170 protein-coding genes, 4 pseudogenes and 1 riboswitch (1 of these 175 only partly in view) are annotated in these 230,686 nt (G+C 51.7%); of the genes and pseudogenes, 96 read left to right on the plus strand and 78 right to left on the minus strand.

The window, feature by feature from the left end; all coding sequences use genetic code 11:
* The 4 genes from BQ7483_RS18380 to BQ7483_RS11320 form a co-directional block, all read right to left on the minus strand.
* Window positions 1-454: KdsC family phosphatase (locus BQ7483_RS18380; RefSeq protein ID WP_072545963.1), on the minus strand; the 454-nt coding region annotated here is incomplete at its 3' end.
* A 117-nt stretch (window positions 455-571) separates the two neighbouring features.
* The gene (locus tag BQ7483_RS11310) at window positions 572-1,360 is read right to left on the minus strand and encodes a Rossmann-like and DUF2520 domain-containing protein (protein WP_072545964.1); all 789 of its coding nucleotides are present in this window, start codon (window positions 1,358-1,360) and stop codon (window positions 572-574) included.
* Between the two features lie 10 nt (window positions 1,361-1,370).
* Window positions 1,371-1,706, minus strand: coding sequence for a hypothetical protein (locus BQ7483_RS11315; protein WP_072545965.1), 336 nt, complete (start codon window positions 1,704-1,706; stop codon window positions 1,371-1,373).
* Window positions 1,684-2,244, minus strand: a complete 561-nt coding sequence (locus BQ7483_RS11320) for a nitroreductase family protein (RefSeq protein WP_072545966.1) — start codon at window positions 2,242-2,244, stop codon at window positions 1,684-1,686. Before BQ7483_RS11320 ends, BQ7483_RS11315 begins: the two co-directional genes overlap by 23 nt.
* 103 nt (window positions 2,245-2,347) lie before the next feature.
* Here BQ7483_RS11320 and BQ7483_RS11325 point away from each other — a divergent pair, with 103 nt between their 5' ends.
* Window positions 2,348-3,334: a GNAT family N-acetyltransferase gene (locus BQ7483_RS11325; protein WP_072546239.1), complete on the plus strand. Its 987-nt coding sequence runs from the start codon at window positions 2,348-2,350 to the stop codon at window positions 3,332-3,334.
* Between the two features lie 8 nt (window positions 3,335-3,342).
* Here BQ7483_RS11325 and BQ7483_RS11330 read toward each other — a convergent pair whose 3' ends face one another.
* The 7 genes from BQ7483_RS11330 to BQ7483_RS11360 all read right to left on the minus strand — a co-directional run bounded on the left by BQ7483_RS11330 (window position 3,343) and on the right by BQ7483_RS11360 (window position 16,724).
* A complete protein-coding gene (locus tag BQ7483_RS11330) occupies window positions 3,343-5,427 on the minus strand; it encodes an alpha-amylase family glycosyl hydrolase (protein ID WP_072545967.1) in 2,085 nt (694 codons plus the stop codon).
* Window positions 5,428-5,588: 161 nt separating this feature from the next.
* Window positions 5,589-6,617 carry an Outer membrane protein SusF domain-containing protein gene (locus tag BQ7483_RS11335; RefSeq protein WP_083535720.1) on the minus strand — a complete coding sequence of 343 codons (1,029 nt, stop codon included), beginning with the start codon at window positions 6,615-6,617 and terminating at the stop codon, window positions 5,589-5,591.
* Window positions 6,618-6,688: 71 nt separating this feature from the next.
* The gene (locus BQ7483_RS11340; protein ID WP_072545969.1) at window positions 6,689-7,885 is read right to left on the minus strand and encodes a SusE domain-containing protein; all 1,197 of its coding nucleotides are present in this window, start codon (window positions 7,883-7,885) and stop codon (window positions 6,689-6,691) included.
* A 20-nt stretch (window positions 7,886-7,905) separates the two neighbouring features.
* Complete coding sequence (locus BQ7483_RS11345) at window positions 7,906-9,525, minus strand: RagB/SusD family nutrient uptake outer membrane protein (protein WP_072545970.1); 1,620 nt, start codon at window positions 9,523-9,525, stop codon at window positions 7,906-7,908.
* A 20-nt stretch (window positions 9,526-9,545) separates the two neighbouring features.
* Entirely contained in the window at window positions 9,546-12,620 is a 3,075-nt protein-coding gene (locus tag BQ7483_RS11350) for a SusC/RagA family TonB-linked outer membrane protein (protein WP_072545971.1), read from the minus strand.
* Window positions 12,621-13,060: 440 nt separating this feature from the next.
* Window positions 13,061-15,526, minus strand: a complete 2,466-nt coding sequence (locus BQ7483_RS11355; RefSeq protein ID WP_235847366.1) for a glycoside hydrolase family 2 TIM barrel-domain containing protein — start codon at window positions 15,524-15,526, stop codon at window positions 13,061-13,063.
* 19 nt (window positions 15,527-15,545) lie between these two features.
* Window positions 15,546-16,724, minus strand: a complete 1,179-nt coding sequence (locus tag BQ7483_RS11360) for a glycoside hydrolase family 53 protein (RefSeq protein WP_139247638.1) — start codon at window positions 16,722-16,724, stop codon at window positions 15,546-15,548.
* A gap of 496 nt (window positions 16,725-17,220) precedes the next feature.
* On the opposite strand from BQ7483_RS11360, the gene BQ7483_RS11365 reads away from it, so the two are divergent.
* From BQ7483_RS11365 to BQ7483_RS11375, 3 genes are read left to right on the plus strand one after another with little or no spacing between them, the layout of a single operon-like run.
* Window positions 17,221-18,225: a LacI family DNA-binding transcriptional regulator gene (locus tag BQ7483_RS11365; protein WP_072545974.1), complete on the plus strand. Its 1,005-nt coding sequence runs from the start codon at window positions 17,221-17,223 to the stop codon at window positions 18,223-18,225.
* Window positions 18,226-18,260: 35 nt separating this feature from the next.
* Entirely contained in the window at window positions 18,261-19,625 is a 1,365-nt protein-coding gene (locus BQ7483_RS11370; RefSeq protein WP_072545975.1) for an SLC45 family MFS transporter, read from the plus strand.
* A 50-nt stretch (window positions 19,626-19,675) separates the two neighbouring features.
* A complete protein-coding gene (locus BQ7483_RS11375; RefSeq protein WP_072545976.1) occupies window positions 19,676-21,985 on the plus strand; it encodes a family 65 glycosyl hydrolase domain-containing protein in 2,310 nt (769 codons plus the stop codon).
* Window positions 21,986-22,081: 96 nt separating this feature from the next.
* Here BQ7483_RS11375 and BQ7483_RS11380 read toward each other — a convergent pair whose 3' ends face one another.
* From BQ7483_RS11380 to BQ7483_RS11465, 18 genes are all read right to left on the minus strand, one after another.
* Entirely contained in the window at window positions 22,082-23,317 is a 1,236-nt protein-coding gene (locus BQ7483_RS11380; RefSeq protein ID WP_072545977.1) for a sodium ion-translocating decarboxylase subunit beta, read from the minus strand.
* Window positions 23,317-25,146 carry a biotin/lipoyl-containing protein gene (locus tag BQ7483_RS11385; RefSeq protein ID WP_072545978.1) on the minus strand — a complete coding sequence of 610 codons (1,830 nt, stop codon included), beginning with the start codon at window positions 25,144-25,146 and terminating at the stop codon, window positions 23,317-23,319. Before BQ7483_RS11385 ends, BQ7483_RS11380 begins: the two co-directional genes overlap by 1 nt.
* 31 nt (window positions 25,147-25,177) lie before the next feature.
* Entirely contained in the window at window positions 25,178-25,432 is a 255-nt protein-coding gene (locus BQ7483_RS11390; protein ID WP_022021423.1) for an OadG family protein, read from the minus strand.
* Between the two features lie 211 nt (window positions 25,433-25,643).
* Window positions 25,644-27,185: a sulfatase family protein gene (locus tag BQ7483_RS11395; protein WP_072545979.1), complete on the minus strand. Its 1,542-nt coding sequence runs from the start codon at window positions 27,183-27,185 to the stop codon at window positions 25,644-25,646.
* A 97-nt stretch (window positions 27,186-27,282) separates the two neighbouring features.
* Window positions 27,283-28,923, minus strand: a complete 1,641-nt coding sequence (locus BQ7483_RS11400) for a RagB/SusD family nutrient uptake outer membrane protein (RefSeq protein ID WP_072545980.1) — start codon at window positions 28,921-28,923, stop codon at window positions 27,283-27,285.
* Window positions 28,924-28,929: 6 nt separating this feature from the next.
* Window positions 28,930-32,223 carry a TonB-dependent receptor gene (locus BQ7483_RS11405; RefSeq protein WP_083535721.1) on the minus strand — a complete coding sequence of 1,098 codons (3,294 nt, stop codon included), beginning with the start codon at window positions 32,221-32,223 and terminating at the stop codon, window positions 28,930-28,932.
* Between the two features lie 216 nt (window positions 32,224-32,439).
* Entirely contained in the window at window positions 32,440-33,471 is a 1,032-nt protein-coding gene (locus tag BQ7483_RS11410; protein ID WP_072545981.1) for a FecR family protein, read from the minus strand.
* A gap of 84 nt (window positions 33,472-33,555) precedes the next feature.
* A complete protein-coding gene (locus BQ7483_RS11415) occupies window positions 33,556-34,131 on the minus strand; it encodes an RNA polymerase sigma factor (RefSeq protein ID WP_072545982.1) in 576 nt (191 codons plus the stop codon).
* A gap of 307 nt (window positions 34,132-34,438) precedes the next feature.
* Complete coding sequence (locus tag BQ7483_RS11420; RefSeq protein ID WP_072545983.1) at window positions 34,439-34,912, minus strand: HU family DNA-binding protein; 474 nt, start codon at window positions 34,910-34,912, stop codon at window positions 34,439-34,441.
* Between the two features lie 419 nt (window positions 34,913-35,331).
* Window positions 35,332-35,712: a hypothetical protein gene (locus tag BQ7483_RS11425; RefSeq protein ID WP_162274254.1), complete on the minus strand. Its 381-nt coding sequence runs from the start codon at window positions 35,710-35,712 to the stop codon at window positions 35,332-35,334.
* Complete coding sequence (locus BQ7483_RS11430) at window positions 35,700-36,098, minus strand: hypothetical protein (protein ID WP_072545985.1); 399 nt, start codon at window positions 36,096-36,098, stop codon at window positions 35,700-35,702. The genes BQ7483_RS11425 and BQ7483_RS11430 overlap by 13 nt, the downstream gene beginning before the upstream one ends.
* Window positions 36,099-36,467, minus strand: coding sequence for a type I restriction enzyme subunit R domain-containing protein (locus BQ7483_RS11435; RefSeq protein ID WP_139247639.1), 369 nt, complete (start codon window positions 36,465-36,467; stop codon window positions 36,099-36,101).
* Window positions 36,433-37,317, minus strand: a complete 885-nt coding sequence (fic, locus tag BQ7483_RS11440) for a protein adenylyltransferase Fic (protein ID WP_072545987.1) — start codon at window positions 37,315-37,317, stop codon at window positions 36,433-36,435. The genes BQ7483_RS11435 and fic overlap by 35 nt, the downstream gene beginning before the upstream one ends.
* Window positions 37,318-37,319: 2 nt before the next feature.
* Complete coding sequence (locus tag BQ7483_RS11445) at window positions 37,320-38,111, minus strand: HsdM family class I SAM-dependent methyltransferase (RefSeq protein WP_072545988.1); 792 nt, start codon at window positions 38,109-38,111, stop codon at window positions 37,320-37,322.
* 393 nt (window positions 38,112-38,504) lie between these two features.
* Window positions 38,505-39,329 (minus strand): helix-turn-helix transcriptional regulator, encoded by an 825-nt coding sequence (locus tag BQ7483_RS11450; protein ID WP_139247640.1) that lies wholly within the window; start codon window positions 39,327-39,329, stop codon window positions 38,505-38,507.
* A 7-nt stretch (window positions 39,330-39,336) separates the two neighbouring features.
* The gene (locus BQ7483_RS11455) at window positions 39,337-40,911 is read right to left on the minus strand and encodes a peptide chain release factor 3 (protein WP_072545990.1); all 1,575 of its coding nucleotides are present in this window, start codon (window positions 40,909-40,911) and stop codon (window positions 39,337-39,339) included.
* 81 nt (window positions 40,912-40,992) lie between these two features.
* On the minus strand, window positions 40,993-41,535 hold the full coding sequence (locus BQ7483_RS11460) for a DUF4924 family protein (RefSeq protein ID WP_072545991.1): 543 nt from the start codon (window positions 41,533-41,535) through the stop codon (window positions 40,993-40,995).
* A gap of 17 nt (window positions 41,536-41,552) precedes the next feature.
* The gene (locus BQ7483_RS11465; RefSeq protein ID WP_022021506.1) at window positions 41,553-42,206 is read right to left on the minus strand and encodes a LysE family translocator; all 654 of its coding nucleotides are present in this window, start codon (window positions 42,204-42,206) and stop codon (window positions 41,553-41,555) included.
* A 480-nt stretch (window positions 42,207-42,686) separates the two neighbouring features.
* Between BQ7483_RS11465 and purL the strand changes: the two genes are divergently transcribed.
* From purL to BQ7483_RS11485, 4 genes are all read left to right on the plus strand, one after another.
* Window positions 42,687-46,391: a phosphoribosylformylglycinamidine synthase gene (gene purL / locus BQ7483_RS11470; RefSeq protein ID WP_072545992.1), complete on the plus strand. Its 3,705-nt coding sequence runs from the start codon at window positions 42,687-42,689 to the stop codon at window positions 46,389-46,391.
* A gap of 169 nt (window positions 46,392-46,560) precedes the next feature.
* Window positions 46,561-50,592, plus strand: coding sequence for a hybrid sensor histidine kinase/response regulator transcription factor (locus BQ7483_RS11475; RefSeq protein WP_072545993.1), 4,032 nt, complete (start codon window positions 46,561-46,563; stop codon window positions 50,590-50,592).
* 12 nt (window positions 50,593-50,604) lie between these two features.
* Window positions 50,605-51,174, plus strand: coding sequence for a chromate transporter (locus tag BQ7483_RS11480; protein WP_072545994.1), 570 nt, complete (start codon window positions 50,605-50,607; stop codon window positions 51,172-51,174).
* Window positions 51,175-51,201: 27 nt separating this feature from the next.
* Entirely contained in the window at window positions 51,202-51,750 is a 549-nt protein-coding gene (locus tag BQ7483_RS11485) for a chromate transporter (protein ID WP_072545995.1), read from the plus strand.
* Here BQ7483_RS11485 and BQ7483_RS11490 read toward each other — a convergent pair.
* On the minus strand, window positions 51,747-53,255 hold the full coding sequence (locus BQ7483_RS11490) for a glycoside hydrolase family 10-like protein (RefSeq protein WP_072545996.1): 1,509 nt from the start codon (window positions 53,253-53,255) through the stop codon (window positions 51,747-51,749). The genes BQ7483_RS11485 and BQ7483_RS11490 overlap by 4 nt on opposite strands.
* A 294-nt stretch (window positions 53,256-53,549) precedes the next feature.
* Here BQ7483_RS11490 and uvrA point away from each other — a divergent pair, with 294 nt between their 5' ends.
* The 3 genes from uvrA to BQ7483_RS11505 are packed head-to-tail and all read left to right on the plus strand — an operon-like array spanning window position 53,550 to window position 57,768.
* Entirely contained in the window at window positions 53,550-56,330 is a 2,781-nt protein-coding gene (uvrA, locus tag BQ7483_RS11495) for an excinuclease ABC subunit UvrA (protein WP_072545997.1), read from the plus strand.
* Between the two features lie 14 nt (window positions 56,331-56,344).
* Window positions 56,345-57,154: a bifunctional hydroxymethylpyrimidine kinase/phosphomethylpyrimidine kinase gene (gene thiD, locus BQ7483_RS11500; protein ID WP_072545998.1), complete on the plus strand. Its 810-nt coding sequence runs from the start codon at window positions 56,345-56,347 to the stop codon at window positions 57,152-57,154.
* Complete coding sequence (locus BQ7483_RS11505) at window positions 57,151-57,768, plus strand: thiamine phosphate synthase (protein WP_072545999.1); 618 nt, start codon at window positions 57,151-57,153, stop codon at window positions 57,766-57,768. Before thiD ends, BQ7483_RS11505 begins: the two co-directional genes overlap by 4 nt.
* A gap of 302 nt (window positions 57,769-58,070) precedes the next feature.
* Here BQ7483_RS11505 and BQ7483_RS11510 read toward each other — a convergent pair whose 3' ends face one another.
* The 6 genes from BQ7483_RS11510 to BQ7483_RS11535 form a co-directional block, all read right to left on the minus strand.
* On the minus strand, window positions 58,071-58,844 hold the full coding sequence (locus tag BQ7483_RS11510) for a sulfide-dependent adenosine diphosphate thiazole synthase (RefSeq protein ID WP_072546241.1): 774 nt from the start codon (window positions 58,842-58,844) through the stop codon (window positions 58,071-58,073).
* Window positions 58,845-58,883: 39 nt separating this feature from the next.
* The gene (gene thiC / locus BQ7483_RS11515) at window positions 58,884-60,611 is read right to left on the minus strand and encodes a phosphomethylpyrimidine synthase ThiC (RefSeq protein WP_072546000.1); all 1,728 of its coding nucleotides are present in this window, start codon (window positions 60,609-60,611) and stop codon (window positions 58,884-58,886) included.
* A gap of 12 nt (window positions 60,612-60,623) precedes the next feature.
* A complete protein-coding gene (locus BQ7483_RS11520; protein ID WP_072546001.1) occupies window positions 60,624-61,247 on the minus strand; it encodes a thiamine phosphate synthase in 624 nt (207 codons plus the stop codon).
* 87 nt (window positions 61,248-61,334) lie between these two features.
* A riboswitch (TPP riboswitch) is annotated at window positions 61,335-61,434 on the minus strand.
* A 315-nt stretch (window positions 61,435-61,749) separates the two neighbouring features.
* The gene (locus BQ7483_RS11525) at window positions 61,750-62,229 is read right to left on the minus strand and encodes a hypothetical protein (protein ID WP_072546002.1); all 480 of its coding nucleotides are present in this window, start codon (window positions 62,227-62,229) and stop codon (window positions 61,750-61,752) included.
* Between the two features lie 77 nt (window positions 62,230-62,306).
* The gene (locus BQ7483_RS11530; RefSeq protein ID WP_022021521.1) at window positions 62,307-62,507 is read right to left on the minus strand and encodes a hypothetical protein; all 201 of its coding nucleotides are present in this window, start codon (window positions 62,505-62,507) and stop codon (window positions 62,307-62,309) included.
* 14 nt (window positions 62,508-62,521) lie between these two features.
* Entirely contained in the window at window positions 62,522-63,964 is a 1,443-nt protein-coding gene (locus BQ7483_RS11535; protein ID WP_022021522.1) for a carbon starvation CstA family protein, read from the minus strand.
* 118 nt (window positions 63,965-64,082) lie between these two features.
* Here BQ7483_RS11535 and BQ7483_RS11540 point away from each other — a divergent pair, with 118 nt between their 5' ends.
* Window positions 64,083-65,564 carry a glycoside hydrolase family 10-like protein gene (locus tag BQ7483_RS11540; protein WP_072546003.1) on the plus strand — a complete coding sequence of 494 codons (1,482 nt, stop codon included), beginning with the start codon at window positions 64,083-64,085 and terminating at the stop codon, window positions 65,562-65,564.
* Here the strand turns inward: BQ7483_RS11540 and BQ7483_RS11545 are convergent.
* Window positions 65,513-66,736 carry a hypothetical protein gene (locus BQ7483_RS11545; protein ID WP_072546004.1) on the minus strand — a complete coding sequence of 408 codons (1,224 nt, stop codon included), beginning with the start codon at window positions 66,734-66,736 and terminating at the stop codon, window positions 65,513-65,515. The genes BQ7483_RS11540 and BQ7483_RS11545 overlap by 52 nt on opposite strands.
* Window positions 66,737-66,839: 103 nt before the next feature.
* On the opposite strand from BQ7483_RS11545, the gene BQ7483_RS11550 reads away from it, so the two are divergent.
* The 3 genes from BQ7483_RS11550 to BQ7483_RS11560 all read left to right on the plus strand — a co-directional run bounded on the left by BQ7483_RS11550 (window position 66,840) and on the right by BQ7483_RS11560 (window position 74,778).
* The gene (locus BQ7483_RS11550; protein ID WP_022021525.1) at window positions 66,840-68,018 is read left to right on the plus strand and encodes an ATP-binding protein; all 1,179 of its coding nucleotides are present in this window, start codon (window positions 66,840-66,842) and stop codon (window positions 68,016-68,018) included.
* A gap of 80 nt (window positions 68,019-68,098) precedes the next feature.
* The gene (gene nifJ, locus BQ7483_RS11555) at window positions 68,099-71,656 is read left to right on the plus strand and encodes a pyruvate:ferredoxin (flavodoxin) oxidoreductase (protein ID WP_072546005.1); all 3,558 of its coding nucleotides are present in this window, start codon (window positions 68,099-68,101) and stop codon (window positions 71,654-71,656) included.
* 152 nt (window positions 71,657-71,808) lie between these two features.
* Entirely contained in the window at window positions 71,809-74,778 is a 2,970-nt protein-coding gene (locus tag BQ7483_RS11560) for an AsmA family protein (protein ID WP_072546006.1), read from the plus strand.
* Between the two features lie 518 nt (window positions 74,779-75,296).
* Here the strand turns inward: BQ7483_RS11560 and BQ7483_RS11565 are convergent.
* A complete protein-coding gene (locus BQ7483_RS11565; protein ID WP_072546007.1) occupies window positions 75,297-76,145 on the minus strand; it encodes a patatin-like phospholipase family protein in 849 nt (282 codons plus the stop codon).
* A gap of 139 nt (window positions 76,146-76,284) precedes the next feature.
* Between BQ7483_RS11565 and BQ7483_RS11570 the strand changes: the two genes are divergently transcribed.
* The 12 genes and pseudogenes from BQ7483_RS11570 (at window position 76,285) to BQ7483_RS11625 (ending at window position 88,979) form a co-directional block, all read left to right on the plus strand.
* The gene (locus BQ7483_RS11570) at window positions 76,285-77,475 is read left to right on the plus strand and encodes a C1 family peptidase (RefSeq protein WP_022021529.1); all 1,191 of its coding nucleotides are present in this window, start codon (window positions 76,285-76,287) and stop codon (window positions 77,473-77,475) included.
* A gap of 216 nt (window positions 77,476-77,691) precedes the next feature.
* Entirely contained in the window at window positions 77,692-78,243 is a 552-nt protein-coding gene (locus tag BQ7483_RS11575; protein WP_072546008.1) for a DUF4251 domain-containing protein, read from the plus strand.
* 280 nt (window positions 78,244-78,523) lie between these two features.
* Window positions 78,524-79,411 carry an electron transfer flavoprotein subunit beta/FixA family protein gene (locus BQ7483_RS11580; RefSeq protein WP_072546009.1) on the plus strand — a complete coding sequence of 296 codons (888 nt, stop codon included), beginning with the start codon at window positions 78,524-78,526 and terminating at the stop codon, window positions 79,409-79,411.
* Between the two features lie 6 nt (window positions 79,412-79,417).
* A complete protein-coding gene (locus tag BQ7483_RS11585) occupies window positions 79,418-80,437 on the plus strand; it encodes an electron transfer flavoprotein subunit alpha/FixB family protein (protein WP_022021532.1) in 1,020 nt (339 codons plus the stop codon).
* A gap of 20 nt (window positions 80,438-80,457) precedes the next feature.
* Entirely contained in the window at window positions 80,458-81,330 is an 873-nt protein-coding gene (locus BQ7483_RS11590) for a toxin-antitoxin system YwqK family antitoxin (protein WP_072546010.1), read from the plus strand.
* Window positions 81,331-81,335: 5 nt separating this feature from the next.
* A complete protein-coding gene (locus BQ7483_RS11595) occupies window positions 81,336-83,042 on the plus strand; it encodes an acyl-CoA dehydrogenase family protein (protein WP_072546011.1) in 1,707 nt (568 codons plus the stop codon).
* Window positions 83,043-83,285: 243 nt separating this feature from the next.
* Complete coding sequence (locus BQ7483_RS11600; RefSeq protein ID WP_022019864.1) at window positions 83,286-83,870, plus strand: DUF6088 family protein; 585 nt, start codon at window positions 83,286-83,288, stop codon at window positions 83,868-83,870.
* Window positions 83,867-84,880 (plus strand): nucleotidyl transferase AbiEii/AbiGii toxin family protein, encoded by a 1,014-nt coding sequence (locus BQ7483_RS11605; protein ID WP_022019863.1) that lies wholly within the window; start codon window positions 83,867-83,869, stop codon window positions 84,878-84,880. The genes BQ7483_RS11600 and BQ7483_RS11605 overlap by 4 nt, the downstream gene beginning before the upstream one ends.
* A gap of 484 nt (window positions 84,881-85,364) precedes the next feature.
* Window positions 85,365-85,658 (plus strand): hypothetical protein, encoded by a 294-nt coding sequence (locus BQ7483_RS17560; protein WP_139247641.1) that lies wholly within the window; start codon window positions 85,365-85,367, stop codon window positions 85,656-85,658.
* A gap of 847 nt (window positions 85,659-86,505) precedes the next feature.
* Window positions 86,506-87,670, plus strand: a pseudogene (locus tag BQ7483_RS18265) (IS4 family transposase).
* Between the two features lie 234 nt (window positions 87,671-87,904).
* A complete protein-coding gene (locus BQ7483_RS11620) occupies window positions 87,905-88,201 on the plus strand; it encodes a DUF6804 family protein (RefSeq protein ID WP_022019861.1) in 297 nt (98 codons plus the stop codon).
* Between the two features lies 1 nt (window position 88,202).
* On the plus strand, window positions 88,203-88,979 hold the full coding sequence (locus tag BQ7483_RS11625; RefSeq protein WP_022019860.1) for a hypothetical protein: 777 nt from the start codon (window positions 88,203-88,205) through the stop codon (window positions 88,977-88,979).
* A 580-nt stretch (window positions 88,980-89,559) separates the two neighbouring features.
* Here the strand turns inward: BQ7483_RS11625 and BQ7483_RS11635 are convergent.
* Complete coding sequence (locus BQ7483_RS11635) at window positions 89,560-91,713, minus strand: amylo-alpha-1,6-glucosidase (protein WP_235847351.1); 2,154 nt, start codon at window positions 91,711-91,713, stop codon at window positions 89,560-89,562.
* A gap of 326 nt (window positions 91,714-92,039) precedes the next feature.
* Between BQ7483_RS11635 and BQ7483_RS11640 the strand changes: the two genes are divergently transcribed.
* Entirely contained in the window at window positions 92,040-92,342 is a 303-nt protein-coding gene (locus BQ7483_RS11640) for a GNAT family N-acetyltransferase (protein ID WP_072546013.1), read from the plus strand.
* 21 nt (window positions 92,343-92,363) lie between these two features.
* Here BQ7483_RS11640 and BQ7483_RS11645 read toward each other — a convergent pair whose 3' ends face one another.
* The 6 genes from BQ7483_RS11645 to hisS form a co-directional block, all read right to left on the minus strand.
* Window positions 92,364-92,651, minus strand: coding sequence for a chaperone modulator CbpM (locus tag BQ7483_RS11645; RefSeq protein ID WP_072546014.1), 288 nt, complete (start codon window positions 92,649-92,651; stop codon window positions 92,364-92,366).
* An 18-nt stretch (window positions 92,652-92,669) separates the two neighbouring features.
* Window positions 92,670-93,620, minus strand: a complete 951-nt coding sequence (locus BQ7483_RS11650) for a DnaJ C-terminal domain-containing protein (protein WP_072546015.1) — start codon at window positions 93,618-93,620, stop codon at window positions 92,670-92,672.
* A 152-nt stretch (window positions 93,621-93,772) separates the two neighbouring features.
* Window positions 93,773-95,407 carry a chaperonin GroEL gene (gene groL / locus BQ7483_RS11655; RefSeq protein ID WP_072546016.1) on the minus strand — a complete coding sequence of 545 codons (1,635 nt, stop codon included), beginning with the start codon at window positions 95,405-95,407 and terminating at the stop codon, window positions 93,773-93,775.
* Window positions 95,408-95,453: 46 nt separating this feature from the next.
* Window positions 95,454-95,726 carry a co-chaperone GroES gene (locus tag BQ7483_RS11660; protein WP_022019853.1) on the minus strand — a complete coding sequence of 91 codons (273 nt, stop codon included), beginning with the start codon at window positions 95,724-95,726 and terminating at the stop codon, window positions 95,454-95,456.
* A 166-nt stretch (window positions 95,727-95,892) separates the two neighbouring features.
* Complete coding sequence (locus BQ7483_RS17565; protein ID WP_022019852.1) at window positions 95,893-96,099, minus strand: hypothetical protein; 207 nt, start codon at window positions 96,097-96,099, stop codon at window positions 95,893-95,895.
* A 91-nt stretch (window positions 96,100-96,190) separates the two neighbouring features.
* A complete protein-coding gene (hisS, locus tag BQ7483_RS11665) occupies window positions 96,191-97,555 on the minus strand; it encodes a histidine--tRNA ligase (protein WP_072546017.1) in 1,365 nt (454 codons plus the stop codon).
* A gap of 644 nt (window positions 97,556-98,199) precedes the next feature.
* Here hisS and BQ7483_RS11670 point away from each other — a divergent pair.
* The 3 genes from BQ7483_RS11670 (at window position 98,200) to BQ7483_RS11680 (ending at window position 102,492) form a co-directional block, all read left to right on the plus strand.
* Window positions 98,200-100,419 carry a S9 family peptidase gene (locus tag BQ7483_RS11670; RefSeq protein WP_072546018.1) on the plus strand — a complete coding sequence of 740 codons (2,220 nt, stop codon included), beginning with the start codon at window positions 98,200-98,202 and terminating at the stop codon, window positions 100,417-100,419.
* Window positions 100,420-100,434: 15 nt separating this feature from the next.
* A complete protein-coding gene (gene lipA, locus BQ7483_RS11675) occupies window positions 100,435-101,292 on the plus strand; it encodes a lipoyl synthase (RefSeq protein WP_072546019.1) in 858 nt (285 codons plus the stop codon).
* A 75-nt stretch (window positions 101,293-101,367) separates the two neighbouring features.
* Complete coding sequence (locus tag BQ7483_RS11680; protein ID WP_072546020.1) at window positions 101,368-102,492, plus strand: hypothetical protein; 1,125 nt, start codon at window positions 101,368-101,370, stop codon at window positions 102,490-102,492.
* Here the strand turns inward: BQ7483_RS11680 and BQ7483_RS11685 are convergent.
* Together BQ7483_RS11685 and BQ7483_RS11690 are read right to left on the minus strand one after the other, a co-directional pair.
* Window positions 102,483-103,187, minus strand: a complete 705-nt coding sequence (locus BQ7483_RS11685; RefSeq protein WP_072546021.1) for an SAM-dependent methyltransferase — start codon at window positions 103,185-103,187, stop codon at window positions 102,483-102,485. The genes BQ7483_RS11680 and BQ7483_RS11685 overlap by 10 nt on opposite strands.
* A 97-nt stretch (window positions 103,188-103,284) precedes the next feature.
* Window positions 103,285-104,142, minus strand: coding sequence for an enoyl-ACP reductase FabI (locus tag BQ7483_RS11690; RefSeq protein WP_022020010.1), 858 nt, complete (start codon window positions 104,140-104,142; stop codon window positions 103,285-103,287).
* 176 nt (window positions 104,143-104,318) lie between these two features.
* Here BQ7483_RS11690 and BQ7483_RS11695 point away from each other — a divergent pair, with 176 nt between their 5' ends.
* Together BQ7483_RS11695 and BQ7483_RS11700 are read left to right on the plus strand one after the other, a co-directional pair.
* Window positions 104,319-105,890: a glycoside hydrolase family 28 protein gene (locus tag BQ7483_RS11695; protein WP_022020011.1), complete on the plus strand. Its 1,572-nt coding sequence runs from the start codon at window positions 104,319-104,321 to the stop codon at window positions 105,888-105,890.
* Window positions 105,891-105,906: 16 nt separating this feature from the next.
* Window positions 105,907-107,133 carry a DUF4861 domain-containing protein gene (locus tag BQ7483_RS11700; protein ID WP_072546243.1) on the plus strand — a complete coding sequence of 409 codons (1,227 nt, stop codon included), beginning with the start codon at window positions 105,907-105,909 and terminating at the stop codon, window positions 107,131-107,133.
* Between the two features lie 59 nt (window positions 107,134-107,192).
* Here the strand turns inward: BQ7483_RS11700 and BQ7483_RS11705 are convergent, their stop codons facing one another.
* A complete protein-coding gene (locus BQ7483_RS11705; RefSeq protein WP_072545385.1) occupies window positions 107,193-108,407 on the minus strand; it encodes a transposase in 1,215 nt (404 codons plus the stop codon).
* Between the two features lie 255 nt (window positions 108,408-108,662).
* On the opposite strand from BQ7483_RS11705, the gene BQ7483_RS11710 reads away from it, so the two are divergent.
* From BQ7483_RS11710 to BQ7483_RS11740, 7 genes are all read left to right on the plus strand, one after another.
* Window positions 108,663-110,339, plus strand: coding sequence for a glycoside hydrolase family 43 protein (locus BQ7483_RS11710; protein ID WP_072546022.1), 1,677 nt, complete (start codon window positions 108,663-108,665; stop codon window positions 110,337-110,339).
* A gap of 186 nt (window positions 110,340-110,525) precedes the next feature.
* Window positions 110,526-111,179 (plus strand): HAD family hydrolase, encoded by a 654-nt coding sequence (locus tag BQ7483_RS11715; protein ID WP_072546023.1) that lies wholly within the window; start codon window positions 110,526-110,528, stop codon window positions 111,177-111,179.
* Between the two features lie 304 nt (window positions 111,180-111,483).
* The gene (locus BQ7483_RS11720) at window positions 111,484-114,714 is read left to right on the plus strand and encodes a SusC/RagA family TonB-linked outer membrane protein (protein WP_072546024.1); all 3,231 of its coding nucleotides are present in this window, start codon (window positions 111,484-111,486) and stop codon (window positions 114,712-114,714) included.
* Between the two features lie 24 nt (window positions 114,715-114,738).
* Window positions 114,739-116,598 (plus strand): RagB/SusD family nutrient uptake outer membrane protein, encoded by a 1,860-nt coding sequence (locus tag BQ7483_RS11725; RefSeq protein WP_072546025.1) that lies wholly within the window; start codon window positions 114,739-114,741, stop codon window positions 116,596-116,598.
* 31 nt (window positions 116,599-116,629) lie between these two features.
* Entirely contained in the window at window positions 116,630-118,207 is a 1,578-nt protein-coding gene (locus BQ7483_RS11730) for a DUF4957 domain-containing protein (RefSeq protein ID WP_072546026.1), read from the plus strand.
* A gap of 594 nt (window positions 118,208-118,801) precedes the next feature.
* On the plus strand, window positions 118,802-120,073 hold the full coding sequence (locus tag BQ7483_RS11735) for a site-specific integrase (protein ID WP_072543940.1): 1,272 nt from the start codon (window positions 118,802-118,804) through the stop codon (window positions 120,071-120,073).
* A complete protein-coding gene (locus tag BQ7483_RS11740; protein WP_072542292.1) occupies window positions 120,070-120,465 on the plus strand; it encodes a virulence RhuM family protein in 396 nt (131 codons plus the stop codon). The genes BQ7483_RS11735 and BQ7483_RS11740 overlap by 4 nt, the downstream gene beginning before the upstream one ends.
* Window positions 120,466-120,568: 103 nt before the next feature.
* On the opposite strand, the gene BQ7483_RS11745 is transcribed toward BQ7483_RS11740, so the two are convergent.
* Together BQ7483_RS11745 and BQ7483_RS11750 are read right to left on the minus strand one after the other, a co-directional pair.
* On the minus strand, window positions 120,569-120,904 hold the full coding sequence (locus tag BQ7483_RS11745; RefSeq protein WP_072542293.1) for a helix-turn-helix domain-containing protein: 336 nt from the start codon (window positions 120,902-120,904) through the stop codon (window positions 120,569-120,571).
* Between the two features lie 93 nt (window positions 120,905-120,997).
* Window positions 120,998-121,285: a helix-turn-helix domain-containing protein gene (locus tag BQ7483_RS11750; protein ID WP_071122342.1), complete on the minus strand. Its 288-nt coding sequence runs from the start codon at window positions 121,283-121,285 to the stop codon at window positions 120,998-121,000.
* 241 nt (window positions 121,286-121,526) lie between these two features.
* Here BQ7483_RS11750 and BQ7483_RS11755 point away from each other — a divergent pair, with 241 nt between their 5' ends.
* From BQ7483_RS11755 to BQ7483_RS11815, 9 genes are all read left to right on the plus strand, one after another.
* Window positions 121,527-121,826, plus strand: coding sequence for a helix-turn-helix domain-containing protein (locus BQ7483_RS11755; RefSeq protein ID WP_072542294.1), 300 nt, complete (start codon window positions 121,527-121,529; stop codon window positions 121,824-121,826).
* Between the two features lie 77 nt (window positions 121,827-121,903).
* A complete protein-coding gene (locus BQ7483_RS11760) occupies window positions 121,904-122,182 on the plus strand; it encodes a helix-turn-helix domain-containing protein (RefSeq protein WP_139247659.1) in 279 nt (92 codons plus the stop codon).
* 31 nt (window positions 122,183-122,213) lie between these two features.
* Complete coding sequence (locus tag BQ7483_RS11765; RefSeq protein WP_072542296.1) at window positions 122,214-123,872, plus strand: DUF3945 domain-containing protein; 1,659 nt, start codon at window positions 122,214-122,216, stop codon at window positions 123,870-123,872.
* 98 nt (window positions 123,873-123,970) lie between these two features.
* On the plus strand, window positions 123,971-126,127 hold the full coding sequence (locus BQ7483_RS11770; RefSeq protein WP_072542297.1) for a type IA DNA topoisomerase: 2,157 nt from the start codon (window positions 123,971-123,973) through the stop codon (window positions 126,125-126,127).
* A gap of 179 nt (window positions 126,128-126,306) precedes the next feature.
* The gene (locus BQ7483_RS11775; RefSeq protein ID WP_072542298.1) at window positions 126,307-126,756 is read left to right on the plus strand and encodes a DUF1896 domain-containing protein; all 450 of its coding nucleotides are present in this window, start codon (window positions 126,307-126,309) and stop codon (window positions 126,754-126,756) included.
* Window positions 126,743-132,532: a helicase-related protein gene (locus BQ7483_RS11780; protein WP_072542299.1), complete on the plus strand. Its 5,790-nt coding sequence runs from the start codon at window positions 126,743-126,745 to the stop codon at window positions 132,530-132,532. Before BQ7483_RS11775 ends, BQ7483_RS11780 begins: the two co-directional genes overlap by 14 nt.
* A gap of 713 nt (window positions 132,533-133,245) precedes the next feature.
* Window positions 133,246-136,110 (plus strand): T9SS type A sorting domain-containing protein, encoded by a 2,865-nt coding sequence (locus BQ7483_RS11790; RefSeq protein ID WP_235847353.1) that lies wholly within the window; start codon window positions 133,246-133,248, stop codon window positions 136,108-136,110.
* A gap of 17 nt (window positions 136,111-136,127) precedes the next feature.
* Window positions 136,128-145,268 carry a SpvB/TcaC N-terminal domain-containing protein gene (locus tag BQ7483_RS17345; protein WP_083535723.1) on the plus strand — a complete coding sequence of 3,047 codons (9,141 nt, stop codon included), beginning with the start codon at window positions 136,128-136,130 and terminating at the stop codon, window positions 145,266-145,268.
* Window positions 145,269-145,326: 58 nt separating this feature from the next.
* Window positions 145,327-146,208, plus strand: coding sequence for a pentapeptide repeat-containing protein (locus BQ7483_RS11815; protein ID WP_072542301.1), 882 nt, complete (start codon window positions 145,327-145,329; stop codon window positions 146,206-146,208).
* A 181-nt stretch (window positions 146,209-146,389) separates the two neighbouring features.
* Here the strand turns inward: BQ7483_RS11815 and BQ7483_RS18290 are convergent, their stop codons facing one another.
* Complete coding sequence (locus BQ7483_RS18290; protein ID WP_327028250.1) at window positions 146,390-146,644, minus strand: copper resistance protein NlpE N-terminal domain-containing protein; 255 nt, start codon at window positions 146,642-146,644, stop codon at window positions 146,390-146,392.
* Window positions 146,645-146,784: 140 nt separating this feature from the next.
* Between BQ7483_RS18290 and BQ7483_RS11825 the strand changes: the two genes are divergently transcribed.
* The 8 genes from BQ7483_RS11825 to BQ7483_RS11860 all read left to right on the plus strand — a co-directional run bounded on the left by BQ7483_RS11825 (window position 146,785) and on the right by BQ7483_RS11860 (window position 157,358).
* Window positions 146,785-147,324, plus strand: coding sequence for an RHS repeat domain-containing protein (locus BQ7483_RS11825; RefSeq protein WP_234213561.1), 540 nt, complete (start codon window positions 146,785-146,787; stop codon window positions 147,322-147,324).
* Between the two features lie 282 nt (window positions 147,325-147,606).
* Entirely contained in the window at window positions 147,607-149,058 is a 1,452-nt protein-coding gene (locus BQ7483_RS11830) for a C10 family peptidase (protein WP_072542302.1), read from the plus strand.
* Window positions 149,059-149,122: 64 nt separating this feature from the next.
* A complete protein-coding gene (locus BQ7483_RS11835) occupies window positions 149,123-149,848 on the plus strand; it encodes a hypothetical protein (RefSeq protein WP_139247643.1) in 726 nt (241 codons plus the stop codon).
* Window positions 149,849-150,386: 538 nt separating this feature from the next.
* Complete coding sequence (gene istA, locus BQ7483_RS11840; RefSeq protein ID WP_235847272.1) at window positions 150,387-151,895, plus strand: IS21 family transposase; 1,509 nt, start codon at window positions 150,387-150,389, stop codon at window positions 151,893-151,895.
* 16 nt (window positions 151,896-151,911) lie between these two features.
* Entirely contained in the window at window positions 151,912-152,643 is a 732-nt protein-coding gene (istB, locus tag BQ7483_RS11845) for an IS21-like element helper ATPase IstB (RefSeq protein ID WP_072542304.1), read from the plus strand.
* 241 nt (window positions 152,644-152,884) lie between these two features.
* Window positions 152,885-155,185 carry a hybrid sensor histidine kinase/response regulator gene (locus tag BQ7483_RS11850; RefSeq protein ID WP_072546031.1) on the plus strand — a complete coding sequence of 767 codons (2,301 nt, stop codon included), beginning with the start codon at window positions 152,885-152,887 and terminating at the stop codon, window positions 155,183-155,185.
* On the plus strand, window positions 155,182-156,498 hold the full coding sequence (locus tag BQ7483_RS11855; protein ID WP_072542306.1) for a sigma-54-dependent transcriptional regulator: 1,317 nt from the start codon (window positions 155,182-155,184) through the stop codon (window positions 156,496-156,498). The genes BQ7483_RS11850 and BQ7483_RS11855 overlap by 4 nt, the downstream gene beginning before the upstream one ends.
* A 230-nt stretch (window positions 156,499-156,728) precedes the next feature.
* Window positions 156,729-157,358, plus strand: a complete 630-nt coding sequence (locus tag BQ7483_RS11860; RefSeq protein ID WP_072543941.1) for an RteC domain-containing protein — start codon at window positions 156,729-156,731, stop codon at window positions 157,356-157,358.
* Window positions 157,359-157,435: 77 nt separating this feature from the next.
* On the opposite strand, the gene mobC is transcribed toward BQ7483_RS11860, so the two are convergent.
* From mobC to mobA, 3 genes are all read right to left on the minus strand, one after another.
* A complete protein-coding gene (gene mobC / locus BQ7483_RS11865) occupies window positions 157,436-159,439 on the minus strand; it encodes a conjugal transfer protein MobC (protein ID WP_072542307.1) in 2,004 nt (667 codons plus the stop codon).
* A gap of 88 nt (window positions 159,440-159,527) precedes the next feature.
* A complete protein-coding gene (gene mobB / locus BQ7483_RS11870; protein ID WP_072542308.1) occupies window positions 159,528-160,781 on the minus strand; it encodes a conjugal transfer protein MobB in 1,254 nt (417 codons plus the stop codon).
* Window positions 160,766-161,185: a conjugal transfer protein MobA gene (gene mobA, locus BQ7483_RS11875; RefSeq protein WP_072542309.1), complete on the minus strand. Its 420-nt coding sequence runs from the start codon at window positions 161,183-161,185 to the stop codon at window positions 160,766-160,768. The genes mobB and mobA overlap by 16 nt, the downstream gene beginning before the upstream one ends.
* An 849-nt stretch (window positions 161,186-162,034) precedes the next feature.
* Here mobA and BQ7483_RS11880 point away from each other — a divergent pair.
* The 17 genes and pseudogenes from BQ7483_RS11880 (at window position 162,035) to BQ7483_RS11960 (ending at window position 175,066) form a co-directional block, all read left to right on the plus strand.
* Window positions 162,035-162,796 (plus strand): ParA family protein, encoded by a 762-nt coding sequence (locus BQ7483_RS11880; protein WP_072542311.1) that lies wholly within the window; start codon window positions 162,035-162,037, stop codon window positions 162,794-162,796.
* 5 nt (window positions 162,797-162,801) lie between these two features.
* The gene (locus BQ7483_RS11885) at window positions 162,802-163,212 is read left to right on the plus strand and encodes a DUF3408 domain-containing protein (RefSeq protein ID WP_072543942.1); all 411 of its coding nucleotides are present in this window, start codon (window positions 162,802-162,804) and stop codon (window positions 163,210-163,212) included.
* A gap of 1 nt (window position 163,213) precedes the next feature.
* Window positions 163,214-163,915 carry a hypothetical protein gene (locus tag BQ7483_RS11890; protein WP_072542312.1) on the plus strand — a complete coding sequence of 234 codons (702 nt, stop codon included), beginning with the start codon at window positions 163,214-163,216 and terminating at the stop codon, window positions 163,913-163,915.
* A 17-nt stretch (window positions 163,916-163,932) separates the two neighbouring features.
* A complete protein-coding gene (locus tag BQ7483_RS11895; protein WP_228115390.1) occupies window positions 163,933-164,259 on the plus strand; it encodes a DUF3408 domain-containing protein in 327 nt (108 codons plus the stop codon).
* Between the two features lie 154 nt (window positions 164,260-164,413).
* Window positions 164,414-164,719 (plus strand): DUF4134 domain-containing protein, encoded by a 306-nt coding sequence (locus tag BQ7483_RS11900; RefSeq protein WP_072542313.1) that lies wholly within the window; start codon window positions 164,414-164,416, stop codon window positions 164,717-164,719.
* Window positions 164,720-164,739: 20 nt separating this feature from the next.
* Entirely contained in the window at window positions 164,740-165,066 is a 327-nt protein-coding gene (locus BQ7483_RS11905) for a DUF4133 domain-containing protein (protein ID WP_072542314.1), read from the plus strand.
* A pseudogene (locus BQ7483_RS11910) lies at window positions 165,063-167,563 on the plus strand (TraG family conjugative transposon ATPase). Before BQ7483_RS11905 ends, BQ7483_RS11910 begins: the two are co-directional and overlap by 4 nt.
* A gap of 31 nt (window positions 167,564-167,594) precedes the next feature.
* Window positions 167,595-168,224, plus strand: coding sequence for a DUF4141 domain-containing protein (locus tag BQ7483_RS11915; RefSeq protein ID WP_072546032.1), 630 nt, complete (start codon window positions 167,595-167,597; stop codon window positions 168,222-168,224).
* 3 nt (window positions 168,225-168,227) lie between these two features.
* Window positions 168,228-169,241, plus strand: a complete 1,014-nt coding sequence (gene traJ / locus BQ7483_RS11920) for a conjugative transposon protein TraJ (protein WP_068856391.1) — start codon at window positions 168,228-168,230, stop codon at window positions 169,239-169,241.
* A gap of 30 nt (window positions 169,242-169,271) precedes the next feature.
* Complete coding sequence (gene traK / locus BQ7483_RS11925) at window positions 169,272-169,895, plus strand: conjugative transposon protein TraK (RefSeq protein WP_068856390.1); 624 nt, start codon at window positions 169,272-169,274, stop codon at window positions 169,893-169,895.
* Window positions 169,896-169,906: 11 nt separating this feature from the next.
* A complete protein-coding gene (locus BQ7483_RS11930) occupies window positions 169,907-170,197 on the plus strand; it encodes a TraL conjugative transposon family protein (RefSeq protein WP_072542317.1) in 291 nt (96 codons plus the stop codon).
* On the plus strand, window positions 170,178-171,521 hold the full coding sequence (traM, locus tag BQ7483_RS11935) for a conjugative transposon protein TraM (protein WP_072542318.1): 1,344 nt from the start codon (window positions 170,178-170,180) through the stop codon (window positions 171,519-171,521). Before BQ7483_RS11930 ends, traM begins: the two co-directional genes overlap by 20 nt.
* Before the next feature lie 59 nt (window positions 171,522-171,580).
* Window positions 171,581-172,609, plus strand: coding sequence for a conjugative transposon protein TraN (gene traN / locus BQ7483_RS11940; protein WP_072542319.1), 1,029 nt, complete (start codon window positions 171,581-171,583; stop codon window positions 172,607-172,609).
* Between the two features lie 3 nt (window positions 172,610-172,612).
* Entirely contained in the window at window positions 172,613-173,194 is a 582-nt protein-coding gene (locus tag BQ7483_RS11945) for a conjugal transfer protein TraO (protein WP_072542320.1), read from the plus strand.
* 12 nt (window positions 173,195-173,206) lie between these two features.
* The gene (locus BQ7483_RS11950; protein ID WP_072542321.1) at window positions 173,207-174,076 is read left to right on the plus strand and encodes a toprim domain-containing protein; all 870 of its coding nucleotides are present in this window, start codon (window positions 173,207-173,209) and stop codon (window positions 174,074-174,076) included.
* Between the two features lie 25 nt (window positions 174,077-174,101).
* Window positions 174,102-174,584: a DUF3872 domain-containing protein gene (locus tag BQ7483_RS11955; protein ID WP_072542322.1), complete on the plus strand. Its 483-nt coding sequence runs from the start codon at window positions 174,102-174,104 to the stop codon at window positions 174,582-174,584.
* Entirely contained in the window at window positions 174,581-175,066 is a 486-nt protein-coding gene (locus tag BQ7483_RS11960; protein ID WP_072542323.1) for a lysozyme, read from the plus strand. Before BQ7483_RS11955 ends, BQ7483_RS11960 begins: the two co-directional genes overlap by 4 nt.
* Window positions 175,067-175,234: 168 nt before the next feature.
* On the opposite strand, the gene BQ7483_RS11965 is transcribed toward BQ7483_RS11960, so the two are convergent.
* The 4 genes from BQ7483_RS11965 to BQ7483_RS11980 form a co-directional block, all read right to left on the minus strand.
* Entirely contained in the window at window positions 175,235-176,437 is a 1,203-nt protein-coding gene (locus BQ7483_RS11965; protein WP_235847355.1) for a PcfJ domain-containing protein, read from the minus strand.
* A gap of 71 nt (window positions 176,438-176,508) precedes the next feature.
* Entirely contained in the window at window positions 176,509-176,934 is a 426-nt protein-coding gene (locus BQ7483_RS11970) for a PcfK-like family protein (RefSeq protein WP_072542325.1), read from the minus strand.
* 23 nt (window positions 176,935-176,957) lie between these two features.
* A complete protein-coding gene (locus tag BQ7483_RS11975) occupies window positions 176,958-177,197 on the minus strand; it encodes a DUF6926 domain-containing protein (RefSeq protein WP_072542326.1) in 240 nt (79 codons plus the stop codon).
* A gap of 12 nt (window positions 177,198-177,209) precedes the next feature.
* Window positions 177,210-177,512 (minus strand): hypothetical protein, encoded by a 303-nt coding sequence (locus BQ7483_RS11980; RefSeq protein ID WP_228115391.1) that lies wholly within the window; start codon window positions 177,510-177,512, stop codon window positions 177,210-177,212.
* Window positions 177,513-178,688: 1,176 nt separating this feature from the next.
* On the opposite strand from BQ7483_RS11980, the gene BQ7483_RS17570 reads away from it, so the two are divergent.
* From BQ7483_RS17570 to BQ7483_RS11990, 3 genes and pseudogenes are all read left to right on the plus strand, one after another.
* Window positions 178,689-179,300: a hypothetical protein gene (locus BQ7483_RS17570; protein ID WP_139247644.1), complete on the plus strand. Its 612-nt coding sequence runs from the start codon at window positions 178,689-178,691 to the stop codon at window positions 179,298-179,300.
* 12 nt (window positions 179,301-179,312) lie between these two features.
* Complete coding sequence (locus tag BQ7483_RS11985) at window positions 179,313-179,783, plus strand: hypothetical protein (protein WP_072546033.1); 471 nt, start codon at window positions 179,313-179,315, stop codon at window positions 179,781-179,783.
* A 207-nt stretch (window positions 179,784-179,990) separates the two neighbouring features.
* Window positions 179,991-180,389 (plus strand): annotated as a pseudogene (locus BQ7483_RS11990) (chorismate-binding protein); the annotation flags it as partial.
* A gap of 517 nt (window positions 180,390-180,906) precedes the next feature.
* On the opposite strand, the gene BQ7483_RS11995 reads toward BQ7483_RS11990, so the two are convergent.
* Window positions 180,907-185,358 carry a hybrid sensor histidine kinase/response regulator transcription factor gene (locus tag BQ7483_RS11995; RefSeq protein WP_072546034.1) on the minus strand — a complete coding sequence of 1,484 codons (4,452 nt, stop codon included), beginning with the start codon at window positions 185,356-185,358 and terminating at the stop codon, window positions 180,907-180,909.
* Window positions 185,359-185,452: 94 nt separating this feature from the next.
* Between BQ7483_RS11995 and BQ7483_RS12000 the strand changes: the two genes are divergently transcribed.
* A complete protein-coding gene (locus BQ7483_RS12000; RefSeq protein ID WP_072546035.1) occupies window positions 185,453-186,607 on the plus strand; it encodes a dienelactone hydrolase family protein in 1,155 nt (384 codons plus the stop codon).
* A gap of 1 nt (window position 186,608) precedes the next feature.
* On the opposite strand, the gene BQ7483_RS12005 is transcribed toward BQ7483_RS12000, so the two are convergent.
* The 3 genes from BQ7483_RS12005 to BQ7483_RS12020 form a co-directional block, all read right to left on the minus strand.
* Window positions 186,609-187,919, minus strand: coding sequence for an acetylxylan esterase (locus tag BQ7483_RS12005; protein WP_072546036.1), 1,311 nt, complete (start codon window positions 187,917-187,919; stop codon window positions 186,609-186,611).
* Between the two features lie 532 nt (window positions 187,920-188,451).
* Window positions 188,452-190,203, minus strand: coding sequence for a pectinesterase family protein (locus BQ7483_RS12015; RefSeq protein ID WP_072546038.1), 1,752 nt, complete (start codon window positions 190,201-190,203; stop codon window positions 188,452-188,454).
* 76 nt (window positions 190,204-190,279) lie between these two features.
* Window positions 190,280-191,242: a pectinesterase family protein gene (locus tag BQ7483_RS12020; RefSeq protein ID WP_072546039.1), complete on the minus strand. Its 963-nt coding sequence runs from the start codon at window positions 191,240-191,242 to the stop codon at window positions 190,280-190,282.
* A 352-nt stretch (window positions 191,243-191,594) separates the two neighbouring features.
* On the opposite strand from BQ7483_RS12020, the gene BQ7483_RS12025 reads away from it, so the two are divergent.
* The 3 genes from BQ7483_RS12025 to BQ7483_RS12035 all read left to right on the plus strand — a co-directional run bounded on the left by BQ7483_RS12025 (window position 191,595) and on the right by BQ7483_RS12035 (window position 195,617).
* Window positions 191,595-192,965 carry a PTS galactitol transporter subunit IIC gene (locus BQ7483_RS12025; RefSeq protein WP_072546040.1) on the plus strand — a complete coding sequence of 457 codons (1,371 nt, stop codon included), beginning with the start codon at window positions 191,595-191,597 and terminating at the stop codon, window positions 192,963-192,965.
* 47 nt (window positions 192,966-193,012) lie between these two features.
* Window positions 193,013-193,933, plus strand: a complete 921-nt coding sequence (gene kduI, locus BQ7483_RS12030) for a 5-dehydro-4-deoxy-D-glucuronate isomerase (protein WP_072546041.1) — start codon at window positions 193,013-193,015, stop codon at window positions 193,931-193,933.
* Between the two features lie 145 nt (window positions 193,934-194,078).
* Window positions 194,079-195,617: an MFS transporter gene (locus BQ7483_RS12035; RefSeq protein ID WP_072546042.1), complete on the plus strand. Its 1,539-nt coding sequence runs from the start codon at window positions 194,079-194,081 to the stop codon at window positions 195,615-195,617.
* Window positions 195,618-195,861: 244 nt separating this feature from the next.
* Here BQ7483_RS12035 and BQ7483_RS12040 read toward each other — a convergent pair whose 3' ends face one another.
* From BQ7483_RS12040 to BQ7483_RS12120, 16 genes and pseudogenes are all read right to left on the minus strand, one after another.
* Window positions 195,862-199,257 carry a DEAD/DEAH box helicase gene (locus BQ7483_RS12040; protein ID WP_072546043.1) on the minus strand — a complete coding sequence of 1,132 codons (3,396 nt, stop codon included), beginning with the start codon at window positions 199,255-199,257 and terminating at the stop codon, window positions 195,862-195,864.
* A gap of 327 nt (window positions 199,258-199,584) precedes the next feature.
* On the minus strand, window positions 199,585-200,400 hold the full coding sequence (gene tatC / locus BQ7483_RS12050) for a twin-arginine translocase subunit TatC (protein ID WP_072546044.1): 816 nt from the start codon (window positions 200,398-200,400) through the stop codon (window positions 199,585-199,587).
* Between the two features lie 8 nt (window positions 200,401-200,408).
* On the minus strand, window positions 200,409-200,630 hold the full coding sequence (gene tatA / locus BQ7483_RS12055) for a twin-arginine translocase TatA/TatE family subunit (protein WP_072546045.1): 222 nt from the start codon (window positions 200,628-200,630) through the stop codon (window positions 200,409-200,411).
* A 95-nt stretch (window positions 200,631-200,725) separates the two neighbouring features.
* The gene (locus BQ7483_RS12060) at window positions 200,726-203,293 is read right to left on the minus strand and encodes a bifunctional UDP-N-acetylmuramoyl-tripeptide:D-alanyl-D-alanine ligase/alanine racemase (protein WP_072546046.1); all 2,568 of its coding nucleotides are present in this window, start codon (window positions 203,291-203,293) and stop codon (window positions 200,726-200,728) included.
* Window positions 203,269-204,261: a GSCFA domain-containing protein gene (locus BQ7483_RS12065; RefSeq protein WP_072546047.1), complete on the minus strand. Its 993-nt coding sequence runs from the start codon at window positions 204,259-204,261 to the stop codon at window positions 203,269-203,271. Before BQ7483_RS12065 ends, BQ7483_RS12060 begins: the two co-directional genes overlap by 25 nt.
* Before the next feature lie 305 nt (window positions 204,262-204,566).
* Window positions 204,567-204,974 carry a DUF5675 family protein gene (locus BQ7483_RS12070; RefSeq protein WP_072546048.1) on the minus strand — a complete coding sequence of 136 codons (408 nt, stop codon included), beginning with the start codon at window positions 204,972-204,974 and terminating at the stop codon, window positions 204,567-204,569.
* Window positions 204,940-207,267 (minus strand): VirE protein, encoded by a 2,328-nt coding sequence (locus BQ7483_RS12075; RefSeq protein WP_072546049.1) that lies wholly within the window; start codon window positions 207,265-207,267, stop codon window positions 204,940-204,942. Before BQ7483_RS12075 ends, BQ7483_RS12070 begins: the two co-directional genes overlap by 35 nt.
* Before the next feature lie 82 nt (window positions 207,268-207,349).
* The gene (locus tag BQ7483_RS12080; protein WP_139247645.1) at window positions 207,350-207,739 is read right to left on the minus strand and encodes a hypothetical protein; all 390 of its coding nucleotides are present in this window, start codon (window positions 207,737-207,739) and stop codon (window positions 207,350-207,352) included.
* A 144-nt stretch (window positions 207,740-207,883) separates the two neighbouring features.
* Window positions 207,884-208,162 (minus strand): hypothetical protein, encoded by a 279-nt coding sequence (locus tag BQ7483_RS12085; protein WP_072546051.1) that lies wholly within the window; start codon window positions 208,160-208,162, stop codon window positions 207,884-207,886.
* Window positions 208,163-208,323: 161 nt separating this feature from the next.
* Window positions 208,324-208,809 carry a hypothetical protein gene (locus BQ7483_RS12090; protein WP_072546052.1) on the minus strand — a complete coding sequence of 162 codons (486 nt, stop codon included), beginning with the start codon at window positions 208,807-208,809 and terminating at the stop codon, window positions 208,324-208,326.
* Between the two features lie 19 nt (window positions 208,810-208,828).
* A complete protein-coding gene (locus BQ7483_RS12095) occupies window positions 208,829-209,479 on the minus strand; it encodes an immunoglobulin domain-containing protein (protein ID WP_139247646.1) in 651 nt (216 codons plus the stop codon).
* A complete protein-coding gene (locus tag BQ7483_RS12100; RefSeq protein ID WP_072546054.1) occupies window positions 209,427-210,407 on the minus strand; it encodes a hypothetical protein in 981 nt (326 codons plus the stop codon). Before BQ7483_RS12100 ends, BQ7483_RS12095 begins: the two co-directional genes overlap by 53 nt.
* A 161-nt stretch (window positions 210,408-210,568) precedes the next feature.
* Window positions 210,569-211,441 carry a DNA-methyltransferase gene (locus BQ7483_RS12105; protein WP_083535726.1) on the minus strand — a complete coding sequence of 291 codons (873 nt, stop codon included), beginning with the start codon at window positions 211,439-211,441 and terminating at the stop codon, window positions 210,569-210,571.
* Window positions 211,438-211,965: a hypothetical protein gene (locus BQ7483_RS12110; protein ID WP_072546055.1), complete on the minus strand. Its 528-nt coding sequence runs from the start codon at window positions 211,963-211,965 to the stop codon at window positions 211,438-211,440. Before BQ7483_RS12110 ends, BQ7483_RS12105 begins: the two co-directional genes overlap by 4 nt.
* A pseudogene (locus BQ7483_RS12115) lies at window positions 211,962-212,800 on the minus strand (type II restriction endonuclease). Before BQ7483_RS12115 ends, BQ7483_RS12110 begins: the two are co-directional and overlap by 4 nt.
* Entirely contained in the window at window positions 212,763-213,773 is a 1,011-nt protein-coding gene (locus tag BQ7483_RS12120) for a DNA adenine methylase (protein WP_072546056.1), read from the minus strand. The pseudogene BQ7483_RS12115 and the gene BQ7483_RS12120 overlap by 38 nt, the downstream one beginning before the upstream one ends.
* A gap of 805 nt (window positions 213,774-214,578) precedes the next feature.
* On the opposite strand from BQ7483_RS12120, the gene BQ7483_RS12125 reads away from it, so the two are divergent.
* The 15 genes from BQ7483_RS12125 to BQ7483_RS12190 all read left to right on the plus strand — a co-directional run.
* Window positions 214,579-215,079, plus strand: a complete 501-nt coding sequence (locus BQ7483_RS12125) for an HU family DNA-binding protein (protein WP_072546057.1) — start codon at window positions 214,579-214,581, stop codon at window positions 215,077-215,079.
* Window positions 215,080-215,234: 155 nt separating this feature from the next.
* Window positions 215,235-215,330: a smalltalk protein gene (locus tag BQ7483_RS17745; RefSeq protein WP_022021503.1), complete on the plus strand. Its 96-nt coding sequence runs from the start codon at window positions 215,235-215,237 to the stop codon at window positions 215,328-215,330.
* A 124-nt stretch (window positions 215,331-215,454) separates the two neighbouring features.
* Window positions 215,455-217,374 (plus strand): 1-deoxy-D-xylulose-5-phosphate synthase, encoded by a 1,920-nt coding sequence (gene dxs, locus BQ7483_RS12130; RefSeq protein ID WP_072546058.1) that lies wholly within the window; start codon window positions 215,455-215,457, stop codon window positions 217,372-217,374.
* Complete coding sequence (trkA, locus tag BQ7483_RS12135) at window positions 217,371-218,711, plus strand: Trk system potassium transporter TrkA (protein WP_072546059.1); 1,341 nt, start codon at window positions 217,371-217,373, stop codon at window positions 218,709-218,711. Before dxs ends, trkA begins: the two co-directional genes overlap by 4 nt.
* A gap of 192 nt (window positions 218,712-218,903) precedes the next feature.
* Window positions 218,904-219,254: an NADH-quinone oxidoreductase subunit A gene (locus BQ7483_RS12140; protein WP_022020034.1), complete on the plus strand. Its 351-nt coding sequence runs from the start codon at window positions 218,904-218,906 to the stop codon at window positions 219,252-219,254.
* Window positions 219,245-219,844, plus strand: a complete 600-nt coding sequence (locus BQ7483_RS12145) for an NADH-quinone oxidoreductase subunit B (RefSeq protein ID WP_072546060.1) — start codon at window positions 219,245-219,247, stop codon at window positions 219,842-219,844. The genes BQ7483_RS12140 and BQ7483_RS12145 overlap by 10 nt, the downstream gene beginning before the upstream one ends.
* A 1-nt stretch (window position 219,845) precedes the next feature.
* A complete protein-coding gene (locus tag BQ7483_RS12150; RefSeq protein ID WP_072546061.1) occupies window positions 219,846-221,441 on the plus strand; it encodes an NADH-quinone oxidoreductase subunit D in 1,596 nt (531 codons plus the stop codon).
* An 86-nt stretch (window positions 221,442-221,527) separates the two neighbouring features.
* Window positions 221,528-222,604 carry an NADH-quinone oxidoreductase subunit NuoH gene (gene nuoH, locus BQ7483_RS12155; protein WP_072546062.1) on the plus strand — a complete coding sequence of 359 codons (1,077 nt, stop codon included), beginning with the start codon at window positions 221,528-221,530 and terminating at the stop codon, window positions 222,602-222,604.
* A gap of 43 nt (window positions 222,605-222,647) precedes the next feature.
* Window positions 222,648-223,121, plus strand: coding sequence for a 4Fe-4S binding protein (locus BQ7483_RS12160; RefSeq protein ID WP_022020038.1), 474 nt, complete (start codon window positions 222,648-222,650; stop codon window positions 223,119-223,121).
* A gap of 22 nt (window positions 223,122-223,143) precedes the next feature.
* Window positions 223,144-223,656, plus strand: coding sequence for an NADH-quinone oxidoreductase subunit J family protein (locus BQ7483_RS12165; RefSeq protein WP_022020039.1), 513 nt, complete (start codon window positions 223,144-223,146; stop codon window positions 223,654-223,656).
* A gap of 24 nt (window positions 223,657-223,680) precedes the next feature.
* On the plus strand, window positions 223,681-223,989 hold the full coding sequence (nuoK, locus tag BQ7483_RS12170) for an NADH-quinone oxidoreductase subunit NuoK (RefSeq protein WP_022020040.1): 309 nt from the start codon (window positions 223,681-223,683) through the stop codon (window positions 223,987-223,989).
* Window positions 223,990-224,050: 61 nt separating this feature from the next.
* Window positions 224,051-225,937, plus strand: a complete 1,887-nt coding sequence (gene nuoL / locus BQ7483_RS12175) for an NADH-quinone oxidoreductase subunit L (protein ID WP_022020041.1) — start codon at window positions 224,051-224,053, stop codon at window positions 225,935-225,937.
* Between the two features lie 80 nt (window positions 225,938-226,017).
* The gene (locus BQ7483_RS12180) at window positions 226,018-227,502 is read left to right on the plus strand and encodes a complex I subunit 4 family protein (protein WP_072546063.1); all 1,485 of its coding nucleotides are present in this window, start codon (window positions 226,018-226,020) and stop codon (window positions 227,500-227,502) included.
* 90 nt (window positions 227,503-227,592) lie between these two features.
* Entirely contained in the window at window positions 227,593-229,032 is a 1,440-nt protein-coding gene (locus BQ7483_RS12185; RefSeq protein WP_072546064.1) for an NADH-quinone oxidoreductase subunit N, read from the plus strand.
* Between the two features lie 204 nt (window positions 229,033-229,236).
* On the plus strand, window positions 229,237-230,686 hold the 5' portion of the coding sequence (locus BQ7483_RS12190) for a TonB-dependent receptor (RefSeq protein ID WP_204246014.1). The gene runs 1,250 nt beyond the window's last position; 1,450 of the gene's 2,700 nt are visible here — the first part of the coding sequence; it begins with the start codon at window positions 229,237-229,239; its stop codon lies beyond the right edge, outside the window.

A 230,686-nucleotide genomic window follows, 5' to 3' on the forward strand; every position in this document is an offset into this window, starting at 1 on the left:
TTTTCAAGCAGAAGACGGCATACGAGATGTAGCGGGCCACGGCCTTCACCTCAGGCACGGCGTCATGTGGACAGCAGGGCAGGCCGCAGGTGCGCATCACCTCGAGGTCGGGGATGTCGTCGCCCACGTAAAGGATTTCCTCGTCGCACAGGCCGTAGCGGTCGCGGAAGTCGCAGTAATCGTGTATCTTGACGGAAGAACCCAGGTAGATGTTCTCCTCCTTCAGCCCCAGCGACAGGAAACGGCGGCGCACCGCCTCGGTCCGTCCGCCGGTAATGATGCCGAGCAGCACGCCCATCTTGGCTGCCAGATGGAGCGAATAGCCGTCCTTGATGTTGACGGTACGCATGGGCTCGCCTTCAGGGCTCATGGGAATGACGTTTGCACTGAGCACGCCGTCCACATCGAACAGCAAAGCCCGTATCTTCTTTAAATCATAATTGATGGTACTCACGATGGTTTGATTCGTTTAATAGGGTTTCACAAAAAGTTTCATCGGTTGAAACCATTGGTTTCATTGCTTGAAACCGATAGTTTCATTGAATGAAACCAATGGTTTCTTTAAATGAAACTATGCCAACCGATGGATATCGTCACTGAGCAGGCGGTAGAGCTGCTGCATTTCGGGCTCGTCGGCCAGAATGTCGAGGTGCTTGTCCATGACGCCCATGTCGTAGCGGACGGCCGGACCCGTCTGTGCCAAGCGAGGCGACAGTTCGTGTACCTTGCGCGCCGTCTCGTCGATAAGGGGCAGCAGGACGTCGAAGGGCAGGTCGTGCTTCTGCAACAGCCGTTCGGCCAGAGCATACATGTGGTTGGTGAAATTGCAGGTAAAGACAGCCGCCAGATGCAGGTTGCGCCGTTGTTCGGAAGTAGCTTCCAACACCTTGTGCGACAACGCCGAGGCTATCTGCTTGAGGAAACGCACGTCTTCCTCCGTACGGCCTTCCACGAAAATGGGTATCTCGCGGAAATCCACCAGCCGCCGCTTGCTGAAGGTCTGCAAGGGATAGAACACGCCGTAGCGCTCTGCATGCCCCTGCCAGATGTCCATCGGGATGCTTCCGGCCGTATGCACCCAAAGGGCCTTCTCCCTGCCTGCCGTCAGCTGAGGCAAAAGCTCCGTCAGTGCATCGTCCTTGACCGACACCACGTAGAGTTGTGCATCGGTCGACACGCCTGACAGACTGGTCGTGTAGTCGGCCTCCACGGCCTGGGCCAGCGTACGGGCCGACTCCTCCGTGCGGCTGTATATCTGTACCACCCTAAATCCCTTCCGATAGAGCGCAACAGCCAGGTTGGTGGCCAGGTTACCCGCTCCGATGAAAACGACGGGTGTATCTTCTATGCTTCTTTTCATTGTCTTTGTGTTATCGGGTTGCAATAAAATAGAGAATGATGCCTATGACCAGCAAGGCCAGCGGCAACAGATAGGCCGACATGGTACCCAGCAGAGCCGTGATCAAGCCAAAATTCAGTACCAGCCAGAGACCGGCCAGCACCAGCCCTACCGACTTGTCGTGCTTTACGAACAGGAAGATGACGGCCGTATAAAGCAGGAAGTTGTCCTTCTGCATGACCCACGGCAGCCCCAGCGCCGCAAAGTGTACCAGCTTGTCCAGCAGGTAAAGTATGCCGAAGACCATCAGCGTGATACCGGTGGCCTTGTACGTATCCTTGTTGTTATTCGCCTTCGCCGCACTCACCGCCGTTTCCTCCGTATCTGTTCAGATGAATTTTCTCCCATTGCAGGTGCTCTTCGTTGAAAGGCTTGCGCTCCATGCCCTTATGGCCGATGGCAATGATGCTGAGCACCTGAAGCTGCAGGGGGATGTCCAGCACCTCGTGCACATATTCGTCCGACGAAACGCCGGGCGAGGCAAACCGCTCGCGCACCTGCACCCAGCAACTTCCCAGCCCCAGGTCTTCGGCCTGCAACTGAAGGTAGATGGAAGCGATGGAGGCATCCTCAATCCATACATCGCTCGCCATGGGATCGGCCATGACCACCACTGCTAGCGCCGCATCGGCAATGAACTGCGAAGCCTGCTCCTTGCAGCAAGACAACTTCCGAAGCACCTCCTTGTCGTCTACCACCACGAACTGCCAGGAGTTGCTACGCTTCGACGTAGGTGCCATCAGGGCCGCCTTCATCAGCGCCACCACTTCTTCCTGCGTCAGTTCCTCGTCCGTAAACTTGCGCATGCTGCGGCGGTTCTTTATCAAATCACTGAAACTTTCCATGTCTGATTCTTATTGTTAGATGAGAAGAAGATAGGACCTTCTCCCCCGATTAAACTTGATAAACGTTGCAAAGATACGAGAATATTTTCTAAATTTGCCGATGATGCCTTTGAAACTGACGACATATCATGCGGGAAGTGACATCCCTCCCCTGCCGGGAAACGACACCTTCCACTCGACGACCCTGTTCCGCATCTACGAAGCGACGCCGGGATACAGGCCTCTGCTCATCGTGGCCAGTCTCGACGGACAGCCTGTAGCCCGCCTCTTGGCCGTCGTCAGGCGCAGTGTCCGCCTGTTTCCTCCCAGCATCATCCACCGATGTGAAATCTTCGGAAACGGAGAATACCTGACGGACGGCATCGACCCCGAAGCCGTCTTCAGTGACATGCTCCAGCGGCTCACGGAAGAGGCACTCCGCGACTGTTTCCTCATCGAGTTCCGCAATCTGCCCGACGCCCGCTTCGGTTACCGTTCGTTCCGCTCTTGCGGATACTTTCCCATCAACTGGCTCCGCGTCCGCAACTCCTTGCACGACACTGACCGCACCGAGGCACGCTTCAGCCCCTCACGCATCCGGCAAGTCAGGAAAGGACTGAAAAACGGTGCCGAAGTGCGGGAAGCCCAAACCGGCGACGAGGTCAAGGCATTTGCCCACATGCTCCACCACATCTATTCCTGGAAGATACGCCGCCACTTCCCCAGCCGGGAGTTCTTCGAACAGCTGGCCCTGCAGGCCACAGCTCCACAACGGCAAAGCCGCATCTTCATCGTCACCTACAAAGGCAGAATCATCGGCGGCAGCGCCTGTATCTACTCGGGCAACAATGCCTATCTATGGTTCTCGGGCGGCATGCGCAAGACCTATGCTCTGCAATACCCGGGCATACTGGCCGTATGGAAAGCCCTGGACGACGCCCGCCGCAGGGGCTACCGCCACTTGGAGTTTCTGGACGTGGGACTTCCGTTCCGCCCCCATAGCTACCGCGAATTTGTACTCCGCTTCGGCGGAAAACAAATCAGCACCCGGCGTTGGTTCCGCTTCCGCTGGAAGTGGCTCAACCGGGTGCTGACCTGGATTTACGAATAACCGTCAATCTACTTCACTTTGAATACCACCGAAGAATAGGCGCCCAACTTCACCAGCGTCTTCCCCTCTTCGACAGCCTGCTCCGCATGGCCCGACACGGCCACGGCTTTTTCCACTTCGTCGGTCAGCGGAAACTCCACTTCCACTCCTCCAAAGTTATGGAATACAAGCATCTTTTCTTCGCCCTTCGTCATGTACCACGCTGCCAACGACTGGTAGGACTTGTTCGTTTCATTGTAGACAGCATGTCGGCTCATGATTCCTTCGGCCAAAGCCGGATAGGTGTTGCGCAGGCGTGTAAAGGTGAGGTAGGTGTTCAGCAACGAGCTTTCGTCCTCCTGCTGCTCGGCTACGGACTTCACCGACGAAGCCACGCCAGCATCCACCTTGCCGGTATAGGCAGTGGTATAGCTGTCGCCCCACAACATCGGGCCGCGCACATATTCGTCGCCCTTTTCCTTGGTGCCATACAACCCCAACTCTTCACCATAATATATATAAGGCGAACCGGCCGCCGTCAGCAATACCGCAGCCGCCAGCCTGCACTTGTCGGCCGACTTGCCCAACTTGGACGCCGTACGGTCTTCATCGTGGTTGGACAGCTTCGTCGCTTCGATATAGTCACTGCGATAGGATGCATATTCCTGCTGGTAGCCCATAATATCCTTGGCGAAGTAGCAGCCGGTAGCATTGTTGATGGCCCACTCCAGCCGGTACCAGAACGAGAAATCGAACAAGGCAGGAAGACCGGCATAATAAGGCGCTACCTCGTTGTGTTCCGAAAGCACCTCACCCACCATATAGAAATTATCCGTCTTTCCCGTTAGCTTGTAATACGCATTCATATCGTTATAGAACGTATTCAGGAAACGGGGATTTTCATCGGACGTAGCATTGTGGTAGATGTGTTTCACGGCATCCAGACGCAATCCGTCCACGCCTTTGTCCACCCAACCTTTGGCAGCATCGGTCATGGCAAGATACGTCGGATTGGCAGACACGGCATCCACCTTACCATAATTCAAATCAGCAAACCAATCTGTACAGAAGTGCGAATGATAGTACCAAAGGTTCATTGATTCAAACAGGATATCGGCAGCTGTCTTGTTGTCCAACGCAAACGGTTCGCCCAGCTTCACTTTGGCAGACTTGGACGACGCACCGTATTTCGTACCGCCGTCCCAAGTCGTATTGCTGGTACGTATCAGGAACCCCCAGGACGAAGCAAAGTCTACCGTCAGGTCGTAGATTCCGTTTCCACGGTCATAGAATTTCTTGCAGACCTCATTACCATAATACAGATACTTGGCACCGGCGGTACTTGTATCGGGATTATCGTCATCCGGCGTCTCTGCCTGGGTTACCGTCACCGTGGGACGAGCCGCATCCGACCAGTCGAGCACAAACTTGTAACACCCCGTCATTTCGTCATCAGCCGAAGTCGTTGAAAACCATTCGCCCGCATTGTATCCGCCTGCCCCTTCCGTAGCAATCATGGGAATCCTACCAGCCGCAATATCAGCTGCCGGATCCTGTGAGAAGACATAATAGTCCCGATATTCACTCTCGGGCGATGCCTTGGCACTGACAAACCACGGATGGTCCTTACCGGTATGGTTCATCACATAGTCCAGATAGACCTTGATGTTCCGCTGATGCGCTTCCGCCACCAGGCGTTCAAAGTCGGCCATCGTTCCATATTGAGGATTGACCGCTGTATAGTCCGTCACGTCATATCCATGATACGACATGGCCGGGTGAATGGGCGAAAGCCAAATAGCCCCTACTCCCATCTGCTGCAGATAGTCCAGCTTGGCAGTGACCCCATTGAAGTCGCCAAATCCGTCTCCGTCACTATCCGCAAAAGAATATACCAAGAGCTGATATGAGATATCAGCCCGCTTCTGGTTGTCCCAGGTGTCGGGAGTTGCGATGACAGAAGACCATTCGGTCGGTGTCGGTTCAGGGTCGGGTTCGGGAGTTGGTTCAGGAATGGGATTATTGCTGTCCGAACAAGATACAAATCCTAATACCAGTAAACTTATTAAAGAGAGAATAAAAAATCTATCGCTAAATCTCAACAAATAATGCATGACAATCTACTCCATTGGGTTATTAGGTAAATAAAAAAATCCAAAGTAAAACAGAAAATCCACTGGACAAAGACATATCCTCAAGAAAGACAAAGATTCTTGCAGAATATCCTTTCCCCAGTGGATTCTACCAAATTACATCAAAATCCAGACATAATTTGTCAATTCTTGGTCAGAGTACAATAAATATTATCAGAAGCACTTCGAGTCATATATACAGTAATCGTGTAGTTTCCTGCTTCTTCTACTGCAATATCAGATCCATCTTGAGCCAGATTGCTGACATCACCACCTAAATTGATATTCCAATCACCGTTAGCTCGGAATTTAAACTTTCCAGCACCCAAGTTGGTAGTCACACTCCAAGTAGCATCTGTTGCATTATACACCAATGGTGTATCAGTATTCCATCCACCAACAGTTGCATCACCAATGATTCCCCAAGTGGTAGCAGTTACCTTAAGTGCTCCCGTTGCTACATCGGCAACAATATAATAAAATGCAGGAGTAGCTACATTAAAGTTGGTTCCTTCGCCAAGAGTTATTTCGGGACTATAAGTAGAGAAATCATTATAGTTATATTCACCATCTGCCCAACTTGCATCGCGGCTCTTATTGAACTTAAAGTCACCATCCAGATAACTAAAGCCCGTATACAATCCATCGAAATTGAGAGAACGCAATGCCGGAGCATTAGAAGTATTCCATCCTTGATGATTACCAGGCAAATAAATGAATTCTGTGAAATCAACGGATAATGTCACCTTTAACTCTATAGACGTTGTAGCTTTCATAACAGATTCTCCCGCAGAAATAAAGGCACTCAACGAACTCGAGATGGTACGTTCGACAGGAGCCTGACCAAACAATGAAACCACCGCATCCGTCAATTCTGAAACGTTTGCCTTACCTTCCAAACTTACAGGCAAATTATAAGTCCCCTCCAACAGTAATTCATAGGAAGAAACCACATCAGATTCTCCCATGGTTACAGACGGTGTAAACAATACAATAGAATCAGCAGTGACATCCGCCATATTTATAGGATCAACAGCCACGGCAGACAAAGAAACGTTTCTGCCTTCTTCCTGTTCAAAACCTTGTGGCGCAGCCCAATCTGTATAATCACCCTTACATCCCACAAAAGTAAGGACCAAGAGGAACAAACAATATAAAGCTTTCTTTTTCATAATACTAAAAAAATTATATTTTCCGAGTGGAGGGATGTGCCATCAACTTCGGCACATCCCACCATCTCACATCAATCTAAGGAATAAAAGTAATAGAAGCCATTAATATCATTGAAAATAACATTATACCGGCCGGCTGGAATGGAGATATTGGCACCACCATTGGATCCGATACCATACGGGAAACTTGTTCCTCCCCAGTTAACACCCCAACCGTCAGCACTACCACCTTCGCCAGGACCTACTTTGAATTTAGCGGTTGTATCTCCAGAAGTTGCATCCAATTCATACTTCCAAACATGATTGTTCATGCCTTCCACGGTATTTACCGGAGACATTGCAACATCAGTCCATCCGTTAAAATCACCTTGCATCATGATATGATAAACGTCTGGAGCCTCCACCGCCTCAATTGTCAATACATCTGTAGCTGTATTCAACTTGATTGAATAATAGCCACTTGTTGCCACCTGCAAGTTCGAAGAACCACCATCATTCTTCACAGGACTGTCAATACCTGCAGCAGAAGAATTACCCCATTGATTATCCCAGCTGCCCGGGGTCTTGATCAATTTAAAGCCTTTGCCTGCCAGGAAGTAACCGGTAAAGATAATTTCTCCCTGACCGGTAGTTGCATTATATTCATATCCGTCCACGATAGACATCGGTATCAATGATACGCCAATATTTCCGGGACCATCATTTCCCCACGTACCGTCACCGATGCAATCGCCAACCAGATACCAAATCTCTGGCTCAGCATTCACAACAGGCATATAATAGGGGAACACAGACAACGCAATGGAGTTCGAATAACACTGGTAACCAGAAGTCAATGTGGCTCTTAAACGAATGTAAATCTTCACTGCTTCTTTGGGGACAGTTTCTTCATCATATCCACCCAGCTGCATAATCGCCCGATCAATCTGCGAAGTTTCCACACCAAATTCACAAGTAGACGAATTACCATTCAGCTCTACATAAGTAGCCTCCGACTCTTCCGTCGCGTCATTCCATTTATCGGTCATTGATACCTGTGCATAATAAGTGACAGCTGCAGTATAACCATAATCAGGTTGTTTATAAGTCAATTGTATATACGAGGATTTCTCCAGATCATATACATTACCACTCAATGCAGGTGTATTCAATTCAAATGTATCAGGCTGCTGGACAATGGGATTGGAATCATTATCGTCTTCACAGGCTGTGAACAGACTCAAGCCTATCCCCAGAAACAATCCAGCCAATATATTAAACTTTTTCATACTTTATTCATTTTAATAAATTAATAACCAGGATTTTGGGTCAGGTTGCTATTATTGGTCAAATCATTTTCAGGAATAGCAAAAATATTCATATAGCTGCCAAACTGGGCACCATCATAAGTACCACCCATCCATTCCCATTTATAGGAAGCCTGTCCACCGAAACGGCCGAAACGAATAAGATCCATACGACGACGTCCCTCAAACCAGAATTCTTTTGACCATTCGTCCAAAATATTGTCCAATGTATAAACATTCTGAGTAGCCGCATTTGCACGTCTGCGCAAATCATTAATCTTTTCTGAAGCATCTGTATTGGCACCGTTCAAGCGAGTAGAGGCCTCGGCATAAGTAAGATAGGCTTCTGCAATACGGAACAATGGCAAATCGGTATTCACATAATCAATGACTTGATTGGGCTGACCATCCGAACGTACATTTCTAAACTTAACACAACCATAACCGGCAGCCTGTTCGCTTTCGTCATCAATAGACGGGGTAAATCCTTCACCGTAGAACAAAGCACGGTCATCGTTAGCAGCAGCAGTCATTGCAGCTACAGAGTTGGCAGCCGGTGCTGCACTGGTTGGGAAGAACTTATCCAGCAACTGCTGACGTACTCTTGTACACCGGTTCCAACTGTTATTCGTTCCGGAAGGAACATTGACACTCATGTCCGAACTATAGGCAGCAAGTATCAGGAAGTTCATTCCACCATAGCTTTTAGTGGTTACACCATCAAACAAAACTGGGAAAATCATCTCATAACGAGCTTCTGTCTCATTATTATCGGCAAGGAACAACATCTGATATGGAGAGTAAACTTCACCTGTCGAAGGATTGGTTGCCCCCACTGTACACAGATGATAATAACCATTATTGATTACCTTGTCTGCATAATTCATGGCATCCTCCCAGCGGGCGGTACCTGTGTATACTTCCGCATTCAAATAAAGTCTGGACAACAGATTCCATACTGCAACTTTATCTACCCGACCATAAGTGTTCTGCCCGGCATCAGCCATAGCATTTACACAATCCAATAATTCAGATTCAACGAACTCAAAAAACTGCGAACGGGTATAGCGTTCAGCCAAATCCGAAGTGACAGTTGTCACAAATGCAGCATTGGCATACATATCCATCACATAATAATATTGTAAGGCACGGATAAATCGCACTTCAGCCCGCCTCATGGCTGTCTCAGGAGTACCATCTTCTGGAACTTGCTCCAAATAAAAGTTACATAATGTAATCGTAAAATATAAACGATAGTAAAAGCCTACTGAAAATACGTTACTAGCACCATAAGAATTATGAAGCAAATCGGGTACACCGGCATCTGTTGCCCAAACCCAATGAGCTTCGTCCGTTGTAAATTCATTCAGATACCAAGACATACGATAGAAATCGGACTGACCTTCATCAATGTCTGTCACGTCACCGCTACCGGCAGGACCTGTCTGACCTGTCAAAGCAAAACTGGCATATACTTTATTGAATAAAGCATCATTGTCTGCCTCCATTGTTTGTTGCGGATTGATTGGAGTGACATCCAAATCACCGACACAAGATGTATTCCCCATCAACAGTGCCAGGCTTGCCGCAAAAATAAATGCTTTTATTTTATTAAATTTCATATTCCACAAATTTTAAATGATTAGAAATTAAGACTAACTCCCAAAATACCCATAAAAGGACGGGGATAAATGTTGCTGTCATATCCACCGTTGACTTCGGGATCCAATCCTTTATACTTCGTAACAGTAAATACATTCTGAGCTGTAAAATAGATTCGTCCACCTAAAGCAAGCTTTCCTATCTTGTCAAAAGAATAACCCAAAGTAATGTTGTCACACTTCAAATACGAAGCATTTTGAATAAAGTAGTCAGACAGGGCATCAGTTGAAGAAACTTGTTGCCAATTCTTAGGCCTTGTCATATCCAATACATTATGCCACGTAGACCCAGAATAAGTACTGGAAGAAGAAAGATTAGAATTGCTGCACTCAACCGCATTGTAATTGTAGTTGCCCAAACTTGCGCGCAAAGAAAAACTTAAATCCCAATTCTTATAAATCAACTTAGATGTGAGTCCCATTAGTACATCGGGATCTGCTTTCTTATAGAAATAACGGTCGTCACCGTTGATTACACCATTACCGTCGCGGTCTACAAATTCGCCTTCAATGGGCTGGCCATTCTCATCGTAAACCTGCTGATAAGTGTAATAAGCAGTAGACGGCTGGCCTACTGTCCAACCCTTAATACCATCCGAGCTTCCTGCACCTACGGCACTGCCACCGTATTGTACAACATAGTCATCGCCCTGACTGGCTACCAGTTCATCGATTTCATTGGAGTTCCAGGTTACATTATACCCAAGTTCCCAACTCCAGTCCTTCATCTGGATTGCACGCCATGTCAATGCCAGTTCCACACCTTGATTATGCAAGGAACCGATGTTGCTTGTCAGCTTATTGGAGAAATTTGAACCTGCGGCAATAAACACGGTATTGATCAAGTCCGTTGTTTTACGATAATAATAATCGATATTGGCCGTCAAACGGTTATTCCAGAAGCCCAAGTCAATACCGGCATTATAGGTTGTTGTTTTTTCCCAGGTCAGATCCGAATTATATGCATCGGGACGATAGGTTATTCCATTGCCGACAATCGGATAATAGGCGCCTTGAGAGTTAGGAGTATAAGATGCGAAATATGTATAATCGCCAATACCTTCCTGCTGTCCGGTAATACCATAGCCCAAACGAAGTTTCATGTCAGACAGTACATCCACATCTTTCAAGAATGCTTCTTCCTTCAAACGCCAGGCCAAAGCAACTGACGGGAATATACCCCAACGATTATCCGGGGAGAAACGTGAAGAACCGTCACCACGCAAAGTTGCCGTCAACAGATACTTGTCTTTATAAGAATAGTTCAAACGTCCAAAGAAAGAAACCAGATAGTTTTCAGTCTTATACAATGTATTCTCCGATGGATTATACTGTTGACCCGGGAATTCTTCGTGAGAGTCTTGATAGTATCCACAATAGAAATAATCAGTTTCTTTATGGAAGTGCTGCCATTCGTAACCAGCCATGATATCGAAATGGTGGTCTTCCGTAAAATCTTTCGTATATTGCGCATAGGCGTTCAATGAAAGATTATAAGTATCCATCGTATTCCAACCATAGTTGCCATAATAATAGTTGCCCGTATTATAGAAATAGGGAGAATAGCTTTGATTGGTTTCTCCCGAAGACAGGTTCATACCACCATTGACATGCAGACGCAAATCTTCCAATCCATGTACCTTGTAGTCCAACTCCGCATTACCCATCAATACCTTGGACTTACCCGTATTGGTATGCAGATTCAAGATGGCCACAGGATTACCGACCGCCAGGTTGTTCACGCCATATTGCCAGACAGGATCATAATCTGAAGCATACGGCCACTGCCAGTATCCTCCATAATTCTTCTGACCGACTTCCGTATTGTCATACACGGGCTTTGTCGGGTCCATCGAAGCGGCAGCACCGATAGCGCCTTCATCTGCATAATCGGTATTCGAATACATTCCCTTGGCATTCAGGTTGACATTCAAGTGATTGTCAAAGAATGAGGGAGCGATGTTAAAGCTTGCCGTATAACGCTCAAAATTGGAGGTTTTCAAGATACCGTTCTGATTGGTATAGCCGAAAGACACGCGGTAGGGCATGTTTTTCAAGCCTCCAGAGACCGTGATGTTATGGTCCGTGCTGATAGCCGTACGATAGATTTCGTCCTGCCAATCGGTATTGGCGAACAAGTGGTTGCCGTTTGCATCATAATATCCCAAAGACTGATATTCGGCACTGTTCAAGAAGTCTTCGTCCGAATAGCCGAACAAGTTCTGGACATAGTCCATATAAGCAGGTCCGTCCAGAACATCTACCGTATTCTTTACTTTACTAAACGATACATTTCCATTGTAGGCAACTTTGGGTTTTGAACCTTTGGAGCCCTTCTTTGTCGTAATCAGAATAACACCGTTTGATGCTCGAGAACCATAAATAGCGGTTGCCGAAGCATCCTTCAGGACGGTAAAGCTTTCGATATCATTCGGATTTACCATAGAAAGCGGATTGGACAAACCCTGAACACCATAACTGTCCATAGCCAAACCATCGATTACAATCAACGGATCGTTCGAGGCGTTCAAGGAGGAACCACCACGAATGCGGATGGTAGCTCCACCACCCGGCTGACCACCATTGGTCTGTACATTTACACCGGCAATCTTACCCTGCATCATGTCCTGAGCATTAGTTACCAAACCTCTGTTCATTTCATCGGGTTTGATAGCTGTTACAGAACCGGTCAAGTCGTTCTTTTTTACAGAACCGTAACCGATGACCACTACTTCACTCAGAAGTTCGGCATCATCCTCTAACGTAACGACTACCGAAGCTGCAGCAGCCACCTCGGCCGTCTTGTAACCTATGAAGGAGACTTGCAAAGTGGCTCCCTGAGGAACCGTCAGTGTAAAGTTACCGTTCAGGTCGGTAATCGTACCGTTCGACGTATTACCTTTTTCCACTACATTCGCGCCTATCACTTCAAGCCCCGTGGCGTCCTTCACAAAACCTTTCACGGTGACCGTCTGTGCATAAGCGCCTACACACAAGAACATCCCTAAAAAAAGGGTAAGAATCATTTGGTAGATTCTAAGATTAACTTGCTTCATGCACTTAAAAATTAAAGTTAACAATAAAATTATCTCTTCTAAATCATTGGACGTCGTCAGACGCCGACATACTCAGTGCGCATGGCGCACCGCAACAAAAGTATAAGTTTAGCGTTTATCTTGGTTCAACGAAAGAAGAAAAGATGTCGATGAAACCATGCAAACGATTGCATCATGATGTGCATAGCCGACATACCATGAAAAAAAAATCGGGTATCCCTACACAACGTAGGCATACCCGACTTAACTTCAAAATCCTATAAAAATCCGGAAAACCGATCTGACTGAGGGCTTCTCCGCCGGGGCTTTCCGACGAAGCACTGCATGGCACTCTGACGAAGTGCTTTCTGAAGGTGTGACGAAGTGCTTTGTCAGGGTGTCATGCAGTGCTTCGTCAGGAGGTAAGGAAGTGCTTCGTCAGAGGGTCAGAAAGCACTTCGTCAGCGCGTCACGTTCAACGTGAGCTTGGCAGACTTCAAACCTTTGGCCTTTGCCTCAAACACCAGCTGGCCGGATTCGGTACCCGTCTGCACGATGGCCGTCAGCTGGCCACTGAAGGCGTGCATGCGCGGCAGGTGGAAAAGGTCCAGGCAGGTGGCATCACCATTGGCGGCCGCACGATAGGTACCCGCTCCCTTGACGGAGAAAGTTACCAGACGGTTGTCGGCCGGGCAGAGGTTACCCTCCTTGTCCACCACGCGAACAGTGATGTAAGCCAGGTCCTTGCCGTCGGCCGTGAGCTGCATGCGGTCGGCCACCACTTCCAGGTGATGGGACTTGCCGGCCGTGCGCACAATCTTCTCTTCGGCGGGGCGGCCGTCCTTGTCGTAAGCCACAACTTTCAGTTCACCGGCTTCGTAGGGCACATCCATCCACATCAGGCGGTAGCGGCGTTGCAACCACAAAGCATCCTTTTCCTTCAACGAAAGCGCTGTTTTCGCATCCAGTTTACGCTGCTTTCCGTAGCTCTTCCCGTTGACGAAGAGTTCAGCTTCGGGGTAGCTGGTGTAGACAAAGACGGGCGTGTTCTCCCCTTCCCTGCCGGGCCAGGTCCAGTGGGGCAATACATGAAGGGTGTTATCGCGCTTGTTCCAAAGGCTGCGATAAAGATAGTAACGGTCTTTGGGCAGACTGGCCAGGTCGATGATGCCGAACACGGAGCTATGGCTGGGCCATGCGTCGGTGTCGTAGGGCGAGGGTTCGCCCAGGTAGTCGAAGCCTGTCCACACGAACTGGCCGAGCGTCCAGTCGTAGTCATCGGCCAAAGCAAAGTCCTCATCGGGCACATTCGACCACGAGCAGGCCTCCAGGTCGTAGCCGGAGCACTGATGGTCGTCGTACATGGCCTGCTTCTTCAGCTCGGCGGGAAACTTATAGACGCCACGCGAGCTGACGGTAGAAGCCGTCTCGGAACCCAGTACCAGGTTCTGGGGCAACTGGCCGTAAGCCTCCACATAGCGATGCGTGCGGTAGTTGAAGCCAGGCACATCGAGCATGGCGGCAAAGCCATTGCCCAAGACGCAGGATACCTGATCCATGCCGCAGGTGACGGGGCGTGTGGGGTCTTCGCGATGGCAGATGTCCTGCAGGAACGAGGCCACCTTGTAGCCTTCGGGGCTGCACTGGGTAGGCACTTCGTTGCCAATGCTCCACATCACCACGCTGGGGTTGTTGCGATACTGGCGGAGCATGTTCACCATGTCCTTCTCTGCCCACTCGTTGAAGAAGCGGTGGTAACCGTTCTCACACTTGGCGATATCCCATTCGTCGAAAGGCTCGAGCATCATCATGAAGCCCATCTCATCGCAGAGCTGTACCAGCTCAGGCGCAGGCATGTTGTGGGCGGTGCGGATAGCGTCGCAGCCCATATCCTTGAGCAACGTCAGCTGGCGGCGAAGGGCGGCCACATTGATGGCGGCACCCAGCGGGCCGAGGTCGTGATGATTACATACTCCCTGAAACTTGCGATGCTTGCCGTTGAGGAAGAAGCCCTTGTCGGCCACAAGTTCGATGCTTCGGATACCGAAGCGGGTGACGTATTCGTCCACCTGACGTCCGTCCACGTATATCTTCGAAGAAGCCTTATATAAATAAGGTGTCTCGGGGCTCCACAACTGAGGCTTGTCCACGAGGAAGTTCTGCTCGAAGGGCTTGCCGTGGTTGATTTTCATTGTATTGTCCTTCACGGCCACCACCTGTCCCTCGGGCGAAAGGATTTCGGTAACGATGCGCACATCCTGCCGGCCGGCACCCTCGACGGTGGTCTTCAGGCAGACGGAGGCATAGTCGGCGGCTACGTGAGGCGTGGTGAGCTGGGTACCCCATACGGGCACATGCACCGCCTCCGTGGCCACGACACGCACGTTTCTGTACAAGCCCGCACCCGGATACCAGCGGGAAGACTGGGGGCGGTTCTCCAACCGTACGGCCAATACGTTCGGCTGACCATCTTTATATATATAAGGTGTAACGTCGCAATGGAAGGAATTGTAGCCGCAAGGCCAGAAGCAGGCTTCCTGCCCGTTGACGTAAACACGGGCCTCGCTCATGGCGCCGTCGAAGACGAGCGACACCTGCTTGCCCGCAGGAGTGTCGAACGTGGTGCGATACCACCCCACTCCCACATAAGGTAAGCCGCCCGTGCGGCCTGTTTTCACCGAAGCAGCCGTCTCGAGGTTCTGCGTCACGGCCACATTCTGCAAGTCGTTGCTACGGTCGAAGGGACCGTAGATGGCCCAGTCGTGGGGTACGGTGACCGTCTCCCACTTCGTGTCGTCAAACTCCGGCTTCATGGCTTCGGCCACGTCACCCTTCGTAAATCTCCAGTTCTTCTCCAACAACGTCTCCGTGCGTTGCTGGGCGGCCACCATCCAGGCCAACAACAGGCAACACAAGGTTGCCAACATTCTTCGGTTCATAGGCTTGTCAGTCTTTAAAGGCGTTCATAATTACGGTAGGTTTTCCGTCTGCGGTGAAGGCTCCCAGGCGGTATTGGCCTGGCTTGCACTCGGGCTCCCAGTAGAACACGCCCTTGCACTTGCCACCGGTATTCTCGCGGCATTCCTTGATGATGCGCGCCAGCTGCTCCCTGCCCTGCTGGAGGACGGCGTCGCTGGCCAGATTGCCCTTGTCGTCGGCACACTCCATGCCCGTCTCCACCACCATCACGTCGCAACCGTAGCGGGCACTGACGGCCTTGATGTTGGCGATGCAGTCGGTAATCACCTTATTGGGGTCGGTATATTGATTGCCGTCGGCATCCTTGTTGTCCCAGTTGATGCACCAGTAGGGATAGAGCGACATGCCGATCATGTCCCACTTGCCGCCGTTCTTCTTCAGCTCGTCGAAGAACCAGGTGTAGAGGCTCTTGTCGAAGCCGTTGTCCAGATGGACGATGGCGACAGCCTGAGGGAAGACGCTCTTCACGGCATCATAGCCCGCATTGATGAAGGCGGCCAGATTGGCCCAGTTTTCCTTGAAGCTCACCTTGCGGTTACCGTCATAGTCGATGGTGCTTTCGCCGCTCCACGAGGCACCGCTGAGCGAGGCGTCTTCGTCCCACAACATGCCCGGGCGTATCTCGTTGCCCACCTGCACCCACTTGGGTGTCACGCCTTTGGCCTTCAGGGCCTGCAAGGCTTCGATGGTATGGTTCCTGATGGCTTCCTTCAGCTGGCCGAGGTCCATGTCCTTCCAGGCCGCGGGCTTCACCTGCTTGCTGGGGTCGGCCCAAAAGTCGCTATAGTGGAAGTCCACCATCACGTCCATGCCCAAGTCCTTGGCCCGCACGGCCTTCACTACCATATCTTCCACGTCGCACCATCCGCCGTACTTCGAAGGATCGACCCACACGCGCAGGCGGATGGCATTGAGGCCGCATTCCTTCATCAGGGCGGTGCACTCGCGCTCCTGCCCGGCCGCATTGTAGAACTTATGTCCCTGGCTCTCCATCTGGGTCACCCAGCTGATGTCGGCCCCGAGGGCGAAGTCTGTCGTGCCCGAGGGCGTTTCGCCTCCCTCCTCGCCTTCCTTGGCAGAAGAGCTGCAGGCCCCGAAGAAGAGGACGAGGGCCAGCAAGAGGCTGGAAAAAGTAAAATGTCTCATAATCACATGTACTGAATAAAACATAAAAGGATAATTTTACTCAAAGATAAACAATATATCCTGATGATGAAAACATAGCCCCTATTTTATGAAAAAAAACTCCTGGTACCCCCTATAAACCATGCTGATTATCAGCACATAGACTTTCTACCCCTTTCTCAAAACCGGGGAAAAGCTTTCCCTCACCGGGGGAAAGGTCTTCCCTTTAAAAGGGAAAGGCTTTCTCCTTTAAAGAGAAAGGTTTTCCCACGGCGTGAGATGCAGGGGGAAAAAGCCGGACTTCCTGTACTTCCGCCTCCTCCGCCCTGCCGAAGGAACGCAACAGAAGCCCCTATATGCAATCGTTTGCAAAAGCAGATAACCCGATAATTTTCAAGACAGAACGCCAATCCGCCCAAATCGCCTATTTTTGCAACAAAAAAGCAACGGCAAGCAGCTCCGACCCTTGGGCGGATGGCAAATATTGCCTACCTTTGGCTGGAAAAAACCGATACGTATGAACAAACCTCAAATCACCATCAAAGACATCGCACGTGCACTGAACGTATCTCCCTCGACCGTGTCGCGGGCACTGAAGGACAACCCGGACATCAGCCAGGAAACACGCGACCTGATACACGCCTATGCCCGCGAGCACAACTACAAGCCCAACGTACAGGCAGTGAACCTGCGGGCCGGACGAACCAATACCATCGGCGTCATCGTCCCCCAGATGGTGCACCACTTCTTCTCGTGCGTACTGAGCGGCATCGAGCAGGCAGCCTCCGAAGCCGGCTACAACATCCTCGTGGCCCAAAGCAACGAGTCCTACGAACAAGAGGTGAAGATTGTCCATTCGTTTCTGGCCGCACGCGTGTGCGGCGTCATCGCTTCGCTGGCCAAAGGGACATCACACTACGAACACTACCAGGAATTGCTGGACAACAACATACCCATCGTCTTCTACGACCGCATCTGCACCGGCATCAAGACCGAGCGGGTGGTGGTGGACGACTATGCCGGCTCGTTTGCCGCGGTGGAATACATGATACAGACGGGGTGCAAGCGCATCTGCTTCTACGGCTCGTCGCCCCACCTCGAAATCACCAAGAACCGCCGCAACGGCTATCTGGACGCCATGAAGAAGTACCACATGCCCGTAGACAAGGGCATGATGCTCCTTTGTGACACGCGCGAACAAGCCATCGCCCTCACGCCCGACCTGCTGGAGAGCGCCAACCGCCCCGACGGCTTCTTCGCCATCAACGACGAGACGGCGGCCGGCATCCTCTATGCGTGCAAGCTGGTGGGCGTCAAGGTACCCGACGAGGTTTCCATCTGCGGATTCACCAACGGCGTCATCGCCCAGAACACCGACCCCAAGCTGACCACCGTCGAGCAGCATGGCGAGGAGGTGGGAAAGAGCGCCTTCAACATCCTCTGCGAGAAGCTGGAGGGCGAGGAGAAAAGCCCGAACAAAATCGTGCGTACCAACCTGGTGGTGCGGGGCACAACCAAATGAGAAACGTAAGAAATGAAATAACATAAAGAACGACCATGAAAGTAAAACCTGACTTGAGTTTCTGGAAGCTGTGGAACATCAGCTTCGGCTTTTTCGGCGTACAGATAGCCTACGCCCTTCAGAGCGCCAACATCAGCCGCATCTTTGCCACGCTGGGCGCCGACCCGCATACCCTGAGCTACTTCTGGATTCTGCCTCCGCTGGCGGGCATCATCGTCCAACCCATTGTGGGGGCGGCCAGCGACCGCACCTGGACACGCTTCGGACGCCGCATCCCCTACCTGTTCATCGGCTCGCTCATCGCCGTGCTGGTTATGTGCCTCCTGCCCAACGCGGGCAGCTTCGGCATGAGTGTGGGCACCGCCATGATATTCGGCCTCTTCGCCCTGATGTTCCTCGACACGTCCATCAACATGGCCATGCAGCCGTTCAAGATGATGGTGGGCGACATGGTGAACGAGAAACAGAAAGGCCTGGCCTACTCCATCCAGAGCTTCCTGTGCAATGCCGGAAGTCTCATGGGTTATCTGTTCCCCTTCTTCTTCGCCTGGATAGGCATCAAGAACACCGCTCCGCAGGGCGTCATCCCCGACTCCGTCATCTACTCCTTCTACATCGGTGCGGCCATCCTCATCGCGTGCGTCATCTACACCAGCGTCAAGGTCAAGGAGATGCCTCCCAAGGAGTATGCCGAATATCACGGCATCAGCGAGGAGCAGGAGAAGGAGAAGACCAACATGCTGAAGCTGCTCGTCAAGGCGCCCAAGACCTTCTGGACGGTGGGACTGGTACAGTTCTTCTGCTGGTTTGCCTTCATGTTCATGTGGACCTACACCAACGGCAGCATCGCCGCCAACGTGTTCGGCGCGCCTACGGTAGAGACGGTAGTCAACGGGGTTACGAAAGTGGTGCTCGACACCACCAGCCAGCCCTATCAGGAGGCGGCCAACTGGGTGGGCGTTCTCTTTGCCGTGCAGGCCATCGGTTCCGTCCTCTGGGCCATCTGCATCCCCCTGTTCAAGAACCGCCGGCTGGTCTATTCGCTCAGCCTCGTGCTGGGCGGCATCGGGTTCATCTCCACCTACTTCATCCACGACCCCTACACCCTGTTCTTCTCGTTCGTGCTCATCGGTTGCGCCTGGGCAGCCATGCTGGCCCTGCCGTTCACCATCCTCACCAACTCGCTGAGCGGTAGCCACATGGGTACCTACCTGGGCCTGTTCAACGGCACCATCTGCATCCCGCAGATTGTAGCGGCCGCCCTGGGCGGAAGCATCCTCGCCCTGTTCACCCCCGAAGGCTGCCTGCCGCCCGAAATCAACATGCTTGTCACCGCCGGCGTCATGCTGCTGATAGGAGCCGTCTGCGTGTATATTATCAAGGAAGGACGATCGGAATAAGAAAAAAATGTCTATCTTTACGGCGTAACCCTTATACAAAGACTATCGCCATGAGAAGATATCTGAAGACCGACGAGTGGAATATCATTGAAGACGAGTTTCATGCCGACGACCTCCGCATGTCCGAAAGCATATTCAGCCTGGGCAACGGACGTTTCGGCCAGCGGGGCAACTTCGAGGAGCCCTATAGCAGCGACAGCTACCCGGGTTCGTTCGTAGCAGGCATCCCCTTCCTCGACAAGACCCGTGTAGCGTGGTGGAAGAACGGCTTCCCCCGCTTCTACACCCGCATCCCCAATGCCGCCAACTGGAGCAGCATCCACCTGCGTCTCATCGACGAGGAGCTGGATCTGGCGCTATGGGACGTGAACAGCTTCAACCGCCGGCTCGACATGTACGACGGCATCTCCTACCGCGATGTCAAGGCCACTTCTCCGCGCGGCAACAGCCTGCAGGTGCATGTCGAGCATCTGGTCAACATGGCCCACCCCGACCTCTGCCTCATCCGCTATAGCGTCACCTCGCTCAACTATACCGGCCGCCTGTCGCTGCTCCCCCTGCTCGAGGCCAACCTGAACGACCACGCCGAGTATACGGAAGAAAAGATATGGAATGTACTCGATTCGGGCATTAACCTGGATTGCGCCTACCTGTGGACACAGACCCGACGGGAAGACGCACAGGTGTGCTATACCCTGTCCTACCACTTCTATAAAAACAATAAGGAAGCCGCTCACAACCCCATCCGCATCGAGAAGGGCAAGGTGACCGGCTTCAGCTTGGGGGCCGACGTCAAGCCGGGCGACACGGTGACGCTGGTGAAGTATGTCGTCGTGGCCTCTTCCCTCTACTACGAGAGGCCCCACCTGATAGAGACCTCCATCCGCCTGGCCCGACAGGCCAAAGCCGACGGCTGGGAAGCCCTGACGGAAGACCACCGGCAGGCCTGGCACGCCATCTGGGAAGAAGCCGACGTCACCATCGAGGGCGACCCCGAAGCCCAGCAGGGCATCCGCTACAACATTTTCCAGCTCTACCAGACGTATCGTGGCGACGACCCCCGCCTGAACATCGCGCCCAAAGGCTTCACGGGCGAGAAGTATGGCGGCAACACCTATTGGAATACCGAGCTGTGCTGTGTGCCCTTCTTCCTGTTTTCCACCCCGCGAAGCATTGCGAAGAACCTGCTGATGTACCGCTACAACCAGCTGCCCAAGGCCATCGAAAATGCCGAAAAGCTGGGATTCAAGAACGGGGCGGCCCTCTTTCCGCAGGTGACCAACAACGGCGAAGAATGCCATAGCGAATGGGAAATCACCTTCGAAGAGATACACCGCAACAACATCATCATCTATGCCATCCTGCAATATGCCACCGTCACCGGCTCCGACGACTACATCCTGAAGTACGGGCTGGAGGTGATGATAGCCGTCTGCCGCTTCTGGAGCCAGCGGGTCACTTTCTCACGCCCCAAACAGCAATACGTCATTCTGGGCGTCACCGGCCCCGACGAATATCAGAGCAACGTGGACAACAACTGGTACACCAACCTCTCCTGCACCAGCTGCCTCAAAATCACCCTATATTACCTCGACCTGGCCGCCGAGAAGCATCCCGACGACTACGCCCGCATCTGCCGCCTCACCGGCCTAGACTACGAAGGCGAAACGCCCCTCTGGCGCGACATTGCCCGCCGGATGTACCTGCCCGAAGACAAGGAGCAGGGCATCTTCGTGCAGAACGACGGCTTCATGGACAAGACCCTGCAAACCACCGACGCCATCCCCGCCGACGAACGCCCCATCAACCAGCACTGGTCGTGGGACCGCATCCTGCGCTCCTGCTACATCAAGCAGAGCGATGTCCTGCTGGGCCTCTACCTGTATTACTACAAGTTCGACACGGAGACCATCCGCCGCAACTTCCACTTCTACGAACCCATGACCGTACACGAGTCGTCGCTCTCGCCCCACGTACACGCTATCCTGGCCGCACGCATCGGCGAGACGGAGAAGGCCTACCGCCTCTTCCTGCACGCCACCCGCCTCGACCTGGACGACTACAACAACGAGACCGACCAGGGCCTGCACATCACCAGCATGCCGGGTTCGTGGCTGGCCCTCGTCCGCGGATTCGCCAACCTGCAGGTGTACCACAAGATACTGAACTTCTCGCCCGTGCGGTCTTCGCATTGGACGAAATATGCCTTCAAGGTAAACTTTCAGGGAAGGAAGCTGGGCGTAGAAGTGACCGGCGAGGTGCGGATTACCCTCCTTGCGGGCGAACCGCTGGCCATTCAGGTGTACGACACTCCGTATACCCTCACCCCCAGTCAGCCCCTCTGCGTGCCCTGCAAGTAAGCGGGCTCTGCTACAAGACAGCACAAAAAAGGGTGTATCAATAATGAGAGTTCGCTCTCTTCATTGATACACCCTTCTTTATCGGATGTCTTTATCTTATCCCAGGAACGAGATGAGCACACCGGCAGCCACGGCCGAACCGATGACACCCGAGATGTTGCTGGACATACAGTAGTTCAGCACGTGGTTCTTCGGGTCGTACTTCGTGGCAATCTCGTTGCACACGCGGCTTGCCATAGGCACGGCGCTCAAGCCCGTCGCACCGATCAGCGGATTGATCTTCTTCTTCGAGAACAGATTGACAACCTTCACGAAGAGGATACCGCCCGAGATGGACAGGGCAAAGGCCAGGAAACCTCCGGCTACGATGCCGATGGTCGTCCAGTTCAGGAAAGCCTCGCTCGTCATCGTGGCGCCCACACTGAGGCCCAGGAAGATGGTGGCGGCGTTCATGATGCTGTTGGCGGCGGCGTCGAACAAGCGGCTCGTGTCCGAACCGATTTCCTTGATGAGGTTACCGAACATCAGCATACCGATCAGAGGCACGGCCGTAGGCACAAACAGAGCCACGATGGTCGTCACGGCAATCGGGAAGATAATCTTCAGCACGCGCAGGTTCTTGATTTCAGTCTTCGACGGGTAGAGCTTCTCCTGCTCCTTCATGTTGATCATCAGCTCCTTCTTGGTGCAGAGCAGCTTCACCACGAGCGGAATGATGACCGGCACCAGGGCCATGTACGAATAGGCCGCGATGGCGATGGGGCCCAGCAGGTGGGGAGCCAGCTTGATGGTGGTGAATATGGCCGTCGGGCCGTCGGCACCGCCGATGATACCCAAGGCGGCGGCTTCCTTAGGTGTGAAGCCCATCAGCACGGCGCAGAGCAGCACCATAAAGATACCCAGCTGGGCGGCCGCGCCGAAGATGGACAGGCGCAGGTTGCGGAGCATGGGGCCGAAGTCGGTCAGCGCACCCACACCCATGAAGATGACGGGCGGCAGGAAACCGGTCTTGATCAGCATGTAGTAGATGAAGTTCATCAGTCCCAGCTCGTGGGCAATCTCGTGGAGAGGCATCTCCCAGATGTTCTTCATCACCCCGTTCACCATCACCATACCGTTCTCGTCGGCCTGGATGACACCCATCTCGCCGCCGGGGAAGTTGGCGATGAGCACACCGAAGGCGATGGGCACCAGCAGCAACGGTTCGTAGTGCTTCTTGATGCCCAGGTAGAGCAGGATGAAGGCAATGGCATACATCACGAGGAACGACGGGTCGGCAATGATGTTGCTGAACGCCGTCATGTCATAGAGTTTTCCAAATATATCTTCCATTATCCTATCTTCATTAATACGTCGTCTTCTGATACTGAGTCACCCGGATTCTGGCAGATGGCGGTCACGGTGCCCTCCACGTCGCTACGGATGGCGTTGTAGGTCTTCATGGCCTCGATGTAGCACAGCAGGTCACCCTTCTTCACGCGGTCGCCCACCTTGAGCGGTGTCTCCTGCGTGTTCTTGGTCAGGAAGAACTTGCCTTCCAGCGGAGCCACCACCGGCTCGCCTTCGCCCGAGGGAGCCACCTTCTCGGTAGCCGATGCGGGCAGGTCGATGTCGCCGTAGGCCACCGTCACGCGATAGGACTGCCCGTCCACCTGTACGGTCAGGGTCTTGGGTTTGGCGTCGTCGGCCGGAGCGTTGTTCTGCTCGGCGCGGCGCTTCTCCACATCGGCCAGGAAGTCTTCCTTGGCCTTACCGCTCTTGTAGGCCTCGTACTGGGCGGGGTGCATGGCATATTCGAAGAGTTCTTCGTCGTCCTCGCCCGTATCCCATTTCTTCTCCTTCATCATCTTGCGGTACTTGTCCAGGCAGTCGGGATAGTTGTCCTGCGGGTTGCCGGTGAAGAACTTGCGTCCCTCGCGTTCGGCCTTCTCCACGATTTCGGGAGCCAGCTCGCCCGGCAGCTTTCCGGCCTTGCCCAGAATCATGTCCCAGATGTCGTCGGCAATCATGCCCCAGCGCTCCTTGCCCTTCTCCATGGCGATGACGTTCATCATGGCCAGGTTCTTGACGTACTGGCTGAAGGGGGTTACCAGTGGAGGATAACCCACGCGCGGCCACACGTAGGCCACTTCGTTGAAGAGCTTGATGAGCAGCTCGTCCTGCTTCATGAAGGGCAGGTTGCGTTTGGCCTTGTATTTGTTGATGCTTTCGAGGTTCGTCTCCAGGTCGGCCATCAGCGAGCCCATCATGCCGCCCGGCAGGCCCGGACCGATGAGCAGGGAGTTCATCAGACGGTTGCGCGGCGAGATGTACAGGCCCAGGAAGTCGTCCATGAACTCCTGGATAAGGGCGCGCACCTTCATGTAGGCCTCCATGTTGATTTCGGGCACCTGATAGCCGGCGTCCTTCAGCATGGCCTGCACGCTGAGCAGGTCGGCGTGACCCGTACCCCACGACAACGGCTCCATGCCCACGTCGATGTAGTCGCATCCGGCTTCGCAGACGGCCAGGATGCTGGCCATGTTGAAGCCGGGGCCCGCATGGCTGTGGTACTGGATGGGGATGTCCTTGATCTGCTTGATGCCGGCCACAATCTTGCCCAGCGTCACGGGGCGTCCGATGCCCGCCATGTCCTTGATGCAGATTTCGTCGGCACCGGCCTCGATGAGCTGCTTGGCCATGTTGACGTAGTATTCCACCGTGTGTATGGGCGAGTGGGTGATGCAGAGCGAGCATTGCGAAATCATGCCGGCCTCGTGGGCGTAGCCGATAGAGGGGATGATGTTGCGCACGTCGTTCAGGCCGCAGAAGGTACGGGTGATGTCCGTCCCCTGCGCCTTCTTCACCTTATAGAAGAGCTTGCGCACGTCGGCAGGCACGGGGCTCATGCGGAGGCCGTTCAGCGCACGGTCCAGCATGTGTGTCTGTATGCCGGCTTCATGGAAAGGTTTCGTCCAGGCACGCACGGCCTTATTGGGGTTTTCGCCAAACAGCAGGTTCACTTGTTCGAAGCCTCCGCCATTGGTCTCCACGCGGGCAAAACAGCCCATCTCTACAATGGCGGGAGCCACTTTCACCAGCTGGTCCACACGGGGAACATACTTTCCGGCACTCTGCCACATGTCCCTGAAGACCAAGCTGAATTTAATTTCTCTTTTCATCGTTGTTGTATTCTGTTATAATATAATGTTTTTATCTCATTTTTTCCACTTTCGTCACTCTTCCCTTGTCATGGGTTACCACCGCCACCGCGGCGTTGATGGCCGCCAGGATGTTGGCCGGTATCGCGGCCGGACCCTCTTTCTTGGCCGCCGGAGTCTCCTCGGGAGCGTATTTGTTGACAAGCGCAATCATCGCCTTGCCTAAGTAGATGACAATCAGCAGGATAGCAAAAACCGTCGCCATGCCCACCACCATCAGCAGAAGTGCAATATTCAAGTTTTCCATATTGATAATTTATTAGTGTTTTCAAAGAATCGGTAAAAAATCGCCCGAAATTACTGCTTTTTGCTTAGAAAATAGCGGACGAATGTGATAAAAGATGCTAAATAATAAGAAAAGGGTGAACAAAACCGGTATCGCAAACGGCTTTGTCCATCCCCTCTTCTCCGGAATGCTTTTTCCCGCGGGGCAGGCAGGCATCTTTCTTCAAATTCTCTTACTTTCCGCTCCGCACGCGGCGCAAAATATTTTGCATCTCGAACACGATATCGGGGTGCTGAAGGGCCACGTTTTCCGATTCATACGCCCGCTCCATGTCGTACAGCTGGGGCGTCGGACAGTTGCCCGTCTCGATTTTCGGCCCCCAGGTGATCATCTTCGGGCCGTCGTTGGGCTCGATGTACTTCCACTGGCGGGTGCGTACCGAGAGCACATGGTTGGACGCCTGCTCGATGACCCACGGGCGGTCCACCTCCGTCGTGCCGAGCAGGTTGCCCAGGCATTCGCGGCTGTCGGGCGCGCTCCCCTGGGGCAGGCGCACCTGGACGAGGGCCGCCAGCGAGGCCATCCAGTCTACCTGCGACATCAGCACGTCGGACACGCCGGACGCCTTGACCCGCCCCGGCCAGCAGACGATGGCCGGTACCGCCGTGCCTCCCTCGAAGGCGCTGTACTTGTTCCCCCTCCAGGGGCCTGCGGGCTTGTGTCCGCCCAGCAGTTCCTCCGCCCGGTCGTCGTACCCGTCGTCCACCACAGGGCCGTTGTCGCTCGACAGGACTATCAGCGTGTTCTCCATGATTCCCAGTTCGCGGAGCGTCTCCACAATGCGCCCCACGCTCCAGTCGAACTGCACGATGGCGTCCCCGCGCAGGCCCATCGTGCTCTGCCCCCTGAAGCGCGGATGGGGGAAGCGGGGCACATGGACGTCGTTGGTGGCAAAGTACAGGAAGAACGGCCCGTCCCGATGCTCCCTGATGAAGTCCACCGCGTGGGTCGTGATGGAGTCAGCGATGTTCTCGTCCTTCCACAGAGCCTTTCCGCCGCCCTTCATGTAGCCGATGCGGCTGATGCCGTTGACGATGGACATGTCGTGTCCGTGGCTCGGCTTCAGGTTGTACAGCAGTTCGGGGTTGTCCCTGCCGGTGGGTTCGCCGGGGAAGTTCTGCCGGTAGCTCACCTCGATGGGCGCCTCGGGGTCATAGTTGGCCACCTGCCCGTTCTCGATGAACACGCAGGGGACCCTGTCGGCCGTGGCCGCCATGATATAATGATAATCGAAACCCAGGTCGCCGAGCGCCGCCGGCAGGGGAGCGTTCCAGTCCTGCCCGCCCGTCTTGTCGCCCAGGCCCAGGTGCCACTTGCCGACGGCCGCCGTGGCATATCCGGCCGCCTGGAACACGTCGGCCAGGGTGAACTGCTCGGGGCGGACAATCATCCCCGCATTGCCCGCCGCCACGTCCGTGTCGGGCCGTCGCCAGGCATATTCGCCCGTCAGCAACGAATACCTCGAGGGAGTGCTGGTGGCCGCCGTGGCGTGGACGTTCGTGAAGCGGATGCCCTGCTCCGCCAGGGCGTCCACATGGGGTGTCCGCACATTTTTGGCTCCATAACATTGCAAGTCGCCGTACCCCAGGTCGTCGGCATAGATGATGATGACGTTGGGCCTTTCCCGGCCGCCGGCCTCTTCGGCAAGCCCCTGCCCCCAGGCCGCAGGAACCACAACGGCGGGCAGACAGGCGGTAATCAAAACTTTTCTCATATATATAAATTTTTAATATCAACATAAAACAAGAATGTTTGAGGAGCATTCTCTATTTTTTCAAATTGCTCCACAAACATTCATGCAACTTTAGAATTTATTCACGCAAATTTGGATTAATATTTTGTTCAGACAATGGTATAGGCCATGTATAATCTTGTGGATTTCTAAAATCACGACGCCCTACATACCAGCGACAATTTCCCGTCGGATCAATATGTTTGGTAGAAGTTGAATATAATGAAGAATTTGGATAAGGAGCTCCCCATATCTCACCTGTCAAAACCTCATGTGCAATTCCCCATCTTAATAAATCCCAATAACGAATACCTTCATACGCAAGCTCTATACGTCGCTCATTTCGTACTTTATTTAATAACAAAGTCGGATCGGTCTCCGTAATGGGAGGCATATTCACATCAGCACGTCTTCGAACTTGATTGATAGTAGCATCCAATATATTTTGATCTATTGCTTGCCCATCTTCTATCAAACATTCCAAATAACTTAACAGCACCTCTGCATATCGAATAATAGGAGTCACTGCACTATAACTCGTTAAATCAGAAATAGGATTCTCATCATAATATTTCCTCCACATAAAACCTGTTTTGGACGCTTCCGAGGAGTAATCCACACGCTCCTTCACAGAAGCATCATAATCCGGACTCATACGATACTCCGTTCCCATGAAAATACTCCCGTTATAATACAACGTATAATCCAAGCGAGGATCCCTGTTTTCTCCAAGATTGTTGGGATTATAACGCGGGTCATCATAACTAAAAGGAGTTCCATCTGTAAACTCATAAGCCTCAAACAAGCCGGAAGTGGGATTAGACAAGCTCCATCCTCCATCTTTCGCCGACAACCCTTGTTGGGGCATTCCACATCCAAAATAATTTTCCAAATACGAGATGTAAAATATATTTTCCTTATTGCCTACACCGGTTCCAGGCCAGAATAATTCTGAATAAGACGAATGAATGCTATTATCTCCATATTCAATAATTTCACGGTAAACATCCGCGGCATTCTTCCAGTCCTTCTGCAACATATATGTTCTACCTAAAAAAGCCAAAGCAGCTTGTTTACAAACTCGTCCAGTTTCAGCCGATGATATATCCTTAAAACGAGGTAAATCATCAGCGGCCTCCCGAAATTCCTTCGTACACCATGTCAAGATATCCGCTTGGCTTGTCTTTGTTACCGAATTAGCCTCTTCACCACTTAAAGAATTCACTACTAAGGGAACATCTTTAAAATAACTTGCCAGATAATGATATTGTGTAGCTCTCAAAAAGCGAGCTTCAGCAATCATTCGATCTTTTGTTTCAGAATCCGAAGCTGATTGTATTCCCTCGATAAAGCGATTGCATTTCCCAATCCGAGAGTATGCTGACTTCCAATAATTAGAAATAAAACTATTGGTATTGACTAGTTTACCACTGGATATTTGGAAAAATGGATTATTTTCTCCTCTACGGTCAAAAGCATTATCAGTCAGATGTTCCATAAACAACAATCCGTGATATGACCAAAAATCAGAAACACTATATTCCAACCCATTGGTAATACCTCCTCTATACAATGACGTCAATGCCAATTCTGCATTGCTTTCATCATTCCAAAAGTTTTCCTCAGATAAATCCGTCAGAGGAAAACGTTCCAAATCACATGAAGAAAAAGACAAATTGATTGCCAAAATCGCACATGCAAATAATGTATATTTTTTCATCTGTAATCAAAATTTCAACGTTAAACCAAATGTATAAGTAGACATTACAGGATAGTATTGTCCATTGTTACTTGTATTTTCAGGATCCCATCCTTGACGATATTTCTTTATGGTAAACGGATTGTCCATAGACACATAGAAACGCAATCCGTCAGAACCAATCTTTCTGGTAATTTTTGAAGGAAGGGTATAACCTAATTGAATGTTTCTTACTTTCAAATAAGACGCATTGATCACCCAAAAATCAGAAGTTAACGTATTGTTACTTCCTGCATTAGACATAACTTCCAAACGTGGATATTCAGGATAGCGATTATCGGGTTGTACATTCCAACAATTCTCCATCTGCCAGCGTTGGATATTACCCTCTTGATAAAAAGCATGTCCTGCATAAACAGACAACGTTCCATAAACATCCGCTACGCCTTGAATGAGCATACTAAAGTCGACTCCCTTATATTCTGCGCCCAAATTCAGGCCGAAAGTATATTTAGGAATGCGAGATCCCAAGAATGTACGGTCTGCAGAAGTCACCTTACCATCTCCTGTTAAATCCACATACCGAATATCTCCCGCTTGCCCACCAGGTGCTATTTCACTTTGGTCATACCAGTCGGCTACTTCTTCATCTGTAAGGAACACGCCGTCTGTCTTATATCCATAGAACATCTGCATAGGATAACCTATAAACAAGTTACTGCCATTACCTACCATCCCATTTTCTTGGGTAACATTTCCCATACCTAAGGTAAGTATCTTATTTTTAATGATCGAGAAATTACCGTTGATGTGATATTTAAAGTCTCTGACCTGTCCATTATATCCCAATTCAAATTCCCATCCTTTGTTTTCTACAGCACCCGTATTAACTTGAGATACACTCAATCCAAAAATAGAAGAATAACTGGCGGAAGGTGTGTATAAGACATCTGTTGTCTTTCTATAAAAATAGGAAGCATTGAACGTCAATCTATTATCAAAGAATCCGGTTTCAATACCAACATCTGTAGTGCGAGTACGTTCCCATTTCAGATTAGGATCTACATACGTGGTAATTGCGGCACCTTGTGTATAAACTCCTCCAAACACATAGTTCTGTGCCTGCCCTAAAGTATATACAGACTGATACGGATAATTACCAATGTTATTATTACCCAATACACCTAAAGACGCCTTCACTTTCAAATTATTAAACCAAGAAGACAAATTTTCTTTTTCTTTCCAGAATTTTTCTTCAGAAACACGCCAACCAACTGCAACAGACGGGAAGAATCCGAACTTAGAATCTGTCGGGAAACGAGAGGAACCATCATATCTCATTGTCGTTTCAAATAGATAGCGTTCATCATAGTTATATGTCAATCTTCCGAAAACGGATTTAATGGCCCAATCATAACCGCCACCACTATTGGTTTGTCCATCTGCGCCACCTGCTGTCAGATAAGGTACATCGTCTGAAGGGAAATTGTTACGACTGCCGGACAAAGTCCTTTGAGATTCATCCTCCCATGTATATCCTACCAATGCCGAAAGTTGATGTTTATCAGCAATTGTCGTTGAATAATCGGCCACAGCTTGAAAAGTTTTATAGACCGTACGCAACATTTGTTCTGTCAAGCTGGAAGGTCCACTGGTTCCTCCATTAGCTATCGGCATATCCGCCCGATAGTTACGGATGTGGTTCAATGAATAATTATAACCGCCTATCGCTTTCAGATTCAGACCCTTAACAGGATTCCATACCAATTCTGCATTTCCTTTGAATTTATCATAATCTTCTCTATAGAATGATGCGCAATTCATCCAGGCAACAGGTGTTCCATTCAACTTAGGTCCCGGACCCGCTTCTCCATTTTGCAAATAACTGGGAGTCAATCCCGGAAAACGTACTGCAGCTGAAATCAGAGCCTTATATCCCCCGCTGTCTACAGCTCCGGGAGAAGAAGGCTCATGACGATCCGATGTCATACCACTAACCCGTACATTAAGTGACAGTTTTTTAGACAATTGCGCATTTAAATTAAGACGTCCACTATAGCGATTATAATAATTATTGTCCATCAAGCCATTCTGTCTCAAGTACCCCATCGAAGCCATATATTGCAAACGATTGTTACCACCGCTTACATTCAACTCATGTTTGGTTTGAAAAGCATGACCTCCTAAAAGTTCCTCTAAATACATTTCATCAGCATAGTTGTCAGGATCAGAACCATCTCGATATTTTTGTATCATCTCGGGAGTATATGTTTCTGTTCCCATAGCCATATTATAATATTCGGCATATTCATAGGAGTGTGCAAAATCCGGCAATTCGGTAGCTTGACTGATGCCGACAGAACCATTATAAATTACATTGGTCTTTCCCTCACGTCCTTTTTTTGTTGTAACCAAAATAACACCATTAGCAGCACGCGAGCCATAAATTGCAGCAGAGGAAGCATCTTTCAATACCGATATATTATCAATGTCGGCAGGAGTCAAATCACTAAGTGAACCCGGCATTCCATCAACCAATACCAAAGGATCGGGAGTAGCGCCAAACGAACCTACACCTCGAATGCGAATGGTACCTGCATCTTGACCAGGATTTCCACTGGATTGTGTAATGGTTACGCCAGACATTTGTCCTGTCAGCAGATTGGAGACATCGGGTACGGAACGCGATTCCAAAGATTTACTGTCAATCGTCGATATAGACCCAATTACGTTCACCTTCTTTTGCGAACCATAGCCAACGACGACAACTTCATCCAACATTTCCGTATCCTCTTTTAAAGTGAGATTCAGCGGTACGCCTGCAACAGCCTGACATTGTTGTGATTCATAGCCGATGTACGAAACCTCCAAAGTAGCATTTTCTGCAACATTCAACGTAAAATTACCGTTAAAATCTGTCACTGTACCGTTTGACGTCCCTTTTTCTATAATCGTTGCTCCAATAATAGGCTCCCCATTCGCATCTAAAACTCGTCCAGACACTGTTCCCGATTCAGCTTTTCGCTGGCGCAATGGAGTAACGACAATTTTATTCCCCGATACCGTATAAGCTAATTCATTTTTAGTAAGTTCGCGGGTAAGAAGAGTTTTCAACTCTTCATTCTTTACATTAACAGAAACATTATTCTTACCCTGCACTTCTACATCACGATAGGAGAACCGATAAGTTGTCTGTTTTTCAATGACATCAAAAAGATCTTTAACAGTGGCGTTTTTCAGATTGACAGTAACTGTTCCCGTCTGTGCATATACGCAAAAAAATGCAAACAAACACAAAGATAACATTATCGTACGGAACATTCCATTGTTTTCATTACCTTTGCATGCAATTAAATGAATGTGTCTTTTTATTCTCATAATAGAATTAAGTTAGGTTGTTAGCTCAATTATCTTAACTATGCCATAACATAGTTTACGATGGGACTAGCCCTTTCCTCCTCCGGATAATCTGCCAATTATCCGGAGTTTTCATACAAATCATGTTTTCATAAATACTTAATTTAAATTATACAAAAATTATTTTTTATCAAAATATACATACACTGTATCATCTTCAAATTCATATCGGAACTTATAATGCATTTGCAGCACTTTCATAATGCCTCCCAACCTTTCATCGTCAAAAGTTCCGGTATAAACATCACTCAACATTGCATTATCATCCACCTTTATCATAATTCCAAACCGACGTTCCAATTTGGAGAAAACGGTCCCCAACTTTTCTTCCCTAAAAACTAAATAATCTTTCATCCATGCCGTTTCCAACACATTATCCGTCGGTTCCAAAAATGCCTCACCCGTAGCCTTATTGTAAGTAACCTTTTCATTCGGTTGCACATTAAAACACTGTGAAGAAGCTCCCTTCGTCTCAACCCTTACATTACCATCCAACAAGGACATTTCCACAATTCCATTGTCTTCATATGCATAAACATTAAATACCGTACCATAAACGGTTATATCCATAAATTTCGTTTCAACGACAAATTTATTGTCATCATGATGTAAGACTTCGAAAAAACCTTGCCCGTCCAACAAGACCCGACGACCATTCTTTCCAAAATCAGTACCATAGGACAAGCGAGATTTGGCATTCAACGTCACTTTAGATCCGTCTGGCAACAAGACCGAAGAATTTCCTATAGTCCCCGATTGAACAACAACATTCTGTCCGTCCCAATCACTTGCCCTAACATTATCCATATAGTTACTGACGAACCATGATCCGATTGCCAACAGAACAAACGAAGCCGCTATCCAAAACCATTTCCGAATTACAAATGTCTCCACAGCAGCTTTGTTCTCAGGACTTTTATGACGGCGTATTTTGCGACTCAACGACTCATACAATTGGACTCTCTTTTCATGATAGAAATCCTTGTTTTCGCCACAAGAAAAAGAATCCCAATGCATACCCAACACATTGAACACATCCTCATCGGAAGAATGATTCAAAACATCAAGCAAATGTTCGTAATCATCCGATGACATGGTTCCTTCACTGTATTTAATCAGCAAATCATTCAGATTGTCTGTTTGATTTTCCATACAAATTCTAACGGTTTATTATAATATCTGCAAACACAAGAAATATAACATGTCATTCCTTATGTTTAAAAACATAAAAAAGGATCAAAGACTAAGAAAGAGTAACAGCAGAAAAGGATATGGCTGCAACTCCTTACGCAAGATTTTCAAGGCAGCAGAGAGTTGGTTACGTACGACCTGTTCAGTGATTGATAAACGAGAAGCTATTTCAGACACGGACATATTTTCTTCCTTGTTCAACTCAAATATTTTACGCTGCCTGGGAGACAGCTTAATTTTAGCTCTATTAAGACTATCCTGAAACTGCTCTAAGTTCAGATTATCAATCAGTTCATTACCAGAGGTAGACAATTCACTACAAAAAGCCACATACTCCTCCATTAATGGGGTATTCAACTGCCTCCGCAATTCCTTTATCAGAAAATGATAAGCAATGGTAAACAAATAAGATTTAAATGACATGCCATCATCGATGCTTTCCCGATGAACCCATATTTTAAGAAACGTATCTTGCACTATATCATCGGTAACCGACTCAGACTTCACATAACGCAACACAAATTGGTAAAGACGAGAAAACCATAGATCGTAGAGAGCCTTATAACACTCTTCCGACCCAAATCTCAGTCCAATTATCAGTGTACGTTCGTCTTTCAACATAAACAATGCTATCTTAAAAAAACATTAGCCCCCCTGAATCATAGGGGTTTAGTGGCAACGACACCATATCCATAACTTCAGATTCTCACCATCAACCGTTACCTTTAAAATTTCAGAGCCTAAAGATACGGATATTCGGCGTACCTCGGATGTTTTTTAGCGGAAATCTGCGGGCGAAGCCCAAAAAGAAAATTGCCCGCCACCGATGCAACGGACACCGGTGACAGGCAAACAGATACTACTTTAACGCGACAACAAGTAAAATCAATTTATTGGGATTCGCAAATCCATGTATTGTCTACACTCATCACAACAACGGACTTTCTTCCTGATTTTCACCATCCGAACCAGTCTGACTGCCCGATCCTGTGGAAGTGGAAGTACCACCCCATTCTTCCCAAAAAATCTTGGTGTTCACCATCGACCGGGTCATAATCTGGCCGCTGCTATTACGTCCGACTTCCGGGAGGAAACGTACCCGGACACCGGTAATCTGCGAGGCACTAACCTCCTGTGACGTTTCCACTCCCTGCTTGTTGGTTGCAGCCGTATAATAGAAAGTGCCTACTCCCTCAATCTTTACACTACGGCCCTGTGCCATATAGTTGCCCAACACAGCTCCCAAATTCTTCATGACCGCATACGTATCGCCACGCGTCACGGTGGAACGGATGGCCAATTCATCCGCTATTTCGTCTGTTGTTACCGGTTTTCCCACTGTTACGGACTGAGGATACCACAATGCGTTTACCTTCTTCTGTACTCTTTTAAAAAATGCCATAATACTCAATGTTTTAAGATTAATAAAATAAGGTTGTTGTCTCATACGGACTCTTTGAGATATCAGAATAGTACCCGCGAGGCCTCAACGGACATTCCTTTGTCTCTCCAAATCCGATGTTGCAAAGTTAGCACATCAACCGCCCCAAGACAAGGAATTGGCCTCTACAACAGACTTCTCACAACAAACTGATTATTAAATTATTACGAGCACACACGTCTCTACAAATGCCCAAAAGAGGAATCATCCACTCCACTACAAATGTTTTCACATCTCTACCAAAGCGACTTGTACTTCCCTGATTTTATGTGAATTACAGTTTCACACCATCGACAAAGGCAGCTATAAAGCATCATCTTCCGACGCACGTGCAAATACGAGGTGCATGCGCGATAAAAGGCTGAATGATATACAAACCATTATTTACCTGTCACAAGACTCAGGCTCTTCATATTCTGTGAAACGACCCAAAGATACATTGTAGAAACGATGTGGATTGCCGAATCAAGTTCTTTCATCGAAACATCGGGAGCGTTGTGCGACTCGCTGTTTCTCCACTGCTTCACCATTTCAAGATAATTGTAAAACTTATGATATCTTTCGTCCGGATTATTTTTCAGCCCCCTCAAGCAGCTGAATGACCATATGCAATTGATAAATGTAGGCATACTGTTCTCATCCTTGTCATTGACCATTTCTTTTCCGTTCTGCAGGTAATATACTTTTTTCAGGAACACTTCATATTTTGTCACAATGGTATTGAAATGCCTTCTTTTGTCAACCAGTTTCATTCCTTCCAAACAGTAAAGCCTGTTAAACCCAAACGGATGGAAACAGTTTCCCCTTCCGATATTTTGGAGTTTACCAGCATAATCTGTTTGTTCAGATCGATTCTTTCCTTAGCGTTCTTAGGCAACAGCCTGTACAGATAGTCGGCATAGACATAGGCCTTGTACAGTTCCTTGTCGTATGTTCTTGCTATCTGTGCCATGTAAGAGTAGAAACGGACAAAGTTCTTGATTTTCGACCTTACCTCAAACTGTTTCTCTTCGTCCAATGGTCCATATCTGTCAATCGTATGCTTGAACACATTCGACAAAGCTCCCAGGCGGTCTTTCTGTTTGCTGATATTTTTCAACAAATCATAGAAATTCTGTTCGTCGCCCTCTGTCCAAAGCTGGAACATCTATATATCCTTTCTGAATGTATATACATAGTTCACATCAACAGGCTTTATCAGCTCTGTTCCTTTATAGAGAGGTTCGAACGATTTCTTGATATCCTCCGGCTTGTTGCAGAAGTCAAGCACATATGTATCTTTCTTGTCCTTCTGCCACCTGTTCAGGCGCGAAAGCGTCTGAACAGCCTTTACGTTCTTCAGTTTCTTGTCAACAAACAGGATATGCAGCAGGAGCTCGTCGAACCCGATCTGATACTTGTCCGCAACAACCAGCATGTTATACAAGTCCGAAGCAAAATACAACGGAAATTTGGCTTCCGAGATGTTTCTTCCATACCCGTCAATCTTCCTGTTCGTAATAATATGAGTAATCAATACCTTTCATAAAGGTTTCCCGGTCGTTAATCTTGTCGGTAAGTGCAGGGCGCAGAAGCGCTTTCAGTTCATCGGCATTTGCCACACTGTGCGTCATGGCATCCAGATAAGATTTCTTGTTTACATTGCTCCAGTCCACACAAACTTTAAGGTTTTTCTTCAGCATCAGGTCAAGCCAGATACGGGTGGCACGCCCGTTGCCTTCACGGAACGGATGGGCTATGTTCATCTCCACATACTTGTCTATTATCTCGTCGAAACGGGTTTCGGGCATACGTTCTATCTGTTCCAATGTAGCCTGAAGATATGGAACCATGGCAAACTGAAAGCCGCCTTTGGCAATATTCACCGTGCGTATCTGCCCTGCAAAGTCGTATAGTCCGCCAAACAGATAGGCATGAATCTGCTGCAAACCTTTTATAGTTCCTACCTCAATGCTGTCAATCAGACTGCTTTCAAACAAAGCGTAAGCCTTCGACTTGCTTCGTCCGTCTATCGTCTCATCGCTGTTGGTAAACCATTCCACAAACCGCGCAGCTTTGGTATTAGGGAAACATGCCGCAAGAGAAAGAACTCCTGTGTTATCAAGGACATCTGTAAGTCTTTTCTTGCCGTCAGGCGCAGTTAGTTTCAACTGGTTAGTGACACTAACCACTTCATTGTTTTCGTTCTTCAGTTTGTTTTTCAGATACTTCCAGTAGTTCCGGTTCTTGGCATAATCATCCTGCGCATTGAGCACACCTACAATATCGAGTACAGAAAACCACCATTTGGAATTCCCGTCATCCCAAATGGCACGCACTTCTCTGTCGTCAAAGAAACGGATGGATATTTTGTTTATCTTGGTCATAATTACCCTAATATCTTGGACATCAGTTCCGATTCTCTTTCTTCCAGCTTTTTCAGTCCATCAAATATTACAGAACTCGGTGTGAGCGGAGTGTATTTGTAGAACTCGCGGGTGAAAGGTATTTCATAACCGATTTTGCTTTCTGCCTCGTTGTACCAGAAGTCGGGAGCATACGGGCGTACGTTCTTGTCGAGGTACTCGGCTATATCCTCTTTCCAGGGGATAATCTCACTGTCCTTCAGTTCCGCCACGCCGTTGAGCATAAACAGCATCTGTCCGTCGCCCTTAGCCGGCAGCCCCGGAGCAAAGCACCCGGCTTCACCCATCTTGTGTTCGGCTTTCACACGCATTTCGGATGCTTCCCTGTCGATACCGAAAGGTGGGTTTGATATGATGTAGTCGAATTGATAATCCTTGAACTGGTCATCGCCCAGCGTATCGCCCAAACGCATATTGTCGGCATTCCCGCCCTTGATAAGCATATCGGCTTTGGCAATGCCATACGTCTGTGGATTGAGTTCCTGACCATAGCAAGTGATTTCGGCCTCGGGGTCCATCTTGCGGAATCGTTCGTCAAGACAGGCCAGCATCTGGCAGGTTCCCATGGCCATATCGTAGATGGATGCCACGATGCCTTCATCCTCCATTTCCTGTTCATGGTCGCCCACAAAGATTACTTTCCCGTATACATGCGGTTTGTACAACCCTACCAGCTTATCGGCAATAACCCAAATGAGGTTTGCCTTTTCCTGTATATTTATAGAGGTCTGTCTTTGCAAGTCTTCTCCACTCATAATGTCTGTTATTTTAATATTTGTCAAAGATACAAATTTATTGTACAGCAAAGCTGCACTCTTCTTATAAAAATTCTCAAGTTCCGGTTTCACCGCAACTTACAAAAGTTAGAGGGAGTTATCAAGGGGGCAAAATGGGAAAGTGTAATAAAAACTGTTTTATTTTAAACAATGCAACGGCGAGCAATCAGAATGTAAAATAAAAAGAACTACAAAGAAATGAAATGAACATCGGCCATAAACACATCCACCATGAGTATACGACTGATGTACCATGAGTATACGACTCATCCTACATCAGTCGTATACTCATGGTACCAGGCTCCAGAAGGCATTGTAGCAGGCCTCTGGAAACAAAAAAGGAAGTCAAGAAACAAGAAAAAAGGCCTTTGCTTATCCGCCGAACTCCCAAATCCAGGTTTCCAGTGTCTCACCATTCTTGAAGAGGGTGTCGTCGGCCTGCATCAGCTTGCTTTTCAAACGGAATTTCTGCTGGGAAACGGAGGAGGGAGAGATGCCGAGAAGCAGGGCCAGCTGGGCATTGCCGAAACGGAGCTGGAGCAACAGGCAGAGGCAGACATCGGTGGGAGTAAGTTTCGGGAAACGGGCGGACAGGCGGGAGGTGAAACCGGCATAGACCTGGTTGACCAGCGTTTCCAGATACTGCCAGTCGGCCTCGGACAGGTATTTGGGTTGGGTGCGCAGGCGCGATATGCGCTCGTCACGGTCTATCTGCACCGTCACCAGCTGATGCACCCGGTCTTCCAGCTGACGGTTGCGGTCGGTCAGCTCCTTCACCAGTTCCAGTTCGCGGGGCATGGGACGGCTCTCATACTCCCCGACCCGACGGCTCAGTTCGGCATTTTCCTGACGCAACTGTTCGCTGCGCTCCTCGAGCATAGACACCGCCCGCTCCATGTCTTCACGCGCCTCGTCGTCGACCGGAAGGTCCTTGAGCAACCCCTTCAAGCCGGACAGGCCGCGCTCGCTGCTGTAGAGTTCGCGTTCGTTTTCACTCCATGCGACGGCCACACGCGAACGCCGGCGATTCTGCCACGCCTTCAGAAGCAGGTTCTCCAAGGTCCACATGGCAGCAAAAAGGGTAATGGACAAAATGCCCACCAGAAAATCCTGCCACTGATCTCTGGTGAGCAACGTAAAGGGGAAATGGTCATTCCATTCTATCGCCCAAAGGAAACAGACGTACATCAACATCATCCCGGCGTCAGAACTCGCTCGTAAAGTGGAACTTGATGTGCTTGAAGTCCATCTGCGCCATCTGGAGCACGTAGCCCGAATCGGCCAGGAAGACATCGCGCCCCTCGCGGTCCTTGGCCATATACTGGTACTTGCGCTTCTTGAAGGCTTCGAGCTCGGCAGGGTCGTCGCTCTCGATCCAGCAGGCCTTGTAGAGGCTCACGGGCTCCCAGCGGCACTTGGCGTTGTACTCGTTCTCCAGGCGGTACTGGATGACTTCGAACTGGAGCTGGCCCACGGTGCCGATAATCTTGCGCCCGTTGAACTGGTTGACGAAGAGCTGGGCCACACCTTCGTCCATCAGCTGGTCAATACCCTTGGCCAGCTGTTTCTGCTTCATGGGGTCGGCGTTCTCGATGTACTTGAACATCTCCGGCGAGAAGCTGGGCAGACCGCGGAAGTGGAGTTTCTCGCCCTCGGTCAGCGTGTCGCCTATCTTGAAGGTGCCGTTGTCCGGCAGGCCGATGATGTCGCCCGCCCAGGCCTCGTCGACGGTGGTCTTGCGCTGGGCCATGAACTGGGTGGGGCTGGAGAAGCGCATCATCTTGTCGTGGCGCACGTGGTAGTAGGGCGTGTTGCGCGAGAACTTGCCCGAGCACACCTTGCAGAAGGCGATGCACGAGCGGTGGTTGGGGTCGATGTTGGCCGTGATCTTGAAGACGAAGCCGGTGAACTTGGGCTCGTCGGGCTGCACGACGCGCTCCTCGGCCTTGACGGGACGGGGGCTGGGGGCTATCTCGACGAAGCAGTTGAGCAGCTCCTCGACGCCGAAGTTGTTCAGGGCCGAACCGAAGAAGACAGGGGCCACCTCGCCCTTCAGATAGTCGTCAACATTGAACTCGGGATAGACGCCCTCGATGAGCTCCAGCTCGCCGCGCAGGCGGTCGGCCAGGTCGGCACCGATGCGCTGGTCCAGCTCCTCGGTATGGATGTCCACGGCCACCTTCTCCGTCACTACCTGTTTGGAGGGCTGGAAGAGGTTGAGGTTCTGCTCGTAGATGTTATAGACACCCTTGAAGCGGATGCCGCTCTCGATGGGCCACGTCAGGGGACGCACGTGGATGTGGAGCTCTTCTTCGAGCTCGTCCAGCAGGTCGAAGGGGTCCTTGGCCTCGCGGTCCATCTTGTTGACGAAGATGATGACGGGGGTGTTGCGCATGCGGCACACTTCCATGAGCTTGCGCGTCTGCGTCTCCACACCCTTGGCACCGTCCACCACGATGATAACGCTATCGACGGCGGTCAGCGTGCGGTAGGTGTCTTCGGCGAAGTCCTGGTGACCGGGAGTGTCAAGGATGTTGACCTTGTAGTCGCGGTAGTCGAACTCCATGACGGAGGTGGTGACGGAGATGCCGCGCTGCTTCTCGATGTCCATCCAGTCGGACGTGGCGGTCTTCTTGATTTTGTTGCTCTTCACGGCGCCGGCCACCTGTATCTGTCCGCCGAAGAGCAGGAGCTTCTCGGTGAGCGAGGTCTTACCGGCATCGGGGTGCGCGATGATTGCAAACGTTCGTCTTCTTTCTATTTCCTGATTTGTTGCCATATATTTTCTTTTATAAAATTCTCCTCCATTGACAAGCCCATGGGATGGCATGCCATCCACAAACCTGCCAACTGAAAAAACTCAAGAACCGAAATCCAGTTCTCCCTTCCTGTCCTTGTCGTAATAGTTGGCCAGCATCGAGATGAAGGCGCTCACGGCCTCCATCGCCTTGGCGGTGCCGGGGGTGATTTCCTTCTTCTGAAGCCTCAGCAACAACACGCCGTAGAGGGCCTCGAAGCAGGTTTCCAGCTCGGGTTCCTCCTTGTGGCCGTTCTTCTGGCGCAGCTCCACGATGAAGGGCAGAGCCTTGAAGTAGGCCGCGTTGTAGAAGGGATATTTCGTGGAGGCCAGCAGGGCGCCGTGCAGCTCCGTGAGGTTCTGGATGACGTTGCGGTTGATCTGCAGGTGTCCCTTCTCGACCACCCCCTCGGCGCGCATCATGTCGCACAGGTTGCCGTACCACTCCTCGAGCGCCGGCCGCTGGTCTTCGGGATAGCGGTCGATGACCTGCGTGCGCAGGCGGTCGATGTCGCACCCGTTGGCGCGTATCAGGTCCTCCACCTGCCACATGTACAGCAGATATTCGGCAATGTTCTTCTCTTTCAGTTGTTTGGAAATATACATGTTGTCAGACAGTTACACTAATAGAGCGATTCGCCCATCAGCGTGAACACCAGCCCCAGGACGGCCACGACGGCCACGATGGTGCCGATGACACGGTTCAATATCCAGATGCCGCGCAGATTGAAGCGCGTGCGCACTTTGTTGACAAAATAGGTGATGCCAAACCACCACGACAAGGCTCCCAGGGCAATGGCCAGATAGCCCGTGACGGCCTCGAAGAGCAGCACGCCCGGGCTGATGAACGCGAACCGCGCGAAGAGGCCCACGAACAGGAGGATGATGAGCGGATTGGACAAGGTGACGAAGAACGCCGTGATGAAGTTGTGGAAATACGTGCCCTTGCTGGTGGAAACCGGCCGCAACGACTGGACGGGGTTGCTACGGAAGGTATAGATGCCGAAGGCCAGCAGCAGGATGCTACCGAAAAGCTGGAGGTAGAAGATATTCTTGTTGACATAGTCGAACACGAAGCTCATGCCGTAGCCCGTGATCAGGGCATAGCAGATGTCGCTCAGCGAGGCGCCTACGCCCGTGACAAACCCATACCAACGGCCTTTGTTCAGGGTGCGCTGGATGCAAAGCACCCCCACAGGGCCCAGCGGCGCCGACACGATGACGCCGATAATGAAGCCCTTCCACAATATATTGAATATGGTCTCCAACTGAATCATGCCGCAAAGATAGTGCAAACCGAGGGAAGTACAAAGCAAAAGCCATGATTTTGCTTTTACGCCCGAGGTGCAGCCTGTCTTATCAAAAATAGAGTGCAGGTTATATCAAAAATAGAGATATCGGAAGGAGGGCGTGTCAAAAAAAGGAGTCTCTGAAACTCTCCTCCTTCTGGAAGGAGGAGTACCCGATAGGGGGAGGTGGTAGGTGAATACATAACGCGTTGACCGACATACTTCCGCGAAAACCTACCACCCCGCCCTTTGGGCACCCCTCCTTCTGGAAGGAGGGGAGTTAAATAACCTCATCTCATTTTGACACATCCCCGCCGCCCCTGATGTATAAAATCAAAAACTTCGTTTTCATTTTGTACTTCCCCCCGATTATACTATCTTTGCAATACGAAAGGCCGGAGGAAACGCATTCACCTCCAGGCCTGCGACGACAACGATTATTATCATCATTTATAGCGCTATAAAAATATGATTTCTTTCTACAGAACTCCTCAGAAAAGCGTGATTGCCGTAGAATGCGAACACGCCCTCTCGCAGGCAGACAGCGACAAGCTCTGCTGGCTTTTTGGAGAAGCCACCCCTGAAAGTGAAGAAAACCTGAAAGGCTGTTTCGTGGGCCCCCGCCGCGAAATGATTACTCCCTGGAGTACGAACGCCGTAGAAATCACCCAGAACATGGGCCTGACGGGCATCACGCGCATCGAGGAATACTTCCCCGTGGCCGACGAGAACGCCGAGCACGACCCCATGCTCCAACGCATGTACAAGGGCCTCGACCAGCAGGTGTTCACCACCAACCGCAAGCCCGAACCCATCATCCACATCGAAGACCTCGAAGCCTACAACGAACAGGAAGGCCTGGCCCTCTCCAAGGAGGAAATGGACTACCTGAAGAAGGTGGAGAAAGACCTCGGCCGCCCGCTGACCGACTCCGAAGTGTTCGGCTTTGCCCAGATCAACTCCGAACACTGCCGCCACAAGATCTTCGGCGGTACGTTCATCATCGATGGCGTGGAGCAGGAATCCTCGCTCTTCCAGATGATCAAGAAGACCACACAGGAAAACCCCAACAAAATCATATCGGCCTACAAGGACAACGTGGCCTTTGCCGAAGGTCCCGTCATCGAGCAGTTCGCTCCCGCCGACCACTCCAAGCCCGACTACTTCGAGGTGAAGGACATCAAGAGCGTCATCTCCCTGAAGGCCGAGACGCACAACTTCCCCACCACCGTGGAACCCTTCAACGGCGCATCGACGGGTACGGGCGGTGAAATCCGCGACCGTATGGGCGGTGGAAAGGGTTCCTGGCCCATCGCAGGTACGGCCGTCTACATGACCTCCTACCCCCGCACGGAGGAAGGACGCGAGTGGGAAGAAATCCTGCCCGTGCGCAAATGGCTGTACCAGACGCCCGAGCAAATCCTCATCAAGGCGTCGAACGGCGCCAGCGACTTCGGCAACAAGTTCGGCCAGCCGCTCATCTGCGGTTCGGTGCTGACCTTCGAGCATAAAGAAAAAGAAGAAGTTTACGGCTACGACAAGGTCATCATGCTGGCCGGAGGTGTAGGTTACGGTACCCAGCGCGATTGCCTCAAGGGCAAACCCGAAGCAGGCAACAAGGTCGTCGTAATGGGTGGCGACAACTATCGCATCGGTTTGGGCGGCGGATCTGTATCTTCTGTCGATACGGGAAGATACAGTAGCGGCATCGAGCTGAACGCCGTCCAGCGTGCCAACGCCGAGATGCAGAAGCGTGCCTACAACGTGGTGCGCGCCCTTTGCGAGGAAGAGGTGAACCCCGTAGTTTCCATCCACGACCACGGCTCGGCCGGACACGTGAACTGCCTCAGCGAGCTGGTGGAAGAGTGTGGCGGACACATCGACATGAGCAAGCTGCCCATCGGCGACAAGACCCTCTCGGCCAAGGAAATCATTGCCAACGAGAGCCAGGAGCGCATGGGATTGCTCATCAAGGAGGAAGCCATCGAACACGTGCGCAAGATTGCCGAACGCGAACGCGCCCCGATGTACGTTGTGGGTGAAACGACCGGCGACCACCGCTTCTGCTTCGAGCAGGCCGACGGCGTACGTCCCTTCGACCTGGCCGTTGACCAGATGTTCGGCTCCTCACCCAAGACATACATGGTGGACAAGACCGTGGAGCGTCACTACGACATGCCGACCTACGAGCTGTCCAAGCTCCATGAATACCTGGCCAACGTGCTCCAGCTGGAAGCCGTGGCCTGCAAGGACTGGCTGACCAACAAAGTGGACCGCTCCGTGACGGGCAAGATTGCCCGCCAGCAATGCGTGGGCGAGCTCCAGTTGCCGTTGAGCGATTGCGGCGTCGTGGCCCTCGACTACCGCGGCAAGGCAGGTATCGCCACTTCACTGGGTCATGCTCCGCAAGCCGCACTGGCCAATCCGGCCGCAGGCTCCGTGCTCTCCGTGAGCGAGGCGCTGACCAACCTCGTATGGGCACCGCTGGCCGAAGGGCTCGACAGTGTATCGCTCTCGGCCAACTGGATGTGGCCCTGCCGCTCGCAGGAGGGTGAGGACGCACGCCTCTACACGGCCGTCAAGGCATTGAGCGACTTCTGTTGTGCCCTGCAAATCAACGTGCCTACGGGCAAGGACTCCCTCTCCATGACGCAGAAATACCCCGACGGTAGCAAGGTCATCGCTCCGGGTACGGTCATCGTATCGGCCGGCGGCGAGGTGAGCGACGTGAAGAAAGTGGTTTCGCCCGTGCTGGTGAACGATCACAAGACGACGCTCTACCACATCGACTTCAGCTTCGACAAGTTGCGCTTGGGCGGTTCAGCCTTCGCCCAGTCGCTGGGCAAGGTGGGCGACGACGTGCCTACCGTGCAGAACCCCGAATACTTCCGCGACGCCTTCCTGGCCGTTCAGGAGCTGGTGAACAAGGGCCTCATCCTGGCCGGACACGACATCTCGGCCGGCGGTCTCATCACCACCCTGCTCGAGATGTGCTTCTCGAACGTGGAGGGCGGTATGGAAATCAGCCTCGACAAGATCAAGGAAGACGACCTCATCAAGATACTCTTTGCCGAAAACCCGGGTATCGTCATCCAGGTGGCCGACAAGCACAAGGACGAGGTGAAGAAGATACTCGAAGACGCCGGCGTGGGCTTCGTGAAGATTGGCAAGCCGACCGACGAACGCCACATCCTCGTGGAGAAGGACGGTGCCACCTACCAGTTCGGCATCGACTACATGCGCGACGTGTGGTACTCCACTTCCTACCTGCTCGACCGTCGCCAGTCGATGAACGGTTGCGCCAAGAAACGCTTCGAGAACTACAAGATGCAACCCATGGACCTGGCCTTCATGCCGGGCTTCACAGGTAAGCTCTCGCAATACGGCATCAGCCCCGACCGCCGTACGCCGAGCGGCATCCGCGCCGCCATCATCCGCGAGAAGGGTACGAACGGCGAACGCGAAATGGCCTACTCGCTCTACCTGGCCGGCTTCGACGTGAAGGACGTCACGATGACCGACCTCGTGAGCGGACGCGAAACGCTGGAAGACGTCAACATGATTGTCTTCTGCGGTGGTTTCTCCAACTCCGACGTACTCGGCTCGGCCAAGGGCTGGGCAGGCGCCTTCCTCTTCAACCCCAAGGCGAAAGAAGCGCTCGACAAGTTCTATGCCCGTGAAGATACTCTTTCATTGGGCGTGTGCAACGGTTGCCAGCTGATGATGGAGCTCAACCTCATCAACCCCACCGACGAGAAGCGCGGACGCATGCTCCACAACGACTCTCACAAGTTCGAGAGCCGCTTCCTGGGTCTGACTATCCCGACCAACCGTAGCGTGATGTTCGGTTCGTTGAGCGGTAGCAAGCTGGGCATCTGGGTGGCCCACGGCGAAGGCAAGTTCTCCCTGCCCTACGACGAAGACCATTACAACATCGTGGCTAAATATACGTATGACGAGTATCCCGGCAACCCCAACGGTTCCGACTACTCCGTGGCAGGTATCGCCAGCCCCGACGGACGCCACCTGGCCATCATGCCCCACCTGGAGCGTGCCATCTTCCCGTGGCAGAACGCCTACTATCCCGCCGACCGCCTGCATCACGACGAGGTGACGCCGTGGATAGAAGCCTTCGTCAACGCCCGCAAGTGGGTGGAAGAGAAGACCCGATAACTGAGAATAATCAGGAAAGAGGGTGTATCAAAATGAAAAAGTTCATCAGCATGCAATGACAAGACATGGATACTTTCTCATTTTTTTGATACATCCTCTTTACCTCTGTTTTTCCCTGCAAGGGACACTTGTCCCATTTAGAAACCATTCCGTTCGCCGCCTGTCCATCATGAAGAAGTATATCCTGCTGATTGTTGTCCTGTATCTGCTGCCCGCCGTCGTCCGCGCACAGACCTATAAATATATAGGTGTGGAAGACGGATTGAGCAACCGGCAGGTGTATGCCATCGAGAAGGACCGGAAAGGCTACATGTGGTTCCTGACGCCCGAAGGCCTCGACCGCTACAACGGAAAAGACTTCAAGCACTACAAGCTGATGGACGGAGAGGAAGAACTCAACTCGGCCATCAACCTGAACTGGCTCTACCTGGACTCGGAAGGAGTGTTGTGGGAAATCGGCAAGAAGGGACGCGTCTTCCGCTACGACGCCCGGCACGACCGCTTCCGCCTGGCCTACAAGCTTCCCCAGCAGGCCGACAAGGAGCACAATACCCCCGTCAGCTACGGCTATGTGGACAACCGGGGGCAGATATGGCTCTGCACCCGCCACCTGATATACCTCTACAACAGTCGCAACGGCCAGGTGACGTACATCCGCAACCGGGTGGACGAGAACATCACCAGCATCCTGCAGACCGACGACACCCACTACTTCATCGGCACCGACCACGGAGTGCATTACGCCACGCTGAAGGACGGCATCCTGCAACTGGAGCCTTGCGACAAGCTCGACGCACTGAACCTCCAGGTCAACGAGCTCTACCTGGACAAGGCCACGCGGAAAGTGTTCATCGGCACGTTCCTGAAAGGCATCTTCGTGTACGACCTGAACCGGCACCGCCTCGACCAGCTACAGACGGAGCTGACCGACATCACCATCAACTGCATCCGCGACTTCGGCCTGAACACCCTCCTCATCGCCACCGACGGCGCTGGCGTCTACCGCCTGAACACCGACACCTACGAATGCGAACCCTACATCACCGCCGACTACAACCGCTACAACGCCATGAACGGCAATAGCATCACCGACCTCTACATCGACGACGAACGGCGCATCTGGATGGCCAACTTCCCCATCGGCATCACCGTGCGCGACAACCGCTATGCCGACTTCCAATGGATCAAGCACTCCATCGGCAACCGCCAGTCGCTCGTCAACAACCGCGTGAACGCCATCATCGAGGACCGCGACGGCGACCTGTGGTTTGCCACCGACAACGGCATCAGCCTCTACAACGACCGGCAGGAGCAATGGACCTCCTTCCTGAGCATGTTCGACCCCGCCAACCCCAACAAAAGCCACTCCTACATTTCGCTCTGCGAGGTGGAGCCGGGCATCATCTGGGCGGGCGGATACTCCTCGGGCATCTACCAGATAGACAAACGTAGCCGCACGGTGCAGTTCTTCACCCCCGGCTCGATGGGCAATGCCAGCATCCGCGCCGACAAGTACATCCGTGCCATCCTGAAGACCGGCGACGGAAAGATATGGGCAGGCGGCTACTACAACCTCAAGGAGATAGACTACCGGCAACGGCAGGTGCGCCTCGTCGAAGGCCTCTCGGACATCACCGCCCTGGCCGAAAACGACTCCGCCCACCTGTGGGTGGGCACCGTCAACGGCCTCTACCGCCTCGAAAAGAAAAGCGGGAAGGCCGAATACATCGAGCTTCCCGTGGAGTCGCACTACGTCTACGCCCTCTACCAGTCGGCCGACCGCCGGCTCTACATCGGAACCAACAACACGGGCCTCCTGGTCTACGACCTCGACGAGAAGCAGTTCTTCCACTTCAACAAGGACAACAGCTCGCTCCTCTCCAACAACGTCTACTGCATCCTGCCCGACGGCGAGGGAGGCATCTTCCTGAGCACCGAGAACGCACTGACCACCTTCGCCCCCCATAGCAAGACCTTCCACAACTGGACGAAGGAACAGGGCCTCAAGGCCGAGCACTTCAACCCCTCGGCAGGCACCCTGCGGCGCAACGGCCAGCTCATCTTCGGCAGTACCGACGGAGCCATCGAGTTCGACAAGAACATGGTCTTGCCCGACCACTACACCACCAAGATGGTGTTCAGCGACTTCAAGGTGCTCTACGAGACCGTCTATCCCGGCGACAAGCACTCCCCGCTGACTACCGACATCGACGACACCCACCTGCTCCGCCTGAAGTACAACCAGAACATCTTCTCCCTGCAGGTGTCGTCCATCAACTACGACTATCCCTCGCTGGTGCTCTACTCCTGGAAGCTGGAAGGCTTCTACGACAAGTGGAGCCAGCCGGGCCGCAACAACATCATCAGCTTCACCAACCTGAGCCCCGGCGAATATGTCCTGCGGGTAAGGGCCATCTCCAACGAGAACCACGATACGGTGCTCGAAGAGCGGAGCCTCCCCATCGTCATCGCCCAGCCCGTATGGTTCAGCTGGTGGGCGTGGCTTGTCTACGTTCTCTTCACGCTGGGTGCCCTGACCACGGCCCTGCGCATCTACCTCCTGCGCAAGCAGAAGCGCGAGTCGAACGAGAAGATACGCTTCTTCATCAACACCGCCCACGACATCCGCACCCCGCTGACCCTCATCAAGGCGCCGCTCGAGGACCTGGCCAACCATGAACACCTGAGCGAAAGCGGACGAAACAACATCAACACCGCCCTGCGCAACGTCCACGTGCTCCTGCGCCTCACCACCAACCTCATCAACTTCGAACGTGCGGACACGTACGGAGGCAAGCTCCGCGTGGCCGAATACGAACTGGGTGCCTACCTGGAAGAAACCGTCAACATCTTCCGCGAATACGCCAAGGTGAGACGCATCAGCCTGACCTACGAGAAGAACTTCGAGTACCTCAACGTGTGGATGGACAAGGACAAGATGGACTCCATCCTGAAGAACATCCTCTCCAACGCGCTGAAGTATACGCCCGACGGCGGACGTGTGACCGTTGTAGCGACGGAGACGGCCGAACAATGGAGCGTGGAAGTGAGGGATACGGGCATCGGCGTGCCGGCCGACGAGCAGAAGAAGCTCTTCAAGATGCACTTCCGGGGCAGCAACGCCGTCAATTCCAAGATTGCGGGAAGCGGCATCGGCCTGCTGCTCGTGCGCAAGCTCGTGCGTCTGCACAAGGGACGCCTCAACTTCAGCAGCACCGAGGGCAAGGGCTCTGTCGTGAAGATAGCCTTCCCCAGGAACAAGAAGCACTACCAGAAAGCCTTTGCGGCCATCACGGGAGGCATGCCGGCCGACTCCACGCCCGACACCGCCCTGCGGCAACAACCGGCCGATGGAGCTCAAGCGCCCCATCGGGCCGCCCCTGCCGTCACCCCGACGTCCCTGCCGAAGATACTGGTCGTGGAAGACAACGACGAGCTGAGGAACTACCTGAAGAATACCCTCGCGGCCGAATACACCATACAGGCCTACAACAACGGCAAGCAGGCGCTCGAAGTGGTGAGGGACTATGCGCCCGACCTTATCATCTCGGACATCATGATGCCTGAGATGCGGGGCGACGAGCTCTGCCGCATCCTGAAGCAGGACATCAATACCTCGCACATCCCCATCGTGCTGCTCACCGCGCTCAACAACGAGCAAAGCATCATCGAAGGCCTGCAGACGGGTGCCGACGAATACATCGTGAAGCCCTTCAACGTGGGCATCCTGCGGGCCACCATCGCCAACCTCCTGCAAAACCGCCGCCTGCTGCTCAACAAATACACCAAGCTGGCCCTGAACGACGAGAAACCCGAGACGGAATCGGGATGCAACAATTGCACGGACAACCTCGACTGGAAGTTCATCGCCTCCGTGACGCGCTATGTGGAAGAAAACCTCGAGAAGAGCGACTTCAACGTCGACTCCCTCTGTGCCCTGATGAACATGAGCCGCACCAGCTTCTACAACAAGCTGAAGGCCCTGACCGACCAGGCACCCGCCGACTACATCCGCATCATCCGCCTGAAGCGGGCCGCCAAGCTGCTCCGTGAGAAGCAGCACAACATCACCGAGATAGCGGAACTGACCGGCTTCAACGACGTGAAGTATTTCCGCGAAGTATTCAAGAAGTATTACAAGGTGAGCCCCAGCCAATATGCGAAGGGAGAGGGCGAACCGGCTGACCAAGCAAAAAAATAGAGACAAACAGACATGAACATTTATCTGGAAGCATTCTCCATCTTCTTCAAGATAGGAGCCTTTACCATCGGGGGAGGCTATGCCATGGTGCCCCTCATCGAGAACGAAATAGTAACGAAACGCAACTGGATTGCCAAGGACGACTTCATCGACCTGCTGGCCATCGCCCAGTCGTCGCCCGGCATCCTGGCCGTCAACATCTCCATCTTCATCGGCTACCGCCTGCGGGGCATCCGCGGAAGCCTTGTCACGGCGCTGGGCACCATCCTGCCTTCGTTTCTCATCATCCTGGCCATCGCCCTCTTCTTCCACAACTTCAAGGAGAACACCGTGGTGGAGCGCATCTTCAAGGGCATCCGTCCGGCCGTGGTGGCCCTCATCGCCGCGCCCACGTTCAGCATGGGCAAGTCGGCCCGCATCAACCGCTACAACCTGTGGATACCCGTCGTGTCGGCCTTGCTCATCTGGCTCCTGGGCTTCTCGCCCATCTGGATTATCATCGCCGCGGGCGTAGGCGGATTCTTCTACGGAAAGTGGAAATCAAGACACGCGGAGAAAGCGGAGAAAGAAGAAAATGTATAACCATAACCCCCTGAAATTTCAAGAAATATGATATACCTGCAATTATTTTACACGTTCTTCAAGATAGGATTGTTCGGCTTCGGAGGCGGCTATGCCATGCTCTCCATGATACAGGGCGAGGTCGTGACGCGCTACGACTGGCTGACGCCGCAGGAGTTTACGGACATCGTGGCCATCAGCCAGATGACGCCCGGCCCCATCGGCATCAACTCGGCCACCTACGTGGGCTTCACAGCCACGGGCAGCGTGTGGGGCTCGGTCGTAGCCACCCTTGCGGTCGTGCTCCCCTCGTTCATCCTGATGCTCACCATCAGCAAGTTCTTCCTCAAATATCAGAAGCATCCGGCCGTAGAGGCCGTCTTTGCCGGCCTGCGTCCTGCGGTGGTGGGCTTGCTCGCCTCGGCCGCCCTGGTGCTGATGAATGCCGAAAACTTCGGCTCGCCCACCGAGGACACCCGCTCGTTCGTCATCAGCTGCATCATCTTCCTCGTGGCCTTCGTGGGTACCAAGAAGTACAAGCTGAACCCCATCGGCATGATTGTGGCCTGCGGGGTGGCGGGACTGATACTTTATTAAAGCTTGATTTTCTTCTTCACCGACTTCGACTCGTTGTGCAGACGGTCGAGGGCGGTCACCACGTAGCGGTACTTCGTCTTGCCGTCTTCGTAGGGCAACTTGTACCACGGCTGGTTGGTGATGGCCACAATGTGCGACGGGTCGTCGATGTTCACCTTCTCCTTGTCGGCAAAGCGGTAGACCACGTAACGCACGGCACGGTCCATCTCGTCCTTATACTTCGGAGCCGTCCAGAAGAGGATGTAGCCGTCGGCCGTCCACACGGGCTTCAGCTTGCGCACCTTGCCGGGCGCCTTGTCGTCCATGAAGTCGAACACAGGCGGCAGGGCGGGATACTTGTGATACTCGGCCACCAGCGCGTCGCGGTACTTGCCCGCATTCTCCACCACCGCACCGGCATACCACTGGCAACTTCCGCCAATCGTCTGGTAGGCACGTTGCAGGGCCATCTTGGCGGGCAGCTGGTTGATGTTGGGGTTCTTGGGGTCGGCATGCTGGACGGTGTTCATCACCGACTGGCCGATGAAGAGCGGACGCCCGCCGCTATGCTTGGCCCACCAGTCGACCAGCACGGCATAGTCGGCCACCGGATGGCCTATCTGCCAATACAGCTGGGGAATGTTGTAGTCTATCCACCCCTCGCGCGCCCAAAGCAACACGTCGGCATAGAGGTCGTCGTAGTTCTGCAGGCCGCGGGTCTTGCTTCCCAGCGGGTCGCTCGACTCGTTGCGGTAGATGCCGAAGGGCGACACGCCGAACTTGACCCACGGCTTCAGGGCGCGCACCGTCTCGTGAATCTTGCGGATGAGCAGGTTGACGTTGCTCCGCCGCCAGTCGCCGATGTTGTCGAATCCGCCGCCATAGCGGGCAAAGCTGGCCGTATCGGGGAACTCCACCCCCTTGACGGGATAGGGATAGAAATAGTCGTCCATGTGGATGGCATCGACGTCGTAGCGCGACACGATGTCGCTCACCACCTGGCAGATGTAGTCGCGGCTCTGCGGCAGGGCGGGGTCGAAGAAGAGCTGGTTGCCGTACGTCAGGAACCACTCGGGATGGCGGTTGTAGACGTGCTGGGGAGCCAGCGGATGGTCGAGCGACGTCTTCACGCGATAGGGGTTGATCCAGGCATGAAACTCCATGCCGCGCTTGTGGCACTCGTCTATCATGAACTGCATGGGGTCCCAATAGGGTTGCGGAGCCTGCCCCTGCACGCCCGTCAGGAAGCGGCTCCAGGGCTCCAGCTTCGAGGCATAGAGGGCGTCGGCCTCGGGGCGCACCTGGAAGATGATGGCATTGATGCCCGCCCCTTGCAGGGAGTTGAGCTGACTGATGAGGGTGGCCTGCATCTGCGAGGCCGTCATACCCTTGAACTGCCCGTTCACCGTCTGTATCCAGGCGGCGCGGAATTCACGTTTGGGATAGCGGGGTTGCCCCAGCTCCTGCGCCCAGGCGGCACACGAGGCCAGCAGCAGCACCCACACGAATAAGTTTTTCAGTTTCATTGTTTTCATCCGTTTATACATAACGGACGCAAAGATAGTGCAAAGCGGGAGAAGTGCCAAGCCTCCGCCCCAAAACAAGCTCGGTTTTGCTCCACGACCGGCAATGTTTTGCCCTGAAAGAAGCAATGTTTTCCTCCCCAAAAAGCAATGTTTTTCACCATAAAAAGCAATGCTTTTCCCCCGGAGAGACATGCACCACAAAAAAGAGGCCGGACAAATTTGACAAAATACGGTCAAATATTGCGGGTTGATTTGTTTTTCCGTAACTTCGCAGGTCATAAGCGAAGACACAACATGAGCGAAACAAATTCCATCATCATAAAAGGCGCCCGCGTCAACAACCTGAAGAACATCGACGTCGAGATACCGCGAGGCCGGCTGGTAGTCATCACCGGCCTGTCGGGCTCGGGCAAGTCGTCGCTGGCCTTCGACACCCTCTACGCCGAGGGGCAGCGCCGCTATGTGGAAAGCCTCAGCAGCTATGCCCGCCAGTTCCTGGGACGCATGAGCAAGCCCGAGTGCGACTATATCAAGGGCATCCCCCCCGCCATCGCCATCGAGCAGAAGGTGAACAGCCGCAATCCGCGCTCCACCGTGGGCACCTCGACCGAAATCTACGAATACCTGCGCCTGCTCTACGCCCGCATCGGCCGCACCTTCAGCCCCGTCAGCGGGCAGGAGGTGAAGAAGCATTCGGCCGAAGACATCGTCCAGTGCATGCTGGAGTATCCCGAAGGCACCCGCTTCACCGTCCTCACTCCCCTGCTCGTCCCCCAGGGACGCACCCTGAAGGAGCAGCTCGACATCGACCTGAAGCAGGGCTTCACCCGCCTGGAAGTGAACGGGCAGGCCGTCCGCATCGACGAATATGAACCCCACGAGGGCGACACCCTCTTCCTCCTGATAGACCGCCTGACGGCTTCGGCCGAGAAGGACACCGTGAGCCGCCTGACCGACTCCGTGGAGACGGCCATGTACGAGGGCGACGGTGCCTGCCTCCTGCGCTTCTACCAACCCGACGGCACTACCCGCCTCTACCGCTTCAGCACCAAGTTCGAGGCCGACGGCATCACCTTCGAGGAGCCCAACGACCAGATGTTCTCCTTCAACTCGCCCATGGGCGCCTGCCCCGAGTGCGAAGGCTTCGGCCGCGTCATCGGCATCGACGAGCATCTGGTAGTGCCCAACCGCGCCCTGTCCGTCTACGACGGAGCCGTGATGTGCTGGCGCGGCGAGAAGATGGGCGAATGGCGCGACATGGTCATCCGCGGAGCCGAGAAGGCTGGCTTCCCCATCTTCACCCCCTACTACCAGCTGACCGACGAGCAGCGCCGCATGTTGTGGGAGGGTACGCCCTACTTCGAAGGCATCAACGCTTTCTTCCGCATGTTGCAGGAGAACCAATACAAGATACAATACCGCGTGATGCTGGCCCGCTACCGCGGGAAGACCATCTGTCCGCGTTGCCATGGCAGCCGCCTGAAGCCCGAAGCAGGTTACGTACGGGTGGGCGGACGCAACATCTCGGAGCTGGTAGACTTGCCCATCACCGAGCTGAAGGCATTCTTCGACCACCTGAAGCTCACCGAACACGAAACACAGGTGGCCAGCCGCATCCTGACGGAGATAAACAGCCGCATCCGCTTCCTTGTCGACGTGGGCCTGGGCTATCTGACACTGAACCGTCTGAGCAACTCCCTGTCGGGCGGCGAGAGCCAGCGCATCAACCTGGCCACCTCGCTGGGCAGCAGCCTTGTGGGGAGTCTCTACATACTGGACGAACCCAGCATCGGCCTCCATAGCCGCGACACGGACAAGCTGATACGTGTCTTGCGCCAACTCCAGCAGTTGGGTAACACGGTGGTCGTCGTAGAACACGACGAAGAAATCATCCGCGCCGCCGACTACATCATCGACATCGGCCCCAAGGCCGGACGCCTGGGAGGCGAGGTGGTGTACCAGGGCGACATGAAGGACCTACAGAAGCATAGCAACAGCTACACCGTGCGCTACCTGCTGGGCGAGGAGACCATCCCCGTGCCTGCGCAACACCGCCCGTGGAACAACTATATCGAGATAAAGGGTGCTCGCGAGAACAACCTCAAGGGTATCGACGTGCGCTTCCCCCTGAACGTGATGACGGTGGTGACGGGCGTCAGCGGCTCGGGCAAGAGTACGCTGGTGCGCGACATCTTCTACCGCGCCCTGAAGCGCGAGCTGGACGAGTGCAGCGAACGGCCGGGCGAGTTCGTAAGCATCGGCGGCGACCTGCGCAACCTGCGCAACGTGGAGTTCGTCGACCAGAACCCCATCGGCAAGTCGTCGCGAAGCAACCCCGTGACCTACCTCAAGGCCTACGACGAGATACGCAAGCTCTATGCCGACCAGCCGCTGTCCAAGCAGATGGGCTACACCGCCGGCTACTTCAGCTTCAATAGCGAAGGCGGCCGTTGCGAGGAGTGCAAGGGCGAAGGCACCATCACCGTGGAGATGCAGTTCATGGCCGACCTGGTGCTGGAGTGCGAGTCGTGCCACGGCAAGCGCTTCAAGCCCGACACGCTGGAGGTGCGCTTCCACGACGCCAACATCTACGACGTGCTCGAGATGACCGTTGACCAGGCCATCGAATTCTTCAGCCAGTACGGCCAGAAGAAAATCGTCAAGAAGCTCATCCCGCTACAGGACGTGGGCCTAGGCTACATCAAGCTGGGGCAGTCGTCGTCCACCCTCTCGGGCGGCGAGAACCAGCGCGTCAAGCTGGCCTACTACCTGAGCCTGGAGAAGGCCGACCCGACGCTCTTCATCTTCGACGAGCCCACCACCGGCCTCCACTTCCACGACATCCGCAAGCTGCTCGAAGCCTTCGACGCCCTCATCCGCCGCGGACACAGCATCGTCATCATCGAGCACAACCTGGACGTCATCAAGTGTGCCGACTACGTGATAGACCTCGGCCCCGAAGGAGGCGACCGCGGCGGCAACCTGGTCGTGGCAGGCACGCCCGAAGAAGTGGCCGCCTGTGCCGCCAGCTACACGGGGCAGTTCCTGAAAGAAAAATTGAACGTACAACCATAATAACGATATACATCATGAAAAATCCAGACGTAATACTCACCATAGCCGGTTCCGACCCCTCGGGCGGAGCAGGCATACAGGCCGACATCAAGACCATCTCGGCTCTCGGCAGCTATGCCGCCGCCGCCATCACGTCCATCACCGTACAAAACACGCAGACGGTATCGCTCGTGCAATACCTGCCCGCCGTGCTGGTGAGAGACCAGATCAAGGCCGTACTCGACGACCTCGACGTCAAGGCCGTCAAGATAGGCATGACCGGCCAGTATGACACCATCAAGGCCATCAGCAGCCTGCTGCTGAAGCGGCGCGACCTGCCCGTCGTGCTCGACCCCGTCATGGTCTCGACCAGCGGACGCCGCCTGACGGACGACAAGGCCCTCCGTGCCCTGCCCCTCTTCCTGCTGCCTCTGAGCCGCGTGGCCACCCCCAACCTGCACGAGGCATCGACCCTGCTGGGAGCCCGGATACACACCGTGGACGAGATGAAGCAGGCCGCCCGCGCCCTGTACGGACGCCACCAGTGTGCCTTCCTCATCAAGGGCGGCCACATGGAAGGCGAAGAGATGGTGGACGTGCTCTACGACGGCGACTTCCACTTCTTCACTTCACCCCGCATCGACACGCCCAACCTGCACGGCACCGGCTGCACCCTTTCGTCGGCCATCGCCACCTTCATCGGACGGGGATGCGAGCTGCCCGAAGCCATTGCCCAAGCCAAGGAATACCTCAACCGTGCCCTCCAGGCCGGAAGCCAGCTGCGCATCGGCCACGGCAACGGCCCCCTGTGGCACATGGCGGACCAGTTTCCCGTAGAGGCATGAAGCTCGTAGTCATCACCGCCCCCGACTTCCTGCCCGACGAGGCCCAAGCCCTGACACAGCTCCTGGACGCCGGCCTCGACCGCCTGCACCTGCGCAAGCCCGGCTGTACGGAGGAGGAGCTTGAAGCCCTCATCCGCCTTCTGCCGGCGGAGCACTACGGGCGCATCAGCCTGCACGACCATTTCGCCCTGCAGGCCCGCTACCGCCTGGGAGGCATCCATCTGAACGGACGCAATCCCCATGCACCCGAAGGGTTCAAGGGACTGCTGAGCCGTTCGTGCCACTCGCTGGAGGAGGTGGCCCGATTCGGTCCGCTGACCGACTATTACTTCCTGAGCCCCATCTTCGACAGCATCTCCAAGCAGGGCTACCGCGCGGGCTTCGACCCGGAGCAGCTCCGACAGGCCGCCCGCGAAGGCATCCTGACCCGCAGGACCATCGCCCTGGGCGGCGTGACGGCCGACAAACTTTCCCTGCTCCACGACCTCGGTTTCGGAGGCGCCGCCCTGCTGGGCGACATCTGGAAGGACTACCGCTCGGCCGCCGACCTCCCCGCCCTGCTCGCCCGCTTCGGCGAACTGGCGCACATTGCCCGGGAGGTGGAAAAGGCATGACGACGCACGACGGCCATCCCGCCCCGCAACCATCTGTTCCAAGACTTTATGACGAAGTGCTGTGTGACCTGCTCACGCAGTGCTTCGTCATGCCCTCATGAAGTGCTTTGTCACCCTCTCACGAAGCACTGTGTCGCACCCTCACGAAGCACTGTGTCGCACCCTCACGAAGCACCGTGTCACACTGCCACGAAGCACTTCGTCATCTTCCCTCCCCTCCGGACATAAAAAAGGCAGGAAACACTCCGCTCGCGGCGGTGCGTTTCCTGCCTTTTCTGTTGCTGCCGGGCAGCCTTCTGTCCTTACTTCTTCAGGCGGGCGATGATTTCATCGGCTACCTTCTTGCCGGACATCAACATGCCGCCGAAGATGGGCCCCATACGCGGCGTACCCGATACGGCCGATGCAGCCATGCCACACACGTAGAGGCCGGGATAGATTTCCTTGGTGCCGTTCACCACTTCTTCCTCACCTGTGGCAACATCGAGCGAGCGTTCGCCGATGACGGCGCCGGTCTCGGTGGCCAGGCAGATACCGTTCTTGCGGGCTACGGTAGCGGCAATCTCGCTGTCGTGGCCGGTTCCGTCAATGACTACCTTGGCCAGAATGTTCAGCGGGTCTACGTGCAAGCCCTCACGAAGCACGGGCGTCCAGTTGACTACCACACCGCTTACCTGATTGTTCTTGAAGATGACATCCTCCACCGAGTAGCAGTTGAAGATGGTGGCTCCAGCATGAACGGCATGATAGAGCAGCGAAGAGGTGCTCTCAACCGAGTCCATTACGTACAGCCCGTCGCCGAAAGGCGCATGATTGATTTCGAATTCGCGCACGATGTCCATAGCTTCTTCCTGGATGACAATCTGATTGAACATCATGGCGCCACCCCACATGCCACCACCGGGTGCCAGTTTACGGTCGAACTGGGCTACCTTCAATCCCGCCTTGGCCAGGTAGTAGGCTGCCACAATACCCGAAGGACCGCCGCCTACAATGGCTACATCGAGGTCAAGGTTCTTCTCCAACTTCTCGAAATAGGTACTGATGATACCCTGTGATACTTTAGTTTCTATCATTTTCATATAATATAATAATGTGTAATCTGGTTTCTTTTCTCAGCGGTCTCCGTCCTCGGGCACCGTTTCGCCGCCGGTATAGTCGCAGTCGGTCAGGCGCTGACTGATGCGCATGGCGCAGAAATGGGGGCCACACATCGTACAGTACTTGCCGTTCAAGTGGTTGGCTTCCCGGTAATACTGCAACGCGCGCTCGGGGTCGAGGCTGAGGTTGAACTGGTCTTTCCAGCGGAATTCGTAGCGTGCCTTACTGAGGGCGTTGTCGCGAACCTCGGCTCCGGGATGGCCTTTGGCAAGGTCGGCGGCATGGGCGGCTATCTTGTAGGTGACCACACCCACGCGCACGTCTTCCTTCTGAGGCAGGGCCAGGTGCTCCTTGGGCGTGACGTAGCAGAGCATGGCCGTGCCCAGCCAGCCTATCTGGGCGGCTCCGATGGCACTGGTGATGTGGTCGTAGCCGGGCGCAATGTCGGTCACGATGGGGCCAAGCGTATAGAAAGGTGCCCCATGACACTTCTCTATCTGCCGCTCCATGTTCTCTTTTATCTTGTGCATCGGCACGTGGCCGGGACCTTCGATAAAGGCCTGTACGTTCTTGGCCCAGGCCCGCTGCACGAGTTCTCCCATGGTGTCGAGCTCGGCAAACTGGGCTTTGTCGTTGGCATCGTAGATGGCACCGGGGCGCAGGCCGTCGCCAAGGGAGAGGGCCACGTCGTATCGGGCACAGATATCGCAGATGTCGTCGAAGTGTTCATAGAGGAAACTCTCCCGCTGGTGTACCTTGCACCACTGGGAAATGATGCTTCCGCCGCGGCTCACCATGCCGCAAAGGCGGTCGCCAGCGTAGTGGATGTTCTTCAGACGGATGCCGCAATGGATGGTGAAGTAGTCCACGCCCTGCTCGCACTGCTCGACAAGGGTGTCGCGGAACAGTTCCCAAGTGAGGTCTTCGGCACGACCGTTGACCTTCTCCATGGCCTGATACATGGGCACGGTGCCTACGGGAACGGGGCAGTTGCGTATGATCCACTCGCGCGTCTCGTGGATATTCTCGCCCGTAGAGAGGTCCATCAGCGTGTCTCCTCCCCACTTGCAGCTCCAGATGGCCTTCTCCACTTCGTCCTCGATGGTGGAGGTTGTGGCGGAATTGCCGATGTTCGTATTGATTTTCACCAGGAAGCGCGAGCCGATAATCATGGGTTCGGCCTCGGGATGGTTGACGTTTGCAGGCAGAACGGCACGGCCGGCGGCTATCTCCTGCCGCACGAACTCGGGCGTAATGTAGGACTCGATGCCCAGTTCGCGGTTGTTCATGTTCTCACGAATGGCCACGTATTCCATCTCGGGAGTAACGATTCCCTGCTTGGCGTAGTACATCTGAGACACCTGACAGCCGGCTTTTGCCCGGTAAGGCAGGCAGATGTGCTCGAAGCGCAGGTGGTCCAGGCTGCGGTCAGCCAGTCGCTGACGGCCGTATTCCGACGAGATTTCCTTGAGCTGCTCAACCTCGCGGCTGCGTATCCACTGCTCGCGCAGGCGGGGAAGCCCCTTGCGGAGGTCGATGGAAACGGCGGGGTCGCTGTAGGGCCCGCTGGTGTCGTAGACATAGACAGGCGGGTTCTGCCGCGTGACGCGGCGGCCTTCCTCGATGCTGACGGTGGGCGTCAGGCTGACGCGCCGCATGCCTACCCGTACGTCGGGGTGGATTTCGCCCCGCAGATAGACCTTTTCAGAGTCTGGATAGGTGATTCGAATGTTGTCTTCCATATACTTATTGCGTTATTGTTGGGTTAGTCTGATGATGCGTTCCATCTCGCGGACGGGGTCTTCGGCCCGCAGGATGCTGCCGCTGAGGGCAATGCCGTTGAGGCCTGTGGCACGGAGAGCGGGTATGTCGTCCGCCCCGATGCCCCCGATGCCCACGACGGGAAGGCGGATTCCCGCCCCGTCCATCCGGTCCAGAATGCGGGTGTAGCCCTCCAGGCCGAGGATGGGTGCGAGGTTTTTCTTCGTTGTAGTGTATCGGAAAGGCCCGCATCCGATGTAGTCGGCCCCGGCCCGATGGAGGCGGAGAATGTCTTCAAACGTGTTGGCCGTACCGCCTATGATGAACTCGGGGCCGAGGTAAGCGCGGGCTTCGTCGACGGGCATGTCGAGACGGCCCAGGTGTACGCCGTCGGTATGCAGGCGTTTCGCGAGCTCCACACGGTCGTCCAGCACGAAATAGGCGTTGAAGTCGCGGCACAAAGCCTGCACTTCGCGGGCTACGGGTTCCACTTCTTCGTCCGTGGCGTCCTTCATTCGCAGCTGTATCCAGCGGCATCCCCCCTCGAGCGCGATACGGGCAGACTGGGGATAACTGATGGTTTCGGTGTAATGGGTGATGAACTGTACTTGAAACATATCGCTCCTTTCTGTGGTTTGACGTCGGGTTATGGGATGACAGAAAGGGAACCGTGCGTGGTGTGCTCCGCGGGCAGCGGATGCAAGAAGCATACTCAAGAAAATCCCTCCGACGGCATGACCCGTATCAGGTTCTATGGGTATAATCTCAGCCCCACGCTTTCGCAAGGCACCCCCTTTTCTGAAATCTGCGACAAATAACGGAATAAAAATCGGGAATTGCAAGGCTTTTGGGTGATTTTTCACGGCGGGCGGTGCGGAGAAGGCCGGTGTCCGAGGGAGGCAGACGGGGGCTTTGGAGGGCAAGAATTGTCCTTTTTTTTCTCAAACCCCAAATCGGCCCTACAGATACTCCTGGAGGGGGTATACCAAAAGCCGTACTTTTGGTGACCAAAAGTACGGCTTTTGCTAAGCAAAAGTACGGCTTTTGGTCGGCAAAAGCCTGCCTTTTGCTATGAGAAAACACGCGTATACAGATTTTTTACTACGGAGCGTGCACCGTTTAGAAGTAGAATCCGAAGCCCACTTTCAGGCCCAGTTCGGAGCGGTCTTTATTGATGTCCCAATAAACGGCCGGCTCGATGGTCACCGTGCGCGAGAGGAAAAAGGCATATCCCGCCTCGGCACCGAAGCCAACGCGCGTGCGATGGTCGCCCGTCCACACGCGGTGATTGAGGTTGACGTTCGCCCCCAGGTAGATGCCGATGGCGTCGAAGTAGTATCTTCCGCCCACGCCTACCTTGTAATCGTCGGCACCTCCGCCCTGCCAGTCGGCGCCCAGGTGTACAAGCAGCACCACGTTGTCGGCCAGGAAGGCACCTCCGTTGGCCTCAAGGCCGAAGTGCGCCTTCTCCGTACCGGTATTGTAAGACAGGTTCAGCCCCGTGACCGAGGGGTTCACAAACCACTTTCCTTTCTCGAATTGTGCCTGAGCCGCCAGCGTCACCAGCAGCAGGCTGAACATGAACATCAGTTTTTTCATCTTTCAGTCGTATTAATGAAACATTCTGCAAATATACGATATTAAAGCCTTATCCGCCCCTTCGGGTAGGGAAATCTTTACTTTTCCCCCTCCTTCCGCTCCCTGCGGCGCAGCACCAGCCACAGCAGAAAGACGATGACATACGAGGCTGCAACGGTGATATACTTCTCCGTCACACTGATTTCCGTATTGCGCGGCAGGAAATAGGCCGCCGTCGCCGTGATGTAGACGAGCAGCGCCAGAGGCAGCGCCGTCGATTTCTTGAGTCTTTTCTTCATAAGCCACCTCCCTCTCAGGCACGGATGCGCCCCGTCTGTTCATACTTCCGCTTCCACAAGGCGAACCACACCAGGCCCACCACCGCCGCTCCAACGGCTATCGGACCGGCATACTGAAGTCCCAGGCCAAGGCCTCCCTTGGGTTCTACACAGATATAAGAGGTGCACACCGCCGTCATCAGCAGGGCAGGCAGCAGCGTCACCAGGTAGCTGAAACGCCCCCTTTCGCGCACCAGCCATATGGTGACGGCCCACAGCGTAAAGACGGACAGCGTCTGGTTGGCCCACGCAAAGTAGCGCCAGATGCGCTGGAAGCCCTCCGCATCGCGCAGGCTGTAGACCAGCAGCGCCGCGGCGGCCACGAACATGGGGATGCAGATGTACAGGCGCCGCCGCATGGACTTCTGCTCCAGATGGAGGAAATCGGCCACAATGAGCCGCGCCGAGCGGAACGCCGTGTCGCCGCTGGTGATGGGCGCAGCCACCACGCCGAGGATGGCCAGCACGCCTCCCACTTCGCCCAACCATCCCTTGCTGATGTCGAACACCACAACAGACGCGTCGCTCAGTCCCATTCCGTTCTCATGGAAGAAGTACGTGGCCACCGTTGCCCATACCAGAGCCACGACACCCTCGGTAATCATGGCACCGTAGAACACGGGGCGACCGTGCCGTTCACTGGTGATGCAACGGGCCATAAGCGGGCTCTGCGTGGCATGGAAACCCGAAATGGCCCCGCAGGCGATGGTGATGAACATCATCGGGAAGATGGGGCTCGTCTCCGCCTGCGGATGGGTATTCTCCAGTCCGTCCCACAATTCGGGCAGCGCCGGGTGGTGTACATAGAGCATCACCAGGATACCCACCGCCATGAAGATAAGGGCCACGGCGAAAAGCGGGTAAATCTTGCCGATAATCTTGTCGACCGGCAGCAGGGTAGCCAGGATGTAATAGATGAAGATGACGATAATCCAAAAGGTGACGTCGAGCGACTCCGGCGTCAGGCGGGCCAGCAGTCCCGCGGGTGAAGCCACAAAGACCGCCCCTACGAGCATCATCAGCACCACGGTGAAGGCCCGCATCACCTGCTTGGTAGTCAGCCCCAGGTAGCGGCCGATGATTTCGGGAAGGCTCTCGCCGCCGTTGCGCAGGGACAGCATGCCCGACAGATAGTCGTGCACCGCACCCGCAAAGATGCTTCCCAACACAATCCACAAGTAGGACGCCGTGCCGAACATGGCACCCATGATGGCACCGAAAATGGGGCCTACACCCGCGATGTTGAGAAATTGTATCATGAAGATTTTCCAGGTAGGCAGGGGGATATAGTCCACGCCGTCGGCCTTCGTCAGGGCGGGTGTCCGGCGGTCATCGGGTCCGAAAATACGCTCCACCACCCGTCCGTAAAGCAGATAGCCGGCTATCAAAGCCAGCAGACAAATTGTAAATGTAATCATGGCGTATGTTTTTCCGTTTACTTTTATGCCTGCAAATGTAATTGTTTCCTAACAATCTGCACAATTTAACGGCAGTTTTTGTAAATTCGCCGCCGAAAAATAACAAACCGTTTTACTTATGATTCGTTCGTTTCTGCTCACCATAGTCTGCCTGCTGGCAACGCTTCTCCCCCCCTCCGCCCAGACTCCGCCCAAGTACGAGGTGCGGGCCGCGTGGATTACCGCCGTCTACGGCCTCGACTGGCCGCGCGCCAAAGCCACCTCGGCCGCCGGCATCCGCAAGCAGCAGGAAGAGCTGGTCGAGATACTGGACAAGCTGAAGGCGGCCAACTTCAACACCATCCTCTTCCAGACGCGCACGAGGGGCGACGTCCTCTACCGCTCGGACATCGAACCCTTCAACTCCATCCTGACGGGCAAGGTGGGACAGGACCCCGGCTACGACCCGCTGGCCTTTGCCGTCGAGGAGTGCCACAAGCGCGGCATGGAGTGCCATGCCTGGATGGTGTCCATCCCCCTGGGCGGACGCAAGCATGTGGCCTCGCTGGGCAATCAGTCCGTCACCCGCCGCCAGCCCGACATCTGCCTGCGCTACAAGAACGAATACTTCCTGAACCCCGGCCACCCGAAGACCAAGGAATACCTCATGAGCCTCGTCAAAGAGGTTGTGGAGCGCTACGATGTGGACGGCGTACACTTCGACTACCTGCGCTACCCCGAACGTGCCTTGCGCTTCCCCGACAGTTACGACTACCGCAAATATGGCAAGGGGCGGAGCCTCGACCAATGGCGCAGGGACAATATCACCGAAATCGTGCGCTATATATACAAAGGTGTAAAACAGCTGAAACCGTGGGTCAAGGTGAGCACCTGCCCCGTAGGCAAGTACCGCGACACGAGCCGCTACTCGTCCAAGGGATGGAATGCCTTCCATGTAGTCTACCAGGATGTGCAGGGATGGCTGGGTGAAGGCATCCAGGACCAGATTTATCCCATGATGTACTTCCGCGGCAATGCCTTCTACCCCTTTGCGCTCGACTGGCAGGAGCAGAGCAACGGCCGCCACGTGGTTCCCGGCCTGGGTGTCTACTTCCTCCACCCCAGCGAAGGCAACTGGGAGCTCGACGAGATTGAGCGGCAAATCAACTTCGTACGCCACCACCACCTGGCCGGCGAAGCCCACTATCGGGTGAAGTTTGTGACGGACAATACACAAAACCTCTACGACGCCCTGCTGAACGACTTCTATGCCTGCCCGGCCCTGCAACCGCCCATGACATGGGCCGACAGCATCGCGCCCACTCCTCCCGCCCGGCTCTCCCTCCACCAGATAGCCGAAGGCTACACCCGCCTGCAATGGGAAGCGTCGACGGACAACGACGGCAGAAACACTCCCACCTACATCGTCTATGCCTCGGACACCAGCCCCGTCGACACGGAGAATCCTGCCAACATCGTTGCCATCGGCATACGCGGCACGGAGTACATCTATGCCCCCATCCTGCCGTGGACCAGCCGCCGCTACTTTGCCGTGACAGCCATCGACCGCTATGGCAACGAAAGCGCCCCCTCAGCCACCGTCGGCCGGGACTCAGATTGACCCGAAATAACGGTCAGCACCGCCAGAAAACGGCTTTCTGAGGTCACAGGCACCAACGGTAAGGTGCCGCCCACCAGCCGTCCCTCACGCACTTGTGGAGGGGCCTCGTGCAACATCCTGCCGGCAGCCTCGCGCAACGCCCCGACTGACGGGTAGCGAACGATGTCAAACCGCCCTGAGAGGCCGCTCCCCAATACCCGCTCCGCCAGCCGCAGGGCCACGATGCCCATGTTCATGCGCAGGTTGACCTCGACCATCGGATGCAGGAAGAAGCCTCCATCTTCTCTGCGGCACACCATCATGTCTACCCCCAGAGGACCACGATAGCCCGCCTCCCCATAGACGGCCAGCAGAGGTATCAGCCCCTTCCGCAAACGCTCCCATTCCTCCCGCGCCACGTAGCGGGTCATATACGCCTCGAACACATCGGCCGACCACACCCGATTGCCCTGATAACGCCCGTAACCGTCGGTCAAGAACGAGGAATAGCCCAAGAAATCCATCCGCCCGTCCTCGCCTGCCATAAACTCCAAGGCCAGGTCTTCCACCTTATTATATATAGGAGACGCCACCACCGCTCCCTGCTCGCGAAGCGTCCTGCCGCACCAGCCGGCCGACAGGGAGAAGTCGGCCCGGCACCAGCACAAGCCCTTGCCGCTGCTCGACCACGGCGCCTTGAATACCACCGCCCCATGCCCATCGGCATAGGCCCGGCACTCGTCCAGGGTGTACAGCACCTCGGACTCCCCTCCATAGGGTCCCTCCAGCGGCCAGCGGCGCAACAAGGCGGCCGATGTCCGCCGGGAAGCCAGCCGACGGTACACATCCAACCAGCCGTCCGAAGGCAAGTCCTCCCCATGGACACCCAGCTTCAGGAACGACTGGCGGACGGTACGGTTCCATCCCCAAGGCGCCGCCTCCACCGGCCCGCCCCCTATCGCGCCGGCATCGGCCACCGCCTCGGCATCCAAGCCGAACAAAAGGCACATTTGCGAGGCGTAATCCATTGTTTTCCTGTCCGTAACCCATACTTTTCCTCCCGCCCCGGCATACCACAGGGGGAGCAGCGACAAGTCGCGCGCCATGTCCCTCACCTGCACTGGAGCAATGTAATGGCCGTCGTCGCAAGCCAAGGCCAAATCCGTATCGGGATTAAAAAGATGCAGCTTCATACTTTTTATCGTTTTGAATGCAAACTTACACAAATTTTGTAATGTCTACTTTGCAATTGTATAAAAAAGATATATCTTTGTGCCCTGATAAGGAGACTATAACATGGAAGCATTCTACCGCACACACGCCTATCTTGTGGAGCATACCAATGCCCCGGTACGCCGCGACCTCATGGACGAGATTGACTGGAGCGACCGGCTCATCGGCATCAAGGGCACCCGTGGCGTGGGCAAGACAACCTTCCTGCTCCAATATGCCAAGGAAAAATTCGGCACCGACCGCTCCTGCCTCTTCATCAACATGAACAACTTCTACTTCTCGGGGCACGGCATCGTCGAGTTTGCCAACGAATTCCAGCGCCGCGGCGGCAAAGTGCTGCTCATCGACCAGGTGTTCAAGTTCCCCAACTGGAGCCAGGAGCTGCGCATGTGCTACGACCGCTTCCCCAATCTGAAAATAGTCTTCACCGGCTCGTCGGTCATGCGGCTGAAGGAAGAAAACCTCGAGCTGCGCGACATCGTGAAGAGCTACAACCTCCGCGGCTTCTCCTTCCGCGAATTCCTCAACCTGCAGACGGGCATGAAGTTCCATGCCTACACGCTGGACGAAATCCTCCACAACCACGAACAGATAGCCAAAGGCATACTGGCCAAGGTGCATCCGCTGGACTACTTCCAGGACTACATCCACCATGGCTTCTATCCCTTCTTCCTCGAAAAACGCAACTTTTCCGAAAACCTGCTCAAGACCATGAACATGATGGTGGAAGTGGACATCCTCCTCATCAAGCAGATCGAACTGAAATACCTCTCGAAAATCAAGAAACTGCTCTACCTGCTGGCGGTAGACGGCCCCAAGGCCCCCAACGTCAGCCAGCTGGCCCATGATATAGAAACCTCGCGCGCCACGGTGATGAACTACATCAAGTACCTGGCCGACGCCCGCCTCATCAACATGGTCTATCCGGTAGGGGAAGAATTTCCCAAGAAGCCGGCCAAGATCATGATGCACAACCCCAACCTGATGTACTCCATCTACCCCGTCAAGGTCGAAGAGCAGGACGTGCTCGACACCTTCTTCGTCAACACCCTGTGGAAGGACCACAAGGTGAGCCGGGGCGACAAGAACATCCCGTTCATGGTAGACGGACACCGCGCCTTCCGCATCTGCCCCGAAGGCACCAAGGTGAAGAACAGTATTGGCATGACCTACGCCATGCACAAGATGGATATCGGACGCGACAATCAGATTCCCCTGTGGCTGTTCGGTTTCCTGTACTGAGAAAGGCGGGGCACGAAGACAATGAAACGAAAGGATACAATATAAACAAAAGATTTTTTACTTTATAAACTCATTTAGTTATGACTAAACAGAAAAAATTCATCACTTGTGATGGTAACGAAGCCGCTGCCCACATCTCGTACATGTTCTCCGAGGTGGCAGCCATCTACCCCATCACCCCGTCGTCTACGATGGCTGAACACGTGGACGAATGGGCTGCCGCAGGTCGCAAGAACATCTTCGGCGAAACAGTATTGGTTCAGGAAATGCAGTCGGAAGCCGGTGCCGCCGGTGCCGTACACGGCTCTCTGCAGGCAGGTGCGCTGACTACCACCTACACTGCTTCTCAGGGTCTGCTGCTGATGATCCCCAACATGTACAAGATTGCCGGTGAAAACCTGCCCTGCGTATTCCACGTATCCGCACGTACACTGGCCAGCCACGCCCTGTGTATCTTCGGCGACCATCAGGATGTAATGTCCTGCCGCCAGACAGGCTTCGCCATGCTGGCCGAAGGCTCTGTACAGGAAGTGATGGACCTCGCCGGTGTTGCCCACCTGGCTACCCTGAAGGCACGCGTGCCGTTCATCAACTTCTTCGACGGCTTCCGCACCTCTCACGAAATCCAGAAGATTGAGAAGCTGGACAACGAAGACCTCGCTCCGCTGATCGACCAGGAAGCTCTGGCCGAATTCCGCAGCCGCGCCATGAACCCCATGACTCCGGTTGCACGTGGTATGGCCGAAAACCCTGACCACTTCTTCCAGCACCGCGAATCCTGCAACCGCTTCTATGACGCCGTTCCTGAAATCGTGGAAGACTACATGAAGAAGATCAGCGAAATCACCGGCCGCAACTACGGTCTGTTCGACTACTACGGCGACCCCGAAGCAGAACGCGTCATCATCGCTATGGGCTCTGTAACAGAAGCCATCCGCGAAGTGATCGACTACCTGCGCGCCAAGGGCGAAAAGGTCGGTCTGGTAGCTGTTCACCTCTACCGTCCGTTCTCTGCCAAGCACTTCCTGGCAGCTGTGCCCAAGACAGCCAAGCGCATTGCCGTACTCGACCGTACCAAGGAACCGGGTGCCAATGGCGAACCGCTCTACATGGACGTCAAGGACTGCTTCTACGGACAGGAAAATGCCCCGCTCATCGTTGGCGGCCGCTACGGTCTGGGTTCGAAAGACACCACTCCGGCACAAATCTTTGCCGTATATGACAACCTGTCACTGCCGACTCCGAAGAACCACTTCACTATCGGTATCGTAGACGACGTTACCTTCACTTCTCTGCCTCAGGAGCCCGAAATCGCCGTAGGTGGCGAAGGCATGTTCGAGGCCAAGTTCTACGGTCTGGGTGCCGATGGTACAGTTGGTGCCAACAAGAACTCCGTGAAGATTATCGGTGACAATACCGACAAGCACTGCCAGGCATACTTCTCTTACGACTCCAAGAAGTCGGGCGGTTTCACTTGTTCTCACCTGCGTTTCGGTGACACACCTATCCGCTCCACTTACTTGGTAAATACACCTAACTTCGTAGCTTGCCACGTACAGGCTTACCTGCACATGTACGATGTAACCCGCGGTCTGCGCAAGAACGGTTCGTTCCTGCTCAACACCATCTGGGAAGGCGAAGAACTGGCAAAGAACCTGCCGAACAAGGTGAAGAAATATTTCGCACAGAACAACATCACCGTTTACTACATCAATGCTACTCAAATTGCACAGGAAATCGGTCTGGGCAACCGCACCAACACCATCCTGCAGTCGGCCTTCTTCCGCATCACGGGCGTTATCCCCGTTGACCTGGCTGTAGAGCAGATGAAGAAGTTCATCGTGAAGTCTTATGGTAAGAAGGGTGAAGACGTAGTGAACAAGAACTATGCTGCCGTTGACCGCGGTGGCGAATACAAGCAGCTCACCGTTGATCCCGCATGGGCCAACCTGCCCGACGACGAAAAGGTGGCCAACAACGACCCCGCTTTCATCAACGAAGTGGTTCGTCCCATCAACGCTCAGGACGGCGACCTGCTGCCGGTATCTGCCTTCAAGGGTATCGAAGACGGTACTTGGGAACAAGGTACTGCCAAGTATGAGAAACGTGGCGTAGCTGCCTTCGTTCCGACTTGGAATGCCGAGAACTGTATCCAGTGTAACAAGTGTGCTTACGTTTGTCCTCACGCTGCCATCCGTCCGTTTATTCTCGACGCCGAGGAGCAGAAGGGTGCCAACTTCACTCAGCTGAAGGCCGTAGGAAAGGTATTCGACGGCATGACCTTCCGCATGCAGGTAGACGTACTCGACTGTCTGGGTTGCGGCAACTGCGTTGACGTATGTCCGGGCAACCCGAAGAAGGGTGGCAAGGCTCTGTCGATGGTTCACCTGGAAAGCCAGATGGGCGAAGCTGCCAACTGGACTTACTGCGTAGAAAACGTAAAGAGCAAACAGCACCTGGTAGACATCAAGGCCAACGTGAAGAACTCTCAGTTCGCTACTCCGTTGTTCGAGTTCTCGGGCGCTTGCTCGGGTTGCGGCGAAACTCCGTACGTGAAACTGATTTCTCAGCTCTTCGGCGACCGCGAAATGGTAGCCAACGCAACTGGATGTTCGTCCATCTACTCCGGTTCTGTTCCTTCTACTCCTTACACCAAGAACGAGAAGGGTCACGGTCCTGCTTGGGCTAACTCCCTGTTCGAGGACTTCTGCGAATTCGGTCTGGGTATGGAACTGGCCAACGAGAAGATGCGCGAACGCATTGCCAAACTGATGAAGGAAGGTATCGAAAGCGAATCTACTCCGGCCGAATACAAGGCAATCTTCCAGGAATGGTTGGACAACAGCCTCGATGCTGACAAGACAAAAGACATCTACGAACGCATCGTTCCGATGCTCGAAGCTGCCAAGGACAAGTGTCCGATCTGCAACGGCATTTATGGTCTGAAGCAATACATCGTTAAGCGCAGCCAGTGGATCATTGGTGGCGACGGTGCTTCTTACGATATCGGTTACGGTGGCCTCGACCATGTAATCGCCAGCGGCAAGGATGTCAACATCCTCGTGCTCGATACGGAGGTTTACTCCAACACCGGCGGTCAGTCTTCCAAGGCTACTCCGATGGGTGCTATCGCCAAGTTTGCCGCAGCCGGCAAGCGCGTACGTAAGAAAGACCTCGGTTTGATGGCCACTACTTACGGTTACGTTTACGTGGCTCAAATCGCCATGGGCGCTGACCAGGCTCAGACATTGAAGGCCCTGCGCGAAGCTGAAGCTTATCCCGGTCCGTCACTCATCATCGCTTACGCTCCGTGTATCAACCACGGTCTGAAGGCTGGTATGGGTAAGAGCCAAGCTGAGGAAGAAAAAGCCGTTAAGTGTGGTTACTGGCACTTGTGGCGTTACAACCCGGCTTTGGAAGCTGAAGGCAAGAACCCGTTCACGTTGGACAGCAAGGAACCCGAATGGGAAGGCTTCAAGGACTTCCTGAAGGGTGAGGTTCGTTATGCATCGGTAATGAAGCAATATCCTGCTGAAGCCGAACAGCTCTTCCAGGCTGCCGAGGACAATGCTAAGTGGCGTTACAACAGCTACAAGCGTCTGGCCCGCGAAAACTGGGGAGCCGAGGTTGCTGAATAAGCAAGAAATTCCCGTTCTATAAGAAAGCCCCTGTCAGGAGACACACTCCTGAACAGGGGCTTTTTCATATCATAACGAATGAAAAAGAGGGCTGCGTGAAGCACAAGTAAAAATTTTCTTAGTACCTTTACCTGCAAATAAAGGAGTACAACATGAACAAGAAAGTCAAAAAAACACTGAAGATAACCGGCATCAGCCTCGGCTGCCTCATCATCCTCCTGGCAGCTGCCATTGCACTGGCCATACACTTTGTGTTTACGCCCGAAAAGCTGACGCCCGTCGTGGTACAAACCGCCAACCGCAGCCTCAATGCCCGCGTGGAGCTGGGCAGCGTAGACTTGACATTCTTCTCCACCTTCCCCCGCTTCGGGCTGAGAGTGAAGGACGGTACCCTGGTTTCGAAAGCCCTGCGCGACACCCTGTGGCAACGCCGCGACACGTTGGTATCCTTCAAAAAGGCTGTATTGGTAGTCAACCCTATCGACTATCTGACCCAAAAGAAAATAACCGTCTACCGACTGACGGTGGACAGCGCACGTGTCTACGCCCACATCGACAAGGAGGGCCGTGCCAACTGGGACATCCTGCCCAACACTACAACGACTACCCCGGCCGATACGGCCACCACTGACACCACCCGTCTGGCTCCCGGCGGAATAGACATCCGGCGTGTGGCCCTCCGCCATGCCATCGTCACCTTCGACGACCGCCAGGCACGTGTCTTCGCCAACCTATGGGATGCCAACCTCGGCCTGCAAGCCCGCCTGCAACGGGGACACTCCCTGCTGAAAGTGGATTTCAGCAACCGCAACATCCTCTTCTGGCAAGATGGCGAACTGCTCGTGAACCGTGTATCCACCCGCCTGCAGACCGACCTGGAACTGGACCGCCGCAAACGAACCCTGACCCTGAACAACGCCCTGCTGGACGTCAACGGACTGGAACTTGACCTGAAAGGCACCCTGCGACGCGACACCGTAGAGCGCGCGGCCGACATCGACCTACAATACAGCCTGCACGCTCCCTCACTGGAGACGGTCATCGGCCTCATCCCCAAGAGCATCCTCAAGAAAGAAAGCCTCGACGCCCAGGGCGAGGTCACCGTCAACGGTACGCTGAAAGGCCTTTACGGCAAACGACGCATGCCCCTGGCCACGCTGACGGTGAACATCAACCAGGCCTCGGCCCACTACAAGGGAATGCCTTACGGCATCGATGAAATAACCGCCGATTTCTTCGGGCAGGTCGACCTGATGAAAAAACAGCCCTCCTACGCCGACCTGAAAATCTTGCACTTCAAGGGCGCCCATACCGACATCCTGGCCGACGCCCGCGTGGACGACCTGCTGGGCGACCCCGACATCAGCTTCCACACCCGTTCCACCGTCGACCTGACCACACTGGCACAAGCCTTCCCCTTGCAAAAAGGCATCAGCATACAGGGCAAAATGGATGCCGACGTCCGCTTGCGCTGCCGCCTGTCATCGTTGAAGAACAAAGATTTGGGACGCATCAAGATAGGCGGAAAACTCTCGACCGACGGGCTGATGCTGAAAAACAGCCTCCGCAACTTCGAATTTACCAGCAACACCTCGCTGGCCTTTATCGGCAATGACAGACTGGGCGCCCGCATCCAGATAAAGGACATGAACCTGCGCGCCCCCGGACTGGAGTCGGCCCTCCAAAGCTTCAATGCCACCATCAAGAGTACCAATCCGCAGGACACTACCCGCATCGCCAACGTGGAGTGCAAGCTGGAGATGAACCGGCTGAAAGCACGGCTGGCCGACTCGCTGGGCATCTTCTGCGGACGGTCGACCGGCACGATCAAGCTGGAGCCGGGTGACCGCAATCCGGCCCGTCCCAAGGTGGGCCTAGCACTGAAAGCCGACACCCTGTTCTGCCGCATGGGCGACACCAAGCTGGGAATGGATAAGGCCGGCATCGCCGTGACGGCCGAACAGATGCGCGACTCCTTCTGGATCCCCAAAGGCATCGTAGGCTTTAACCGCATGAGAGTGTCCACGCCAATGTGTGCCCTGCCCATCCGCCTGCAGAAAACGTCGCTCACCGTGGGCAACCGCACCATTAGCCTGCGCAACGCCACGATGCGCATCGGACGTTCAGACCTGACGGCCACGGGAGCCGTCTACGACCTCTACGGCGCCATGCACCGTCACAAGCCCCTTCGGGCCAAGCTGGAGCTGACGTCGAACAACCTGAACTGCAACCAACTGATCCGCTCGCTCTCGTTCCCCACCGACACCTTGCAGGCCGAGGCAGACACGACCTCCACCAACCTGCAGCTGTTCGTCGTCCCCAAGAACGTGGACTTCGAACTGACCACCCGCCTGCGCCGCGTGTGCTACGGCAAGATGCTGTTCGAGGACGTACGCGGCGACATAGACGTGCGCAACCAGGCCGTGCACCTCAAGGAGCTGTCCATGCGCGGGATGGATGCCGAGATGCGCACCACCCTCATCTACCAGGCCAGCCAGCGCAGCCGCGGATATGCCGGCTTCGACTTCCGCCTGCACAACATCAACATCGCCAAGCTGGTAGACTTTGCCCCCTCGCTGGACAGCATCGTGCCCATGCTCCGCTCCTTCCAGGGGAGGGTAGACTTCAACGTGACGGCAGAAACGCGCCTCGACTCCTGCCTCAACATCAAGATCCCGTCGCTGCGTTCGGCCATCCACATCAAGGGCGACAGCCTCGTGCTGATGGACGGAGAAACCTTTGCGGAAATCTCCAAGAAATTCTTCTTCAAGAACAAGGAAAAGAACATGATAGACAGCATCTCGGTGAATATCAGCGTGAAGGACGGCAATGTCACCGTTTATCCTTTCGTCATCGAGATGGACCGCTACCGCGCGGCCGTGGGAGGCACGCAGGACCTCGACATGAATTTCGACTACCACATCTCCATCCTGAAGTCGCCCATCCCCTTCAAACTGGGACTGAACATACGGGGCAATCTGGACAAGATGAAGTTCGGCATGGGCAAAGCGAAGTACAAGGACGCCGTCACGCCGGTCGAGATACGCAAGGTAGACAGCACCATCGTCAACATGGGCGAGCAGATAGTCAAGGACTTCCGACGGGTAATGCAGCGGAAGTAACCCTCAGCGGGGCAGGAAGAACGCCGTTTGCACACGGACAGAATGACACCGTTCTCCCTGCCCCGCTTACAAAACATACTGAAATCAGCAGTTTCCGCTTACACGCCCTCCCACCAGAAAGCGGCAAGCAGCGCCGCTCCAGCGTCCCAACATCCTATCTTGCGGAAGAAAACATTGCTTTTTCTGCCCTAAAACATTGCTTTCCTGCATCCAGAAGCAGGCATGCAACAGGCAAAATGTGGGCATCTTCCCGCCAAAAACAAGGCATTCTGTCGTCAGAAAGTGCAATTCCTGCCGCTCCACCTCCGTTATTTATCAGAAAAGACGTCTGATGAACCAGTTTTTCCCTTCTTTTTCTTCTATTTCAACTGTCAAGATTTCGCTATCACACTATCCATGAGCGGATTGCAGAAAATCACTCCGTTCTTTCCGCCCACACCCGCCTTCGGCCCGAAACAAGCGATTCTCAGGCGACAGAAAAGACAAAGTGTCAAAATGACAAATGAGCCCTGCCGCGTTCAGAGGCACTCCAGCTCCATGCCACAACGGTAACCTTCGTCGTAAAGCGCCGTCAGCTTGTGCACATCGCGCTCGATGCGGTCCACCTGCACGGGCTGTTGGGGACGGATGACGACCGCCTGCCCCTCCGCCTCGAGCCGCTCCACCAGGTCCAGCTGCCCGTTATAAACCACGCTGCGACGGTTGATGGCCTGCTGCAGGAGGGGGTACTTCCTGTAGACAAAGGCAGGGACGCGCGTTCCCTGGATTTTCTTGCGATAGCCCAGGTTGCGGGTCAGCACCACGACAGCCTTCGTACAGCCGTCGGCCAGCGCATGCGCCAGCGGAATGCTGTCCACAATGCCGCCGTCCAGCATCGGTACGCCGTCCACTCGCGCGATGGGGCACACGAAAGGCAAGCTGCTCGACGCACGCGCAATGCCCACCACCCGCTCCTTGCTGCGCTTCTCCTCCAGGTAGTTGGCCTCGCCCGTCAGGCAGTTGGTCGTCACCATGACGTAGCGGGCCGGATTGTTGAAATAGGCCTCGTAGTCGTAAGGTACCAGATGCTCGGGGAACTCATGGAAGAGCAGGTCGAAATCCATGATGTTGTGCTGCGTCCACAGATATTTCAAGCCTATGTAGTGGTATTTTTCCAACATCTCGATGTTGCTGTAGCGGGCCCTCCCGCGCTGCCCCGACATGTAGGACAGACCGTTGCAGGCCCCGGCGCTCACCCCGATGACGTAAGGAAAGCGGATGCCGCGGTCCATAAAGCTGTCCAGCACGCCGCAGGTAAACACACCCCGCATGCCTCCGCCCTCGAGCACGAGGGCCGTCCGGGCGTCAATCTGTATCTTTTTCTCCATATTCCACCTCGATTTGAAGCCCAAAGATAGCTTTTCTTCTCCATATTCCCACTATCTTTTCAGGGAGACAGGATGCGTTTCAGAAGAAAAACATTATCTTTGCCGCCAGCAATAGAATATTCTTAATAATTTAATCATGATGAAAAAAACCATCCTCATCGCCGCATTGGCCCTGCTGGCCCTCGACATGTCGGCCAAGAAGAAGACCGAACCCAAGGAAGAGGGTTTCGTGTTCACAACCGTTAAGGAGAACCCCATCACCAGTATCAAGAACCAGAACCGCTCGAGCACGTGCTGGAGCTTCTCCAGCCTCGGCTTCCTCGAGAGTGAACTGCTGCGTCTGGGCAAAGGCACTTACGACCTGTCCGAGATGTTCGTCGTACACCACACGATGGTAGACCGCGCCGTCAACTACGTGCGCTACCACGGCGACGCTTCCTTCTCACCGGGCGGAAGCTTCTACGACATCATGTACTGCATGAAGAACTACGGCCTCGTACCGCAGGAAGCCATGCCGGGCATCATGTACGGCGACACCCTGCCCGTACACAACGAACTGGACGCCGTAGCCGGCGCCTACGTGAAAGCCATCGGCAAGAGCAACTTCAGCAAGCTAACCCCCGTATGGAAGAACGGCGTCAGTGCCATCTATGACACCTATTTGGGCAAATGCCCCGAAACCTTCACCTACCAGGGCAAGGAATATACGCCGAAGAGCTTCGCCGAAAGCCTGGGCATCAACCCCGACGACTATGTTTCGCTGACTTCGTACACACACCATCCGTTCTACACCCAGTTTGCTCTCGAAATCCAGGACAACTGGCGCAACGGCCTGTCCTACAACCTGCCCATCGACGAACTGATGGCCGTAATGGACAACGCCATCCGCACCGGCTACACCTTCGCCTGGGGTAGCGACGTGAGCGAGCAGGGCTTCACCCGCGACGGTATCGCCGTGATGCCCGACGCAGCCCGCGGTGCCGAACTGACGGGCAGCGACATGGCCCGCTGGACAGGTCTGACCGCTACGGACAAGCGCAAGGAGCTGACTTCACGCCCCCTGCCCGAAGTGGAAGTGACGCAGGAAATGCGCCAGACGGCCTTCGACAACTGGGAGACGACCGACGACCACGGCATGGTGATCTACGGCATCGCCAAAGACCAGAACGGCAAGGAATACTTCATGGTGAAGAACTCCTGGGGCCTGAGCGGCAAGTACAAAGGCATCTGGTATGCATCGAAAGCTTTCGTTGCCTACAAGACGATGAACATCCTGGTACACAAGGATGCCGTGCCTGCTGAAATCAAGGCCAAGCTGGGCATCAAATAAAAAAGAGAAAACATAAGGATACCGGTTGAAAGCCGGCTGCCACCATGCATAAAGTGGCAGCTGGCTTTCTTGTTTCGGAACATTTGTATTAATAATCTATAAATGATCAGGGCATTAAGCATTATTAATCAAGCAAGAAGCAATAAAAGGGCACGAATTTTGTTATATTTACAGATGACAGACAATACCGCCTGTCGGAAACTAAATATTCGAACAATGAAAAAAATTGCATTCATGATGACGATGTTCCTGCTCATGCTGGCAGGAAGCGCCGCAGCACAAGAACAAGAACTGACCAAAGCAGAAAGAAAAGCCTTGCAGGAACGTATCGACAGCCTGCAATATGCCGAAGCCGTACAAGCCCTCAACGACCGGGCCTTCACGCTGGAAGCCGACCAGGTACTCTTCAAATACGGGCAAATGGCCTACGTAAACTCCAACACCAACTTCGTATCGGTGAAAGACAACCACGCAGTCGTACAGGTAGCCTTCAACATTCCCATTAGTGGCCCCAACGGTCTGGGAGGTGTCACGGTAGAAGGTACGTTTACAGGATATGACCTGAAGAAGGACAAGAAAGGTAACCTCTCTCTTTCCATGAACGTCTTGGGCACAGGTATCTCGGCCCGCGTGGACATCACACTTTACGAAGGCGGAAACAACGCGACCGTCTACATCACGCCTAACTTCAACTCCAACCGCATGACGCTCAACGGTGTCATCGTGCCGCTCCAGAAGAGCAGCGTGTTCAAGGGACGCTCCATCTAATGCCGGACAAATCCAAAACCAGTTATAAATTATTCTTTTGACCTTGGCCCGCAACCCCTCCGTCACAGGGGACTACGGGCTTATTTATTGCCTGAAAGGAACGCCCCAGTTTGCTCATTTTCTTTCAGTTTGTGCATTTTCTGCCTCGATTTCTTGTCAAAACCGACACTTTCCGTAAATTTGCACGCTGATAGCCAACCGAATATTAACGGCAACAACACGTGCCCGACCATCCGGCTGACCTTAATCAAAAAGATTACTTATACTAATTTTTAATATCATGAGTTTGAAAATCGTAGTATTGGCAAAACAAGTGCCCGACACCCGCTGTGTGGGCAAGGATGCCATGAACGCCGACGGTACCATCAACCGTGCGGCCCTTCCGGCCATCTTCAACCCGGAAGACCTCAACGCGCTGGAACAGGCTCTCCGCCTGAAAGACGCCCATCCGGGCTCTACCGTCACCATGCTTACCATGGGACCGGGACGCGCAGCCGAAATCATTCGTGAAGGACTTTATCGCGGAGCCGACGGCGGCTATCTGCTGACCGACCGCGCCTTTGCCGGTGCCGACACACTGGCCACCTCGTATGCCCTGGCCACGGCCATCCGCAAGATCGGCGAGTATGACATCATCATCGGCGGCCGCCAGGCCATCGACGGTGACACGGCACAGGTAGGTCCGCAGGTGGCCGAGAAGCTGGGTCTGCCGCAAGTGACCTATGTCGAAGAAATCGAAGAAGTGAAGGACGGCCGCATCCGCGTGAAACGCCACATCGACGGCGGCGTAGAAACCGTAGAAGGCCCGCTGCCCATCGTGCTCACCGTAAACGGCAGTGCCGCTCCCTGCCGCCCGCGCAACGCCAAACTGGTGCAGAAGTACAAACGCGCCATGGGCGGACAGGAGAAAGCAGCCCTGACCAAAGACGGTGCCCCCCTGCCCTATGCCTCACTCTACGAGCAACGCCCCTACCTGAACATCACGGAGTGGAGCGTGGCCGACGTCAACGGCGACACCAAGCAATGCGGCCTCAGCGGCTCGCCCACGAAGGTGAAGAAGATTGAGAACATCGTCTTCCAGGCCAAGGAGAGCAAGACCCTGACAGGCAGCGATGCCGATGTAGAGAACCTGATTGTAGAACTTTTGGCTAACCACACTATCGGATAAAGAATTATGAACAACGTATTTGTATATTGTGAGATGGACGGCTGCCATGTTGCCGACGTCAGTCTCGAACTTTTGACCAAAGGCCGCAAGTTAGCCAACGAACTGGGCTGCCAGCTGGAAGCCATCTGCGCCGGCACCGGCCTCAAAGGTGTAGAAGAACAAGTATTGCCCTTCGGCGTAGACCGAGTACACGTGTTCGACGCTCCGGGCCTCTTCCCCTATACTTCCCTGCCCCACACTTCCATCCTTGTCAACCTGTTCAAGGAAGAGAAGCCTCAGATCTGTCTGATGGGTGCCACCGTCATCGGCCGCGACCTCGGCCCGCGCGTATCTTCCGCCCTGACCAGTGGACTGACCGCCGACTGTACGCAGCTGGAAATCGGCAGCCACGAGGATAAGAAAGCCGGCAAGACGTACGAGAACCTGCTCTACCAGATCCGTCCCGCATTCGGCGGAAACATTGTGGCCACCATCGTCAATCCCGAACACCGTCCGCAGATGGCTACCGTCCGCGAAGGCGTGATGAAGAAAGAAATCCTCGACCCCGACTATCAGGGCGAAGTAATCCGTCACGACGTGGCCAAGTACGTGCCCGAAACGGATTATGTAGTGAAGGTCATCGACCGCCACGTAGAGAAAGCCAAACACAACCTGAAGGGCGCTCCCATCGTAGTGGCCGGCGGTTATGGCATGGGCTCGAAGGAAGGCTTCGACATGCTGTTCGAACTGGCCAAGGAACTGCACGCCGAGGTAGGTGCCAGCCGTGCCGCCGTCGACGCCGGCTTTGCCGACCACGACCGTCAGATTGGTCAGACCGGTGTAACGGTTCACCCCAAGCTGTACATCGCCTGCGGTATCTCCGGCCAGATCCAGCACATCGCCGGCATGCAGGATGCGGGTATCATCATCTCCATCAACAACGACGAGAATGCCCCCATCAACGCCATCGCCGACTATGTCATCAATGGAACGGTGGAAGAGGTAATTCCTAAAATGATTAAGTATTATAAGAAGAATAGTAAATAACCATTATACATCTTGCAGTTATGAAACGTTTTTTCTTTCTATCTTCTTTCGCATTGGCAAGTATTTCGATGCAGGTACAGGCACAACAGGACACCCTTTACCTTGATGCACAACAGAATGTTATCAAGAAAAAGGCCAAGGCCTCCTCATGCGCATTGGTACACGAAGAAGGGAAGGGAAAAACTACAGTATATTTTTATACTGTTGACGGAATACTTACACAAAGCAGCGTATACAATAGATTCAAGAAACAAGCCTCTTCCCGCATATTGCATGGAGAAACCCACTACAAGTTTTCTAACAGTACGCAGGACAGCCTGTTTGTGTTTTACACTAATAATCGTCGGAATGGAGCAGCAATATTTTATTATCCAAACGGCAGTGTAATGGCGCAAGGACAATATAAGGATGGCATGTTGAACGGACTATTGCAACAATTCTACCCGAACGGAAAAACCAAACGTCAAGAAATCTATAAGGATGATGTTTCCCAAGGTGGTACTTATTTGTCTGCCGAAGGTACTCCGCTCGAATTTGTACCTTTCTACAAGCGGGCTGAATATGCTGACGGAATCAATGGATTGATTCAAGTTATCAGTCGCAACATGAAGCTCTCTAAAGGTCTGATGGAGTATATGGTTGACAATAAATTATATAAGTTAACTGCCGATATCGGAATTTGGATTGATAATGAAGGGAAAGTAAAAGGCCTTTATATTCTTCGTACAGATGATCCCAAATTTAACGAAGAATGTTTTGAACAAGTTTTGCCAGTCTTGAAAAGCCAGTCTTTCAATCCTGGCATGATAGACGGAAAGCCTGCACAGACCCTTTTCTTTATCAAGGACATAATGTGTTCCATTTCACCTGCAAGATATACACCAAAATTTTAGCAATTATGGCAAACTTTTATAGCGAACATCCGGAACTCAAGTATCACTTGAACAACCCGCTGATGGAGCGTATCTGCGAGCTCAAGGAACGCGGATATGCAGACAAAGACCAGTATGATTACGCGCCGCAGGACTATGCCGACGCCATGGACTCATACGACAAAGTATTGGAAATCACCGGCGAGATTACCGGTGAAGTGATTGCCGCCAATGCCGAAGGCGTGGACCAGGAAGGCCCGCACTGCGGAGGCGGCCGTGTGGAATATGCCAGCGGCACAAAGCAGAACCTCGACGCCATGGTGAAGGCAGGCCTGAACGGCATGACCATGCCCCGCCGCTACGGTGGCCTCAACTTCCCCATCACTCCCTACACCATGTGTGCGGAGATTGTGGCCCAGGCCGATGCCGGCTTCGGCAACATCTGGTCGTTGCAGGACTGTATCGAGACGCTGTATGAATTCGGCAACGAAGACCAGCACAGCCGTTTCATTCCCCGCATCTGCGCCGGTGAAACCATGTCTATGGACCTGACCGAGCCCGATGCCGGCTCCGACCTGCAGAGCGTCATGCTGAAAGCTACCTACGACGAAGCCAACCAGTGCTGGCGCCTGAACGGTGTGAAGCGATTCATCACCAACGGCGACGCCGACCTGCACCTCGTACTGGCCCGCTCCGAAGAAGGCACACACGACGGCCGCGGCCTCTCCATGTTCATCTACGACAAGCGCGACGGCGGTGTGGACGTACGCCGCATCGAGAACAAGCTCGGTATCCACGGTTCACCCACCTGCGAATTGGTTTACAAGAACGCCAAGGCCGAACTTTGCGGTGACCGCAAGCTGGGTCTGATCAAATATGTGATGGCACTGATGAACGGTGCCCGTCTGGGTATCGCCGCCCAGTCTGTCGGCCTCAGCCAGGCAGCCTACAACGAAGGTCTGGCCTATGCCAAAGACCGCAAGCAGTTCGGCAAGGCCATCATCGAGTTCCCCGCCGTTTACGACATGCTGGCTACGATGAAGGCCAAGCTCGACGCCGGCCGCTCGCTGCTCTACCAGACTTCGCGCTACGTCGACATCTACAAGGCACTGGACGACATCGCCCGCGAACGCAAGCTGACGCCCGAAGAACGTCAGGAGCAGAAACGCTTCGCCAAGATGGCCGACGCCTTCACACCGCTGGCCAAGGGTATGAACTCCGAATATGCCAACCAGAACGCCTACGACTGTATCCAGATTCACGGCGGTTCGGGCTTCATGATGGAGTATGCCTGCCAGCGCATCTACCGCGACGCCCGCATCACCAGCATCTACGAAGGTACTACCCAGCTGCAGACGGTGGCCGCCATCCGCTACGTGACGAACGGCACTTATGCTTCCATCCTGCGCGAGTACGAACAAATCCCGTGCAGCGAAGCCATGCAGCCGCTGATGGACCGCGTTAAAGAGATGACCAACAAGCTGGAAGCCTGCACCAACGCCGTGAAGGAAGCCCAGAATCAGGAACTGCTCGACTTCACCGCACGCCGCCTCTACGAGATGGCTGCCGACTGCGTGATGTCACAGCTCATCATCCAGGACGCTACCAAGGCTCCCGAACTCTTCGCCCAGTCAGCACAAGTTTATGTCAACTACGCTGAAGCCGAAGTGGAGAAGCACTTCAACTTCATCCGCAAGTTCAAGGCCGAAGAGCTGGAAAGCTATCGCAAGTAATTGACTTTACGTAAATAATGGAAAGAGGCGGTTCACTGATTAGAGTTGAACCGCCTCTTCTTGTTTGATTTTAAACACCTACATCTGAATGCAGAATTTGTGCAGATAACATCTGCACAAATTGAGATATCAAGCCGCAAAGCGCTCTACAATGTCCGATATTCTTCAAGAATTTCGGACATTTTATTGCTACATCAAGAGCTATATCGTATCTTTGCAACTAGAATCATTGTGGATATAAAGATGATACTGACAAAGGAAATACGAAACATCATAGACCGAAACGGACCGAACAGACTTTATATGGTGAGTGATTTTGCCCATCTGAATAATGATGGGCTAGTCACTCGTGCGCTTTCCCGATTAGAGAAAGAGAGTGTGCTCATTCGTCTTTCTCAAGGTCTATATTTATATCCATTACGGAATAAGTTCGGTGTACTTCGTCCCTCTATAGAAGATATCGCATACGCCATAGCGGAAAAGGATAAGGCTCGTATTATACCTAGTGGATTGACAGCATTGAACAAATTGGGACTTTCCACACAGGTCACGATGAATGCAGTCTATTTGACAGATGCCACAGCAAGGGAACTTACTATCGGAAACCGTAAAATCATATTCAAGCGCAGCGCACCTCGCAATTTTGCCTACAAGACAGACTTGTTCCCACTTATAGTCGCTGCCATGAAAGAATTAGGGAAAGATAACGTAACAGATGAACAGGTTGCCATCATAAAACAAGCCATTGAAAAATATGGTAGTCCTGATGAGATCAAATACGATTACAGCATTGCCCCGCAATGGATTAAACAAAGGCTTGCATTATGAATTTTACTAAGCTTACAAAAGAAGAACAACTTACCATTTTGGCTAATGTAGCCGAAGATAAAGGTATTGTGGACAATGCCGTAGAAAAGGACTATTGGGTCAGTATGGTGTTACGTGCCATATTTTCTTTGCCGTATGCAGCAGCTTTTGTTTTCAAGGGAGGAACAAGCCTTAGCAAAGGTTGGGGATTAATAGAACGGTTTTCAGAAGATATTGACCTTGCAATAGATCCCCAATATCTCGGCTTCACAAATATTGAGACTAAAAGTCAACGGACTAAGTTACGGAAAGACTCCAAGAAATTCATAGATGGCATTTTTGCGCTCGATGTTGAGAACAGATTAAAAGAGTTTGGGCTATCAGAGAGCTGTAAGGTCATAGTTCTGGAGACATCTGTCAGTGACCTTGACCCTGTAGTCCTGTTTGTCGAATATAATTCAGTGCTGCAAACGAAAATGCAATATATACCCGAGCGAGTCAAAGTTGAGATAAGTTGCCGTTCACTCATGGAGCCGTCAGAAGATGTGGAAATGCGTTCTATGATAGAAGAGGCTTATCCAGATGAAGAATTTTCATTACCTATATTCACTGTTCCTACCGTAGTGCCGGGACGAACATTCCTGGAAAAGGTTTTTCTTTTGCATGAAGAGTTTAACCGTCCCAATGGCTGTACGCATATCGAACGTATCACACGACACATGTATGACATTGTAAAGATGATGGATAAACCGTTTGCTATGGAAGCAATGCAGAATGTACAATTATACGAGGACATTGTGACTCATCGTAAAAAGTTCACGGCCTGGAGTGGATTGGACTATACGAGTCATCTTCCACACACAATATCGTTCCTGCCTCCTGAAAGCATCGAAGATGTTTTGCGTGACGACTATAAGCAGATGCAAATCGGCTTCATCTATACCGATGCGCCTTCTTTCGATGAGATTATGAAGCGATTGCAGAATTTGCAAGACAGATTTAGAACATTGAAGTGGGAAAATAATCGTTGACGACATGGTAGACATAAATGTTGATATAAACGAAACGGAGATATTCAATCTTTACCCCGAAGTATTGGATACTTTACTCAAAGACCATACAACAGGAATGAAAGAGGCGATTCACTGATTAGAGTTGGGCCGCCTCTTCTTGTTTGATTTAAATCTCTGACATACAATATTTCGCTTAAACAATACAAGTAATAAAAATAAATATTTATCTTTGCAAACGGAAAAAGGAAGTGTCCTTCTCCAATACATTTTAGAATAAATAGAAGAAGCGTTATGCTTATCTTGTAAAGTTGAAACCTGAGAAATTTCGAATTGATACAAGAAGACGGCATAGTGGTTCTCACGCTATAGCGTGGGCTGCTATTATCCACACTTGTATCAGGGTTTTCTCAGGACCTCAACTTTAGATGTGGGCATTGCAGTTCCACGCTTCATGTTTTATAATAATTACTTTCAAGGAACTAGAAAGTTACTACGGTTAATTATGAAATTTTTACTTGGATGCTTATCTATTGTTATTTGTTTAGCTATTCCTGTAGCTATAGCCTGTGCTTTAGCAGCTTGGCTATGTGATATTGAACCTGATAAAACCTATACTTGGTATTCTGGGATATGGCATGGTTTATTTTGCATACCCAATTGGATTAGATCTTTTTTTGATAGTGATGTGCTTTGTAAAGCCAACAACTACACTACGGGTTATAATATTTGGTGGTGGATTATGCTTATTTGGATATTATTAGGCATTATTTTTGGTGGTGGAAAGGCTCATAATTAAACTTATATTAGTCATAACAACATCAAGCATCAAAAGAAAAAGCGTTAAAGTATTGGGATAATAATCAATTCCAACTCGCTTTGAATGAAATTTGTAATGCGATAGAACTATATCCTGATGTAGAGCTTTCTTTTTTTACGAATGAGAATCCACGAAATAATGTCAAGATACAATGAAGAACTGAAAGATTTAGTACCAATATGATAATCACAGCAATGATAGGAATCGTATTGTTTATATTGGCTTATATTGTATAATTTATTACAGCTATAAAAATGAAGAATATTATAATAAACGTTCTACGGTACATTGTAGCATTTATTGTAGCAATAAATATGTATTGGATATTTTACATTATTACCAATTTCATATGGGGATTCTTTGCTAGTCTATTACCTTTATTATTTGCAATAATTCCTCCTATAATTGTATGGTTATTCCTACAATATGGAACTTTCTGGAAAATATTAAAGCCTCTAAAGATTAACAGATATTACTATTTGATTATAAACATATTAGGTCTTATTTACGCCTTTATCAAGCAATACATTTCATATGTTTGGTTTCTAGAAACGAATGGAGACAAGGTTGTTTCGGAAAGATTCCAACATTTAACATTCTTACAAGAAAGCCTGCTGACATTAATTGGTTTATTTGTGATAATATATATTTGGAAAAATAATTATAGGAGTAAAAAGATATGCAAGGATTAATAGACCGTTTCACTACTGTCCAATAAAAGTTAGCTAATCGGTCTTTGAAATTATTGAAATACAGTCTTTTAAGCAGTCCTTTAGAATGAAACGGATTTGAATTCGTAGCTTAGCGGTCAAATTGAAGGCCGCTTATGAACCAAGATAAATACGTATTCGCTCAACTTACCGCTTTTCTGAACAGAACCCAGTTCAACAACTTCGTTCGCAAGTATGATGGCAATCGCTACGTGAAGCAATTCACCTGCTGGAATCAGCTGCTTGCTATGATGTTCGGACAACTGAGCAATCGTGAGAGTCTTCGCGACCTAATTGTGGCTTTTGAAGCACACCGAGCTAAGCAGTATCATCTTGGTTTGGGACGCCATCCAATAGCCAAAGCCACTCTCGCTTATGCTAATCAGAATCGTGACTACAGAATCTTTGAAGACTTCGCATTCTATATAATGAAGGAAGCTTGCGAAAAGCGAGGGACCAATATCTTGGAAATCCCAGGAAATAAGTACGCTTTTGATTCAACAACCATTCCGTTGTGTCTAGCCACATTTCCATGGGCGAAGTTCCGAAGAAAGAAAGGAGGAGTGAAAGCTCATGTCTTATATGACATTGAAGCACAAGTTCCTGCCTTCTATACTGTAACCACAGCATCGAAGCACGACTCTACAGAGATGTGTTCAATCCATTATGAACCAAATGCTTATTATATGTTCGATAGGGCTTATGACTTTTTTTAAGGAACTATATAGGATACACCTGACAGGTTCCTTTTTCGTTGTCAGAGCTAAAACGAACTTGAAATACACAATGGTTAAATGGAAGCGTAGGATGCCTAAGTATGTACTTACAGATGCTGAAGTGAAACTGACCGGATATCTCTCAGAGAAGAAATATACCGAGTCATTCCGATTCATTCGTTACTACGATGAAGAGGGTGACCGTGAGTTCACTTTCCTGACAAACGCAACACATATTTCTGCATTGGACGTTGCTAATCTCTATAAGAAAAGATGGTTGATCGAGCTATTCTTCAAATGGCTAAAGCAGCACCTTAAAATAAAAAGATTCTGGGGCACAACGGAAAACGCTGTCCGCATTCAAATCAGTGTAGCTATTATCACATACTGTCTTGTAGCTATTGTCCAACACGATATGCAATTGAAACGCTCAACTTATGAAGTTTTGCAGATTCTAAGCATCTCTCTAACGGACAAAACGAACTTACGTGACCTGTTCGATAAGACTGATTTCAACGATATCAAAGAACTCGATTATCCCCTTTTTGAAGGACTATTTGATTAATTTTTTAACTCGTCCATTTTTATTGGACACTAATGAGACCGTTTATCAATTATTGGTTATGTAGCATGTGTAATTGCAACAGGAATATGGTAGTGGAATTGGATAGACCCACACAGTTTCTAGACTGCAATAAAATTCATGTTTGTTTGGGGGATTTCAAGTAGCATTATATGTGATATTTGGTCATTGATTTGTGCTGTCTTAGCTGGTTTAATAAGTAAAAAATGAATGATTATGCAAAAAATACAATTCATCCTGGCCATTGCATTACTGGTATGCCTGGCACCTATGCCTTATGGGTATTACGTTTTAATCCGTTATGGTAGTGCTATTGTTTTTGGTATAATGGCCTATCAATATTATTTGGAAAAGAAAGAAAATCTTGCATTGACATGGGGAGCTTTAGCAGTACTGTTTCAACCTCTCATAAAAATCCCTTTAGGAAGAACGATGTGGAATATTGTGGATATTATTGTGGCCATTGCGTTATTTTTAATCATTTTACGTACCCATAATAATAAAAAAGACTAATATGCCTTCCCAGAACCTCTCTTTAAGCCACATCGGAGACACCTATATAAAGTTTGCCGAACAATTCTACTATAAAACGGAGCCAAGAGACTTGACTCCGCTATTGGACTATTTACCCGATTTGAAATTGGACAGCAAATACGTTCTTGAAGATTTCCGTCCTCGCGAACAGACCAACTCGGTATTATGGTTATATGTCAGAAACAAGAATTCAGAACGTCCTCAAGACGAAAACTATAAAAACAAAGAGAAGAATCACTTCTATGTATTTGGACTAAACTGGAACAAATGCTATGTAACAAAGTCTGTCAAGATAGCAGGTATTCCTATATTCAAATTCAGAAAAAGATTAAAACCCATAAAACCGTTTCTACATATCCAGCTGCCATTCAACGAGGAAGCAGTATGGCAAGCTTACCTGCTTCAACAGACCTATCACATCATCGGTATGAGATGGCATGGAGGATATGCAGCACGACTATTCATCAATCTGCCCAGCGATATAGAAAGGATAAAGGATATACATAATGTTGCGTGCTGCGAAACTAGCGACATTTTAGAGGAACTGACAGAAGCATGCAGAAACAATTTCTCACTTCCACAAGTGAAATTGTTGGAAAACAAGGCTATCATTACCCATTGCTGGTTTGACGCATGGAACGGTTTGATACAAATAACATGCCAGGGAGAATATAATAAACGAAAAAAGCAAATGGGAGAATTTACTATTATAGCCGAAAAGACATTAGTGCAATATAACTGTAGAATCAAATATTGACATTACAGATACCTTGTAAAAATACAAACGACGAAGAACTCCTCCACACCTTCGTCTACAGCCGCATGCCCCGCCCTATTGCCCATCGCTTTAATGACGGTTACCTGTTGGAACTGAAGATTATCCTACTGATGTTAGCAAAAGGAGAGTATAAAATCACTTCATCGCCCAAAATATAAAGTAATCTAACCAAAAGCGAGTTTACTTTGTCTAACCTCTATCTAAAAACTCCTACAACTCAACTATAGAATGTTTCAAACCAAAGGGGGCTATGTTTTAAACATTCGACCCTTATGTTTGAAACATAGGCGGGTTAGGGTTGAAACCGGGATTCGAAGCGGTTTTGATAGGATATAAAAAGCATCACCTTGAATGTAAACATAATTAACCACTACAAATTACAGCCAGGCGAAACTGAAATATATCATTAAAGAAAGTAGATAGTTAGCTCCGTCAAGTCCATAGTTACGTCGCTCAAGTAGGTAGTTAGGTCTGAAGAAGTTCCTCCTTTCCCCAGCTTAAACGTATCTTTTGTCCAGTCTAAAGCAATCGTTTAAGCAGGGGAAAGGAGTCAAATTAATCAGTACGTCAACGCCTCCTCGTGGTATGTGTCGAAACACGGGTAGTGCTCCAGCGGACGGGGCTGGCAGAAGTCTACGCCGTCAAATATCGGATTGGATGCGGTGGTCTGTGGCAGGATGAGGTTGACCTGGGCATCTTCGCCTTCGAGGCGGACATCAAACTTGCCGTCCTTATACGTATAGTAGAGCGTGCCGCGGCCTATCTTGACCGAAGTCTGCAGTTCGGTGATTTCGGCGGGCAGCTTGGGTTCGACGGTCACCGTGCCGCTCATCAGGTCGGGGCGGATGCCGAGGAAATACTGGTACCACACGCGCAGCTGCTCGGAGTTGCTCCACGCTTGCAGGAACGTGCCCGAACGGCCTGCCCACGTTTTCCCTTCGCGCGGATGGGCATCGGCATTCTCGCTGAGGCTACCCACGGCGCCTTCGTGCAGGGCCTGGTGGTTCATGTTCTGGAAGAGCTTCCACGCCGTCTCCTGCTGGCCGTACTCAATCATGCGCTGCATGGCGATGCCGTTGTTCCACAACCAGACGGTACCGTTGTGATAGGCGTCGTCCTTATGATAGTAGTGCCAGTTCTCGTGCTGCGGATGGAACTGGAGGTCCCATTGCGCCAATGAGGCGACACCCCACGGATAGACCAGCTCCTCCCACACGCGGCAGGTGACGCGCTGCTTGAAATCATCGTCGGCTATCAGCTCGAAGCAATAGAACTGGTTGGGGCGGTACTGGAGGTCGGGGGTGCCGTCGGCATTCAGGTGGTCGTAGATGAGAAGACTGTCCTTGTTGCAATAGTCAGCCTCGAAGTTGCGGGCCAGGCGTACGGCGGCCTCGTGCCAGACTTCGGCGTGGGGCGCGTCGTCCATCAGACGGGCCAGGTGAGCGCCCGCTTCCAGCTGCTTGTACCACAGATACTGGATGTCGTTGGCACGGTTGCCGCGGGGCGAGCCGGGAATGCCATTGCGCTTCACGTCCATCCACGTGTCGGCATCAGCGTGCAGCAGGTAACCCTTCTCGTCGGTGTGGTGGCGTAGGCTCTGGTCGATGCTGAGGACGACGGAGGGATAGATGTCGCGCAGGAAGCTTCGGTCGCCCGAGTAGCGGAGCAACTCCTCGGCCTCGATGACGTAGCGCGGCGTGCCGTCGGCGGTGTTGTAGAGGATGCCCTCCAGGTTGGCACGGTTGGGGATGCGGCCACAGGTGACGGAAGTCGTGTCGCGGTCCTGCAACTTGGCGAAGTCCTTCAGGATGTCCTTGGTCACTTCAAACTGACCCGTGACGAGCGTGGCGCCCGGCATGGCGATGAACATGTCGCGGCCCCAATATTCGTTGAACCACGGCAGGCCGGCATAGATGCCCTTACCCTGCTGCTCGGTGATGAGCTCGTCCATGGTCAGGGTAATCCAAGCCAAAGCCTTGTCCAGCTCGGGCAAGTTGGTGTGTAGCGGGTTGTTCTCGGTCACCAGGCGGTTCATGCGTGCCTTTCGCTGGGCCAGCCAGTCCGCCCCCTCCTTCCGATAGCCGGCGATGAGCGAGTCGCAATGTGCCTCCGTACCGTAGGCGATGAGGAAACCTCCGGCCGAAGCGGGTGCCTGCATGCGGTTACCCTTGAAACTAATGGCAACAGAATTCAAAGGAACAACCTTCAGACGGTTGCTATCCGCCTCCTGCGGTGTGTAGCAGAGGGCATCGGCCCGACGCTCGGCGTCCTTCAGCAACGTTTCGTTCAGGGTGATACCGATGCTGTCGCCCTGCACAGAGTCTACGGCGATGCTCAGAATGGCGCGGTCGTCCACCATCGCCAGCGTCTCGACGGCATTCGCCCAGCGGCGCTCCAGTCGGTCGGGATAAACGCAGACCTGCGCATCGCGGCGCAACAGGGGCGCACCGTCCACCGTCAGCGCATAGTCCGACAGGATGCGGCGCTTGGCCTGGTTCCAGCCGGCATACCAGTCCGTGGGCTCGTCCTGATGCGTGCGTCCGTACCAGTAGCCCGCCTTCTTGTCGGTGTAGGAATATTCACGGTTTGCTTCGGGAGCGACCTCCACACCCAGCTCGTCAACCGTCAGTGCCGGGATGGAAGTTGTCTTGTCTGCCGCCCCGCACGACATCAGCACGGGAACGGCCAAGAGGGTAAGATAACGATGTTTCATAGCTTATGATAGTTTGTTTTCTTTTTTCCTTTTGCAATGATAGACAAAATCTTCCAAACAACCATTATCCACCCTACCAAACTGCCCCGATGCACATCAGCAAACGTTTTCGAATTCATACAAAGAAAGAAATGGCTTCAACATGGGGCAAGAAAAGAAGTGTCCGGACAACAAAAAAAGAGAACACAAGCCACCTTCGCGTGACTTCTGTTCTCTTCCACTTTACCATCCAGGCACTTTCTTTTTTCAGGCTTCCGCCTCGCTTTTCCGGGAAGAAACCTTATCTTTGCCTGCATCTATATATATCCAATAAAAATCAAAGCATCATGGACATCCAGCACCAACCCCAGCAGCATCGCTTCACCCTGACACAGGAGGGCGAAACGGCCCATGTGGCCTACCGCATCGAAAACGGCGCGCTCGACATCCGCCACACCATCGTCCCCAAACCGCTCGAAGGGCGGGGTATCGCCTCGGCGCTTGTCAAGGCTGCCTACGACTATGCCCGCCAGCAGGGATATGCCTGCGTAGCTACATGCTCGTATGCCGTGCGCTGGCTGGAGCGCCACCCCGAATACAACGGAAAGCCCAGCCAGGAGTATTGCGGAGGCAACGCATGCGCACTCTGATGCGTGCCCCCGCCCTCTGCCTTACTCGAACATCCGCAGACGGGTGCGCAGGTCGCGTATCTCGCGCTGCATGTCCTCCATGCGCTCCAGCAGGTGATGGATGGCATCGATACCCTCCATGTTGATGGAGAGGTCGTAGTACATGCGGCTGTAGCGCTCTACGTCGGGCAGCTGGGAGAAGGTGAGGCAGGGACGGCCCTCGTCGAACAGGAGGTCGATGAGCCCGTTTTCCTGCAGGAGGTCGATGAACGACGGCTCTATGTGGCACTTGTCACAATAATCGCTGACAACTATCAATTCGTTCTGCATAACGGTAGTGTTTTTTAATTAGTTCATACGCTGAATTTTACGGAACATTTCCTTCTGCTCCTCTGTCAGGTTGGTAGGCAACTGGACGTGGTAGGTCACTATCAAGTCGCCGAACTGGCCTTCCTTCTTGTAGACAGGGAATCCTTTGCCCTTGAGGCGTACCTTGGTGCCGCTCTGCGTACCCGGCTTTACCTTCAGTTTGACTTGCCCGTCCAGGGTATTGACCAGCAGGTCGCCGCCCAGCAGGGCCGTATAGAGGTCGGTGTTGACGTCGACATAGAGGTCGTCGCCCAGCCGCTTGAACACGGGGTCGTCGGGGATGACAAAGGTGATGTAGAGGTCGCCCGCAGGTCCTCCGTTCATGCCGGGGGCACCATAGCCCTTGAGCTTGATGACCTGCCCGTTGGCCACGCCGGCGGGGATGGTGATGCGCACCTGCTTGTCGCCTACGGTGAGCACCTGCTTGTGGGTCTGCGCGGCGTCGCGGAGCGAGAGGTCGAGTTCGGCCTGGTAATCCTGGCCGCGGAAGCCTCCCTGCGCGCTCCTTCCGCTCCTACCGCGATGTCCGAAGAGTTCCTCGAAGAAGTCGGAGAATCCGCCGGCATGGCTGCCCGTGAACTCCTGCCCGTCGGACGAATACCAATAGGTGCCGTTGCCGTCGGTGTGGAAGCCCTGTCCGCCGCCGAAGCCTCCGAAGCCGCCTGCCTGCTGGCGGGCCTGCTTCTGCGCCTCGAACTCGTCGGCATGCTTCCAGTGCTCGCCGTACTCGTCGTACTTCTTACGCTTCTCGGGGTCGCTCAGCACCTCGTTTGCCTCGTTGATGGCCTGAAACTTTTCCTTGGCCGTGGGGTCGTTCGGGTTCAGGTCAGGATGAAACTTGCGCGCCAGCTTGCGGTACGCCTTCTTGATGTCGTCCTGCGATGCCGTTTTGTCCACTCCCAACACCTGATAATAATCAATAAAAGCCATAGTCTATGAGTTTTTTGTTTCTGATATACCTATAACAAACTACGAGCCAAAACGGCTCACGCATGATTAAATAAAATAAAAAAGCCGCGGCATCTTTGCGACAAGACACCGCGGCTGAAAATATATTTCGACCAATCAGGGGAATCGGCTGATTACATCATTCCGCCCATGCCACCCATACCGGCGTTCATCGGCATTTCGGGTTTGTCTTCCTTCTTCTCGACGATGACACATTCGGTGGTGAGGAACATGCCTGCGATGGAGGCGGCGTTCTCCAGGGCTACACGAGTAACCTTGGCGGGGTCTACTACGCCTGCGGCATGCAGGTTCTCGTACACGTCAGTACGTGCGTTGTAGCCGAAGTCACCCTTGCCTTCGCGAACCTTCTGAACAACCACGGCGCCTTCCTTGCCTGCGTTGGCGCAGATCTGGCGGAGCGGCTCTTCGATGGCACGCTTGATGATGTGGATACCGGTCGTTTCGTCGGCGTTGTCGCCTTCCAGACCTTCGAGGGCGTCGAGGGCACGGATGTAGGCTACACCACCGCCCGGCACGATACCTTCTTCGATGGCGGCACGTGTGGCACGCAGGGCATCGTCTACACGGTCTTTCTTTTCCTTCATTTCAACCTCGGATGCGGCACCTACATAGAGCACTGCCACACCGCCCGACAACTTGGCCAGACGTTCCTGGAGCTTCTCGCGGTCGTAGTCGCTCTTCGTGGCGGCAATCTGAGCCTTGATCTGCTCGCAACGCTCCTTGATGTTTTCCTTGGCACCGGCACCGTTCACGATGGTCGTGTTGTCCTTCGTGATGGTTACCTTCTCGGCGCTACCCAGCATTTCGATGGTAGCCTGTTCCAGCTTCAAGCCCTTCTCTTCGCTGATGACTACACCGCCGGTCAGTACGGCGATATCTTCCAGCATTTCCTTACGACGGTCGCCGAAGCCCGGAGCCTTGACGGCGCAAATCTTCAGCTGGCTGCGCAGACGGTTCACTACCAGGGTAGTCAACGCTTCGCTGTCTACATCTTCGGCGATGACCAGCAACGGACGGCCTGTCTGTACGGCGGGTTCGAGGATGGGCAAGAAATCTTTCAGGTTGGAAATCTTCTTGTCGTAGATCAGGATGTAGGGTTTCTCCATCTCGCACTCCATCTTCTCGGTATTGGTTACGAAGTAGGCCGACAGATAACCACGGTCGAACTGCATACCTTCTACCACGCCGATGGTAGTGTCGGTACCCTTGGCCTCCTCGATGGTGATGACACCGTCCTTGGAAACCTTGCGCATGGCGTCAGCGATGAGCTTACCGATAACCGGGTCGTTGTTGGCCGACACGGTACCTACCTGCTCGATCTTGTCGTAGTTGTCGCCTACCATTTCGGCCTGCGACTTGATGGATTCAACGACCTTGGCAACGGCCTTGTCGATACCGCGCTTGATGTCCATCGGGCTGGCACCGGCCGTCACGTTCTTCAAGCCTTCGGCTACGATGGCCTGAGCCAGTACGGTAGCGGTTGTTGTACCGTCACCTGCGTCGTCGCCAGTCTTCGAAGCGACTTCCTTCACCAGCTGTGCGCCGGTATTCTGATAAGCGTCGGCCAGCTCCACTTCCTTGGCTACGGTCACACCGTCCTTGGTGATGTGGGGAGCACCGAACTTCTTTTCGATGATGACGTTACGGCCTTTCGGGCCCAGGGTTACCTTTACGGCATTTGCCAGTGTATCGATGCCCTTCTTCAACTGGTCGCGGGCATCAATGTTGAATAATATTTCTTTAGCCATAATTCTAATTCAGATTTTAAAATTGATGATTGAAAAAATTGATGATTTATCCCAGAATGGCGAGTACGTCGCTCTGACGCATAATCAGGTACTTCGTGCCGTCGAGTTCGATTTCCGTACCGGCATATTTGCCATAGAGTACGTGATCGCCTGCCTTCAATACCATTTCTTCGTCTTTCGTACCGTTGCCGGCTGCAATCACTTCGCCTCTCAAGGGTTTCTCTTTGGCTGTATCAGGAATGATGATACCACCGATTGTTTTCTCTTCTGCGGGTGCAGGGAGTATCAGAACTCTGTCTGCCAATGGTCTAATGTTCATAGTTCTTTTCGTTTTATATGTTATACTTTTATTTTTCGTTTATCCGCCTGCTTGTGGCAAGCGAAAGAGTATATACGAAAAGTGTGCCAAACCATTTTTGGCAGGGCAGTACTGCCAAAATGGCGGTAGTCCGTCCGCCGACGTCCGAAAAAAACGTCCGCCCCGATTACTGGAGCAGACGTTCTATACCACTTTCTTCCCAGAAGGCCTTGGTGGACCTGACCATCGAACTGCCCATATATAATAGGAACAGGACGGCCACAACAGCCATAATGACGCCAATCAGCAGATTGTGCTTGTTTTCGTTCAACTGGATGGAAACCATACTTACCTCCTTCTCTCTTTGGTTATACCGGTGCAAAGGTAGTGCCACGATGTTACATTCCCCTTACACGTGCATGACAAATATACGAAAAAAGGAGCGTATTCCGCTCCTTTTTAATAGTATTTTTGTTTTTTTCCGCTCACCGACGTACAGCGGCCACCAGTTCGGCGGGTGTCAGCAGGCATTGTTCGCCGCTTTCCATGTTTTTCAGCGTCACCTTGCCTTCGTTCATTTCGTTTTCGCCCACCAGCACCACGAAGGGGACGCCCTTGGCGTTGGCATAACTCATCTGTTTCTTCATCTTGCTGGCGTCGGGGAAAATCTCGGCGCGGATGCCTGCCGCACGTACCTGCGCCAGTACCTGCATGGAGAAAGCCGCTTCCTTTTCGCCAAAGTTGATGAAGAGGAGCTGCGTGCCGTTGACAGCTTCCTTCGGATAGAGGTCGAGCTGGTTGAGCACGTCGAAGATGCGGTCGGCACCGAACGAGATGCCCACGCCGCTCACGCCTGCCAGGCCGAAGACGCCTGTCAAGTTGTCATAGCGTCCGCCGCCGGTGATGCTGCCTATCTGCACGTCGAGCGCCTTCACCTCGAAGATGGCACCCGTGTAGTAGTTCAGTCCGCGGGCCAGCGTCAGGTCCAGTTCCAGCTCGTTCTTCAGTCCCAGCGCCTTCAGGGTGGTCAGGATGAACTCCGTCTCGGCCACGCCCTTGAGGCCCGTTTCGCTGGCGGCCAGCACCTCTTTCAGGGTGGCCAGCTTCGCCTCGTTCGAGCCGCTGAGCAGGATGATGGGTTGCAGCTTGGCGATGGCCTCGTCGCCGATGCCCTTCTCGCGCAGCTCGGCGTTCACGTTGTCCAGGCCTATCTTGTCCAGCTTGTCGATGGCCACGGTGATGTCCACTATCTTGTCGGCCTCACCGATGATTTCGGCGATGCCGGTCAATATCTTGCGGTTGTTGATCTTGATGCACACGCGGATGCCGAAGCGGCTGAAGACTGTGTCCACAATCTGCATCAGCTCCACCTCGTTGAGCAGGGAGTCGCTGCCCACCACGTCGGCGTCGCACTGGTAGAACTCACGGTAGCGTCCCTTCTGCGGACGGTCGGCACGCCACACGGGCTGTATCTGGTAGCGCTTGAAGGGGAACGTCAGCTCGTCGCGATGCATCACCACGTAGCGCGCAAAGGGTACGGTCAAGTCGTAGCGCAAGCCCTTCTCGCAGAACTTGCAAGCCAGACGGGAGGCATTGCGGCTGAGCAGTTCCTCATCGGTCAGGCCGGAGAAGTAGTCGCCCGAGTTCTGTATCTTGAACAGGAGCTTGTCACCCTCTTCGCCATACTTGCCCATCAGGGTAGAAAGCATTTCCATGGCGGGCGTCTCTATCTGCTGAAAGCCGTAGAGGTGGTACACGTCGCGGATGGTGTTGAATATATAGTTGCGCTTCGCCATTTCTACGGGCGAAAAGTCGCGGGTTCCTTTCGGAATACAAGGTTTTGCTGCCATATTCGTATCAGTTACATTTCAAAATCGAGCCACAAAGTTACGGTATTTTATCAGAAGTTTCCAGCAAATCGGGGCAAAAAACAACGTTCCGCAAGCTAAAAATGAACTGCAACAGCCCTCTTTTCCGCCCCGGGTTCGATGACAAGACAGCCACGCCCTGTAGAAGAAAACAGACAAAACGCAGGAAATCAGCAACAACAATCATCAATTCCCTTACATTACAAAACTTACAATTGAAAATTATCCATTTTGGCTTTTAGCCGGAGAAAAAAGATGTAAATATATTTTATTATATATATTATATATTATATATATAATATATATAATAAGTTCTATACTCACTCTTTTCCAATTACCCAAATTTACTAATTGTCAATTGTAAGTTTTGTAATGTAAGGGTGTGCACTGTGTCTTTTCCTGAATTCAGCAGACAATATGACGAGAATCCGGTGTCTCCTCCCTCCGGAAAAGAAAACACCGCTTTGTCCGCACGAAAGCACCGTGCAGCCGACTGAAAACCAGCATGTTAGTTTTATTAACACGCAATCCTCGTTTTGTTAACAGATTTTTAAACCTTAACGGAGGCTCTTTTTTGGCTTTCGGCCGAATGTGGCTTATCTTTGCAAAAAAAAACAAAAAGAGACATGAAGCAAATCCTCATCACCCTGCTCTGCTGCCTCCTGACGCTGGCAGCCTACGCTCAAGGCGGAAAGCCGCTCACACTGAAAGACGTCGTGACGGGCACGTTCCGCGCGGAGAACATCTACGGAGTCATCCCCATCCCCGGCGACGGCGAGCACTACTCGCAGATGAACGCCGAAGGGACGCAGATCATCAAATACTCGTTCAAGACCGGACAGCAGGTGGAAGTGCTGTTCGACGCCACCACCGCCCGCGAGTGCCCCTTCAAGCACTTCGACAGCTACAGCTTCTCGCCCGACGGCTCGATGCTGCTCATCGCCACCGAGACGACGCCCATCTACCGCCGCTCGTACACGGCCGTGCACTACCTGTACAGCCTGAAGCGCAACCTTGAGGGCAAAATCAACAACGTGGTGGAGAAGCTCTCGGACGGCGGACCGCAACAGGTGCCCGTTTTCTCGCCGGACGGCTCGATGATTGCCTTCGTACGCGACAACAACATCTTCCTGGTGAAGCGCTACTTCGGCAACAGCGAGAGCCAGGTGACCAAGGACGGCGAACGCAACAAGGTCATCTACGGCACGCCCGACTGGGTGTACGAAGAGGAGTTCTCCTACAACCGCGCCCTGGAGTTCAGCGCCGACAGCAAGATGCTGGCCTTCGTGCGCTGGGACGAGAGCCAGGTGAAGTCCTATTCCTTCCCCGTCTTTGCCGGCGACAAGCCCCACATTGCGGCCTACGAGAAGTATCCCGGCACGTATGAATACAAGTACCCCAAGACGGGCGAAGCCAACTCGAAGGTCAGCGTCCACACGTTCGACATCAAGAGCCGCGTCATCCGCAAGATCGACGTGCCCGTGGACGAGGACGGATACATCCCCCGCATCCGCTTCACCCGCGACCCCGAGAAGCTGGCCATCATGACCCTGAACCGCCACCAGAACCGCCTCGACCTGTACATGGCCAACCCGCGCAGCACCGTCTGCAAGCTGGTGCTCCGCGACGAGAGCGACAAGTACATCAAGGAGAACGTCTTCGACCAGATACGCTTCTACGACGACCACTTCAGCTTCGTCAGCGAGCGCAGCGGCTACAACCACCTGTACTGGTACAGCCTGTCGGGCAGCCTGGTGAAGCAGGTCACTTCGGGCCCGTTCGAGGTGAAGGAATTCCTGGGCTATGACCCGCAGGAAGGCTCCTTCTACTACACCAGCAACGAGGAAAGCCCCCTGCGCACCGCCGTCTACAAGACCGACCGCAAGGGCAAGAAGCTGAAGCTCTCCACGCAGCAGGGCACCAACTCGGCCCAGTTCAGCACCGACATGAAGTACTACCTCAACCGCTACACCAGCCTCGACACGCCGATGGTCATCACGCTGAACAACAACCGCGGACAGGTGCTCACCACCCTGGTGGACAACCAGAAGCTCCGCAACCTGCTGGCCGAATACAACCTGCCGAAGAAGGAATTCTTCAGCTTCACCACCACCGACGGCACCCGGCTGAACGGCTGGATGATGAAGCCCACCGACTTCTCGCCTTCCAAGAAATATCCCGCCCTGCAATACCAGTACAGCGGCCCCGGCTCGCAGGAAGTGACCGACGCCTTCGGCATCAGCTGGGAGACGTTCATGGCCTCGCAAGGCTACGTTGTAGTGTGCGTGGACGGACGCGGCACGGGCGGACGCGGTGCCGACTTCGAGAAGTGCACCTACCTGAACCTGGGCGTCAAGGAAGCCCGCGACCAGGTGGAGACGGCCCTCTACCTGGGCAGCCTGCCGTACGTGGACAAGAACCGCATCGGCATCTGGGGCTGGAGCTTCGGCGGCTACATGACTATCATGAGCATGAGCGAGGGTACCCCCGTATTCAAGGCAGGCGTGGCCGTGGCGGCCGTGACCGACTGGAACTACTACGACACCGTCTATGGCGAACGCTTCATGCGCACACCGCAGGAGAACGCCGAGGGCTACAAGGCATCGTCGGCCTTCACCCGCGCCGACAAGCTGCACGGACGCCTCCTGCTGGTACACGGCCTGGCCGACGACAACGTGCACTACCAAAACTGTGCCGAGTATGCCGAACACCTGGTCCAGCTGGGCAAGCAGTTCGATATGCAGGTCTACACCAACCGCAACCACAGCATCTTCGGCGGCAACACCCGCATGCACCTGTACACGCGGCTGACGGAATTCTTTAATCAATGGTTAATGGGAAAATAATTCTCAATTCTTGAAATGGAACGAGTACGCAAGCCGGAATGGCTCAAGATAAGCATCGGCGCCAACGAACGCTACACCGAGACGAAACGCATCGTCGAGTCGCACTGCCTGCACACCATCTGTAGCAGCGGCCGATGCCCCAACATGGGCGAATGCTGGGGACGGGGCACGGCCACCTTCATGATAGGCGGCAACATCTGCACCCGTAGTTGCAAGTTCTGCAACACGCCCACGGGACGCCCCCTGCCCCTCGACCCGCAGGAACCCACGCACGTGGCCGAGTCAGTGAGGCTGATGAAGCTCTCGCATGCCGTGGTCACCTCCGTCGACCGCGACGACCTGCCCGACCTGGGCGCCTCCCACTGGGCACAGACCATCCGTGAGATACGCCGCCTGAACCCCGACACCACCCTCGAGGTGCTGATACCCGACTTCCAGGGGCGCGGGGAGCTGGTGGAGCAGGTCATCGAAGCGCGGCCCGACATCATCAGCCACAATATGGAGACCGTGCGCCGCCTCAGCCCCCTGGTGCGCAGCGCCGCCCGCTACGACACGAGCCTCGACGTCATCCGCCAGATAGCCGCCAGCGGCATCACGGCCAAGTCGGGCATCATGGTAGGCCTGGGTGAAACGCCCGCCGAAGTGGAGGAAGTGATGGACGACCTGCGGGCTGCCGGCTGCCAGATCATGACCATCGGCCAGTACCTGCAACCCTCGCACCGCCACTACCCCGTGGCCGAGTACGTCACCCCCGCCCAGTTCAAGCGCTACGAAGAAACGGGCCTGGCCAAAGGCTTCACGCAGGTAGAGAGCGGACCGCTGGTGCGCTCGTCCTACCACGCGGAGAAATCGCTCCGCTACCTCAAGAAATGACCGGAAACAAGCAGAAAGAGGCGGGTGAACAACTCCGCCTCTTTTTTGTTTAAAAAGGAAAGAAGAGAGACAACCATGAGCCGACAAAGTATCCTATCGTTCAAGTACAACATGGCGTGGGGCTTCATACCCGTTCTGCTTTCCATGCTTCTGTCCGAAGTGGCCCCGCTGGGCACGGCCATCTATACGGGCGCCCTGCTGGGCGTGGCCCTTTCGGTCTACACCTTCCTGCAGAAAGGGGAACACCTGCCCCAGATATTGCTCTATGGCAACACCGCCATGCTGGTGCTGCTCAGCGCCACCCACCTGCTGTACGCCGAAAGCTGCCTGCCGCAATGGTATCCCTTCACCCTCGAAGCCGGCACCCTCCTGCTGATACTGGCCTTCTACCTGAACCGCCGCGCCCTCGTGGCCCACTACACCTCAGCGGCCCGCGGGAGCAACCGTTCGCCCGCCGCAAGCATCGAGGCTACCGTCGTGTCGGCCCGCATCGTGCTCCTGTTCGGAGCCCTCCACCTGCTGGTTCTTCTCGTCACGCGGACACCTTTTCGTGGAGAGTCGGACTTCCTCCTCCACCACGTGGCGCCGCCGATGGTATTCGTGCTCAGCATCCTGTTCAACCAGTTGGGCATCAGCTACTTCAACCGCCTGATGAAGCAGACGGTCTTTGTACCCATCGTCAACGACCGGGGCGACGTGACGGGCAAAGCCCTGGCCACCGACGCCCTGTCCAGACGCCAGCCCTACATGGTGCCCTTCGTACGCGTGGCCGTCACGCTGAACGGCATGCTCTACCTCTGCCCGCGCTCCCAGGACACCGCTTTCGAAAAGGGCAAGACCGACCTGCCCGTCGAGGGATGCCTCCACTACGGCGAAACACTGAAGCAGGGCATCTGCCGGCTGGTCAGGCAGATACTCCCCGAAGTACCTCTACAGGAACTCAAGTTCAACTTCAAATATACCTTGGAAAACGAAGTGACCCACCGCCTGGTGTATGTCTTCACCCTGACCCTCGACCACGAAAGCCAGCTGGGACGGCAGGCCGCACAGAGCGGCAAACTATGGACCATCCAGCAGATTGAACAAAACTTGGGGCAGAACTTCTTCGCCCGATGCTTCGAGGACGAATACAACCGCGTATTCTCGTTCATCGACGAATGCGGCGGCAAGCGGACGCCCGCCCCCGAAAATCACGGATAGAGCAGGAAGATGCAGGGAATCTTGGTCAGGTCGGGCGTATGTCCCTTCCAGTCCTTAACGGTGCGTGTGCGGATAAACTCGCCCTCGCACGTGATGTTGGCCGCGATGCACAGGCGCGTCTGCGGGCGGCAGTTCTGAAGGATATCCTCCAGCATCTTGTTGTTGCGATAAGGCGTCTCGATGAAGAGCTGCGTCTGGTGCTCGGCATAGGCGCGTTGCTCGAGCTGTTTCAGTTTCTTGGCCCGCTCGGCCGGTTCGATGGGCAGGTAGCCGTTGAAGGCAAAGCTCTGTCCGTTGAAGCCCGAACCCATCACGGAAAGAATGATGGACGAAGGGCCCACCAGCGGCACCACCTTCAAGCCCTTACGCTGGGCGATGGCCACTACATCGGCACCCGGATCGGCCACGGCCGGACAACCTGCTTCCGAAATGACTCCCATGGACAAACCTCCCTCGAGCGGCTTCAGGTAGCCGGAGATGTCTTCGGGCGACGTATGCTTGTTGAGCGGATAGAAAGTCAGGGCGTCAATGTCCATCTCCCTATCCACTTTCTTCAGGAAGCGACGGGCCGAACGGACGTCCTCCACAATGAAATGGCGGATGCCCGCTATGATTTCCTTATTATATATAGGTAGGACTTTTTCCCACGGAGTGTCGCCCAGGGTGACGGGCAGGAGATAGAGTGCGGTTTCCATTAAGTGAATTGAGAATGGAGAGTTGAAAATTGAAAATGAAAAAATCATTCTCCATTTCATTCTCCATTCTCAATTTTCAATTCTCAATTAAAAAAGTTTATCCGTAGATGATGTTGCCGTTGGCATCCTTGTACTCGTCGAGACCCTTCTCATACGTAGCCATGGCACGGAGGCTCATACCCACGCTGGAGAAACCGCCGTCGTGGTAGAGGTTCTGCATGGTGACCTTGCGGGTGAGGTCGGAGAACATCACGATGCAATAGTCGGCACACTCGTCGGCCGAAGCGTTGCCCAGCGGCGACATGCGGTTGGCAAAGTCGAACAGCTTGTCCATGCCCTTCACGCCCGAACCGGCGGTGGTCATCGTGGGCGACTGGGAGATGGTGTTGACACGCACGTGGTGCTCACGTCCGTAGATGTAGCCGAAGCTGCGCGCGATGGACTCGAGCAGGGCCTTGGCATCAGCCATGTCGTTGTAGCCGTAGAAAGTACGCTGGGCGGCAACGTAACTCAGGGCCAGGATGGAGCCGTAATCGGCAATGGCGCCCAGCTTCTTGGCCGTCTGTATCATCTTGTGGAAAGACACGGCCGAGATGTCCAGTGTCTTGTTCAGCATATCGTAATCCAAGTCATCGTACGTACGTTTCTTGCGCACGTTGGGAGACATTCCGATGGAGTGAAGCACAAAGTCAATCTGTCCGCCCAGCACTTCCATGGAGCGTTTGAACACGTTCTCCAGGTCTTCCACGCTGGTGGCGTCGGCGGGAATCACCTCGCAATGCAGCTTCTCGGCCAGGGCAGAAACTTCGCCCATGCGGACAGCTACGGGGGTGTTGGACAATGTAATGGTTGCACCCTCTTCAACAGCTTTTTCTGCAACCTTCCAGGCAATGGACTGCTCGTTCAGAGCACCGAAAATGATGCCTCTTTTTCCTTTCAATAAATTGTAACTCATACCTATTTAATAAAATTCACGCCGCAAAGATAGGAAGTTTCCCCGTAAGTTTCTTGAAAAACGGGGAAAGAAAGTGTCCGATTGACAAAAAATCCACCAAAATCAACAAATTGTACACAACAAAATAGGGTCATAACGATACTTTTGCCCTGGTAAAATTTTAAATGATATCACGAATGAACACACCTCTCAAGAAATTATTGGTGCTTGCATGCGCCTGGCTCTCCATGGCCTGCGCCCAGCAAGCTGACACCCGCCCCGACTCAAGCGGCACGTACGACGCCCTCTACCAGGGCGTGCCTTTCGACATGCCACAAGTGGTGCAACCCACCTTCCCCGACTATAGCGTCAACATCACCGCCTTCGGCGCCAAGGCCGACGGCAAGACTCTGAATACCAAGGCCATCAACGAGGCCATCAAAGCCGTCAACGAGAAGGGCGGAGGCAAGGTGGTCATCCCCGAAGGATTGTGGCTCACCGGCCCCATCGAGCTGCTGAGCAACGTCAACCTCTATACGGAGAAGAACGCGCTGGTGCTCTTCACCGACGACTTCAACGCCTACCCCATCATCAAGACCTCGTTCGAAGGGCTTGACACCCGCCGTTGCCAGTCGCCCATCTCGGCCCGCAATGCTGAGAACATCGCCATCACCGGCTACGGAGTGTTCGACGGCTCGGGCGACAGCTGGCGTCCCGTGAAGAAAGGCAAGATGACGTCCTCGCAATGGAAAGCCCTCCTTGCTACGGGCGGCGTAGTGGAGGACGACGTCTGGTATCCCACCGAAGGCTCGCTCAAGGGTGCCAAGGCCTGCAAGGAGTTCAACAATCCCGTGGGCATCGAGACCGATGAAGAATGGAACGAAATACGCCCGTGGCTCCGCCCCGTACTGCTGAACATCGTCAAGAGCAAGAAAGTTCTGCTCCAGGGAGTTACGTTCAAGAATTCGCCCAGCTGGTGTCTGCATCCCCTGTCCTGCGAACACATCACCATCGACAACGTCAAGGTGTTCAACCCCTGGTACTCGCAAAACGGCGACGCGCTCGACCTGGAGTCGTGCACCAACGCCCTGATTGTGAACAACACCTTCGATGCGGGCGACGATGCCATCTGCATCAAGTCGGGCAAGGACGAAGACGGACGCAGACGCGGAGAGCCCTGCCAGAATGTCATCGTGAAGAACAACATCGTGCTCCACGGCCACGGCGGCTTTGTGGTGGGCAGTGAGATGTCGGGCGGCGTCAAGAACATCTACGTGTCCGACTGTACCTTCCTGGGCACCGACGTAGGTCTCCGCTTCAAGAGTACCCGCGGACGCGGCGGCGTGGTGGAAAACATCCACATCGACCGCATCAACATGATTGACATCCCCCACGAAGCCCTGTTGTTCGACCTCTTCTATGGTGGCAAGGGAGCCGGCGAAGAGAGCGAAGAGGAACTGGCCAACCGCATGAAGGCTTCCGTACCTCCCGTCACCGAGGAGACGCCTGCCTTCCGTGACATCTACATCTCGAACATCACCGCCAGCAACGTGGGCCGAGCCATGTTCTTCAACGGGCTGCCCGAAATGCCCATCCGCAACATCGGCATCAAGGACGTGGTCATCAACGGCGCCCGCCAAGGCATCGTCATCAGCCAGGCCCAGAACGTGACCATCGACAACGCCCAGGTCGAGACCCAAGGGAAAGTCCTGCAAGTCAAGGACTCCAAAGACGTGAAAGTCAACGGAGAAACCTATCACGACCAATAACCTCCACCCGGACATGATGAAAAGATACACCTTCCTTCTGACAAGCCTCCTGTGGCTCGCGGCCCTCTGTGCCTCGGCCCAGGAGGATTTGACCCTCACGGTCGAACTGAAGAATACATGGGACAAGGCCCGCCAGGACGCTCCTGCCGTCATCCGCCTGGCCGACCTGCAGGCAGGTTTCCCGATACGCTCGGCCGTCGTCAGGGACGCCCGCCAGGAAATACCCTCGCAACTGGACGACTTGGACGGAGACCTCCTGCCCGACGAACTGGCATTCGTCATCGACCTGCCCGCCCGCGGCATCCGCCAAGTGACGGTCACCCTCTCGGCCACCAAGACTCAGAAGACCTATCCGCCCCGTGTGTTCGCCCAAATGCTGGTGCGCGACGCCAAGAAAGGCAAACATGCCCCTGTGCAATCCATCACCGTACCCGGCACCACAAACTTCTACAACATGCTCTACGGCCACGGCCCCATGTTCGAATCGGAGCTGGTGGGCTACCGCATCTATTTCAATGAGAAACAGACCATTGACCCCTATGGCAAATTCAACAAGGGACTGGAGCTGGAGAAAAGCCAATTCTATCCCAACGATGCCCAGCTGGCACAAGGCTTCGGCGACGACGTGCTCCTCGTGGGCAACAGTTGCGGCGTAGGCACTCTCAAGGGCTGGGACGGACAGAAGGCCACGCACGTGAAGCCGATAGCCAGCCGCACCGAACGCATCCTGGCAAGTGGCCCCATACGCACCGTCGTCGAGGTGGAAGTGAAGGGATGGGCCTATCAGGGAAGCGAACTCTCGATGACGCAACGCTACCTCCTCTATGCCGGCCACCGCGACCTGCGCATCGAGACGACCTTTGCCCGTCCCCTCCGGAATGAAGTCTTCTGTACAGGTGTACAGGACATCATGGGCAACGAAACCGTGGCCTACTCCGACCATCAGGGCCTGGCAGGCAGCTGGGGCAGGCATTGGCCCGTGACAGACACGGTGAAGTATGCCAAGGAAACCATCGGCATCGCCACCTACATCCCCCGGAAGTACGTCCTCCAGGAGGTGAAGGACGCCGACAACTATCTGTACACCCTCTCGGCTCCCGGCCAGACAGGCTTCCACCACTACACCATGTTCACCTCGCGCAAGGAGACCTTCGGCTATTCCACCGCCGAAGAGTGGTTCGCCTATCTGCAGGAATGGAAAGACGAGCTGGAGCATCCCGTAGAAATCAACATCCTGCCTTGAGTAAAAACACACTTTCACACGTATCCATTATACAATAGTTCGTTAACCATTAGCCTAGCCTAAGCGGCTTTGGCAGTAAATAAAATGAGTTCTTTGAAAAGTCTGTCAATTAAATGCGTGTCTGGTTCAATCCCAGACACGTGAATAAATCGTTCAAGCATGTAAGCATTGTGTATGACTGACTTGCATGATGATATGGAATATTTTATTCCCATCCTCTTACAGGCAGCCTTGGCAAGGTTTATCGCTGCAAGTGATGCATTAAAGTGAAATGCCAGTTTCCTGAAGTCTGTAGACTGACAGTTTGTTATTCCGGCATATTGCTTGGCATCACGAAAGCAAAATTCGAGTTGGAAACGTGTCCTGTAAAAGTCCAGAACATCCTGTGCGTTCTGTGTTTCGTCCGTAGAGAAATACAGCTGCCATTTGTCCGTTCCATCCATAGGATACCATACAGCCAGGCTCACAAAGCGTTTGAGCGCTTTGGAGTATGCTTTCAGTCCGTAAAGTTTACCCTTGTTCACTTTGTACTCGGTACATCTTGTGATGTCCAGATTTTCAAAGTCAATTTTCTCGTCATGTAATTTTGGACGTCCGCGTTTTCCTGTCCTATTTTCTAAGGTGGGATAAAACAATACGGCATCATTCCTGAAACGGCTTATTACGTGGAAACCGTTATCGTACAATGGTTTGATGAAAGTTGCCTTTGAAAAGAACGCATCACATACGACTGTGCCAGAAATACGTTTCAGCTGTTCCTGTATGCTGATAAGGTAAGAGCTGTACCAGTCAACAAGATTCTTCTCACAGCTTTCCAGCGTTGCGTTGTCAGGTGTCTGTACAGAACCCAAAGTCATACATTCATGGTTGTCAACGTCTATAACTCCAATACCGGTTATTTCCAGTCCGCGTTTGTATTCACCGGCACAACCGGACCAGAAATAGCCAATCCATGGCGTTTTGCTGCCTGATTTTGGAATGAAAGACGGATCAACGGCTATCGCCTTACGACCACCTTTAAGGTGTTCTCTAATGATGGCTTCATTGAAGGAAAACCAGTCAAAGCCATCATTCTCAAAATTGTTTCGGTATGTCTGTTCTGAGAAACATCCATATCGTCCCATTTGTAGGAAATTGATGCGGTCAGGTATGGCCATGAACAATTTTATTGCATCCATGAATACTTTCTGGAAAGATTTGCTTATATTTACAACTGATTCGAGAGCATTCCTGCACTCGGATTGGTATTGCATAAGGAGTGATTCTTTGGTCATAATTAAAAGTGGTGAGATACTTCTAATTTACTAATAATCAACAAATTATGCAATACTTTCATGCTTTATTTTCAGCTATTTATCATATATTTTTCATCACTTTTCTTACCCCTTAACGATTCATTCTTGACAGTATTTCAATGATCTCTTTAATAATATTGAACTGGCTAACACCGATTCTATTATTTAATTAAATTTATCGGTAAAAATTTACCGAAGTATTGTTATACAATCAGACATCAAAAAGAATCTGCCATGAACATCACCAAAATACTTTTGGGGCTCTGTCTGCTGGTCACTTTGCCTGCGACCGCCCAACAAGGAAACTACGTATCGAAAGTGTGGGTGTCCGACCAAGGCGACGGCACATACCAAAACCCCGTCCTCTATGCCGACTATTCCGACCCCGACGTCTGCCGCGTAGGCGATGACTTCTATCTGACGGCTTCCAGCTTCAACTGCCTCCCAGGCCTGCCCATCCTCCACTCCAAGGATCTGGTGAACTGGAGCCTCATCGGAGCCGCCATCCCCAACAAACTGACTCCCGCGACCACTCCCGAACGGCCTGAACATGGTAACCGCGTATGGGCACCTGCCATCCGCCACCACAACGGGCTGTTCTACATTTTTTGGGGAGACCCCGACCAAGGTATCTTCATGGTGAAGGCCCAAGCCCCGCAAGGTCCTTGGACCGAGCCAGTACTCATAAAGGCAGGCAAGGGCATCATCGACCCCTGTCCTTTCTGGGACGAAGACGGACGCGTCTATCTGACACATGCCTATGCAGGAAGTCGGGCCGGGCTCAAGAGCGTCATTGCCGTCTGCGAGCTCAATGCTGAAGCTACGCAGGCCATCACTCCTTCACGCATCGTCTTCGACGGACATGAAGCACACAAAACGTGCGAAGGCCCCAAATTCTATAAAAAGGGAGATTATTACTACATCTTTCATCCGGCCGGAGGAGTACCCACAGGCTGGCAGGTCGTACTCCGCTCGAAGCACATCTATGGCCCCTATGAGTGGAAAACGGTACTGGCACAGGGCGATACTCCCATCAACGGCCCCCATCAGGGCGCTTGGGTGGACACACCGACGGGCGAAGACTGGTTCCTCCACTTCCAGGATGTAGGAGCCTATGGCCGCCTGGTCCACCTGCAACCCATGAAGTGGGTGGACAATTGGCCCGTCATCGGAGAGGACAAGGACGGCGACGGATGCGGCCAGCCCGTGCTGACTTACAGAAAGCCTCATGTAGGCAAAGCCTATCCCGTCTGCACCCCGCAAGAGAACGATGAATTCGACGGCTTCACCCTCTCGCCCCAATGGCAATGGCACGCCAACATCAACGAAAAATGGGCCTACTATGCCGGCGACCAGAGCATTGTCCGCCTTTATTCCTATCCCGTCGTGGAAGACTACAGAAACCTCTGGGACGTGGCCAACCTGCTCCTGCAAAAGACACCTGCCCCCAACTTCACGGCCACGATGAAGCTCACCTTCAGGCCCACCAACCGATATCAGGGCGAACGCACAGGGCTCGTCGTGATGGGCCTCGACTATGCCGGCCTCATGCTTGAAAATACGGGCAAAGGAGTGGTACTCTCACAGGCAGAGTGTCCCGATGCCGAAAACGGGACACCCGAGCAGGTAAATGCCTCCACGTCGTTGAACCATCCGACCGTCTACTTGCGCGTCCGCTTCAGTTGCGACGGTCGTAGGATAGCCCAAAGCGAGGGCGGGCACGACCTTGTGGTGATGTGCCAGTTCAGCTATAGCCTCAACGGAAAGGACTTCAAGCAGCTGGGCAGGCCCTTCCAGGCCAGGGAAGGCAAATGGATTGGAGCCAAAATAGGAACCTTCTGCACCCGTCCCGCCATCAAGGCCAACGACGGCGGATGGGTAGACATAGACTGGTTCCGCATCACTCCCTAAAGAGAATAACTTCGGCCTCCTTCGGAAAGGCCATCAGCCTTTTCCCGCCCAACATTGCTTTACGGGCAGGAAAAGGCCGTTTTCTTCCCCGCAAAGCAATGCTTTTCCTCCCGCACCATGCCGTCCTATCGAAATAAATGCTACTTTTGCGCCAAAATCAGAAGAAATCAAGGAGGACCCATAAAAATGAAAAAACTGGTTATATTCGACCTCGACGGCACCCTGCTGAACACCATTGCCGACCTGGCACAAAGCACCAACTACGCCCTCAGCACACTGGGCTATCCCACACACGACGAATCGGCCTACAAGTTCATGGTGGGCAACGGCATCAACAAGCTCTTCGAACGCGCCCTGCCCGAAGGCCAAAAGACCGAAGCCAACGTTCTGAAGGTACGCGCCCAATTCGTCCCCCACTACGACCTGCACAACGCCGACAAGAGCCGTCCCTATCCGGGCATCCCCGAACTCCTTGCCCAGCTCCAGGAGCAACACATCCAGCTGGCCGTGGCCTCGAACAAATACCAGTCGGCCACCCGCAAGCTCATCGCCCACTACTTCCCCGCCATCCGCTTCGCCGCCGTCTACGGCCAGCGCGACGGCGTCAGTCCCAAGCCCGACCCGACCGTCGTCTTCGACATCCTCAAGGACACAGGCGTCGCCGCCGCCGACACCCTCTATGTAGGCGACTCGGCCGTCGACATGCAGACGGCACTCAACGCCCGCGTCACCGCCTGCGGCGTCACCTGGGGGTTCCGTCCGCGCACCGAACTCGAAGCCCTCTGTCCGAGATACATTGTTGGAAAAACGGAAGAAATAGCCGACATCGTCCTGGGTTAAGCCCCGGACGGTGTTTTCCGTCCGCCCGCCGCATCAAAAAATACACCCGGCTCCCCTGTCCGGAAACGCCCGCCCGAACGCCGACAACCTCACTATGAAGACACTCAGACGGATATTTATGCTATATAGCATGTTTCTAGGCCGATTGTTCTGAAAGTCTGCACACATAACAAAAATTCCCACCCTAAGAACAAATATTCCACATTCTCTCGTTTACAATCATATACATTTGCACCGAGGAATTAACAGTGTGGTCGAACACACTTAATCGAAAATTAACTTTTTATTTAATAACATGCAAAGAATGTCTAACAAAATGAAAACCACGCGCGCCGCGCTACTATCCTTCTTGGTAGCCTTGATATCGCTCAGCGTATCCGCGCAAAACGTAACCGTAAAGGGTACCGTGAAAGACAAAACGGGAGAAACCGTCATCGGCGCTTCCGTAGTTGAAAAAGGGAATACCGGCAACGGTACCATCACCGACATCGACGGGAACTACACCCTGAGTGTTCCCGCTCATGCCACCATCGTCTTCTCGTACGTAGGTATGGCAACCCAGGAAGTGGCCGTCAAAGGGAAAACCAGAATTGACATCACCATGGAAGACGATGCGCAGGCATTGGAAGAAGTCGTAGTCATCGGCTATGGCTCCGTGAAGAAAAAAGACCTGACGGGATCGGTCGCTACGGTCAACTCGGACGTACTGGCCGCCGTGCCGGTAGCCAACGCCACAGAGGCCCTCACGGGTAAGATGGCCGGTGTGCAGATTACCACCACCGAAGGTTCGCCCGATGCAGAAATGACCATTCGCGTACGTGGTGGCGGCTCCATCACGCAGAGCAACGAACCTCTGTACATCGTGGACGGCTTCCCCGTTGAATCCATCTCCGACATCCCCGCCTCCGAAATCGAAGACATCACCGTCCTGAAAGACGCCTCCTCCACCGCCATCTACGGTTCGCGTGGTGCCAACGGCGTTATCCTCGTCACCACCAAGTCGGGTAAGGAAGGCAAGGTGAACGTCAGCTACAACGCCTACTACAGCTGGAAGAAAGTGGCCAAGACGCTGGACGTGCTCAGCGCACGCGACTATGCCGAATGGCAGTACGAACTGGCCAACATCCTGGGTGATGTAACCACCTATGAAGAACACTTCGGCAGCTACAACGACATCGACCTGTACGACAATGTAGCCACGAACGACTGGCAGGACCTCACCTTCGGCCGCACTGGACACACGTTCAACCACAACGTCAGCATCAACGGCGGTAGCGACCGAATAAAATATGCCTTCAACTACGCCCACATGGACGACAAGGCCATCATGCAGATGTCCAACTTCAAGCGCGACAACCTGAGCCTGAAGCTGAACGGCAAAATCAACAAGCGCATCTCGGTAGACCTGCAGGCCCGCTGGTCGAAGACCAAAATCAACGGTGCCGGCGCCAACGAGACAAGCAGTACGCTCAACACCGACAAACGTCTGCGTTATGCCGTACAGTACACTCCGTTCCCTGTAGAAGGTGTATCCGACGCGGGAGACGATGACGGAACCAACTCTTCCTTCTACAATCCACTGACCGCCCTGCGCGACAACGACGAACGCCGCTTCCGCACCCAGCTGAACATGGCAGGCGCCGTTACCTGGGAAATCATCGACAACCTGAAGTTCAAGACCGAACTGGGCTACGACACCTATAAATATGACAGAGACCGCTTCTACGGAACTACCACCTACTACGTACGCAACAACGTACCGGCAGACGCCCAAGGCAAGCCCGCCATCGAACTGACCAAACAGTATCGTACCAAGATCCGCAATACCAATACCTTGAACTACGACTTCGAAAAGTTGTTCGCGAAAGGCAGCCTGCATCACCTCAATGCCCTGGTAGGTCACGAATACGTATTGGAGAAGAACGAAGTGCTGACCAACGTAGTTGTAGGTTTCCCCGACTGGGTTACTTCCAGCGACGCTTGGAAACTGACCAACATGGCAGGTACCTCCCCGCAAGAGATTGAAAACTTCTACGATCCGGACGACATCCTTCTTTCTTATTTCGGCCGTGTCAACTATGACTATGACAGCAAATATCTGGTGAGCGCTACCTTCCGCGCCGATGGTTCTTCCAAGTTCGCCGACGGCAACCGCTGGGGCTTCTTCCCCTCGGCAGCCTTAGCATGGCGTATTTCTTCCGAACCGTTCATGGAAGGGACACGCAGCTGGCTGGACGACTTGAAATTGCGTTTCAGCTACGGTACCGCCGGTAACAACAATATTCCCGCCGACGTAATCAACCAGAGCTACCAGTTCAAGACAACCGCCTGGATCAATGGCTACGACAACATCCTGGCCGCTACGGCTACAATGGCCAATCCCGACCTGAAGTGGGAAACCACCTATACACGCAACCTCGGTTTGGACTACAGCTTCCTGGGTGGCCGCATCAATGGTACCATCGAAGGCTACTGGAACAATACCAAGAACCTCTTGATCGAATATCCTGTATCAGGAACCGGATACACCTACCAGTATCGCAACATGGGTGAAACCCAAAACCGCGGTTTCGAGTTCACCGTCAACTATACAGCCGTCAACAAGAAGAACTTTGGCCTGAGTCTGGGTGCCAACATCTCCATCAACAAGAACAAGGTAGTATCGTTGGGCGACCTCCAGTCCATCGACAACATCGCTACCCAATGGGCTTCTACAGAAATCGACCAGGACTTCGTCATCAAGACCGGCGAACCCATCGGACAGATTTGGGGATACGTCAGCGACGGACGCTATGAAGTATCCGACTTCGACATCGCCGCTTCCCAAGCAGCCGGTACCTGGGTACTGAAAGAAGGAGTGGCAGACGCCAGCGGTATCATCGGTGCCGTTCGTCCCGGCTCCATGAAGCTGAAAGAGACCAAAGCCGAAAAGACCGGTTCCATCACGACGGCTGACCGTCAGATTATCGGCGACACCAACCCCGACGCCATCGGCGGTTTCAACATCAACGCACGCCTGTACGGTTTCGACCTGAGCGCCAACTTCAACTTCAGCATCGGCAACGACGTGTACAATGCCAACGCCATCGAATATACCCAGACGTCCAAATACCAGTACCGTAACCTGATTTCCACCATGGCCTCCGGCTCACGTTGGACTAACGTCGACGCCAACGGCAACTTCCTGGATTGGAACAATGCAGAGGCACTGGCCGCTCTGAACGCCAACACCACCATGTGGTCTCCTTATACCAGCAAGTACGTCCTGACCGACTACTACGTAGAAGACGGCTCGTTCCTGCGCCTCAACACCTTGACCTTGGGTTACACCCTGCCCCAAAGCCTGTTGAAGAAGATACACATCAGCAACCTGCGCTTCTACGCCACCGCCTATAACCTGTTCTGCCTCACGAACTATTCAGGCTTCGATCCGGAAGTATCGACCATGCGCCGCACGAACCTGACTCCGGGTGTAGACTATTCGGCTTATCCCAAGAGCCGCCAGTGGGTCATCGGTGTAAACATCAATTTCTAATAACCATTCAATTCACATCTGATAATGAAAAAATTAGCATATATTCTCAGCTTGTTTGCCGGCGGCATGCTCACCGTTACATCCTGCGACTTGGAGGCGCCGGCCAAGTCAACCTTGAGTACCGACTTGATCTTCTCAACAGAAGGTTTGGCAGACGCAGCAGTCATGGCCATCCACGAATCATTTGGCCAGACCAACTCCTACCGCGGTCGTTTTATCCCCTATTTCGGCATCAACACCGATTGCGAAATATACAACAATTACGCGGACGACTCCAAGGACCCGTACACAGACAAGGAAATATCCCTGGCCGTTTATTCCGCCAGTGCGGACAACACCTATATGAACACCACCAACAATGCGTGGAACTATATGTATGAAGGCATTGAACGCGCCAACAAGGCTCTTGAAGGCATGAAAGAAAACGCCGACCTGACCAATGCCAATCTGGCCCAACTCTACGGCGAGCTGCTGACACTTCGTAGCTTCATCTACTTCGATCTGGTAAAAGCCTGGGGAGACGTGCCCTACCGCTTTGAGTCCAATACGTCAGAGACCATCTACCTGCCCCGTACAGACCGTGTGACCGTATTGAAGAAGGTGTTGGACGACCTGCTGGAAGCAGAAAATTATTTGGGATGGCCGAACGAGAACAGCTATACCACTTCTGTAGAGCGTTGCAGCAAGGCCTTTGCCAAAGGTCTGCGTGCCCGTGTAGCCCTCTTCCTGGCAGGCTACTCCCAATGGCCCAACGAGGGTTTGCGCTACAACATCCAAGACGAAACAGAACGCCGCGAGATGTACAAGATCGCACTGGACGAATGTGCAAGCGTCATCAACCAGGGCTGCAACCAGTTAGGTTCGTTCGAGCAGAACTTCCGCAACCTGTGTGAGGAAAATGTTTCTGCCGGACAGGAATCCATTTACGAAATTCCTTTCGCCAGCGGCCGTGGCCGTGTGCTCTACACCTGGGGCGGCAAGCACGCCGAGGTAGACCAATGGACCAAGCTGGCCAAAGGTGGTGTCAACGGCCCGACTCCCACGCTGTGGTATGACTACGACAAGGACGATGTACGCCGCGACATCACTTGCCTGCCTTATACCTGGGACGGTGACAAGACAACCTCCAACAAAACCATCAGCGGAACTTCCGGTGGCGGTTGGAGTTTTGGCAAGCTCCGTTTCGAATGGATGAAGCGCATCGTGACATCAACCAACGACGACGGCATCAACTTCCAGGTAATGCGCTATGCAGACATCTACCTGATGGCAGCCGAAGCCGAAAACATGCTGAACGGTCCCAGCAACGCCGGCCAGTACATGCAGCCTGTCTTGAACCGTGCATATCCTTCCGACAAGGTTTCGACCATCCTCAGCAATGCCAAAGCCAGCCAGGAAGCTTTCCAACAGGAAATTATGGACCAGCGTAAATTCGAGTTTGCCGGAGAAGCCATCCGCAAAGTAGACCTGATGCGCTGGGGACAGTTGAGCAACGCTTTAGCTGAAACAAAAGCCAAGATAGAACGTCTGGCCAAGCGTACTGGAGAATATTCCGGCTATCCCGCCAAGATTTACTACAATGAAGGACTGGATGCCGCTCCTACAGACGCAGACGGATATACAGTCTATGGCCTGGAAGCCGGCGATACAGATGACTACGGGAAAGAGAATTTCACTGAAAGCTCCTACTGGTTCACTTTCCGTGAAGAGGGAAGCGGCAGTGACGACGAAGCCAACAAAAACATCCAAGAGAACAATACGCGCATCCAGCGCTACATTGACTATCTCTATGTCAACGATCCCAACGAAAAGATGTTCTGGCCTATCTGGAAGGTATTTATCGATGGCAGCAACGGCCAGCTGGTAAACTACTACGGTTATTAATCATTCACTCTATATTTAATAGCGAAACATTATGAACAAGATATTAAAACGAATCAGTTATACATTGGGCATGTGCGCTTTGGCGTTCACTGCCGTCTCCTGCGATGACGAAGCCGAAGAACTGACGAGCGTAGAATACGACCGTCTGTTTGCACCGACAGAATTGGAGATACGCATCCAGGACCGTACCAATATCCGTGCCAGCTGGGGATGTCTGTCGGACGCCAATGCCCAGTCGTACACCATTGAGCTGTTTGCCGACGACCCCAACATGGCTTGCGAAGGCACGGCAACAGAGACTTATACAGACATCAAGGAAAATCCGTACGTCATCACCGGACTGGCTGGCGAGACCACTTACTCTTTCCGCATAAAGGCTGTAGGCGAGAGCAAAGAATCCAACTGGACCACAACCGTATTCACAACCGAAGCTGAACAAATCTTCCAGTCCGTCAGCGACGCAGACATTACAGCGACATCCGTCACCTTGCGTTGGGTTGCCGGTGAGGAAGCCAGCACCATTACGGTAACGCCGACCCAGGAAGGCAGTACAGCGGCTTCTGTCACCTATACGGTAACGGCCGAAGACATCGCCAACGGATATGCCACCATCGTAGGATTGACCCCTGAAACTGATTATGAAGCTGTATTGAAATTGGACAATCGCACACGTGGTACCATCGAATTCACTACTTCCATCGATACCGGCGGCATGACGCTGGTAGCAGAAGGCGACGACCTGGTTGCAGCCATCGAAGCAGACCAAGGAGCAGGCCTCTTCCTGACAGGCAGCACCTATGAAATGGGCAATTACACCTTGACGAAAGCCATTGCCATTGCAGCGGCTCCGACCAACAAGCCCTCCATCCACGGTCGTTTCGTAATCGGATCGGCTATCGGTTCGTTGACATTGACCAACCTCATCTTTGACGGCCAGGGTGATACAGACAACATACTCGAGCTGAAAAGTGCTGATGCCAATCTGGGTACACTGACCATCGAAGGATGCGAGATACGCAATATGGGCAAACACATCATGTACAACAATGCCAAGGGAACGTTTGGAAATATCGTCATCAACAACTGTATCATCGATGGTATCGATAACGGAGGAGGCGACGGCTTCGACCTTCGTGGAGGTGCTTTGCAGTCGCTTACGGTCAGCAATACCACCATCAGCAACGGTGTCAGAACCCTGCTCCGCTGCCAGGTAGCCAGCACAACGAACGTTATCTTCCAGAATTGTACCTTCTATAACATCTGTACGCTGGACAACTCCAACAACAATGGACTCTTCCAGATGGACAAGACCGACGAAAGCAGTCTGCTCACCGTCAAGAACTGCCTGTTCTATGGAATAGGTACCGCCAATCCGAGCGCTACAGAATCGGGCTCATGGGGTAGAAGCTCCAAGTTCAAGGCCAGTGCAAAATACAGCAACAACTATTACTACAACTGTCCGAACCTGTGGGCAAGTCTGTACAAAGACGACCACTCTGCAGTTGCCACCGAAGCCGATCCTGGCTTTGCCGATGCTGCCAACGGTGATTTCACCATCAGCAACGAAGACATGATCTACTATCAGGTAGGAGACCCGCGCTGGTATTAATCAGAACAGATCATCCATCCAAATAAGAGAGGCAGTTCCAGGTTCGTCCTGGGACTGCCTCTCTTTTCATGTTAAGACTGCCTGCCAACTGCTGCCGGACACTGCTTGCCAAAGAAAATGCTGTATAGTTATAAATCAAAAAGACGGTCCGGCTTAATCTGGGAAAGCCATTCATCGGCCCCATCAACTCCTGAACGGAGAAAGACATCTGTTCAAGCTGGACAAACCATCAGTTTAGCTATAGGAAAGTACATATAAAAAGTGTTTGAGAGAAGAATGAGGAAAGTTTACTGGTTATCAGTTACTTTCCTCATTTTGGTTAAAAGTGGCGAGGACAGACGAAGACGGGAATACGACAAGATGAGACAGAGGAACGTTACCTATCCGTAACCTATACCCCAAATGGTGAATGTTGAGGTTCGGAAGAATAAGGAAGGTTACGAATTGAATTTGAACGCTCTGATTTATAGTGAGTTACTGATGAGTAACGTAAGATTTTTGGTTACGAACCAAATTTGCCGTGTTCTGCCGTGAAATGCGTAGCAAGAAAAGACTCTTCATGTATTAATTTTGAACGCAAAAATGAATGACGTTATGAAGAGTACATTTTCAATTATCTTCTACCTCAAAAGACAGGTAGTAAAGAAAGATGGTACAGTTCCAGTTATGGGACGTATCACAGTGGACGGAACACAGGCGCAGTTCAGTTGCAAGACAACTGCCAATCCAGATTTGTGGGATACCAAGGGCGGACGCATGATAGGTAAGAGTATGCAGGCTTTGGAAGTGAACCGCAAATTGGACAAGATGCGTGTGAGTATCAGTAAGCATTATCAGGAGATTATGGACAGGGACAACTTCGTCACTGCCGACAAGGTGAAGAACGCCTTTCTTGGTTTGGAGTATCGTTGCCATACACTGATGAAAGTCTATTTCCAAAGCCGTGATGAAATGGAAAAGCAATATAAGGCTGGCATAAAGTCTTTGAGCTCATTCACAAGATACAGAATAGGATGTGCCTATGTCGGTGAGTTCTTGCAATCGCATTATCATGTCAAGGATATTGCTTTGAAAGAGTTGTCGCTGCCTTTTATCACGGACTACGAGACTTTTCTCAGAACCGAAAAGCACTTGAAGATAAACTCTGCGATGGTGTTTGTCCGCAATCTCCGTGCAATGGTATTCCGCGCCATAGATAATGAGTGGCTTGTAAAAGACCCTTTCAGACGATATGAGTACAAGGAAGAAGAGACGACAAGGGAGTTCTTGACAAAAGAAGAGATTCGCTTGCTCATGGAAATACCAATCACCCGAAAGAAGATGAGCATGGTACGTGATTTGTTTCTGTTCTGTTGTTTCACTGGTCTCGCCTTCATAGATCTTTATAACCTGAAGGAAGAGAACATCAAAACGTTCTTTGACGATGGCGAGTGGATAATAATCCATCGACAGAAGACGGGAACTGAAGCCGACATCAAGTTGCTTGACTATCCCAAGCAGATTATGGAAAAATACCGTGGATTGTGTGAAGACGGTAGGGTATTTCCAGTACCCAACTACAAAAGTTGTATGGATTCGCTCAAAAGACTGGGCAAGAGATGCGGCATCACCAAGCCGCTGTCCTGGCACCTATCCCGTCATTCGTTCGCAACCTCGGTTTGCCTCTCCAACGGAGTTCCAATAGAAACCGTGAGTTCAATGCTTGGTCACAAGAACATAAAGACAACCCAGGTGTATGCCAAGATTACCAAAGAAAAATTGAGCAAAGACGTGGAAAAGTTGTCTCAGCAGATTAATAACATTGAGGAATTCACGTTTGGAAATGTTTGCAACGACAATACTAACACTATAAATGGCAGAGTATGAAACGACAAGTGATAACAATACAAGAAGATATGGTCATCTACGCCCCACATCATGGTGAGGTGTGGATGACAGTTTGGGAGATTGCCGAACTGTTGAATGTAACGGGGACAGCAGTGAAGAATACCATCAAGCGCATTTGGAAACAAAGTGTGCTGAAAGACTTCCAGCATTCTCAATACATCAAACTTGAAAATGAATATTCTGCGCATGTCTATGATATGGAAGTGATTATCGCCATAGCACTTCAAATGGATACATACCAAGCCTTGTTGTTCAGACAATGGTTTATAAGTAAGGTTGTGAACCGCAAGGATTGCCAAGCAGAGCAAGTAAAACACGAGTATCCGATGATTATTGTGATGAACGGAACGATGCCAAGAGGTGCAAGTTAGAATTTCTCATCTTTTAATAAGATTCCTACACCTTTATAATATAATAGCGTACAGGGGGAACGATTTTTGTCGTTGTACCCTGTACGCTATTTTTGTTTCGCTATTATGAAGCAGTACCCTCCCCTTGTGAAACAGTGCCGTCGATTATCGGCTTGCGGTAATTACCAGTGAGAAGTGCTTGTATCTCGGATTCCGGATAGAGGGTTTTGCCACATAATATAATGTAGGGCAAGATGCCTTGTTTGCGATATTCCTGCAAGGTGCGGCGACTAAGCTTCAGGAACTCGGAGAGTTCCTTGTCGGTGAGGTATCGCTCCCCGTCCAAAGGTGGGTTGTAGGACTCGATGAATGAGGATAGCCAGTTGTTGGCTTTCTTCAAGGATTGCATGGCGGTGTCTATCGACTTGCTCTCATGCGTAAGAAGTTGGTTCATGTTCATTGTTTACAATTTGGATTAAGTGGTGAATATAAAATGTGTTGGCTCGCCCATGGTAAAGTTTTTGGCTTTGCCTTGGACGAGTTTGGTCTTATGCTATACCGATTTGATTCTGGCGATAAGCGGAACGATGGCTTTGACCTCTTCGGGGCAGTAATAGAATTGGCGACCTATCTGGGTATGCCCCAAGAAACGGCGGTCACGAAGTTTTTGTAAGGTGCGCTGGCTGATGCGAAGTTGCTGGCAGACCTCATGACCTGTAAGCCATTTGTTCAGACGCTTGCCGTTAGCCTTATGCTTCAGCAACTCAACTTTCTTTACCAAGGCATCGTATCTTGCCATCATCAAGTCGAATGCCTTCTTTTCCATTGTTACTACTTCCATATTCTCTGTTTTATTGGTTCAACAAATTCGGGTGCAAAGTTAATGTGTGTATGTAGAAAAACAATGAAAATGAATAACTGTGGCAGTGCTTTTCTGGGGTTTGCCGACCGCTTGGCAAGAAAAATCAAGAAAATTATACGTGGGTCATTAATGAGTTGTTAAACGGATATTTCGCAAATGATTAATTTTGCCACCGAGAAATCAAAACAGCAAAGTTTGTAACATTTAAAACGGAATCAAAATGGAAGTAATAACAATGGAAAGTTCAGCCTTTAAGATGCTGACAGAACAGATTGCCGACGTGGCAAAGTTGGTAGCTCTCATATATTCCAATGCGAGAGAAAATACCAAAAGAAGAAGTATGGAACTTGTGCTGACAAGCAGTGATGCAGCAAGAATACTTGGGATAAGCAAGCGAACCCTGCAGCGCTTGCGCTCTACCAACAGCATCGAGTACTTCATGGTGCGCGGACAATGCAGATACAGCATCAACGCTGTACAGAAATTGATTGAGGAACGAACCATTGCCAAGGAGACATGAGTATGGAAGATGGAACATTGAGACGATTGGAATTATATCTGCATGACCTGCACAAGAAGATTGACGGCATCTATGACATGCTGATGTTGAGACATGAGCGAAGCGGAGAGGACAAGGGATGCTCTTGCATCAACGAGAGATTGCTCGACAACCAGGATCTCTGTCTTCTGTTTCAAATCTCTCCCCGTTCCCTGCAACGCTACCGCAGTCTGGGAGTGCTTCCCTACAAGCGGCTGGGACAGAAGACCTACTATACGGAGGAAGACGTGAAGCAATTTATCAAGAACAACGTGAAGGATTTCAATCAAGAGAATGTGGAGCATTATTTGACTCGCATTCACCAAAAATTCAAATAACAAAAGTATTCACCATTAAACATTTACAATTATGGTACAAAAGAAAAAGAGTGATGAACAGGACGTGCTGGTAGTCCGTGACGAGAAGACGGGCGAGATCAGCGTCGTCGCCGGACTCAGCAGAGACGGCACACCGAAGCGAGCACCCGCCAAGGCGGAGAACACGTCCGACTTCCTGCGTTTTGACCGCAACAGTGACTTGATGGACAGTTTCTTTAGAAACTTCTACCGCCAGTGCAAGGAGCCAAGCCGATTCGGATTCTACCGCATAGCGGCAGACCAGGTGGGAAACCTGCTTGGAGTGATGAAGGAGTTACTGAAAGATCCGGAGGCTAACAAGGAGATTCTTTCCGCCCACAAGGTTGACACCTCCAATTATGAGAAAGAGGCAAAGCAATCGGAAGGTCAGGCGAAAGAAACCGCATCATCGGACGATGCGTCCAAGACGCAAGCTAACACAGAAAAAGAGAATGTACCATCTGAACAAACCAACGAAAAAGAGAACGACATGGAACAGAAACCAGAACAGACCGCAACCGAACAGCAGGCACAGACCGCTCCGGGTGTAAAGCAGAACCTCATTAGTGGTAACGATGTGAACCTGCAGGAACTTGGTGCCAAATATGGCATAGACTTCAACAGTATGAATGAGAAGGATATGAAAGCCCTGCTCAACTACGGCAAGACAGGGCTTGTGATTGTGAAGCCGACCTTCGGCGGTGAACAGATAGAGATACAGGCCCGTCTGTCATTCCGCAAGGACGATAACGACCAGTTGCAACTCGTGCCGCATTTCGTGCGCAACGAGCCTAAACTCGATGTCGCTTACAAAGGCTATACCTTCACTCCAGAGGACAAGAAGAACCTGTTGCAGAACGGCAACCTCGGAAAGGTAGTGGATTTCCCCGACAAGAATACAGGTGAGCTGCGTCCTCATTTCATCAGTATCGACCGTCTCACCAATGAGATTGTTGACATCCCGACCAACAAGGTGCGCATCCCCGATACCATCGGCAAGACACCTATTACCAAGGACGATAAGAGAGTGCTCTACTCAGGTATTCCGCTTCGCAAGGAGATTGAGCTTGCCAACGGGCGCAAGTTTACACCGCTGCTGCAGGTGAATGTGGAACAGCGTGGCGTGGAGTTCGTGCCTGGCAGCACAAGACAGGCGCAAGGTCAGAAACAGAATGGAGACAAGAAGCAAACCGCTGACAAGCAGGAGCAGAAGGCAGAAGGTGATGCGGGCGGTCAGAAGAAGCAGCAAGATCCCAACCACTGGCTCAATGAGGACGGAACCATCCGCCGACTCAACACCTATTTCAAGAAGGAACTGACCGAGCAGCAGAAGGACGACTATGTGGCAGGCAAGACCATCGAGATCAAGGAAGTGCCGAACAAGAACGGCAGCGGTACCTATACCGCCTACGTAAAGTTCGACTTCGACAAGATGCAGCCACGTTCCTACCGCAACAATCCAGACCTCAAACAGGCGAAGGAACAGATTCCGACCAATGAGAACAAGGTACAAGTCGCCGTCAACGAGCAGGGCAAGACCCATGAGGCGACCAAGCACACCAAGGATCCGCTGAGTCCGGGACAGTCTGCGCCAAAGAACGAAAAGCAGCAGAAGGAACAGAACGCAGAGGAACAGAAGCCAAAGAGAAAGGCAAGAAGCGTGAAGATGTAGTTGCCGCCACTTGATCCACAGAGTTAATCATCCATCATAACAACCGACATCTTCGGCCGTCTATCCCACGGTTGCGGATGTCACAAAAACAACAGACAATGAAGACAATCATCGCAGAGAAACCAAGCGTAGCCAAGGAAATCGCCCACATTGTGGGAGCTGACAAGCGTGAGGAAGGCTATATGCAGGGCAATGGCTATTATGTGACATGGGCATTCGGACATTTAGTGCAGCCTGCCATGCCGGAAACCTACGGTATGAAGGGATTCCATGCAGAGAATCTGCCTGTGATTCCCGACCCGTTCGTTCTTGTTCCCCGACAAGTCAAGACTGAGAACGGCTACAAACCAGATGCAGGTGTGCTTGCCCAGATTAAAATTATCGGCAAGCTGTTTGACAGCAGTGAGCGCATTATCGTAGCAACCGATGCCGGACGTGAGGGAGAGTTGATTTTCCGATACCTCTATGTGTATCTCGGTTGCCAGAAACCTTTCGACCGTCTCTGGATCAGTTCGCTTACGGACACCGCCATCCGTGAGGGACTTCTGAACCTCAGGGATGGCAAGGAGTATGACAATCTCTATCATGCAGCCAAGGCACGAAGTGAGGCAGACTGGCTCGTCGGCATCAACGGCACACAAGCCCTGACGATAGCCGCAGGACGTGGCACCTATTCCGTAGGTCGTGTGCAGACTCCGACCCTTGGCATGGTGTGCGAACGCTATTGGGAACACAAGCGTTTCGAGTCGAAACCGTTCTGGCAGGTACACTTCGGTGTGGTTGATGCAGACAGTGGCAATATACTGAAGTTCACATCTGCCAACCGATGGACAGACAAAGGCACCGCAACCGATATATATAATAAGGTGAAAGATACCGGTTCTACCATCATCACAAAGGTAGTAACCAAGCGAAAGGTGGAGAAGGCACCGCTCCTTTACGACCTCACCACCTTGCAGAAAGAAGCCAACTCCCAGCATGGCTTCACGGCAGAGCATACACTCTCCATCGCCCAGAAACTCTACGAGGCAAAGTTCATCACCTATCCAAGAACATCAAGCCGCTATATCTCGGATGATGTATTTGCCACCCTTCCCAAACTCTTCAAGAATCTGGAGAATCATTCGGAATATGGAGAAAAAGTGAAACTCTTGCCTGGCAGTGAGGACTACAGCAAGAACAGCGTGAATGCCGCCAAGGTGACCGATCACCATGCCCTGCTCATCACAGAAAATGCAGCCATTGGTCTTTTCAAGGACGAGAAGATCGTTTATGACATGATATTGTGCCGGATGATTGAAGCGTTCTCGGCAGACTGCATCAAGGACATCACATCAGTATCGGCGCAAGTGGATCATGAAGTTGAGTTTGGCATCAGTGGCTCCATCATCCGACAGACTGGCTGGCGAGCGTTGTCGCTCAAGGAAAAGAACAAAAGGCAGGACAAGGATGCAGACGCAACCGACAATGAGGTCAGGGAGCAAGTCATTCCCAACTGGCAAGAAGGACAGCATATCACTCTTTCTGGCTGCACCATCACGGAGGGCAAGACCAAACCAAAGCCATTGCATACGGAATCCACATTGCTTGCAGCAATGGAGACCGCAGGCAAAGAGATAGAAGATGATACGATGCGCCAGGCAATGAAGGACAGCGGTATTGGCACACCTGCCACACGTGCCGCCATCATCGAAACCCTGCTCAAACGAGAGTATATGGTGCGCCAGCAGAAGAAACTTGTGCCGACAGAAAAGGGACTCGCCCTGCATTCCGTGGTGAAGAACATGGCGATTGCCAATGTGGAGATGACGGGCAAATGGGAGGCGGAACTTGCCAAGATTGAACGAGGTGAAGCAAGTGCAGACGGGTTCACCCATAGTATCGAAGGCTATACCCGTGAAATCACTGCGGAATTGTTAGGTTGTGACAGACTTTTCAGCCACAAGGATTCCGGCTGCCAGTGTCCTAAATGCAAGCAAGGTACCATGCAGTTCTTCGGAAAGGTAGTAAGATGCAGCAACAAGGAGTGCGGTATGCCAGTGTTCAAGCAGGTAGCAGGAAAGTTGCTCACTGATGCCGACATCACCGACTTGCTCACCAAGGGCAAGACCAGAACGCTCAATGGTTTCACCAGCAAGCAAGGCAAACCATTCTCCGCAGCCATTGCCTTTGACGAGAATTTCAACACGAAATTCGTCTTTGCAGAGCGCAAAACAGCAGAAAAGCGAGGAAATGTGAAGAGATACAAGAAATAGTTTGTACCTTTGCCACCGAAACATGGTTCATAAATGGTGTCTTGATTCAGGATGCTTTTATTTACTGTGGATTAAGTGGCGGCACTCGGAGGGATACCGAGTGCCTTTTCTTGCTTTCACACAAACACCAACCGCCATCCACGGTTTATTATTCACCACTTAATCCATTCAACGGACAAATGAACAGAAAGAAACAGGCACAGACAGAGCTGTCCTATTACGGACTGTACCTCTTGAACCACCTCAGAGAGAACCGTTTTCCACAAGCCAGCGATGCGGACTTTATCCGCGAACGTGCAGACCATGCTGCAGAAGTATATGAGCAGGCACGGCGTGATGCCCTCTTTGCCGATGCGGCACAAGAGCTTGCCATGTCAGCATTGCTGAAAGGTCTCCGCTTTTCCAAGTACAGCATCCTGTATGATGTTGTTGACAGTGAGTTTCCCCTGGAGGTAGCAGTAGAAGACCAGGAAGCGTTTGTCAAGCACCTCCTGCCTTTGGTTGACAACGTGTATTCCATTTACGACCTCACCGATGACGATTTTGCCCAGTCACCGGACTACGACCGGCTCTATACAGAGCTGACGGGAGCCGTTGCCCTTTTCATAGAGTCAAATGGCGTACAATAGAAAACAACGGCTGAACGACAACATCAAGGCGATAGAGACAGCATTCATCCTTGACAGGGAACAGCGCACGCCGACCGCCCGTGAGCGTCTCCTTCTGGAGCGTTATTGCGGATTCGGTGGATTGAAGTGCATCCTGAACCCTGCCAGGGAACTGGCGGATGCCGTCCATTGGGCAAAGTCAGACCTTGAATTGTTTGCTCCAACAGTGGAGCTGCATAGACTTATCCGTGAAAACAGCAAGAATGAAAGCGAGTACAAACAGTTGATGGACAGTCTGAAACAGTCCGTCCTTACGGCATTCTACACGCCGTCAGCCGTTACAGAGGCTCTGACGGATGTGTTGAAAGAGCATCAGATCATCCCCGAAAAGGTGCTTGAGCCCTCGGCAGGCATCGGAGCCTTTGTCGATTCCGTCTTGGATAACAATCCCAAGGCAGACATTATGGCGTTTGAAAAAGATCTGCTTACAGGAAAGATACTCCACCATCTGCACCCGGAGCAGAAAGTGCGCATAGAGGGATTCGAGAAGATAGAAAAGCCTTTCAATGACTACTTCGACCTCGCCATCTCAAATATTCCCTTTGGCGATGTTGCCGTGTTTGATCCGTCCTATACAGCCATGAAAGGCATGAGGGCACTTGTCACCAGACGCATACACAACTACTTCTTTGTCAAGGCTCTTGATACGGTAAGGGATGGTGGGTTGGTTGCCTTCATCACCTCACAAGGCGTATTGAATGCCAAAAACAACAGTGCCGCGCGTTTTATGATGCTCTATCATGCAGATCTCGTATCAGCGATTCGTCTTCCCAACAACCTGTTCACGGAAAATGCCAATACGGAAGTGGGCAGTGACCTCATCATTCTGCAGAAAAATACCCAAAAGGAGTCGCTGCGAGGAGACGACAACCTGCTTGATACTGTCTATAATGACGAGAACCGCATTCCGACTAACAACTACTTTCTGGAGCATCCGGAACGCATTATCCATACAACAGCAAAGTTGGATACCGACCCATTCGGCAAACCTGCAATGATATACACGCATGAGGATGGTGTGGAAGGCAGTGCAGAGGATTTACGAAAGATGCTCCATGAAGACTTTAAGAAGAATCTCAATTTGAACCGATACTTGGGGATTGAGGGAACAATGTCTGAGGAAGTTAAGGAGGTTGAAGAAACAGAAAAGATAGAAAAAACAGAGAAGATGAAGCCTTCCATTGAGGAAAAGCAGAACGATACGGTAGTATCCTTGCAAAAGCAGGAAAAGCCTACTGATGATGCAGAGCTATCCCAAAAATCCAATCATCAGCAGCCACCAGTGCAAATGACGCTGTTTGACCTTTGGGGAATGGAAGAAGAAAACCGTCTGACTGTCCATGCTACAAAGAAGAAAGCAGAGATAACAGTGGGTGCTGTCGCCAAGAAAGTGTCAAGGAAGAAAGCAAGTCCGTTGGTAAAAAGCGTCAATCCGACTTTTGAAGTTGTGACAAAGCCTGTGGAAAAAGAAGAAAAGCCTTCGTTGACAGATGCAAAAGAGCAGGAAACAGCACAGGAGACAAAACCAATCCTGCCTGGGGATGAGCCATACGCAAGCATCTCTTGGGAAGAGAATCCGCCAATCAACGGCTTTTACGAGATGATGATGACCATGGCTCCCGAAGACAGGGTGCTGCTGCGCCAAAAGGCGGAACAGCACCGTCAGGAACAACTCAAGGCTTTGGGCGTTGAAGATACGCTTGATCCGAAGTTCAAACCTCCGATGGAACCGATAGAAGTTCTCAAAGTTCAAATCGGGCATGGACATTCGAAAGGGAATGAGGCAAAAGAAGATTCCAAGACTCAGAGCACATTGAAAGAAACAAATCATGAGCGGGAACAGCAAAAAGAGCAAGAAAGAAAGCGGGAAGAGCTGGCAAAGAAGAAAGAGAATGTTATGAAGCCCCGTCCATTTGATGAGAAACTGGAAAGTTTTCATCGTGAGGGTTCTATGGTGCTCGACTCTGCCGGAAACATCGGTGTATTGAAAGACCTTACCAAGTATGGTGCTACCTTCATGCCGTTGGATCTGAATATGGAGCAGAAAGAAAAGGCTGTCCTGTATATCGCCCTCCGTGATGCCTATCAGAAACTTTACACCTATGAAGCGGAAGAACAGACGGAAAACAAGCAGATGCGTGAGAGTCTGAATGTCTATTATGACGCTTTCTTCATCCGCTTCGGCAACCTCAATGCCAAGCAGAACGTGAAGTTCATCCTCATGGATGCCTCAGGGCGCGACATGCTGTCGTTGGAACGGGTGGAAAACGGACATTTCACAAAGTCAGACATCTTCGACCACCCGGTCTCTTTTTCGCTTGACGAGGTCAGTCATGTCGATTCTCCAGAGGAAGCGCTCACCGCCTCGCTCAACAAGTTCGGCCGTATCGACTTGCCGTATATGACTGAATTATCGGATATGCCGGAACAGGAACTGACGGAAGCGCTTAAAGGGCGCATCTATTACAATCCGCTCATAGACGGCTACGAGATAGCCGACCGCTTCATTGCTGGCAATGTCATAGAGAAAGCGGAGCGTATAGAAGAATGGCTGAAGGAAAATCCCGACCATGCAATCGTGAGGGAGTCGTTGGATGCCTTGAAGGCAAGCATTCCCGAACCGATAGCCTTTGAGGACCTGGACTTCAACTTCGGTGAACGTTGGATACCTACAGGTGTGTATTCCGCTTACATGAGCCACCTCTTCAATACACAGGTCAGCATCGTCTATTCCGACAGCATGGACGAATATTCGGCAAAATGCAGTATGAAGACCATGGCCATCACGGATGAGTATATGGTGAAGGGATATTACCGCCACTATGACGGCATGAGTCTTCTGAAACATGCCCTGCACAACACCTGTCCCGACATGATGAAGAGCATCGGCGAGGATGAACACGGCAACGACATCAAGGTGCGTGACAGCGAGGGCATACAGCTTGCCAATGCCAAGATTGACGAAATCCGCAACGGGTTCACTGAATGGCTGGAAGAGCAGTCAGACTCCTTTAAGGAACGCTTGACCACAATGTACAACCGGAAGTTCAACTGCTTCGTGCGTCCGAAGTATGACGGTTCTCACCAGACCTTCCCCGGCTTGGACTTGAAAGCCCTTGGCGGAAAGTATGGTGTCAAGAGTGTGTACCCAAGTCAGAAGGACTGTGTATGGATGCTTTTGCAGAACGGCGGCGGGATATGTGATCACGAGGTCGGTACTGGCAAAACCCTCATCATGTGCATGGCTGCGCATGAGATGAAACGTCTCGGTATGGCTCACAAGCCGATGATTATCGGACTGAAAGCCAATGTCGCGGAGATAGCTGCCACCTATCAGACAGCTTATCCCCATGCGAGGATACTCTATGCCTCGGAGAAGGATTTTTCCACCAAGAACCGTGTCAGTTTCTTCAACAACATCAAGAACAACGACTATGACTGTGTAATCATGTCGCACGACCAGTTCGGGAAGATACCTCAATCGCCAGAACTCCAACGGCAGATATTGCAGGCGGAGCTTGATACCGTGGAGGAAAACTTGGAAGTGATACGCACGCAGGGCAAAGACGTGTCGAGGGGAATGCTCAAAGGCTTGGAAAAACGGAAGTTCAACTTGGAGGTGAAGTTGCAGAAGATAGCCTACAGCATCGAGCAGCGCACCGATGATGTGGTGGATTTCCGCATGATGGGCATCGACCACTTGTTTGTGGACGAGAGCCACCAGTTCAAGAACCTCATGTTCAATACCCGTCACGACCGTGTGGCAGGACTCGGCAACAGCGAGGGGAGCCAGAAGGCACTCAATATGCTCTTTGCCATCCGAACCATACAGGAGCGGACAGGCAGAGATCTGGGAGCGACATTCCTGTCGGGAACAACTATCAGCAACTCACTGACAGAGTTGTATCTGCTTTTCAAGTACCTGCGCCCAAAAGAACTGGAGCGTCAGGACATCCGCTGTTTCGATGCGTGGGCGGCAATCTTCGCCAAGAAGACTACCGACTTCGAGTTTAACGTCACCAACAACATCGTACAGAAGGAACGTTTCAGATACTTCATCAAGGTACCGGAGCTTGCTGCTTTCTACAACGAGATAACCGACTATCGCACGGCGGAGGCGGTTGGTGTGGACAGACCAAAGAAGAACGAGATCCTTCATAACATACCACCGACACCCGAGCAGGAGGACTTCATCCAAAAGCTGATGGAGTTTGCCAAGACGGGTGATGCCACCATCCTCGGAAGACTGCCTCTGTCGGAAACGGAAGAGAAGGCAAAGATGCTCATTGCTACGGACTATGCCCGAAAGATGGCTCTCGATATGCGCATGATAGACCCGACTTGTGAGGACCATCCCGACAACAAGGCGAGCCATTGTGCGAAGATGATAGCCGACTATTACAAACGCTATGACAATTACAAGGGCACACAGTTCGTATTCTCAGATCTGGGAACATACCGACCGGGCGAATGGAACGTGTATTCAGAAATCAAGCGCAAGCTGATAGAGGATTACGGCATACCGTCGTCTGAAATCCGCTTCATTCAGGAGTGCAAGAACGAGAGGGCAAGAAAGGCGGTGATAGCAGCTATGAACGAGGGATCGGTACGAGTATTGTTCGGCTCCACATCCATGTTGGGTACAGGTGTAAACGCACAAAAACGGTGTGTGGCTATCCATCATTTGGATACACCGTGGCGGCCGTCAGACTTGGCACAGCGTGACGGTCGAGGGGTGCGTGCAGGCAACGAGATTGCCAAACTGTATGCCGACAATAAGGTTGATGTCATCATCTATGCGGTGGAAAAGTCGCTTGACTCGTACAAGTTCAACCTCCTGCACTGCAAGCAGACATTCATTTCACAGTTGAAAAGCGGAGCCTTGGGAGCGAGAACCATTGACGAGGGAGCGATGGACGAGAAATCGGGCATGAATTTTTCAGAGTATATGGCTATTCTCTCCGGAAATACCGACTTGCTTGACAAGGCGAAGCTGGAGAAGAAGGTTGCTTCTCTGGAGGGTGAGCGCAAATCGTTCAACAGGGGCAAGCGTGACTCAGAAACAAAATTGCAGTCAAAGATGGCAGAGCTGGGCAACAACAAAGCCTCTCTCAAGGGAATGACCGAGGACTACGGCAAGTTTATGGGCAAAGCCAAGAAAGACAAGGACGGCAACATCCTCAACCTCATCACTCTTGATGGTGTGGAGTCCACGAACTTAGAGGTTATAGGAAAGCATCTGCAAATGTTGGCGGAGAAAGAGACAACTGGCGGACAATACAAGCGGATTGGAGAAATCTACGGATTCCCTGTCAAGATTGTCAGCAAGACAAGTTTCGAGAATGGTCTTCCATTTGTTGACAACCGCTTTTTTGTCGAGGGCAATTACAAGTACCAGTACAACTACGGTCACATTGCCAAGTCGGACCCGATAGCAGCGGCAAACAACTTTCTGAATGCCTTACAGAAGATACCAAGCTACATTGAGCAGTATGATTCAAGATGCAAGGCTTTGGAAAAGGAAATACCGCAACTGGAAGAGATAGCTGGCAAGACTTGGAAGAAAGAGGAAGAACTGAAAGGTCTTAAAGCGGAACTGGCGGCGTTGGATAGAAAAATACAGTTGGAATTGGCACCACCACAGGAGCAAGATACTGCAGAAAAACACGAAACAAAGAATATAGAAACAGAACAAAGCATAGTTGGAAAACAAGCACGCTCCGTCTGTCGGTTATGACACCTAATTATATATAGGGGTATCTTGATGTTTTTATCATAATAAGATACCCCTGTTTTTTACATGAAATCTCAAATTTGTAAACATAACCCCATCATAAAAAATGAATAGCAAGTATTCCTGCTGAGTTTATCAAATCAGGTCCATTGTTGTTGATGACGACTCTACCATCAGCTCATATATACCTTTCCGACACAAGCATATAGTGTTTTCATTTGTACCCCGAATGTGTACAGTTTCAAACCATGATTTACATTTTAACATAAGAAACTGAAGCCGTGACCATTTGTGAATTTTTGCCAAACTAACTCCAGTACATACAACAGATGTAAAAGATTTCTGCAAAATTGACCGAAATCATAAGAAAAAACACCAAATCAGCAAATTTCTTAAAGATTATATCCGTTTCTTAAGATTATTTTTGTATATTTGCAGCATTAGTTTGGTGGTAAAGCCTATTGGCCTGCCACGTGACAATAGGACCTTACGGAGCAAGCCTATATCACAATTCTTCTCCGTAGCAACAGTCCGTTCTCTCTCACTGGTCTCTCCCTGCGCGGCAGAGGCATACGTTTTTATATTTTTCAAACACTCCAAATTGACAGCGCATGAGAAAGTTTACTTCTTTTTTACTGTTAGGCTTCGCTATCGGCAGTTTCGCGCAAACGCCCTGAGGAGTCAGCGGAAGCGAACTGTGGTTCAAGACTGCGCCTTTGAACTCAGACCTGCAAGGTTATTACCGTTGGCAGGATTTCTCTGGGGATTCCATACGGCTGATGCTATTGGACAGCCGTGGCGTCAAGTCTGAACTTACTCTTCCGAACAGTTCAGTCCATTACTTCAACTTTAATCCGAGTCTCTGGCTCGCAGACGGATTTCGTAGTCTGAGTGCCAAACTCAAACACGGCAACCTCTCGCAGGCTACCGTCATCGGTGTCTTTGCACCGGAACTGGCAACCATCGGCAAGGATATGGTTGTCTATGCTCTTGACGGCCGAAAGGGCGACGGAGCCATTCTGAGCAAGGACAAAGCCGTAAGGGGTAGAGGTGTTGAACCACTGGACTATGGTTCAGCATCGGGTGAAGACCTGCTTTATCAATCAAGTGATTCTTTGTCCGAGAACGGTTTTAAGGAAAGCGCTCTGCGAGTTGTGTCCTACTTCAAGGTAAGCAATCCTTCAACAACATTGTGGGGAGACAACTCCAACACCACATTATTCATCGGAACCCCTTCCACCTCTGGCAGTTTCGGTACGGATTTCCCGACCTCGCTCTTCGGTAATGCTTCCATCCGTGGATATGCCCCTGAGCTTATTGTGTTCAGCAGGATGCTTACACCCGATGAGCGCAGAAAAGTGGAGAGCTATCTGGCGGTAAAGTACGGCATCACCCTCAAAGGCTCGTATCTTGACAGCGACGGAAACCTGACTTGGGATATGGCGGAGAACCAAGCCTACCACCATAGGGTCACAGCTGTTGGAACCGACATGGCAGGAAGTCTCTCCCAGCCGCTTTCCGCAACATCATATGAGGAAAGTCCGGTGTATGCGGCCTTGAAGGAGAACGGAACTTATCATGACGCAAATCCATACAACCCTTCATCCGCTTCCCGTCTGCTTGTCATGGGACGTGAAAACGGCAATCCGATGCCGGACAGAGGCTTTACTTTCTGGGGCGACGATGATGTGGCACTTGCAACATATACCTCACCTACAGATTCCCTGTGGCATGTCATGAAACGTACATGGATGGTCAAGACCAACGTGCCGTCAAAGCCCGACAGTACAGTGGCAAGATGGACTGCGCAAGGACTTGAAGTGTCAAGGAATGGCTTTACAGACAATATCATCCAAGAGAAAGCCGCTTCCGGAGCTTATGCCACGACCCCAGCCCTTGTTGGAGGTGGCGGTGCTTTTGAGTTCACCTGTCCGACAAGTCACCCGACTTTTGACGTTGGCTTCGGAAGTATCGGTGGCAGCACATGCAAGTATGGATTCCGGTTCACCAATGCTGGAGTTGTTTATCCGATCATCAACGGAGCGGTCTCAAATTCATACATCGCCACGGATGTTGACGGAACGGACATTTCCATCCGCAAGGAAGGCAAAAACATCTATCTGCGTGTTGACGGAACAGGAAGTGCGGCAAGAACCATATCCCTTTCGGATGCAACTGACACAGACACAAATGTGGGCATTATCCGAACGGAAGGAGCAGAGTCCGCCTTGAACATGGCAGGCTTGAGGACAGGAGGAATAGATGATGTCGGTTATATGGCAGAGTTGAGCTATGACCTCACACCGGACAGGGAATTCTCAGACTATTGCCGCAAGCGTACCGTCATGCTCATAGATCCAAGCGGTGAAGGTGATTTCGACATCAACAGCAATAGTAACATAAGATGCTCCAAGCCTGATATGACAAGGGGCAAGACCATATTCCGCAATATCCTATGGGATGCAGACGGAAGCGGAAGCGATGTGTTCACATTCGCCTATTATGACGGCATTTCCTATGATGCCACTCCTACGCCGTCAAGTTGCGAGAATGGAGTTCCACGCAATGACGGGTATATCGACATCGGCATCAACATCGGTACACCAGTCTATTCCTATGTGCTCAGCGTTGACACCGTTGCAGGAAAAGTAAAAGGAGAAACCATTGCCAGAGGAACATTCTTCGGTGACACGCATAGAATCACGAATCTTGCCCCCGGCGCCTATGCGCTGTCCGTATCACAAGGTGGAGGCAACGAGATTTATGCCACTGGCAATGCACTCTACACCTCATACTCACATGACACCAGGACCTATCTGTCTGGCGACATCTCATGGACGGTGAACGATACAAAATCAAACTACCGTGTGGGATTGGAGCCAAGCCTCACGGACGAGATCACCCAATATGGCTTCGACATGCGGGGCGACAAGGCGCATATCATAACCGGTGGATATACAAGCCTAACCAAATATGTCACCATCAAGCCTGGCGATGTGCTCAGTGTTACAGTCCGCAATATGCAGGTCACATACAAGTTGAACGGACAGACCGTGCATCATGAATATGTCTGGTCACTTCGTGCATGGCGGTTCTGCATCAAGTACGGAAAGGGCGAGACACATATCACAGACCTTACCGTAAACGGTACGCCTGTAACCTCATTCACCACAAGGGGCAACGTGCAGATAGAAACACCCAAGAAGTGTACGACAACGATGACCGTCTATGTCGGCAGCGAGTGTGATGCAAGTATGCCTAACGGAACACAGGCAAGGGAGAACCATGTGGGCAGCTCGGACAGACAGGCTGACAATACCTTCATTTCTGGAGAAGACGAGGATTTCACTGTCAAGGGCAACGGTTCTACGACAGGCATCTACGAGGCTAAACTCACACAGGACAAGCCTTCTGCAGCCACATTGATGGTGTTTGACGTATCAGGCAAACTGGTGGTGTCACGCCAAATGACAGGCGAAAGCGTCAAGCAAGCCGACTTCAAGGTTCCCGCATCGGGTGTGTATGTCGTGAAGGCAATCTCCGAGAATGGGGAGCATACAAGGAAAATCTCAGTAAAGTAACTTAAAGGAAGATACGCATGAAGAATTATATACAGAAGGTGGCGTGGGCATTGGTTTTACTGCTTGCCGCCACACTGTCCCTTTCGGCAAAGGACGGGACAGCCGTGAGAAAACTCTTCAAGAAGGGTGTCTCTGACAGTATCTCCGTAGGAGGTAGCAAACTGGTCGTTCTTCAGAAAGACCTCATTCGGAACAGAAGCCTTTCCGTGAACTCTATCGGAGAGGAGAATGTTCCTGAGCTTGACTTTGCCATGACCAACGTCACGGCAGGAGGACAGGGCTACCGTTTTCTCCCTCACGGAACACACTTCACAGGCGAGGGTGCGACTGTCAAGATAAAGTATGACCGCACGAGAATACCAAGCGGCTATACCGAGGACGACATCCGTACCTATTACTACGACCCGGCCGAGAAGCATTGGGTTGCGTTGGAGCGTGTGCGTGTGGACAAGAAGGAAGAGTGTGTCGTTTCAAAGACGACCCACTTCACCGACATGATCAACGGTGTGATACAGGCACCGGAGTCACCGCAGACAGAAGGCTTTGCCCCGACGATGATGAACGACATCAAGGCGGCTGACCCGACGGCGAAGATAAATGTCATTGCGCCTCCAAGCGCAAACAACCGTGGCTCTGCCAACTTGCAGTATCCGTTCGAGATGCCGCCAGCACGAAACGGTATGCAGCCAAGCCTTGGCTTGCAGTACAGCAGCGAGGGCGGTAGCGGTTGGCTTGGCGAGGGTTGGAACGTCAGCGTGCCAAGCATTACGCTTGACACCCGGTGGGGCGTGCCTCGTTATGACCAGTCAAAAGAGACGGAGACTTATCTTTTGTCCGGTTCAATGCTCTCCACTATGGATGACAACGGACAGATGGGAGTCGCACACCGTGGCGAGAAGATGAACAGAAAGGCTGACCGCCAGTTCTACACCCGCCAAGGCGGTGATTTCAGCCGTATCATCCGCAAGGGTGACAGTCCTGCCAACTATTATTGGGAGGTTACAGACAAGCAGGGTGTCAAGTACATCTATGGTGGTGACGGAGCTGTTGTAAAGGGCAATGTCACTGATGCTTCGGGCAATACCCGTGAGGTGATTGCCGAATGGAAGCTGAAACGTGTCGAGGAACTCCACGGTGACTATATAGAATATGTGTATGACATCGTGGATGAGGATGTGCGTGGCGGCTTGAAGGCCAAGGCTGCATATCTGAAAGAGGTTCACGCAGGTAATGCAGGACAGGAACCGCACACCGTTGTACTCTTTGAAGGCAACAAGGTAAAGCAGGTAAAGACCAACAATGCCCGCTATGGATTCCTCGCCTCCTCCAACAAGCTGCTGGAGAAAGTGACCGTGAATTTCCAGGGCGAGACATTGCGCAGCTATGCCTTTGACTACAAGGAAGGTGCATTCCACAAGGAAATGCTCACAGGTGTCAGACAGTACGACAACACCGGAAAGGAAGTGGCTTTCCAGAACTTCGACTATTATGATGATGTGCAGGCTGAAAAGGGATATGTTCCGTTCAAGGACGATTCCGAGAAATGGAACACGCACGATGACGGACTTGACGCTGGTTTCGTCAATCCTTTAAAGACTGTCAGCAAGCGTTTCAGCGACAAGCCTACTGCACTTGGCGGAACAACAAGTTCTTCTGTAAGCGGTTCGTTCTATGCAGGTGTGGGACCTTGGGACGGAAGCAAATGGAAAGGCAATACAATAGGAGGTTCTTACAGTTACTCCAGCGATACCAGCAAGGGACTTTCCGCATTCGTTGACTTGAACGGTGACGGACTTCCAGACAAGGTTTATAAGTCCGGTGGTTCCGTATATTATCGTCCACAGGTCAAGACTGACAACGGAGAAGTCGTATATGGTGAGCCTGTCAAGGTAAAGGGCATCAGTAACTTCTCGACAACCAAAAGTTCTACGAACTCTTTCGGTGCGAATGCCGTTGTCGGTTGGAATGTCCTGACTGCCGTTGTCGGAACGGACAAGTCAACCACTAAGACCAAGACCACCCAGTATTTCAGCGACATCAACGGTGACGGACTTGTTGACCTCGTTTCAAATGGCAAGGTTTATTTCAACCACTTGGAGTTTGACGAGGCAGGCAATGCCGTGCCTACATTCACTTTGAGCAGTGCCGATACGCCAAGTCCTATCATCTATGGCGGCAAGGTTGACACATCCGTTATGGAGGTTAGCGAGGATGAGCAGGCAGAAGCCATCAAGAACTCCCCTATGGAGGATATTGTGCGTGTATGGCAAGCGCCAAAGGATGGAACAGTAAGCGTGGCAGGTCAAGTAAGCCTTGTCGCTCCTACTGGAGACTATGACGCTGACGAATACCAAAAAGCGGACGGTGTGAGGGTTGCCATTCAAAAGGGTGGCAATGAGCTTTGGAACAAGACTATTGCAAAGGGCGACGGCAGTTCTTATGCCGCTGCAGTCTCTTCTGTTGCCGTCAAGCGAGGTGACAGAATCTATTTCCGTGTGCAGTCGGGTTCCGAGGAAACAAGCAACGGCTCATTTGACAAGGTGAACTGGTCGCCTACCATTATATACGCTGGCGAATCTAATGTTTTGCCTAACGGGCTTTCTTCAACAGAGTACAAGCCTGAGGATGGTGCCATCTATGATGTGAACACCTCTGCCAATGTGGAGAATGGTTCAAGTGTTGAAGTTCACAGTGTCTTCCACAAGCCTGTAACAACCGACGATGTTGTTCTCAGCATCATCGGCAGCAACGACAAGAAAGACAGTGACGGAAACGACAACCCGAACTATATCGAGAAGACGGTCTTTGCTCGTACACTGAAGGCTAATGAGACTTTCAATGGCGATTCACTCAACATCAGTCTGGAGAATACAGAAAAGCTGACCAACTTCAGCTTTGAGATTTCATCCACCTCAAATGTTGATTGGAAGAATATCGGTTGGCAAGCGTCTGTGACTTATAAGGACTCTGCCAATATCGAACAGACGGTAGCCGTTCCTGCACACTACAATACATTTGCAAATGCCTTGGCAGAGGGCAAGCCATACTTGACCACAGCGACTGATACAATTATGGTTGTGTCACCAGTGCTTATCCTTTCTGACAATTCCATCAATGGCCAGATTACTTTGACTGCCAAGACAGAGGATGCACTTGTTGGCAAGAAGTCTTTCACTATCGAGAATGGCATTTTGAAAGCCGATACTCTGCGATTTGCAACAACCGCAGGAAAGAAGTTATGGTTTGAATACAGCTATCCTGCAACTATCTCGGATGAAACTGTTACTTCTGCCTCTGTTTCCATTCAGAAAGATGCGGCAGGTCTTGTGACAGAGAATGTCCTTGCTGGATTCTATGCAGAAAGCGATAATCTTGGCTTCGGTATGCTTTACCGTGGCTGGGGAGGTTTTGTCTATAACTCTGCAGAAGGCAGATATGCAAAGCCTATTGACGAGTCATTGCTGAAATTGCCGGAAAACGAGAACGACAAGGTTGATCCTCTCACAATGGCATTCACTCCATTGGGCACAGACCAGACCTCTATGGACAAGTGGGTCGGTCAGCGACAGGACATCTATCTTACTGCGACCGAGGCAAGCACAGCCCGATTGACCGAGCAGGATGTACTCCTTACCAATCCTTTGGATAACAATGCGGAGGTGGCAGGACTTGCAGGTGAATACTTGCAAGGCACTGGCGCAGCGGCGGTAAACCAAGTTGTATCAAGCAAGAGTACCGTTGTGCAAGGCGGTGCGCTGGGCATTACCCACAACAATGCAAATGGTAGCTCCAAGACGGAAGTTGCCATGATGGATATGAATGGTGACGGATTCCCTGACATCATTGCTGGTGGTAGTATCCAATACACCAATTCACAAGGCGGATTGAGTGGAGAAATCTACAAGGGTATCGGAGCTAATAACTCTGACAATGCTTCTGAGGCATGGGGATATGGCGGCAATCCTGTGGCTTCCGTATCACAGATTACGAATTTGGCGAAAGGTGTAAAGCAGTCTTTGAGCAATGTACAGACAGAATGGCAAGCTCAATTCTCTATCACTGGCAGTGCGCCAAAGAACACAGATGAAGCCGTAGAGTCATTCATTGACATCAATGGTGATGGACTTCCAGACAAGATTCTTTCCGACAAGAAAGTAAGATTAAATCTTGGTTATGCCTTTACTGAACCTATTGATTGGGAACTTGATCGTATTCAAGGTGGTAAGAGTCTCTCTTATGATATAGGTGCAAGTGGTGGCGCTAACCAAGGATTTGGCGAAATTAAGGAAAAACAAATCAATAAGGCCTCCGGCAGTTTCTCCGCAGGATTTGGCATCGTGACTTCTGAAAGCGAAGAGGAATACAACCTTATCGACATCAACTCTGACGGTCTCCCAGATAAGGTCTGGAAGAATGGTGATGGTATCATTGTTGCCCTTAATACAGGCAATGGCTTTGACGAGCCTATCAGTTGGAAGGGTGCAAGTGCGCTTAGTGAATCAGCCTCTACATCAGAGTCTGCAAATGCAGCGTTCACTTTGACCATCAACATTCCTGTCATAAGCATCAAGATTTCAACCAACCCTGGTGCTTCCACCTCACATAGCATCAACCGCCCTACATATTCTTTGCAGGATGTGGATGGTGACGGCTATCTTGACATCGTTGAGTCTGAGAAGGAAAGCGAGTTGAAGGTTACACGCTCTGCCATTGGCAGAACCAACATGTTGAAGTCAGTCACCAATTCCTTGGGCGGAACTTTCACATTGGACTATGCCCACACCACTCCGACCTACGGTCTTCCTGGTGGCAAGTGGGTAATGTCTGCCCTTACCGTTGACGACGGAATCCATGACGATGGTCCAGTCATGACAACCGCCTTTGAGTACAAGGACGGAAAGCGTGACCGCCATGAACGTGAGTTCCTCGGTTTCGGTGAGGTTATCACCAAGAACCTCGATACGGAGAATGGCAATTCTGTTTACAGACAGGCTGTTGAGAACTACGATGTAGCCAACTACTACACGCAGGGCAATGTTACCGCTACTTCCGTGGAGGATGCCAACGGCAACAAGTACACCGAGACAAAGAACCGTTACGACAGCTACTATCTGACTGCCGACGGTGACAAGTACACGTTCGCAAAGCGTGACGTGAACCTTTGGAGCGACCGTGCTTCTGCATTCGTTCCTCTCCGCTATACGGCAAACTTGCAGTATGAGGGAGCGGCAAACGGTGTGGTTACATCCGAGGCATGGAACGAGTATTACCTCAATGGCTATCATGGTGAGTTGAAGTCCTACAAGTACAGCGACAAGGGCAGTCTTGGCGAGGACGGAAACGGCAAGTTCGATTATGCGACTGCTATCAAATATACCGACAATGCAAGCAAGCACATCCTCGGACTTCCTGTTGATGTGACTGTTACAGGCGGTGACGGCTCACTCTATCACCATGTGACGGCGAAGTATAATACCAACTACGCCAACCATATCACTCAGATTACACAGCAGTTGAATGACGGTGCGGCAGTTACTGATTACAAGTACGACTCTTACGGCAACATCATCCAGAAGACCCTCCCTGCCAACGGCAAGGGACAGCGTATGTGGTACAAATACCGCTATGAGCCGGAAATGAACATGTATGTTGAGCGTATTGACGATGCGTGGGGTTACCGCAGCGAGCAAGGCAACTTCGACTATCGCTATGGTATCGCCAAGGAGCATCGTGACCTCAACAACTTCTACTATGAGACTGATGTTGACGACCTCGGTCGCATTACTGGCGTACGTGGTCCAAATGAGTTGGCTACGGGCGTGCCTTATGCCATCGCCTTTGAATATCAGCCTTTGGCTACATTCAATGAGAGTGGCATTACCGCTCCTGCTTACGCAGTGACCAAGCACTACGACATCCAGCACCCTAACGACGACTTGGAGACCGTTACATTCGTTGACGGTTTCGGAAGAGCCGTGCAGGTGAAGAAGGACGGTGTTGTGACAAGTGCATCCAAGGGAAGCTCTGCCAAGGACGAGAACGTGATGATTGTCAGCGGCAGAAACGTGTATGATGCTTTCGGACGTGTGGCAAAGGCTTTCTATCCTACAACGGAAGGAACTGGATCGAACTCAACGTTCAGCAAGTCATTTGACAATGTATCTCCAACGGTTACTGTTTATGACGTGCTCGACCGTGTTACCTCTGTGACATTGCCGGACAACTCTACGACAACTACGGCATATACAGTTGACAATAGCAGTCATACTCTCGTTACAACCGTAACGGATGCACTTCATAATGTGCAGGCAACCCATACCAACGGCAGTGGCAAGACCTTGAAGACCATCCAGAAGAGCGGTCCTGACGGTGAGATTACCACTTCGTTTGAGTATGATGGCATACAGCGTCTTGTTCGTGTTACCGACACGGAGGGTAATGTAACGACCTCTACTTACGACATGGGTGACCGCCGTACTGAGGTGAACCATCCTGCAAGCGGCATCACAAGTTTCACTTATGATGCGCTCGGCAATGTGCTGACCAAGCAGACTGCCAACCTTGCAAAGGAAGGCAAGTTCATCACCTACGATTACGACTATCAGCGTCTGACGGGTATCAACTACCCAGACCACCCGGAGAACAACGTAAAGTATTACTACGGTGGTCGCAATGCCTCTCAGAACCGTATCGGTAGGTTGATGCTCCGTGAGGACGGAACAGGTGCCATCGAATACTTCTATGGCAAGATGGGCGAAGTCACCAAGACCCGCCGCACGATGATTGTGCCTAACCAGGCGATAGCAACCTACGTGACGCAATGGACTTATGACAGCCACAACCGTCTGTTGGAGATGATTTATCCTGATGAGGAGAAAATCACCTACTCTTACAACCTCGGAGGTCAGCTTGAAAAGGTTCATGGCTACAAGTCATACGGCTACGATTATGTAAGCAAGATTGGCTATGACAAGTTCGAGCAGCGCACATACTTGAAGTATTGCAACGGTGCAGAGACATTCTACACCTACGCCCCACAGCGTCGCAGATTGCAGAACCTCACTGTGAATAGTGGTGGCAACACCATTATGGATAACGCTTATACATACGATGCAGTAAGTAATGTGCTCAGTGTTGTAAACGGTGCGTCAGTCCCACAGAGTGGCAAGGCTGGCGGACAAATGGCGCATACCTATACATACGATGCACTCTATCGTCTTGTAAGCGCAACAGGTACTTATACAGGTGCGGACAACAAGACAGCAAGCTACACTCTTGCGATGGGCTACGATAACATGCACCGTATCACATCAAAGCGTCAGATTCTCACGCAGAACAATGTGCAGTTCAACGGTACGTTGAATGCTGGCTATGATTTGTCGTACACTTATGGAACAGACACAGGCAAGAAATTCCAGCTTGCCAATGTGAAGGATGTGAATTATCGCACGGAAGAAAATCCGTCAGAGAGCGAGAATGTGAACAACAATCACGCCTATGAGTATGATGCTAACGGTAATCTTGTTTATGTCAACACAAGCCGTACCAAGAAGGATGGCATGGCTGACGAGAAGACCGCAGAGCGCAAACTCAAATGGGATGAGGAGAACCGTCTCCTCGCTTCTGATGATAACGGCTTTGTTACCAATTATTGGTATGATGCAGATGGTGAGCGCACAGTGAAAACTTCTGGCGAGAGTGACCAGGTTTATGTGAACTCCGAGTTTGCTGGAGGTCGCACGAACACAGCCAAGTTCTCGTTGTATGTAAGTCCATATTTGGTTGCCAACCAAGGCGGACGTTACACCAAGCATATCTACATCGGTAGTCAGCGTGTCGTTTCCAAGATTGGTGACTTCGACTCTTACGGCTCAGACCCACGCCGCATCCAGTATGCAGGTAGTGAGACTGATGGCTTGTCTGTTGATTATAAGGTTAAATATACTCAACAGTTGCAGGTCATTAAGGATAATTATGCAACCTTTGCAGTGCCGTACAATGGCGAGGACAACAACGACTATGTCGATGGCAAGGGCTTCTGCTGCAATGACGGCAGCTTGGAGGCTGCGCAGGCACGTGTTATGGCAAGAGCAATGAAGAACAATTTCCAAGAGGGTGACTCATACGAGAAGATGCAGTTCTACTATCACCCAGACCATTTGGGTAGCAGTAGTTACATCACCAACCTTGAAGGCGAAGTGGTGCAGCATATCGAGTATGTTCCTTTCGGTGAGGTTTTCGTTGAGGAGCGCAACAACATTTGGAATACACCTTATCTTTTCAATGCGAAGGAATTCGATGAAGAGACGGGATTGTATTACTATGGAGCGAGGTACTATGACCCAAGATTAGGACTATGGATAACTACAGATCCTTTGCAAGAAAAATACTACGACATCTCTACTTATTGCTATGCTTATAACAATCCAATACGATATGTAGATCCAACAGGAATGGAAGGATGGCTGTCTGATTGGTGGAAACAAAACAATGTTGGAACCAGATTGTTAGGAGGTGTCCAAATGGTTGGCGGTTCTATTGAGGCTGTTGGTGGAGGAATCGGTGGAATTCTTACTGCAGAAACAGGTGTAGGTCTTGCTGGTGGTGTCGCTCTGTTGTTACATGGTGCCGACAATGCTTATGCAGGTGCAAAGCAAATGTGGACTGGAAAAAGCCAAACTACATGTACATATGCTGGCACTAAATATGCATCTCAAAAATTGGGGGCCAGTGAGGAGACAGCTGACAAAATAGCAACAACAGTAGATGTTGGAACAAGTTTTGTCGGAGGAGGCTCTGGACTATACAAAAGCAATAGATTTGTCACTGGGAGACTTCAAAAACATGTTAATCAAGCTGTCAAGGAAGTTGATTCAGAAGGACTAAAGGCATTGACTCAGAAACAACTTAGAGCAGTCCAAAAGAATTCGAGATTATATCCAGCATATAGGGGTAACAGAATAGATGTGCGTACCAGACAAAAAGTTGGAAATGACAAGTTTCTAAAATGGTTTGATATAAAAAGCAATTATACTAATGGACCAGATTTTACCAGAGGAAACAAATGGTGGGATATGACAACTCATGCCCAATGGCAGAAACATGTAAATAAATATGGGAAAAATGGCACTTTATTAAACACCGCTCCTAAACGTTAATAACTGTAATTAGAGCCAGAGACATTCAGTTTCTGGCTCTATAATAAAATAAGATGAAATGAATTTACTCCATTATTTCAATAAAAAAAGAGAATTATCTCCAAGTAATAGGAAAGAATATTCCTTAAATGAACATGGATATGTGGATTTAAAGAACCAATTTATAGATAGTTCCGATTTGGCAAACAAATACGAAAAATGCGATTTTTCTAAATCGTCGTTTGCTCATTCCAATAGAATATATTGGATAGAAAACAGAATATTTATAAATTCAATATTTTATAAAACAATTTTTAGAGCATTAGCAGAACATGGAAATGAATTTTATAGCTGTATGTTTGAAAATATAAATTTCAAAAATGCAATTATAGGATACGATTCATCGTGCTATACCTATTGTACTTTTAAGAAAGTCAAATTCGGTGCATTTATAAAACCACAATTTAGAGATTGCAAATTTATAAATTGTGATTTTTACGATGTGGATTTTCAAGCTTCAAATTTTGAAAATTGTGAGTTCATCGGCAATTTAGATAACGTGTGGTTTAGAGGAGGATTTCCTACAGAATCTTTTAAAAAAGAGTTTGGAAATGCTAAGCAGAATAAAATGCTAAATGTATCTTTTGAGGATGCAATATTACATGATGTGACATTTAGTGACAATTGTGATTTATCTACAGTTTTGTTCCCTAAACAAGGAAAGTATTTGTTTTTTGATAATTGGGATGAACAGTTAGATCTGATAATGAATGAATGTACAGCAAATAAGTCTATGACAATAAGAAACGATATTGTTTCTTTTGTTGAAATACACAAGGTTCATTCAGCAAATCAAAAGTATTATATCTTAAATGTTGTAGATTTGTTGAAAGAGTATGATGATAAAGCTGTTGAAATTATTGCAAAAAAAGCAACACAAAAAATAGGATTTTCAGAATAGAAATGTAAAATAAACTGTGTCATACTACAATTGGTAAACACAGTTTATTTACGTTTTATCTTTGAGCCACCTTGAAAAAAAGTGACATCAAAACAGAGTGGTGCTTCAAAATGCTGGAATTTTTTACAGACCTTATGTATCTGCACTACAAGACGATTTAATTTACACGACCTATATGCACTTATTTTTTCTTCAATACATATAGCTTAGCAGTCTCACCTTTCGGTTCATTACCCAGTGAATCTGTCAAGACAACATTGTTGGCATCCTTCACTTTATAGAAGGTATGCTCGCCACTTGAAGAGCGCACAAGCATCAAGACATTGTTGTCAAGCACTTGAAAGGTGCCGCTTGTTTCGTCATACCCTTTTTTGCTATCTATTTTGCAAAATAGAACAAATCTATGCAATAAATGCAAATTACAATCGTCTTTCAACTATAACACAAAAAGTTGGCGAGATGAAAATAACATTAAGACAAGGCTTCAAACCGCCTTAAAAATCAGCAGGGAATATCAGAGGATTTTTTCCTTTGAATCTTTGACTTATTTCCTTTTGCAGAATCTGCTCCACTACCGTGACCGATGCACTCCATAATGTTCAGGCTACCCATACCAATGGCAGTGGCAAGACCTTGAAGACCATCCAGAAGAGCGGTCCTGACGGTGAGATTACCACTTCGTTTGAGTATGATGGCATACAGCGTCTTGTTCGTGTTACCGACACGGAGGGTAATGTAACGACCTCTACTTACGACATGGGTGACCGCCGTACTGAGGTGAACCATCCTGCAAGCGGCATCACAAGTTTCACTTATGATGCGCTCGGCAATGTGCTGACCAAGCAGACTGCCAACCTTGCAAAGGAAGGCAAGTTCATCACCTACGATTACGACTATCAGCGTCTGACGGGTATCAACTACCCAGACCACCCGGAGAACAACGTAAAGTATTACTACGGTGGTCGCAATGCCTCTCAGAACCGTATCGGTAGGTTGATGCTCCGTGAGGACGGAACAGGTGCCATCGAATACTTCTATGGCAAGATGGGCGAAGTCACCAAGACCCGCCGCACGATGATTGTGCCTAATCAAGTGATCGCAACTTATGTGACGTAATGGACTTATGACAGCCACAACCGCCTGTTAGAGATGATTGTCCAGACGAGGAGAAGATTACTTCTCTTACAATCTCGGCGGTCAGCTTGAGAAGGTTCATGGCTAAAAAGCAAAGGATGTTAGTTCTTATATATTAATAAAGTAAAAAATGCCCAAATGCAATATATTTTAACGCCTTAATAATGAAAATTGTTAATAATACATAAATAACGCATTCGTTATATATCGATTTAAAATAAATTTCGTAAATTTGCATAATTTAATCAATAGTACTGTATAAATATGAAAAAGTATTTAGTTTTAATATTATTGGCAGTGATTGTATCATCGTGCCAAGATGAAATTCTTAATGACAGTAATCCTGTTATTGAGAACGTGAATGTTAATTTGTCTATGGATGAGGCAATGAGTATTGCAAATGATAATCCTACAAATTTATCAGAGGATGAGATTCTGGCAATGGTAAATGATTTTTCCACTTCGTTGGGCTCAAAAACAAGAAGTGCTGCCAATCCAAGAATGTCTATTGTGGGCTCATATCGCATTGGCGGAATTATATCAAGCAAGACAACAAGAGGGACTACGACTGATAGTATTCCTGTTTATGAGGTGTGTTTACAGTCTGGAGAAAAGAGTGGGTATGCTTTAGTTTCTGCCGACTCTCGAAGTGCTGGTGTTTTGGCATATATAGAAAATGGTAATTTTGAGAAAAAAGATAGTACTGGGGCATGTTTGATGTTAAAATTGGCAGAAGCTTCAACTGTTTCAGAGATAAATAAAATAGAAAGGCTCAAAGTTGAGTTACGAGAGAAAACCTTGAAGAAAGTAGCTTCTTGTTTGGGTAAATCTACAGTAACATATGAAGAAATAAAAGATTTGATTGAGGTTAATGGTGTAAAAAGCCATGAAACAACTTCCCGTTCTACAGCTTATGACAAACCTTTGAGCCAGATTATATCGTTAATGCCTCAAAATGGTGGAGCTGTTTTAAAGACCGAGTGGGATCAAGACAATCCTTATAACTTGTTGTTGCCTAAAACTTATAATGAATATCATACGGAAACAAATTACCCTATGGGGTGTGCTATTACAGCAGGAGTTCAAACTTTAGCAGCTATCGCTCCGAGCATGACGATTGATGGAACAGTCATAGACTGGGCATTTGTTACTAAAAAACCGAAATTGAAGTATGATTCGTATTTTGGCGGAGATTATGAGGAGGCTATGATGATTTCCAAAGTAGTTAAGCATATGTATGAAGGAACAAATACAACACCAAATATTGATGAGGATTTTAAGTATGGGCCTTATGATGATCCGAATATACCTCGTGTAAAAAGTAGTACAACTTCAGTTTCTAATTTATTGGATTATTTAAAGAAGTATGTTTCTTGTGGCACTTATTATAATAAATATGCCCCAGATCCATTGTTAAATACGATAAATGCAAACCGCCAGATGCCTTGCGTTGCAATAATGGGTGGAACACATACTGCAAATGAACAGGCAGAAAAAGGTTCTCATGCTTGGGTTATAGATGGATATGCAATTTGCACTAAGACAAGCAGAGAAATTTTACGAAATAACGATTTGTACTTTCATGCTAATATGGGATGGGGTGGACCTGACAATGGCTTTTATAAGGTAAATGCAGATGCTTCGACTGATTTTGAGACAACATTAGGCACTTATAATATAAATTTTTGGGAAATAACAGAAATTCATAAGAAATAATTAGTTTTAATTGCATTTGGTGTACAAAGTTATGTACATCAAATGCTTTATTCTATTGGCAAATATGAAAATAATTCAATACTTTTTTCTTTTTTTTGTGTTTTCTATAGTATATGGCTGTAGTAATGGTACTGATGTTTCATCATTGTGTTTTGAAAAAGAGTATTACGAAAAGCCATTATTAGAAAACCCATCGGAAATTATGTTTAGTGGTGGAAGCAACAATCTTTCAGTCGAAGTGTCAGATGATAATGTTTTGGAAGCCACTATTGATGCTGGAAAAATAAAAATAAAGACAAAAAAGAATGGGATTGTTTATCTTGTTGTAAAGGATAAGACGGAGAATACTAGCGTTACTATTAGGGTTAAGGTCGTGGATAGTTACTTAGGTTTGCAATTAGGCAAACCAATTCCGAACTATTCTGTTTATAACGAAGATGACAGACTTTATTTAGTAAATAATAAAAGTAAATCATTTTATTTATATGATAAATCTTTTAATTTAAAAGCTACTGGCAATTACAAACTGTTTGTGAAAAACTCAAATTATTTTCTTTCTTTAGTCTTTTCAGATAAGGTTTGTTTTTATAATATTTCAAACAGTTCACATGCTTTTTTATGGGGAGCCATTCCTACTTATTTAGGGTTTTTATGGACGAATGAAGGTCTTACAACTACTAATGCACGAGATATATCACCTGTCGTTATGACTGCTTTTGATTTAGACACAAATAACGTTTACTATTTTAATGTTGATTCTACCGAATTTCCTTACGGGATATTAAATTAAAACACAACAGCAATTAGCAATATACAACACCTTTCTGTTGATGCTATTTTGAATATATGTAAAACTGATGATATTAGAGGTGAAGTTCTGAATGGTAAAGGTGTAAGAGTTAAGTAAACGACTCTCTCATTTACTCATTGATAAAGCTGACAATGCAAAAGACTTTTCAATAAGATTCAAAAGGATGGTAGGATTGAAACTCTTGCCATCCTTTTTCGATTAAGTCTCACAATCTACACTTTGTCAGCTTTTGGCTTTATTGTCCATTGTTATTATTCAATAATGGTTCTTTCTCTAACGATATGCTGTTTTTACCAAGAATTTACATAAAAGTTGTTATAATATGACAGTATCGGCGAATCGGTACCACTGTAGCGCATGAATCGGTACCATCATAGCGCCCCAATCGGTACCAAAAAGATGTAAAGTTCTGCTCATGTATAATAATAACCGCCTATCTTTGCAGAAGAATTTTTAAATCTGTATAGATATGGCACAAAGTAATGTAAACATGAGCAAATTAAAACGTTCATTTCAAATGCTAGCGGCAAAAATACCGCAACGCACCATTTGCGAGCAACTACACATGGGACGTGGCGTACTGAACCGTTACAAGACCTTGGCGGATTCCCAAGGTTTGTCCTATGGCGTGATAGGCCGCATGAGTGACGGGGAAATAGAATCTTTCCTCCAGTTGTCCAAACCCACAGCAGCCCCATCTTCCCAACGTCAGGTGCTGGACGGGCTGTTGCCTGAATATGTGTCAGACTTGTCGCATAACCGCTACCTCACCATTCAAGCCCTGCACGAGTCATACAAGAAGGAGCATCCCGACGGATATGGATACACCCAGTTCAAGAAGTCAATCCGTAAGTATCAGTACTCACACAACCTCAGCTTCCATAACACCTATATTCCTGGGGAAGAGATGCAGATTGACTTCGCCGGCGATACCCTGTGGCTTACCGACCCGAAGACAGGTGAGCTAACCAAGGTTGTCGTCCTGGTCTGTATCCTGCCATACAGCGGCTTGGGATTTGCCAAGGCTATGTACAACGCTTCCATGGAGAACTTCTTCGGCGGTATATCCGATGCCTTCTCTTACTTCGGCGGAACAACTCGCATAGCCAAGAGTGACAACATGAAGCAGTGGGTGAAGAAATACGACCGCTACGAGCCAGCGTTCAATGATGCAGCCGTGGAATGGGCCGCCTACTACGATACAACCCTCCAAACCTGCAGGGTTCGCACTCCCAGGGACAAAGGTCCAGTCGAGGGACTCGTCCAAAAGACCTACAATGCCGTCTACGCTCTGCTACATGACGAGGTGTTTTACAATCTACCGAGTATGAATGCCCGTATCTATGAGTTGATGGACGGCTTCAATGAAAAGCCGTCCAGAACGACAGGGAGAAGCAGACGTGACATCTTCGAGGCGGAAGAGCAACCTACGTTGGGCAAACTGCCCATGACTCCATACCGCTTCAGATATCGCAAGGAGGTGAAACTGTCCGGTACCTATCACGTCATGGTTGACAAGCACAACTATAGCGTGCCATACCAGTATGTCGGGCAAAAGGTGAGCGTACTGTGGGACTTGGATACCGTGGAGGTTTACTCCGGGAGTTCTCGCATAGCCATCCATCAGCGTCGCCAAGGATCTGGATACAGCACGCTTGACGAGCATATGCCAGACAAACATCTTGCCTACAAGCACGGACAGGGATATAATGCCGCCTATTTCCTGGAGGAGGCGGCATTGGTCGGCAGCAACACCACTGCTGCAGTCCAATCCATCCTCAATCGCACGAAGCATGTCGAGCAGTCGTACAAGTCCTGCCAAGGAGTCCTGTCTCTCAAGCGCAAGTATGGCAAGGAGCGTCTGGAGAAGGCCTGCAAGCGTCTGGCAGGTTGTTCATCCATCACCTACACGACCATCCGCAATGTGTTGGAGAAGAACCTTGATCAAGTTGACGGGGAAGAAACAGTCTCAAATGTGCCACAGAACGACTATGTGAGAGGCGCGGAGGCATTTATGAACATTTAAACATATATATAGTAACATGAACTTACAAGAAACCATCATACAACTCAACGAGTTGAAGCTCAGAGGTATGTCATCCTCCTTCGAGGCCATGACCAGCCTTCCTGTACAGAACCGCCCATCCCTGGAAGTCGCCATCTCCAAGATGGTGGATGCAGAGGTGCAGGACAGACGAGATCGAAAGACCGCCATGTATCTAAAAATCAGCAAGCTTAGATATACGGCACTCTTAGAGGATGTCATCTGTGGAACAGACCGCAACTTCACCAAGGATGACCTTACCGCCATTGCCGACTGTGCCTTTATACGCAGGCATGAGAACTTGCTCATACAAGGAAAGTGCGGCTGCGGAAAATCCTTTCTTGCCTGTGCCCTTGGAAGACAGGCTTGCATGCTAGGCTATAGAACTCTCTATCTCAACATGAACAGCTTTGTGGAGAAAGTTGCACTCAGCAAGCTGGATGGGTCGTACCTAAAGATGATAACCAATCTAGAAAAGTATGACTTGCTCATATGGGATGACTTCGGGTTGCAGCCAATGGATGACAAGACCAGACTCGCAATGCTCCAAATCCTAGAAGAGAGATACGAGAGAAAGTCCGTCATTATCGCCTCACAGCTTCCTATTGCCAAATGGTATGATTATATAGGTGATCCTACCTTGGCAGATGCCATTATGGACCGTTTGGTGGCAAATGCAAGTAAAATAGAGTTAAAAGGCGATTCTATGCGCCAGAAATTGAAAAAATAAATTACCTTTGCAAATTGAAAAGCAGAACTGAAATCTTGGTACCGCTTGCAGCGATACAAGCGGTACCGATTGCAGTGATAGCATGGTACCGATTACACCGCTACGCTTGGTACCGATACAGCGCTATCGTCATATAATATATATAAATATTCGTCTTTGATACTTCCTGCCATTATCTTTGCCGATTAAAATGTTAGTGCAAAGCAATAATGAAGTAATAGAAACGTAAAAAGTAAACAACATGGAACGCAAAGAACAGACCGGGCATATCTGTAGATGGATGGCTTTAGGCATCATGACTGCCATCGTCATCGTAGGATGTACCATTGTAATCGGCCTATTTGAATGGCGCGACAGAAAGGAGATTGAGTGTAGAAATGCAGAACTGCATCAGTGGCGAAAGAATGTGCATGACTTAAACTTGCACATAACGGAATTGTCACTGCTTGGTGAAATGGTTGCGGATTGGGACTCAACAGATGTAAATGAGTATCATTCGCTTCGATTGGAAGTGGACAGTATGCTTGAAGGCATCGCAGGTATCTGTCCGAAAGAAGATTCTGATACGATCTGCCGTCTTCTTGCAGAAAAGGAACAGCTCCTTCTAGATATAAAGGATGCTATGCAGGAATTGAATGCCACTCAAGAAAAGCTGACCGCAGAAGTTCCAAGAATTGTAGAGCAGAATAAGACTGAAAGCAAAAGACTTTCAGCTATGCCACAGCAGGCAAAGCCAAAGAAGCGAGGTTTCTTCAGCAGATTGTTCGGCAAGAAAGAAAATGCAGTAACAACAGGCAACCGTTTAACCCAAACTGAAAAGATGCTCACCAACCTAAACCAAACGGTTGTTGCTAAACATCACCAGCAAAGCCGTAAGGTAGTGGAGATATTGGATAGTCTTGGAAATAGAAATGAAGGTATCAATAAGCAGTTGCAAAGAGTAATCAGCATAGCTGATGAGAATGTGGATAAAGGCATCAAAGTTCGTGAGCGACAAATCGCAGACTTGGAAGGCAATTATACCTATTATTATATAGGGATGATAGGATTGTTGATATTGGTGTTTTTCGTATTATTCCTATTGGTGTGGCGATTCGCATTCAAGACACGTAAGAGCAAGGAAGAAACAAGAAAGGTGATGCTGACAGTAACACATGAGATGCGCAGTCCTTTGTCTGCCATCAAGGATTATGCCCGCAAGATTAGCGGACTTGAAGATGCTACGGATGAAAGCAAACGGTATGCCGACTTGATTGTTGACACATCGAAAGGCTTGACTTCTATGATAGACAGTTTCCTGGTTTACTCCAAATTAGCGAATGGAAAGGCGACCGTCAAGGAACGCCCTTTCCGTATGATGGACATTGCCGAGCAATTAAAGATGGAGTATGAGCCCTTTGCTGCGAAGAAACAACTTGAATTGAGCGTCAACAATAAGGCAGATGGTGTTGTCAATGGAGACAAGGAAAAGGTGCTTACAATAGGACGCAATCTGCTTTCCAATGCCATCAAATATACGGGAAAGGGTGAGATAGTATTGTCCACAACCTATAAAAATGGTGTATTCATGCTAATGGTTAAGGATACAGGAACAGGATTGGACGACAAGCAACAAAAACAAATCTTTAAGGAATTTGCAAGATTGGGAAATGCGGTCACCCAACCGGGATTTGGCTTGGGACTTTCCATTGTCAAGAACCTCGTTTCACTTATGAAAGGAAAAATCGATGTGTCCAGTCACCAAGGGCTGGGAAGTATATTTACCATTAGTCTTCCTATGGCTACAGCCGAAAAGCAGAATGTGGAACCAACTCAGTATAGAACGAAACGACAAGATTCGTTTACTGTCATTGCCATTGATGATAGCCATGTGCAACTGAGTACCATTCGTGAGGCGTTTGCATCAAACGGCATTGTATGTGACACTTGTAATAATGCCACGGATTTATTGGATATGATGCGCAAAAAATCTTATGATCTGCTGATAACGGATTTGAAGATGGCTGAAGTGAATGGTATCGAGATTCTGGAAATGATGCGTATGGTGAACGTGCGTAACTCTAAGACTATTCCTGTTGTTGTTATGACAGCAGCACCAAATGTGAGTGAGCAAGAACTGCTTGACGCAGGATTTGTCGCTTGTCTGTTCAAGCCGATGTCTGACAAGGATTTGATAAACACTGCAAGAAAGTGTGTGAATGGCAAGATAGCAGAAAAACAAATAGACTTCTCTATGTTGCTGACCTACGGCAATGAAAAAGAGACTTTGGAGAATTTCGTAAAGGAAATGACTGATACATTGGGCAGTATCCGTAATGCAGCCAAAGAGGAGAACCGCAAGAAAATGTCCGATGCCATTCACCACGCAAGAAGCTCGTGGATGATGGTACAATCTGACGAGTCTTTGAACTATCTTTTTGACCTGATTGAAGATTCTACATCATCAGACGACGTTATCAACCAAGCGGTTGAGGATGTTTTCGCACATGGTGAGGCAATCATCAAAGCCGCACAAAAGAAAATTGAGGAGGTAACAGTATGAAGAAAGTAATAATCATTGAAGACAGTCCGACATTTTGCAATATGTTGGGCAAGAAGTTGGAGGCGAAGGGATGGAAAACAATCTTATGCTACAATTACAGAGATGGTCTGAAAGCTGTTAAGGAATCCTCAGAATGGAATGTTGTCATTTCGGATATGCGCTTGGGGAATGATAACGGCATCGACCTGTTGGAATGGTTGCGTAGTAACGGCTACCAGAATCCATTTATTATCATGACATCTTACGATGAAAGCATGAGTGCCGTGAAGACTATGAAATTGGGAGCGGAAGACTATATACCGAAGAAATTGTTGCTTGATGTAGTTTATGAACGTTTGGAAGAAATCATAGACAAGCAGAAACGACTCGTAGAGTTGAATAACAAGATTGTTTACCGCAAAAGTGAGAAGTTTCGCCGTATATACAAAATGGCAGAATTGTTTGCCAAAAGCGACATGGCTGTTATGATATTGGGCGACAACGGAACTGGCAAAGAACATATAGCGGAAAAGATACATCTGCAAAGCAAAAGAGCCGACAAGCCTTTTGAAGTAGTAGATTGCGGTACGCTTTCTGCGGAACTTGCCGTTTCCGCTCTCTTCGGGCATGAGAAAGGGGCATTCACAAGTGCGGAGGCAGCAAGAAAAGGTTACTTTGAATTGGCTGCTGGAGGTACGCTGTTCTTGGACGAGATAGGCAACCTGCCGAAAGATGTACAGGCGATGCTGCTGCGTGTGTTGCAATCCAAGAGCTACCGACCATTGGGAGCTATAAAAGACAAAGTGGCTGATGTGCGCATTATTGCCGCCACCAACGAAAACCTGCAAGAGGCAGTTCGGGAAGGACGATTCAGAAGCGACCTGTATTATCGACTTCACGAAGCGGTTATTGAGATTCCACGGTTGCGGGATTGTAAGGAAGATATTATGCCATTAGCTAACTTCTTCCTGAAACTATATGATAGGCATACGGACAAAGAAATAAAATGTATCAGTAAGGAAGCGCAAAGGGCACTTGTAAGCCATACATGGCCAGGTAATGTGCGTGAGTTGAAATCATGTATCATGCGAGCTATGCTGTTATGCGAGAATGAGATAATAGATGTCGAGGACTTGCAGTTGTCACAATCGGCATTGACAGAAGAGGCTTTGGACTTTGATGAACAAGAACGCAAGATCAATCGAGAGCGTATCTTGTGGGCTTTGAAGCAATGTAATGGCATCAAGCGTGATGCGGCAAAAATGTTGGAAATGAGCCATACTACATTCTATGCCCGCATGAAAGAGTATGGTATTCCAACTAACAAGTTGTAATGGTATAAGAACCGTGTAAGGAAGATTGGACAAGTGTCCGGTTTTCCTTACACTATTTCTGCTTGCAATTCCCTTGTGAAAATCTTATTCTCTTGATAAAGTTGCTGATTATCAGGAAATATCATCATCCTATTGTTTAGTCTGTCTTGGAATGGCATATGTATTGGACTAATAAATGGTGTGCGCACGAATACATCAAATTAGTACAAACCCATAAAAGAGACAGCAACATGGAATACAACATATTGTTAGAGACTGATTTTTTCAACTTGCTGAATGCAGGTCATAAGAACAAAAGTGGTAACGCTTTAGAGAACTCATATCGTGAGTTTATCAAGGTTGTGGTTGATTTATGCAGCACTAACGTGAAGCAAGCGGTCTTTGCACTGTCATACGTAGAAACCGAGCTTGACTTTCATCTGTCAATGCCCCATATAAAGGATTGTTTGGGAACCGTAGGCTTGTATGTGCGCAAAGCAATTGCATTTGTCCGCAGAATGCAAGAGCATGTGGCAGCAACATATCATCTTCATGTGACCACATCCACTTCAGAAGCCTCTCCGCCAGTATCATCAGAATCAAAGCCATTAGTAAAATGGACTGGCAATGCCGTTGACCTTGTAGAAATGGTATATGGCATCTGCGTCATGGGAAGCGTGAATGATGGCGATGTGAAGTTCAAGGACTTGGCGCATGCCATGTACCAGTTCTTTGGTATCAAAGCCAAGGACTGCTATCGTTTCTATACCGACATCAGAAGACGCAAGAACTATAGTCGCACCTATTTTTTGGACAAGATGCAGGAGAAGTTGAACGACAAAATGCGAAAGGATGATGAATTGGAAAGAATGAGACGATAAAAAACGATAAATCCCATATATGTATGCAGGGTCGAGTAACTGAAAGGACAATTCCTAAAAGTTACTCGCCTTATTGTTTATTTCTGTATGAGATGCTTTAAGCTCTCGTCACCAGCGATGCGCTCCAGCTCGTCCTTGACAATCAGCTTGACATCCTCCTTGATTTGGTTGTAATTGTCCAGAATAGCTTGCTTCATGCAGTCGTTGCCATCGGCATCCTTGAAGTCGTTGATGATGGGGATAGGCTGATAATGGCTTTCCTCTCGCTTTACCTTATCGGTGTCAACGACAATCTCGGCATGGAAGATCTTCTGCTCTATGCGCTCGGTGAAGTTGTCGGAAACAGAGCCGACAAACATACCTTGGGTAAGACCACTTATCTTGCTTGGCGGAATGAGACTGTCCATCTGGGTATTGATAGATGTAGAGACATCCTGACGGTTGATGGAAATGGACTGGCGCTTTTGGAGCACTTTTCCAAAACGCTCGGATAAAGTCTTGGCGGTCTCGCCAACGACCTGTCCGCTGAAGATATTACCAACGGTATTGATAACCACCTTAGCCTCCTTGTCTCCATAATCACGGACCAACTGCGAGAAGTCCTGGAAGCCCAAGCAGACGGCAACTTTGTTGCTTCGTGCCGTGGCAATCAGGTTATCCAAGCCTTTGAAATAGATGGTCGGCAACTCGTCAATGATAACGGATGATTTGAGTTGTCCCTTCTTGTTGATGAGTTTCACGATGCGGCTGTTGTACAAGCCGAGTGCAGCACCATAAATGTTCTGACGGTCGGGATTGTTGCCGACACATAGAATTTTCGGTTCTTCGGGATTGTTGATGTCGAGTGTAAACTCGCTTGCGGACATCACCCAGTAGAGTTGTGGTGAAATCATTCGTGACAGCGGAATCTTTGCGCTTGCAATCTGCCCCGCCAACTGCTCCATTGCCCCACCTTGCCATGCATCCATGAATGGAGAAAGATAGTTCTCAAGTTCGGGATAGCTCGTCAGTATCGGAAAAACATCCTCGTATCTGCGGTTGAGCAATTCTATGGCATGAGGAAAGGTACAATACTTCCCGTTCTTGTAGATTCTTAGGTACCAAATGATGGCTGCAAAGAGGATAATCGGACTCTCCACGAAGAAGTCGCCCTGCTTCTGAACCCACGTCTTGTTGAGGTTGAGCATGATGGTGTATGCACTCTCATAAGCATCGGAAATGTCACTCATGAAATCCGGGTGAATGGGATTGCAGCGATGACTTCTGCGAGGATCGTCAAAGTTGATGACATAGAACTGGGGCTTGACCTTATATCCATTCTGATGGTTCATCATGTGGTTGTAGGCAATCGTCGAAAGGTCGGGAAACTTGAAATCATAGATATACATTGAATACCCCTTCTCTATCTGCTGTTTGATGTAGTTGTTCACTACAGCAAAAGACTTGCCACTACCCGGTGTACCTAACACGATGGTCGCTCGGAACGGATTGACCACGTTGATCCATCCTCTCTGCCATTTCTTCTTGTAGTAGAAGCGAATGGGCAGATTGACAGAATACTCGTTCTCCATGAGTTTGGTCTCCTGCATGAAACTCTCGTTCTCATTATTGAAAACATCCTCCATGAGGTTGTGTTTCAAGAGCCTGCTCATCCAGAGTCCTCCCATCAACAGGCAGATATAACCCGCTGTCATTGTAAAGATGTACAGCGTGGCATTGCCCAAATGAGATATAGGCAACAATAATATCCACCAGTTGAGGAAGAACAGACAGAAGCCTACGGCAAGAACCGTCCAAATCTTGCTCCAACTCATCTTCTCTGCCTTTACGCCCTTGGTTCCAAGACATGAGAGTGCCAAGAGTAAAAGCGAGAACAACTTTGTGTAGAGGATAGAATGAAACAAGCCACCTGTACGGTTGAAGTTGATAAGGATTCTGTCAACAACTCCGATTGTCACTCCCCATATGTGCATTGCCTCGTAGCAATACCAATATACATTCATAATTGCGAGTATTATACTCACGGCACGGAGAAAATCCATAATTTTCCCCAGTGCTCTCAAATCGTCTTCTTGTGCCATTGTTTTTCAGTTTTGAAGTTATACAAATTGTTTTTGATTGAAGGTAGGCTTTCTCCATTGTATAAGAAAGCCAACCTTGATAACACGATTAAAGACTTCGCCCTTTTCGTTTCTTCTTCTTTCTACGCAACTCTCTGTCAAATGCAGCTTCCTGCGCCTCATTTGAAGGACCGCCTCCAGCCATAAGTCCAAGACCGCTGCCGTACTCATCGAACAAGCTAGAACCATGATATTCCTGTTCCGGCATTGTGACATCTTCCTTCGGGATGGTAAGCGGTATCGGCTGCTCATTCTCGTAAGGTAAGGTGAAGTGCTCCTGCAGGGCATTGGCAGAAAGATTCGTTCCAAGCCTTGAACCATTGAAAACGCTTTGAGTGCGGTGGTCAATGAATGTTGCTCCGTAGATACGGCCGTCAGCTGTATGTCGAAAAACAACATCAATGCCCTTTGCTTTCAGCAGTTCAACGAACTTATCCTTATGGTACGTCTGTTTCAAGACTGCTTCTACGCTATGACGGGTCATCTCGGATAGTTTCTTGTCCTCCTTGAACTTCTTGGCAGAATAAGCGAACCGCTTTTCTATCGCCTCCACACCGACAGATTTGTCAATCTTGGAAGCCTTGAAAGGATTTCCCACCTTGTTGCCCGGTCCGTCCGTGGCAGAATAGACAAAACCATGATACTCACGACCGCCAACTTCGCCTCTGACTTCCTCCAAGGATATATTATATAAGGAGAGAAGTGCACGGTACTCGCCCAAGGACTGGAACCTGTAGGTAGCGCAGAGAGATTTTACGGTATTGGCAACCTGCTTCTTCACATTGCCTTGGCTTACATCCACCTTGCGGAGTGGATTGTCTGCCTGGCGTTGCTTGCGGTCTGCCTTGTGGAGATTGTACTTCTCCTCCAAGTCACGGGTGATAGCCTTGCTCCTATGGTAGTTGTATCGGCTATCCAAACACTTGCCGTTTTCATCCACTCGGATAGTCACGATGTGCATGTGATGACGGTCGATGTCCTCATGCTTGTAAACCATGTATGGCTGGTTGCCATATCCCATGCGCTCCAAGTATTCACGGGCGATGTTCTCCATGTCCATATCCGTCAGCACATCATCGGGATGCGGATTCAAGGATATATGCACGACAGGCTTCTCTGTTTTGATGTGCGGAGAAAGGTATCGCTGGAAATCACGCAAGGCATTGGCGATGCTCGTCTTTCCCGAACAATCATCGAAGATCTTGTTCGTTGCTAAGAGCTTTCCCTCTTCCTTGTTAATCTTTTCACCATTGTATGCCAGTGCGCCATACAATGAACTTCCGAAACTTATCTTTGCGACCATCTTTCCTCAAACTTACGGGTTAGTTCAACAATCTCACGGGTAAGAGAGACCAGTTCCCTGGTGCAATTCTCCAGCTTATAGAGCAAAGCCATCGCCTTTTTCTCTGAGAAATGACAACGGAGTTCCTTGACAATCTGGTTGTAGTTGTTGCCAATCATTCGGTACTGCGAGTGAAAAGAAGAAAGCTTGGTGTAGTATTCCACCAATGTCTTGTCCTCGCGCAGCACCTTGAACGGCTCGCCGAAGATGCGTGCCTTGGCAAAAACAGCCTTTGCCTTCACATCAGTCTGCTCATACATGACGAGGAATTTCATCCACTCGTCATCGTCGAACCGAAGCATCACATGGTGCGACTTCGGGTTCAGCTTGGGGATTCGTCCCCCTCGTTTTCTTTCTGTGTTCATATTAAAATGGATTAAGTGGTATATGCGGCAATAATGGAATTGCACAAACTATCGTCAGATTGGAACATGGGGAGCCCGACTTCGGAGAGGCTACCAACCCGGCAGGGCAAGGTCTTTGGAGAGTAACTCCAAAGGTTTTGAGTAACTCAAAACATACCTTGCTATGTCTTTGAGGACATAAAAATCCGCTTAGGGTGGATTGAAGTTAGCCTTCGTAAGAAGCTGTCCCCATCCCGAATGGAAGCTGTTCGGGAAATCCAGTCCTTTGCGGAATATCAAGCCTTGTTCTTCTCGGAACGATATGGATGCGCTATCCATCGCTTTGCCTTTCGGGTGCAAAATTACGGCTAAAATAGCACCCTTGGAACAGATGCACCCCAGACAACCACTGCAACTATCGGCAACATGCTGCCACAGGATTTGAAAACCATTGTTTTTCGGATTTTTCGTTGTTACTTTGCAGCGTGAATGACAGACATACATGTCTTGAATGATGCAAAACAGACGGCATATTCAGATGCTCCAATGCAGTCATATAAAACGTATTACATGTAATATGATAAAACGTTTGACATGCAAAATGCTTGATATGTAAAATGTAATATAAGTATGCACAAATGTGGCATGACATACAGACTGGCTATAGAACAGTTATGAAGCATGACATATATAAAAGCCATATAGCAAGCATAAAAACAATATAACTGATACGAAAGTTGCATAACATATAATATCACTTGCAAGCCTCATGGCTCATAGATTTGCACCATAGCATGTAGGATGTATCGCAAATAAAAATGCAATACCGCATTATAACAAACAAGATGTATAACTCATAAAAAGACAAACATGAAGAAAGAACCAACATTCATCGCCTTCTCCACCCAAAAGGGAGGAGCTGGCAAGACAACACTAACGGTGTTGATGGCAAGTTACCTTTATTATGTCAGAGGTTACGATGTCGTGGTGGTTGACTGTGATTTTCCACAGTTCAGCATCAAGGACATGAGAGAGCGTGACATGCAGAACATCGAGAGTAATGAGTATCTGTTGAGACAGACGCATGAGATGATGAGAAGAACAGGCAAGCCTGCCTATCCAATCGTGGAGAGTCGTCCCGACGAGGCTGTGGAAACAGTAAAGCCTTTCTTGGAAATGGACACACCGCCAGACTTCATCTTCTTTGACCTCGCAGGAACGATTGACAACCTCGGTGTCATAGAGACCATTGCCACGATGGACTACATCTTTTGTCCGATTACAGCAGACAATGTTGTGTTAAGAAGTTCCATCATGTTCGCCAGTCAGTTGAACGATATGTTCATCAGCGTCGGCAAGACAAATATCAAGGAACTGAATATGCTTTGGAACATGGTTGATGCAAGAGAGAAAACAAACCTCTACGAGAAAGCTGGTTGTGTGATGGACGGATTGGGATTGTCTGTGTTGAACACCTACATCCCAGACAGTAAGCGTTTCAGAAAGGAATGTGCAGAGGATGGTAACAAGGTTGTCTTTCGCTCTACGATTCTACCTCCCGACAAGCAACTGATAAAGGGCAGCAACATAGAGAAATTGGCTGACGAAATATTATCCATTATCAAGAAGTAATGTGTATGGCAAAGAATTTAAAAGTAAACATTGACTCGGAAGAGTTCAGAAACTCATTCCGCCCACACATGCCACCAAGCAGGGCTTCAACGGAAGAACCTATACAGAAGGAGGCACTAAAGAGCGAGGTAAGTAAACAAAAAGAAGCAATGCCTTCCAAGGGTACTTCATCTCTCATGGATGAATACCAAGAAAGGTATATTCGCAGGTCTGAGAATCCAGCTCGTTCTGGCAAGATGACATACATCCGAAAGGAGTATCATGAAACCATCATGCGCCTCGTGTCTGTCATTAACCGTGAGGATATGTCTTTGTCGGGCTATATAGACCATGTGCTGACAGAACATTTCCAAAAGTATGGGGAAGTTATCAAAGAGGTGTATAAGAAGAATAACAAGGATATAATCATGTGGTAATATGGAAATAATGTTATTGATAATTGTACTCCTGTATTTTATGTGGAGTATAGCAGTCTTGGTATTTGATGCCGACATCTGGCTTAGAAGCAAGTTGAGAATAGAAAAGACTAATGTGGCACCTAAGGAAAGTCCGCCTATTCCTGCTGATGACTTCATTGTCAGACACACCTATACTGTCTCACCGAAAAAAGTCCCAAGCGAACCTGTGCAAATTAAACGGGAGGATGATGGTGAAACAATAAGGGAAAATGAGGTTACATTCGAGGATGATCAATCTTTGGTGAAGTCCGCCCGTATTCCTGACAATAAGTTGGATGAAGTTTTCACAGATACACGTATTGAGGATGTTGACGTGAAATACGATGAATCAGAAGAAGAGCCTGTTGTTGAACAAGCAAGTGGCAATAGCTTTGAGGAGATAGACAAGGCTGTTGAAACAGCAAGCAAGCCGAATGCCACAAACGAAGAATGTGCTCATGCTGGCAAGGTGTTTATTGAAATGGAAGGCAATGAACTTTTCAACATGATAGCGGAACGTTCCAAGCAGATCAAACGCAGAATGAATGCGTTGATGGAATTGCACATGTCGAGCGTTTCCACCATCAAGCCTACATCAGAAAAAGCAACAAAAGCTATCAAAAAGAAGAAACTTGTTGTACCAGAAGACTTCAAGGATTTCAATATCAGAGATTTTGTATAACAATAAAAATGAGAATTATGAAAAAAGCAAGAAAGAACAACGGGACTAAGGAGCACATCTGTGTTCAGTCCATAGTGAATGTAACCATGTCGTCAAGTACCAACAACAGAAATGGGTACATCGGCAAGTTCATGACGGATGCAGGCTTTACTGCAAGACTTGGCAGACAGGTAAGCATCAGTGAGGAAACTCATGAGCGAGTAATGAAGTTTGTCAGTGTCGTAGGCAAAGGACAGGTTTCCATGGCAAGTTTCATCGAGAATATCATCAACGAGCACTTCAACATCCACAATGCCGAAATAAAGGCTGCGTTTGATGAAGGACTCAAGGCATATCGCATCTAACAACAAGACAGTACACCAATGAAAAAGAAAGACTACGGCTAAAATCTCAGCTCGCCACTGAATCCACAAGTCGGCATCATGCCGCATGAGTAAACAAAAGTATCAACCGCCAGCCGGGATCATCCAATCCCCAAGGCACAGAAAAAAACGATTTATGAACAAGAAAAACAGAATCATTCTTCTTGCTGCGATGATTTTCGCAGCCGTATCACAGACATTCGCGCAAGGCAACGGACTTGCAGGTATCAACGAGGCAACAAGTATGGTGACCTCCTACTTCGACCCGGGCACGAAGCTCATCTACGCCATCGGTGCCGTGGTGGGTCTCATCGGAGGCATCAAGGTGTATGGCAAGTTCTCGTCAGGCGACCCGGACACGAGCAAGACTGCCGCAAGCTGGTTCGGAGCCTGCATCTTCCTCATCGTGAGTGCAACCATCCTCCGCTCGTTCTTCCTATAATATAATAAGGTATAAGACTTATGGCTGACTACCCAATCAACAAGGGCATCGGTCATTCGGTTGAGTTCAAGGGACTGAAGGCACAGTACCTCTTCATCTTCGCAGGTGGACTGCTTGCCGTCTTCTTCCTTGTGGTAGTCCTCTATATGGCTGGTGCGGATCAATTGGTCTGCATCGGCTTGGGTCTCACGCTCGGATCATTGCTAGTATGGGGAATATTCCATCTGAACAACAAGTACGGTGAGCATGGACTGATGAAGCTCCTTGCCGCCAAGAGCCATCCACGCTATATCCTCAACCGAAGGAAAACAAACCGAATGTTCAAACATAAAAAGAAAGAAGAATGAGAAATATCAGAAAATCAAGCACCCTTGAAAGCAAGTTCCCGTTGCTTGCCGTGGAGCAAGGCTGCATTATCTCCAAGAATGGCGACATCACGGTCGCCTACGAGGTGACGCTCCCCGAAATCTTCACGGTAACATCGCAGGAGTATGAGTCGGTACATGCCGCATGGTGCAAGGCTATCAAGGTGCTGCCAGACTACAGCATCGTACACAAGCAGGACTGGTTCGTGAAAGAGAACTATGCGCCGGACTTGCAGAATAGCGATATGAGCTTTCTGTCAAGAAGCTACGAGAGACACTTCAATGAGCGTCCTTACCTGCATCACCAGTGTTACCTGTTCCTCACCAAGACCACCAAGGAGCGTATGGCACACCAAAGCAATTTTTCCACCTTGTGCCGTGGGCATATCATCCCCAAGGAAATCAAGGACAAGGAAACGGTAGCAAGATTCCTCGATGCCGTGGAGCAGTTCGCAAGAATCATCAACGACAGTGGTTATATATCATTGCGAAAGTTGGCTGATGATGAAATCACAGGCACGGAACGGACAACGGGACTTGTAGGCAAGTACCTATCGCTCTCCACGGAGAACGTGCAATGTTTGGAGGATATGGAATTGTCTGCAAGTGGTATGCGTATCGGAAACAAACACCTATGCCTTCATACCTTGTCGCAAACGGAAGACTTGCCAACGGAAGTATCTACGGACAACCGCTTTGAGCGATTGTCCACTGATCGAAGTGACTGCCGACTATCTTTTGCCGCTCCAGTTGGCTTGCTGTTGTCCTGCAATCATATCTATAACCAGTATGTCTTCATAGACAACAGTGACGAGACCTTGCAGAAGTTCGAGAAGACCGCACGTAACATGCACTCGCTGTCAAGGTACAGCCGACAGAACGCCATCAACAAGGAATGGATTGACGAGTATCTGAACGAGGCTCACTCACAAGGCTTGCAGTCTGTCCGTGCCCATTTCAATGTTATGGCATGGGGCGAGGATATGGAAGAGTTGAAGCATCTTCGCAACGACGTAGGCAGTCAGTTGGCAAGCATGGAATGTGTGCCACGCCACAATACGGTGGATTGTCCGACACTTTTCTGGGCAGCGATACCCGGCAACGAGGGGGATTTCCCGTCAGAGGAGAGTTTCCATACCTTCATTGAGCAGTCAGTGTGCCTCTTCACGGAGGAAACCAACTATATGGATTCTCCCTCACCGTTCGGCATCAAGATGGCAGACCGCATCAGTGGTAAGCCGCTGCACATTGACATCTCTGACCTGCCGATGAGAAAAGGCGTGACAACCAACCGCAACAAGTTCGTGCTCGGACCATCGGGAAGTGGAAAGTCGTTCTTCATGAACCACCTCGTCAGACAGTATTACGAGCAAGGCACGCATGTGGTCTTGGTGGATACGGGAAATTCCTACCAGGGACTCTGCGAGATAATCAACAGAAAGACAGGTGGAAAGGATGGTATCTACTATACCTATACGGATGAGAGTCCCATCTCATTCAATCCGTTCTTCACCGAGGATAAGGTCTTTGACATCGAGAAGCGTGAGAGCATCAAGACTTTGCTCCTGACACTTTGGAAGAAGGACAACGAGCCTGCCACACGAGCGGAAGAGGTTGCCTTGTCAAATGCCGTGTCGCTCTACATCGGTAAACTGAAAGAGGAAAGCGACATCGTGCCGTGCTTCAATACCTTCTATGAGTTTGTGGGAACGGAATACCGCAAGGTACTGGAAGAAAAGAAAGTCCGTGAGAAAGATTTTGATATAGACGGATTTCTCAACGTGCTGGAACCTTACTACAAGGGTGGTGAGTACGACTATCTGCTTAACTCCGACAAGGAGCTTGACCTGCTGCACAAGCGGTTCATCGTTTTCGAGATTGATTCCATCAGGACCATCCAATCCTGTTCCCGGTCACGACCATCATCATCATGGAGCTGTTCATCAACAAGATGCGCCGCCTGAAAGGCATCCGCAAGATGATAGTGATAGAAGAAGCATGGAAAGCGATAGCTTCGGCAAACATGGCGTCCTATATCAAGTATCTCTATAAGACGGTCAGAAAGTTCTTCGGTGAGGCGGTTGTGGTAACCCAGGAAGTAGAGGACATCATATCCTCCGCTATCGTGAAGGACAGTATCATCAACAACTCAGACTGCAAGATACTCCTTGACCAGAGGAAGTTCATGAACAAGTTCGAGCAGATACAGGCATTGCTCGGATTGACGGAAAAGGAGAAGTCGCAGATTCTCTCCATCAACCAGTCCAACGACCCGTCACGTCTCTACAAGGAAGTATGGATAGGACTCGGAGGAACGCAGTCGGCAGTATATGCCACAGAAGTGTCCACGCAGGAATATCTCGCCTATACGACTGAGGAAAGTGAGAAACTGGAGGTGAGGGCATTGGCGGAGAAACTCGGTGGTGACATGGAAGCCGCCATCCGGCAGCTTGCAGAGGACAAACAAGAGAACAAATGAAATTCATTATCCACTTAATCCAAAAGTAAAAATGAGAACAAAAGTAATCATGACAATCTGCCTGTTCCTGCTGATGGCGGGAAAGGCAAGCGCACAGTGGTCTGTCATAGATCCTACCAACATTGCGCAGAGTATCATCAACTCGTCCAACAACATTGTCCACACGTCTTCGACGGCTCAGAACATGATCAACAACTTCAAGGAGACCGTGAAGATTTACGAGCAGGGCAAGAAGTACTACGATGCGCTGAAGTCGGTGAACAACCTCGTCAAGGACGCACGCAAGGTGCAGCAGACCATCCTCATGGTGGGTGACATCACGGACATCTACATCAACAACTACCAGAAGATGATGCACGATGACAATTTCTCCGTGGAGGAACTCTCCGCCATCGGCTTCGGTTATACCAAACTGTTGGAGGAAAGCAACGATGTGCTGACTGAGTTGAAGAACGTGGTGAACATCACGACCCTTTCCATGACGGACAAGGAGCGAATGGACGTGGTGGAACGCTGCTACTCGAAGATGAAGCGTTACCGCAATCTCGTAAGCTACTACACCAACAAGAACATTTCCGTGAGTTATCTGCGTGCCAAGAAGAAAAACGACCTCGACCGCATCATGGGACTCTACGGCAAGTCTAACGAGAAATACTGGTAGCCTATGGATTTCGAGAATCTTCACCAGATACTGCGTTCCCTGTATGACGAGATGATGCCGCTGTGCTCCGACATGACGGACATCGCCAAGGGACTTGCAGGACTTGGGGCGCTGTTCTATGTCGCCCTGAGGGTTTGGCAGTCACTGTCAAGGGCAGAGCCGATAGACGTATTTCCGTTGCTCCGTCCGTTTGCCATCGGACTTGCCATCATGTTCTTCCCGACCATCGTGCTCGGTACGCTCAACAGCGTGATGAGTCCCATCGTGCAAGGTACACATTCCATGCTGGAGACACAGACCTTCGACATGAATGAATACCGGGCGCAGAAAGACAAGTTGGAATATGAGGCGATGAAACGCAATCCCGAAACTGCATACCTTGTGAGCAACGAGGAGTTTGACAAGCAGCTTGACGAACTCGGCTGGTCACCCGGCGACGTGGTGACAATGGCAGGAATGTATGTGGAGCGTGGCATGTACAGCATGAAGAAGAGCATACGTGATTTCTTCCGTGAACTGCTGGAACTGCTGTTCCAAGCCGCCGCACTGGTCATAGACGTGCTGAGGACATTCTTCCTCATTGTCCTCTCTATCCTCGGTCCGCTTTGTTTCGCCATATCGGTATGGGACGGATTCCAGTCCACGCTGACACAATGGTTCTGCAGGTACATACAGATTTATCTCTGGCTACCCGTTTCGGACTTGTTCAGTACCATCCTTGCCAAGATACAGGTGCTGATGCTGCAAAACGACATCGAGGCATTGCAGAACGACCCGAACTTTTCCATTGAGGCAAGCAACGGTGTTTACATCGTTTTCCTCATCATCGGAATCATCGGTTACTTCACCATACCGACCGTGGCAGGCTGGATCATACAGGCAGGTGGCGGCATCGGCAACTACAACCGGAACGTGAACACGGCAGGCTCACTGGGCGGAAGCATCGCAGGAGCAACGGCTGGAAATGTGGCAGGACGTGCTGGAAGGCTCATCAAGAGCGGATTTAAGAAAATATAGTCATTCATGAACAATACAACGAAAAGAAAAATGGAATTCAAGTCATTGAAGAATATCGAGACCTCGTTCAGGCAGATACGCCTGTTCTGCATCGTCCTCGTCATCGGTTGCGCTGTTGTTGCAATATGTTCGGTGGTGTTCGCATTCAGATTTGCGGAGAAGCAACGCGAGAAGATATACGTCCTTGACGGAGGCAAGTCGCTGATGCTCGCCCTCTCGCAAGACCTCTCACAGAACAGACCTGCCGAGGCAAGGGAACACGTGAGACGCTTTCATGAGCTGTTCTTTACGCTATCTCCCGAAAAGAGCGCCATCGAGCACAACGTGAAACGAGCCTTGCTGCTGGCAGACAAGAGCGCATACAACTATTACCAGGACTTTGCGGAGAAAGGTTTTTATAACCGACTTATTGCGGGAAACATCAACCAGTCGCTGCAAGTTGACAGCGTGGTCTGTAACTTTGATAACTACCCTTATCAAGCCAAGACCTACGCACGGCAGGTGATACTCCGAGAGAGCAACGTGACGGAGAGAAGTCTTGTCACCGTATGCAGGTTGGTGAATGCCACACGCTCCGACGACAACCCGAATGGTTTTACAATTGAAGGTTTCACCATTGTGGAGAACAGGGACATCAGTACAGTAGAACGATAAAAATAGCAAGAATGGAAAATCCGATTAAGACAATCCAAGAAAAGGTGAATGGTATGAAGGGAAGACTGCGTGACAGGCTGGATTCCCTTCCGCCAAGGGTGAGACTGAAAGTCGTGCTCGTCATGTTCAGCTTGTTTGCCCTCTGTAGCCTTTACATGATAGGTTCAGCCATCATCAACTTTGGAAACGGCAAGACCTCTAATATAGAGGTTGAGCACATTGAGAGTGTAAAGTTGCCTACCGACAAGGGGCAGCAAGTGACCAACCAAGATGAATTGACACATGGAGAAGGAGAAGAATGACAAGGTGGAGCCGGATAAGGCTCCAAAGGAAAAGAAGCCTTTGACAGAGGAACAGCGTATCAAGCGTAACAAGATGATTGCCATACCATGCATGTGCCTCGTCTGCGGTCTGGTGCTATGGCTTATCTTCAAGCCGTCTGCATCAGAGGGTGAGAAAGGCAGCAAGGGATTCAACATGGAAATGCCTGATGCGGAGAAGACAGATGTGGAGGCAGACAAGCGCAAGGCATACTCCAAGGAGAATCTTGCCAATAAGCAAAAGGAAAAAAGCAGAGTAATGAACACTCTTGGTGAGTACATGCCAGGCATTGATTCGACTGCTACACGGCAAGAAAAGGACTTTGACCTGATGCAGTCTGGGCAGCAGCCAACAAAAGCGGAAAGACAGGAGGCGGATGCCATCCGCTCGTCTGCCGAGGCATACCAAACCTTGAACACGACCTTGGGCGGTTTCTATGAACAGCCACAGCAAGGGGGAAGCAGCGAAGATGCTGAGTTGAGGAAACGTCTTGACGAGCTGGAGGCAAGCATGATGCAGCAGGAAAACAAGCGTTCCAATATGGACGAGCAAGTCGCCCTTATGGAGAAGTCCTACCAACTTGCGGCAAAGTACATGCCTGGTGGAAATGCCAATGCGGCAAGTCCTTCATCGGCAGAAACTGCAACAGAGGAAAACAAGGAAGCTGTCACCAAGGGCAAGAAAGCCAAGGTTTCCCCTGTAAGGCAAGTGCAAAGGCATGTGGTCTCGTCTTTGACCCGCTCCATGAGTAACGAGGAGTTTGTCGCCTCTTACTCGGAAAAGGCTTCGGCAATATTCAATACCGCCATCGGAAGAGGTGGTGTTTCCGACAAAAACACGATTTCTGCCTGCATCCACGGCAACCAGACCATAACGGACGGACAGGCAGTAAGGTTGAGATTGTTGGAATCTATGCGTGTCGGCAATAGGGAGATACCACGAAATTCTGTCATTGTCGGAGTGGCACGATTGCAAGGCGAAAGGCTTTCCATAGCCTTGAAGTCCATTGAGCACAACGGCATGATTATCCCGATTGAGCTTGCAGTCTATGACAATGACGGTCAGGAGGGCATCTTCATCCCGAAGTCGATGGAGGTTGACGCAGCCAAGGAAGTCGGTGCCAACATGGGAAGCTCGCTGAACAGCAGCATCAACATTTCCTCCAATGCCGGGGCACAGCTTGCCTCCGACTTGGGAAAAGGTGTCATACAAGGCGTGTCGCAGTATATCTCCAAGAAGATGCGTACCGTCAAGATACACCTGAAGGCTGGCTACAGGGTCATGCTCTACCAAGAGGAAGATTAGCCGAAAGGCAACAACATTTATACCACTTAATCCAAAAGTTTAATTAAAAGCAAACTAAAATGAAGAAGACAACAATCATGTTCGCCCTTATGCTGGGCGTAGCCTGCACTGCATCAGCGCAGAAGACAGGCAAGAAAAAAGCGCAGAAGTCTGTAAAGACTGAGCAAGTAAGCACTGTTTCTTCCGACCAGGAAGAGAAACTGACCTTGACCAAGGAGGTGTATCCGCAGAAGGAAGAGAACAGCAACCTCTATCATGGCTTGACCAAGAAGCTGACCTTCGACCGCATGATTCCACCTCATGGTTTGGAAGTGACTTATGACAAGACGGTTCATATTCTCTTTCCTGCCTCTGTCAAGTACGTTGACTTGGGTTCAGAGGACCTTATTGCTGGCAAGGCGGACGGTGCGGAGAATGTTATCCGTGTAAAAGCTGCCGTGAAGAACTTCAAGAAAGAGACCAATATGAGCGTCATCACGGAGGATGGCTCATTCTACACCTTCAATGTGAAGTATGCCAAGGAACCGCTCATGCTCAATATCGAGATGGCGGACTTCATCCATGACGGTGAGGCGGTGAACCGCCCGAACAATGCGCAGGAGATTTATCTCAAGGAGTTGGGCAAGGAAAGTCCCATGCTGGTACACCTCATCATGAAGTCCATCCACAAGGAGAACAAACGCAAGGTGAAGCATATCGGCAGCAAGCGTTTCGGGATCCAGTATCTTTTGAAGGGCATCTATGTACACAGCGACTTGCTGTATTTCCACACAGAAATCAAGAACCAGAGCAACGTGCCGTTTGACGTGGACTATATCACGTTCAAGGTGGTGGACAAGAAGGTGGCGAAGCGAACCGCCATTCAGGAGCAGGTGCTTCTTCCTGTCCGTGCCTACAACTATGTGGTGCGTGTGGCTGGCAAGAAAACGGAGCAGACGGTGTTCTGCTTACCGAAATTTACCATTCCTGACGACAAGGAGCTTGTCGTGGAGATGAACGAGAAGGAAGGCGGTCGCCATCAGTCGTTTGTCGTGGAGAACAGCGACTTGGTGCGAGCTTTGACAATCAACGAACTTAGCGTGAAGTAACGGATGAATAGAAGAAACATTGCAATCATGGCGATGCTTGCCCTCACCGCAGGGCAGGCATTCGCCCAAAGATGTCTTCCTCAGATGAAAGGCATTGAGGTGAAGGTCGGCATGGCTGACGGAGTGTATAACGGCAAGAAGTCCTGCAAGGCTGGCTATTACGCAGGTTTCGGACTTTCAAGCTATACCAAGGGTGGTGACAAGTGGATATATGGGGCGGAATACCTGCAAGTGAATCAGCCTTACCGTAACACTTCCGTTCCAATAGCACAAATTACGGGCGAGTTCGGTTATTCCTACAACTTCCTTTCCGACAACAGTAAGACGGTGCTGTTCTATATCGGAGGTACGGCACTGGCTGGCTATGAGTCCGTAAACTGGGGCAAGAGAACCATGTCGGACGGAGCGACCTTGCAGAACAAGGGAGCGTTTATCTATGGTGGTGCCGTGGCATTGGAAACGGAAATATACCTGTCGGATGCTATAGCTTTGACCGCTTCCGTTAAGGAAAGGCTTGTTTGGGGCAACAGCACGGGACATTTCCACACGCAGTTTGGCATCGGCATGAAGTTCATCATCAACTAAAACAGTGAGCCTATGGACATCAATGAAATCAAACAAGTGCCTATTGTGGACTTTCTCTATGTTCTCGGCATTGAGCCTGTCAAGCACAAGGCTTCGGGACTTTGGTATCATGCGCCATACCGCAACGACCGCAATCCTTCGCTTCGGGTATCAACGGACAAGAATGTCTGGTATGACTATGGCATCGCCAGAGGTGGTGACATCTTCAACCTCGCAGGGGAGTTCATCAACAGCAATGAGTTTGTGGCGCAAGCCAAGTTCATATCTGAAACACTTGGTGGCAGCTTCCCGACATCGTTTCCGCATCATAAAAGAATAGCGGAAAAGGCTGTGAAGGCGAAAGGCAATCCCTTTAGTGATATTGTGGAAAAGCCTTTGAGTCATCCTGCACTTCGGCAGTACTTGCGTGAGCGTGGCATATCAGCTGACGTGGCGAGCCGTTTCTGCTGTCAGGTGGAATACCGATACAATGGCAAACAGTTTTTTGCTGTCGGCTTCAAGAACAACAGCGGTGGCTACGAGATACGCAACCGTTTCTTCAAAGGTTGCGTGTCGCCAAAGGACGTCACTCTCATTGGCAGGAACAGCAACGTCTGCCATCTGTACGAGGGTTTTATGGATTTTCTCTCTGCCGTAATTCTTGACATAGGTCGTGGTGAGGATCATATTATTCTCAATTCGGTGACTAATATGCAAAAGGTGCATCATCTTTTAGATGGCTATGCACAAGTGTACTGTCATTTGGACAATGACGAAGCTGGCGAGAATGCCCATGTCGAACTACAAAAGCGATATGGCGATAAGGTCATTGACCATTCGCATCTATACACTGGCTACAAGGACTTGAACGAGTACCTGATGAGCCATAAGACAAGAAAGTAACAATCATTCAAAAAGCAACAAGACAATGAAGAAGAACAATAAAATCAAGAAATCAGTGAGCGTGTTGGCATTCCTTTTCGTGTGTGCCGTGTCGGTAATCCTTTCATCGTGCAGCGATGAGCTGGACATTCAGCAGTCGTATCCTTTCAAGGTGGAGACGATGCCTGTGCCAAAGGACATTGTGCGTGGACAGACTGTTGAAATCCGCTGCGAGTTGAAGGCGGAGGGAAAGTTTGACGGCACCATCTATACCATCCGCTATTTTCAGCATGACGGAAAAGGTTCGTTGAGAATGGAGAACGGAACGGTGTTCCAGCCAAACGACCGCTATCTGTTGGAGAACGAGAAGTTCCGTCTTTACTATACTTCGGCAAGTACGGAGACACAGACGCTGACAGTGGTGGTGGAGGACAACTTCGGCAAGTCATACGAAATGGAGTTCAGTTTCAACGATACTGATGAGGAGGAAGAGTTTGCGAGAAGTGCCAACAAACTCGGTAGCGTATGAGGTTGATGATATTGTTAGCCTTGCTTCTTGTGTCGGGCAGCTTGTCTGCCCAGACGCAAGGGGCGATAAAGCGAGTTTGTCATGTGCCACGTTTTGAGTTGGCTGTCGCCTGCATCAAGAAGTACGAGGGTCTGCACGGACCGAAGCACCATCCTTATGTCGGATATGGACACAAGCTGTTGCCTGGCGAGAAGTTTTCTCCAATAATGACGGAACGGCAAGCCGATGCATTGCTGCGCTCTGACCTCAGAAAGCTCTGCGCCATGTTTCGTGGTTTCGGTCGTGACTCGCTGCTCTTGGCTACACTTGCCTACAATGTGGGGTGTGGAAAGGTGATGAAAAGCCGGATGTATGCCAAGATGCGAAGTGGCAACAGAAACATCTATCGTGACTATGTGGACTTCAAAAGGTGGAACGGAAAGATAGTGCCTTCCATCGAGCGAAGAAGAAAAATGGAGTATCTGCTCTTGTTTACTCCATAGAATAAGGTTTTATAAACTAGGACAGTCCTTTTGATTGGGGGCTGTCCTTTGTTCTTTGCAAGCATCGCAGATAAGGAAAAGACGGTTTCTTTGCCACTTTCTTTTCCGCTCCTCGGCTCATGAAAGAAAGTGGCGGAACGAATTTTCATCGCTCCGCCGATATAGATTTCATGTCGTTGCAACCATTCGTTGCTCTATAAGTCTTGCATTGCTGTTCACCAAGTTGATGATGTCGGCATGATGTTCGGTATCCTTGTTCTGTAGTCCGTGGCATTGTACGACTTTCATCTGTTCGAGTGAAAACTCCACGGTCTCAACCCTTTGTTCGGCTATTCTTGCTGAGAAGATGATGCAGTCGGGATTGAGTGAATAGTTTGTACCGCTGCCTACGCAATGATGCATCGCCTTGCCCTCAAGAACGTGCTCCCTGACGCTTTCAAGCATTCTCACCACGATATTGCCGTCCGTGAACATTAAACCGAAGAAACGGCTCTTCATTTCCTTGAACTTGTCCTCGTTCTTCAATGCCTTGCGTATCTCCTCCTCGGTGCGCTCCTTTTCTTTCTTGGCTCTGATTTTCTCGGATATTCTGTCGTGCTCGGCTTCAAGGTTGTCGGGGCAAATGTAATGTGGACTTCTGATGTCCTTGCCCATTTCTACCAACATACAGATGTAGTCCGCCCATTTGCCGATGTCTGTAATAAGGTAATGGTTGCGGTTGGCTATCTTGTAGGCATTCCAACAAGTTTCCAAGTGCCGTGGATGGTCTATGAAGTGGCGGACGTGTCCGTAACGACATTGTTTCATCATCGTTTCGATGCGGTGGTCTGTCAGCATCGCCTTGAACAATGTAAGCGGTTCGATGCCGTGAAACGCTCCGTCAAAGCCGTTGCGCCATATCTGAGGAATGACTTTCATATCGGGGCAGACCGGAAATGAGGCAATATGCTGATAGGTGGTGTTGTCCTTGCGCAGTTCAATGTCGGAGTCGTAGCAGAACGTGTCCATATAGATACCCATTGTGCGCTTACGTGCCATAACCTCCACCTTGCCTTTCTCGTTCATCCAATAGCGTGCCACCTCCCAACAATAAATGTCTGCCTTTTGTCCCTTGCGGTAATAGGCTTTCATCTGATATGCTCGCATAAGTTGTAGTCCCTTGCGCTCGGTGAGTACGCAGAAATAGGTAGAAGACATTGCCTTCTGTCGCTTGGTGCGCTGCACTTCCAACTTTGCCTTACACTTCGGGCAGACACATTTGTCCGCATCCTCGTCCGTAGTCCAAGTGTGTCCGCAGTCCATGCAGGTGGTCTGTCCGTGCTTCAACTGAAAGGCATAGTGGTCAAGACATTCACGGAATGCCCATTGCATTTGCGCTCCCTTGATAGGTCGTAACCCCTTGTTTGAGGTTACGACTTGCTTCTGATATTTCGTTCTTGGTTTCATAACGTGTCGAATAATGATGGTTGGTGTACTTCTGTTTCCGTTCTCTGTGAGATGCGCTTGGCGGTATCTCTGTTACGCATCTTGTTCATCTGCTCTTGCTGATATTGGCGGATAGCTTCCTGTCTTGCTTGTGCCTTCTCCTCCTCTGTGAGTTCAATGTGGTGGTTAACAGACACTTGGCAGTTCAATGGTTTTTCTACCTCGATGTCCTTCTCCTCGTAGTAGTGGATGGCTTGCCCATATATCTCGTCATCGCAAAAGCCGTTGCAACCGCTCTTCTGTACCCAATTAAGGATATAGGTGACGCAATCGTCTATGTTCTTGTCGGGGTTGTCATACTTGGCTGCAAAGAGTTCGTCCTCCATAGCACGCTCCTCCAAATAGGCTTGTATGGTTCTCTTGAAATATTCTGTAGTGTTCATATCTGATGTTGTTAAAGGGGTTGTTACTCATGATAGATGATGTCGCAGTCCTCAACTTCTGTAGGCAGTCCGAAGAACGGATAATGGCTGAAGTAAGGTCCTGTGCACATGTCATCGTTGTATCTCGGACTTACTATCTCAATATTGTTCTTGCGTATGGCTTCGTCCACCATACGGATTTCCTCGTCCGTCAGTCCGCTTGCATCGCCATTGATGATGTAGCAGAGTGACCATGTAGGTATCGCTTCAATGCTTCTGTTCATATCGCTTGTACTTTAAAGTGTTAATAACCAAATGAATGTTCCAATCAGTACCACCATAGAAAGAATGGAAATGATGATACCGAAGATGAACTTCACAATTCCCAATATGACTTCACCGACCATGCAGAGAGCCATATATCCCAACCAAGCCACCAAAGTGATGAGGGTTGAGCCGACTGCGGAGAGTAATCTCCACCAAGTCTGTGTTATGTTGATGTTTGTTGTCATATAGCCTTGAATTAAATTTATTTGCGGTTCCAGGAACTGAAGGGAAGTTCTCGTTTCTTCACCTTTTGTCGCTCCCTTTTCCGACATTTTTTTTTGCGTCTTCCTGTCGCATCGGTCGTTTCGTTTCAGGTGCCTTTCAAGGGCGGCGAGGCTGGAAATACAAGGTTTTTCGGAAAAATACTACCCAACGGTGTGGAGATTTTTTCGAAAACCGAAGGCTCGACCTTTTATTTCCAAAGCCCGCTGCCATACCTTTGCACCTGCACGATAACGGTTGATGCCAAAAGGAAAGACCTTGTGGAGGAAAGAAAATCAGAGCGGCAAATGAAAATAGAAACTTCACGGAAGTTTTGGACAGCACGATTATCGCATACTCATTTCTGAGAAATGGATATAAATACTGTTTTGCATATGTTTTTAGGAAAATGGAAATCGCATACAATAATGGCACAGCCTTCAGAGAAATTCCGATGAAAGAAGAGTATGGCTTGTCCATGCTTCTTGCATCGGGTTTTCTCCAAGGCTGTGCAGCCAAGCATGAAAGTGGTCGTTGGGGTTTACATCAATGACTTCTTTCTTGCGGTGGAGTATGCAAACAAAATTGTACGGCAAATCAAGGAATGGTGTTTATTTTGATCGGTTAGCCTGCAACCGACAAAAAGAAACACTTTTCCTCATGCCGTACTACTGAGACATGAAAAGGTGGCGTGCCACTGTTTCATGTCGTTTGGATTGTGCGATAAAAAATGGAACTGCGAGTTGTGGCTATAAAAGTCAGCCGTTGTCAGCACGGCAAACAAAGAAAAGTCCTTGGCAGTATAGTCTTGAATTATTTCAAGGCATACCGCCAAGGATCTTTCTTGCCGTGCCATAGTCGGAGGAAGTTAGTCTGAGGTACGAGGACTGTCTTTCTTCGACGACGGCTGAGTTTTATATAGAAGTTGCATACCGTATTTATAGCTTAAAGTTGTTTGGACTGACACTCTGACATCATAAAATCCTCAAAATAAAATAGGCATGATTTTTGTAATGTATATATATGATTTTTGAATGATACGACTCAGCCAACAGTCCCGGCTAAGCCGCATGGATTAAAAGGGACTTAAACACAAATAAAAATGGCATTAACGTATAAAGTATTAAACTCAAATTTTGAAAAAATGAATGGTAAAAGCCTTGCTGGATCAGAAACATTTGGTGGTGGAAAAGTAGGATAGAACATTATATCTGTAGTATTTGATATTAAATATAAGGAATTATCATATGAAATATAGAATTTTGTTTTTTTTGTCAATTATTATAAGTATGGGGTTCTGTGCCTGTACAGACGATAGTGACGACATTTTTATTAACGAGAATCAAATTTCAACAAGAGCTGTAAATGGAGCTTATACTTATCCTGATGTTTCTGAGATATTGAAACAAGACGTAGTAAAAAAGCAAATGAATGAAGCTTGGAATTTGATGAAGAAAACCGCAAGTTCTGCTTCTCGCTCCGAGTACGGATTTTATATTTATAAAAGTCAGACAAGCGGAAAATATTATGTAGGAAAAATGGTAAAAGGTCCTGCCATTACGGGATGTGCAGGTACTAACGCAAGTATATCGTTGGGAGTACCAACTTCAAACATTGATGTTTGTGCTTTTTTTCATTGCCATACAACACTCCATTATTGTCCTAAAACAACTTCACGAAGAACAGGTCCATCCCAAAATGATTTAGATTTAGCACAGTCATATAATTTGCCTGGAATTTTACGTGATTATGAAGGTCCAGAAATAACAGGAGGGCATAATATCAATGAATCCTATAAGGATATAACGTTTGGTCCGACAAAAAGACCTGATATTCAATATAATGATGTTATCAAATAAAAACATAAAGACATGAAGTATTTGGTTTTATTTTTAATGTCCATGTTTCCACTTTTGAGTATTTCAGCTCAAAATCTTGAAAAAATGGACTCAGTTCAGAGAAATAAGTATCTTATCGATTTAAGTTCTGAAGTCATAAAAACAATGGGGCCTGGTTATTATAGAAACACACATCCAACGATTAGTGAAGGTGTGTTTAAAAGTAATGATGGCAGAGCAAAAATAAAAAAGAATATTGGTCGCAAATATTATGAAATAAAATATCCTTACGACAAGTCAAAAGAAACTTTGGAGTTTGATTTTTCTGCAAAAGTTCGTATTTGGAAAGATACGGGCGAACCTTGCGATGTGATATTTGGAAATGGATATGGGAAAAACTTTTTCTTTTCAAGTTACAAGGAACAGACTAAAAGTCGAACTGCAACAGATAAAGTTCCATATCAACAGGTACAAAACGCCAATAAGAATATTGGAACAAAATGAGGAGCCATGTAAAGAGGATGAAAAATTAACGATTTGAATAGAATCTTTATACATAAAAGTATAAATTACAAAGGTTCATGGTCGTGACATTGTTTTATTGCTCTTGCGACAGAATCTGTAGTTAATGTACTTCGAATTAGATAATGGGAGAATGGTTTATGAAGCAGACTTAACCATTCTCCTTTTTTTATATGATGTGATAAGCAGATGAGCGATAAAAAAGAAGCTGCCGAACATGCTACCATTGTGGATCTGATCCGCAATGACCTTAGCCGTGTGGCGGAGCATGTAAGGGTGGATAAATACCGTTATATTGATGTGCTCCATACCAATAAGGGGAATATTCTCCAGGCCAGTTCTGAAATAAGCGGCAAGTTACCAACCGACTATCAAAAGCACATCGGAAACATATTGGATGCAATGTTGCCCGCAGGTTCCATAACAGGTGCGCCAAAGGACAAGACTATGGAAATAATCCACGAAGCGGAAGGCTATGACCGTGGATTCTATACAGGAATCATGGGTATATATAATAATGGTGAACTCAACTCGGCTGTAATGATACGCTTTCTTGAAAATGACGGTCAGGGAACGTATTTCAAGGCATACCGCCAAGGATTTTTCTTGCCGTGCCATAGTCGGAGGAAGTTAGTCTGAGGTACGAAGACTGTCTTTCTGCGACGACGGCTGACTTTTATACAAAACACACGAAAGGATGAGAATATGCAAACGAAATAGACCATTCAAAACAGGAACCCTTGCCACATATGTTTGAATGGATTGAAATGGAAATAGCAAAGAATAGAGAAGAGTATGGTTAATAAAAACAGATTTATCCAAGCAAAAAATCGAGGATAAAAAATCTTAAAACATTCTTTATCCCCGATTAAATATCGTACCTTTGCAACCGAAAGAGTTCTTTGGATGGTTATGCAAATCACAGCAGGATGCTACATTCTGTTTATTTCTAATTCGTAACCTCTTCTTTTTATGAGGTAAAAACTTGTCTCATTCTCAATCACTTATAAAAAATACGTACTTTCAGCTGGGCAAACGACAAGTTTAAGCTGGGGAAAACGATGGTTTAGGCTGGGAAAAGCAACCGTTTGAGCTGGGAAAAACATCAGTTCTTCCCAGCCTTCCTGTCTCGGTATTCCGTAGGCGTCATGCCCATCTTTTGCTTGAAGCACTTGCTGAAATAGCGCGGGTCGTTGATACCCACCATATAGGCAATCTGCGTCATGGAGTATTCACCGGTCTCTATGAGCTGGACGGCACGGTTGATGCGCATTTCCTTGATGAATTCAACAGGGGCCAACCCCGTGAGCGACTTCAGCTTCTTGAAGAATACCGAACGGCTCACTGCCATGTCCTTCACCAGATCGTCCACAATCAAATCGCCGTTGTCCAGGTTCTTCTCCATCAACGCCATCAGCTTGTCCATAAACTTCCGGTCGTTGGGCGACATCTCGGGGGCCTTGCTCTCTTCCACCGTCGGCTCGTCAGGCGAGGTTGCCATGTTCATCAGCTTCTCACGGTACATTTCCTGAAGCTTCTTCCTGCGTTCCAGGATATTCCTTACACGCGCCTTCAGATAGGTGGCGCTGAAGGGCTTGGTAATGTAATCGTCCGCTCCATACTCCAACCCCTCCAACATGCTCTCAATGGCGGTCTTGGCCGTAAGGAGTACCATCGGAATGTGACTGGTCGTCATGTTGTCGTGAAGCTCGCGCATCATCTGCAGACCATCCTTCTCGGGCATCATCACATCGCTGATGATGATGTCGGGTACCAGGCTGAGAGCCTTTTCCAGCCCCTCCGCTCCGTTGGCCGCCTCGACCACCCTGAATTCCGACGCAAAGATGCTGCGCAGGAAGGTACGGAGTTCGGTATTGTCTTCGACCAGCAACATCGTACTCCGGACATCCGTATTTTCTGTTCCTTCTTCTCCCTTGTTTCCTTCCGAAGCCCCGTTGTCCTCCACAGCAGTCTGTTGTTCCTGCTTTGCACCACCCTGCTCCACGTCGTTCTGCAAAAATTCCACCGTTTCGTCGTAATGTTCCTTCCCTTTCTGGAAATCGACCTTGAAACAGCTGCCTTCACCCAACTTGCTGTCTACCGTGATGGAAGCCTTGTGCATCTCCACCAGCTCCTTCACCAAAGACAGGCCGATGCCTGAACTCGACTGATTGAACAGGCTGCTGTCCACCAGATTTTCGAAACGGACGAACAGCGATTTCTTCTTGTTCTCGGCAATGCCGATACCCTGGTCTTGCACACCGACCGACACGGTCTGCCCGTTGTCATGGACGAAAACCGTAATCATCTTCCCTTCGGGAGTGTACTTGAAGGCGTTGGACAACAGATTGTAGACAATCTTCTCGAACTTGTCGGCATCCACCCACAGATAGACGGCCTCCTTCTCCGTCTCGAAAACGAAGTCGATGTGGTGTTCCTCGGCCACGGCCTCAAAGTTGTCCATAATCTTACGGACAAAGGCAACAATTTCCAGCCGTTGTACCTGCATCTTCATTTTCTTGTTCTGGATCTTACGGAAGTCCAATATCTGGTTGACCAGCCGCAACATCCGATTGGAGTTCCGCTCCACGACCTGCAACTGCTCCCTGGCTTCGGCAGGCAGCTTCGTATTCTGAAGCACATATTCCAAGGGACCGGTTATCAACGTCAGGGGCGTACGCAGCTCGTGGGAGATGTCGGTGAAGAAGCGCAACTTCATGTGAGTCAGCTGCTGCTCCATGGCCACCCGATGCTTCAGCCGATAGATGGTGAACAGGATATAGACCGCCGTCACGATAATCAGCAGGAAGAACAACACATACAGGAAATAGGCCAAAGGTGTCTCCCAGAAGGAAGGCAGCACTTCGATGTCCAGCGTACGCACATTGTCGGACCAGACGCCGTCGGCGTTGGTCGAACGCACCTTGAACACATAGTGTCCCTTGGGCAGGTTGGTATAGGTGGCCGTGCGCTGCTTGCCCACGTAGTTCCAGTTCTTCTCGAACCCGTCCAGCATATAGGCATACTGGATGTCGGAAGGATTGGTATAGTCGAGGGCCGCATACTGGATGGAAAAGATATTCTCCTGATGGGAAAGCGTCAGTTCACGGGTGTCGTCCAGCGTGTACTTCAACACGGAATGCGGACCCGGCTTCACGCTCTCGTTGGCCAGCAGCAGTTGCGTCAGGACAATGGGAGGCACGTAGACGCTCTTCTGGATGGAATCGGGATTGAAATAGAAAATGCCATGATTGGTTCCGAACAGGATGTTGCCGTCCGACGCATAGGCCGAAGCCGCCTCACTGAAACGGATGCTGGAATTGCTGTACTTGTTCTGGAAGTTCTCGAAACGCCCCAACCCAGGTGTAAACTTGCTCAATCCGTTTTCCGTACTGATCCACAACTGGCCTTTCTTGTCTTCCTGAATGGACAGCAGGATGTCCGACGGCAGACCGTCGCGTACGGTATAGGCCTTGAAGCGTGCTTGTCCTTCGGCATTCAGGTCGACCAGTTGGTTCAGTCCGCCGCCGAAGGTTGCCACATACAGCTCCCCTTCCCGCGTCGGTTTGACCCAATGGATATCATTATTGCTCAGCGCGTTGGCTTTTTCGGGAGCACGGAGGTAATGGTAGAACCGGGCGTCTTCGGGCCGGTCGAAGCCGTCGTCCACCATCAGCAGTCCCACGGTGGTACCTATCCAGATATGTCCGTCCGCATCGCCGGTAATGCAGCGCACCTTGCTGCAATATTTGATGGGGAAGCCCTTCAGATTGTTCCGATGGCTGATGAAAACCTCCTTGCCGTCGGCATTGCGTGTCAGATAGCTGATGCCGTTGGCAAACGTAGCCACCCAGATGCGTCCGCGACGGTCTTCGTAAAGGCAATAGACATTGTCGTCGGACAAGCTGTAGACATCATCGGCGCTGTAGCGGTAGCGGGTCAGCCGGTAACGAAGCGTGCCGGGCAGGGGTTCGGCCTTCACCACTCCTGCTCCCTTGGTCGCGATCCACAGGTTGTCATGGCTGTCCTGCATCACGAAATAAGTGTTGCCGAAGAGGGGCTTCCCACTATGGGACACGGTTCCGGCCTCCGTCAGGTAACCGATTTCTTCGCGATGACGGTTGTACACACGCAGCATGCCGTCCTTCAGCCCCACCCACATGTTGCCGTCCTTGTCCTCGCAGAGGGCCCGTACCTCGTTGCTCAACGACTCATACGAATGATTGACCGGCACCTTCAGCCGGAAGCGATCGGTGCGGAACGTCACCTTCTCCAGTCCTTTGGAGTGGGTACACATCCACAGATTGCCCTGACGGTCGGAAAAAGCGGAATGTATCTTGTTGGAGAAACGCCAGTTCTCGCCCGTCATGCTGTTGTAGAACGGACGCAGGCAATTGTTCTTCCGGTCGAAATAGGAGAAGCCGCCGCCATAGGGATGCACCCACAAGGTGCCGAAGATGTCCTCGTGGATGTGGAAAGCCGGACGGGAACGGTCGGTATTGGTGGGCTCGGCATAGACCTTCTCGCACTTCAGCTTCCGGGTATAGGGATTGAAATGGGCCACCTCGCCCACAACGTCCTGTTCGAACCATATTTCGTCGGACAAGTCCCGATAGATACTCTTGACCTTTTCGGCCGGCAACCGGGAGGCTGCATAGTGCTCCGTCCGGCCGGTCGGCAGGTCGTAGACAAAGAAGCCGTCGGACACGGTGGCCACCACGACCTGCGAAAGTTTCTTCAGATGCTTGATGCCACTGATGCGCGAGGCTGCATCGAGCTGAACCGGCCGGAAGGTCCGGTCCTTCTTCCGATAGACCCAGACCGTCCCGTTGCCGGAGCCGAAGAGCAGGCAGTCGCCGCAATCTTCCATCACGTAGAAGCTCTGGCGTTTCTTGAACGAGTCCTTTCCCTCCTCCGCATTCTCGAAATAGATGACCGGTTCGGCCCCGTCGGGAGTGAAACAAACCAGCCCGTTGTCCGACAAGACCCACTCCGCCCCGTCTGCCTGGCAGACATCGAAGACACGGGACACCCTCAAGCGCTCCGATGCCGGAGAGTACCACACCGACGTCAGCCGATAATCCGTCGAATCGGTCGTAATCCGCACGGCCCCTTCCCGACGGGTGAGCAGCCACACCGTGCCGTCCGGCAGTACCTTGATGGACGATATGGCCGTCTGGCTGCCCGGCTCTCCCTCGGCAGGCACCGACTCGAACACTTCCGTACGCGGATCGAAACGGAAGGCACGGTCGTCATACGTCTGCAGCCAGATGAATCCGTAACGGTCCAGCTTCATGTTGTCCACCCGGTTGCTGGTCAGGGCTATCTGATTGTCCTGACGGGCCTTGAATGTCTTGAAGGTATAGCCGTCAAACTTGTTGATGCCGTTCCAGGTAGAGAACCACATGTTTCCCCGGCTGTCCTGCAACATGTCCATGACGGTGTTCTCGGACAAGCCGTCGTCCGACGAATAATGCGTGAAGGAACCCTCCGGCTGGGCTTTCAGAACAGCAGCCGTCAGCACGGCCAGCATCCACAATAACCATCTCTGCTTCATAGTATGACACAATAATTAGGACGCAAATATAACCATTTCGTGGAAAAGCCCTATATTTGTCTGTCAGAAAAAACATCAGAAAAACCGTCAAATCATGAAATACCTCAGCACGTTCCTCCTGCTTCTCTCCGCCTGGCTGACCGCTTCCGCACAGACGGACAGCACCGCCTACGAAGTGACCGGCAACATGCCCGTCTTCTACCGCCAGATGAAACAACAGCTTACCTTCCCCCTCGCCTGGGGAAAGGCGGAAGAAACGGACTTCGATGCGTGGAAAGTCCGCGCCCGCAACCGGCTGATGGAATGCATGGAGAACATCCCGTCGGCACCGGAGGCATACGGTCTGGAAGTGACCGACCGCGAACGCCGCGAGGGCTACGAAGCGCGCAAGATTGTGTTCAACCTCTCCGGATGGTGCCGCGTGCCGGCCTATCTGCTGATACCCGACGGCGAGGGACCTTTCCCCGCCATCGTCCTGCTTCACGACCACGGCGCCCACTTCTCCATCGGCAAGGAAAAGATGGTACGCCCCTTTCACGTCGCTCCCGAAGTCATGAAAGACGCCGACCAGTGGGTCGACCGATACTATGACGGCCAGTACACGGGCGACTACCTGGCCCGCCACGGCTATGTGGTGCTGGCCGTCGACGCCCTGCTCTGGGGAGAACGCGGGCGGAAAGAGGGGGCCAGCTACGACGCCCAACAGGCGCTGGCGTCCAACTTTCTGCAAATGGGGACTTCGTGGGGCGCCTTCATCCACATGGACGACGTGCGGAGCGCCGAGTTCCTGGCCTCCCTGCCCTTCGTGGACAAGGAGCGCGTGGGCTGCCTGGGCTTCTCGATGGGAGCCTACCGCTCGTGGATGCTCGGGGCACTGACCGATGCCGTCCGCGCATCGGCCTCGGTATGCTGGATGAACACCACCGAATACCTCATGACACCGACCAACAACCAGAACAAAGGCGGCTCGGCCTACGCCATGCTGGTACCCGGCCTGCGCCGCTACCTGGACTATCCGCACGTGGCAAGCATCGCCTGCCCCAAACCGACCTTGCTCTTCAACGGCACGAGCGACAAGCTGTTCCCCGTAGAGGGCGTGAACGATGCCTATCGGGAAATGCAGAGTGTGTGGAAAAGCCAAGGCGCCTCCGACCGCCTCGTCACCCGCCTGTGGGACGAGACACATTTTTTCAACCGGGAGATGCAGCAGGCCGTGCTCGCGTTCTTCGACCGCTGGCTGAAGCCCTGAACTACTTCAGGTGCTTCAAGATCCACTCCAGATGCCCGCGTTCGGTGTCGTCCGACGTCCAATGCTCGTTGATGGGCGTTACCAGCGCTTCCTTCGGACACGTCAGGACGTTGTAGACGGCATAGCTGGTGGTGGGAGGACAGGTGTCGTCGTTGAATCCCCACGTCAGGAAGGTGTCGGCCTTGACCAGGCGGGCAAAGTTCACCACATCGTAATAGGCCATCGTCTGCACCTTTTCGGGCGTATCCATCCCTTTCACACGGGAGAAGTGCGGATAGCCGTCCGCACGCCCTGCCTTATAGCCGGCCATGTCGCTCAGGGCGGGATGATTGGCCACACAGGCCGTCACACGGGCATCGAGCCCCGCCGTAACCAGCGCCAAGGCCCCGCCCTGGCTTCCACCCTGCACAATCACGTTCCGGCCGTCCCACTCGGGCAGGGAGGTCAGCAGGTCGATGCAGCGCACGCACGCCAGATAGACCCGCTTCATGTAATAATGATCCCTGTTGTCCAGCCCGTTCATCAGATAGCCGTTCTCGCGGCCGTTGAAGGCGTTGCTGATTTCCTGAAACTCTTCGTCGGACATCGTCGGGTTCAGCCCGTGTATCTCCATTTCGAGACGGATGCAGCCCTGCTCGGCGTAGTATTTGTGGCGGAGCGGATCCTTGATGGTCTTGATACCCGCACCCGGCGGACATAGCACCACGGGGCAACTGCCCGCACGGGCGTCCTTGGGGTAGAACAGGTAGCCGTAGACCGCCTGCCCGCGGGAGTTCAACCGAAGCTTCACCAGGTAGCAATCCACCTTGTCCGTACAATATTCCGGAGCCAGCTCCTTGGTATAGGTCAGGGGGAAAGCGGCCGCCTCGGCCTTCTGCTTCTCCCAAAACGCCTGGAAGTCGGCAGGCATCTGCGTGTAGGGACGGATATCCTCGGGCGAGAAGCCCACCTTCACGTGGTGGCGATAGGTCTTGCCGCCCACACGGGCCGTCAGACGGCAATCACGGAAGCCGGGCGTATCCATCGTACCCACGTCGACAACGGCCCTGCCGTCCTTCAACACCACACTGCCCTTCGCATCGGGCGGCATCAGGTCGCCTCCAAGTTCATAACTCACCGTCACGCCGTCCTGCGGAATGCCATACCGGTAGAGCTGCACCTCTACACGGGCCTTCTCGCCCGTCCGGTAGGTCCAGTCGGCATGATCGGGCACGGTGACCCACAACACGTCACTCCGATACGGATAATTCTCGGCCAGCAAGGGCAGAAGGGTGCAGGCCCATGCTACAAAAAACAACCATCTCTTCTTCATCTTTACTTTTATCTTTAAGGATTCACGAATATTGCACTTTTACAAAATGACACTTTGATTTTCCAACCGCCTGAGAATCGCTTCTTTCGGCCGCAAGGCAAGGCCGATGTCAACGGACGAAGGCCAACGGGGCTTACTAGCTACTGCACAGGCAGATAGCGAAATCTTGACAAATAAAGCAGATGTCCAACCAAGCCCTTTCCCAGGTCTTGCCACGGGAAAAGTCCACTTTACAAAGCTAAAGTGGCACTTTACGAACGAAATGTGCCACTTTATACCCTGAAAACATACTATTATTTTACCTAAAACATACTTTTTCATGTGCCAAAACCTACGTTCTGATGACAGAAAACATACCTTCTGACGATAGAAAGCCTGCTTTCCGGAACCTCGGAAGCCGTTTTTCTCCCGATTTTCCTTCCCGTTGGCCGTTTCCGAAGAAAGGGCGGGTCAGCCAAAAGGGACGTTTCCTTTCTTTTTGCCCATCGAATGAGGCCGTCGGTGACAATCTGATTTCCGTCGGTTGCCGGCCTCATCGACGAATGTCCAGCAGGGCATTGCCGTTCTTCACGGGGTTCCATCCGTCTTCACCCGCCAGGACTTCTTCGATGGAGTAGCCGTCCAAAGTCTCCAACTGGCGGGAGAAGGAGGCACGTTTCTCCGGACAAGCTCCCGCGCCCCGACTCTGGTATTCGGCATAGAAGACGGTTTTGTCCACATCTTTCTTGTCCCAGTCGTTCCATCCTTCGGGCAGGATATGTGCGCCCAAGTCGCAACGCACGAACACCGCCTGCGCATAGGGCCGCCACGGACGCGACAAGTAGACGCGGTCCACTCCTTCGTCGGCCGTCAGCCGGCAATCGTAGAAGACGTAGCCATAGCGTTGTCCCTGGTCGGTGGAAGGAGCGGTGACGTAGCCGTTGCCCTTGCTATGGATGTGGCAACGGTCGAAGACCGCCGTAGACCATCCGAAGATGAAGTCCACCGTCCCTTCGATGTAGCAATCCTCGTAATATTGGCGGCAACCCTTGCCATAGGTATAGAGTGTATCTTGGAAACCCAGGAAGCGGCAGTGCTTGAAGTAGACGCGGTCGGCACTGACGAAGCACGCCACCGCCTGCCCCACGGGGCCCGAGGAGTTCTCGAACGTCAGGTTCTCGACGTAGCAGTCGGGCGCATAAAGGTAGCAGGTAGCGGAGCCGGAGGTACCCGTCTTCTCACCGAAACAGTTCGGCTTGTCGGCATAGTCGTCGCAGGTGAGGACAGCTCCCTCCTCGCCCACCAGCGAAAGATTGATCTTGCTGGGCGGTACCACCAGCTTTTCCTTATAAACGCCCTTGCGCACCAGGATGGTAGTGCGGACATTCTTGCGGAAGTCGGGCACGGCATCGATGGCCTCCTGGATGGTAAAGAAGTCGCCCGAACCGTCCTTCGCCACCACAAAGTCGTACTGACGACGGTATTTGGCCAGCTCAGGCACCACCTTCACCACCTCGTCGGCAGCCATACGAGCCACGATGGAGGCACCCCGTACATTCAGATGGGTGTTGTCCTGGCGACCGTCGGGCAGGGCGGGCACCGTGCGGGGTGCCACCCAGACGAAGAGCTGCTTCGAGTCTTCGGGGCCCATCTCCTCCACCAGCCGGTGCGTGGCGCGGTTTAGGTCCACAAAAGGCACGTCGAGCTCGCGAGCCACGTTGCGGGGAGAATCCAGGTAGGCTCCGTGCGTGTCTCTGAGCCAGACACCCTCCTGCCCGCTACGGGCGGCTCGATTCTCCCAGACACCCTCGCGGACATCGTCCTGAGCGACGGCCAAGGCCACTGCCTCGGCATTGGCTTCACCGAAGTTGCGGCGGACGATGGAGTTGAACAGGACAGGGATGGCCCCCTTGGCACGCGCCTCGAGGACGAAGCGTTTCAGGTTGGCGTCGAAGGTGCCGCCCGGCTCGGTATGCCGTTTGGGGTCGGACTTCTCGTCGTTGTGTCCGAACTGGATGAAGACATAGTCGCCCTTCTTCAGTTGCGCCAGTACCTGGTCCCAGCGGCCTTCGTCGATGAAGCTCTTCGTGCTGCGCCCGTTCACGGCCCGGTTGTCTATCACGACGTCCTCCGTGAAGTAGCGCGGCAGCATCTGTCCCCAGCCCCTTTCCGGATTGCCGCCCTCGAGGGGCTTGTTGGCCATGGTAGAGTCGCCGATGGTGAAAATGGTGATGACCCGCTTCTCCGTCGTGAAAGCCGAGAGCAGCAGAAGCAGGCCCAGCAGAATGGTCAGTTTGTTTTTCATACGTTTATCATTGTTAGTCAGTCAGCAAAATAAGATTCCCCAGTTGGCGAGAAAGTTTTCCGCAACTGGAAAAAAATCAACGGCCGGCCGGGACATCCTCGGGAAGCCAGTCGCTGCAACGCCCGAAGATGTACTTCCAGTCAGTATATCGGGCCGCCTCTTCGGCACTGAGGAGGTGCGCCCACTTCACACGGCCGTCCAGCGCCGCTCCCTCGCCACGATTGCCATATTCGGCATAGCGGGCCGTCTTCTCGTTGGCGGCGTTGCGCCAGTTGTCCCAACCGGCAGAGCAGATGTGCTTCCCCAGCTCGCAACCGATGAAGACCGTAGCCGCATAGGGTCGCCAGGGGCGGCCCAAATAAACCTTGTCGACCCCTTCGGCCGCCGTCAGACGGCAATTCCTGAACACATAGCCCACCGCCACGTCGGATGGAGTAGAGGCAGCCGTGATGTAGGAATTGCGTTTGCTGTGCAGCACGCAGTCTTCGAACAAGGCCGTCGAGGGGCCGAAGATGAAGTCGGTAGTGCCTTCGATATAGCAGTCCTTGAAGTAGAGGCGCGTGCCCGCTACCCCCGTATAGACCGTGTCCTGATTGCCCAACAGGCGGCAACGGACAAACACCAGCCTGTCGCCCTCGGTATGGAGGGCCACCGCCTGCCCCAGGGGAGCCGCATTGTTCTCGATGGTCAGGTTCCGGAAGGTGATGCCGTTGCCTTCCACCTTCAGCGTATAGGTGCGGAAAGTGCCCATCGCATCGATGTTAGCATGGTCGTCGTAGGAGATGACGGTACCTTCGCAGCTCTCGCCCACAAAGTCCACATTCTGCAACCACGAGGGCACGACCACCTTCTCCTTGTAGAACCCGTTCCTGACGAGCACCGTCACCCGATAGTCCATGAAGGCACGGATACCTTCCATGGCCTCCGTCAGCGTCCGGTAGTCGCCCGAACCGTCGCGCGCCACCACAATCGTATCTTTCCACTGCCCGGCAGCCACAGACGGCAGACTTCCTCCCAACCACAGGAGCAACATCCACATCCAAGGATAAAAACAGGACAAACCGGCCTTGCTTCGCCGGCAAAGAGACTTTTGTTTCATGCGTTCAATCTTTACGGGTATCAGACATGTTTCATTTCAAGAAACAAAAGTAACGGTTTCCCTCCAAAGACTTGTGTATTTTTTCGGTAGAGATGGTGCATTATTTGGTTTTCGTGTGCGAGAACGAGCAATTTCGTGCACGCAAACGACAAAAAATGTGCAAAATCGTCCTTTTTTCCAATAATTAAAGGCTTTCTCTTTTGATTAATCAAGAAAAGAGCTAAATTTGACACCGCAATTTAATTCATACCATCGTAAAACATCAATGTAATCATATCAAAAACAAAAAAGAATGGAACAAGTATTCGGCTATATCATCGGCCTGGGAGCATCGGTCATGATGCCCATTATCTTTACAATTATCGGTTTGTGTATCGGGATGAAATTCGGAAAGGCACTGAAATCGGGCCTCTGCGTGGGTGTCGGTTTCGTGGGTTTGGGTGTAGTCACCGCCCTGCTGACCAACAACTTCGACAATCCCCTGAAAGCCATTTCCGACCTCTACCACCTGCAACTGAACGTATTCGACATGGGCTGGCCCGCCGCTGCCGCCGTAGCCTACAACACGGCCGTCGGTGCTTTGATCATCCCCATCTGCCTGGGCGTGAACCTGCTGATGCTCATCACCAAGACCACACGGACGGTGAACATCGACTTGTGGAACTACTGGCACTTCGCCTTCATCGGTGCCGTGGCCTACTTCGTGACCGGTGAGAGCCTGGCTTGGGGCTACTTCGCCGCCATCGTCTGCTACGTCATCACGCTGGTGTGCGCCGACCTCACGGCAGACAAGTTCCAGAAATACTACGACCTGGACGGCATCTCCATTCCCCAGCCGTTCTGCCAGAGCTTCACTCCATTCGCCATCCTCATCAATAAGGCGCTGGACAAGATACCCGGCTTCTCCAAGCTGGACATCGACGCCGACGGCCTGAAGAAGAAGTTCGGCGTGATAGGCGAGCCGCTCGTGCTGGGTGTCATCGTAGGTATGCTCATTGGATGGGCCGCCCAGCTGGACATCAAGAAGATTCTCTTCCTGGGCATCACGATGGGTGCCGTAATGGAGCTCATCCCGCGCATCACCTCCCTTTTCATCGAAGGTCTGAAGCCCATCTCCGAAAAGACTTCCGAACTGGTGAAGAACAAGTTCAACGGCAAGAAGGTGCACATCGGCATGAGTCCGGCCCTCGTTATCGGACACCCCACCACGCTGGTGGCATCCGTCATCCTGATACCGGTCATCCTCGCGCTGGCCGTCTTCCTCCCCGGCAACCAGTTCCTTCCGCTGGCCTCACTGGCAGGTATGTTCTACCTCTTCCCCATGGTGCTTCCCTTCACAAAGGGTAACGTACTGAAGACACTGATCGTCGGCCTGGTGACGCTCATCATCGGCCTCTACTTCGTGACCGACATGGCACCCGACTTCACGATGGCCGCCAACCAGGTATATGCCGAAACCCATGACCCCGCCGCACACATTCCCGACGGATTCTCGGGCGGTGCCCTCGACTTCGCTTCCTCCTTCTTCGGATGGACCATCTACCGGGGCGTCAAACTCTCGTATGTAGGTGCCGGCCTGCTCACGCTGATAGCCATCGTGCTGATGCTGGTCAACCGCCGCACCATCATCCGCAGCGAGAAAGAAGCCAAGCAGGCAGCCTGATGAAATCAGGAAAAACAGGATATTAATCAATTATTATAAAATCGAATATGAAAAAATTAGCAATTGCAATGATGTTAAGTGCAGCAGCCTTATCGGCCAATTCCCAAGTGAACTACAAAATGCAGGTAGCCTGCAACCCCCAAGATGTCAAGACGTACGACACCAATCGTCTGCGCAGCAGTTTCCTGATGGAAAAAGTAATGGTACCCGACGAAATCAACGTCACCTACTCCATGTACGACCGCTTCATCTTCGGCGGCGCCATGCCTGTACAGAAGGAACTGGTGCTCGAGACCATCGACCCGCTGAAAGCCAAATACTTCCTGGAAAGAAGAGAGCTGGGTGTCATCAACATCGGCGGTGAAGGCATCGTAACCGTAGACGGCAAGGAATATACCCTGAACTTCAAGGAAGCCCTCTACGTGGGAAGAGGCAAGCAGAAAGTGACCTTCAAGAGCAAGGACGCTTCCAACCCGGCCAAGTTCTACATCAACTCGGCTACAGCCCATAAGGAATACAAGACGCAGCTCATCACCATCGACGGCCGCAAGGGCTCGCTGAAGGCCAACTCCTTCCCCGCAGGCAAGATGGAAGAAAGCAACGACCGCGTCATCAACCAGCTGATTGTCAACAATGTGTTGGAAGAAGGTCCCTGCCAGTTGCAGATGGGTCTGACCGAACTGAAGCCGGGCAGCGTATGGAACACCATGCCGGCCCACACACACAGCCGCCGCATCGAAGCCTACTTCTACTTCAACGTACCGGCAGGCAACTCCATCTGCCACCTCATGGGTGAACCGCAGGAGAACCGCCTCATCTGGATGCAGAACGAACAGGCCGTCATGTCACCCGAATGGTCAATCCACGCCGCAGCCGGCACCAGCAACTACATGTTCATCTGGGGTATGGCCGGAGAAAATCTGGACTATGGCGACATGGACAAGATCACTTATCAGGAAATGAGATAACCCTCTCCTGACACTCTATAAACAAGCATGGGCTCCGGCTCATGCTTGTTTGTATCACTTTGTGCAAAGATTCAACCAATTTTTGCACAAAGACTTGTTTTCAGAACTGCTATTTTTGCACAAAATAAAAACTAAATCTATTATCATGAGTACATTCCAACAAGCTGTGGGCAAGATGACCAACTACCGCTGGACCATCTGCGCCATGTTATTTTTTGCAACAACGGTCAACTATCTGGACCGCCAGGTGCTGTCACTGACCTGGAAAGACTTCATCGCCCCCGAATTTCACTGGACGGACGCCCATTACGGTGACATTACCGCCATATTCTCCCTGGTTTATGCCATCGCCAACCTGTTTGCCGGCCGTTTCATCGACTGGATGGGCACCAAGAAAGGCTACCTCTGGGCCATCTTCATCTGGTCGCTCGGCGCCTGCCTCCATGCCGTCTGCGGCTGGGCCACCGAACACGTGGTAGGCATCCACGATGCAGCCGAAATGATTTCAGCCACCGGCGCGGTAGCCTCCACCATTGCCATCACGAGTGTCTACTTCTTCATCGCCGCACGTATCGTGCTGAGTATCGGTGAGGCAGGCAACTTCCCCGCCGCCATTAAAGTGACGGCTGAATACTTCCCCAAGAAAGACCGCGCTTTCGCAACTTCCATCTTCAATGCCGGCTCTACCATCGGAGCACTGGTAGCTCCTGTCAGCATCCCCTCGCTGGCCCGCTACTTCCAAGGCATCGGCATCGGCAACGGCTGGGAAATGGCCTTTATCGTCATCGGTGGATTGGGCTTCATCTGGATGGGGATGTGGGTATTCCTGTACAAGAAGCCCGAAGGCAATCCGCGTGTCAATGCTGCCGAGCTGGCTTACATCCATCAGGACAAACAGGTCGAAAAACAGGAAACTGCCGCTTCTCCGAAAGAAGAACGGAAAATGAGCCTTTGGGAATGTCTGAAGTACCCGCAGGCATGGGCCGTAGCCATAGGTAAGTTCATGACCGATGGTGTGTGGTGGTTCTTCCTCTTCTGGACTCCCGCCTATATCTCGGACGTCTATGGCTTCTCGTCCGACAGCGGGACAGCCCAGCTGCTGATATTCGTGCTCTATGCCATCACCATGTTGTCCATCTACGGCGGCAAGCTGCCTACCATCATCATCAACAAGACAGGCCTAAACCCATACGCTGCCCGCATGCGCGCCATGTTCATCTTCGCTCTGTTCCCGCTGCTGGCCCTGTTTGCACAGCCCTTGGGCGAATACTCCTACTGGTTCCCCATCATCATCATCGGTATAGCGGGTGCAGCCCATCAGTCCTGGTCGGCCAATATCTATTCAGTGGGCAGCGACATGTTCCCCAACAGTGCCGTGGCTACCATCATCGGCTTGGGAGGAATGGCGGGCGGTATCGGTTCCTACCTCATCAACAAAGGTTCGGGTATGCTGTTTACCTATGCTGCCGGTACGACCATGGTGGACGGACAGGAAGTGGAAATGACGAAAGCCCTGCTGGCCCAAGGCGCTGAATACGTCCAGCCGGCCATGCAGTTCATGGGATTCGAAGGCAAGCCGGCCGGTTACTTCATCATCTTCTGCATCTGCGCCGTCGCCTATCTCATCGGCTGGTGTATCATGAAGATACTGGTACCGAAGTACAAACCCATCGTACTCGACTAAGCAACGATCCTTGTCCCCCAATAAAAAAGAGGCTGCATCAGCAGAGGACGACAAAAAGACGTCCGACTCCTGATGCAGCCTCTTTGATTCATATGGATTAAAAAACATCCCCAAGAAGGGAAAGGGCAAAAAAAAGGGAAGTCTCACGACTTCCACAATTCTTCTAACCTTAAATCTAAATCTCTATGAAAAAAACGTGTCGCAAAAATAGTAAATATTCTTATAAGCCCATAACATTTCGGCTTTAATTTTTGCAAAAACGAAGCAAATCAGCATAGATTGGATTCAATTCCAACAATTCGGGCACTCCCACAATGAACATTTGTTTTCGGGCACGGGTGAGAGCCACGTTCAGTTTACGGTCGACCAGTACCCCATTGTCTTCGGTCAGATTAGCCAGGAACTTCAATTGATAGGGACGGTTCACACAAAAAGAATAAATGATGACATCGCGTTCACTGCCCTGAAAGCGCTCCACTGTATCGACCAGGATGTCGTCCAGCTCAGCGATTCCCAATGCTTCAATTTCTTTCCGAATGAGGGCAATCTGACTCCGATAGGGCGTAATGACCCCCAAGGTAGTTTGCGGAGAGAAATCGCCCAAAGCCGTGTATTGCCTGTAGACGGCATCCGCCAGACGGGCGACAATACAGGCTTCCGACTGATTCATTTTTACCGACTGGCTGGCAGGCCCTGCCACCGAAGGCAAAAAAGCCACCCGGCGGGTCAGCACAGATGCCAGCGGATGATGCTCCAAACCAGGCGCCAACGCCAGACACCCATGCTGGTGAGGCAGGCCAATCGGCTCCAGCAATCCACCATAGAAAGCCCGACTGGGAAACAAAGCCACCTCCTCGTTCATGCGCCCCTGACGGCAAAGCATGTCGTAAGCCGGCTCGAAAAGAAAGGCATCGCGTCCCTCAGCCTTATGATGGGCAGACAGGTGGCGGTACAGACGTTCGAACAAGGAGTCCTTCAGATTGTACACCCCCACGCTTCTCAATTCTTCATCACAGACCTCCGACTGGTCGGAAGGTTGCTGCACGACGGCAGGCAATTGTTTATGGTCGCCTATCAGGATAAATTTGTCGATGGCCTCCCGCCCCTCCTCACCACAAGTACAGAGAAGCCCCAGCAGTTGGGGTTCCAAAATCTGTGTGGCCTCGTCCACGATGGCTACATCGAAATGCTTCAGACGGAAAAGGTCCGGCTTGGCCGAAAGAGTGGCTACCGTCCCTACAAAGATCCGGCAACGGGCGATGCGCGCCTGTACTTCACGACGGTTGGCACACACTTCCAACACATTCTCTATCAGATGCGGACGATAGGCCTCCTCACAAGCCAGTTCGCTGCCGATGCGGATGTAGTCGACGGAAGGTCCGATGGCCGAAAGCGTCTTGCAGATTTCGTCTACCGCCCGATTGGTATAGGACATGAGCAAAATCTGCTTCCCCTCTCCGTAGAAAGCCTCTACCATGCCCCGCAAGGCACGTGAAGTTTTCCCCGTACCAGGAGGACCTATCAACAAAAAGACATCGCGGGCAGCCTTTGCCTTGAGAATAATACGTGCAAAATCATCGGGACAAGCCCGTATCGCCTCGTCAGACACCGCATCGAACGCGGGCGGACGCTGACCCAACAAAAGGTCACGCCGCCGCTTGGGTGCCGAAAGAAATGCCGAAAGCCCCTGATACATGCTGCGGAAAGAGGTATCCATAAAATCGTGCTCCACCGCATAGCGGCTGTCCATCGGCAACACTCCCGCATTCTGTTGCGAAGCACGCAGGCGCAGGCGGAGGGTCTGCTCGGATATGTATTCTATATTCCCCTTGAACACCATTTTATTGGCCACGTTGTCCTGTTCGGCGTTACGCTCGTAAAGGACGACAGCATCTCCCGCACGAAAATTGGCAGGCACCTCCTCCCTACCCGTCTTCCTCGCCAACTGTAGGTAGGGTTTATGGGCATCGGCGGCATGATTGTCCTGAATGGTCAGGTCGTAAAGGATTTCGCCCGCCTCGCACTTCTCGTCGAGCGTCGCCAGCCACAGAGAAGCGGCTCCCGTGCGGCTCAATCCCTCCACATCGCCCGACTTCGACGTATAAAGTTCCTTCGTGATGAAATTGTAGAGCGTATAGAAATATTTTTTTTCCAACGGCGACAGGGCAGACAACCGTTCAGACAGGTGCTGGATGGGCGGACACAGGTAATCCCGCCAAAATTTGCCATCCAGCTTGCGTTCGTTCAAGACATCGGGCCGCAAGTCTTTGAACTTGTTTGCTGTATACTCCATGCTGTTGCGCAACTGGACGGCATACTCGGCCTCGACAATGCGGTTGCGCACATTCATGACCCTGCGCACCATCGCCCACGAGGGGCGGGCCGGATAGAGCAGCGGATAACGTGTGTAAAGCAGGTAAGCCTTCACCCGACGGTGATCCATCCCCATGGAATACTCCAGTATGGCCTGGTAGAGCAACATCTGCACACGATTGTTTTCCTTGGGTTCTACCTTACCGCGGATGGCATATTCGTCGGCCTTGCCCGACTTCATCTCGATGAACGACGTCATGTCGCGCTGCATGTAGTCGAGGCGGCCCTGCAACCCCAACGCTTCACAAACGTACGAAGGCTCCAGCACGGCATCCTTTCGGTCGAGTCCATACCCAGGTGCAGGAAAGGTATCCTTCACCGTCCGACAGATATTGTCGAAATGCAGGCGGCAGTCGGCAAAGAACTGCCTTTCCTTCGCCGCATCACGCAACTCCGCACAAGCCGCCAACTCCAGCGGATAGGTGCGGAAAGCCTTCTTCATGCATGCCAAATAATCGGGCTCGTCCTCGGCATGAATCCATTCGTCCAGGAAAAGGTTAGCAATGTTACCCAGCAGCAACGGCCGCGTATTGTCCGATGGCTGAAGGCGGGCCAGGACGTAATTGGCGGGATGATGGCCATACTCCTTGAAACATTCGGCCAGCGAACTGATATCGATCAGGTAGTCGGGTTCGAGAATGATGAACGAAGGAGTCAGTATGCCCTCCTCGTCGACTACCACATCCAGCAGATTGACCTGCGCATGACGCCACAGCAAGGCACAGGTCTCGCTGAACTCATCGTTGACATCGGGCACGTTGTAGCGCACCTTGAGCCACTCGTCCGAAAGGGTGTCAAGAGGCTGTACATAGAGAAAGGTTTCGTCTGAATATTGGAAACACACACGCATGCGCTTCACCCGATGCCCCAAGGGCATCGCCACATACGTAGCGTCGGCTCGCGGAAGGAGCTGATAAAGTGAGGAAGGGATGTCCTCCTGCGTCAGGAGCCTGATGAAGAAAGCCAGCGTCTTCACATCGCGAAGCAAATCCTCGCGCAGGGGCACCTGTTCATGATTGAGTACGCGGTTGGAGGTCAAGCGGAAGGTGTGCAGACGGTTCTGCTCCCTGACAGAAAGGCCGACTTTCGCCGCGACGTAGCTGATGCGTGCGGAGAGGTCGGTCATCTGCAAACTGCCGTCTGCCATCTGTGCATGGCACAATTGCTCCAGCAGTTCACGTAATTGTCGATAAGACACTTCCAGGGGCACATCGTCCCTGCAAGCGTCCAGCAGTCGGTCGTAATATTCCTTCACTTCATTCTTCATGAAAGCAAAGATAATGCAAACCGAAAGGAATAAAAAATAAATAAGCGGTTTTACGCCTTTATTCCCCTAAACGGACGACCGAAATGGGTTCAATGCTCATTTCTTCTGATTTCTCGGCTTCTTGCTGGCTTCGCTCAGAGCTTCTTCCTTCTCGTAAGCGGGTACATGATGCTTATCTTTGGGTTTCTTTGGCTTTTTGTTTCCTGCGGCTCCCATAAGGCAATCCTCCATTTTTTAAGGGTTAAACAATCAAATTCAATTCTGCCTACCCCCAAGCAAAGAATATGCCAATCCTCCCCGTTGTCCGTTAAATTAGATAAAACCTGTCTATTCTTCCTTTTCTGCTTCCTCATCAGCAGGTTTGTCCTTGATCATCAGGATGCTCAACTCGTAAAGCAAATAGAGGGGGATGGATACGACGGCCAGCGTAAAGGGGTCGCCCGTAGGGGTAATGACCGCTGCCACAATGACGATCAGCACCACCGCATGACGGCGATACTTGCGCAACAACCGCTTGTGCACGATGCCCAGCAGGGACAACAACCACGTCACCAACGGCAATTCGAACGCCGCCCCCATGCAGAGTATCAGCATCATAAAGTTGTCGATGTAGGAGTTCAGCGAAATCTGGTTCTCGACAAGCGCGCTGAGCTGATAGGTGGAAAGGAAACGCAACGTCAGCGGATAGACCATGAAATAGCCCAGCAGGACACCCACAAAGAACATCACCGTCCCAATGCCCAACGCCTTGCGCACGCCACGCATTTCATTGGGATAGAGGGCAGGACTGACAAAACGCCATATTTCATAAAACAGGTAGGGAGCCGCCGTCACGACCGACATCCAGAAGGCGGTGGACATGTGGATCAGAAAAGGAGCCGCCAGATTGATGTTGACCAACTTTACATGAAACTCCTGCGTAAAGAACTCGTCCTTCAGGTGGAAATACTCTCCGATGGAGCGCAACAAGTGATAGAAGACGAAATCGTTGTTGCAGGGAGCCAACACTACCTTGTCGAACAGATAGGGCATGGCCGCAAAATAGACCACAGCCAACACGAACCACACGCAAAGCACCCTGATAAGCACCTTGCGCAGTTCGTCCAGATGTTCCCAAAAGGTCAGTTCCTTGCCGTCCGACATGCTTCAGGTCATTTCTTGTCCTTGTCGGCAGGTGCGTCGATGTCGTCCTTGGCCTTGTTGATTTCTTCCTTGGCTTCGTTCACGCCTTCCTTGAAACTCTTCACGCCTTTGCCCAGCCCTTTCATCAGTTCGGGTATCTTCTTGCCGCCGAAGAGCAGCAGGATAATCACTGCGATAATAATCCATTCCGAGCCGCTGGGCAAAAATCCCAATAAGAGTAAATTAGTCATGGTTATTTCTTTTACTTTTTATATGATTTGTGTGGGACAAAGATAATGTAAACCGCGAAAAATACAAAATTCATTGCCCAATTATCCAAGGACTGTCAGTCTTGAAAATACACCCGCTTGACACGCGTCGATACGCTCGTCAACACTTCGTAAGGAATGGTTTCGAGCACATCGGAGAGAACGGTCACAGGCAGATGGTCGCCAAAGATCTCCACCGGGTCGCCCTCCTTGCAATCGATGTCCGTCACATCTATCATACACACGTCCATGCAGATGTTGCCCACGTAGGGTGCCCGATGTCCGTTCACCAGGCAATAGGCATGCCCGTTGCCCAGACGGCGGTTGAGGCCGTCGGCATATCCGATGGGCAAGGCGGCGATGCGCGACGGGCGCTCCAGATGCCCCTTGCGGCTGTAGCCCACGGTATCTTCCTGCGGCACGTCGTGTATCTGCAGGATGGTTGTCTTCAGCGTGCTTACGTTGTGCAATATCGAGTTGTCTATCGGGTTGATGCCATACAGGCCGATGCCGAGCCGCACCATGTCGAACTGCGCGCCGGGGAAGCGTTCGATGCCCGCCGAGTTGCAGATGTGGCGCAATATCTTGTGCGGGAAGGCATCCTGCAGCACCTTGGCCGCCGCTTCGAACGTCTCGATCTGCCGCCGCGTAAAGCTGTCGAACACAGGCGAATCGCTCCCCACCAGGTGCGAGAAGACCGAACGCACCAGCACCGCATTCTGTCCGCGCAGGCGCTTGACCAGCTCCGGTATGTCCTCGGGCGCAAAGCCCAGGCGATGCATGCCCGTATCCAGCTTGATGTGGATGGGGAAATGCGTGATTCCTTCTTTCTCCGCCTCCTTTATGAGGGCTTCCAGCAGGTGGAAGCTGTACACTTCGGGCTCCAGCTGGTAGTCGAACATGGTCTTGAAGGCTGTCATTTCGGGGTTCATGATGAGGATGTTGGACGTGATGCCCGCCTTTCTCAAGTCCGAACCTTCATCGGCCACGGCCACGGCCAGATAATCCACGTGATGCTCCTGCAACGTCTTGGCTATCTCGTAAGAACCCGCCCCATAGGCCGAGGCCTTCACCATGCACACCATTTTCGTCTCGGGCTTCAACTTGCTGCGGTAGTAGTTCAGATTGGCCACCATCGCCCCGAGGTTCACTTCCAGGATGGTTTCGTGCACCTTCTTTTCAAGGGCCTCGCTCAGAGCGTCGAAGCCGAACTTGCGCGCCCCCTTGATGAGTATCAGCTCCTTCTCCAACGTCAGCTCCTTGCGGGCAATGGCCTGCAACAACGCCTTCGTATCGGGATAGAAAGACTTCTCGATGGAGAAGCAGTCGGCACAGGAAGAGATGTTCGGCCCCACGCCGATGATGCGCTCCACGCCGCGGCTGCTTGCCAGCTGGGCCACACGGCGATACAGCGTGGGGGCATTCTGCCCCGTCTCCAGGATGTCCGACAGGATGAGCGTACGCTTCAGCCCCTTGTCTTGCGAACGGCGGTACTGAAAGTCGAGGGCGATGTCCAGCGAGCCGAGGTCGCTGTTGTAGCTGTCGTTGATGAGCAGGCAGCCGTTCTTGCCTTCCTTCACCTCCAGGCGCATGGCCACCGGCTCCAGCCGTGCCATCCGCTCCGATATCTTCTGCGGCGGCAGCATCAGGTAGAGGCAGGCGGCCAGGCAGTTCAGGGAGTTTTCGATGGAGGCGTCGTCGATGAAGGGCAAGGTAAACTGGTTGTCCATATCCAGATAGCGGTAGGCTATCAGCGTACAGTTGTCCCCCTTCTCGACCTTCGAAATGAAGAGCGGCCGCTCGGGGTCCTTGCGGCTCCAGGCTATCTCACGGGCCGAGAGCAACGACTTGGCCACACAGTTGCAGATGAATTCGTCGTCGCCGTTGTATATCAGCACGTCGCAGTTCTTGAAGAACGTCAGCTTCTCCATGCACTTCTCCTGCAACGAGAAGAAGTTTTCCTGATGCGCCCCTCCGATGTTGGTCAGGATGCCGATGGTAGGCTTGATGATGGCCTCCAGCGCCCGCATTTCGCCCGGCTGGGAAATGCCTGCCTCAAAGATGGCCAGCTCGTCGTCTTCGCTCATCTGCCACACGGACAGGGGCACGCCGATCTGCGAGTTGTAGCTGCGCGGCGAGCGGACGATGCGCCGGTCGTCGCCCAACAGCTGGTGGAGCCACTCCTTCACCACCGTCTTGCCGTTGCTGCCCGTAATGCCCACTACAGGGATGCTGAACTGCGCCCTGTGCTGCTCGGCCAACTTCTGCAGGGCCTTCAGGGGCGAAGGAACAAGCAGGAAATTCAATGAAGAATGAAGAATGGAAGCCTTGCTTCCGAATGAAGAATTTTCATCCTTTACAGCCAATTCTTCATTCTTCATTCTTAATTCTTCATTCTTCATTCTTAATTCTTCATTTTTCTGGTACTCTTCCTCGCTCACCACAAAGCAGCGTACGCCCCGCTCGATGAGTTCAGGTATATAGTTGGCTCCCGTGTTGCGCTTGGCAGGGAGGGCGAAAAACAAAGTTTCCTCAGGAAAATTCAACGAACGGCTGTCGGTCAACAGCCAGTCGATGGTAGCCGGAGCCTCGCCGATGCGTCGGGCTCCGATCAGTTCTGCTATTTTTTCAATCGAATACGACATGTTGTTCTCTCTTTTTCGAAGTCTAAGTACGGGTATTTTTCGTTAAGTCGGTCTATTTTTAACAATATTTGTTCTAAAAAATTCTTATACGCTTCCGAGTCCGGACGGAAAGGTTTGTGCGCTAAGGCCTTACGGATGGCGTCACATTCGCCAATCACCCGCCGTGCCTCGTCCGTCAGACAGACGTCGCAGAAGCGCTCCCACACGTAGTCCACCGCCACGTCGGCCGGATGCACCATGTCGGCCGCATAGAAGCGGTAGTCGCGCAGCTCGTCCGTCAGCAGTTCGTAGGCGGGGAAGTAGCCCACGACATCGGGCAGAGCCTCCACCAGCGCGTCGGCTGCCAGCAGCAGAGTAGCCTTGCTCAGCTGGTTGGCATGCAGGCCGTCGCGGATGTGGCGGATGGGGCTCACGGTAACCAGCACCCGGAGGCGCGGATTGCGGGCCCTCAACGCGCCGATCAGGTCGAGCCAGTCGGCCGTCACCTCCTCCACCGTCAGTCGCCGGCGGCGGAAGCAACGCTCGGGCCGCTTGTGGCAGTTGCCCACGATGCGCCCCGTCTGCGCGTCCTCGTACACCCAGGCCGTTCCCCACGTCAGCACCAGCGCGTCCAGCCCTGCCAGCTCTGCCTGCAAAGCCTCCAGCCGCGCCCGGATGCGTGCCAGCGCCTCGCCGGCCGTCGGTGCGGAGAAGTCGCCGTGGTGCATCGGGCTGTGCCACAATCCGCCGTACGCGTACAGATCGCCCTCGGCATACACCTTCCCGTCCATCGCCTCGCGCAGGGCGGCCGAGAGGGAAAGCGGGTTATAGAGCACCCCGTAGGGGTTGACGTCGCAGGCAAACTTTGCCTCTACCAGCCTCGCGCCGATATTCGTGGCGAAGCAGGAGCCCATCAGCAGCAGGCGGTCGCGTTGCGAAAAGCGCGGCAACCCTTCGGGCATCTCAACGGAAGTATAAAATCGGTTCATAAGGACAAAGGTAAGAAAAAACTGATATAACGCGAATATAAGAATCAACATACAGGTTTAAATATCGGTGACAGAGCGATAAAAGCCTTCCACGCACGGCGCCCGATCAGGGCATTCAAAACGACGGCGCCCCGGTTTCCAGCGCCAGAAATGACAGCCATTTATCGCATGCCGAGAGTTTTTGAACGCCGCACTTTTTCATCGCCTATCAGCTGGCTATCAGCGCATTGCGTGTTGAAAAGTGCGGCGTGTTTATGTTTGTTAAATGCTCACGAGGCATCCTTTTCCAGCCCCTCGCGCCATCCTCATTTCACCGTGATCCACACACCCTCGCCGCGCTCTTTGGCTTCGACGATGCGCCGCTTCAGCAGGCGGACGTAGCGGGTGGAGTCGACCACATGGCCAGCCTTGCGGTTCTCGCCCGGGAGGATGCAGCCCGCCGTGTCCGCGGGCGTGTTGCCGGCATGGATGCGGATGCCCTCGAACAGGGGCACGTGGAGCAGCAGGGGCAGCCACCGGCAGAACTTGGGGCTCCAGGTGATGACCACCGGATAGCGCCCTTCGGGGATGGCCGTACGCCCCTTCACCTTGTGCTTCTTCTTCAGGTCGCGCCACGCAGGCTCCAGCGTGTCGCACACGTATGTTCCGTCTATCTCCAGGCGGCCTATGGTGTAGGTCTTACGCTTGGCGATTCTTGTCAATGTCATTTCCATCTCTTCTGAATTTTAATTTTTGGTAATTGTCATTTGTAACAATTGTAACGTAACGTCTATATTTCCATTGGCGTAGCATATTAGAAGTGCCTTTGGCATCCAATCCTTCCCACTGGCGAACCCGTACGGCATCCTCAAAGGAAAATTCATCGGGCAGCAGCTCCAGCAGATTACGCCGTCCGGGCACCTGCCTGCCCCTTCCCATCCCCTGCCGGTTGGCCTCCTCGATGTCCGCCCCGAAGAACTCCATCTTGCAGGCCAGGTCGTACTGGAGCGACCAGCGGATGAAGTCCTCGAAGGTCTTGTCCCACTGGCAGCCGTTGGCCACGAAGAGCACGCACGCCTTCAACCAGGCGATGACGTTGGCGCGGAAGGAGAGGTTTTCGTACACGCGGCTTTGCGAGAGGCGGGCGAACTCGGCACACTCCTCCTTCAACGTCTTGGCCAGTTTGTAGGCCTGCGGGCAATCTATCAAGCCCTGCGCCTTCACAAGGTTCTCGATGTAGGGGCGAAGCTCCTCGTCGAAGGCGGCATCATACGTGCCATAGACGGGCATGTCCGCGCCGATTTCGCGTTCGGGGATGGTGCAGAAGTTGATGCGGCTTATCGGCCCGTCCGTCAGCACGCGGCTGAAGTAGCGCTTGCCTTTCTGGATGGTGGTCGAGGCATTCCAGTTGAAGCGGATGGTCACCTTCTCCGTGACGCTCTGCACGCCCACGCGCGTCTGTCCGTAGCGGTTGCCGGGGTCGAAGGCCAGGCACATGATTTGGAATTGCTGGCCGCCCCGTCCGCTTCCACGCAAGGCATCGAACTGGTCAATCTCGTTCAGCTTCGTGTAGAGGAAGTGCCCGTCCGCCTCGGCCATGCGCATCACGAAGGCGGGGTTGGTCATGTCGGCGTCAATCTCTTGGATGATAAGCCCTTCGGGTCGTTGGCGTTTGTCCTTGTTGGCTCCCTTCGAGGTGACTTCGTTCTTCCATTCACGCTCGCGGCGCAGGTTGTCCTCGTCGCGGCGGCGGATGTCGGCCATGATGCGGTTGATAGGTTCGGAGATGCAGTCCTTGCCCGCGCCCGTGCCTGCCATAAGGACGTTCATCAAGGTGGCTTCGTGCTCCACGTTGTCAATATATCGGAATCGTACTTTGTGCAGATGCGCGGCCAGCGAAGGAAAGACGGCGTGCGCCACGGCGGGCTTGTAGACGTCGGGGGTGCGGCTGACCAGGAGCTTTATCAGGGCAGGCAAGCGCTTTGGTAATGAAGAATGAAGAATGTCGGCTTCGCCTCCGAATGAAGAATTTTCATCCTCCGCGGTCGATTCTTCATTCTTCATTCTTCGTTCTTCATTTTCAAGGGCCTCCCGCATCATCTTCGGCATGGAGTACCATTTCGCCGAGCAGGCGGAGTGTATCAGCCCCTTCATCTCCTCTTCGGAGAGGCCGTAGCGGGGCATCACTTGCAGGAGCAGCGCCTCGTCGTTGTCGGCAATGTAGCGCAGGTGCGAAGCCAGGCGGTGGAGCTTGTCGTTGCGCTCGCCCTGCACAGGTTCGCCACCCGCCAGGCGGAACCATTGTTGGATTATTTCTGAATAAGGAATGCCCTTAAATGTAGGGACGCACCACGGTGCGTCCGCTTTGGGCGCATTGGCGGCATCGTCCGTGTGGGGCGCATTGGCGGCATCATCGTTGGCATCGGACGCATCATCGGACGCACCATGGTGCGTCCCTACGGAGGGGTTGGCAGGGGGCAATTCTTCATTCTTCATTCTTAATTCTTCATTTCCAAACAGCCTCTCCTCGTCCACATACAGCGTATGGTCCTCGGGCACCATGTAGATGCAGCGGCTCACGTCCTTCAGCGCGCCGTCCGCCTGAAAGCCCACGTCGGCCGAGAAGCGCTTCTGCGCCTCCTGCGGCGTCATGCCGTCGGGCAGGACGATGAGCACGTGCGTGCCGCGCCTCACCGACTCTTCCACCAGCAGCACCTGCCACTTGCCCTCTTTCTGCAAGGCCAGCGACCGCTCCAGTATCTCGGCCGAATGACCCTTTTCGTCGAAGTCCAGCATCAGCCGCGGCAGGGGCTTCAGGGCGTCCGCCGCCGCGCGGTGGTTGTCTCGGAAGGCAGCGCAATGAGGTGTCCAGATGGGCAGCCGCCGTTTCAGTTTCTCGTCGCCCGCCTCGATGCGGCGACACATCTCCGCCAGCCAAGGCTCGCGGCGCATGGCCTCCCACTCCTGGCGGGTGGCCGGAAGGGCGGGAGCACCATGCCCCCGTCCGATACAAGTAAAAATGTTCATGTTTTTCTAATTGATAATTGATAATTGAGAATGGATAATCATTGCTTCATTCTCCATTTTCCATTTTCCATTCTCCATTGTTTCACCATCTCGTCTCCAGTTTGCGGCTGGCATAGTAGGCGTCGATGCGCCGCCCCTCCAGGGCGCGCAGGGCGCGGATGTCGTCGGAGGTCAGCGAGGGTCGGAAGCTCCATTTCTCGATGATCTGGCCGCGCTGGGTCATCATCACCCGGCAATGCTCTGTGGCAAAGAGGTCGATGTAACGTGGTCCTGTCCCCATGTTGTAGGGGCTTACGCGTGTGCGTCCGTCCTCCTCCACCGTGATGCGTCCCTTGTAGGAGGCCCGTCCGTCGGGCGTGATGGGTGCTTTCTCCACTTCCCAGGCGCAGGGATAAATGTTGATGTTGCCGTTGGCCAGGAAGGCCGTCTGTGTGTCCATACGGACGTCTTGTAAAAAATATTCCTTCTTCATCTTACTGAATGTTTTGGAGGGGAAGAAGCGAGAAACGCGGCCGCATTGCTCTCCAGGAGATTCCTTCACCTCGCTCCACTCAGTTAGTAAATTGAGAATTGAGAATTAAAATTCTTCATTCATCATTCTTCATTCTTCATTTTATTAGTTCTTCATTTTAATAAGTTCCACCGCCAGAATGTCCTGAAACATCTGTCCGTTGTATTCGCGTGTCTGGAAGCGGAGGACGGCATACACCAGCTCGCCCGCATAAAACTTGCACGAGGCCAGCTGCCCCAGCATGGCTGCCACGTACGTGTCCTCGTACTTGCCGCCCACCTCCTGCAACACGATGTTGCACTTCATCACCTGTCCGTTTTCGGCCTTCTGGCTCTGCACCGCGAAGGGTTCGCCCTGCATCACTACTTTCATAATTCGTTTCATCTTCTAAAATTTTTAATTAAACAAAAACTCCTGCAACCATCTGTTTTTCCGATGATTGCAGGAGCAAAATTAGGGGATAAAAAAGCCCCTGCCGAGAAAAAGCCCGGCAGGGGATAGTTTGAGGGAATAAGGGAAAGTTCAGGGGATGGTTGAGGGGCAGTTTACCGTTCTTCTTCCAGCGACTCCATCAGTTTCATGGCCGTCACAATCTGTTTGCGCGGAGCACCCTGGGCAGACGAAAGGCAACTCTTCCATTGTGTCACCTTGGTGGTTTCCAGCATGGCGGGCACACCAGCTTTCTTCAACGAATCATAGTTCACAGCGGGTCTGACTTCTTTCATCCCCAAGTCTTCCATGGCTCTGCAAAAAGCTTTCATTTCTTTTGGATAACCTCTCAGCTCACTGAATACCCGATACACCGCATACCATTGCGTCTGTGTGGTGAAAATGCGATTACCGTCCACATCCGTAGCAGCAAGCAGCCGCTCCAGCACGTTCTTGTCTCTCTGTTCGCTATCCGCCAACGGCCTTTTTTGCGGCTCGTGTGCATGCACGTGCTTCTGTCCCACAAATTCTGTACCGATAAACGTCCCTCCCGTGATGACCGCACCACCTTCGGTGTTGATTTCAATTTTGTTGTCACACATACTCCGATCTGTTTTTCAATTAGTTGAATTCCGTTTCTGAAAAGCTGCCTCCCATGATGGCTGGTCCTCCGCCTGTATTGATAATATTTTTTATAACCGGCATCATACCACGGCCAGGTTCCTCCTTGCAAACAGCCGCCTCCAGCACCTCATGGATTTCATCGGTCAAATATGAATCTCCACTCCAGTAGCGGTTCATTCGCGTCCGAAGCCCATCTTCGCCCATACGGCAAACCAGCGTACCGATCCACTGTTGCCATGAAGCGATTTCCGACTGCCGGGCATGATTGTCCAACTCCATCATCAGCCCCATCGCCAGAGTACGGCATGCAGCCGCATCCACCAGCGCCAGGCATACAATGAGCGTCATCATCACTCCTTGCACGTACATTTCCATTTCGTCATCGGGCACATCAATGCCCGCGCCACGGATTTCATAAGCCAGCATGTCCCATGTCGTCTGGCACAAGTAATGTTTCCGGTCGGGGGTCTCCTTCATGCCATCCAACACGTCGGATAGCTCCAGCAGCACTTCTTCGGGAGTCAGACGCAACACATGCGCACGGCTTGCACAGTGACGGGCGACGTCCGCCACCAGCCTGTATAGCATATCACCATCAAACCACTCTCTTATACTTTCTCTTTCTTTTACGTTCAATCTGCGTTGCATCGTTATAATCTTTTGTATATTCGCGTACATCGTCCAGCCAACTCACCAGCGCATAGGCCGGTTCGTCGTCGGCACTGCTTCCAATGACACATTGCCCGTTGACAAAGTGGTTCAAGGGCTCTTCCTCAATGTCGAACGTTGCCAGTTGGCAATCGCCGTTACGGAAGGCTTTCCCATGTTTGAAGTGAACGACTATCTGATAGCCATTGTTGCAACAGAGTCCCACCATCTGCGCCAAGTCCTCCTGTGTGCGATCCAGTTTCAGTGTACCTTGGCTTGTCGCATCCAGTTGATACTGGCTCTTCGCCGCACCCATCAGCCGGGAGAGGTTGTTCAGGTATTTCAGGAGTTCTATCATTGGAGCAGGCGCATCAATGGGTCCCGACTTTTGCAGGTCGGAAAACTCGAACACGACTCGCGTGATGCATTCATCTTTGCGGCGCATCCGATACTCTACCGCCTCCCAAAAATCCATGACGAGCATCTTGGCCCGAATTTCGATAGTCAGCCCCGCATCGGCCAGCTGGGCATGGAGCGATTCTTGCAGGATGTCACGTACCTTGTCCGGTTCTCCGTCAAAGGCTCCCGACTGTTCGATGGCCATCTGCCCCACACCGGGTCGATTGTCTATCAACACGTGGCAATACGGATTCGACTCCAATTTGTGTTCCTTGTAGTCTTGCACCAGCGTGAGGTGCTTCACGTTGCACACACGCATCAACGTCACTCCGCCCCGCGTCTTCAGTACCGCATTTGGATAGAGAGTCGGTTCGCCCGTCTTGGCCGATGTATGGAAAAGGTTGAGTTGCTTAACAGAAAGCAGTTTGTCCAGATAGTCCTGTCCGATTGTCCCGTTCATATTTTCCTGCTTGAAAAGCGACTGTTCGCCCGTCTTCACAAGCTCGTATTTGTAAATTGTGAATTTCATATTCTTTTCACCTGTTTTGTTTTCATTGCAGATTGTCTACGCCTCTGGCAGCGCACGTCTTTGTCCGTGCACCAAGCGCGTGTTTTACGTTTGCAAAGATAACATCTTTTTCAAACAGTCCAAGAGCCGAGAAGAGAAAGAATATACACATCTCCACTTCTTCAGAAAGGCAAATCATAGGCCAGACCTTCATCCTCGCCCGGATGAACGAGATTTGTCTCCACAAAAGCGATATCCTTTATTTTGCCACGATATTTGGCAAAGGTCTTTATATTTTCTATTTCCTGCCTGCGACTACGGCTCATGACAAGATATTCCTCTTCCTGGTCGATACCCAGGAAACGGCGTCCCAGCAGGTTGGCGGCGATGCCCGTCGTACTGCTCCCCGTAAAGGGGTCGAGCACCCACGCACCAGGGCGTGTAGAAGCCAGAATGATGCGCGACAAGACGGCCAGCGGCTTTTGGCAGGGATGCTTGCCGCACGATTTCTCCCACGGCGCAATGGCAGGCAGGCGCCACACGTCGCCCATCTGCTTGCCGTCGTTGATGCGCTTCATCAGCTCATAATTGTAGTAATGGGGTACCTTGGCCGATTTCCTTGCCCAAACGATGTATTCGGCCGAATAGGTAAAGTAACGGCAAGAAATGTTGGGCGGCGGGTTGGTCTTGGCCCACGTAACAACGTTCAGAATTTTGAATCCCAGCTCCGTCAGGCGGCTGGCCACGGAAAAGATGTTGTGATACGTTCCGCTCACCCAGATGGTGCCGTCCTTCTTCAGCTTGTCGCGGCAGGCGGCCAGCCAGGTGCGGTTGAAGGCGTCGATACTTTCGGGCGTGCCTCCCTTGTCCCAGTCACCTTTGTCCACACACACCACTTTGCCGCTCTGCACGCTGATGCCGCCATTGGACAGGAAATAGGGCGGGTCGGCAAATATCATGTCGAACTTGAACTCAAACTGTTTCAGAAGTTCGACACAATCACCATGCAGGAGGGTAAAGGCGCGGTCGGGGGAACGGAAGAAAGGGGTAATCATTGTTTTTCTGGTACAGGCAACCCTAATTTGGCCAAAAGAATATAATTAAAATAGTATTGGCATCTCACACTAATAATATAGTCTAAAACATCTTTATACTTGGGAGCTTTAAACCATTCATCCAAAATATAAACATATTCCACCTCTATATTCAATTGTGACAATAATTTTTGATATTGTTTTTTCTTGAAATCGCAAGTTTGCAACTTCTCGTCTACACTTCCGCCTACATTCTGAGTTTTTACCTCAATGATAAAAAGAGTATTATTGACAATTACATAAATGCAATTGTCAGGCAATAGCTTGGAAGAGATATGTTTTGTCCAGTCAACGCCATTTTCTGACAAGAAATTATAGAATCCATGTTTCTTAAATATTCGGGCCACTAAATTCCCCTCATAATACACATAAGAATCCATAACTGTATATCCTTCTTGCGAAGCCAGAAAAGTAGCTAAGTCAACCTTTCCTTCATAGATCAACCCTGTAATGGTATTTCCACCCCCGGTGCCGTCTTTTTTCATTTTATAGCATTTAAAAAGTCATTTATTGTCGTAAGGTTATACACACTCGGTATTGCGTAAAAAGCTTCTTCCAGCTTGCTACGTGCCGAATTCCAACCTACCCCGTCGGTAATCCAAACGAACTCATAATTATCAAATTGATTGATTTTAGGAGCGAGTTCAGAATATGCACGTGCCACTTCATTAAGTTTTGAACCACCGCCACTATAAAAGTTTACTTCAATCAGATAAGTTTTGGCTTCAGTCTCTATACAAAATCAAAACGTTTGCGATCTTCACCCAAACATTTCATTTCTTCAAATTCAGTAGAGTAAACTTCCCGGCGAAACTTAATGCCTTTTTCTTGGAAGATTTCGGCTACCTTATTTCCCATTATATCGCCGCTTCGGTTCTTACGTGCGTTGGTGTCAAGTCCTGTTTCTACCCCAAAAACATAATCAACCAAATTGGTAACATGTTTGTCTTGAAGTACCTGCTTCAAGCCTGTATCTTCCAAATATTCGATAACTCCTTCGGGAGTCTTGAAAAAATTCTCAATCAGTTGTATCTGTCCACTACGGGCAATCGCTTTTTTCTTGTCGCTTGCCCGAACAGCGATCAAGATGTCAAGCACACTGAACACTTTAGGATTTTCATCCCAAAGACGACGCACCGCCTCCTCCATATTATCCTTACCCACCAGATAATTCAACTGGTTGAGCTTGATGGAAATGGCATCAACATTGGCGGTAATCTTCTCAAAATCAGAAAAGAAACTCAACGGAGCGTTTGTCTCGATGAGTTGCGACATAAACACCTTAAATTCTTCTTCTGTATGTGCCTTGCTCATATTCATTCAATTTTAAATCAACATTGTTCGGTAATTTTGGGCGTGATGCCATCGTTTCAGAGTAATTCCGTATAAGCAATTCCGTCAACTTACCACGCTTTTCGGGATTCGCATTAACCGAACGCGAAGCATATACACGTTCAATGAAATAGTCTTTATACAAATCGTCAAAGAAAGTATCTTCCGGATTGCGTCCCCTGCAATCGGAATTGCTGAGCATCATCAAACAATTTTTGCCGGACAATCTATCGAAATATTTTTTCAAACGTATCTGTTCATCGTCATTGAAAGCTTCCTTCGCATAAGAATTAAAACTCGATGTTGCATCCAGCGGGCGATAAGGCGGGTCAAAATAAACAAAAGTATCTTTTGACACATATTGTTCCGTCTGTTCAAAATCACCGCTGATGATGTCAACTTTTTGCAATAATTCACTATCTGCATATATCGTTTCCGCATCACAAATCGTAGGATTCTTATATCTGCCGAAAGGTACATTAAATTCACCTTTTGAGTTTACCCGATAAAGCCCGTTGAAGCAAGTACGGTTCAAAAACATAAGCAACACAGTATTGTCAACGTCCGACATTTCTCCCTGATTGAATCTTTTACGCACAGACAAGAAAAACTCTTTTCTTTTTTCTTCCTCTTGAATGCCTAAATATTCGCGTTCAATCAGGGACAAGCTTTGTATTAATGCTTCTGGAGCTTTCTTAATCGTCTTATACGCTTTTATTAAGTCTGGATTAACATCATTAATGACTGCCCGCTTGATATTATTGAAACGTTGAAGCATATAGAAAAGCATGGCACCTCCTCCAATAAAGGGCTCTATATAGGTCACATCCTCTATCAACATGAACTTTTTGGGTAAAAGCTCTTCAAATGTAGAAATGAGTTGTCCTTTTCCCCCCACCCATTTGATAAAAGGTTTTGCCTTTGCTTTCTTTGAATTATATGGTTGCTTCAGTATAAGCATAAATGGATACTTTAATAATCAAACGACAAATATACTCCTTTTTTCAGATTTCTGCCCACCGATGGGAAAAATTCAGGCCATTTTCACCATTTTCGCCGCAAAAAAAGCAGCTTTTCGCGAGGTAGCCTGCTTACTCTTTTTGCCTATGCAATTTACGTAAGTGATGTTTCCTGCCTCGTTGTTTGAATCTTCATAGACAATTGTTTATCAGACACTTGACACCCACCAACCCGTTACAGCGTTACAATTGTTACAGCGTTACAATTATTTTTTTTCAATTTTTCCACTCCGAACGAAGAGAAATGTTAAATATTTTAATACTATATATATATTATATATATATAATATATATAGTATTAATTTCCTTTTCCAAGTTTCCTGTTACAGATTTTACTAATTGTAATTTGTAACAATTGTAACGCGTAACGCCTCCCCTGAAACACAGACATCCATCGGTGCAGACAAAAAACAATAACCGGAAGCGGCAGCACGCAAAAAAGACATCGCATGCGCGCGCCGCGCCGAAAACCGAAAAGCACCGCTTTCCAAGTACGAAAACACCGTATTACAACCTGTAAATCAGCCTATTAGTTTTATTAACACAATTTTCCGTTTTCGTTAACAGATTTTTGCATAAAACCGATACCCTGTTTTTGGACGCACGTGGGGAAGCGATTATCTTTGCCTTCGTAATGAAGAACGAAGAATGAAGAATGAAGAATTTGCCTGCGGCCGGAGCAAGATCATTCTCAATTCTCAATTCTCAATTCTCAATTAATTAATCACAAACTAAAACAACAAAGCTATGTCAACCATCGGAACATTAAAGTACAGACGTTATCAGGCCAAGTCGCCTCAGAACCCCGACGCACCCGCCAAGTGGTACGCCCGCGCCGTGCAGGACCGCACGGTGGAATTCGAAGACTTCGTCACCCACATTTCGGAACACAACTCGCCCTACTCCCGCGGCGTCATCCACGGCGTGCTCATCGACATGCTGGCCTGCCTCAAGGAGCTGGTGCTCGACGGCAAGAGCGTCCGCCTGGGCGACCTGGGCCTGTTCTCCGTGGGCATCTCCTCGAAGGGTGCCGACACGGCCGACGCCTGGGACACGAGCCTCATCACGGGCGTCCACCTGAACGTGCGCAACACCAAGACCTGGAGCAACACCGAGCTGCGCAAGAGCACCCGCGTCGCCGAGCTCACCGTCTACACCGCCGGCGGCACGCTGACCGACGACGGCACGGAACCCGAGCCCGGCGGTAGCGGCAGTGACGGCGACGACCAGGAAGGAAGCCCGCTGTAAATTGAAAATGGAGACTATTCCTTAGTGTAAATATTAAAGGAGGTTTTGAGCGAAGCTAATTGAAAATGGAAAATGAAGAATGCGGCCGAACTTAATTTTCAATTTTCAATTCTCAATTATCCATTAACGAAGATTTTCAATTCTCAATTAAAGAAATGGACAAGAAAACTATTTGGAAAACCATCATCCAGACGCTGGTCACCATCCTGACCGCCATTGGAACCACGCTGGGCGTCACCAGCTGTATGTAAAAATTAGCGGTTAGCGGTGAGTATTCGCTAACCGCTAACCAACGCCCCGTTCAGCTTTTTATCCGAAATATTGCCTGCATCTGATTTCTTTTTGTTATTTTTGCAAGCTATAACACAGAAAAAGATGGATACGAATCTGACTACATACAACCTGCTGAACCGCATCGCCACGCCCGACGACCTGCGCCGCCTGCCGGTGGACCAACTGCCCGAGGTGTGCCGCGAGCTCCGGCAGGACATCATCGAAGAGGTGTCGCGCAACCCCGGACACTTTGCCGCCAGCCTGGGCACAGTGGAGCTGACCGTAGCCCTGCACTACGTCTACCGCACACCCTACGACCGCATCGTCTGGGACGTGGGCCATCAGGCCTACGGCCACAAGATACTGACAGGACGCCGCGAGGCCTTCTCGACCAACCGACGCTTCAAGGGCATCCGACCCTTCCCCTCGCCCGAAGAGAGCGAATATGACACCTTCGCCTGCGGACACGCGTCCAACTCCATCTCGGCCGCCCTGGGCATGTGCGTGGCCGCCCGGCAGAAGGGGGAGAAAGACCGCCACGTGGTGGCCGTCATCGGCGACGGCAGCATGAGCGGCGGACTGGCCTTCGAGGGACTGAACAACACCTCGTCTACGCCCAACGACCTGCTCATCATCCTCAACGACAACGACATGTCCATCGACCGCAGCGTGGGCGGCATGAAGCAGTACCTCTTCAACCTCACCACGAGCAACCGCTACAACCAGCTGCGCTTCAAGATGTCGCGCATCCTCTTCAAGATGGGCATCCTCAACGAGGAGCGCCGCAAGGCCCTCATCCGCTTTGCCAACAGCCTGAAGTCGATGGCCGCCCAGCAGCAGAACATCTTCGAGGGCATGAACATCCGATACTTCGGGCCCATCGACGGACACGACGTGAAGAATCTGGCCCGCGTGCTCCACGACATCAAGGACCTGAAGGGACCCAAGATACTGCACCTGCACACCACCAAGGGCAAAGGCTTCGAGCCGGCCGAAAAGGACCCCGGCGTGTGGCACGCGCCCGGCAAGTTCAGCCCAGACACGGGCGAACGCATCCTGGCCGACACCAGCCACCTGCCGCCCCTCTACCAGGACGTCTTCGGCGAGACGCTCGTGGAGCTGGCACGGCAGAACCCGCGCATCGTGGGCGTGACGCCCGCCATGCCCACCGGCTGCTCCATGAACAAGCTCATGGAAGCCATGCCCGACCGCGCCTTCGACGTGGGCATCGCCGAGGGACACGCGGCCACCTTCTCGGGCGGCATGGCCAAGGAAGGGCTGCAACCCTTCTGCAACATCTACTCGAGCTTCATGCAGCGCGCCTACGACAACGTGATACACGACATCGCCCTGCTGCGCCTGCCCGTGGTGCTCTGCCTGGACCGTGCCGGCCTGGTGGGCGAAGACGGCCCCACACACCACGGTGTGTTCGACCTGGCCTACTTCCGCCCCATCCCCAACCTGACCATCGCCTCGCCGCTGGACGAGCACGAGCTGCGCCGCCTGATGTACACCGCCCAGCTGCCCGGCAAGGGGCCCTTCGTGATCCGCTACCCGCGCGGACGGGGCGTGCTGCTCGACTGGCGCTGCCCGCTGGAAGAGGTGCCCGTGGGCAAGGGACGCCGCCTGAAGGACGGCACGGACGCAGCCGTCGTCACGCTGGGTCCCATCGGCCACGTGGCCGCACGCGCCATCACGCGGGCCGAGCAGGAGCTGGGCCTCTCCATCGCCCACTACGACCTGCGCTTCCTCAAGCCGCTGGACGAGGAGATGCTCCACGAGATAGGGCGCCGCTTCCGGCACATCGTCACCGTGGAAGACGGCGTGGTGCGCGGAGGCATGGGCAGCGCCGTGCTCGAGTTCATGGCCGACCACGGCTACAAGCCCGACGTACGCCGCATCGGCGTGCCCGACCGCTTCATCGAACACGGCACCGTGGCCCAGCTCTACCACCTGTGTGGCATGGACGAGGAAGGCATCTATCATCAATTGTCAAACATCAATTATCCGTTACAGAAGTGAAAATTATCATTGCCGGTGCCGGCGCAGTAGGCACACATCTGGCCAAGCTGCTCTCGCGCGAGAAGCAGGACATCATCCTCATGGACGAAAACGAGGACAAGCTCAACGCCTTCGGGTCGAACTTCGACCTGATGGCCGTCAACGTCTCGCCCACGTCGATATCGGGGCTGAAGGAAGTGGGCGTGGAAGACGCCGACCTCTTCATCGCCGTCACCCCCGACGAAAGCCGCAACGTGACGGCCTGCCTGCTGGCCGCCAACCTGGGCGCGCAGAAGACCGTGGCCCGCATCGACAACTACGAATACCTGCTGCCCAAGAACAAGGAATTCTTCCAGAAGCTGGGCGTGCACTCGCTCATCTACCCCGAAATGCTGGCCGCCAAGGAGATCGTGGCCTCCATCCGCATGAGCTGGGTGCGCCAGTGGTGGGAATTCTGCGGCGGCGCCCTCATCCTGATAGGCACCAAGATGCGCGAGAAGGCCGAGATACTGAACATCCCCCTGCACCAGCTGGGCGGACCCGGCCTGCCCTACCACATCGTGGCCATCAAGCGCGGCAACGAGACGCTCATCCCCCGCGGCGACGACGTCCTCAAGCTGCACGACATCGTCTACTTCACCACCACCCGCAAGTACATCCCCTACGTGCGCAAGGTGGTGGGCAAGGAAGACTACCCCGACGTGCGCAACGTCATGGTCATGGGCGGAAGCCGCATCGCCGTCAGGACCGCCCAGTACGTGCCCGACTACATGCAGCTCAAGATCATCGACAACGACCTGAACCGATGCAACCGCCTGACCGAGGTGCTGGACGACCGCATCATGGTCATCAACGGCGACGGCCGCGACCTGGACCTCCTCACCGAAGAGGGCCTGCACAACACCGAAGCCTTCGTGGCGCTGACGGGCAACTCCGAAACCAACATCCTGGCCTGCCTGGCCGCCAAGCGCATGGGCGTGCGCAAGACCGTGGCCGAGGTGGAGAACATCGACTACATCGGCATGGCCGAAAGCCTGGACATCGGCACCGTCATCAACAAGAAGATGATTGCCGCCAGCCACATCTACCAGATGATGCTCGACGCCGACGTGAGCAACGTGAAATGCCTCACCGTGGCCAACGCCGACGTGGCCGAATTTACCGTCAAGGCCGGCTCGAAAATCACCCGACACCCCGTCAAGGACCTGGGCCTGCCCAAGGGAGTGACCATCGGCGGCCTCATCCGCCAGGGCGAGGGCGTGGTGGTAATGGGTAACACGCAGATACAGCCCGGCGACCATGTCGTGGTGTTCTGTTTGAGCATGATGATCAAGAAGATAGAGCACTACTTCAACTGAGCCGGAAACGCCTAAAAAAGCCGCCCGCCGACACGTTTGTTAAGTTTGACATAGGATAAAAAGTGTAAAAATAGCCATTTTTTGTCATACGGAGGTTACAAATAGATAAATTCTTATTTGTAATTTTGCACGCCGAAAAAGGAACGGGGAGAAACGTCTCCCCATAACAAACACTAAAATCTTGTCAGATTTATGAACTTTACCTTCTTAGTTACCGTCGTGTTGACGGCCGTTATTTTCGTGGGCTTAGTCATCGCCATTTCCCATGCGATAGCGCCCCGCTCGTACAATCCGCAAAAGATGGAACCCTACGAATGCGGTATCCCCACGCGAGGCCGTTCGTGGATGCAGTTCCGTGTGGGCTACTACCTCTTCGCCATCCTGTTTCTGATGTTCGAGGTCGAAACGGTCTTCCTCTTCCCCTGGGCCGTCACCGTCCGCCAGCTGGGTCCGCAAGCCCTGACAGGCATTCTTTTCTTTTTCTTCGTATTGGTGCTGGGCCTGGCATACGCCTGGCGGAAAGGAGCGTTGGAATGGAAGTAATGAAGAAACCCGTCATCAAGTCCATCCCCTACGAGGAATTTCAGGACAACGAAACACTCGAGAAAATCATTCAGGAACTGAACGCCGGCGGCGTCAACGTGGTGGTGGGCGCCCTCGACCAGCTCATCGACTGGGGACGCAGCAACTCCCTGTGGCCGCTCACCTTCGCCACCAGCTGTTGTGGCATCGAGTTCATGGCCGTGTGCGCCGCCCGCTATGACATCGCCCGCTTCGGCTTCGAAGTGACCCGAAACAGCCCCCGACAGGCCGACGTCATCCTCGTGAGCGGTACCATCACCTACAAGATGGCCCCCGTACTCCGACGCCTCTACGACCAGATGGCCGACCCAAAATACGTGGTGGCCGTAGGCGGATGCGCCGTCAGCGGAGGTCCCTTCCGCAAGTCCTACCACGTGGTGCAGGGCGTCGACCAGATACTGCCCGTCGACGTCTACGTACCCGGCTGCCCGCCACGCCCCGAGGCCTTCCTCTACGGCATGATGCAGCTCCAGCGCAAGGTGAAAATCGAGAAATTCTTCGGCGGAGTGAACAGAAAAATGAAGAAAGAGGAAATGAAGAATGAAGAATAATATGGAAGAAAAGACACTATACATCAAGCCGCAACAGCTGCACGAAGAGATGCGCCGGTTGCGCGACGAAGAAAAGATGGACTTCCTGGAAAGCCTGACGGGCATGGACTGGGGAGTACCTGACGAAAAAGACGCGGAAGGTACCCTCAGAGGCCTGGGCGTAGTCTACCACCTGGAGTCGACCGGGAGCGGGAAACGGGTCGTTGTGAAGACGTCGACCCTCGACCGCCTGCACCCCGAACTGCCCTCCATGACCGACCTGTGGAAAGGCGCCGAGCTGCCCGAACGCGAGGTGTACGACTTCTTCGGCATCCTCTTTGTGGGACACCCCGACATGCGACGCCTCTTCCTGCGCAACGACTGGGTGGGCTACCCCCTGCGCAAGGACAACGACCCGCAGAAGGAGAACCCCCTGCGCATGACCAACGAGGAAACCGTCGACACCACCTACGAAATCAAGACCACCCAGGACGGCGAGCTGACCGAAGAGGAAACGGTGCTCTTCGGCGACGACGAATACGTGGTGAACATCGGCCCCCAACACCCCGCCACGCACGGCGTGCTCCGCTTCCGCGTGTCGCTCGAGGGCGAGAACATCCACAAGATTGACGTGAACTGCGGATACATCCACCGCGGCATCGAGAAGATGAACGAGAGCCTGACCTACCCCCAGACACTGGCCCTGACCGACCGTCTGGACTACCTGGGCGCCATGCAGAACCGCCACGCCCTGTGCATGTGCATCGAGAAGGCCATGGGCGTGGAAGTGAGTCCCCGCGTACAATACATCCGCACCATCATGGACGAGCTGCAGCGCATCGACTCGCACATCCTGTTCTTCTCCTGCCTCTGCCAGGACCTGGGCGCCACGACAGCCTTCCTCTATGGCTTCCGCGACCGCGAGAAGGTGCTCGACATCTTCGAGGAGACCTGCGGCGGACGCCTCATCCTGAACTACAACACCATCGGCGGCGTGCAGGCCGACCTCCATCCCAACTTCGTGAAGCGCGTCAAGGAGTTCATCCCCTACATGCGCCACAACCTGCAGGAATACCACGACATCTTCACGGGCAACATCATCGCCCAGCAGCGCCTCAAAGGCATCGGCGTGCTGAGCCGCGAAGACGCCATCTCCTTCGGAGCGACAGGGGGTACGGGCCGTGCCAGCGGATGGGCGTGCGACGTACGCAAGCGCATGCCCTACGGCGTCTACGACCAGGTAGAGTTCAAGCAGATTGTCCGCACCGAAGGCGACTGCTTCGCCCGCTACATGGTGCGCATGGACGAAATCGAAGAGAGCCTCCACATCATCGAGCAGCTCATCGACAACATCCCCGAAGGTCCCTATCAGGAAAAGATGAAACCCATCATCCGCGTGCCCGAAGGCAGCTGGTATGCCGCCGTCGAAGGTAGCCGCGGCGAGTTTGGCGTCTACCTCGAGAGCCGTGGCGACAAGACTCCCTACCGTCTGCACTACCGTGCCACAGGCCTGCCGCTGGTGGGTACAGTGAACACCATCTGCCGCGGCGCGAAGATTGCCGACCTCATCGCCATCGGAGGTACGCTGGACTATGTGGTGCCCGACATCGACAGATAATCAATGGAGAATGGAAAATGGAGAATGGGAAATGGCTTGCCAGCCGCCCATTCTCAATTATCAATTATCAATTATCAATTCAATAAATGTTTGACTTTAGTATTGTAACAAGCTGGATACACCAAATGCTGACCTCCCTGATGCCCGAAGGGCTGGCGGTCTTCATCGAGTGTGTCGTCATAGGCGTGTGCATCGTGCTGATGTATGCCATCCTCGCCATCGTCCTGATCTACATGGAGCGCAAGGTGTGCGCCTTCTTCCAGTGCCGCATCGGCCCGAACCGCGTGGGCAAATATGGCTCCCTGCAGGTGTTCTGCGACGTGTTCAAGATGCTCACCAAGGAAATCTTCACCCCCAAGGGCGCCGACCGCTTCCTCTACAACCTGGCCCCCTACATGGTGATACTGGCCTCGTTCCTCACCTTCGCCTGCCTGCCCATGAACAAGGGGCTGGAGGTGCTCGACTTCAACGTAGGCATCTTCTTCCTGCTCTCAGCCTCGAGCATCGGCGTGGTGGGCATCCTGCTGGCCGGCTGGAGTTCCAACAACAAGTTCTCGCTCATCGGCGCCATGCGAAGCGGCGCGCAGATCGTGAGCTACGAGCTGTCCGTGGGCATGAGCATCCTCACCATGGTCGTGCTGACGGGCACCTTGCAGATCTCGGAAATCGTGGGCGGACAGGCCGACGGCTGGCTCATCTTCAAGGGCCACATCCCCGCCGCCATCGCCTTCCTCATCTACCTCATCGCCGGCAATGCCGAGTGTAACCGCGGCCCCTTCGACCTGCCCGAGGCCGAAAGCGAGCTGACCGCCGGCTACCACACGGAGTATAGCGGCATGCACTTCGGCTTCTACTACCTGGCCGAGTATCTGAACCTCTTCATCGTAGCCGCCGTGGCCGCCACCGTCTTCCTGGGCGGATGGATGCCCTTCCACATCGCAGGGCTGGACGGCTTCAACGCGGTGATGGACTACATCCCCGGCTTCGTGTGGTTCTTTGCCAAGGCCTTCTTCGTCGTCTTCCTCATGATGTGGATGCGATGGACCTTCCCCCGTCTGCGCATCGACCAGATACTGACGCTGGAGTGGAAATACCTCATCCCCCTCTCCATGCTCAACCTGCTGCTCATGAGCGTACTCGTGGCTTACGGGCTGCACTTCTAAAGATAACCAGGTATTAGGTATAAAAAATTATCATTCAGCAATAATGGAAAATAACAACACTTATTTCAGCAGCTTCTTCAAGGGCATCAAAAGCCTCTCTGTCGGCCTGAAGACCACCATGCGCGAGTTCTTCACGCCCAAGGTGACCGAACAGTACCCTGAAAACCGCAAGGAGCTCAAGATGTTCGACCGTTTCCGCGGCACGCTCGTCATGCCCCACAACGAACGCAACGAGCACCATTGCGTGGCGTGCGGCCTGTGCCAGATGGCCTGCCCCAACGGCACCATCCACGTGACCAGCGAAACCGTCGAGACGGAAGACGGCAAAAAGAAGAAAGTGCTGGCCAAGTATGAGTACAACCTCGGCTCGTGCATGTTCTGCCAGCTCTGCGTCAACGCGTGCCCCCACGGCGCCATCACCTTCGACCAAAACTTCGAGCATGCCGTGTTCGACCGTTCGAAACTCATCCTTACCCTCAACCACCCGGGCAGCCACGTGGAAGAGAAAAAAAACTAACCATTAACCCTTCAGAAAGAAAATGGAAATAACTCTTGAAACAGTAGTATTCTACTTCCTGGCGGCCTTCATCACCGTGTTCTCCCTGCTGACGGTGACCACCACCCGCATGGTGCGCTCGGCCACCTACCTGCTGTTCGTGCTCTTCGGCACGGCCGGCATCTACTTCCTCCTGGGATACACCTTCCTGGGGTCGGTACAGATCATGGTGTACGCAGGCGGCATCGTCGTGCTCTACGTCTTCTCCATCCTGCTCACCAGCGGCGAGGGCGACAAGGCCATCAAGCTGAGCCGGAGCAAGTTTCTGGCCGGACTGGGCACCACGCTCGCGGGTGCCGTCATCGTACTCTTCATCACCCTGAAGCACAAGTTCCTGGCCACCACCGACCTGCAACCCATCGAGGTCAGCTTCGACACCATCGGCCAGCAGATGTTCAGCAGTGACAAATACGGCTACCTGCTGCCCTTCGAGGCTGTCAGCCTCCTGTTGCTGGCCTGCATCGTAGGCGGCCTGCTCATTGCACGAAAGAGATAACAATACTTAAAAAGACAACGACTTATGATACACATGGAATATTACCTGATCGTGTCGGCCATCATGTTCTTCGCAGGCATCTACGGATTCTTTACCCGACGCAACACCCTGGCCATCCTGATCTCCATCGAGCTGATACTGAACGCCACGGACATCAACTTCGCCGTGTTCAACCGTTTCCTGTTTCCCGGCAGCCTGGAGGGCTACTTCTTCGCCCTGTTCTCCATCGCCATCTCGGCGGCAGAAACGGCCATCGCCATTGCCATCATGATCAATATCTACCGCAACATACGCAGCATTCAGGTGAACAAGCTGGACGAGCTGAAGTGGTGATTTTGATGTATTAGGTTTTAGGTATTAGGTTTTAATTTTAAAAATTCAATGATCCATTAGTATGGAATATACAATTCTTATCCTCCTTCTTCCATTCCTCTCTTTCCTCACGCTGGGAATCGGGGGCAAATGGATGTCACACCGCACGGCGGGACTCATCGGCACGGTGGTGCTGGGCGTCGTTGCCGTACTGTCGTACCTCACGGCAGGAATGTATTTCACGGCTCCCCGCCTGGCCGACGGCACGTATGCCACGCTGATGCCCTACAACTTCCGCTGGCTGCCCTTCACCGAGAACCTGAGCATCGACTTGGGTATCCTGCTCGACCCCATCTCGGTGGTGATGCTCATCGTCATCTCGACCGTCAGCCTGATGGTACACATCTACTCCTTCGGCTACATGAAGGGTGAACGGGGCTTCCAGCGCTACTACGCCTTCCTGTCGCTCTTCACCATGTCCATGCTGGGCCTGGTAGTGGCCACGAACATCTTCCAGATGTACCTCTTCTGGGAGCTGGTGGGCGTATCGTCGTACCTGCTCATCGGTTTCTACTATACCAAGCCGGCCGCCATCGCCGCTTCGAAGAAAGCGTTCATCGTGACGCGCTTCGCCGACCTGGGCTTCCTCATCGGTATCCTGGTGTATGGCTACTACGTAGGCACGTATACCTTCACACCCACTGAAATGGCTCTGGCCAAAGGCGGCATGATGCTTCCGCTGGCCTTGGGGCTGATGTTCATCGGCGGTGCGGGCAAAAGTGCCATGTTCCCCCTGCACATCTGGCTGCCCGACGCCATGGAGGGTCCGACACCCGTCAGCGCCCTCATCCATGCCGCCACGATGGTGGTAGCGGGTGTCTATCTGGTGGCCCGCATGTTCCCGCTGTTCATCGCCTATGCGCCCGACACGCTTCACATCGTGGCCTACGTGGGTGCCTTCACCGCCTTCTATGCGGCCTCGGTAGCCTGCGTGCAGAGCGACATCAAGCGTGTGCTGGCCTTCTCCACCATTTCGCAGATCGGCTTCATGATGGTGGCCCTCGGCGTATGCACCTCGGCCGACCCTCACGAAGGCGGCTTGGGTTACATGGCCGGCATGTTCCACCTCTTCACACACGCCATGTTCAAGGCCCTGCTCTTCCTCGGCGCGGGCAGCATCATCCATGCCGTCCACAGCAACGAGATGTCGGCCATGGGAGGCCTGCGCAAGTATATGCCTGTCACACACTGGACGTTCCTCATCGCCTGTCTGGCCATAGCGGGTATTCCTCCCTTCTCGGGCTTCTTCTCGAAGGACGAGATTCTGACTGCCTGCTTCCAGTTCAGCCCGGCCATGGGATGGATCATGACGATTATCGCCGCCATGACGGCCTTCTATATGTTCCGCCTCTATTGCGGCATCTTCTGGGGTAAGGAGAACAAGGAGCTGCATGCCGAACACACGCCGCACGAAAGCCCGTTGAGCATGACCTTCCCGCTGGTTGTCCTGGCCGCCATTACGGTAGTGGCCGGCTTCATTCCTTTCGGACATTTCGTTTCGTCCAACGGACACTCCTACGACATCCATCTGGATACGCAGGTCATGCTGACCAGCATCATCATCGCAGTGATAGCCATCGCACTGGCCGTCAGCATCTATGCCCGCAGCAAGCAGCCTGTGGCCGACGCCCTGCAACGCCGCTTCCGTGGCTTGTGGACAGCTGCCTACCACCGCTTCTACATTGACGAGATTTATCAGTTCATCACGCACAAGATCATCTTCGGATGCATCAGCCGCCCCATCGCCTGGTGGGACCGTCACGTGGTGGACGGCTTCTTCAACTTCCTGGCCTGGAGCGCCGACGCTACGAGCGACGAGATCCGTGGCCTGCAAAGCGGACGCGTTCAGCAATATGCCCTGGTCTTCCTGCTGGGAGCACTGGCATTGATACTTATTTTAATTATATAATGGAAAATGGAGAATGGAACTAAGCGTCCATTTTCAACTTTTCATTTTCAATTGTCAATTATCAATTTTCAATTAATAAAATGAATTTCTTATCCTTATTCGTTCTGATTCCCCTGCTGATGCTGCTCGGCCTGTGGCTGGCACGAGGCATCAACCAGATACGCACCGTGATGGTGACGGGAGCTTCGGCCCTGCTCGTACTGGCAGGCGTGCTCACCGTGATGTATCTCAACGCCCGCCATGGCGGCGCTACAGACGAAATGCTGTTTTGTGCCGACGTCGCCTGGTATCCCGCCCTCAACATCCACTACTCCGTGGGCGTGGACGGCATATCGGTGGCCATGCTGCTGCTTTCGTCCATCATCGTCTTTACAGGTACCTTCGCCTCGTGGAGACTCCAGCCGCTCACCAAGGAATACTTCCTGTGGTTCACCTTCCTGTCGCTGGGCGTATTCGGCTTCTTCATTTCGACCGACCTCTTCACCATGTTCATGTTCTATGAAGTGGCCCTGATACCGATGTACCTGCTTATCGGCGTATGGGGTTCGGGACGCAAGGAATACTCCGCCATGAAGCTGACGCTGATGCTGATGGGTGGTTCGGCCTTCCTGCTGATAGGCATCCTGGGCATCTACTATGGCAGCGGTGCCACAACGATGAACCTCAACGAAATAGCTGCCCTGCACAACATTCCCGTCGAGCAGCAGCGCATCTGGTTCCCGCTCACCTTCCTGGGCTTCGGCGTACTGGGAGCTCTCTTCCCCTTCCACACCTGGAGCCCCGACGGTCATGCATCGGCCCCCACAGCCGTATCCATGCTCCACGCCGGTGTACTGATGAAACTGGGAGGCTACGGCTGCTTCCGCATCGCCATGTACCTGATGCCCGAAGCCGCCAACGAACTGGGATGGATCTTCCTGATACTGACCGGCATCTCGGTTGTCTACGGTGCCTTCTCGGCCTGCGTACAGACCGACTTGAAATACATCAACGCCTACTCCTCCGTAAGCCACTGCGGCCTGGTGCTCTTTGCCATCCTGATGATGAACCAGACGGCCTGCACGGGTGCGGTGCTGCAGATGTTGAGCCACGGTCTGATGACGGCCCTCTTCTTTGCCCTCATCGGTATGATCTACGGTCGTACACACACCCGCGACATCCGCGAGCTGTCGGGCCTGATGAAAATCATGCCTTTCCTCTCCGTGTGCTACGTCATTGCCGGTTTGGCCAACCTGGGCTTGCCGGGCTTGAGCGGCTTCATCGCTGAGATGACCATCTTCAACGGTGCCTTCCAGCACGTCGATGTCTTCCACCGCACATGGACGGTGATTGCCTGCTGCAGCATCGTCATCACCGCCGTCTACATCCTGCGCCTGGTGGGCAAGATACTCTACGGCACCTGCACCAACCAGCATCATCTGACACTGACCGATGCCACGTGGGACGAACGCACGGCGGTCATCATCCTCATTGTCTGCGTAGCTGCCCTGGGTATGGCTCCGTGGTGGATCAGCGGTATGATAGGCGACAGTGTACTGCCCATCGTAAATGTTATTAATGGATAATTGAAAATGGAGAATTGAAAATTAACAATCCATTTTCAGTTCTCCATTCAATAATTCTCAATTTTCAAATTTCAATTCTCAGTTAACAAAATGGATTACAGTCAATTTCTCGTGATGAAAGAAGAGCTGTCGCTGATAGCCGTCATCCTCATCCTCTTCATAGCCGACCTGTTCATGAGCCCCGATGCCCACAAGCGTGACGGACGGCCTGTACTGAACACCATGCTCCCCGTGGTCCTGCTGGCGCTGCACACGCTGGTGACCATCGTCCCCGGCCCCGTGGCCGACGCATTCGGAGGCATGTACCACAATTCACCCATCCAGCACATCGTGAAGTCCATCCTGAGCATCGGTACCCTTATCGTTTTCCTTATGGCCCACGAATGGATGCGCCGCCCCGACACGGTTCTCAAGCAGGGTGAATTCTACTTCCTCACCCTCTCTACCCTGCTGGGCATGTATCTGATGATATCCGCCGGCCACTTCCTGATGTTCTTCATCGGCCTGGAGACGGCCAGCGTGCCGATGGCCGCCCTGGTAGCCTTCGACAAATACCGCCACCACTCGGCTGAAGCCGGTGCCAAGTATATCCTGACGGCTCTCTTTGCCAGCGGCCTGCTGCTCTATGGCATCTCGCTCATCTATGGCACGGTAGGCACCCTTTATTTCAACGACGTACCTGCACACCTGGACGGCAGCCCCTTGCAAGTGATGGCCATCGTGTTCTTCCTGGCCGGCATGGGCTTCAAGATTTCACTCGTGCCCTTCCACCTCTGGACGGCCGATGTCTATCAGGGTGCCCCCTCTACCGTGACGGCCTACCTGAGTGTCGTATCCAAAGGTTCGGCCGCCTTCGTGCTGATGACCATACTTATCAAGGTGTTCGCTCCGATGGCTGCCCAATGGCAGGAAGCCCTCTACTGGCTCATCATCGCCTCCATTACGCTGGCCAACCTCTTTGCCCTGCGTCAGGAGAACTTGAAGCGTCTGATGGCCTTCTCCAGTATCTCACAGGCCGGTTACATCATGCTGGGTGTCATCGCAGGCAGTGCGCAGGGTATGACGTCACTGGTCTACTACGTGCTCATCTACCTCTTCGCCAACCTGGGCGTGTTTACCGTCATCACCATCGTGGCCCTGCGTGCCCATAAGTTCACGCTCGAAGAGTATAACGGGCTCTACACCACCAATCCGCGTCTGGCATTCCTCATGACGCTCTGCCTGTTCTCCCTGGCCGGTATCCCGCCGTTCGCAGGTTTCTTCTCGAAGTTCTTTATCTTCGCGGCAGCCTTCGAGAGCGGATTCCATCTGCTGGTGTTCATCGCCCTGGCCAACACGGTTATCTCGCTCTACTACTACCTGCGCATTGTCAAGGCCATGTACATCAACAAGAGCGACGAGCCCATTGCCGCCTTCCGCAGCGACAACTACACGCGTGCCGCCCTGCTCATCTGCACCCTGGGCATCACGCTGCTGAGCATCGTCAGCGCTTCCTACGAGAGCATCGGCCACTACGCCTTCGGCATGTAAACGTCATCCCCCTATCATTCAAGGCTTCGCGCCCGCAAGTCCGGCTTCTGAAATCAAGAACCTGATTTGCGGGCGCGAACCGTTCCTATACCAGCGCCTGTCATATTCTTGTAACGCTTCCGAAACAGACATGTACCTGCCGTGTAACGGCCCTGTAACTTGCTCTCCCCATCTTTGCAGCGGAAAAAGAAACGCATAACAAAGATGAGTATGAAAGCTGATTTAGGAAAAATTCTCTTCCTTATTTTGTTCCTCACCCTGTCGGCCATGACGGTCATGGCAGGAACCATCCGGGGAACCATCACAGACAAACAGACGAAAGAACCGCTGACGGGCGCTACCATCCAGGTGGCGGGCAGCACGACGGGAGCCGTAGCCGACATCGACGGCAACTACAGCCTGCAAGTGCCCGACGGAGTGTATGACCTCGCCGTGCGCTACGTAGGCTATGTGGACATCACCGCCCGACAAGTGAAAGTGAACGGCGAAACGGTGCTGAACTTCGAAATGGAAACCGACGCACAGACCTTGGGCGAAGTTTCTGTCGTAGCCAAAAAGAATCTGGAAGGCGAACGTGCCCTGCAAGTGGAACGCCAGAAAGCCACCCTGGCCATCGAGAATCTGGGTGCCAAGGAAATGGGCATCAAGGGCATCAGCAACGTGCAGGAAGGCGTGAAGCAGATAACGGGCATCTCCATCGCCGAGTCGGGCCAGCTCATCGTACGCGGGCTGGGCGACCGCTACAGCACCACGACCTTGAACGGACTGCCCATCGCCTCGCCCAATCCCGACAACAAACTCATTCCGCTCGACCTCTTTCCCTCGAGTACGGTGCAGAACATCACCGTCAGCAAGGTGTACGACGCCAGCGCCTTTGCCGACTACAGCGGCGCACACATCGACATCAGCACCAAGGAGAACGTGACGGACGAATTTCTGAACGTCAGCTTCAACGTCGGGGGCAAGTTCAACACACTGGGACGCGACTTCTATCAGATGGATCGCGACGGCACGCTGTTCAAGACACCCTCGCTCGACGAAAAGATATACGACATGCCGCTGCTCGACTTCGACGAGTACGTCACCCAAAACAACATCTTCCGCACGACGTTCGATGTCGACAAAAAAACAGCACTGCCCGAGTTCGGAGGCAACCTGGGCTTCGGACGCAACTTTGCCGTGGGCGGACAGACACTCAGCCTGCTGGCCTCATTCAGCCTCAGCAACGAGACACAGAAGCTGGACGATGCCTTCTACAAGACCCTCGAAGCTACCGGCAACGTACAGAACGACTTCACCTACGACGAATATACCTCCACGCTGAAGATGGCTGCTCTGGCCTCCGTAGGCTACACCCTGCGCCAGCACGACCGCATCGGCTATACCTTCTTCTATGCCCGCAATGCCAGTGACTCCTACCAGAGCCGCGCGGGTGTGGATGCCGAAGGGCACAACCTGTGGGGCAGCAACGACATCACCCACATCTACACCCTGCAGAACCACCAGCTGAACGGACATCATGAGTTCGGCACCCAGTGGCAGCTGAACTGGGCCGGCTCCTATGGCAAGACGGGCAGCGAAGAACCCGACCGCCGCCAGGTGATGTTCACCAAGGACAATGCAGGCAACCTGCAGCTCTTCAAGCTGAACCGCC

Origin of the sequence: Mediterranea massiliensis (assembly GCF_900128475.1) — a bacterium.
GTDB lineage: Bacteria > Bacteroidota > Bacteroidia > Bacteroidales > Bacteroidaceae > Bacteroides > Bacteroides massiliensis_E.

Excerpts from the sequence above, each read along its gene's own strand:
- BQ7483_RS11310 (WP_072545964.1), bottom strand. The coding sequence starts at position 1,360 with ATGAAAAGAAGCATAGAAGATACACCCGTCGTTTTCATCGGAGCGGGT.
- BQ7483_RS11320 (WP_072545966.1), bottom strand. The coding sequence starts at position 2,244 with ATGGAAAGTTTCAGTGATTTGATAAAGAACCGCCGCAGCATGCGCAAG.
- BQ7483_RS11325 (WP_072546239.1), top strand. The coding sequence starts at position 2,348 with ATGCCTTTGAAACTGACGACATATCATGCGGGAAGTGACATCCCTCCC.
- BQ7483_RS11330 (WP_072545967.1), bottom strand. The coding sequence starts at position 5,427 with ATGCATTATTTGTTGAGATTTAGCGATAGATTTTTTATTCTCTCTTTA.
- BQ7483_RS11335 (WP_083535720.1), bottom strand. The coding sequence starts at position 6,617 with ATGAAAAAGAAAGCTTTATATTGTTTGTTCCTCTTGGTCCTTACTTTT.
- BQ7483_RS11340 (WP_072545969.1), bottom strand. The coding sequence starts at position 7,885 with ATGAAAAAGTTTAATATATTGGCTGGATTGTTTCTGGGGATAGGCTTG.
- BQ7483_RS11345 (WP_072545970.1), bottom strand. The coding sequence starts at position 9,525 with ATGAAATTTAATAAAATAAAAGCATTTATTTTTGCGGCAAGCCTGGCA.
- BQ7483_RS11350 (WP_072545971.1), bottom strand. The coding sequence starts at position 12,620 with ATGAAGCAAGTTAATCTTAGAATCTACCAAATGATTCTTACCCTTTTT.
- BQ7483_RS11355 (WP_235847366.1), bottom strand. The coding sequence starts at position 15,526 with ATGTTGGCAACCTTGTGTTGCCTGTTGTTGGCCTGGATGGTGGCCGCC.
- BQ7483_RS11360 (WP_139247638.1), bottom strand. The coding sequence starts at position 16,724 with ATGAGACATTTTACTTTTTCCAGCCTCTTGCTGGCCCTCGTCCTCTTC.
- BQ7483_RS11365 (WP_072545974.1), top strand. The coding sequence starts at position 17,221 with ATGAACAAACCTCAAATCACCATCAAAGACATCGCACGTGCACTGAAC.
- BQ7483_RS11370 (WP_072545975.1), top strand. The coding sequence starts at position 18,261 with ATGAAAGTAAAACCTGACTTGAGTTTCTGGAAGCTGTGGAACATCAGC.
- BQ7483_RS11375 (WP_072545976.1), top strand. The coding sequence starts at position 19,676 with ATGAGAAGATATCTGAAGACCGACGAGTGGAATATCATTGAAGACGAG.
- BQ7483_RS11380 (WP_072545977.1), bottom strand. The coding sequence starts at position 23,317 with ATGGAAGATATATTTGGAAAACTCTATGACATGACGGCGTTCAGCAAC.
- BQ7483_RS11385 (WP_072545978.1), bottom strand. The coding sequence starts at position 25,146 with ATGAAAAGAGAAATTAAATTCAGCTTGGTCTTCAGGGACATGTGGCAG.
- BQ7483_RS11390 (WP_022021423.1), bottom strand. The coding sequence starts at position 25,432 with ATGGAAAACTTGAATATTGCACTTCTGCTGATGGTGGTGGGCATGGCG.
- BQ7483_RS11395 (WP_072545979.1), bottom strand. The coding sequence starts at position 27,185 with ATGAGAAAAGTTTTGATTACCGCCTGTCTGCCCGCCGTTGTGGTTCCT.
- BQ7483_RS11400 (WP_072545980.1), bottom strand. The coding sequence starts at position 28,923 with ATGAAAAAATATACATTATTTGCATGTGCGATTTTGGCAATCAATTTG.
- BQ7483_RS11405 (WP_083535721.1), bottom strand. The coding sequence starts at position 32,223 with ATGTTCCGTACGATAATGTTATCTTTGTGTTTGTTTGCATTTTTTTGC.
- BQ7483_RS11410 (WP_072545981.1), bottom strand. The coding sequence starts at position 33,471 with ATGGAAAATCAAACAGACAATCTGAATGATTTGCTGATTAAATACAGT.
- BQ7483_RS11415 (WP_072545982.1), bottom strand. The coding sequence starts at position 34,131 with ATGTTGAAAGACGAACGTACACTGATAATTGGACTGAGATTTGGGTCG.
- BQ7483_RS11420 (WP_072545983.1), bottom strand. The coding sequence starts at position 34,912 with ATGGCATTTTTTAAAAGAGTACAGAAGAAGGTAAACGCATTGTGGTAT.
- BQ7483_RS11430 (WP_072545985.1), bottom strand. The coding sequence starts at position 36,098 with ATGTTCCAGCTTTGGACAGAGGGCGACGAACAGAATTTCTATGATTTG.
- fic (WP_072545987.1), bottom strand. The coding sequence starts at position 37,317 with ATGACCAAGATAAACAAAATATCCATCCGTTTCTTTGACGACAGAGAA.
- BQ7483_RS11445 (WP_072545988.1), bottom strand. The coding sequence starts at position 38,111 with ATGAGTGGAGAAGACTTGCAAAGACAGACCTCTATAAATATACAGGAA.
- BQ7483_RS11450 (WP_139247640.1), bottom strand. The coding sequence starts at position 39,329 with ATGATGTTGATGTACGTCTGTTTCCTTTGGGCGATAGAATGGAATGAC.
- BQ7483_RS11455 (WP_072545990.1), bottom strand. The coding sequence starts at position 40,911 with ATGGCAACAAATCAGGAAATAGAAAGAAGACGAACGTTTGCAATCATC.
- BQ7483_RS11460 (WP_072545991.1), bottom strand. The coding sequence starts at position 41,535 with ATGTATATTTCCAAACAACTGAAAGAGAAGAACATTGCCGAATATCTG.
- BQ7483_RS11465 (WP_022021506.1), bottom strand. The coding sequence starts at position 42,206 with ATGATTCAGTTGGAGACCATATTCAATATATTGTGGAAGGGCTTCATT.
- purL (WP_072545992.1), top strand. The coding sequence starts at position 42,687 with ATGATTTCTTTCTACAGAACTCCTCAGAAAAGCGTGATTGCCGTAGAA.
- BQ7483_RS11475 (WP_072545993.1), top strand. The coding sequence starts at position 46,561 with ATGAAGAAGTATATCCTGCTGATTGTTGTCCTGTATCTGCTGCCCGCC.
- BQ7483_RS11480 (WP_072545994.1), top strand. The coding sequence starts at position 50,605 with ATGAACATTTATCTGGAAGCATTCTCCATCTTCTTCAAGATAGGAGCC.
- BQ7483_RS11485 (WP_072545995.1), top strand. The coding sequence starts at position 51,202 with ATGATATACCTGCAATTATTTTACACGTTCTTCAAGATAGGATTGTTC.
- BQ7483_RS11490 (WP_072545996.1), bottom strand. The coding sequence starts at position 53,255 with ATGAAACTGAAAAACTTATTCGTGTGGGTGCTGCTGCTGGCCTCGTGT.
- uvrA (WP_072545997.1), top strand. The coding sequence starts at position 53,550 with ATGAGCGAAACAAATTCCATCATCATAAAAGGCGCCCGCGTCAACAAC.
- thiD (WP_072545998.1), top strand. The coding sequence starts at position 56,345 with ATGAAAAATCCAGACGTAATACTCACCATAGCCGGTTCCGACCCCTCG.
- BQ7483_RS11505 (WP_072545999.1), top strand. The coding sequence starts at position 57,151 with ATGAAGCTCGTAGTCATCACCGCCCCCGACTTCCTGCCCGACGAGGCC.
- BQ7483_RS11510 (WP_072546241.1), bottom strand. The coding sequence starts at position 58,844 with ATGATAGAAACTAAAGTATCACAGGGTATCATCAGTACCTATTTCGAG.
- thiC (WP_072546000.1), bottom strand. The coding sequence starts at position 60,611 with ATGGAAGACAACATTCGAATCACCTATCCAGACTCTGAAAAGGTCTAT.
- BQ7483_RS11520 (WP_072546001.1), bottom strand. The coding sequence starts at position 61,247 with ATGTTTCAAGTACAGTTCATCACCCATTACACCGAAACCATCAGTTAT.
- BQ7483_RS11525 (WP_072546002.1), bottom strand. The coding sequence starts at position 62,229 with ATGAAAAAACTGATGTTCATGTTCAGCCTGCTGCTGGTGACGCTGGCG.
- BQ7483_RS11530 (WP_022021521.1), bottom strand. The coding sequence starts at position 62,507 with ATGAAGAAAAGACTCAAGAAATCGACGGCGCTGCCTCTGGCGCTGCTC.
- BQ7483_RS11535 (WP_022021522.1), bottom strand. The coding sequence starts at position 63,964 with ATGATTACATTTACAATTTGTCTGCTGGCTTTGATAGCCGGCTATCTG.
- BQ7483_RS11540 (WP_072546003.1), top strand. The coding sequence starts at position 64,083 with ATGATTCGTTCGTTTCTGCTCACCATAGTCTGCCTGCTGGCAACGCTT.
- BQ7483_RS11545 (WP_072546004.1), bottom strand. The coding sequence starts at position 66,736 with ATGAAGCTGCATCTTTTTAATCCCGATACGGATTTGGCCTTGGCTTGC.
- BQ7483_RS11550 (WP_022021525.1), top strand. The coding sequence starts at position 66,840 with ATGGAAGCATTCTACCGCACACACGCCTATCTTGTGGAGCATACCAAT.
- nifJ (WP_072546005.1), top strand. The coding sequence starts at position 68,099 with ATGACTAAACAGAAAAAATTCATCACTTGTGATGGTAACGAAGCCGCT.
- BQ7483_RS11560 (WP_072546006.1), top strand. The coding sequence starts at position 71,809 with ATGAACAAGAAAGTCAAAAAAACACTGAAGATAACCGGCATCAGCCTC.
- BQ7483_RS11565 (WP_072546007.1), bottom strand. The coding sequence starts at position 76,145 with ATGGAGAAAAAGATACAGATTGACGCCCGGACGGCCCTCGTGCTCGAG.
- BQ7483_RS11570 (WP_022021529.1), top strand. The coding sequence starts at position 76,285 with ATGAAAAAAACCATCCTCATCGCCGCATTGGCCCTGCTGGCCCTCGAC.
- BQ7483_RS11575 (WP_072546008.1), top strand. The coding sequence starts at position 77,692 with ATGAAAAAAATTGCATTCATGATGACGATGTTCCTGCTCATGCTGGCA.
- BQ7483_RS11580 (WP_072546009.1), top strand. The coding sequence starts at position 78,524 with ATGAGTTTGAAAATCGTAGTATTGGCAAAACAAGTGCCCGACACCCGC.
- BQ7483_RS11585 (WP_022021532.1), top strand. The coding sequence starts at position 79,418 with ATGAACAACGTATTTGTATATTGTGAGATGGACGGCTGCCATGTTGCC.
- BQ7483_RS11590 (WP_072546010.1), top strand. The coding sequence starts at position 80,458 with ATGAAACGTTTTTTCTTTCTATCTTCTTTCGCATTGGCAAGTATTTCG.
- BQ7483_RS11595 (WP_072546011.1), top strand. The coding sequence starts at position 81,336 with ATGGCAAACTTTTATAGCGAACATCCGGAACTCAAGTATCACTTGAAC.
- BQ7483_RS11600 (WP_022019864.1), top strand. The coding sequence starts at position 83,286 with ATGATACTGACAAAGGAAATACGAAACATCATAGACCGAAACGGACCG.
- BQ7483_RS11605 (WP_022019863.1), top strand. The coding sequence starts at position 83,867 with ATGAATTTTACTAAGCTTACAAAAGAAGAACAACTTACCATTTTGGCT.
- BQ7483_RS17560 (WP_139247641.1), top strand. The coding sequence starts at position 85,365 with ATGAAATTTTTACTTGGATGCTTATCTATTGTTATTTGTTTAGCTATT.
- BQ7483_RS11620 (WP_022019861.1), top strand. The coding sequence starts at position 87,905 with ATGCAAAAAATACAATTCATCCTGGCCATTGCATTACTGGTATGCCTG.
- BQ7483_RS11625 (WP_022019860.1), top strand. The coding sequence starts at position 88,203 with ATGCCTTCCCAGAACCTCTCTTTAAGCCACATCGGAGACACCTATATA.
- BQ7483_RS11635 (WP_235847351.1), bottom strand. The coding sequence starts at position 91,713 with ATGAAACATCGTTATCTTACCCTCTTGGCCGTTCCCGTGCTGATGTCG.
- BQ7483_RS11640 (WP_072546013.1), top strand. The coding sequence starts at position 92,040 with ATGGACATCCAGCACCAACCCCAGCAGCATCGCTTCACCCTGACACAG.
- BQ7483_RS11645 (WP_072546014.1), bottom strand. The coding sequence starts at position 92,651 with ATGCAGAACGAATTGATAGTTGTCAGCGATTATTGTGACAAGTGCCAC.
- BQ7483_RS11650 (WP_072546015.1), bottom strand. The coding sequence starts at position 93,620 with ATGGCTTTTATTGATTATTATCAGGTGTTGGGAGTGGACAAAACGGCA.
- groL (WP_072546016.1), bottom strand. The coding sequence starts at position 95,407 with ATGGCTAAAGAAATATTATTCAACATTGATGCCCGCGACCAGTTGAAG.
- BQ7483_RS11660 (WP_022019853.1), bottom strand. The coding sequence starts at position 95,726 with ATGAACATTAGACCATTGGCAGACAGAGTTCTGATACTCCCTGCACCC.
- hisS (WP_072546017.1), bottom strand. The coding sequence starts at position 97,555 with ATGGCAGCAAAACCTTGTATTCCGAAAGGAACCCGCGACTTTTCGCCC.
- BQ7483_RS11670 (WP_072546018.1), top strand. The coding sequence starts at position 98,200 with ATGAAGCAAATCCTCATCACCCTGCTCTGCTGCCTCCTGACGCTGGCA.
- lipA (WP_072546019.1), top strand. The coding sequence starts at position 100,435 with ATGGAACGAGTACGCAAGCCGGAATGGCTCAAGATAAGCATCGGCGCC.
- BQ7483_RS11680 (WP_072546020.1), top strand. The coding sequence starts at position 101,368 with ATGAGCCGACAAAGTATCCTATCGTTCAAGTACAACATGGCGTGGGGC.
- BQ7483_RS11685 (WP_072546021.1), bottom strand. The coding sequence starts at position 103,187 with ATGGAAACCGCACTCTATCTCCTGCCCGTCACCCTGGGCGACACTCCG.
- BQ7483_RS11690 (WP_022020010.1), bottom strand. The coding sequence starts at position 104,142 with ATGAGTTACAATTTATTGAAAGGAAAAAGAGGCATCATTTTCGGTGCT.
- BQ7483_RS11695 (WP_022020011.1), top strand. The coding sequence starts at position 104,319 with ATGAACACACCTCTCAAGAAATTATTGGTGCTTGCATGCGCCTGGCTC.
- BQ7483_RS11700 (WP_072546243.1), top strand. The coding sequence starts at position 105,907 with ATGAAAAGATACACCTTCCTTCTGACAAGCCTCCTGTGGCTCGCGGCC.
- BQ7483_RS11705 (WP_072545385.1), bottom strand. The coding sequence starts at position 108,407 with ATGACCAAAGAATCACTCCTTATGCAATACCAATCCGAGTGCAGGAAT.
- BQ7483_RS11710 (WP_072546022.1), top strand. The coding sequence starts at position 108,663 with ATGAACATCACCAAAATACTTTTGGGGCTCTGTCTGCTGGTCACTTTG.
- BQ7483_RS11715 (WP_072546023.1), top strand. The coding sequence starts at position 110,526 with ATGAAAAAACTGGTTATATTCGACCTCGACGGCACCCTGCTGAACACC.
- BQ7483_RS11720 (WP_072546024.1), top strand. The coding sequence starts at position 111,484 with ATGTCTAACAAAATGAAAACCACGCGCGCCGCGCTACTATCCTTCTTG.
- BQ7483_RS11725 (WP_072546025.1), top strand. The coding sequence starts at position 114,739 with ATGAAAAAATTAGCATATATTCTCAGCTTGTTTGCCGGCGGCATGCTC.
- BQ7483_RS11730 (WP_072546026.1), top strand. The coding sequence starts at position 116,630 with ATGAACAAGATATTAAAACGAATCAGTTATACATTGGGCATGTGCGCT.
- BQ7483_RS11735 (WP_072543940.1), top strand. The coding sequence starts at position 118,802 with ATGAAGAGTACATTTTCAATTATCTTCTACCTCAAAAGACAGGTAGTA.
- BQ7483_RS11740 (WP_072542292.1), top strand. The coding sequence starts at position 120,070 with ATGAAACGACAAGTGATAACAATACAAGAAGATATGGTCATCTACGCC.
- BQ7483_RS11745 (WP_072542293.1), bottom strand. The coding sequence starts at position 120,904 with ATGAACATGAACCAACTTCTTACGCATGAGAGCAAGTCGATAGACACC.
- BQ7483_RS11750 (WP_071122342.1), bottom strand. The coding sequence starts at position 121,285 with ATGGAAGTAGTAACAATGGAAAAGAAGGCATTCGACTTGATGATGGCA.
- BQ7483_RS11755 (WP_072542294.1), top strand. The coding sequence starts at position 121,527 with ATGGAAGTAATAACAATGGAAAGTTCAGCCTTTAAGATGCTGACAGAA.
- BQ7483_RS11760 (WP_139247659.1), top strand. The coding sequence starts at position 121,904 with ATGCTGATGTTGAGACATGAGCGAAGCGGAGAGGACAAGGGATGCTCT.
- BQ7483_RS11765 (WP_072542296.1), top strand. The coding sequence starts at position 122,214 with ATGGTACAAAAGAAAAAGAGTGATGAACAGGACGTGCTGGTAGTCCGT.
- BQ7483_RS11770 (WP_072542297.1), top strand. The coding sequence starts at position 123,971 with ATGAAGACAATCATCGCAGAGAAACCAAGCGTAGCCAAGGAAATCGCC.
- BQ7483_RS11775 (WP_072542298.1), top strand. The coding sequence starts at position 126,307 with ATGAACAGAAAGAAACAGGCACAGACAGAGCTGTCCTATTACGGACTG.
- BQ7483_RS11780 (WP_072542299.1), top strand. The coding sequence starts at position 126,743 with ATGGCGTACAATAGAAAACAACGGCTGAACGACAACATCAAGGCGATA.
- BQ7483_RS17345 (WP_083535723.1), top strand. The coding sequence starts at position 136,128 with ATGAAGAATTATATACAGAAGGTGGCGTGGGCATTGGTTTTACTGCTT.
- BQ7483_RS11815 (WP_072542301.1), top strand. The coding sequence starts at position 145,327 with ATGAATTTACTCCATTATTTCAATAAAAAAAGAGAATTATCTCCAAGT.
- BQ7483_RS11830 (WP_072542302.1), top strand. The coding sequence starts at position 147,607 with ATGAAAAAGTATTTAGTTTTAATATTATTGGCAGTGATTGTATCATCG.
- BQ7483_RS11835 (WP_139247643.1), top strand. The coding sequence starts at position 149,123 with ATGAAAATAATTCAATACTTTTTTCTTTTTTTTGTGTTTTCTATAGTA.
- istA (WP_235847272.1), top strand. The coding sequence starts at position 150,387 with ATGCTAGCGGCAAAAATACCGCAACGCACCATTTGCGAGCAACTACAC.
- istB (WP_072542304.1), top strand. The coding sequence starts at position 151,912 with ATGAACTTACAAGAAACCATCATACAACTCAACGAGTTGAAGCTCAGA.
- BQ7483_RS11850 (WP_072546031.1), top strand. The coding sequence starts at position 152,885 with ATGGAACGCAAAGAACAGACCGGGCATATCTGTAGATGGATGGCTTTA.
- BQ7483_RS11855 (WP_072542306.1), top strand. The coding sequence starts at position 155,182 with ATGAAGAAAGTAATAATCATTGAAGACAGTCCGACATTTTGCAATATG.
- BQ7483_RS11860 (WP_072543941.1), top strand. The coding sequence starts at position 156,729 with ATGGAATACAACATATTGTTAGAGACTGATTTTTTCAACTTGCTGAAT.
- mobC (WP_072542307.1), bottom strand. The coding sequence starts at position 159,439 with ATGGCACAAGAAGACGATTTGAGAGCACTGGGGAAAATTATGGATTTT.
- mobB (WP_072542308.1), bottom strand. The coding sequence starts at position 160,781 with ATGGTCGCAAAGATAAGTTTCGGAAGTTCATTGTATGGCGCACTGGCA.
- mobA (WP_072542309.1), bottom strand. The coding sequence starts at position 161,185 with ATGAACACAGAAAGAAAACGAGGGGGACGAATCCCCAAGCTGAACCCG.
- BQ7483_RS11880 (WP_072542311.1), top strand. The coding sequence starts at position 162,035 with ATGAAGAAAGAACCAACATTCATCGCCTTCTCCACCCAAAAGGGAGGA.
- BQ7483_RS11885 (WP_072543942.1), top strand. The coding sequence starts at position 162,802 with ATGGCAAAGAATTTAAAAGTAAACATTGACTCGGAAGAGTTCAGAAAC.
- BQ7483_RS11890 (WP_072542312.1), top strand. The coding sequence starts at position 163,214 with ATGGAAATAATGTTATTGATAATTGTACTCCTGTATTTTATGTGGAGT.
- BQ7483_RS11895 (WP_228115390.1), top strand. The coding sequence starts at position 163,933 with ATGAAAAAAGCAAGAAAGAACAACGGGACTAAGGAGCACATCTGTGTT.
- BQ7483_RS11900 (WP_072542313.1), top strand. The coding sequence starts at position 164,414 with ATGAACAAGAAAAACAGAATCATTCTTCTTGCTGCGATGATTTTCGCA.
- BQ7483_RS11905 (WP_072542314.1), top strand. The coding sequence starts at position 164,740 with ATGGCTGACTACCCAATCAACAAGGGCATCGGTCATTCGGTTGAGTTC.
- BQ7483_RS11915 (WP_072546032.1), top strand. The coding sequence starts at position 167,595 with ATGAGAACAAAAGTAATCATGACAATCTGCCTGTTCCTGCTGATGGCG.
- traJ (WP_068856391.1), top strand. The coding sequence starts at position 168,228 with ATGGATTTCGAGAATCTTCACCAGATACTGCGTTCCCTGTATGACGAG.
- traK (WP_068856390.1), top strand. The coding sequence starts at position 169,272 with ATGGAATTCAAGTCATTGAAGAATATCGAGACCTCGTTCAGGCAGATA.
- BQ7483_RS11930 (WP_072542317.1), top strand. The coding sequence starts at position 169,907 with ATGGAAAATCCGATTAAGACAATCCAAGAAAAGGTGAATGGTATGAAG.
- traM (WP_072542318.1), top strand. The coding sequence starts at position 170,178 with ATGGAGAAGGAGAAGAATGACAAGGTGGAGCCGGATAAGGCTCCAAAG.
- traN (WP_072542319.1), top strand. The coding sequence starts at position 171,581 with ATGAAGAAGACAACAATCATGTTCGCCCTTATGCTGGGCGTAGCCTGC.
- BQ7483_RS11945 (WP_072542320.1), top strand. The coding sequence starts at position 172,613 with ATGAATAGAAGAAACATTGCAATCATGGCGATGCTTGCCCTCACCGCA.
- BQ7483_RS11950 (WP_072542321.1), top strand. The coding sequence starts at position 173,207 with ATGGACATCAATGAAATCAAACAAGTGCCTATTGTGGACTTTCTCTAT.
- BQ7483_RS11955 (WP_072542322.1), top strand. The coding sequence starts at position 174,102 with ATGAAGAAGAACAATAAAATCAAGAAATCAGTGAGCGTGTTGGCATTC.
- BQ7483_RS11960 (WP_072542323.1), top strand. The coding sequence starts at position 174,581 with ATGAGGTTGATGATATTGTTAGCCTTGCTTCTTGTGTCGGGCAGCTTG.
- BQ7483_RS11965 (WP_235847355.1), bottom strand. The coding sequence starts at position 176,437 with ATGCAATGGGCATTCCGTGAATGTCTTGACCACTATGCCTTTCAGTTG.
- BQ7483_RS11970 (WP_072542325.1), bottom strand. The coding sequence starts at position 176,934 with ATGAACACTACAGAATATTTCAAGAGAACCATACAAGCCTATTTGGAG.
- BQ7483_RS11975 (WP_072542326.1), bottom strand. The coding sequence starts at position 177,197 with ATGAACAGAAGCATTGAAGCGATACCTACATGGTCACTCTGCTACATC.
- BQ7483_RS11980 (WP_228115391.1), bottom strand. The coding sequence starts at position 177,512 with ATGTCGGAAAAGGGAGCGACAAAAGGTGAAGAAACGAGAACTTCCCTT.
- BQ7483_RS17570 (WP_139247644.1), top strand. The coding sequence starts at position 178,689 with ATGAAATATAGAATTTTGTTTTTTTTGTCAATTATTATAAGTATGGGG.
- BQ7483_RS11985 (WP_072546033.1), top strand. The coding sequence starts at position 179,313 with ATGAAGTATTTGGTTTTATTTTTAATGTCCATGTTTCCACTTTTGAGT.
- BQ7483_RS11995 (WP_072546034.1), bottom strand. The coding sequence starts at position 185,358 with ATGAAGCAGAGATGGTTATTGTGGATGCTGGCCGTGCTGACGGCTGCT.
- BQ7483_RS12000 (WP_072546035.1), top strand. The coding sequence starts at position 185,453 with ATGAAATACCTCAGCACGTTCCTCCTGCTTCTCTCCGCCTGGCTGACC.
- BQ7483_RS12005 (WP_072546036.1), bottom strand. The coding sequence starts at position 187,919 with ATGAAGAAGAGATGGTTGTTTTTTGTAGCATGGGCCTGCACCCTTCTG.
- BQ7483_RS12015 (WP_072546038.1), bottom strand. The coding sequence starts at position 190,203 with ATGAAAAACAAACTGACCATTCTGCTGGGCCTGCTTCTGCTGCTCTCG.
- BQ7483_RS12020 (WP_072546039.1), bottom strand. The coding sequence starts at position 191,242 with ATGTGGATGTTGCTCCTGTGGTTGGGAGGAAGTCTGCCGTCTGTGGCT.
- BQ7483_RS12025 (WP_072546040.1), top strand. The coding sequence starts at position 191,595 with ATGGAACAAGTATTCGGCTATATCATCGGCCTGGGAGCATCGGTCATG.
- kduI (WP_072546041.1), top strand. The coding sequence starts at position 193,013 with ATGAAAAAATTAGCAATTGCAATGATGTTAAGTGCAGCAGCCTTATCG.
- BQ7483_RS12035 (WP_072546042.1), top strand. The coding sequence starts at position 194,079 with ATGAGTACATTCCAACAAGCTGTGGGCAAGATGACCAACTACCGCTGG.
- BQ7483_RS12040 (WP_072546043.1), bottom strand. The coding sequence starts at position 199,257 with ATGAAGAATGAAGTGAAGGAATATTACGACCGACTGCTGGACGCTTGC.
- tatC (WP_072546044.1), bottom strand. The coding sequence starts at position 200,400 with ATGTCGGACGGCAAGGAACTGACCTTTTGGGAACATCTGGACGAACTG.
- tatA (WP_072546045.1), bottom strand. The coding sequence starts at position 200,630 with ATGACTAATTTACTCTTATTGGGATTTTTGCCCAGCGGCTCGGAATGG.
- BQ7483_RS12060 (WP_072546046.1), bottom strand. The coding sequence starts at position 203,293 with ATGTCGTATTCGATTGAAAAAATAGCAGAACTGATCGGAGCCCGACGC.
- BQ7483_RS12065 (WP_072546047.1), bottom strand. The coding sequence starts at position 204,261 with ATGAACCGATTTTATACTTCCGTTGAGATGCCCGAAGGGTTGCCGCGC.
- BQ7483_RS12070 (WP_072546048.1), bottom strand. The coding sequence starts at position 204,974 with ATGGAAATGACATTGACAAGAATCGCCAAGCGTAAGACCTACACCATA.
- BQ7483_RS12075 (WP_072546049.1), bottom strand. The coding sequence starts at position 207,267 with ATGAACATTTTTACTTGTATCGGACGGGGGCATGGTGCTCCCGCCCTT.
- BQ7483_RS12080 (WP_139247645.1), bottom strand. The coding sequence starts at position 207,739 with ATGAAGAAGGAATATTTTTTACAAGACGTCCGTATGGACACACAGACG.
- BQ7483_RS12085 (WP_072546051.1), bottom strand. The coding sequence starts at position 208,162 with ATGAAACGAATTATGAAAGTAGTGATGCAGGGCGAACCCTTCGCGGTG.
- BQ7483_RS12090 (WP_072546052.1), bottom strand. The coding sequence starts at position 208,809 with ATGTGTGACAACAAAATTGAAATCAACACCGAAGGTGGTGCGGTCATC.
- BQ7483_RS12095 (WP_139247646.1), bottom strand. The coding sequence starts at position 209,479 with ATGCAACGCAGATTGAACGTAAAAGAAAGAGAAAGTATAAGAGAGTGG.
- BQ7483_RS12100 (WP_072546054.1), bottom strand. The coding sequence starts at position 210,407 with ATGAAATTCACAATTTACAAATACGAGCTTGTGAAGACGGGCGAACAG.
- BQ7483_RS12105 (WP_083535726.1), bottom strand. The coding sequence starts at position 211,441 with ATGATTACCCCTTTCTTCCGTTCCCCCGACCGCGCCTTTACCCTCCTG.
- BQ7483_RS12110 (WP_072546055.1), bottom strand. The coding sequence starts at position 211,965 with ATGAAAAAAGACGGCACCGGGGGTGGAAATACCATTACAGGGTTGATC.
- BQ7483_RS12120 (WP_072546056.1), bottom strand. The coding sequence starts at position 213,773 with ATGCTTATACTGAAGCAACCATATAATTCAAAGAAAGCAAAGGCAAAA.
- BQ7483_RS12125 (WP_072546057.1), top strand. The coding sequence starts at position 214,579 with ATGTCAACCATCGGAACATTAAAGTACAGACGTTATCAGGCCAAGTCG.
- BQ7483_RS17745 (WP_022021503.1), top strand. The coding sequence starts at position 215,235 with ATGGACAAGAAAACTATTTGGAAAACCATCATCCAGACGCTGGTCACC.
- dxs (WP_072546058.1), top strand. The coding sequence starts at position 215,455 with ATGGATACGAATCTGACTACATACAACCTGCTGAACCGCATCGCCACG.
- BQ7483_RS12140 (WP_022020034.1), top strand. The coding sequence starts at position 218,904 with ATGAACTTTACCTTCTTAGTTACCGTCGTGTTGACGGCCGTTATTTTC.
- BQ7483_RS12145 (WP_072546060.1), top strand. The coding sequence starts at position 219,245 with ATGGAAGTAATGAAGAAACCCGTCATCAAGTCCATCCCCTACGAGGAA.
- BQ7483_RS12150 (WP_072546061.1), top strand. The coding sequence starts at position 219,846 with ATGGAAGAAAAGACACTATACATCAAGCCGCAACAGCTGCACGAAGAG.
- nuoH (WP_072546062.1), top strand. The coding sequence starts at position 221,528 with ATGTTTGACTTTAGTATTGTAACAAGCTGGATACACCAAATGCTGACC.
- BQ7483_RS12160 (WP_022020038.1), top strand. The coding sequence starts at position 222,648 with ATGGAAAATAACAACACTTATTTCAGCAGCTTCTTCAAGGGCATCAAA.
- BQ7483_RS12165 (WP_022020039.1), top strand. The coding sequence starts at position 223,144 with ATGGAAATAACTCTTGAAACAGTAGTATTCTACTTCCTGGCGGCCTTC.
- nuoK (WP_022020040.1), top strand. The coding sequence starts at position 223,681 with ATGATACACATGGAATATTACCTGATCGTGTCGGCCATCATGTTCTTC.
- nuoL (WP_022020041.1), top strand. The coding sequence starts at position 224,051 with ATGGAATATACAATTCTTATCCTCCTTCTTCCATTCCTCTCTTTCCTC.
- BQ7483_RS12180 (WP_072546063.1), top strand. The coding sequence starts at position 226,018 with ATGAATTTCTTATCCTTATTCGTTCTGATTCCCCTGCTGATGCTGCTC.
- BQ7483_RS12185 (WP_072546064.1), top strand. The coding sequence starts at position 227,593 with ATGGATTACAGTCAATTTCTCGTGATGAAAGAAGAGCTGTCGCTGATA.